The sequence below is a fragment of the Porphyromonas pogonae genome, assembly GCF_036320655.1.
Classification (GTDB): Bacteria; Bacteroidota; Bacteroidia; order Bacteroidales; family Porphyromonadaceae; genus Porphyromonas; species Porphyromonas pogonae.
This window is the reverse complement of sequence record NZ_CP143258.1, coordinates 173,015-403,700: the sequence shown is the minus strand read 5'-3', so window position 1 is coordinate 403,700 and position 230,686 is coordinate 173,015. Positions and strand designations below refer to the sequence as shown.

Here is a 230,686-nt window from a genome sequence, read left to right as displayed (position 1 = left end):
AACTGAATGAAAAGGATTTGGTGATCACAAACGAGTTCATCTACGAGCCGTTTATGAAAGCGTGCAACTTGCCCTGTACTTTTGTGATGCAGGAGAAGTATGGACTCGGTGAGCCCTCAGATGAGATGATGAACAAGATCCTACATGATGTCAAAGGCAAGACCTTCAATCGTGTTATTGCCGTAGGTGGCGGTACAGTCATAGACATCTCCAAGCTGTTTGTCTTGAAAGATTTGGATGATGTATTGGATGCTTTCGATCACAAAAAACCTCTCGTCAAGGACAAAAAACTCATTATCATCCCCACTACATGTGGTACCGGTAGCGAGGTTACCAACCTATCTATTGCAGAGATCAAGAGCCGTCACACCAAAATGGGCCTTGCCGATGATACCATCCTTGCCGATGATGCCGTGATAATAGCCGGACTGCTAAAGGGGCTTCCGTTCAAGTTCTATGCATGCAGCGCCATAGATGCTTTGATCCACGCTATAGAGTCGTACGTTTCGCCCAAAGCTAACCCATATACCAGAATATTCAGTGAAGCCGCATGGCAGATTATTATAGATGTATTCCAAAATATTGCCGAGAAGGGTCCGGAATATCGTTTCGAGAAAATGGGTGAGATGATTATGGCCAGTAACTTTGCGGGTATAGCCTTCGGCAACGCCGGCGTAGGTGCCGTGCATGCTCTCTCATATCCCCTCGGAGGCAACTACCATGTACCGCACGGTGAAGCCAATACTCGCTTCTTCACCTCTGTTTTCAAAGCTTATTTCAGCAAAGACCCCAAGGGTTCTATTGTTGAGCTGAATAAAAAATTGGCTGCTTTACTACATTGTGCTCCAGAGGAGGTGTATGATGCTTTGGACAAGTTGCTCAATACACTGCTTCCTCCACAAAAGCTCAGAGAGTATGGAATGAAGGAAGAAGAAATAGAACTCTTTGCCCAGGCAGTAATGCAAACACAACAACGCCTGCTCGCCAATAACTATGTAGCACTATCGCAGCAGGAAATTGCCGAAATCTACAGAAAATTGTATTGATCCTAATATTAAATAATAAATAAAAGACCGCAAACTATGGAGATTAAGGAAATGGTGCAACGCGCACGCGCTGCACAAAAGGAGTATCAATCTCATTTTAATCAAGACGCTGTAGACTTAATGGTAAAACTTGCAGCAAAAACGATTTATGACAATGCTGAAATCCTGGCTCGTGAAGCTGTAGACGAAACAGAAATGGGTGTCTATGAGCACAAGGTGGCTAAGAACCGCAACAAGTCAAAAGGAGTATGGTACAACCTCAAAGGAAAAATCTCAATGGGAGTACTCAACATCGATGACAAAACGGGGCTTATCGAAATAGCCAAGCCTATAGGCGTAGTGGCCGGTATTACTCCGATGACTAACCCCATCGTGACCCCGATGTCAAAGATTATCTTTGCTCTCAAAACCAAAAACGCCATCATCATCGCTCCACACCCCAAAGCTAAAAATTGCTCGGCTCATGCTGTAAAACTTATCAAAGAAGCAGTAAGCGAATTCAATGTGCCGGCTGATCTGATCCAGGTGATCGAAGAGCCGTCTATCGAAGCAACAAAGGAGTTGATGTCTGAAGTAGACGTAGTGGTAGCTACAGGTGGTATGCCTATGGTACGTTCTGCTTACTCGTCAGGTAAACCTTCGTTCGGTGTAGGCGCCGGTAATGTACAAGTGATCCTCGATCGTTACATCGACTTTGAAGATGCAGCAGAAAAGGTTATTACCGGACGCTCTTTCGACAACGGTATTATCTGCTCGGGCGAACAAAGTTTCATCTATCACGTCAATGATAAAGATGCAGTATTCGATGCATTCCGTAGCCATGGAGCCTATATTGTTCCTGAAAATGACCGTGACAAAGTGGTAAACGCTATCTTCGAAAACGGCGGTATAGCTCGTGACATCGTGGGCAAGAGTGTTCAGACAATAGCCCGCAAAGCTGGTATTGATGTTCCTGAAGGCACACGTGTCCTCGTAGTGGAAGCACATGGTATAGGCAAAGAAGATATTATCTGTAAAGAAAAGATGTGCCCGGTATTGGCTGCATTCCCATATACTAACTTTGAAGAAGCTATCAATATCGCAAAAACCAACCTGTTTATGGAAGGAAGCGGACACACCGCAGGCATCCACTCGAACAATCAGGCCAATATCATCAAAGCCGGTACTGAAATCTCTGTTTCCCGTCTTATTGTAAATGCTCCTTGCGCTACCACAGCTGGTGGTTCCATCCAAAACGGACTTGCCGTGACCAATACTTTGGGCTGCGGTACCTGGGGCAATAACTCTATTTCGGAAAACTTCACATATAAACATCTTCTCAATATTACCCGTATCGCTCCAATATCTGCACGTATACAAGTGCCGAGCGACGAGCAGATCTGGCAATAAACGTTAAACACACCTACCTATTTATATTATATGGATTTTAACTTGACAAAGCAGCAGGAGCTTTTTCTGCAAATGATACGCGCCTTTGCCGAGCGAGAAGTAAAACCTTTGGCGGCGGAAATCGACCGCGATGAGCGTTTCCCTATCGAAACGGTACGTAAGATGTCGGCTTTAGGCATGATGGGAATACCCTTTCCTAAAGAATACGGAGGTGCCGGCGGCACCAATGAGATCTATTCTATGGCTGTAGAAGAGTTGTCACGTCACTGCGCTACCACCGGGGTTGTGCTTTCGGCTCATACATCTTTGTGCTGTGCTCCTATTTTCGAGCACGGCACCGAGGAGCAGAAACGCAAATACCTGCCTAAGTTGTGTAGCGGAGAGTGGATCGGCGCTTTTGGCCTCACAGAGCCCAATGCCGGAACAGATGCTTCAGCTCAGCAGACATTTGCCGTGCCCGATGGAGACTCTTATGTCCTCAATGGTACAAAGATCTTCATCACCAATGCCGAATACGCTCATGTATACATTGTTTTTGCCATGACGGACAAGAGCAAGGGCGTCAAAGGAATCTCAGCTTTCATTGTAGAAAAAGATATGCCGGGGTTCAAGATTGGTAAGAAAGAATTGAAAATGGGTATCAGAGGCTCTGCAACATGTGAGCTAATTTTTGAGAATTGCATCGTACCTAAGGAGAATCTGTTAGGCTCTCTTGGTGGCGGTTTCCGTATTGCTATGCAAACGCTGGACGGTGGTCGTGTGGGGATAGCCTCACAAGCTCTCGGGATAGCCCAGGGAGCCATGGACGAGACCGTAAAGTACGTCAAAGAGCGTAAGCAGTTTGGCATGTCTATCGGCAAATTCCAAAATACCCAATTCCAACTTGCGGATCTTAAGTGCCGTATCGAAGCGTCTCGCTTACTTGTAAGGAAAGCAGCGTGGAAGAAAGATCAGCACATCAACTACTCCGTAGATGCTGCTATGGCCAAGTTATACGCAGCCGAGACCGCCATGGAAGTGACCAACAAAGCTATTCAGTTCCATGGAGGTTATGGCTACACCCGTGAATATCCGGTAGAAAGAATGATGCGTGATGCCAAGATCACCGAGATTTATGAAGGCACATCGGAAGTGCAGCGTATCGTGATCGCCTCTCATTTACTTAAATAACCTTTAACAGATTATTATGATGAAGATAGTTGTTTGTATCAAACAAGTACCTGATACTACAGAAATAAAGATCGATCCCGTGAAGGGAACACTGATCAGAGAAGGCGTTCCCAGTATTATGAATCCCGATGACAAGGGTGGTTTGGAGCAAGCTCTGAGATTCAAAGATGAGTTTGGCGCACATGTAACGGTTATCACGATGGGGCCTCCCCAAGCAGAGGCTATCCTGAGAGAAGCCTATGCCATGGGTGTAGACGAAGCCATCCTACTCAGCGATCGTAAATTTGGTGGAGCCGATACTTTGGCGACTTCCTATACTTTGGCAGCAGCCTTGCGCAATCTGGAATTCGACTTGCTGATCACCGGCCGTCAAGCTATAGACGGTGACACGGCACAAGTAGGTCCCCAGATCGCAGAACATCTCGATCTCCCACAAGTGACTTATGTGGAAGATGCCAAGCTCTTGGGCGATAAGACTCTTGAAGTAAAGAAAGCGACAGAGACCGGCTACGAGATATTAGAGGTGGATATGCCTTGCGTACTCACTATACTTGCTTCGGGCTATGAGCCCCGCTACATGAGCATCAGCGGAATCATGGAGACATTTGAGCGTCCCATCACTCTCTGGAGCAGCGAGAATATCTCTGTGGATCCGGAGCATATCGGCCTCAAGGGCTCTCCTACTCGTGTAATGAAGTCCTTTACCAGAGGAGCAAAAGCTAAGGGAACTTTGTATGATGAAGTGACACCCGAAGAAGCCGCTGACATTATTGTTGAAAAATTAAGAGAAAAATTTATTATTTAATGCCATAGCCCCCATGAATATTACAGATTATAAAGGAATATTTGTTTTTGCCGAGCAACGCGGCGGTGAAATCAGCAACGTGGCATTTGAGCTCATTACTAAAGCCCGCGAACTAGCTGCAAAGCTAAACGTTCGGGTTACGGCTATACTTCTGGGTAGTCAGGTACGTGAGCTGTCACGCTCACTTATAGCAGCAGGCGCTGATCGCGTTGTGCTGGTAGATCGCCCCGAGTTGGAGCATTATCTCACTGAACCCTATACACAAGCAATAACACAGATTATCCGCGAGAAAAAGCCTGAGATCGTTATGATAGGAGCCACAACTATCGGACGTGATCTGGGCCCGCGGTTGTCTGCCCGCCTCATGACGGGACTTACAGCTGACTGTACCTCTCTCGATATTTCTGATGAAGGACATCTCATGATGACCCGCCCTGCTTTTGGCGGTAACCTGTGGGCTACTATTCTGTGCAAGGAGCATCGTCCACAGATCTCCACTGTACGCCCCGGCGTAATGCGCAAAAACAAGCTCGACTTTGAGCGCCAAGGCGAGGTAGAAGAGTTTGATGTGAAATTTAACCTCGACAATCCCAGAGTACGCCTGAAGCAAGTAGTACAAGAAGAAAAGAGCCTTGTAGACATAAGCGAAGCCAACGTACTGGTATCAGGAGGTAGAGGTGTGGGCAATCAGCATGGTTTTGACAAACTCAGAGGTCTTGCCGACAAGATACATGCCGAGGTATCATCATCAAGAGCGATGGTAGATGCAGGGCTTATCGGTCACGAAAGACAAGTTGGTCAGACAGGTAAAACCGTGCGTCCTGACGTTTATATCGCTTGCGGTATATCCGGAGCTATACAACACCTTGCTGGTATGGAAGAGTCGGAGTACATCATTGCTATCAATAAGGATAAGTACGCACCGATTTTCAATATTGCCGATCTCGGTGTGGTAGGAGATTTGCACAAGATCGTGCCCATACTTACCAAGAAACTTGAAAGAGGAAGCGAGTCTTAAAACAAGGTTCAATTTCTTGAAGTCACGGCAGCCTGAAGCAATATTTCTTCAGGCTGCACACTTAAAACTCCCTGTTAGGCATGCCTCGAGCATTGACCAAAACAAAACAAGAGGCCACCATAGCAGTGTTGGAGTTTGGATATAAAATAATGAATTTATAAATGAGTTAGATTGGTTTTTCTATTCAGCATGAGTCCGACCGCCGTTGATGGCAGGCGGGCTCCTGTTTGTAATAGGAGTGCTGCCTTAGATATCCGCATTCCTCAGCATGCAAAATATTCGCATTCTTTAGCATGCAGAGAAAAGGCCATCCCCCTAGTAGAGCCACAAATTGCCCCCATCGAGATATTACCTCCACTATGCTTTCAAAAAATAAGGATCACATCACCTCGCCATTCTGAGCCCAAGCTAAACCGCGATTAGCATAAATAGTCGCCCCTTAAAATCGTGTTTATTTTCTGATATACAGCAAATTGCACTCTTCTATTCTTTGATAAATCTGCAAGTTTTTGTATCTTTGGATATAGAAACTTGCAGATTTTTTTATGATACGCCCTACTCAAACAGTTCAATCTCTGTTCTCTTCGCTGGACGATTTGCTCAACCAGCAACATCCTCTGTATAAACTTTCCCATAAAATCGATTGGAAAAGGTTCGAAGAGGCTTTTTCTTCCTTGTATTGCCCTGACAATGGTCGTCCCGGTAAGCCTATTCGTTTAATGTGTGGTCTTTTAATTCTCAAGCATTTGCGCAATATTTCAGATGAATCTGTTGTAGAACAATGGAGTGAGAACGCTTATTTTCAATATTTTTGTGGCATGCAGGAGTTTACTCCTTCCTTTCCCTGCAATGCCTCGGAACTGGTTCACTTCCGCAAACGTATCGGCGAAAGAGGGATAGAGCTTATTCTTGCAGAAAGTATTCGTGTGAATGATGACAAAAATGATAAGGATCACCACGATACCGCTTTTATAGACTCCACCGTGCAGGAAAAGAATGTGACCTATCCTACAGATGCCAAGTTGCATAAGAAGATAGTAGGCAAGGTTCTCAAAATCGCAAGGGCTCTCAATCTACCCATTCGTCAAAGCTATACTTTCGTATTGAAAAGAATTTATCGGGATCAACGTTTTCGCAACCATCCCAAGAACCGTAAGAAAGCTCTTAAAGCGGATAAACGGTTACGAACAATAGCGGGACGTTTGGTTCGGGAACTTAAACGAAACCTAGGTAGTAACAGGGAGTACGACAAACTCATTTCCCTCTTTGAAAGGATTCTTTCGCAACGGCGTAATTCCACTCAAAAGATTTATTCTCTTCATGAACCGGATGTTCAATGCATCAGTAAAGGTAAGGAGCACAAAAAATATGAGTTTGGAAACAAAGTCTCGATTATACGCTCCATGACGGGAGTGATTTTGGGAGCCTCTTCTTTCCGTAATGAGTACGACGGACATACCATAGAGCAAAGCCTCGATCAGGTGAAGAGACTCACGGGAGAAAGGATTAAGAAACTGGCCGGAGATAGAGGTTACCGTGGAAAAAAAGAAATAAACGGTACGCAGATATTGATTCCTGACACTCCAAAAGCTAAAGACAGTTATTATCAACGTAAAAAGAAGCATCGACTTTTCTGCAAGCGTGCAGGAATAGAACCAACTATCGGACATTTAAAATCAGATTATCGCTTGGGACGTAACTTTTACAAAGGGCTCTTCGGGGATGCTATCAATGTAATGTTAGCTGCAGCGGCATATAACTTCAAAAGAGCCATGAAGCTTCTTTTGTACCTAATAAACAAAATCAGCGAAACACTCCCAATGGAGAGGATTGCGCTGAAATGTGCTTTTTAAGGGACGACTAAATAATCATACAAAAATTGATGTCAAAACATGTAGGATAATGCTCCTTTGCTTTCTCAGCAGTATCAGCTCTGCGGTGCATAGGGTATACTAAAGCAACACATGTTTGACATTATGATAGGCCTATCCGGAGATACCATTGAGTAAGTTACCTTCCTGAGCTTATGAAAAATTTAGATCAGGCAAAGAAGAATCACAACACCACTGCCGGAAAGTTATGGGACATCAAACTTAGGTGTTACCGGCATAAGACATGCCATAAAGGTCATGCGGGCAGAGAACTGATTCTCTGCCCGCATGACGGCATGTGACTACAAATTACTCTTCGAAAAATGACCGAGAGATACGGAGCACCCCTCAGGAGTCAGCCTCATATTACTGAGAAACACCGGGATAGTCCTCAGCGAGAAGCATGCGGGGTGTCGAAGAGAGTAAGCTTGGCATAAAATTTCTTGGTCGAAGGCTTAGAAGCTCCTACATCCTCCGATTGGTATTCACATTGGAGTATGGCTTCATTTTCATTGAGCCACTGCACTCCGGTACATCCCCACTGACCTGCATCATAGGTGAGCACAGGCAGTAACTTGCCCTGGTCATCCTTCTCCCATAGCTGTATGCCCGAGGGTATATAACCCGCTACGACATCTGAGCTAATGGAAAGGGCAAACTTACCTTGGGGACTGAAACAAGGCGGACCAAACATCTCATACGCTTCCCCTCCGTTTTTGTCGATGAGCATATACACCTCTCCCTCATCCCACAAAGAATGGATGAGATAATAACCCTGAGCTGTGTAGTAATGCTCGAAGACATCTCTGCGACCATCCGTATCATGCCCACGTGACATGGAAGTGACCCATTCGCCTGAAGCTAACTTGACTTCCAGCCCTTTGTCGGTACGTCTTACATCAGCATTCATACGGGGTTGGCTCAAGATAATTTTTTCAGCTCTTTCTGAAAGCTCAAAAACATTGTGATAGATCTTGCCCAGAGAGTCTATAAGCTTCTTATCCATGCCGCACCTCTCGGTAGATACACTGTCTTTGGAAGTGATGAGGTCGGCTTTGACATGGCCGGAAGTGAACTTGAGATGCAGTGACGGCAACTCATTTTGCAGGGTATCGATGGTAAGCTGAGACTGTATATCCCTGACTTCCATGCTGTCTATACTATCCCTGATAATTTGCGTTTTTGATTGTTTTATTCTATTGCAACCTATAAGGCTAAGAACAACAATAAAATAAAAAAAGCCATGCTTGAAAATATTATTCATACTATATGCGTTGTTTCTATATAATAAAAGCCAAAGCCCCACGATAGTTCATTTAAGGATAATATTTATAAATACGCCTTATAAAAGAACTTGCAAATGTTAAATGTTACATTGTGTAAATATATTTTATGGAAATATTCTTATATTTACACGATAATTTGGATAACTATTAATTCTACCAGGATAAATAGTAAAAAAAGTTATCCAAAACTGTAGTTTGATTACCCTATTAAAAAAATCTTATAGTTATGGCAAATTACAAATTAGTAGACTTGGAAGGGATAGGTCCTCAGATAGCCGCCAAGTTCGAGAAGATCGACATCCGCAGAACAGACCAGCTACTCAAAGCTTGCGCCAAGAAATCAGGACGCAAACATGTGGCAGAACAAACAGGTCTTACGCCGGAAAAGGTGTTGAAATACGCCAATATGGCTGACTTATACCGCATCAAAGGTGTAGGTAGTGAATATTCTGAACTTCTTGAAGCAACAGGCGTAGATACTGTGGCCGAACTTGCAACCCGTAACCCCGAGAATCTTACCACGGCCTTAGTAGAAACTAATGAAAAAAAGAAACTCGTGCGTCGCATTCCTGTTATAAAAATGGTAAGGAAATGGGTAGCCCAAGCTAAAGAACTTCCAAGAATATTGGAATACTAAAGACTCTATTTTTTAGAGAAACTCTATAATACCGAAAGAGGTGCAGCAGTCCTGACGATTGCTGCACCTCTTTCCTTTTTTATGCAGGTAAGGTGATCAACATTCACTTCTAGAGACCGTTGCATAGCAGGCCAATTGCTTCGTTGCTTGCGAGATTCGCGCTTGGTCATTTACCTGAAGTAAACTCCCTGTGCACTCACTCTTATCGCCTTGCACTTTACCTTCTCTGCCCGGTCAAAGTGTCTTTTGTCGGCTTTCCCTCCAAAATCCAGGAGACTGTTGACTTTTGCAACAGTCTCTTCTATCCTCATCCCCCCCCTTTCGCTCATTCAGCTCAATAGCCAATCTTTTTTCACGCCCAATATTGAGCTCTCTATGAGGTTCTTTTATTATCTTCGTTTTTCATTAGACTGCGAAGATTGTTAACAGCTTTTTAAATCTAAATTATTAATCTATATGAAGCGTTTTTTCACTTTTTTCTTATCTGTTTGTGTGGGCGTGATACAGCCTTTGCTTGCCCAAAATGATGATACGGACAGACCTTGGCGATCTCCTGAAAGCTGCACCAGTGTAATGGTGGGCAAAAAAGCCTCTGTGGATGGTTCCGTGATGACTAGCCATACCTGCGATAGCTGGTACCGTACGTGGCTCACCATGAGACCTGCCAAAACCTACACCAAAGATACGGTGGAGGCAGTGTACGAAGGGCGTATGCACACGGAATACCCCGATGACCAAACCAAAATGACAGAGAAAGGGCGCATAAAACAAATACGCAGCACCTACAAATACCTCGACACCTCCTATCCTTGTCTCAATGAAAAACAACTCGGTATAGGCGAAACCACTATTGAGGGCAAAACGGAACTGATAAACCCCAAAGCTATGTTTATGATAGAAGAGCTACAGCGGATAGCGCTGGAAAGATGTTCTACCGCAAGACAAGCTATCAAACTCATAGGTGAGCTGATTGAGAAACACGGCTATGCTGACTATGGCGAGTGCCTCACCATAGCAGATCCCAAAGAGGTGTGGCAGATGGAGATATTCGGTGTGGGAAAGGACAAGATAGGTGGCGTATGGGCAGCCCGGAGAATACCTGATGATCACATCGGTGTATCGGCCAATATACCTCGTATAGGTAAGATACTCAAAGACCCTGAGTACTTCATGGCTTCGGCCAATGTGTCTGCAGCTGCCAAAGAACTAGGATTCTGGGATGGAAAAGAGCCGTTTGTTTTTTGGAAGGCTTATAGCAAAGACAAGAAGGCTTATATGATACGGGAATATTTTATCCTCAACTATTTTGCTCCGTCACTGGGACTCAAATTTGACGACAGGGAAGAGATGCCTTTCAGTGTAAAGCCCGACAAGCCTGTAGATGTCACTGATGTGATGGCTGTGCTGCGCCAAACTTATGAAGGTACTGAATATGACATGCTCAAGAACCTCAAAGTTGAGGTAAAAGACAAAAAGACCGAGAAAACAGATACCATAACCAGCCCGGCGGCAAACCCATGGATGACCACAGATATGGTGACTATGCTCAACGGCATCAAGAAAGATGTAGTGAAACGCCAGCGCACCATAGCAGTACCTCAATGTGCATATTCGACGGTGATACAGCTTCGCAGCTGGCTCCCCGATGCTATAGGCGGTGTGGTATGGTTTGCTTTTGACAATCCGGCACAGAGCCCGCGCATCCCCATCTTTGCAGGCAATACACAACTACCCAAAAGTTTCGAGGTGTGTGGCCAACATCGCTTCCGCACGGATGCAGCAGTGTGGAGTTTTCGCCGGGCCAATAAGCTGGCCTCAGTACGCTGGGGACGCAACAGAGCTAATATAGAAGAAGCGGTGAAGAGATTTACCGACAAAGGCGTGCGTGAGCTACCCTGGGTGGAAGCTGAGTATAAGAAGATACTCACGGCACACGGAGCAGAAGAGGCAACCAAGTTCCTCAACGAATACACAGCCGACTTTGCGGGAGCGGCCATGCTTCGCTGGCAAGAGATGGGAGATGAATACTGGTCAAAATACCAAATGGGTTTTTAGGCAAAGGAAATGAACTCAGACTTCGTTACAACAGGAGTGTGAAGCGCTATGCTCCGCACTCCTGTGACGGAGTAATTTCCCACAAAAAAGAACAAAAGCTTAGTTGAGACTGTTGCAAAAGTCAACTGTCTCATGGATCTTGGAGGCAAAGCCGACAAAAGACACTTTGACCGGGCAGAGAGGGTAAAGTGCAAGGCGCTAAGAGTGAGTGCACAGGGAGTTTACTTCAGGTAAATGACCAAGCACGAATGTCGCAAGCAACGAAGCAATTGGCCTGCTATGCAACGGTCTCTAGTTGTATACCACCCTTGTGAAAGAGAGGATACAACTTACCAAGATGCATAAGGCATCAATATCCCTTGAGAACTTTCTTGATATCGCTAAGTTTATTGAGCGCCTCAAGCGGTGTAAGATTATTGACATCGACTTGTAAGAGCATATCCCTGATCTGTGACAATACGGGATCATCAAGCTGAAAGAGACTCAACTGATAACCATCTACGGTTTTTTCCGTCTTCTTGGTCTTGATATGTTTTTGCTCTTTGAGGTTTTCAGGAGCTCCGATATGTTCTTGTTCGAGTTGTTTGAGTATTTCCGTAGCACGCTCCACAATGGACGGGGGCATACCGCCCAACTTGGCTACCTGAATACCGAAGCTGTGCGCACTGCCTCCCGGCTCCAGCTTACGAAGGAAAAGCATTTTACCCTCCACCTCACGCGCAGACACATTATAATTATGTACACGTGGGAGCTGACCCTCCATCTCGTTGAGCTCGTGATAATGGGTAGCAAAGAGTGTTTTGGCTTTGCCTCGCGGATTGTTGTGCAGATACTCCACAATAGCCCAGGCAATGGATATACCGTCATAGGTACTGGTGCCTCTGCCCAGCTCATCGAAAAGGACAAGACTTCGCGGTGTAAGGTTATTGAGAATATTGGAGGCTTCCTGCATCTCCACCATAAAGGTTGATTCGCCCCGTGAGATATTGTCCGAAGCTCCCACACGGGTAAAGATGCTATCGACTACACCGATGCGTGCGGATTCGGCAGGAACAAAACTGCCTATCTGCGCCAGCAGAGTGATAAGAGCTGTCTGGCGCAGGAGTGCTGACTTACCGCTCATGTTGGGACCGGTAATCATCATGATCTGCTGTTTGGTATCGTCGAGGTAAACATCATTGGGGATGTAAGGCTTGTCATGGGGTAACTGTTGCTCTATCACGGCATGACGTCCTTTCTTGATGTCTATGATCTTGGAATTGTCCACTACAGGACATACATATTTATTATGGCGTGCCACCTCGGCCAGAGCATAAATACAATCGAGTTCTGCCACAATGCGGGCATCAAGCTGTATATTTTGTATCTCACAAGCCAGTGCTCCGATGAGATCAAAGAATATCCGGCTTTCGATAGCAGCTATGCGCTCCTCAGCTCCCAGTATCTTCTCTTCATAATGCTTGAGCTCTTCGGTGATGTACCTCTCGGCATTGACCAGTGTTTGCTTACGTATCCACTCGGGCGGGACTTTGTCTTTGTGAGTATTGCGTACTTCGATATAGTAACCGAATACATTATTGAACGCTATCTTGAGACTGGTAATACCCGTGCGCTCGCTCTCACGCTGCTGCATCGCAAGCAGGTAATCTTTGCCGTGAGCAGAAAGATTGCGTAGCTCGTCCAGCTCTGTATCTACCTCGGACATCACTACAGGGCCGCGCCCCAAAGCAATAGGGGCGTCGGGTTGTATTTCTCGCATGATGCGGTCACGTATATCTGTACACAGCTTGATCTGCTTTCCCAGACGATGCACTTCCGGCTCATCGGCCTCCATACACAAACGATGCACGGGCTCGAGTGCCTGCAAAGCAAATCTCAACTGCACCACTTCCCGCGGACTGATCCTACCTACGGCAGCCTTGGAAACCAATCGCTCCATATCACCGATCTCACAGAGATGCTCATGAAGCTGCTCCCTCACCTCAGGGTGTTTGAAAAGGTACTCCACCATGAGTTGTCTGTGGCGTATTGCTTTGTCATCGGTGAGTGGGAATACAATCCACTTGCGCAATAAGCGCCCTCCCATTGGGGTCACCGTGTGATCCAATATATCCAATAGGCTTTTACCGTTATCGTCGCTCATGGTGTGGATAAGCTCCAGGCTTCTCAGCGTGAACTTATCGAGACGCACATAACCTGTATTATCAATGCGACTTAGAGTAGAGATGTGTTTTATCTCAAGATGATTGGTAAGTTTGAGGTAGTTGAGTATGGCTCCTGCCGCTGTGTATGCTGGTACCATATCTTCGATACCAAACCCTTTGAGACTCTGCACACCGAAATGAGCCAACAACATATCCCTATTATTATCGGCGGAGAAATACCAGTCCTCCAACTCGAAAATAAAAGCTTTGGTATGAAAGAATGTATCAAAAAGGGCACGTTGATTCCGCTCTATTAAAATTTCTTTGGGCTGGTAATTGGTAAGTAGTTTATCGATGTAATCGCGAGAACCTTCGGTGCACAAAAACTCACCGGTGGATATGTCCAGAAGTGCCAAACCGCAACAATTATTTTTGAGCTGCTTGAGGGCTGCAAGGTAATTGTTTTCTTTATTTTCGAGCACATTATCTCCCATAACCACTCCGGGCGTTACCAACTCGGTAATACCTCGCTTGACTAACTTCTTGGTTTGCTTCGGGTCTTCGAGTTGATCACAGATAGCTACACGCTTGCCTGCTCTCACAAGCTTGGGTAGGTAGGTGTCCAGCGCATGATGCGGAAAACCTGCCAGCTCAACAAACTGCGCAGCCCCGTTGGCACGCTTAGTGAGGGTAATTCCCAAGATCTCTGAAGCTATAATAGCATCGTCGGAAAAAGTCTCATAGAAGTCACCCACTCTAAACAACAACACCGCATCTGGATGTTTCTCCTTGATCTGGAGATATTGTTTCATCAGAGGAGTTTCAGCTACTTTCTTAGCCATATATATTATATTGAATAAGTATACCCCGGTGGGCGTTCTTTTTCTATTCTTTTACAGTTTTGGATACGTATCGTGAAGCCATAAGCCTCAACGCTCCCATATAATCAACACTAAAGGTAAGCAAATCTCCCACATTATAGTGCCCCTTATTTTCACCCAAATCCACAACAAGCATGTCACTACTCACTCCCAATATTTTCACGGTATCGTCGTTGGGTTTGATGTGTGCTATATCCACATCTAACAGCCCCACATCCACTAATGCGCGGTTGGAGGAGACGCCTCTGAGTGATTCATCAATCTCTTTGCGATGTCCCTGCATATTATTTCCCATATCACCATAGGGAAGCATCGGCTTCATACTCACTTCGAGTATCTGGGCTTCCAAGGTAAAAATATCGTACTTCATGCCTTGAAGTAAGGTGGAATTATACACATCGGTACCAAAGAAAAGCGTTTCGCCTATTCTGAAATGATTAATACCAAGAGGTAGTTCGCCTTCTATAAGCAGAGGTATTGTCACAGATGCGCCACCGGAAAGATAGGGAAGTTTGATATCGAATTTCTCTTCCAACATCTCCTTGTGTCTTACAAGTTGTCCCAACTTTCGTGAATCGGGCAATACGCCATTGAGACAGGTAAGGTTTGCTCCCAAACCTATGATATCAATATTGGGTAAAAGGAGAGCTTTCTCAAAGAATGTGCCGATGCGATGTCCCATCACTCCTTCGCGCAACTCGCCCAACTCAACCATGATCAGGACTTCGTGTCTTTTGCCCTGTCTTACGGCTTCGTCAGAAAGCATGCTCAGTGTTTTGATAGAACTATTGAGGCTTACATCCGCATAGCGTATCACGGATTTGATGTTGTTCTTGGCAGGAGGTTTGATCAGATAAGTGCGGGCATCCGGCACCATCTCTTTTATGGTTTTGAGATTGAGAATACGTGCATCACAAAACTGTTTAATGCCCAGTCTTATTACTTCCTGCAAATAGATTTTATTCCCACAGAGCATTTTGGAAACAACGCTCCATTGTACGCCTGCATCATCGAAGAGGCGGTTGAGTTTCTTATAATTATACTCAAGTTTCTTGCGGTCTAATATGATTGATGCCATACGTACGATTACTTGGTATAGCGCATAGACAAATACTTCGAAGTAAAGCCAAACTTTTCGTACAATCTGCGAGCCGGATTGTGGGGTTCACAGTGAAGGGCAATGCCATCTTCACAGCGCTCTATCACTTCTTTCATCAAAGCTGACCCTATGCCTTTGCCTCTCAGGGTAGCATCTGTGGCTATATATACCAGTAGGTTGGCAGGAACATAGCTTTTCATTCCCGTTACATTGATCACCACGGCTCCTATAATGTCTCCAGGATCAGTATCACTGCCTTTGCGCGCCACCAGTACAAATCCTCCACGGCACGACAAAGCGTGATCTATTGCCATAGCAATATCTTCAGCAGGGTCTCCAAACTCTCCCAACTCGCGGAATAAGAAGTCTGTAATCTGTTTATGGATGAAAGGTTCCGGTAATGAATCTTGATGATAAGCTATAGTATGATAGTGCATAAATAAATAGATTAGGCTTGCCTTAGATCCCGGCGATCCGTTAGTATCGAAAATACGTCATAAGCCGTTCATTCTTAGAATCAAGACAAGTATTAGCATTAGTGGCTTATGCAAACGCTCTATCACAAATATACTGAAAAATTATGAAATTGATACATTTTTATTTGATACAATGCACAGAAAATCAACGTTCAACAAGAAATATCTTATCTCCATGACGTCATTCCTTTATTTATAATACGAGGCTGCACCTCAATTCAGGCACAGCCTCGGTATGTCAAACATTGCTGTCAGAAACTCCTATGGTCAGATTTCTTCAGGTGTTTCATCTAAAGTATCCGTTTGCCCTTTTTTACTCAGACTATATTTGAGCTTTTTCACTTCTTTCACCACTTGGGGCGAGAGGAATATAAGAGCGATAACGTTGGGCGTTACTATGAATAAGTTAAAGGTATCTGATATTTCCCACAGAAGAGTCACATGCGTCATGGAAGCCAACAGGATTAGTCCTAAAACGAGTATATTATACGGCCACACCCCTTTCTCCCCGAAAAGGTAGCGTACATTCTGCACTCCGAAAAAATAACAACCTATAATAGTACTGAAGGCAAAGAGAAAGAGCGCTACTGCAATAAAGATATTACCCATATTACCGAAATAGGAATTGAAGGCATGTTGCGACACAGCCACACCTGCAGCCTCGGGATGACTCTCCAGCACTCCTGACAGTAGTATCACAAGAGCAGTGAAAGTACAGATAAGCAAATCCACAGCGATACCGATAAGAGCAACAAGACCTTGATCATAAGGGTTCTTTACTTTGGCTATAGCATGAGCATGGGGAGTAGAGCCTAAGCCCGCTTCATTACTGGTAAGACCACGGTTTACGCCGTACCGTATTGTAGTAATAAGGGTGATACCGATAACTCCCCCTGTCGAAGCTCGAGGTGTGAATGCATAATAAAAGATATCGCTTATCACTCCGGGCAACAGCTTAATGTGCGCTCCGATAAAAATAAGACAACCGATAATAAAGATAGAGGCCATAAAAGGCACTATACGCTCTGCAATGGAAGCAATACGGCTAATACCTCCGGTAAGCACCGATCCCACTATGATAGCAAGAAAGATACCTACATAAATTTTGAGATTGGGCAAAGGCATCACATTATACACTGCGTCCGTAATAGAATTGGACTGTAACATGATGGCGATCATACCCAAAGCAATAATGAAGAATACTGAGAATATCCCCGCCAATAGTTTTGACTTCATACCATTGCGCATATAATATGCGGGGCCTCCCAAAATATGTCCCTCTTTCTGCGTCTTGTAAAGCTGTCCCAGTACCGCCTCGGCAAAGTTGGTAGACATGCCTATGATAGCGCTCACCCACATCCAGAAGAGAGCACCCGGCCCTCCCGCCACAAGAGCGGTGGAAACACCTACAATATTACCTGTTCCCACCTGAGATGCTATAGCAGTGGTAAGAGCCTGGAACGGAGTCATACCATCACTGTCCGATGCTTTCTCATTCTTTTTATTACGTCGTATCAGAGAGACAATAGCGTGTTTGAGATACCGCTGAATAAATCCTAAACGGATAGTGTAATAAATCCCTGTACAAAGGAGAAGGGTCGATAATACAGGCCCGATAAAGTTTTGATTGATTGAGCTCACAAAGCTCAAAAGTTCATGCTGAGTCATAATGATAAATGTGTGAGTAAAATAAAAAATCCCCAAAATGAGGTATTTTAGCAATATATGAAAAAATACACTTTGAAGAATATCTTATAAATAAATAATTGTTATAAACCGAATACGACGCATTACACAAAATGTTACGACCATGCTCTGGCCAAGATGCGCCGACATGAGAGTTGTTCCCAGCGATATAAATAGGTATAAGCAATGGAAAATCTTTAGATCAAAGGTCTTCACTTGTTTCTCTCAATCATGGAGGTCGAGAACAGACCTTAACACAAATACACATAAACATTACTCTTACAAAAAGGAGTAAAAAAGCGCAGCGTGAACTACGCTTTTTTACTTTTTTAAAGTTTTTAATTAAAGTTTAAGTAAATGATAGAGCTTTTTCACATCGTCATTGAGCGGTATTTGAGAAAGAAGTTGGGAGAGTGTATCAGAAATCTCTCTCGGAGATAGGTTCGAATTGACTGGTTATTCTTTTTTACCTTCATTCTTGGAAGCCTTGATCTCTTCCTTGAGCATACGGCATTGCTTCATCACCTGAGGTGACAAATATATCAATGCAATAACGTTGGGGATTACCAAGAAGAAATTAAAAGTATCCGCCAACTCCCATATAAGATTTACATGCACCATGGAAGCCAATAAGATGAGCATCATAATGAGTATCCTGTAAGGCCACACCCCTTTCTCGCCAAAAAGATAACGTACATTTTGAGCTGCAAAAAAATACCACCCCACAATGGTGCTGAGAGCAAAGAAAAACAAAGCAACGGCGATGAATATATTACCCGCATTGCCAAACGTAGAGTCAAAAGCCAACTGCGGCACCCTCACTCCCTGAGCTTCAGGATTTGTTTCCAATACACCCGACATCAGGATCACCAAAGCAGTAAGCGTACATACCAGCAAGTCTACCCCTATACCGATAAGAGCTATGAGCCCCTGATCATAAGGGTTCTTCACCTTCGCTATAGCATGAGCATGAGGGGTAGAGCCCAGTCCGGCCTCATTACTAAAAAGCCCTCGGCTCACTCCGTAGCGTATAGTAGTCATCACCGTTATACCCATAGCTCCGCCCACCGATGCTTTAGGCGAAAAAGCGTAATGAAAGATATCCGCCAAGATTCCCGGCAATACCGATATACGGGTACAGATGAATATAATACTTCCAAAAATAAAGATGGAGGCCATCAGAGGCACTACTTTTTCCGCAAAGGAAGCAATACGCGTAATGCCTCCTGCAAGCACCAATCCCACAATCACCGTAAGCCCGATGCCGATGTAAAGCTTGTCCACCGCCGGGGGAATTATGTTGGACACAGCATCCACAATAGAATTGGCCTGCACCATGATACCCGTCATCCCCAACGCAAGGATGAAAAACACTGAAAATATGCCGGCCAGTATCTTGGAGTTCATGCCATGACGGATATAGTAGGCAGGGCCTCCCACGATGTGTCCCTCCTTTTGTGTTTTGTAAAGTTGCCCCAGCACAGCTTCGGCAAAGTTGGTAGACATCCCCACTATGGCACTCATCCATAGCCAGAACAAAGCTCCCGGCCCACCGGCTATGAGTGCTGTGGACACTCCCACAATGTTACCGGTTCCTACCTGTGAGGCTATAGCAGTAGAAAGCGCCTGAAAAGGGCTCATACCTTCTTCCTTGGAGGCTTTGCCGTTTTTACCGCTACGCCGGAATAAAATCCTGATGGCGTCATTGAAATACCGCTGGATGAAACCCAACCGAACTGTGAAATAAAGGCCCGTTCCAAGAAGTAGCACGGATAGTACAGGGCCAATAAAATTCTGATTGACCGAGCTTACTAAGCTCAAAAGATCATTTTGATTCATGTGATATAGATTTTGAGTAAAAATAAAAATCAGGTCTTGGATTGCCAAGGTAGAAATTTTCCGGAAAAAAATAAGCATTTTGACAATGATACATCCACAATTGAGTATTATTTTCACGAAAAAACCCTACTTCTTATCACATCGGTTCATATTTACAGCATACACGATACATTTAGTAAATAATCTCATAAACTATATTTTAGTCACCAAAGTGCGCTTATTGCGTGTTTATCGTGTAAAATCACACAATAAAAACAAACCCATCAGAGCTATTATATCAAGGAATTAAGTACCTTTGTAGCCGAACAATAGAGTGTTAAGAAAAAAGAATAAAGATTTTATGCTGAATCCAGTAAGTAAGACGATCACACTGGCAGATGGTAGAACGATCACCATCGAAACAGGCAAATTGGCAAAACAAGCCGATGGAGCCGTTACCATTACAATGGGCAAAACAGTATTATTGGCCACTGTATGTGCAGCCAAAGACGCCAATCCCGGTGTCGATTTTATGCCCCTCCAAGTTGAATACAAAGAAAAATTTTCGGCGATAGGCCGTTTCCCCGGAGGCTTCACTCGTCGCGAAGGTAAAGCGTCGGATTATGAAATCCTCACTTGCCGTTTAGTCGACAGAGCCTTACGTCCTCTCTTTCCGGACGACTATCATGCCGAAGTTTTTGTAAACGTTATATTATTCTCTTCTGATGGCATAGACATGCCGGATGCCTTGGCAGGACTCGCAGCATCAGCTGCTCTTGCCGTTTCCGATATTCCTTTCAACGGACCTATCAGTGAGGTGCGTGTAGCCCGTGTGGGTGGTGAGTTTATCATCAACCCTACCTTCGAGCAGCTTGCTCAAGCCGACATCGACATGATGGTAGGCGCTACCATGGACAATATCATGATGGTAGAGGGCGAGATGGAAGAAGTACAAGAGAGCGAAATGCTCGAAGCCATCAAGGTAGCTCACGAAGCTATCAAAGTACAGTGCCAAGCTCAGCTCGAACTCTCAGAAGCTGTAGGTAAGCTTACAAAGCGTACATACTGCCACGAAGAAAACGATGAAGACCTGCGCAAAGATGTACACGACAAGTGCTACGCCAAAGCCTATGCAGTGGCTACTTCAGGAACAGACAAGCACGCACGTGCCGAAGCTTTCGAAGCCATTGTAGAGGAATATAAAACACAATACACCGAAGAAGAACTTGCCGAGAAAGAAGCACTCATAGCACGCTACTACCACGATGTGGAAAAAGAAGCTATGCGACGTGCCATCCTTGACGAAGGTAAGCGTCTCGACGGACGTAAGACTACCGAGATCCGCCCTATCTGGATCGAAACAGACTGCCTGCCCGGACCTCACGGCTCAGCCATCTTTACTCGTGGCGAAACGCAGTCTATCACCACCGTGACACTGGGAACCAAGAGCGATGAAAAACTGGTAGACGACGTGCTCAATTATGGCAAAGAGCGTTTCCTTCTTCACTATAACTTCCCTCCATTCTCTACCGGCGAAGCTCGCCCGCAACGCGGTGTGGGTCGTCGTGAGATCGGTCATGGCAATCTTGCCCACCGTGCCCTCAAAAGAATGATACCTGCCAACTACCCATACGTACTGCGTGTGATGTCAGATATCTTAGAGTCCAACGGATCTTCCTCTATGGCCACTGTGTGCGCAGGTACACTGGCGCTCATGGATGCAGGTGTACAGATGAAGAAGCCCGTATCGGGTATCGCCATGGGACTTATCTCAGAGAACCAAGGTAAGAACTACGCCATCCTCTCAGACATCCTAGGCGATGAGGATCACTTAGGCGATATGGACTTCAAGGTTACAGGTACCAAAGACGGTATCACCGCCACACAGATGGATATCAAGGTAGATGGCCTCAGCTATGAAATACTCGAGAATGCCCTCGCACAAGCTCGTGACGGTCGTATGCACATCCTGGGAAAGATCACCGATGCTATGCCGGCACCTCGCCCCGACTTCAAAGACCACGCTCCTCGTATCGAAACGCTCCGTATCGGTAAGGAATTCATCGGAGCTGTTATAGGCCCGGGAGGAAAGATTATCCAAGGTATACAAGAGAAGAGTGGCGCTACAGTCAATATCGAAGAGGTAGACGGCTTTGGCGTTATCGAGATCAGTGGTACCAACAAGGAAGCTATAGACACAGCTATGGGTATGATCAAAGGTATCGTAGTGATGCCCGAAGTAGGCGAAACATACCGCGGTAAGATTTCGTCCGTGATGCCTTACGGTTGCTTTGTAGAGTTCCTTCCCGGCAAAGACGGTTTGCTCCACATCTCTGAAGTAGACTGGAAGCGCTTTGAGAAGATCGAAGACACCGGCCTTACCGAAGGTCAGGAAATAGATGTGAAGCTTGTGGATGTAGACCCCAAAACTGGTAAGTTCAAGCTCTCTCGCAAAGCCCTTCTTCCCAAACCGGAAGGATACGTAGAGCCTGAGCGTCGCCCACGTCCCGATAGAGGAGACAGAGGTGAGCGCCGTGAACGTCCTGAGCGCCGCGAACGCCGTGACTACAATAATGATCAGCACAGAGACTAATCAGTAGCTGATTATCGCATCATAAAAACCGATAGGGGAAGTAACGGCTGCTGCCGTATACTTCCCCTATTGGTATTGTAGTAGATGGTATTTTTAACTTGTTCAACATATAACTCTTTAATATATATGAAAATATTTAATTAATATAATTGTATTTAAATACATGCAGGTAGAATATATTTATTAAATTTCATTATTATAATGAATTTGATAAAAAACAATCGTATTATAATTCTCTATTGTGAAAATCAAAAAACACATTACCTTTGCATTCGAATCTTAATAAATCTAAATTTAAATTATGAAAAAAATCTATTGTTCACATGTGTAGTAGTGTTATTTTTGACATCATGTTCCAAGAATGAATTATCAACCAAAGTGCAACAAGATGTTGAAAGAACTCAAATAACTAATAGTTTTTCTTTGAAAAAATATGATTTTTATAAAAAGAGTTTGTTAAATGCAATACCGAAAATTGAAAATGCATTAAATAAAGAGTCAAAAACCAAATCAGTAAATATTCAATCTGAAGCTAATGAGGATATTGAGATTATTTATAAAGAGGCATTATCAGATCTTATGGAAAATTCTAAAATCTATTTAATTAATTAAGGTTTAACTGAGAAAGATCTTAATCAGATTTTTGAAGGCAATGATGCTCATATGGTTTTTGGGAGCAATGTATATTTTCAATTATCATCATAATAATAACGTTACTAAACTTCGAGCTAATGTATTAGATTGTTTAGGTAGAGCTGTAGTAGGTTTAGAAGTTGCCGAAATTTTATCGATAAAAGCTTTATCAACAGTTGCAGCTAAGAGAATGGCATTACAAATTTTAAAATCAGCTACTATAAAAGCAGGGCTATGTTGGAACTGCTATAATGGCTGTAACATTTATGGACCGTATGATTGATTAATAGTATGGATAAACTTATCGGTGGTGTTGCTTTAATCCTATTTAGTATTTTTTATTATAAAATATTCCATAAAATTGAATTTAATGGTAGAAACTTGAAATATAAAAGAGAAAGACAATGGATGCGTAGGAGAGGTTATGGTTTTTTTGTTATCGGTTTGATTTGTCTTTTTTTCTATTTCAAATCAGTTTTCTTTAATTAGACAGAGGCGAGCGCCGTGAACGTCCTGAGCGCCGCGAACGCCGTGACTACAACAATGATCAGCACAGAGACTAATCAGTAGCTGATTATCGCATCATAAAACCGATAGGGGAAGTAACGGCTGCTGCCGTATACTTCCCCTATTTCTTTACCTCTATAATTGGATATCAACCTATTGAAGAAACTATAAGTTATTGAGCAAAAGAAGGACTATAACAATACTACAAGAAAAAACATCTAAGTGGCTAATATAATCTTATTACCAATAAGATACCTACAGATACACCTGAGTGCTACGATGATTTATAGTCTTACGTGGCGGTAGACTGACATCCTTTCTACATGCTCATAAAGCTCTATTTACCTTTTTATTCTTTTTGTTTTTTGGCAAACCTCTTACTCATGATGAACGTATCCAGCAAGAGATAACCCAGAAGTACGAGTAAAGGTGATATCAACATGATATTGCCTGAAAATTCGGGTTTCTTCAATGATGTGAATATTGTTTTGAAATCAATCATTGCAGGATAAAAAATAAAGGTGATACATACTCCCGCTATACCCAGTATCAATGATGTGATAAGCAGCCAAGGCAGTCTGCGCTCTTCCTTCTGCTTGCGTTTGTTTACATCTGCTTGCACGGCACGCATGATATCGAAGTTCGTCTTCATCGATACTTGCTCGCGGGGCAGTTGCTTGAACATCTGTTTTATATCTTGCTCTTTCATTATATGCTTGCTGTCATTAGTTCTTTCAATTTCTTTCTTAATCTAAACAACCGAACCTTGACATTTGATTCGGATAGGTTAGAGATATGAGCGATCTCCTTGACGTCCTTGTCTTCCTGATAAAACATCATGAGCATGTTGCGATCCAGTGGAGGTAGCTTATCCAGCGCCCGCTTCAAGTCCTCAAGTCGGTATTGCATCTCGGAGTCATCTTCATCTGCAAGGTCATCGCTTTCCAGAATAGTCTCGTTGAGCGGCAGTGCCATGAGTACACGTTTGTTTTTGCGTAGGCGGGTTACCGTTTCATTATAGGCTACCCGGTATATCCATGTGCCGAAAGAGCTGTCACCGTGAAACGACGATAGCTTGTTGTATACTTTGATGAATACCTCCTGTAAGAGATCCTCGGCATCCTCGGAGCAGTCAACCATACGGACAATCATATTGTAGAGAATGCCGCTGTAACGCTCTACAATAAACCGGAAGGCCTCTGTATTGCCCTCCAGTACCTGATATACGATGGTATTGTCTGCTAACTTTTCCATTTTGTTATTTAGACGCTATGGAATAAAATTGGTTACATCGTTGTAACCTTATTCTTAGAGTTGCGTCTAAATGGCAGATTATTAATTAAAAGTATAAAAAATATGGGTAGTTTGTTTGCTTCGGTAATAGTAGGAATCATTTTCTACTTTATCTATAAGATTTTTGAATTGTATGTTCGTCGTAACGAACGCATGCGTATGTTGGATCTGAGTAAGGACAATCCCAACTTACAAATATCCGCGGAGAACTTGTGGAAAAGTTACAAAACTTCGGATTTTAGTGCTACAAGTTCCAACAACAGGTGGATCCGCATCTCTGCTTTGCTTATGGGGGTTGGCTTAGGTGCTGTGGTAGGCTTTTGGCTGGTTATCTCCATACGTTCTTATTGGGTGGAATATGTAGGAGATAGATACCTTGACTCTGATATCATTGTATTGGCTTCTATGATACTTTTTGGAGGTCTTTCGCTCCTGATAAGCTGTCTGCTTATCAAAAATAAGGAGAAGTAGCAGTACTTACAGGTAATAATTGTATCGTACAGGATTTATAAATAGACACTTACAAAATCAATATGATTTTGTCACATAAACTGTTACGAAAGTTAGAGCAATTTTAGATCATACTATTTCCATTGATGAGATTTAATTTGTGATCACAAATAAATATTCTAAAAAATACAGGTAAAAACAGAATTATAAATTTAAAATAACATGAAAGGCTTTGGATTACTATTCAGACTTGCTCTGACATTTTACCTTGCAAGTACATTGAACCCTCTCTATGCACAACCTGTAACAGACAAAACAAAAGATACCAAACAATTACCGGTACTCAGAACAAATGAAAAGACACTTCGAGTGATTGTTGATGGGAAAGAACAAAAGAATGTTTGGGTTATTAACCCCACCATCCGTCCCGATATATTAAAGACTTCCGGAAAAAAAGTTATGTTCAGAAGTACAATAGACTCCATTACATTTGACATAGCCAAGGGAGAGCATTATGATTTTGTTGTGGTTACGAATAAAGGAGATTCTGCCATGACACAAATACAGTGGGTATCTGAAAACCCTTTGGAAGAACCTTCACAGGATATATTAAAACGCTCAGCCAACGGATTGATTTCCAAAAAGCAGGCATTGTTTGATATAGATGCATTGATTTATACCCTCAGTGAAGTTCATCCCAATATGTTTTCCATATGCACGCAGAGTGATTTCTTTCAGTCATTAGCCATGATGAAAGAGCAAATTCCTGATTCTATTACAACAGTGCAGCTATTCAAACTTGTAGCACCCTTGGTTACAAAGCTTGGCGATGGACATACCATGCTCCGCTTTCCTCACAATGATTATTTTACCCCTACTACACCTCGTTTACCATTATATGTCAGAGTTAAACCGGACTATACATTGCAGGTAGAAAGATGCGTCGACAACTTGATCCCTATCGACACAGAAATTCTCTCGATCAATGGCAAGAGCAGTAGAGAGATGATACAATCCATGATGGACTATGCCAGTGGAGAGCGTGATTTCTTTAAAATAGAGTGTATCAATGCTGATTTTTCGGCTTTGTTTGAAATGCTATACGCCTCCGAAAAATACGATATTGTTTACCGATTGAAAAACAGTAAAAAGAAAGCTGAAATAACCTTGCCGTCAGTCAAGATTGCTGAACTCAAAGCCTGCATACCCAGAAAGGCGGAAGCATATACTGAACAAGATTATTCTTTCAGATTGATGGAAAATAAAAATGCCGCCATCATGGACTTTAGAAGCTTTGATAACCCGGGAAAAATGAAAGTGTTTGCAGACTCTATGTTTGCAACTCTGCATGAAAAGGGTATCAAAAATCTCATCATTGATTTGCGCTATAATGATGGAGGTAATTCTGTCGTAGGGGATATTTTTCTTCGTTATATATCACCTAAACCGTTTAGACAAATGGGTAAGTCTTTGGTTCGTATTACACCCACCACCGGGCATTTGATAGGGAGTAATTCAACCACTCCCGGGTGGTATTTCTATAATTCCGAAACAAGTAATAAACTTATCCAACCTCTTACTAACAAGGACGGTCATTATGAAGGTCATATTTATCTACTGATAAGTCATCAGACCTTTTCTTCCGCCAGTTCTTTTGCTTGGGCTTTCAAGCATTTTGGTATGGGTACTGTGATAGGGGAGGAATCAGGAGGAATGAATGTAAGTTTTGGAGACTTGCTTTCTTACCATTTACCAGTGTCAAACTTGCATTGCACGATTTCTTTTAAGCGATTTTGGCTGTATGGAGCAAACGAGAAAAACATACATGGAACATTACCTGATCATGAAGTAGATCAAGCAAAAGCCTTGGAAGTAGCGCTTAAACTAATTAAATCAAAGAAATAGCTATGTACATCACTTTGTGAGATTACGATATAAATAATAAGAGACTGTTGCAAAAGTCAACAGTCTCTAAAAAACAATAGGGGCACTAAAAGCGTATTTCCTTTTTTATAATGAGGCACTAAAACAATTAATAATCAAATAATTGAAGCAGATTCATCATAATGTAAATTACAAAGAATGAAAAATTACAACCCTAAAGCCAACAAATATCAAAAAGGTAACCAAACGGGGTAAAACACAAACAGAATGTCAAAACAGAAAATACATGGAGAGGACTTGACAAAGGGGGGTGCCGTGTTGTATATTTGCAGGAATGATACACATCCGTTATAACTGCATTAAACTGAACACACATCCGATGAATAATACAAAATCCCTCCTCATATACTTCACTCACAGAGCACTCAATGCCGGGCTTTATTCACACTATAACGAAAGCTCTTATTACTGTAAACCAAACAGAAATAACTTGAAACCATCTATGCAGATTATAAGACGCTATCTACATGCAGGATGCACATACACGCATCATGCCAAGGATTAAGATCCATATTCGGAATGGTGCTATTTCTTACTTTCGCCTGTATCCATCTCATATCTATAACACACTGTAAAAACAGTGCTCCTCTACCGATTTTTCATTCGGCATTCACAAAATCTCCCATCATATTACAGTTAAAACACGGCAATATTTTAGTTAAAACGTCTCCGTGTTTTAGTTAAAATGTTTTGATACTTTAGTTAAAACACAGAAACATTACAGTTAAGACACGATCATGTCTCAACTATAATGTTTCTTGCATTTTATCACCTTTGTAAACTGAAATTAATAACATCATTTCAATCATTATTCGTATAAAAATACCCGCTATCAACACACTCAAAAAAATATTTTACACAAAAAATGAATCCGAAAATAATTTAGTAGCCACAGCCTTATCACGTTACAAAACCCATATTTCACCCATAAACAACTATCAAAATATCATTTTGCCGGTTATAAATCAATTAATAGAACATTTTGATAAAAAAACCTACAGATCAAGGTCGATTCTCAACGACATGTATAGGATATAACAATATATAGATGATGCAACTAACTTATATCAAGAATGCTTTGATTATCTTTGAGATATAATTGGGAAAGAAATACACATTATCACTCCATGAGACAAGGCAAAATTATAGTAGTGGACGACAATCAATCGGTGAGAACAGCCGTGAAGTTATTGCTCAACAACCGCTTTGAACAGATAGAGCTACTCTCTTCTCCGGTATCCTTGCTATCATCTATCAGAGAGATCAAACCCGATATTGTACTCCTGGATATGAACTTCCGTCAAGGTATCAACGATGGGAACGAAGGTTTGTATTGGCTGAGCGAAATAAAATCACATTATCCACAACTGCCTGTGGTGCTCTTTACTGCGTATGCCGATATAGAGCTGGCTGTAGAAGCTCTCAAGAGAGGAGCTACGGACTTTGTGGTGAAACCGTGGGACAATACTCGCCTGCTAAACACCCTGAAGTCGGCTATAGAGATGGCGTGGGAGGACAGAAAGAAAAATAAGGTTGCCCCAAAGAATAATGCCCCCGCCGAAATATTCATGGGCGAAAGCCCGGCGATGAAGAAACTCTTCAATATGGCAATGCGTGTAGCAGTGTCCGATGCCAACATACTCATTACGGGAGAAAACGGCACGGGCAAGGAAGTAGTGGCACGCTATATACATGAGCAAAGCCGACGCAAAGACTCTCAACTCGTCACCGTGGACATGGGAGCCATCACCGAAACCCTCTTTGAGAGCGAACTCTTCGGGCATGTCAAAGGAGCGTTCACCGATGCCAAAAGCGACAGGAAAGGAAAGTTTGAAGAAGCTCACGGCGGTACACTTTTTTTGGACGAAATAGGCAACTTGCCCCTTACCCTGCAAGCTAAGCTACTGGTAGCGCTACAAAGCAGACAGGTGCTGCGGGTAGGGAGCAATACAACTATCGCCATAGATATACGCCTCATCACGGCTACGAACAATAACCTGTACGAACTGACAACGCATGGAGCATTCCGTGAAGATCTCCTATATCGCATCAATACAATAGCACTGGAGGTACCGCCTCTGCGCAAGCGTGTGGAGGATATTGTGCCCATGGCACAATTCTTCTTGGACAAGTATGCGACTAAATACGAGCGGGAAGATCTGAAACTCTCCTCAGCTGCCAAAGAAGAACTCACAAGCTACCACTGGCCCGGCAATGTGAGGGAGTTGCAACATACGATAGAAAAAGCCGTAATACTCTGTACCGGCAATGAGATCGTGGCGGAAGATTTGATGCTACAGACAGATCCCGCCTACTACACCAAAGAAGACTCCGTGCCGGAGTGCTCTCTGGAAGAGATGGAATGCAGGATGATCAAGGCTTCTATAGAAAGAAACGAGGGTAACCTTTCGAAAGTATCGGCGGAACTGGGTATCACTCGCCCCACCCTATACAGCAAAATAAAAAAATACAATTTGTAATACCGAAATCTACCGTGCGATGAAGAAGTCAGAATCACCCAAAGACCTGCTGGTAATATTGGCAATATTGATCACGGCTGTAGCCACGGGTGTGTTCATGGCTACCCGGGAGTATCTTGCCGGTATGGCGACGTTGATAGTAACGCTCGCTTTGTGCCGACGGATCTATAAGTCGATCAAGAGAAGTAGCGAATCGATCATACTCCTGCTCAATGCCATAGAAAATGCCGACTACAGCCTGCGCTTTTCCGAAGTGAAAGGTGATCACTTTTCCAAAAACATCAACAAAACCCTAAACCGTATCAAAGAAATCCTCTCCAATGCCCGCCAAGAGGTGATGAACAACGAACGCTTCCTCTCCATAGCCATAGAAACGGTGTCTACAGGGATCATCATCATGAATGAAAGCGGCTACATCAGCCTTGCCAACCAAGCAGCACACAGGCTGCTGAGCCTACCCATACTCACGCATACCTCTCAACTGAAATCCATAGCCACTACCCTACCTGACCAACTCAACAGCCTTACCGAAAAAGATAACCTGAATGTGCAGATAGACAATGAGAGAGAATCGGGACATGTGAGTATACGTGTCACACCTACCGACATACAAGGCAAACGATACCGAATATTTACACTGAGTAATATAAGCTCAGAGCTTGAAGCCCGTGAGACTGAATCATGGATAAGGCTGATACGTGTGATGACGCATGAGATCATGAACTCTATAGCACCCATCAGTTCCATCAGTGAAACGCTGATGCAGTCGCTGGAAGACCAAGATGAAAAGCCCGACGTGGATACCATAGCTATGGGACTGGATACCATACACACCACAAGCCGTGGGTTACTCTCGTTTGTGGAAGACTACAGGAAATTCTCATCGGTACCACTGCCGGAGAAAACAGAGTTTGAGCTCATGATGCTACTCAAAGATGTGCTCTCGCTACAACGCCGCACCATGGCAGAATATCATATCGAAAATATCATGGTAGATGTACCGGAGGACTTCACGGTGTGTGCCGATAAGAATCTTTTGCTCCAAGTACTGGTCAATCTGGTCAAAAACGCCACAGAGGCTGTTTACGCCCCTGAAATGATAGCGGTGATAAGAATATCAGCCGGCATACATACGGACGGAAATAAGTATATAGAAGTAGCCAATAACGGCATGGCTATACCGGAGGAAGTATTGCCAAACATCTTTATCCCTTTTTTCACAACCAAAGAGAAAGGCAGTGGCATCGGTCTCAGCCTGAGCCGATATATCATGCGACGTCATAACGGGAATCTCTCACATCGAAGAAACGGAGATTTCACGGTATTCAGTATAGATTTTTAGGATACGTGTGAGAGGCTGCAATAGATGTACCCATTGATTGTGTTTATGGAGCGATAGGTTGTTATTGGTGCTGTTTGGTGTATATTTGTAAAAAGCCGAGAGGCTATTATTTTATAACCATATAAACTTTTGACTCAATGAAGAAATTAGCATTGTATCTTGTATTGAGCCTCGCATCTCTTACAGCATGGGCTCAGCAAGGAGGAAAATATCAGCTTTCATCACACATATTGGATATCACCCAAGGCGTACCGGCCTCCGGAGTAACGGTGCAACTGGAAAAGCAGGATGTAACGACTTTGGAATGGAAAATTATAGATGAGAAGACTACGGATGAGAACGGACGTATCAAAGACTTCTTACCCGTGACTTCCGGGAATAACAACGGCAACTACCGATTGAGATTCATGGTGGACGAATACTTCAAGCAGGAGCAAACCGAAAGCTTCTACCCTTACATTGAAGTCGTATTCAGGATTCAAGATGACAAACATTATCATGTACCCATCACTCTATCGCCCTACGGCCACTCTACTTACAGAGGTAGCTGATGCGGTACAAAGCATATATGATCCGGTGAAATGAGTGCCGCTAAGTCAGATGTAACAGTTATTTGATACACAAATAAAAGCCCGATTGTCGCAATGACAATCGGGCTTTTTATGGGTCATTATAATGATGCTTATCAATACTTGAACAATCTGTAGGATATACCTAAGAAACCGTAAGCATTGTGCAAATCAAACGGCATAACGTCGAATTTGTTCTTGATCGCCGAAGACATACCTATATTGGCCTGCCCGGTGACTGCGATGCGTGAGGTAAAGTAATAGTCTATACCAAAGCGATAGCCGAAATCATATGAAGCGATTTGATCACTGAAATCAAAATCGACCAATCCGCCTTCCTGCATAGGTTTGCCATCGATAAGGCCGTCACCATCCAGAGTAACCTTGAAAGTATTTTGCATAGTGTACGAAGCATAGAAACCTAAATGCAAACGTAACCTGTCATTGGCTGTGATGATGGAGAAGAGAAACGGCACGGTGATATAAGAGTTATTGACCTCGGTGTAGTTGTCTCCTGAGAACTTCTCGCCGGGAAAACCGTACTTCGCCATCTTGATATCAATATCCTTGACGCGGGTGGTAGCATCCATGCCTTTTCGCTCGAGCTCTATTCCTGTGGTAAGTCCGAGATAAGGTGCGTCATTGAACCTATAAGTACCCCATCCTTTGACAGCATAGTTCATGTGCGGATGCCATGTATAGACATGTTCTACACTCTTGGGCTTGGGTATGGGAGTGGTAGCTCCCACGTTGAGACCTACAGTGATACCAAAGTCCCATGACTTGGCAAAACTCTTGGGGCTACTATCGTTTTGAGAGAAAGAAAGCTGTGCGGATGCAAACAAGAAAGTAAATGCCAGAACGTATTTGATATATATATTATTCATTATAGAATGCTTATTTTTGAGTTAATACTTCGAGTTGATCTACTTTGAATTGACTACCCACTGCACCTTGGAATTTGTCACCGTTGGCACTTGACGATATCACGATGGCCAAGCGATACTTCTTTTTAGTAAAATCTATTGCATCAAACGCAGCTTGATTCACAGTGTTGAATTCAATATCAAACTTTTTCCATTTATCCCCCGAGGTATCATCGGCAAATAATCTCACCATAGAGATGATCCTTTTGTCTTCATAGAGGGTATTGCCATTGAGGTAAGTTTTGTCGTTGGTAACTTCATAGAATACTCCTGAAATAATACCTTGATCCTTTCCGGGAATAATCGCGTCTGCACCTTTACTGCCATCAATGTATTTATCACCTGCTTTGTACTTATAGAACCCCTTTATTTTATAAGGCTTCTTTTGGAACTCTGTACCGAAAAGAGTGGATTCCAATGGCTTTGAAGACATCTTAGTGGCATCCAGCAATCCATTGTATAATGAACCGGGTACTATCTCAGAACCCATCTTCAACGAACCAATGGAAAGTAAAAAGCCCGCATTGGTCTGTAGTAATAAACCTGTACCTTTGTTTGCTTCTACAAGCTTCTGTACCGGAAAATCAGAAGGTTTCTCCACGGGAAGTTTGCCTCCGCTGAATGTACCTGCCAAGAGATATCCCCTGTTGCTGGCAGTTTTCCAGAAACGTCCGTCTTCTGTATCATCTTTATCTTCTTTTTCTACAGGAAGCTCATACGGATTATTTTTCATCTCACCCGTCCAGCTGTCTTTAGATTTAACTGTAGACCACTGATCGAAAGAGAACATATTGATATCAAAAACTTTTTTGGACTCTTCCTGAAGCTTAGAATTGATTTTATTGCGCTTCTGCTTTATCGGGTCTTCTTCATTACAACTAGTAAAAGACATGAAAATCACTCCGAATACCGCAATAATGCCTATACGGTTTAATAACTTACTCATAGTTTATTGTTTTTAAATATACTTTTCGGATACAAAAGTACTCATGAACGATAGATTAAGCAAATAAACAAAAATAGTTTATTAAATGCTATCTTTTACAAATACAATAGAGGCGAAATCTGACGAAATCAAGACTTCGTTTCAAGATCATGCTTTACCTCCGGGCTCACTTTGCATAGTATTTCGAGGGCATGTTGCGATGCTTTCTGGTGGGCTTCCTTTTTGGTCTGCCCTTTGCCTGTACCGATCTTCTGATCATCGACCAATACGGCACACATAAATACACCTCCGGTTCTTTTGGGTTCCTGAAGCATCCTAAACTCTACATTGAGATGATGTTTTTGTACCCATTCGAGCAATACGGACTTGTAGTTGGTCGTTTGCTCCGTGAGAGAGGTTTCCATTTCTTTGAAAGCCGGTAACACTTTCTTGAAAACAAAAGACTGCGCCACATCATATCCCTTATCCAAAAATATAGCTCCGATGAGAGCTTCCAGCGTATTGCCGTAGATATCAGGGCTCATACGTGTGACATCTTGCCTTACGACAAGCATTTTATCCAAATGGAGTTCGCGCGCCACAGCATTGTTTACCGTGCGCTTTACAAGAGCACCGCGTCTCTGACTCAAGCGCCCCTCGTCCCACTCAGGATATTTGTCATAGAGATAATAGCTGACAGAGGTAGCCAATACCGAATCGCCGAGAAACTCCAGCCTCTCGTTGTTTATCTTACTACCGTTTTCGTCAGTAAGGCTACACGAACTATGTCTGAAAGCAAGGTCGTAAAAGCCCTTGTTTTCAGGTTCGAAGCCTAATATCTCGGAAAGTTGAATTAAAGGCTCCTTGGACCTCAATCCAAAGAGCCTTATTTTTGCAAATAGTTTTTTCAGCATGGCGTATTCTTAAACGCATGTGAATAAAATCAATCTTCATATTTCTTGAAAATCACAGTAGCGTTATGACCACCAAAACCAAATGTATTGGAAAGCGCAGTGCGCACAGTACGTTTTTGGGCTTCGTTGAATGTGAAATTCAAGTTATAATCGATTTCAGGATCTTTATCTTCAGGATCATGGTTGATTGTAGGAGGAACGATATCCTCTTGCACTGCTTTCAGAGCAATCATAGCTTCCAAAGCACCGGCAGCACCAAGCAAGTGACCTGTCATAGACTTTGTAGAGCTAATATTGAGCTTGTAAGCATCTTCACCAAATACCTCTTTGATAGCCTTTACTTCAGAGATATCACCTACGGGAGTAGATGTTCCGTGTACATTGATATAATCGATGTCCTTTGTAGTCATACCTGCATCTTCCAAAGCATTATTCATCACCAGTTTGGCACCCAAACCTTCGGGATGAGTGGCTGTGAGGTGATATGCATCAGCAGAAAGACCGGTACCCACAAGTTCCGCCAATATGGTAGCACCACGCTTTTTGGCGTGCTCCAGCTCTTCGATAACCAAGCAACACGAGCCCTCACCCATCACAAACCCGTCACGACTGGCGCTAAATGGACGTGAAGCTGTCTGGGGGCTATCGTTCCTTGTAGAAAGAGCATTCATCGTATTGAAACCTCCTACACCTGCAGCACAAATAGCAGCTTCTGCTCCTCCGGATATAATGACATCTGCCTTACCCAATCGGATAAGATAGCAAGCGTCTATCAAAGCATTGGTAGATGAAGCACAAGCCGAAGCTGTAGAATAGTTTGGGCCATGGAAACCATATTTCATGGAGACATGACCCGCAGCTATATCGGATATCATTTTGGGAATAAAGAAAGGATTGAAACGCGGACCTCGCTCTGTATTATAGCCCATCACTTCCTCTTCGAAAGTTTTGAGACCACCTATACCGGCAGCGATCACAACGCCTACCCTGTTTTTATCCACTTGTTCAAGATCCAATTTAGAATTTTCGATACACTCATCAGCTGCCACCATGGCAAACTGCGTAAAGCGGTCGTACTTGCGCACTTCTTTTCTGTCGAAATACTGCAAAGGATCGAAACCCTTTACTTCGCACGCAAATTGGGTCTTAAACTTGGAGGCATCAAAGAGTGTGATAGGGCCGGCACCACTCTTTCCGGCTTTTACTGCTTCCCAAGTTTCTGGAGCAGTATTTCCGAGAGGTGTGATAGCACCTATGCCTGTTACAACAACTCTTTTGAGTTCCATAAATATAATTTCTTTGAATAATTATTTTTGGTTCTTCTCAATGTAAGCGATAGCGTCACCTACAGTTTTGATTTGTTGAGCGTCTTCATCAGGAATAGTCATGTCGAATTCCTTTTCGAAATCCATGATCAATTCTACTGTGTCCAGAGAGTCTGCTCCCAAATCATTCGAAAAGCTTGCTTCCGGAGTTACTTCAGATGGCTCAAGGTTCAATTTTTCTACAATAATGTCTCTTACTTTTGATTCGATGTCTGACATAATCTTTTAATCTTAAATTGTTTATACCTGTTAATTACTTACTATATTTGTACACAAAGTAACAAACTTTTATCCAATTAACCTTAAGAAAAAGGTTAAAACTGAATTAATTATGCACAAAGAACTACCCTTTGTGCAACAAATGTAATGAAATTAATGAATAAAATTGCAATTTTTGCATCAGGAAGTGGCACGAACGCTGAAAATATTGTAAAATATTTCCAAAACACACCTATAGAAATCGTTTTGATCCTCACAAACAAAGAGCATGCAGGTGTCATAGAAAGATCTAAAAAACTCAATATTCCCTGTCATTATTTTAGCAACGAAGAGATGAAACAGGGCATCAAGCCCCTGAAGCTTCTTTCGGAGAAGGAAGTGGATGTGATTGTGCTGGCTGGTTATCTGTGTCTCATTACTCCACCTTACCTCGATGCCTTCCCAAAAAGAATTATCAATATACACCCGGCACTGCTCCCTTCATACGGTGGAAAAGGTATGTATGGCGATCACGTGCACGAAGCTGTGATAAATGCGGGAGAAAAACTATCAGGTATCACCATACATCTTGTGGATGAGATGTACGATCATGGTCGCACACTGTGTCAGGCTACTTGTCCGGTGTTGCCCTCTGATGATGCTCACTCTTTATCACAAAGAATACATAGCCTGGAGTACAGATATTTTCCAGTAACCATAGAGCAATATTTGGACGAATTGAGAAATAGATAAAAAGTAAAATGACCACGAAACTATCTGTCCGTGGTCATTAATATCTGGTCTCCAAGTAATATCTGTACTCTCTTATTTTCCGGTCAAAGGCATATTACTCGCCGCAAGTGTGGCATGTAGTTCGTTGTAGATTTTTTCAGACATGCTCTGATCACGGGGATTATTCTTCAGGTGACTTTCTGCTCTTTTTATAATCTCCAATAGTCTCACACGAGTAGCATTCTCCGGCACAAATAGATCTTCTTTACTATGATAATAAGCATCTTTCATCTTAGCTATGGCTACTTCACAGCGTAGAGCTATAGTACCAACACGACCTCTTTGCGGTTTGTCATTGTCTTCTTTTAGCTTCACCAGATCTTCAAGCAGATCGTAATAGGTTACTGATCTTGTCTTTTTGAAATCCGATCCGTCATATTTTATAGAGCAGATATAATCTTTACTATTTACTTTATCAATAAAGTAAATACGCTCAGCACCAAACGCTGCTCGTTTCCATAAAATACCATCTGACGATGATCTGGTAAGCCTCCTCAATACACTCTTGTCTGTACCATCAAATTTACTCTTATACACACATACATCCTTATCTTTCCATGAAAGATAATACCAATAACCATCTCTATAAACTGCTTCTGATTGCTTAGCAGCATTGCGGAAGAAATAGTTTTCAGATTCAAATTTCTTACTCACGGCTGGGGCAACAACATCATCCGTACTAATACGGGGGTGATGTAACTTCTCATAAAAGGTATTGTCAGAAGTTAAGAAGAAATCTCCAAGACAATCAGAGTTTATTTTATTCTTAGACTTATTATCATCCCAAGTAACATCACAGTTGTACCACTCGTTATCTATCTTAATGCGATTCCACATATGCTTTACGCCATAATGGAGGCCTTTGGCACACTCTACATCCATTCCTATACACTTCATCAGCATGCGGTAAGCCATAGCATATCCTTGACATACAGCTTGTCCCAAAACCAATCCTCCCAACGCATCGAAGGGGTGATCTGTCTCTTTGTAAATAACTTTTTTGGTAATCTGTTCATACAAGGTATACGCTATCTCTTCTTCGGACATCCCTTCCTGCAATGATTCATAGTACTCTCGCATTCCTTCGATGACACGTGGTGCCCACTCACCTATATCATTGGGGTGGATCATATAATCAAACTTATATGATCTGACTTCCGACGGCTTGTCTAATTTGTAAAAGATAGAAACACTCCCGTCAGACAATACATGAAACAAAAATGGGTAAGTACTCACAAACTCATCGTAGAGGCTCTTATACTCACCATCCGCTCCATCAGGCTTAGTTCTGACTATATTGAAATTACTAACATCGCATTCTGGTTCTCTCCTGAGGCAGCCATTGACAAGTTTTCGGAAAATAGAGTCTTTACGTGTCAAAACTATACCGGGTGTGGTATCCGGTACTTTACTCTCCTCTTTGTTTACCTCTGTATTGGTAGTCTCATTATTTTTATTGACAGATGGCTCCTCACTACTCTTCAATTCCTCTTTCTGACAACTTACTACAGAAAGTAGTCCCAAAATAAATAGGTATTTCTTCACTATAATCAAATTAATACAAGTTTATAATCACAAAGGAAACTCAAATTTATTATATAGGAAACAAGGTTTTACTCTTTTATACAAAGAAATTCAGATCTCGGTAATATCCTCTTGATATCCTCTACCCATTTGATCTCCCGGGGTTATCAACTCTATTTATCTATATTCCTTATTTATCATTTAAAACTTAAATAAAAGAAGTAATATTATTAGGTATGTTGATAGCGTTGATATCTTTTTTGTTGTTCCATACTTATAATAGTTATCCATGGCCTTTGCGATAGTTATCCATAGGTTATTGAGTATTTATGAACAATGTTAGATACTCTGTTTCTTGGCCGTTGACTCTGCAATGTGGAAAATATACTTCTTTGCATCACCTTTTCTCCGTTTTCGAGATATGATAAGTCAATAACTACATTGAAAACTAATTGATAAGTTTACCTCATTTATTTTTGATTGTTTCGGGTATATTTTTATGTGGGCATTACTTTTTCTACAAAATACATTTTGCATGATATTTTAGTCTTTTTTGTGATTTTATTATCCACACTTATTCCCTCGTTATCCACAGCTGTGTACAAGTCCCGGATTCTGGTTTATAGAGATCATATTAAGTTTTAATAGAAGCTATTTTGCTTATTATAGCCATCCTTTAAAAAGCCACTTTAAGGGATGACTATCTAGTTAAGCCTCGGTATTATATTTATCAAAAAATAATACTTTATTTATGTATTCGTATTTTTTTTGATAAAGTATATTTATATATTTGTAAAACTAACCAAGTTAATAAAAGTCATGAAAAAAAATTACAGTCTTTTTTAAATTAATTATTCTGTTGTATACTATTTTGATTGCATTTATTCGTGTAATAGTGATGTAGCGCCTTTACTTTCTGAAAGAGTTAATCAAGCAAATCTTCATCAATCGACTGTCCGTAATTCTGAAAGTAGAGGAAATTCTACTAATAAGTTAAAGGAAAAACTCTTTCAATAATATAATTCAGAGACTACCATTCTTTCCAATCTTAATTATTCTACATTTGGAAAATTAGGATGTGGATATGATATTATAAAAAATGCAGATAAAAAGGCTCCAAATATTGAAGCTCAAGATAATATAACTATTCCTATTATGGATATGCCTAGTATTATTAAATCTGAAGATAGTTATATTTCTATTGATTCTAATCCTCTAAATTCTTTAGATTATTCTATAAATATTTATCAGTGATTATGGAACATCCTTTGCTCAAGCAGAATTATTACTTAAAAATAAAAGAGTTTCTCTTAATTTAAGTCCTGATAATCTATTTACTGCTGATAAATATCTTACTTATAATTTCATGAATCATATTCATAATTCTACAGCAAGCGATGTTATTAAGCTTTATGGACAGTTTTTATTAACTAATTATAATTTAGGAGGTAAAGCTTATGCAAATATGGGATTTGAGTCAAAATATAATATGAATTCTGACTCTATTCGTGAATAAGCTTCTTTTATGGCTGGTGTTTCTTTTACAGGTTTATTTGGTGCTGTAGCATCAAATTCTAATTATCAATCCAATAAATAAAATAGAATTCAATCAATTATAATTCTAATACAGATATGAGCAGATTAGGTTATATTTTCTTGTCAAATTTGTGTCTTTTGAGTTTATTTTTCTCTTCATGTAAGAATGAAGTAAATCCAACGCTGAATGTAAGTCCTCAGGAATTATTTTTTCAAGCTTCAGGCGGAGAGTCTACTGTGGATATACTTACAGATAGTCATAGCTGGAAATGGGATGTGACAGATAACTGGGTAGAAGTGTCCAAGATAGGAGATCGTACCTTGAAAGTAAAGGCATCTCGTCATGATGGTAATTCAGATAGAAAAACGGATATTTTAATTATGACACCCGATCTTTCTGTAAAGATAAACATCAAGCAAGCAGCTAAAATAGATGTGAATACTGATCCCGCCTTGGTCGAATTCGCATTTGAAGGTGGTGTAAAAGATGTTACCGTGAATACTAATGCCAAGACATGGAAAATTATTGATAACCCTGACTGGATCAAAGTATCACAAGTCGAAAATAGACTGAAAATAATAGCATCTAAAAATAATGGTGATGAAGCCAGAAAAGGTAAGATTGAGCTTATTGCCGATGGCGAATCTTTTAGTATTCCTGTAGAGCAGGACTATGAAACGGTATTGTCTATCACCCCATCACAACTTACCTTTGGTTATAAAGGGGGAGTGCAAAAAGCCATTCTTAAGGTTAATAAGAAGTTGATGAGAACTTATAAATTGGAAGGTGTGGGAGGTATTGAGGCCAAGATTATGGATGATGGCACTATAGAGGTCACAGCGGATTATAATACGGATGAGAAGTCACGGAATTTGCGACTGATTTTAGAAACTAAAGATAAAAAGGTGGAACTTATTGCAAATCAGGATGCAAATACGATAGAACAGGAACAGCGTCAGCTACTCAAGGCTTTTTATCGTGCTACCAATGGCAGCTCATGGAAGCGCAGCGATAACTGGTTGTCAGATAAGCCTATTGGCGAATGGTATGGCATTGGTACTACACCGGGCTATGGTGTGGTAAGTATTACAATGAAAGATAATAACCTATCGGGTACTTTACCTTCGGAATTGGGACTTTTTGAATATATTACTTATATGAGCATTACTAATAATGAGAATCTCAGAGGTAATATTCCTCCGGAATTAGGTAAGCTTACAAAACTCGTCAATCTGTTCTTGTCCAATAATAATCTCACCGGAAGTATTCCTGAAGAACTTGGCAATGCCCCTTCCTTGGGATATCTGTACGTGCAAAACAACAGACTTAGCGGTAAGGTACCAGAGAGACTACTCAAATTAGTACGCAAAGCACTTTGTCCTCAAAGAGATGGTGGTACTTTTGACAACTACGATTGTGGTAAGTCAGGGACTGAATAAATCAATTTAAGTCGCAATATTTAGGGCTGAGATTCTATTAAAGATCTCAGCCCTTTTTCAAGGGCCTCATATGAGACCGTTGCATAGCAGGCCAATTGCTTCGTTGCTTGCGAGATTCGCACTTGGTCATTTACCTGAAGTAAACTCCCTGTGCACTCACTCTTAGCGCCTTGCACTTTACCCTCTCTGCCCGGTCAAAGAGTCTTTTGTCGGCTTTGCCTCCAAAATCCACAAGACTGTTGACTTTTGCAACAGTCTCCATATGGTTGATAATCTTATCGTATAGGGACAACAGACCTATTATGAAGAGTCCACAGACTTATCATAATAGAATTGCACATGCTGTGGATAACTCGATGAAACTATCCCCTACAATAAAAAATACGAAGTATAATGAGTGGGTATTATTCAGATATTCATTATTACCTCATAATACGAAGAAGTGATTTATTTAGCCCTGAAATTCGGGGGATTTTAACCATAAAATAGCTGTTTCTTATTTAGACTCTGTACAAATAAGCCTGATATCTTAACTAAGAAGTGAGAATTTTTGACTTCTAAATAGCTTTTATTAATTTAGTTATTATGCTCGTTAGTAGTCTATTACCTACATTCCGTAATTTCTATGTCCATGATGGTTTTTTGACAAAATGTCAAAACTATTATCGTCTTATATTTCTCTTTTGTGTATAGGTATTGTGATTCTTATGTAGGTTACTGATCAATGTTTTTTGTTATCCAGATGTTTTATGTATTAATAAAAATGTATTAGCTAATCATATGTGTCTTTATTGGTTACTTAATTTGTGCATATAAATTTCATGAAAAATGAGCCTGACTACACCTTATCGGCGTAGGTAGATGATGATCTTTTGGGGGTTGATAAAACGGAATTGTACAGGAGATATCTTTTCAAGTTGAGCCAACAGATCTTCCAGTTTTTCGTTTTGTGAGTAAAGATTGAAGCTGTACTTGATGGCTTCAGTGTCTTGTATGACGAATGTGACGTTATACCAGCGTTCGAGTAGGGGGATCAGTTTGATCAAAGGGGTGTCATGCAATATAAGTATGTTTTCCTTCCATTTGGAGCGATTGGCACTGTTGTCAAGATTGTGCAAAGTGCACGACTTTTGAGCTTTGTTGTAAATCAGTTCCTGTCCCGGTACTATTTTGTACTCCTTATCTGCGGTTTGGAACGATACTTTGCCTTCATCCAGCACTACTTCTACATCGGTATTGTCGTTATAGGCATTCACGTTAAACTTGGTACCATATACTTTTACGGCAGTATTACCCGTATTCACAACAAACGGGCGGTGCTTATTGGCACTCACTTCAAAATAAGCTTCTCCGGTGAGGAATACTTCCCGCTTGTTGATACCGAACTTAGCAGGATAGCTGATCTTGGAGTCTGAGTTGAGATAAGCAGTACTTCCGTCCTGAAATATCAATCTCGCCTTCTCGCCCTTGGGTACATATGTCTCGTTGTAAACGGGATGACCGAATAGATCTACTTGTTTGTTGACTCTGTATCCTACAACGCCCAAAGCTATCAGTGGGATCAGGACAACGGCGTAGCGTAGCGTAGTGAATATGATACTTCGGCGGCGGATGCGTTGTTGTATGTGAGCGAATACCTTATCGGAAGTTTCATTGTCGAGAGTATCCCAAGAAGCAAACTCTTCCTCTTGGTCGAAATTGCGTATGTCATCGTCTATCAGGTCTGATAGCTTACGATAACCATCGATGGAGTGTGTCATCCAGTGTGCAATGTCTGAGGCTTTTTGGGGATCAGCTTCGTTTCTGAGTACTTTGTCGATGTCTTCTTCGTTTATATCTTGTTTCATTTAGTTTCTGTTTACGTTAGTTAGACACGTGAAATAGATGTTTAGATGAGTCAGAGTCAATAAAAAATGTCATAAATCTTTGTTTAGATAATTTCTAAGCAGCTTAATAGCGGTAGTATAGTGGCTTTTTACGGTGTTTACAGAGAGTCCCATGCGCTCTGCTATCTCATTATTGGTAATATTCTCTTTTACTTTGAGCAGGCATATATCACGCTTTTGCGGGGGTAGGTGATCTATTGCTTGTTTGAGGTGTAGAGTGAGTTCTGCTTGCTCTATGATATCCTGTATGTTGTATTCTTCCGCTTGGCTTATCTGAGCTTCGGCGTAGCTGAGCATTACGGCTTCTTTATTATCTCGGAAGTAATTGAGGATATAGTTCTTGGTCATGGTGTAGAGATAGTTCTTCAGGTTGATCTCTATCCTCAGGTTATCACGATGCTCCCATATTTTGAGGAATACTTGTTGCACAGCATCCTGTGCGGTGTCGGTATCTTTGAGGTATTTGTATGCCAGGGCGTACAAATATCTGCAATATTTGCGATAGAGTAGGGTAAAAGCCTTCTTGTCGCCTTGGCGTATCAGAAGTATTAGGCTTGCATCTTCGTCATGGTTGTTGTAACTGAACATAATATCCTCTCTCTCTGTATATACAGTTGCCGGTATGCGTTGAACTGCTTGAGTATCTATATCTATTCTTTTTAATAGTAGGGTATGGCACCCATGTTTTTCAGTCCACTAAATTACTTATAAATAGATGATAAGCAACTATTACCGATAAATAATGCGGAGCATATTATCTGACTTTATTAGTAATATTGCAGCAATGCCCGTACTATTTCATTACATTTGCGCTAATAACTTAATCACTATGAAAATAAAAGCATTTCAGGAATACTATAGTGCACACAACAGCCATTGTTTCGGTTGCGGATATTCTAATGAGCATGGCTTACACCTCCTCACTTATTGGTTGGACGAAGCAGCAGGTACCACTATATCCCGTTATACACCGCCATCTTTTGCTACGGGGGGAGTACCGGGCTTTGCTTACGGCGGGCTCATCGCTGCTTTGATGGATTGCCACGGCAATGCTACAGCTTTTGCTACGGGACATAAACACTATGGTGTAGAGCCCTCAGAGGATAGTGGTATACGCTATGTGACTGCATCTATTACTGTGGATTATCTGCGGCCTACGCCTATAGATCGGGAGCTTGTCATTACCGGGAAAGCAGTGGAAATAACAGATCGCAAGGTAAAGATGGAAATGAAAATAGGCTTTGGCGATGATGAAGTCACTGCCAAAGCCACTATGGTTGCCGTACGGCTCAAGAAATAAATCTTAGGGATACTCTCTGCTATACGTGCGATAATATCAATATACGGTAGATATTAGAACTCAATCTCAAGTCCGATGGAGACTTCCTCCGGAGCGATGCGAAAGCCAAATCCATTTCTGTTTAAGCCGTTCTCGCCATCATGTTCGTGACCTATGCCATCTTTATGAGCAGAGAAGTAATCCTTGCGATAGCCTATAAATCCCAGATGCATGCATAGGCATAAACCCTCTGTGAGGTCGATACACGCTCCCGGTCTCAAGCCGATCTCAAAGCCACGATTCTTTACTTTACCCTCTTCTTTGGCAAAGTTGAATCCGAAGCCACCGTCTATATAAAGGTTGAACGGCTCTCTGTGGAAGTAATAATAACGTGCAAAGGGAGAGATCTTAAACTCATGCGAGATGTGATTGTGAGCTGCGGCACCTGTACCATGCTTTTCTTTATTGTATTCGTACCCCAACATCATACCTACACCCCATGTGTTGTTGAACAAGTAGCCAAATTCCGGCTCGAACTCGAATAATACCGATTTATTCTTCGTATTGTTCCAGTAGGTCAGTGCTCCACCCACAAAAACAGTTCCTTTGTGCTCGTGCTCATGCTCATGTTTCGGGAAGCCGTATTCTTTGTTTTGGGCACATACTCTTACTTGGCTCAAGGCACACGCCATGGCCACCATCACCATGATGTAAACTCTTTTCATAATTAGTAATTTTGAATGTAGTTGCTTTTATACTCGTTGCAAAATTACGGTTTATCGATAAGAAAATAAGGTTGCTGTCTACCACCTTACGGTGAAATAGACAACAACCTCTTATAATTACCAACAAATGGGTATAGAGTGTGATTGGTTATTTCTGACGCATCAGATTCTCAACAGTGTTGATCTCCAAAGACGTTGTAGAACCTTCCTTACCCAGTAGTCCGCTCATATGAGCTACCTTGTCTTGTGGAGCTATTAGACCACGAGCCACAAGGCTTTTGAGAGCTTCCGAGAAGTCCACACGTTGTACACCTTTGTCATCCATGATAGGCTGATACTCTGATACCACGCCGTAGCTCAATGCCAGTTGGCGGATAAGTTCCTCAGAATAGCACACTGCAAATACAGGCACTTTACCGCGGAAGGCTGCAAGATTGCGAGCCGAGCGTCCGGTGTAGCTGTCGGTAATGATAGCCTGTACACCCAGCTTGTTGATGCTTTTTACCGCTTGCTTGGCGAGGAATGAAGTGGTATTGATATCATCCGATTCATAGCTTACACGGATGTCATTAGCTTCTATCTTGCTTTTCTCTGCTTCCACAATGATCTTCGTCATCGTCTGTACAGCCTCCACCGGGTACTTACCATAAGCCGTCTCTCCACTGAGCATCACAGCGTCAGTGCGGTAGTATATAGCGTTGGCTACGTCAGTTACTTCAGCACGGGTGGGGCGGGGGTTCTTGATCATCGTGTGCAACATCTGTGTAGCTACAATCACAGGGCGCTTGCGCTCTACACACTTACGGATCAGAGATCTTTGGATGCCTGGTATCTTCTCCTGAGGAACCTCGATACCGAGGTCGCCACGAGCTACCATGATACCATATGCCACGTCCAGGATTTCGTCTATATTGTCCACACCCTCCTGGTTTTCTATCTTAGCGATAATCTTGATATTACTGTTATGCACGTCCAGAATCTCCTGGATGTCCATCACATCCCTCTTGTTTCTCACAAAAGAGTGGGCTATGAAGTCAATGCCGTTTTCAATAGCATAGAGGATGTTGTTGCGGTCTTTTTCGGTGAGAGAGGGCAGGTTGATACGCACTCCCGGTACGTTTACACTCTTACGGCTACCCAATGTACCATCGTTGAGAGCTTCACAAAGGAGGCGGCGTGTGCCTTCCTCTTTGGTGATTATCTTCATGTCGAGGTCTCCATCATCAATAAGCACATCGCTACCTACTGCCACATCGTCAAAAAAGTTGGGATATGACACGTTGATAACGTCATGAGTAGTCTTGGCAGTAGGGTCGCATTGGATATAGAATCGGTCTCCCGACTTAAATTCTATAGGATCATCACACACGGTAGTTCTTACTTCTGGGCCTTTGGTATCCATCAGGATACCCACTTTGGTAGATACTTCACGGGTATTGCTCAGGACGCGGTCAAAACCTTCCTTGCTCATGTGAGCCGTGTTTAGGCGTACAACGTTTACACCGGCGTCCACTAATGAACGGATAAAATCTACCTCGCAACGCATGTCGGAAATAGTAGCTACAATCTTTGTTTTCTTCATTGTCTGTAAAAACTGATACTTATTAAAATGATTTCAAATCTTACTGTAATTCTGTCTCAAACCGATAGTTTGAGCAGAAGAGCCTCGATGCCTAAGCGATAACTGTCCAAGCCGAATCCGGCAATGACTCCTGCGCATGCGGGAGCTATCATAGAAGTATGACGAAAAGTCTCCCGACCGTACACACCGCTGATATGAACTTCCACCACCGGTATGGCAATGGCTTTGATGGCATCAAGTAGAGCGATAGAAGTGTGGGTATAAGCTCCGGCATTCAACACAATGCCTTGTACACCGTCTTCTTGGGCGTTGTAAAGAGCATCTATGAGGTCGCCCTCATGGTTGCTTTGATAGTAGCGAATGTCGTGACCGGGCATGTATGACTTTAACTCAAGCAGATAGTCATCAAAAGACTTATTCCCATATATCTCCGGCTCTCGCCTACCTATCTTTGCCAGATTGGGTCCATTAACTATTTGTAATAGCATAAAAATGTAATTCGCTTTCTTTACCTTTGCAAAGGTAATCAAAATATCTCTTATCCATTGTTACCAAAGAATATACTTGACAGATATCTTAGCTATCTACAGTTAGAACTTAATCTGACTGCCAATAGTTGCGACGCCTATCTCAAGGATGCGACCAAACTCATCAAGTTTGTTGATAATGAGGGTATAACACTCGATGCTGTCACCTATAATAATCTGCAAACTTTTGTGGCTGCACTCTATGATATAGGCATCCAATCCCGCTCTATTGCCCGTATTATTTCAGGTGTAAAAAGTTTTTTGAAGTTCCTTGTTTTGGAGGAATTCATCTCTACGGACCCCTCGGAGCTGCTCGAAACGCCCAAGATTGGCCGATATCTTCCCACTGTACTCACCGTGCAGGAGATCGATGAGATGATGGCGGTAATAGACCTCTCCAAAGCCGAGGGGCAGCGCAATAAGGCTATCCTGGAGGTGTTGTATAGCTGCGGGCTTCGGGTGAGTGAGTTGTGTAACCTGAGATTTAGCGATGTGTTTCTCGATGAGCAATACCTGCGTGTTGTGGGTAAGGGGCGTAAGCACAGGTTGGTACCCATGAGTCCGTCTGCCGTAGCAGAGCTTACCAAGTATCTTGCTGGGGATCGCCCTATGGCACACAAGGGACAGGAAGATTTTATCTTCCTGAGCCGTCGCGGCAAAGCCATCTCACGTATCATGGTGTTTCACTTCATCAAGGAGCTTGCCGCCCTGGCAGGCATCAGTAAGAACATCAGCCCTCATACCTTCAGACATAGCTTTGCCACTCATTTGCTAGAGGGGGGCGCCAACCTGCAAGCTATACAGATGATGTTGGGACATGAGGATATAGGTACTACAGAGATTTATACACATGTCGATAGGGAGCAGCTGCGGCATCAGATCGAGGAGTTCCACCCTCGCAACATTTCCTATAGCAATACGCATCAGTCATAGCATATCGTAAGCACTGCTCTTTTCCCTCGCATTAAGGAGTGGCTGGAGTATTTTTGACAAAATGTCAAAATTGATTATCTGAATTTAATCTCCCTGATTCTTATTATATTTCTGTACAGCAATATATTAATTAAATTTATCAATAGGGTTTGGAGACCAAAAATTCTCACTTCTTAGTTAAGATATCAGGCTTATTTGTACAAAGTTTAAATAAGAAACAGCTATTTTAGGGTTAAAATCCCCCGAATTTCAGGGCTAAATAAATCACTTCTTCGTATTATGAGGTGATAATGAATATCTGAATAATACACACTCATTATACTTTATTTTTTTATTGTAGGGGATAGTTTCATCAAGTTATCCACAGCATGTGCAATTCTATTATGATAAGTTTGTGGACTCTTCATAATAGGTCTGTTGTCCGTGTACGATAAGATTATCGACCGTATAAGATAAGTCTATTGTCCGTGTACGATAGGTCGGCAGACTCTGTATAATGAGTTTGCATGCTTCGTAAATGGGATCGTCAATTCTGTACGGCAAATAAGGGTAGTGATAGGGAAGGTGCAATAAGTTAGATGGTGTGAATAACCCGATGTGGCCCAAGTATAGATATTTATATCAACTACTGATTGTGGGAGATTCCGTGTGACAATGGAATGAATGAGCCTTGCTGATTCGTATTTATCTGTAAGGTGATATGCGTTTGGTGTGCCATTGTCTGTATATTGCTTATGGGGCTGTGTAGGGTAAGGGTGGTATAGAAATTCTTGTCAATACAAAGATACAATATTTGCCCCCCCTTGTCAAGCCCCCTGCTATGGCTGAGATCCCTGTAACAGGTGTTTATGAAACAAGGCTTTGATTGTTGACAAAATGATAGTTCCCCTTACGTTCTGATATGATAGATCGGTAGGGGGTGATAGCCTCTTACTTTTATATCTGTGGCGTGCTCCCTTTTATAGACCTGGGGGTGGGGGGCTGTGATATGAAAATGGTGCAGAAGGAGATAGCTCCTGCACCATTTTTTTTATATTTAATGCTCTATATCTTAGAATTCGAAGCCTGCCTTGAAAGACAATCCTCCGAGATTGATACTACCGGTAGTCTTGATATTGTTCATAAATGTAATATTGATATCTTGTCGCTGTAGGGCGTATGCCATGCTGATGTTGAATGCAAAAGACCTGCCCAGTCGCAGCTTGGCTCCGATACCAGGGCTTATATAGAGGCCGTGTACATCTCCTGAGGAGTAACCCATTTTGAACACTGCAAACGGCATGACCACGCTGTAGGGCATCTGAGCTCTTACCTCTCCGTACACCGGTATGCTGAATATTTCTTTGTCGAAGTCATAGTTCAGTGTAATACCCATACCGGTAAAAATATAAGAATTGATCTGATAGCCATGTGAAGTTGCTACCTCGTATCTATCCCAAATAGTCTTGCCTACTCCGATCACATAACCGGCCTCGAATGTTCCGTGATAGCCGGGGCGTATCATTTTGTCAAAAATTCCGTTGGATTTGTCGCTGTTATACTCCCTTTTGAAGGTTGTGGCTTCTTTGTTTATGCGAATTATTTCATCTGCTTTGAACACCATTATGCTGCCGTCTCTCGTCTTTAATTTGAGAAACTCACCGGGTACATACTCTACCACTGTGCCTTTGATGATGCTACCGTTTTTGAGGTAAACAGATTGTGTATAGCCGTTTTGGCTATATCCCATAGTTATGCATGCAATGCATAATACAAGCAGTGTCACTAATTTTTTCATGAAAATGATATTTGTTGAAGTTTGTATGCAGGGCTAGTGGTTGTATGATGATCTTATTTTTTACGCTGCAAATGTAAATAGTCGTCCCTTAAAAAGCACATTTCAGCGCAATCCTCTCCATTGGGAGTGTTTCGCTGATTTTGTTTATTAGGTACAAAAGAAGCTTCATGGCTCTTTTGAAGTTATATGCCGCTGCAGCTAACATTACATTGATAGCATCCCCGAAGAGCCCTTTGTAAAAGTTACGTCCTAAGCGATAATCTGACTTCAAATGTCCGATAGTTGGTTCTATTCCTGCACGCTTGCAGAAAAGTCGATGCTTCTTTTTACGTTGATAATAACTGTCTTTAGCTTTTGGAGTGTCAGGAATCAATATTTGCGTACCGTTTATTTCTTTTTTCCCACGGTAACCTCTATCTCCGGCCAATTTCTTAATCCTTTCTCCCGTGAGTCTCTTCACCTGATCGAGGCTTTGCTCTATGGTATGTCCGTCATACTCATTACGGAAAGAAGAGGCTCCCAAAATCACTCCCGTCATGGAGCGTATAATCGAGACTTTGTTTCCAAACTCATATTTTTTGTGCTCCTTACCTTTACTGATGCATTGAACATCCGGTTCATGAATAGAATAAATCTTTTGAGTGGAATTACGCCGTTGCGAAAGAATCCTTTCAAAGAGGGAAATGAGTTTGTCGTACTCCCTGTTATTACCCAGGTTTCGTTTAAGTTCCCGAACCAAACGTCCCGCTATTGTTCGTAACCGTTTATCCGCTTTAAGAGCTTTCTTACGGTTCTTGGGATGGTTGCGAAAACGTTGATCCCGATAAATTCTTTTCAATACGAAAGTATAGCTTTGACGAATGGGTAGATTGAGAGCCCTTACGATTTTGAGAACCTTGCCTACTATCTTCTTATGCAACTTGGCATCTGTAGGATAAGTCACATTCTTTTCCTGCACGGTGGAGTCTATAAAAGCGGTATCGTGGTGATCCTTCTCATTTTTGTCATCATTCACACGAATACTTTCTGCAAGAATAAGCTCTATCCCTCTTTCGCCGATACGTTTGCGGAAGTGAACCAGTTCCGAGGCATTGCAGGGAAAGGAAGGAGTAAACTCCTGCATGCCACAAAAATATTGAAAATAAGCGTTCTCACTCCATTGTTCTACAACAGATTCATCTGAAATATTGCGCAAATGCTTCAGAATTAAAAGACCACACATTAAACGAATAGGCTTACCGGGACGACCATTGTCAGGGCAATACAAGGAAGAAAAATCCTCTTCGAACCTTTTCCAATCGATTTTATGGGAAAGTTTATACAGAGGATGTTGCTGGTTAAGCAAATCGTCCAGCGAAGAGAATAGAGATTGAACTGTTTGAGTAGGGCGTATCATAAAAAATCTGCAAGTTTCTACATCCAAAGATACAAAAACTTGCAGATTTATCAAAGAGTATAAGAATGTAATTCACTGTATATCAGAAAATAAACGCGATTTTAAGGGGCGACTAAATAAAAAAAGAACTATTTGTGTATTAAAATAGCCTTATACTTAGGGAGCAAAGTATAAGGCTATCGGATATATACGCAATTGGAGCGTTTTAGTGGGCTTCGAGCCAGTTGGCTCCTACACCCATTTCTGCTATGAGCGGGACTTTGAGGTGGGGCAATACGCCCTGCATGCCGTCCAGCACTATTTGCTTCATCTCATCGAGTTCGTCACGGTATACATTGAAGTTGAGTTCGTCATGTACCTGAAGTATCATTCGGCTTTTGAGTCCTCGTTCCTTGATCGTATTGTATATACGTATCATAGCAAGCTTGATGATATCCGCCGCTGTGCCTTGTATGGGAGCATTGATAGCATTGCGCTCGGCATAGCCCCTCACCACGGCATTGGCACTATTGATGTCTTTGAGGTACCGCTTCCTGCCCAGTAGGGTAGTGACATAGCCGGTTTCCTTGGCATCTTCGATGGACTTGTCCATGTATTCCTTGACGCCGGGATAAGAGGCAAAATAACCCTCTATGAGCATTTTGGATTCGCTTCTGGGTATATTGAGCCTTTCGCTGAGGCCGAAGGCGCTGATGCCGTAGATGATACCGAAATTGGCTGTCTTGGCATTGCGTCTCATATCGTCCGTCACGAGTAGTGAGTCTACTCCGTATATCTTGGCGGCTGTGGCACGGTGTATATCCTCACCTGCGTTGAAGGCCTGTATCAGCGACTTGTCACCGCTGAGGTGTGCCATGAGACGGAGCTCGATCTGCGAATAGTCGGCACTGAGGAATACGCATTCGTCACTATCCGGTACAAAGGCTTCGCGGATCATGCGCCCTTCTTCCGTACGAATAGGGATATTCTGGAGATTAGGGTTGCTACTCGACAGCCTGCCGGTAGAAGCTACCGTTTGGTTGAAGGAGCTGTGCAGCTTGCCGTCCGGGTAGATGAGCTCGGGCAGTGACTCGATGTAGGTGCTCAGTAGTTTTTTGAGGCCACGGTACTCCAGTATGCGATCTATAATAGGGTGCTTATCCCGCAACTTCTCCAGGACTTCTTCCGATGTGCTGTAACCTCCCGTTTTTGTTTTCTTGGGTTTGTCTGCTATCTTGAGTTTATCAAAAAGCACTGCACCTACTTGCTGGCTGCTATTGATGTTGAATGATTGCCCTGCCAGACGGTGTATTTCATTCTCCAGACGCAGTAGCTTGGCATTCATGTCCTGAGCTTTGTGTCCCAGTACTTCGGTGTCGAGCTTGACCCCCTCACGTTCCATGGATGCAAGCACGGGTACCAGAGGCATCTCTATATTCTGCATGAGCTCTTCGAGCCCTTGCTCTCTCAGTAGAGGCACGAAGGTCTCGTACAGCCTGTACGTAATATCGGCATCTTCCGCAGCATAGTCGCATAGCTTGCGTATGGGTAAGGCTCTGAGATCATAATTTTTTTTGGCTGTGCTACCTACAAGCTCGGAGAAGTGTATGGTGCGATAGTCGAGATATACCTCCGCCATCTCATCCATGTTGTGGCGAGCGTCAGGATTGAGGAGGTAGTGAGCCACCATGGTATCGAAGAGTGGCCCTTCGACGGCAAAGTCATAGTTGGCAAGTACCTGTATATCGTATTTGAGGTTTTGACCTATTTTCAAAATCTTATCACTCTTGAATACCTTGCTCATGGGGAGGAGTAGGGCGAGGGCATTTTCTCTTTCGGGTGGAATAGGGAGGAAGTAAGCTTCGCCTGACTTCCAAGAGAAGGTCATAGCTACCAATTCGGCTTTGAGTGGATCGAGATTGGTGGTTTCCGTGTCGAAAGCAATTTTCTGCTGTTTATTCAGAAGTGCGTAGAATTCATCTATTTTGCTCTGACTATCAAGGAGATGATAGTTACTATCAGCACTTGATAACTCTGTGAGATTATCGTTTTTGAAAACATCCGTAGGGTTGTCCGCAAATAAGTCTGTGATAAAAGGTTTATCATTGGAAGAAGACACCGCAAATTCTTTGAGTACACGAGGCAATAGAGATTTGAACTCAAGATCGCGGAATATTTCGAGAATGGCATCTTTGTCGGGGCTTTCTTTGAGGAAGGGTTGTTCGTCAAATTCGATGGGTACCGTAGTGCATATCTCCGCTAAGTAGCGTGAGGTATATGTCTCGTCTTTGTTTTCGAGCAACTTCTTTCGGGTGGCACCTTTGATGTCATCGATATGTTCGTAAATGCCATCGATACTTTTATACTCGGCCAGGAGTTTCTCGGCTGTTTTGGGGCCTATACCTTTACACCCCGGTATATTGTCAGAGGCATCGCCTACAAGACCAAGGTAGTCTATGATTTGATTAGTGGATGAGAGGCCGAACTTCCCGCACACTTCACTCGGGCCCCATATCTCGTATCCACCGCCGGAACTTTTGGGGCGGTACATCAGGCTCTTGTCCGTCACGAGTTGTCCGTAATCTTTGTCGGGCGTCACCATCATCACAGTATATCCCTGCGCCTCCGCCTGCTTTGCCAGAGTACCTATCACATCGTCTGCTTCGTAGTTTTCCACTTCCACAATGGGTATCTTGTAAGCTTCTATGATGCGCTTGATGTATGGTACGGATAGTCTGATGGCCTCGGGCGTTTCTTCGCGCTGTGCTTTATAAGCCTCATATTCCTTATGGCGGAAGGTACCGCCCGGAGGGTCAAATACAACGCCTATCAGATCAGGGCGTTCCTTTTCAAGGATATCTTCGAGCATAAGCACGAAGCCGAATATGGCACTGGTATTTCGCCCCTTGGAATCTATACGGGGGCTTCTGATGAATGCATAATAAGCCCGAAATATGAGGGCATAAGCATCGAGCAGGAATATCTTCTTCTCCATAGGATGTCTTTACGTTAATGCGTAAAGATAGCCATCTTTACTGAGATCTACTGCATGGGACGGAGGATAGAGATCCCTTTAGTTGCGTAGAGTAGCGTTGTTGATGTCATCCGCTGCCCGATGTGCATGACGCATGCGTACAAACTTGACTCCGCCTTGCTTTTGTATACGAAGATATTTGCGCTCGACTTCTGCGGATTGTACATCAGCAAGTTTTACCCGGCTATTGGCGGGGAGAAATAATGTTTGTGAGTAAAACAACCCTCTGTCCGTATCCAACACAAAGTTGTAGGGGAAAAGAAAACCAATGTATGCTACCACGTAAATAGATATAACCACTAAGCTGACAAACATATTCTGCGTACGTCCGAAACTCGTCTCGAAGGCGAACATGATCAGTAGACATAGGACGAGGCTGATTGCAAGGAATAGCCACATCTTGGGGCGTGTGTCGAACCACGGTATTTGATTGTATTCTTTTTTCATGCAATAGGTAGTTTGACTTAAAAGTAATAAATATTTATTTACAAGCTTTCTACTAAATTCATTACTTTTGGAGCTCATATCACTTTTTATTAAATTTTAAAAATGAAAGAAAGAACTAAGAAGTTTATGCTTTCAGAGGAAGATATACCGAAGTACTGGTATAATATTCAGGCGGAAATGGCCAACAAGCCTCTACCACCTCTGAACCCTCAGACCAAGAATCCGCTGAAAGCGGAGGACATGTATCCTATTTTTGCAGAAGAGCTATGCCGACAGGAACTTAATCAAACGGACACATGGATCGAAATTCCGCATGAAGTGCGTGAGCGCTACAAGAACTATCGCTGTACTCCGCTGGTGCGCGCTTATGGATTGGAAGAGGCATTGGGTACACCGGCTCACATCTATTTCAAGAATGAAAGTGTAAGTCCCATAGGCTCCCATAAGCTTAACTCCGCACTTGCTCAAGCGTACTATTGCAAACAAGAGGGCGTGACCAATATTACTACCGAGACCGGTGCCGGGCAGTGGGGGGCAGCGTTGTCATATGCTGCGAGTGTGTTCGGTTTAGATGCTGCCGTGTACCAAGTGAAGATCAGTTATGAGCAGAAGCCCTACAGAAGAAGTATCATGCAGACATTCGGTGCACAAGTGACACCTTCTCCTTCTATGTCTACACGTGCCGGTAAGGATGTGCTCACCGCTCAGCCCAATCACCAAGGCTCTTTGGGTACGGCTATCTCCGAGGCTATAGAGCTGGCAAGATCCACTCCCAACTGCAAGTATACTCTGGGGTCTGTGTTGAGTCACGTGACACTGCATCAGACAGTGATAGGTCTTGAAGCCGAAAAGCAGATGGAACTCGCAGGTGAAGATCCTGATATTATCATCGGATGTTTCGGCGGAGGATCCAATTTCGGAGGTTTGTGTTTTCCTTTTATGCGCCATGGATTCAATGGCGGTAAGCAAAGGCGCTATGTTGCTGCCGAGCCTGCATCCTGCCCCAAGCTTACAAGAGGACAATTCAAATATGACTTCGGTGACGAAGCCGGCTATACACCGCTCCTCCCCATGTACACACTGGGTCACAACTTTGCACCTGCCAATATACATGCCGGTGGATTGCGCTATCACGGCGCCGGTGTCATCGTATCACAACTGCTCAAGGATGGTCTGATGGAAGCTGCCGATATCCCTCAGTTGGAATCTTTTGAATCCGGAGTCCTTTTTGCCAAGAGCGAAGGTATTATACCTGCACCTGAGTCGTGCCATGCCATAGCTGCAGCAGTGAGAGAAGCCAATAAATGTAAAGAAAGTGGAGAGGCTAAGGTAATCCTTTTCAACCTTTCCGGTCATGGTTTGATAGATATGGCGTCTTATGACAAGTTCTTGTCCGGCGATTTGGTTAATTATACCTTGTCCGATGAAACGATTGCCAAAAATCTTGAAGGGATGTGAAGAGCATTTGATCAGGGGATAAAGAAGAGGTCATAAGTAAGATTAGCTCAACTTATGACCTCATTTTATTATGCCTTTTAGGGCAAATTTATTCAAACGGATGTTCTCCGGGGGAAATATTGCGTATATGTTTGAGGGAAGTGTCGGATATGCTCTCGAAAATCTGTAAATCGAAGTAGGGTACTACAGCAATGATATGATCAAATATGTCTGTAATGATACTTTCATATTCGCTCCACTCCGTAGTCTTTGCAAAGCAATATATTTCTACCGGCACCCCTTTCTCATTAGGTTCCAACTGTCTTACCATGCATAGCATTTCTTTGCTGATTCGTGGGTGATTCTTGATGTAACTCTCTATATACTTCTCAAAAAGCCCCAGATTAGTAAACCTACGCCCATTGACAAGCATATCATCGGCCGATATTTCTTCATTATGCTTCTTGATCTCCGCTCCTTTTTCGTCAATGTAATGTGTAATAAGCTTTATTCTTTTGAGCTCTCTGAGGTCTTCAGGAGTTACGAATCTCACCGATGATTGTTTGATATGTAGAGGACGTTTGATACGCCTACATCCTGTTTCTTTCATGCCTCGCCAATTTTGCATGCTGCTCGAAATCAATGAATAGGTGGGCACCGTAACGATAGTATTGTCGAAGGCTCTTATTTTTACTGTTGTTAGTGATATTTTCACCACATCCCCATCCGCTCCTTGCGAAGGGATGGTTACCCAGTCTCCTATCCTTACCATGTCATTGGCGGATACTTGTATACTTGCTACAAACCCCACGATGCTATCCTTAAATATCAATAGCAAAACGGCAGAGAAAGCACCAAGCCCCGTCAGCAACTTTTCCAGATCTTTGTTGAGTAGCGTGGAGACCACAAAGATGGCAGTAAGGAAGATAACGAAGATCTTGAATACCTGGGCAAAGCTATCCAGCGGTTTGTCGCTGAACTCTTTTTTACGTCTCAGATAGTCGCGTATAGAATTTACAAAGGCTATTGCCAGCCTGGCCATAAAAATAATCCAATAGATCTCGAGTATCATCAGCGCTATCTTAAAAAATTCGCGCTGTCCCTCCAATACTGTATTGATAGAGATACGTACAAAGCTAAAAGGTATGATGATAGCGAGGAGATAGGGTATTTTGTTGTTTAGTAAGTCTGTAAAATACACCATGCGCTCGTGCCTACCGAGTTTGCGGGTAATGGCATCGAACAGTTTGGTAAAAAGAAACTGCAGCATTCCGCCTATGAGCAATACTACAGCTATCATAAAACCGATATTGATGGCTCGCACAGTATCTTTGGGTATACCCATGCTGTGCAGAAACTTCATCGATGCTTCTATGATAGGGTTGGCAGCGTCGAACATCTTGTCTATACCGTGCTCCAATGGATCTGTTTTTGTCTGAAAAATAAACATGCTGATAATATATTATTCCTGTTCAATAGACAAATATCAAAATTTTCATACAAATAATCAAGATCGCTGTCCTATAAGATGCTTTTTCAGCACTTTTAGTACTTTTGTCCTTTCCATATGCACTGCACCCAAGGGGTCAATGGCATATTGTTGCAAAAACGAAGTGAGTATCACTGGCTTTTGTTATATTTGTGAAAATAAATCAAGTGGGAAAAGCAGAAATGGAATTAACCCCTATCAAGGCTTACGTTGCCGATTATATTGACGATTTCCATCAACAGTTCGACGGTGTATTAAAAAGTAAATCGGAGTGGTTGACTGAAGCAGTACAACATCTTGCCACAGCTACAGGTAAACAGGTCCGTCCTTTATTGACTTCACTTATCGGTAAATTATTTGTTGAGGATCTTCCTCAGAAAACAATAGATGCCGCTGTGTTACTGGAACTCATACACACGGCTACACTTATTCATGACGATGTTATAGATGAGGCCAATACCCGTCGTGGTGTATCTACCCTCAACGCTATATATGACAATCGCATAGCTGTGCTTATGGGTGATTTTATCCTGTCATCAGCACTGCTCAAAGCCATATCCCTACAGGATCTGCGGGTGATGAATATCATATCGTCATTGGGTCGGGATCTTACTGAGGGTGAGATCAAGCAATATGAGACCGCAGATAAAGTATTGCTCAGTGAAGAGACCTATTTTGAGGTAATACACCAGAAGACAGCCATCCTGTTTATGGCTTGTGCCGAAATAGGTGCGATGAGTGTGGATGTATCACAGGACGATATAGACCGTGTGCGTCTCTTCGGAGAGAAGCTCGGCTATGCCTTCCAGATTCGTGATGATATCTTTGACTATTATAAAAGCAATGACGTAGGCAAGCCTACCGGCAATGACATAAGAGAAGGTAAAATTACCTTGCCGCTACTCTATGCTTTACAAAATACTGTGAGTATGGAGCAAGAAGCATGCATGGCTATCTTGAAGCAAAAGCACTTATCTCAAGAAGACGTTGCCAGATTGATCAGTTTTGCCGTGGACAATGGTGGTATCGAATATGCCACCAAGCGTATGCAGGGTTTTGTGGATGAGGCGAAAGCTTTGCTCGAAATATATCCGTGCAATGAGGCTCATAAGTACCTCGACACACTTGCCGATTTCATTGTGGAGCGCAAGCGATAGAGACTTGTCGTACATACACCGTAATAAAAAACCGGAGATTGAGTGGTTCTTTCCTCTCATCTCCGGTTTGTTGTTTCACACTGCTAAGCAGTGGTTTATAGCGCTATATACAGTATTATTTACTCTCGGTATTTTCTACTTCAGGGAGTATATCTTTCTTTGCAGGCACCTTTTGTACGTAGCGCTCCCATAGGCTTGTAAACTCATTGAAAGTTGTTTTCTGAGCCTTTTTCTTTTGCTCATCTTTTTTTGCACTGATCATAGCTCTCTTAATCTTTTGAGTATAGATTACAATATCTCTTTTTGCAAATTAGCTACCAAGCTGCTTGCTCCTATGCGGAAGTACTCCGGAGTAAGCCATTCTTCGCCCAATATGGATTTTACCAGACAGTAATACTTCACAGCCTCTTCTGCAGTGCGTATGCCGCCTGACACTTTGAGCCCGCGTACATGGCCATGCTTGTCGTGATACTCTTTGAGCACCTGACACATCACATAGGCTGCCTCCAGGCTGGCACCAGGGTATTCCTTGCCGGTTGATGTTTTGAGGAAGTCTGCACCGCTGTAAAGAGCGAGTATGGATGCTTTGCGGATGAGTTCGGGTGTTTTCAGTGCTCCTGTCTCCAGTATCACTTTGAGGTGAGCTTCACGACATGTAGCTTTTTGTTCTTCAATTTCGGTAGAGGTTTCCTCATAATCCTCTGCAAAGAACTTACCCATATTGAGCACAATGTCGATCTCATCAGCTCCATCCTTCACAGCCAATGCAGTCTCCGCTAATTTGACTTCTATAAAGCTCTGTGAGGCAGGGAAGCAGCCGCTTACGCAGGCTATCCGTACATCTTCCGTCGTCAGGGTGTCCTTTACCGTTTTTACGAAATTAGGATACACACATATAGCAGCCACCGAGGGGACTGTGGGGTCTGTACCGTCGAAGTCGTTCACTTGGCTTACGAATTTGGCTATGCTCTCTTCCGTATCCGCTCCGTTGAGGCTGGTGAGGTCTATGGTGCCGTGAAGAAACTTCTTCACCTCTATGGTATTGTTCTTCTCGAACTCCTCAGATAGGATCTTTTCTATCTCAGATTGTATCTGCTCTGTTGACAATGCAGCTTTGAAGCTGTCAAATACTTGTTGATACTTGTTGGTCATTGCTTTGTTATCTTAGTTTTTGATTATTTATATGTCTTTCTTTGTCTCGCTCAGTCTTCTTGTCCAGGTTTCTCCTGAAAGTTTCTGTGAGATCCACGCCCGTCTGATTGGCTATGCATAGCAATACCCATAACACATCCGTGAGTTCGTCTCCCAGATCCTTATGGTCTGTGGCCTTGAAGCTTTGATCGCCATAGGTACGAGCCATGATGCGGGCTACTTCGCCCACCTCTTCCGTAAGTATGGCCATATTGGTCAGCTCGGAAAAGTAGCGCACTCCGTAGGTCTTTACCCACTCGTCTACCATGCGTTGTGCACTTGCAAGGGTGATTTCCTTTTCTCGGGAAGTATTCATCTTACTTGTATTATTAATCAAATATACAACAATTCGCTTATTTCTTAATCACTTAGCCCTTACAGATGCTTCTCTGCTCCGGGGTGGGGTAGTGTATATGTTGTCCTTAGATCTTGCATTATCTTACTGTGTTTGTGTTTCATAGCTTTTGTCCTTAGGGGCTTTCTTTATATTGATGACTTGAGGGGATCTTAGCTCTGTATATCGATTACTTACTGATGGAGACTGTTGCAAAAGTCAACAGTCTCATGGATTTTGGAGGCAAAGCCGACAAAAGACACTTTGACCGGGCAGAGAAGGTAAAGTGCAAGGCGCTAAGAGTGAGTGCACAGGGAGTTTACTTCTGGTAAATGACCAAGCGCGAATCTCGCAAGCAACGAAGCAATTTGCCTGCTATGTAACGGTCTCTGATGATGAGGCATTGTATTGATAACATCTTTCTCGACTTACCTATTCTGACATTTTGCTACTTTGGGACAGGTTTTATAAAAATACTCTTTGAGTATTAATTATCTATAATACAGTAATCTAAATTGTTTTATTAACCCTCGTTTCTTGCATAATTTTTTCACTTCGTAGTTAAGCCACAAGGCTTATTTATACTGAGTCTAAATAAGAAAAGCCATTTTGTGCACTTCAAAAGTCCGCTAAATAAAACAAATCATGGTTTGCACTATATATCCTTAAATCATTTTGTATGCTCCTGGTGTATAATTCGGCATTTTTATAAGTAAACGATATTACATGATTTGTTTACTTTTCGCATAAAGTTATGTTCGTTCTTTTATCTCATTGTAAATCAGATTATTATTTCTATATAATATGATTGTTGTCTCTGTACAACGGACGCAAGACTTATCATACAAAGACATCTGATCTTATACATAGATCAAGAGTCCTTATACGATGAAATGCAGGTAATAGGGGGTAATCGGAACTAATAAGAATATTGGATAATAAAAAAGCATAGCCACAAAGTGCTATGCTTGCTGTTGCTACAGACAATGTCCTCTATAAGGATATATCGCCTTGGTGTACCCGACTCTGTACATTACGTGCAATACGTGTACAAAATAGGAGGAGATGGGGTAAAGATATTATAGTGATTTGCTCGTTTCATGGGGATTGCTTTTGTAATACAACGGGTGGATGCAGATGTTTGCCGGATACAATATTTTTATTGCAAAGATACAACATCTGATACCCCTTGTCAAGCCCCAGTCTGTGACGTTACAGGCTTTGCTCTCAGCCGTAAAGTATTCCGCTGTTTTCCTATCATAATGATATGGATAATGCCGTCTCAGTATGCTGAAACGGATTGATGTGTAAGTCCGTGTACAATTTCAATCCAGCAGAAACATCTCTCTCTATTCTTTGTGGGATAGAGTAGGGAGTGGCGTGATTTGTAGTTTGATCCATACTCCTGATTTGGGAGCATTAGTATTCTTTATTTTGGGAGTCTATGATAATGGTGACGGGGCCATCGTTTGTAAGTGATACTTGCATGTCTGCTCCGAATATACCTGTGCGTACTTTTTTCCCCAGTGCTTGTTCCAAAGCTGTGCAGAATTGCTCATAAAGCGGTATCGCTATATCGGGAGCTGATGCTCTGATGTAGCTGGGTCTGTTGCCTTTTTTTGTCGATGCCATGAGCGTGAATTGGCTTACCAGAAGTATATCTCCACTTACTTCTTTTACGCACAGGTTCATCACGCCTGCTTCGTCGTCAAATACCCTGAGACTCACTATTTTCTTGACTAAATAGTCTATATCGGCCTGTGTGTCTCTATCTTCGATTCCGAGTAGTACAAGTAATCCTTGGCTGATTACGGCTTTTGTGAGGTTGTCTATGGTTACGGAGGCTTGATTTACCCGTTGTATTACTGCTCTCATGCTTTGTCTTCTGTTTCTTGATGTAATGCTTTGTATATAATTTGCCCCTTCGCTTTGCCCGCTACTGCTATTATCTCCTCTTCCGTAGCCTTTGTGAGGCGTTGTACACTCTTGAAAGTCGAAAGAAGTTGGTCTTTAGTTTTGGGTCCTATGCCTTTGATATAATCCAGTTTGGAGCTCACTTGTCCTTTGCTTCGAATATCTCTGTGAAAACTGATAGCAAAGCGGTGTACTTCGCTTTGGATATACTCGAGGAATAGGAATAGCTCGGACTTATGATCTATGAATACCTCTTGGATGGGATTGCCGTAGAGTAGACCATCGGTTTTGTGTCGCTCGTCCTTTACAAGTCCTGCTACAGGTATATTTAGATCCAGCGTATCCAGTGTATTTCTTATGGCATTCATCTGTCCTTTACCTCCATCTGCTAGGATGAGATCCGGCATGCTGCTGTTGTCTTCCTTGAGCCTTTTGTATCTGCGCTGTACGATCTCTCGCATGGAGTCATAGTCATTGGCTCCTTCTACTGTTTTCACGTGGAACTTTCTGTAGTCTTTTTTGCTTGGTTTGGCTTTCTTAAATACAACGCAGGCTGCTACCGGGGTGGACCCTTGTATGTTTGAGTTATCGAAACACTCTATGTGTACAGGCATTTTGATAAGGCCTATAGTGGTCTGAAGCTCTTTGAGTATTTTGGTGCTTCGCTGTTCGGGGTTGAGTCTCTCGGTTTGTTTGTATTTGTCTGCTTTGTATTGCTTCACGTTGAGAGATGACAGGTCGAGTAATTTCTTTTTGTCGCCACGCAGGGGGATTGTCATGGTTACTCCTGGCTCTGTGTCCCAATTGACAGCAAAGGGCACGATGATCTCTTTGGCATCACTTTCGAACCGGCTACGTAGCTCTGTGATGGCTGTAGCCAAAACCTCCGAGGGCTCCTCTTCGATGCTCAGCTTATACTCTACGGTAAAAGCTTTGTTTATGAGACCTTGATACACGTGCATGTAATTGATGTATACATTACTGTCGTCCGACTCATAGCTAAAGACATCTACATTGTATATATTGCCGGGTGCTACAGTATGCTTCGATTGGTATTTCTCCAGATAGTCCAGTCGCTCTTTGTATATTTGAGCCATTTCATATTCCATCTCCTCGCTGAGGCGATACATCTCCTTTTTGTACAGTTCTATAACGTCCCTGAGTTTGCCACGTAGGAGCTGCTTGATTTCAAGGATGTTTTTGTTGTAATCAGCTTGAGATTGCAGCCCTTCGCACGGACCCAAACATTTTTTGATGTGATACTGCAGACATACCTTATAGTTCGATGTGCGTATTTTGTCGGGGCTAAGGTTGAGCTTACACGTACGCAGGGGATATAGTTCCCTGATCATGTCGAGTGTGGAGTATGCCATCTGGGCAGAAGGGTAGGGCCCAAAATATTCTGAGCCGTCATCTCTGATGTCTCGGGTTACAAATATTCTTGGAAAAGGCTCCTTTTTGATTACGATGCTGGGGTAAGTCTTACCGTCTTTGAGTAGGATATTATAGCGTGGCTGGTATTGTTTGATGAGAGAGTTCTCCAATATGAGGGCATCAAACTCTGTGTTGACGACAGTGTATTTGAGGTCACATATCTTGCGTACAAGTATCCTGGTCTTGACGTCGATATGATCTTTCTGGAAGTATGTGCTGACCCTTTTTCTTAGATTTTTTGCCTTTCCTACATAGATAATAGCTCCGTTGCTGTCAAAATACTGATAGCAACCGGGGCTTTCGGGGATAGTCGGCAATATCTTTTTTATTTCTTCGAGAGTCATAATTTACATCATGTTCCATGTGGAACATTTGTTTTATCTACCGCATATCACAAGCAGCACACTGATGTCGTGGGGGCTGATACCCGGGATACGTGATGCTTGACCTATGGTGGATGGTCTTACTTTTGCAAGCTTTTGTCTGGCTTCTGTGGAAAGAGAATTGATCTCTTCATACACGATGTGTTTGGGGATATACACGTGCTCAAGGCGTGATAGTTTGTCTGCCATTTGTCGCTCACGCTCTATATACCCCTGATATTTGATGAGTATCTCAGTAGCTTCGATGATCTCATCTTGACGGTTGGGTATGCTTTGTATCATATCACGGAGGGCTGCCACCATATCTGCCGCCATGCGTATAGTGAGCTGAGGGCGTAGTATGAGCTCTACAAGCTTTACACCTTGGCGTAGTGGTACAAGATCTCTCTCCTCTAACATAGGATTGATAATAGCGGGTCTAAGGGAATAGTCGCGAATAAAGTTTGCCAGCTTATCTCTCCAAAATAGCTTCTCTTGAAGCCAGTCATATCTCTCCTGTGTAGCCAATCCTATTTCATAGGCACGAGGGGTAAGGCGTACATCTGCATCGTCTTGTCTCAGAAGTATTCGGTATTCGGCTCGAGAGGTAAACATCCTGTAAGGTTCGTCAACGCCTTTGGTTACTAGGTCGTCGATGAGGACACCTATGTAAGCTTCGTCTCTGGATAGTGTGAAGGGGGCTTTGTCGTTGAGCTTACAATGTGCATTGATACCGGCAATGAGACCTTGTCCTGCAGCCTCCTCATACCCTGTAGTGCCATTGACCTGACCGGCGAGAAATAACCCGTCGATTACCTTGGACTCCAGCGTGTGATGGAGTTGTGTAGGATCGAAGAAGTCGTATTCTATGGCATATCCCGGTCGGTATATCTTGACATCTCTCAGCTCCGGTATCATCCTTAGCGCTTCCAATTGCACGTCGAGCGGTAAGGAAGAAGAGAAGCCATTGATATAATATTCATTGGTGTTCTCGCCTTCAGGCTCCAGGAATAGCTGGTGCTTATCCTTGTCTGCAAAGGTCACTATCTTGGTCTCTATACTGGGGCAATAACGAGGCCCTATGCTTTGGATTTGGCCGTTGTACAGTGGTGAACGATCCAGAGCCTTGCGCAATACCTCGTGGCATGCCTGATTGGTATAGAGGGTGTAGCAACTCAGTTGTTTGAGTTGGTGGGAAGGGGTATTGAGATATGAGAACTTATGGAAGTCATACTCACCTGGCTGTTCTGTCATTTCATTGAAATGAAGTGATCTGCCGTCGACACGTGGTGGTGTGCCTGTTTTCATCCTATCGGTGCGGATGCCGGCTTCTTTGAGTTGCTCTGTGATGCCGTACGTGGCAGGCTCGGATATACGACCTCCCCGGACCTGTAAGTCTCCGAAGTGCATGAGCCCTCCCATGAAAGTACCTGCTGTGAGAATAACAGCGGGAGCCCTGAACTCGACACCCAATGAGGTTACCACACCTTGTATCTTGTTGTGTGTGATAATAAGGCGGGTCACTGTGTCCTGCCAAATGTCAAGGTTGTCTTGTTTGTCAAGCTCTTGGCGCCATGCTTCCATGAAGCGCATGCGATCACTCTGTGCCCGAGGGCTCCACATAGCCGGTCCTTTACTCCTATTGAGCATCCTGAACTGGATAGCTGTGGCATCGGTGATGATGCCCATGCGCCCGCCCAGAGCATCGATCTCACGAACGATCTGTCCTTTGGCAATGCCACCCACGGCGGGATTGCAACTCATCTGTGCAATCTTATTCATGTCCGGAGTAATCAGCAGCGTTTTTGTGCCCAATCGTGCTGCGGCTGCCGCAGCTTCGCATCCCGCGTGGCCGGCTCCTATTACTATAACCTCATATTTGTCCATCATATCCGAAAGGGTAAGTACCCACTGTTAATCAGGTACTTATTATGTCTCTTGTGATAAAATATTGACTTTTTAAACGTTGAAACGGAAGTGCATGATATCACCGTCTTGAGCGATATATTCTTTGCCTTCCACATTCATCTTACCCGCTTCTTTCACTGCTGCTTCAGAACCGTAATGGATGAAGTCATCGAACTTAATGACTTCAGCTCTGATAAATCCTTTCTCAAAGTCCGTGTGGATAACTCCGGCGCATTGAGGGGCCTTGCTACCTCGCAGATACGTCCATGCACGCACTTCCTGCACACCTGCGGTGAAGTAAGTCTCAAGATTGAGCAAGCTGTACGCTGCACGTATAAGGCGGGATACACCGGACTCAGTGAGGCCGATCTCGTCCAAAAACATCTGTCGCTCATCATAAGTTTCCAGCTCTGCGATCTCGCTTTCTATCTTGGCTGCTACAACCAATATCTCAGCGTCTTCGTCTTTGACGGCTTCTCTTACTTGGTCTACGTATTGATTGCCGGTCACTGCCGATTTCTCATCCACATTACATATGTACATCACAGGTTTGGCGGTGAGCAGATAAAGCTCCTTGGCAATCTTTTGTTCGTCTTTAGTCTCGAACGTTACCGTGCGGGCGTTCAAGCCTTGATCGAGAGCTTCTTTGAATTTTACCAGTACTTCATATATTTGTTTTGCCTGCTTGTCCCCGCCGGTCTGTGCTTGTTTCTGTACCTTCTGTATACGGCTCTCTACCGTTTCGAGGTCTTTGAGCTGAAGCTCCGTGTCAATGATGTTCTTATCCCTTACCGGGTCTACTGTGCCGTCGACATGGGTGATGTTATCATCGTCAAAGCAACGCAATACATGTAATATGGCGTCCGTCTCTCTGATGTTGGCCAGGAATTTATTGCCGAGTCCCTCTCCTTTGCTGGCACCTTTGACAAGCCCGGCTATATCTACGATTTCTACCGTGGTGGGTACTATGCGTTGGGGATGTATCAGTTCTGCCAGTTTGTTGAGGCGCTCATCGGGTACGGTGATAACGCCTACATTGGGCTCTATTGTACAAAAAGGAAAGTTAGCCGACTGTGCCTTTGCATTGGAAAGACAGTTGAAGAGTGTGGATTTACCGACATTGGGTAAACCTACAATACCACATTGTAATGCCATTATTTAAACTATATAATTATTCTAATTTATGCAAAGATACGGACAAATGCTTGATTATAGGACATAAACAAAAAAATCTGCACTTTGGTGCAGATTAGTATTGGAATCCGATGTTGTCTACCCAAAGGATAGTACCGGGTGATCCGATGTAAGCTCCACCGTATGATGACGAGAACTGGAGTATAAGATGTGTGGGTTGGGTACCCTCGGGAGCCCAACCTTCTTCGTTGATCGGTACGCTTTTACCTTTGCTGTTGATGGCATACCGAGCGTCTTTACCGGCCTGAAGTGCGAGATACGGCTTGGAAGGTACTTCTTTGCTGAGATCGCCGTAGTTTATCGTAAAGCTTTGATTGTTGCGCCAGTCGCCGGTTGATTGATCGAATCTCACCACCATAGAGCCTACACGCAAGGCATGTATGTTGCCTTCGCTATCTTCCCAGCGTTTTTGGAGGAAAAGACTTGCTTCGGGCATATCTTTGCCCGCTATCTTCTTTACCGCGGAGAATCCCGTCTCTCTTATTCTGCCCAGTTGTCCAGAAAGTTTTACTTTATAGTCGAAGCAAAGAGCTTTAGGAGTCTTGGTGAAGGGTATGCCTGAGTTGAGCTTGCTCTGCGGATTGGAGGTGCTTTTGATAGGCTCTTCCATGCTCCCGAGATAAATACAACCTGCAGCCAGGACCTTGATATTGATAATGCCGAGTACTTTGCAGGTTTGTACATCGGTGCTCAGCTTGGCACAGTAGCCGTTGCCACGTTCTTCAGGGAAAACTGTAGTACTTGTCTTGGTTATTCCGGACACATGAGCCAGCACATTAGACGTAGCCCACGGTGATCCTCCTTTGTTTTTATAAGCAATATCTCCTTCGATGGTTGTTGTAGGGGCTATTTCATAGACTTTTTGCTTCTTTCCGCCTATAATACCGGATTCTTTTATGATCCTTGTTTCCCAGCGATTCATGTCGCCGTACGGAAGCAGTGTACTTTGTGCATACCCTTTTGTAGCGGAACAGACTACTGCTCCGCATACCAATATGGAAAATAAAGCTCTGTTCATGGGTTCAATACATTTTTAGATGAAATTTCTTGAACATGCGTTCGTCTTCTTTCTTCAAACCTATCTCGCCCATAGGAATACTCTCATTATGGTCGTTGAGATAGCATCTGTTGATATCCTTAAAAGAGTCGCTTGTGAGAGACAGTGAATCCATCTTGTACTTTGTATCTATCCCTCCCAAGTCCAGTAGCGTGTGGAAGACTGTATTGGAGCTCGATGCCCTTGCTGCGTTTCGGCGCGCTGCGTTCACTTTGTCCGGAAACGCTTGTCTGTAGCCTTCCGATGTCCATAATATATACGGCACGTGGATCTGATAGTATGATGTCGTGGGTGACGAGTGTAGAAAACGCTCCCGCTCATCATCATATATATCTTCCCCATGGTCTGCGATAAACAACATCCCTGCTACATTATTCTTAGTTTTGAGCATGTTGATCACTGAGTACAAGAACTTATCTGTAGTTCTTATACTATTGTCATAACCGTTTCTAAGTTGATTTAGTTGTCGTATAGAAGTTGAGGTGATTTTATCAGGAGTAAACACTGCATCCTCTCTCTTATAACGGTCTGAGTAGTTGAAGTGTGAGCCGTAAGTATGTAATATGATTAAGTTCTTCTTATGTTTACCCAGCGTTTCTTGAAGCAATGGCAGGAGATCCGCATCCATCGTCCGTTTGCCTTTAAGGTTACCTTGCTCGCGAATAAAGAAGCAGTTGTCTGCTTCCTTAGCGAAGAAGTCGATGTAAGCTCTGTTATACGCCTGATTGGATAAGAATGAGGTGTAAAATCCTGCTTCTTTATAAGCCGTGATCACGCTTTTCACCTTGTGAAGCTCGGAGGTGTGGTCGGCATCGGCCGGAGAGAGTATGATGGGTACGCTCTTGTGAGTCGTATTGGACTGTGATAGATTGTCACGAAATACAACGAGCTCCGGTGCGATTTGCATAAGTAGTGGGTTTGTCTCTCTCTTGTAGCCATACAATCCCCAGCTGCAAGCTCTCGATGTCTCACCGATCACCAGCACATAAGTCTCGTCCAGCTCAGGGCTGTGAGTAGATTTGGCATGGTAGGTAAAACCCTTGCTTGTCTCATAGTAATGCGCAGTTTTGTTTACACGGTCTACCGATAGATATAAGTTGTACAGCACATTTACGGGAAACACCTCATTACGTCCTTTATATCTTTTATTGGAGTATTTACAAAGAGGGATAAGAAGGAGCGATAAGGCAAAGCCTCCGACCGCAATACGCTTCATCTTGGAGCGAAAAGCTTTGTCCAAATCTTCCTTGTATTTCGTCGAATATACGGCAAATGTCATGCAGGGTACATAAATCAGCAATACACTGGAAATAGCGAGTAGCATATTGTCCAGTAGTTCCGATGCTTCTCCTACACTGGTGGAGAGTACATTGAGAAACATATCTACAGCAATGATGGAATTACCGAATAAGTTGAGTAATACCAGCTGGAAAGCTCCGAAGAATACAAATATAAATAACCACCACATCATAGCTCCGGGTTTACGCTTGAGCGTGAGAAGGAACATGTATACAAATAGAGGAAGAAGCAGATTGGCTATTTTTGAAACTACGGTATACGGCTCGGTAAATGTGAGTAATATATTCGGTAAAATAAGTATCAAACAAAAGACAAAGTACAGTATTTTCTGTCTCTTCTTTTTTATTCCGGTGTAAAGTTCAGACTTAATCATAATTTAATATTATCGTAATCCGATCGTGATCGGAACTTGCAAAAGTAACTAAATTAATTAAGTATTAACGGTTTTGGGTGTGCTAACATTATCATTGGGGATCTATTTTTATTCTTTCAGTCTCTTATCATAAGCCTATTTGTTGTGGGAAAAAGTGAGCGATAGACGGCATTACACCTGTATAGACGTGTCCGTAGATTTATTATTAACGTTGATTAATAAGAAAGTCCTCCGAAGAGATTACTTCGGAGGACGCTGGTGGTTTAATCTTTATTTTACGTTGAAAATAGTGTTTCATAGATTATAGGAAATAAACTAACAAAAATGGTTAGTTACTTGTGTGTGCATTAGTCATGAACTCTTTGTCCGTTACAAACACAGCCAGGAGAGCGGCATTAGAATATCCTTATTTATTCGTCAAGCAAAGTCTCGTCTTCGCCTATATCTTTACGAAGTAGCTTCAGCGCTTCATCTTCAGCATGGCGCATACGCTCTTCTTCTTCATCAGAAGTGTCGTCAAGACCGCACAAGTGTAGTACACCGTGTATTATCACCCGGTGTAGCTCCTCTTGGTAGTCATGATTGTATTGTCGTGCATTGCTCTTCACTGTATCTAAGCTGATGAGCATATCACCTGATATCACATTGCCCTTTGATTCATCAAAGGTAATAATATCCGTATAGTAATCGTGATTTAGAAAATCTTGATTTGTCTGTAGTATTCTGTCATCATTACAAAATTGGTAGCAGAGGTCACCCACTTCTTTGCCGTATTGCGACGCTACCTCTTCAATCCATCTTCTAATAGTTCGTTTTCGTAGACTCGGTAATTCCACCTCGTCTGCATAGAAAGCAATCATATTTTATTTAATTCTTTTATTCAAACAATTTACCCGAAAAACATGTATGTTACCAGCACGGCAGCTACTGCTCCGGCCAAGTCGGCAAGTAGGGAGTAACCCACCGTATAGCGAGTATTCTTGATCTTTACCGATCCGTAGTACAACGCCACCACATAGAAAGTCGTATCGCTTGCTCCCTGTACTGTGCAGCACAATCGCCCTATGAAACTATCGGCGCCGTATTGCTGCATAGCATCTACCATGAGTCCTCTGGCTCCGCTGCCGCTCAGCGGTTTCATGAGCATGGTAGGCACAGCTTCCACGAAATCCGTGTTGAGCCCTAGAGCTCCCACGGTAAATCTCATTCCTTGTGTCAGCATATCCATGGCTCCGCATGCTCGGAACACCCCTATGCCTACAAGAATGGCTACAAGATAAGGAATTATTGTGATAGCTGTACCAAATCCTTCCTTGGCTCCTTCAATAAAAGCATCATAAACATTGATCTTGGCTCTCATACCGCTGATAATAAACCAGCACATGATACCAAACAAAATCATCGACGATAGTGCCTGACTTGCCGTCTTGAACACTTCCGGAGGCAGTGTTTGAGAAGCCCATATGATCATGCCTATAAGTGCAAACATAGAAAGAAAAAATAAAACCAACGGCTTTTTCAGCAAATTTATCTTCTGTCTGAGCCCAATGGACAGGATGGCAGTGAGAGTGGAGGCTGTAGTGGCAATGAGGATAGGAATAAAAATATCGGATGGATTCATTGCTCCTCCTTTCATCCTGAATGAGATTATGGTAGTGGGTATCAGCGTAAGCCCGCTCGCGTTCAGAGCCAGAAACATGATCATGGCATCACTCGCTTTTTCTTTCTTTACATTGAGCTCTTGTAACTGTTGCATGGCTTTAAGCCCCAGGGGAGTTGCCGCATTGTCCAGCCCCAGCATGTTGGCCGATGCATTCATGAAGATGCTACCAAGCACAGGATGGTCCGGCGGAAGCGAAGGGAACAGCCCCCGTAACACGGGCGATGCTGCATGTGCCAGTTTGGCGATGAGTCCGCTCTTCTCCGCAATACGCATAAAACCTATCCACAAGCACAACATACCCGTGAGATATAGCGATATTTCGAAGCCGTTTTTGGCCTGATCGAAGGTCGATCGTACTATTTCGTCAAATATCATATAGTCGCCCCAGAAGGCGAATCTGAATGCTGCTATGATAAAAGCGATGAGAAAGAAGCCTATAAAAATATAGTTGAGTAACATCTTTTATTTCGATCCAATACTTATCCTGTCTGTTATTATCACATTACGTCAGTTATACCAGAGTGTCCGTACAGATAGCCCGGCCTTATTTTATATGCACCAGTGGCTCATCCGTGTCGAGACGACCACTACCCAGACGGAGTACCTCAAAGGGTACGACCGTGCAGTCTATCACCGTAGAGGGGCCGTAAGTGGCTATTCCACCGTCTACAATAATGTTTACCTGATGTCCGTATCGCTCCATGATCAACTCGGGATCTGTAGCGTACTCCGGGTTTTCTTCATCTTGGGGTAAAGAGCTCGTCAGCATAGGGCTTCCCAGTTCCTGCAATATGATTCTTGCTACCGGGTGTTGCACCAGCCGCACACCTACCTCTTTTCTGTTTTTGAAGAGCTTGGGCAAGGTGCTTGCAGCGGGCAATACATACGTGTAGTTGCCATCATGCTCTTTGATAAACTTAAAAGCTTCATTGGACATGCGGCAGTATTCTGAAATATCCCTCATACTTTCACACATGATGGAAAGTGACTTTTTCTTAGGGTCAATACCCTTGATCATACAGATGCGTTCTACCGATCTGTTCTGAAGCGCGTCACATCCGTAAGCGTAGCCGGTGCCCGTGGGGTATATAATCACCTCTCCGTCACGGAGAGCACTGATCACGTCATCCACTTCCTTCATGTTGGGAGCATCGGCATAAATTTTCTTTAGCATTTGTATATCTCCTTGTAATAGTTTCTTGTATTCGTCAGCATGCTCTGTTGTCTCTTAGAGCCCCTTTGGTGTGCCGCTATATATCCTCTCGGAGGACAACCTTTGCGTTATCACTCGTTCTTACGCTCGGGGAAATAGTGGGAAAGCCGCACGCTGTCATCTTTGGAAAATTCATCCAGCATCATCAGTCTTTTCCATGAGTTTACTTTACCTTCTCGGCGCAATATCTTGTTTATGGCACCCCTTTGGCTCCAGCTCAAGTAAGGATGCCGGGGGAGTTCATCGGTCTGTAATTCGTCCAGATAAGTTTTCTTCTGTTCTTTTTTGATGCAAAACCAAGGTTTGATAAGCAGAAAACGGTCGTAGTCCATGCCATAAACCTCTTGGAGCTGCATCACGGTGTAAAAACCGCCAAGCCTCTCCCTCAGTCTTATTATTCTTCCTGCGAATGCCGGACCTATACCGGGCACTCTTACCAGTAAAGTGGAGTCTGCCGTATTGATATCCAGGACTGTTCCTTTTTCCAGTTTACTTTTCACATTTGTCATCATGTAATCCGGCGGACCCGCATAGTCCTTCGTCTTCACTATCGTATCCTTGTGTGTGCTTCGGGGGAGTACTTTAGACGTTAAATTACTAATTTTATTTAAATTAGAACTTACAGAGTCTGTTTTTGTGATAGCATTCCTGTGTTTTGATCCCTTTTCGGGCATAAAAGCAAACAACGCTATCCCGAAGGCTACCAAAGAGAGTAATATGATACTCACAATGCGCTCTGCTCTGCCGAAGTGAAAGAAAATGTGTTTCATCTGGTGATGTGATTGAAAGGTGAGATTATCGGGATTGTCTTTCGTGTCACTCTTGGGCTATGAGTCCATCCTTGAGCCTGATCACTCGGTCTGTTGATTGTGCCAGGGTGTCATCATGAGTCACGATTACCAAAGTTTGCCCCAGCTCGTCTCTCAGCCTGAAGAATAGGTCATGAAGCTCCCGTTTGTGCTCTGAGTCGAGACTCCCCGAGGGCTCGTCCGCCAATATCACTGACGGGTGATTGATCAGTGCTCTGGCCACCGCCACACGCTGGCATTCACCTCCCGACATTTGCCCGGGCTTGTGCTGCATCCTCTCAGCCAGATTGAGCTGTTGTAGCAAAGATTTCGCTTCCTTCTCGCACCCTCCCTTGTTTCTCCCTGCTATGAAAGCCGGTATCATCACATTTTCCAGTGCGGTAAACTCCGGGAGTAACTGGTGCGACTGAAATATGAAACCCAGTTTCCTATTGCGTACTTCGGACTGCCTTTTCATACTCATCGCTGTCACATCTTCTCCATCTATTATCAGTTTGGCTCCCTTGTCAGGCTGCTCCAGTGTGCCCAATATTTGCAGCAGAGTAGTCTTACCGGCTCCGCTGGCTCCCACTATAGAGGCTATCTCCCCTTTGTATATATCCAGGTCTATACCTCGCAGTACCTCAAGAGTATCGAATGTTTTGCGGATATTTCCGGCCTGTATTATCGTTTCCATAAATATCTATATGCTTCTTATTACGTGAGCGGCAAGGTGTAGCCCGAAGAGTGCCGGCATGTAAGACACTGTGCCGGCTGTAGACCGCTTACATGTTTCGCCTTCAATCTCCACAATAGCCTCCTCGTCCGGCAATTCGCTTGAGAATACCACCGGTACCCCTTTGGACACCTTGAGTTTGCGCAGGCGCTTTCTCACCATGCGGGCCAGCGTGCAGTTGTAGCTTTTGCTCAGATCCGCCACTTGTATACGTGTAGGGTCGCTTTTGGCTCCTGCTCCCATAGAGCTTATGATGGGTAGCCCGTACTCTTTGGATAGAGCTATGAGGTATACTTTGGGGCTCAGTGAGTCTATGGCATCTACCACATAGGTATATGGGTGAGCCTTGAGTAGCTCTATCATATTGTCGTCTTTGAGAAAAGCCTTGATGGGATGAAGCTTGAGTTGCGGATTGATGTCCATAAGTCTTGTGGCCAGTACCGTAACCTTGTCTTGCCCTATGGTGCTGTGGGTGGCTACAAGCTGGCGATTGATATTCGATGCATTCACTGTATCGGCATCCACTATGGTAAGCTCTCCCACACCGGCTCGTACCAGATTCTCGGCGGCATAGCCCCCTACACCCCCTATGCCTACTACCAGCACGTGTGCTTGTTCCAGTCTGTTCAGTTTATCTTCACCAAATAACAAACGCGTTCTTTCCTTCCAGTCTTCCGTCATTCCTGTTTTTACTTTATTCCTCTTTTGTTTAATTCCTCTTGATACAGTTTGGCGTTTTTCTGGTGTTCCATAAAGTTTGCCGCGAAGTTGTGTGATCCGGAGAAGTCCTCTTTGGCACACATGTATATGTACGGATGCCTCTCATAGTGCAACACGGTATCTATAGTGGACTTGCGCGGCAGGCGTATAGGAGCGGGAGGGAGTCCTTTGTATATATAGGTGTTGTACGGTGAGGCTGTTTTGAGATGATCATACATGATACGTTTGAGGCTGAAGTTGCCCAAAGCATATTTGATGGTAGGATCAGCTTGGAGTGGTATGTTCTTGTGCAGACGATTGATGTACAGACCTGCTATGCGTGCATATTCTTCTTTGTGCGCTGATTCCTCCTCTACTATGGAAGCTATGGTCATCACCTGCACCGGAGTAAATCCAATGGAGTCGGCAAGTGTTGTGCGCTCATTGTTCCAAAACTCTTTGTAGTGCGAGTGCATCATTTTCATCAGGCTATCTGCCGGGGTAGTCCACAACACTTTATAAGTATCCGGCATGAATATGCAACGTATCGTCTCTTTGTTGAATCCCATGCGTGAGCAGTAGGTGCTATCATCCATCAGTTTGGCTAGAGCTTGTGCGCCGAATTCCATCTCTTTACCGATCTTCTCGGAAAGTTCTTGGGGTGTACGTATGTTACGAATGGTAAATGACAGAGGAGTCTGCTTGCCTGAGGCAAACATATCCACAATCTGAGAGATATTCATGGTGTTGGTAATGGCGTAGCGTCCCGGCTTCATATCTTGAGCCAAATGCTTTTTGTCTGCATACCAATCGAACAAAGAAGGATGCCGCAGCAATACTTTCTTTTGTATCTGTTTTTTCACCTCATCGAAGGGGGTACCTTGCCTGACGTATATGTATTGAGTGTCGCTGACGTGGCCGGCAGGACGGTCAAATTCGAACCACGCAAGTCCTACCATAATACCTGCCAGGATGATGATCATCGGTATCCATACCCATCCATGTCCCACTCTGCGCTTTCTTTTAGTCACGGGCCCCATAGTAAAGGTATAGTTATCTCTTTTTTTCCTTCTTCTGTACATAATCTTATGATGTCTTTAAACTCCAACTCTCAAAGATAATATATTCCCTTTACTCCATATCTATCAACGCTTCACAAATGGTTGAAATACGATTCGATATGATTATTTATATTGTCTTGCATTGCTTTGCAATCCTTGCTTCCAAGGGGTATCTGTCTTTTTAGCGGGCATGTTATTTTTTTGACATTTTGTCACAAAAAAGATGCCACTTTTATCATAATCTTTCATTTATAAACATCTGAAATATATTTTTCTAAATAAATTGATAATCTTGATGCAGAGACAAGAAATAAGCCTGTTTTAGTTGAAATATCGAGCTTATTTAGACAAAGTACAAATAAGGAACGTGCTTTGTGTGCTATAGATGGGGGTAAAAAATGGGGCTAAATAAAATGGAACCTTTGCTACTTGCCAACAAAGTAAATAATTGTGGGAATATGACTTGCTTATACTTCACATATTTATCATTAGACTTGCTTCAACCCTCTTGTCTATAGAGCACCCAATTCTAATAGGATAAGTTTGTGATTTCTTCGTAATAGGTCTATCGTCCGTATAGGATAAGTTCGTTGTCCGTGTACGATAAGTCTATCGTCCGTATACGATAGGTCTATTGACTGTATAGGATGGGATGGCTGACTGTGTACAAGAAATTGCAGATCAGGTAGAGAAAAAAAGAGATATGTGTATACAAGGGGTGTGGCAGAGGATATGGCTCCGTTGTAGCTATAGTAAAATGTGTAAAGCTATTTTACGTAAGAAGATGTCGGTGGGGCTGAGGCATGGTGCGGGGGCGAATGGGCTTTGCCGATCCGTATTCGCTGATAATATGCCATGTATATATCTTCTCATCCACTCTGAATGCCTTTATGAATTTTTGTATGATGGGTATCGGTCTGTAAATGGGTATCGGTACAAAGATACAATATGCCCCCCCTGCTTGTCAAGTCCTCTCATCATCCTGTATAAGGGAGGTAGAGTAGGGTATAGCCGTTGTTTTTCTTTTGTGACACTTTGATAGTGTGCATTCCGTTCTGATATGCAGAGATCGTAAGTGTTGTAAGCAAAATACGCGTATTGAGACTGTTGCAAAAGTCAACAGTCTCATGGATTTTGGAGGCAAAGCCGACAAAAGACACTTTGACCGGGCAGAGAAGGTAAAGTGCAAGGCGCTAAGAGTGAGTGCACAGGGAGTTTACTTCCGGTAAATGACCAAGCGCGAATCTCGCAAGCAACGAAGCAATTGGCCTGCTATGCAACGGTCTCGTATTAGTATCGCGGGATGTATCGTACTCGGAGAGACGAAGACGAGCTAATATCGTCAAACAAAAAGCACATGCCGTAGCCCCATGTGAGGGGCATTCGGCATGTGCAATATTGTTTGGCTCAGGTTCTCGAGCCGTAGAGAAAAGCAAGGCTATTTCAGCTTCGGATTAGCTTCGATAGCTTCTTTAGGTATTTGGATGGTATATCTGGGGTCATCAGCCTTGAGGATATACTTTTGGGTACCGAATGTCTTTACGATCTCAGGGCGGGTAGTTCTTCTGAGGTCAAACCACCTGTGACCTTCGAAGGTCAGTTCTCGCACACGCTCTGTAAGTATCTCTTTGAGTAGTTGCTCAGCATTCATACCTTTTACTTCAGTTTCTTTTGTTGGATATGCATCGGGAGTAAATCTGTTCTTTTGGAGCGTGAGCAGATAAGTGCGTGCTTGCTCTGTCTGTCCCAGATGTGCCGCTGCTTCGGCTGCATTGAGGTAGATCTCACCTGTGCGGAATGTACAGCGGTACTCATCCTTACCTCCCTTGATCGCTTTCACGATACCATCTGTAGGGGCGGAGAAGTACTTGCTGCGTCTTTGGTCTCCCTTTTGGTACATATCCAGCAGAGACTGCGACACTGTTGCTGCGCGTAAGATATTGCTACTGGGGTTGATCTCCCATGCTGTGATGATCTCGGGAGAGGTAAACAAGTTGGGCAACTTGGCGTCTTTGTCATTCATATTCACCAGAGCAGCGTTTACGGCGAGAACTTTCTTTGAGGCATCCAGAGATTCCTGCCACTTGCCTTGGTACAGCTTGTAGCGAGACTTGAAGGCCTGCACAGCTGTGGCGCTAAAGCGGTAGTTGTATGACGCTTCCCACTTAGCTTTGTTGATAAGTCTCTCCGCTTCTTTCATATCACTGTCTATACTTTTGTATACTTCTTCCACCGTGTTGCGAGGCAGTGTTTCATCAAGTATGATGTTTTGCTTCACAGGTATAGCGCGCGATTGGGGTGCTCCGGGCTTGGTGTAGGGTTGTCCGTACAGATTTACGAGCGTGAAGTGGATGTAAGCCCGCAACATGTATGCTTCGCCTACAATCTGATTGGTACCTTCGGGAGTACCCTTCTCGAACTTATCCTTCTTGTCGAGTACATTATTGGCAATCATCAAAGCAGAGTAATATCTTGCCCACTCGAAGCTGGCTACCGTTTTGTTGAGAGTACTCTCATTCCATATTTCTATATCGTGGTAGCTGTTTTGGTCATGCTCGTTCTTTGAGACGTACATGTCTCCTGAGCGCAGGTCGGCCATGCCTCTGTCCGAAGGCATCTCCTTGTACGCCCCGACCATCAGACTGCGAAAATCTTCTTCGGTAGAAGGTATCACACTGCCGATAGGCGTGATATCCAAAAATTTATCACAGGAAGTTATGCCGAAAAGGACCAGCATAAGGAGTAATGCGGATGCTATATTGTATTTTTTCATTTTGTTATGACTTCTCCTTAGAATGTTATGTTCATATTAAATGTCAATGACTTGGGTATAGGAGCCGCATATATGTTGCCCATCGTCTCCGGTGAGAGGTAATTGCGGAAGTCTGTACTCAAGACAAAGAGATTGCGTCCTTGTAAGCCGATATTGAGCTTCTGGACATGAAGGAACTTTGTAGCGGTCTCCGGTAGGGCATATGACAATGCGATATCATTGACACGCAGATAGCTTTGCTTTTTCACCCAGATGTCGAGGTTGCGGTAGATCTGGTTGTTGGTGAAATACCAGTAATACTCGTCGGTACGCTTGTCCTGAGCGATGAGTGCCGGCAGATTAGAAGCTGTATTGGCAGGTGTCCAGCGACTGAGGATATCTCTATTGGTATTTTTACCTCTGTCATAGTCTACAATCTCATAGGGGGGCTTGGTCTTTACATAGCCGTTGATGTTGAAAATGCAGTTGACAGAGAGAGACCAGTTTTTATAGTTGAACGTATTGGTAAATCCGCCTGTAACAGGAGGCTCTGAGGAGCCGATGTACTGGTAGAAGCTACGCTCTTCCTCGGGGGTTACGTCGCTGGTAGCCATGGGGAAGCCCCATTCCGGATCCACAAGGCGGTAGAGTTGCTTGAGGGTAACGGTTTCGCCTTTAGGGTTTTTGAAGAGGATGTAGCCGTCTTTGTCAAGTCCTGCCGTTTTGTAAGCAAATATTGCTCCCACAGGGTAGCCCTCACGACTGGGTGTCGTCTGGTTACCGGGGATAGCTTCTTTGAGTACTTTATTGTAGTTGTAGGCGATATTGAAATTGGTGTACCAGGAGAAGTTACGTGTGGTGACGTTTCTTGTAGACAAGCTAAACTCCACACCTTTGTTGATCATACTGGCCCAGTTGATGGTGCTGGAAGTGAATCCGCTCTCAAGTGGCAGCATCTGTATACCTATCAGATCTACACCTTTGCGGTAGTAGTAGTCGATGCTCATATTCACCGCTTGGTTGAGCATGGAGAAGTCGAGCCCTACGTTGGTGGAATACGTTTTCTCCCAACGAAGTTTCTTGTTCGGTGCATTGCTCACCTCTATCATGTGCTCACTACCACCGGGCAGGATGCTTACGTTTTTGTAACGACCGATGAGGAACGGCGAGGTGTTCTTGTCGATATTACCCTGCACACCGTACGATGCTCTGAGGGCAAGGTTGTCTATCCATCCCGCAGACTCCATAAATGGTTCGTTGATAATACGCCACACACCGCTCACCGAATAGAGCGGCACATACTGGAAGCGCTTGTCCACACCGAAGAGGTTGGAGCCGTCGAAACGTACGCTGCCACCAAGTGTATAGCGATTGAAAAGTGAATAGGATAGGGTGGAGAATAGTGAAGTATAAGCATTCTCTACATAGGTTTTCTTATGGAGAAGATACTTTTCGCCTTTCTCATTGTCGGGGAAGAGGAGAGGTTTCGTGGTAAGCGTCTTGGGATCGAAGCCATATCCTATAGAGTATAGTGTTTGGTACCATGTTTTACGAAACTCACTACCTACCATTGCCTCGAGTTCGTGGTTGTCACCCAACTTCTGCTTGTACTCGAGCATGCTCTTCCAAGTGACCTGTCTGTTTTTATTCTCGTTCTCTTTGTGAAATCCGCCTTCGGGTATGATGAATTTGTACGTCTTAGTAGAAGGGTCGTAGTAGCGACTGTTGAGACGAATATTTCTCATGGTGAAAGTTTCGCCGTAAGCTTCTTGTTCAATGCTTTCGTTGTCGAGCTGTAAGCCCAGTTGTGATGATGCTCTGAACCGATCATTGAACCGTAGCTTTAGATCAAATATGTTGGTCAGAGAGTTGGTGATACGTTCGTCCTTGGTGTTTGATCTTTCTTCAAAGATATTAAACTTGAGGTCTTTCCGTTCTTCCGCTTGTATGTCATAGTCGTAGTTGTAATTACCTTTATCATCATAAGGCTTGAAGTACGGATTGGCGTTGCGTGTATAGATCAGGGGGTTGGTATAGCCGTAGGTATCGCTTACGAAGCTACTGCTCTTGCGACGGTTTATAAACACCGAGTTGGCTATAGAAACGACATCGTTGAGTTTATAATTGATCTTGCTCACGAGGTTGAGACGCTCAGCACTCACGCCGTGCACATTACCGTCTTCCTTGAAGTAACCGACCGAGTTGTAATAAGTAGCTTTGTCGGTACCGCCGGAGATATTGATGTTGTACTCCTGATTGAATACATCACGGAATACGATATCATTCCAATTGGTATTGATACCGCGTAGAGCATTGATACGCTCTTGCACCTCCGGTGTAAGAGCGTTCCACCCGTTGGCTTTGTATTTGTCCAGTAGATTGGCACCTTGGATGATGCGTGATACCTCGCCTTTGTTCTCGTTGAAGACGTAGTTTGTTTTCAGGAGGTCAAGCTCGAGCCCTACCTTCTCATCCGAGTTCATCAGGTTGAGCTTGTCGATGGAGGGGCGGGGAGAATAGGTGAGTTTGCTTGAGAAATTGATAACAGCTTTACCTTGCTTACCCTTTTTTGTAGTAATCACGATAACGCCGTTGGCAGCACGTGCACCGTAGATAGCAGTAGCCGCAGCGTCTTTGAGTACGTTGATGTTGTCAATGTCGGCAGGGTTGATGCCTGCGATGGAAGACTGACGTATACTGTTGATATCGTTCATGTTTTCCAGCTTAGGAATATCAGTGCCTTCCAAAGGGATACCGTCAAGTACCCACAATGGATCCTGAGTACCGTTGAGCGAAGCCGTACCACGGATACGTATCTTCATGGGTGCACCGGGTGTGCCCGATGTGTTGAGCGCCTGCAAACCTGCTATCTTGCCGCTGAGCACATGGTCTACACTCATAGTCGGCCCCAGTTTTTCGTCCGAGAGCTTGAGCTGTGATACGGCTGCCGTGAGTTTTCTCTTCTCAATGTTTTGGTAACCCGTTACCACTACAGCATCAAGCATGCCTGAGTTTGACTTGAGTTCTATAACAATATTGTTTTTACTGCCCAAGGTCACTTCTATGGTCTCATAGCCGATGTAGCTGCAATAGATGTGTTTCACACCGTCGGGTACAGTGATAGCGAATTTGCCGTCTATGTCCGTGGTGGTTCCTTTCAGACTGGAATTTACACCCGCTTTTTTCAAGTCATTTGCGGAGATATATACCGATGCTCCAATAAGAGGCTCTTTGGCATCGGCCGATACAACGGTACCTTTGAGCACTCGTTGCTGGGCAAACATCTGCACAAACCCCATGGTGATCATAAAGATGATCAGACAAGTCCTTTTCATTTGTGATATGTATTGAATTATTGAATACCTAATGCTGTATCTATTCTCAAAAGAAGGTCTCTGTAGTGATAGTACGTAGCGAGATCTCCTGATTTGATGCGGTTGTTGATCAGATTCTTGATTCGCAGCAACTCACCCCGCTTCACGGATATCGCATCCGATATGCGGTTGATTTGTGAGCCATAGAAGCTCAAGGTGCGTTTCTCCGCCATGCGATCTCCATTGTTGTGGTGAGACGCATGAAATTCGCAACATGCCGGCTTACGGAAGAGTATTGCTTCCACATCTTTGTCGTAAACGAGCTTCTTATTGATCTTCACGCCTTCGCTGTATGCGGCAGCGGTGATGAGTGCATCTACAAACCCCTTCTGAGTATAGCGGTCAGCTACGTTGAGCGAGCGCCCGCGTATTGTCTTTGCAAAGATATGTTTGTGCAACATATCCATCATATCTTCCAGCGTAAAAGCCTTGTGCTTGCCGTTCTCTGCCTCGTTTTCGAGCATACGCATCATGCGGTTGTCCGACAGTAGGTCCCAGAAGATAAAGCCTTGTGCATTCTTGTATATTTTGGATGGAGAGTTCTCTACCATGCCGTTGGGAGTATTCTTTTGGAAATAGGTATACTTTGCTATCTCAGGGCTGAAAAGCCACTCGGGATAAGTGAATATCTCATCCAACAGGAAGCGGAGCGACTCCTTTTGCTTGTGCTTTTCCACAAACGTGTAAGTCGGTACCTTGTCTCCTACCACAGTGTTTTCTATATATATACCACCGATGTTGGCCATGGCATGATAGAGGTAGTTGTTCCATTGGTTCACCACTCCGTAATATAGGCGTGATGCCTCTTCGTAGGTCTGTCCCTGTTCTCCGGTGGTAGTCCATTTGATTACATTGTTTATTACGATCTTGAGGTTGGCAATACCATAGCGTGATGATTTCACAGGATTATCTCCCAGATCCTCCATCTGTGCGCGCGGATCTACAGCGTCGCGCGGGTCTTGCGCCTCACTGTATTTATAGACACGCTTGTTATGAGCCGTAAGGTAGTTGTGCAGGATGGTCTTCTCCTCATCAGGGTTCTTCTTGCCATACCAGCGATAGCCGTATTCTATGGCAAACATATCGTATTCTCCCAGTTGGGGGCAAAGCTTGGTCACACCATCGCCGGGCTGAGCCACATAGTTGAATCGCGCATAGTCCATGATAGAAGCGGAGGTAGAGTTCACACGATCTGTAAACGTCTTGGAGCGGAGCGAATCTGTAGGGTAAGCCCATGAAGCTATCATATTATGACGTAAGCCCAATGAGTGTCCTACCTCATGACACAGTACAAACTGTATGGCCTCGCCCATGATAGAGTCGGGGATAACGGCTTTTCTTGCAGCAGGGTTGATAGGGCCTGTCTGTACCGTGATCCACTCTTGTAGCATAGCCAGTACATTGTGCCACCACATGATGTCTGCCTCTATGATCTCTCCCGATCTTGGATCCAAGATCGATGGCCCCATGGCATTGCTCTTCTCTGATGCAGCATATATGATTTGTGAAATATCCGCATCATTGTCCTTATCCGTGAGGCTATCCAATGCGAACCGAGCCTGAACGGCATGTTTGAAGCCTGCTTTTTCGAACGCCATATTCCAGCTCTCTATACCTTTCTTGATGTAAGGCTTCCATTTGTTGGGGGTGGCCTTGTCGATATAGAATACAATAGGCTTGGCTGGCTCTACGAGCTCTCCTGCCAAGTATTTCTGTTCCTCTCCCGCCTTGGGCTCCAATCTCCAGCGAGTGATGAGTTTCTTACGGCTCACTCGTTGCTGGCTGTCGCTGAAACTCAGCCTGTCGCTTGTGAAATAGCCCACCTTCTGATTGTCATAACGTCCGATCATGGGCTTCTCCGGCAGTAACACAATGGATGATACCACCTCCACCGTTACGTTTACCTTGGTCATACCCTCATGTACCGTGGTAGTGAGCTCTGAGCGTGCGGCAATGTTGTTTTTGAAACTTCTTATAGATAAGATGCGTGACAGGTTGCTATCCGCCGAAGTGCCCAGGTTGATATTATCAAACACATTGTTGATACTCGTCTTGTTGCCATTGTATATCTCGTTGACCTTGACAAATACGCTGGTGGAGTCCGGGCTGTAAGCTTCTATTTTGAACCCTGCGATCAGCGGTGATATAAAATTGTCTTGTACCGATCCCGTAATAGCGTCCTTCTCCGGTGATACGGGCAGGGGGCGTTCCTGTCGGATGAGTAGCTTGCCGGCTTTCTTGTCCAGCTCGAAGCGAATCAGCTGGTTCTGATAATTTACCCCGCGGTTTACCCCAGCTTCGTTGAGCTCCATGGGCACACGCTCCAGCTTATTTACCACAAGCATGTCACGGTGCAGGAGTCGGGTGGGGATTTCAAAGTAATAATCCTCCTTGTTCTGATAGACGTTGAATAAGCCTTTTTCCACAGCGCTGTCTTTGCCTGTGATTTTTTTATAGGCATCTTCGTCTTTACTTACAGAGTCCTTTTTGGATGTTGTAGTGTCTTTTTTGGCGGTCTTTTTGATTTTCGACTTGGATACTTGCGCCATGTTACTCTCGGCATTTGCCGTAGAGACCATGGTACTCCATAGTAATGACCCGCCTAGTACAGAGATTATCACTAACCTCTTCCCGGTAGATAATTTCATTAAAAAGCTTTTATTTTTTAAGGATGATATTTAACTCGTTTCTTCGTATCTTACCATATTATTGTTGCCCTCGGCGTATCATCAAGAATCATAGCGCTGTCTTGCGGCTTATTCGTGTGTAGTGTACGTATCTCTCTTTGTTTTGCTCCTCTCTCAGGGCTATTTTGCTCGGTGCAATCAACTTTTTGGGGCAATCACACCCGGTAACTACCGTGCCTATTGCTGATTTTATTATCGAAAGTCGATAGAAATATTCTCCTCATCAGCCATATCTACATCACGCTATGGTGCTATGGATGAATATTTTTATTACTTCCGTTTTATGGGGTGCTAAGAAAACAAAAAATAATCACATAGCCACGATTATTTATCATAAAATTATATAAAACACGATTTTAATACGGATCTTCTTGCAATTTGTAGGCTATAGTGATTAAATAACATCAATATTCCAGAGCAATAATGTCTCTTTTTATTTATATCTATTCAAGCTCAAATAGGCGTGTGTGACAAGGGGATCAAAAGCTGTATGAGGAAATTATAACAGGCTGTTTTGCTCTCTTATAATCTTCCGCTATAACGAATGGAGGAGCTGAATTTTGACATAATGTCAAAAAAAGAAGCTTTGTGAGGAAGTGTATGTTTTTGACAATATATTATATATTAGTAAATTAAATAAGTTTATAATGTCTATGAAGTCTCCACTTTTTATCGTTTCCTAGTTACAACACAGAGCTTATTTATACAAAGTCTAAATAAGAAATCGCATTTTGAGGCGGAAATCTATCCCAAAATGAAGCCTAAATAAATTGAAATGTCTCATTCCGAGGGTTTGATAAATATCTGGAGAATGTAGTGGTAATATATTCTGCTTATTAATTATGTAGGGTGATTTGGTGCATTTATCCATGCTACGCACAATTCTATTATGACAAGTCTACCGTCTCTGTACATAAGTCTACAGACCTATTATGATAGGTCGTCCCACTTTATAGGATAGGTCAATTGACCTTATAGTATAAGTCTGAGGTCACTATATGATATCTCGTTGGCACATTGATGAAACTCGCCCTTCTCTTGGGTATATGGATATAGAGAAGTACCGTATAGGATATACACGGTGTGTGGTAGGGGCTATAGATTTAGGGGCAATAGGCCGGCGAAGAGGTACAACACAGTTCCATACAAGGCGTAACGAATAATCCCTGATTCGCACTCATCGGTAAATTGTAATCCACCGTAGCCATCATATCTGTGTAATTTGTTTAGATTGTTATTGATTAGGAGATATAAACGTATAATTGGTATAAAGTACAGCCCATACACAAAGATACAACATCCGATACCCCGTTGTCAAGAGCTACTACTAATCGGTGCAAGGAGTAAATCCATGTAGCCATATCTGTCTGCAAAAATTGACAAAATGATAGTTTCTACTCTCATTTTACCTGATTGCAAATCCTGAAGCTAAGAAGAGGATATAATTTTTGATCTGCATGTATATATATAAATAGGTATAGTGCCAATATTGTCCTCATTACCTTACGGAATAGCGGTGAGCGAATTCCAGAGTATGCCGAGCGGCGGAGTGTGATTTGTCTATATTTTATGGAATGCAGGGCCGGGATGACTCCCTGTTTTTGCCTGCTGTCACTGTAAGTAGTGTGGCTTTCACCCTGTGTTCCGTAACCTAACGCATTCTTTTTGAGATAAATTTGCACTATTCTATTTGTCGGAATAAAAATTATCACTACCTTTGCACGACCGAATGAAATGTCCACTCGGTAAAATGAATACTGTAAGAACAAAATTTATAGTAATAAACAGATAAGAAATGCCTACAATTCAACAGTTAGTTAGAAAAGGACGCGAAACATTGGTTGAGAAGGGTAAGAGTCCGGCTTTGGATTCATGTCCTCAACGTCGTGGAGTATGTGTACGTGTTTACACCACAACTCCTAAGAAGCCTAACTCTGCAATGCGTAAGGTAGCCCGTGTGCGCCTCACAAATTCAAAAGAAGTTAATGCTTACATCCCCGGAGAAGGCCACAACCTGCAAGAGCATAGCATCGTGTTGGTACGTGGCGGTCGTGTAAAAGACCTCCCCGGTGTACGTTATCACATTGTTCGCGGAACGCTTGATACTGCCGGTGTAAACGGTCGTACTCAAAGACGTTCGAAATACGGCGCTAAACGTCCTAAGCCCGGTCAGGCTGCTGCTACAGGTAAGAAGAAATAAGCTTACCCCGGATGAGCGGCGGCGGTACTCTTTAGGAATAAAGAGGTTTACTGCGGCAAAGGCTATTAGTCCTTTCAAAAGGCCACAAAGATGTGGCGCTAACTATTATTTTACAAAAGTTTTTTTAGAACCGGTTTTGAGTTCAATTGGATAGGCTAAAAACAGGGTTGAGTAAATATCCCGGCGGGGATGTTGAAGACAAAGACTAAATGGCAACCAATCGACAAAAACGAAATTTTTTGAGACAATGAGAAAAGCAAAACCCAAGAAAAGACAGGTATTACCTGATCCGGTGTTTGGTGATGTTAAGGTGACTAAGTTTGTTAATCACCTGATGTACGACGGAAAGAAGAGTACTGCTTTCGATATTTTTTATACCGCTTTGGAGGTGGTAAAGGCAAAGATTTCGGACGATGAGAAGAGTCCGCTTGAAATCTGGAAAGCAGCATTGGACAATATTACTCCGCAAGTAGAAGTTAAGTCTCGCCGAATCGGTGGTGCAACCTTCCAGGTTCCTACTGAAATTCGTCCTGAAAGAAAAGAGTCAATCTCTATGAAGAACCTGATTCTTTTTGCCCGCAAGCGTGGCGGCAAGTCAATGTCAGATAAATTGGCTGCTGAAATTGTGGACGCATTTAATAGTCAAGGTGCTGCGTTCAAGCGCAAAGAAGATATGCACCGTATGGCTGAAGCTAACCGTGCATTCGCACACTTTAGATTCTAAACACAATGGCTGAAGACAAAAACTTAAAACTCACCAGAAATATCGGTATCATGGCTCACATCGATGCCGGTAAGACTACAACGTCTGAGCGTATCCTGTTTTACACCGGTCTTACACACAAGATCGGCGAAGTGCATGATGGTGGTGCTACAATGGACTGGATGGAGCAAGAGCAAGAGCGTGGTATCACTATTACCTCTGCTGCTACAACTACCTTCTGGAACTATAACGATACCAGATATAAAATCAACTTGATTGATACTCCGGGACACGTTGACTTTACTGTAGAAGTAGAGCGTTCATTGCGTATCCTCGATGGTGCCGTAGCTACCTTCTGTGCTGTTGGTGGTGTAGAACCCCAAAGTGAAACGGTATGGCGCCAGGCTGATAAATATCATGTGCCACGTATCGGTTACGTAAACAAAATGGACCGCTCCGGTGCCAACTTCTTTGAAGTGGTGCGTCAGCTGAAAGACGTGTTGGGTGCTAATCCTTGTCCTATTCAGATACCTGTAGGTTCAGAAGAGTCATTCAAAGGTGTAGTAGATCTTGTTAAGATGAAAGCTATCCTATGGCACGACGAAACTATGGGTGCAGAATACGAAGAAGATACCATCCCCGCAGATCTTCAAGCTGAAGCCGAAGAGTGGAGAGATAAAATGCTCGAAACTTTGGCTGAAGTAGACGAGGTGTTGATGGAGAAATACTTCGAAGACCCTTCTACTATTACCGAAGACGAAATCCGCTCAGCTCTGCGTAAAGGAACTCTTTCTATGCAGATCAATCCTATGCTTTGCGGCTCTTCATTCAAAAATAAGGGCGTACAAACACTGCTCGACGCAGTTTGTGCATACCTCCCAAGCCCTGCCGATACCCCTGAAATCGTGGGTACAGATCCCCGTGACCCTGAAGTTGAGATCGTGCGTCCTACTACGCCCGATGCTCCTTTGTGCGCACTTGCGTTCAAGATTGCTACAGACCCCTATGTAGGTCGTTTGTGCTTCTTCCGTGTATACTCAGGTGAGCTGCCTGCAGGATCATACGTTTACAACTCAAGATCAGAGAAGAAAGAGCGTATCTCACGTCTCTTCCAGATGCACTCAAACAAGCAAAATCCTAAGGATGTAATTGGTTGCGGTGACATCGGTGCCGGTGTAGGTTTCAAAGATATTCGTACCGGTGATACCCTCTGTGATGAGAATCATCCTATTACACTTGAGTCTATGGACTTCCCCGATCCCGTTATCGGTGTAGCTATCGAGCCTAAGACTCAGAAAGACCTTGACCGTCTCGGTACAGGGTTGGCTAAGTTGGCCGAAGAAGATCCTACCTTCCGAGTACAGACCAATGACGAAACAGGTCAGACGGTAATCAGCGGTATGGGTGAGCTTCACCTTGAGATCATCATAGACCGTCTGCGTCGTGAGTTCAAGGTAGAGTGTAATCAGGGTCGTCCTCAGGTATCATACAAAGAAGCTATCACTAAGCCGGTAGAACTTCGTGAAGTGTACAAGAAACAGACCGGTGGTCGTGGTAAATTTGCCGATATCATCGTACGTGTGGAGCCTGCTGACGAAAGCTTCGAAGGCGAACTCCAGTTTGTAGACGAAGTAAAAGGCGGTAACGTGCCCAAGGAATTTATACCTTCTGTACAGAAAGGATTCCAGCGTGCCATGAAGAATGGTGTACTTGCAGGTTATCCTCTGGACAAACTGAAAGTAACGCTGATCGATGGTTCGTTCCACCCGGTTGACTCTGACCAGCTTTCGTTCGAAATCTGTGCATTGCAAGCATTCAAAAACGCATCGGCTCAGGCAGGTCCTATCCTTATGGAGCCTATCATGAAGCTTGAAGTGGTTACTCCGGAAGAAAGTATGGGTGACGTGATCGGTGACTTGAACAAGCGTCGCGGTCAGGTAGAAGGAATGGAAAGCAGCCGTACCGGTGCTCGCATCGTGAAGGCTAAAGTGCCCCTCTCAGAGATGTTTGGTTATGTAACTTCATTGCGTACCATTACTTCAGGTCGCGCTACTTCTACAATGAGCTTCTCTCATTATGCAGAAGTATCGTCTTCTATCGCTAAGCAAGTGCTTACAGAGGTAGATGGCCGCGTTGATTTGATTAAATAATACATTCTTATAGTATATATGAGCCAAAAAATTAGAATTAAATTAAAGTCTTACGATCATATGTTGGTTGACAAGTCAGCAGAAAAGATCGTTAAGACTGTAAAGACTACAGGTGCAGTAGTGAGCGGTCCCATACCGCTCCCTACTCACAAAAGAATCTTTACGGTGAACCGCTCAACGTTCGTAAACAAAAAGTCTCGCGAACAATTTGAGCTCTGCTCTTACAAGAGACTTATAGACATCCACAACTCTACTGCCGATACAGTGGACGCTCTGATGAAGTTGGAGTTGCCCAGCGGAGTAGAAGTGGAAATCAAAGTGTGAGATAATTAATAAAAAACTGAAATGCCAGGTTTATTAGGAAAGAAAATCGGAATGACATCCGTTTTCAGTGCCGAGGGAAAAAATCTTCCATGCACTGTTATCGAAGTTGGTCCTTGTGTGGTAACACAGATCAAGACTCTGGAAAATGACGGCTACGAAGCTGTACAGCTTGGATTTAGCGAAGCTAAAGAAAAGAACACTTCTAAGCCCATGAAAGGTCACTTTCAGAAAGCGTCTGTAGCTCCCATGAGACACTTGGCCGAGTTCAAAGGTTTTGAAAACAACCAGTACAAACTGGGTGATGTAGTCAATGTAGATCTCTTTGCCGATGCATTGTTTGTCGATGTTATCGGTACATCTAAGGGTAAGGGATTCCAAGGTGTTGTTAAGCGTCATGGCTTTGGTGGTGTAGGTCAAGCTACACACGGTCAGCACAACCGCCTTCGTGCTCCCGGTTCCGTTGGTGCTTGTTCATATCCTGCGAAAGTATTCAAAGGTACCCGCATGGCTGGTCAGATGGGTAATGAGCGTGTTACGGTACAGAACCTCGAAGTGATTAAAGTAATGCCCGAGCATAACCTTCTTCTTGTAAAAGGTAGCGTGCCCGGAGCTAAAGGTTCAATCTTGAAAATCGAAAAGTAAATGGAACTGAGTGTATATAACATCAAAGGCGAAGACACCGGACGTAAGGTAAGCCTCGATGATGCTATCTTCGCCATCGAACCTAACGATCACGCTATCTATTTGGACGTAAAGCAGTATCTTGCGAACCAACGCCAAGGTACTCACAAATCTAAAGAACGTAGCGAGCTGTCAGGAAGTACCCGCAAGCTGATCCGTCAAAAAGGTGGCGGTGGTGCCCGTCGTGGTGATATCAATTCTCCCGTATTGGTGGGTGGTGCCCGTGTATTCGGCCCTCGCCCTCGCAACTATAGCTTCAAGCTCAACAAGAAGCTCAAATCTTTAGCGCGTCGTTCTGCTTTGGCTCATAAAGCTAAAGATGGTGGCATCATGGTAATTGAAAACTTTAGCTTTGAAGCTCCTAAGACAAAAGATTTCTTATCTATGTCTTCAGCTCTTCAAGTTGCTGATAAGAAGGCATTGTTTGTATTCTCTGATGTAAACAAGAATGTAGCTCTTTCTGCTCGCAACTTGCAAAACGCAAAGTTAATCAACGCATCACAACTTCATACTTATGCAGTACTCGACTGCAAAAAGCTTGTAGTTACCGAAGATGCTCTTGCAGTTATCAACGAACAATTTAAGGCATAAGGAGAATAGAATATGAGAATTATCATCAAACCGATTATCACGGAAAAAATGACGGCTATCACGGAGAAGATGCCTGAGCGTTATGCTTTCCGCGTTTCTCCTGATGCGAACAAGATCGAGATTAAAAATGCCGTTGAGGCGATGTATAATGTAAAAGTCGAAAGCGTAAATACGATGAATTATGACGGCAAGCGCAAGAGCCGTTATACTAAGAGCGGATTACTGAGAGGCAAACAATCTTCATTCAAGAAGGCTGTTATTACGCTTAAGAAGGGTGATACCATCGACTTTTTCGGAAATATCTAATAAAAGAAAATGGCTATACGTAAACTAAAGCCCACAACGCCGGGGCAGAGACATAAGGTTATTGGTGCATTTGATACTATCACTGCCAGTGCACCAGAGAAGTCTCTTGTAGTTGGTATGAAAAAGACCGGTGGTCGTAACAATACCGGTAAGATGACTATGCGCTATATTGGCGGTGGTCATAAAAGAAAACTTCGTCTTATCGATTTCAAGAGAACTAAAGACGGCATCCCTGCAACAGTAAAGAGCATCGAGTACGATCCAAATCGTACTTCACGCATCGCATTGTTGTACTACGTTGACGGTGCAAAGGCTTATATCCTTGCCCCCGACGGATTGGAAGTCGGTCAGACAGTGATGTCAGGCGCAGAAGCTGCTCCTGAGGTAGGTAACGCTTTGCCATTGGCAAACATACCTGTAGGTACTATTATTCACAATATCGAGCTTCGTCCCGGTCAAGGCGCCAAGTTGGTTCGCTCTGCCGGTGTATTCGCACAGCTCACCTCTCGTGAAGGTACTTACGTAGTGATCAAGATGCCTTCAGGTGAAACTCGCCGTATTTTGTCGGCTTGTAAAGCTACTATTGGTAGTGTAGGCAACTCAGACCATGCTCTTGAGAAGTCAGGTAAAGCTGGTCGTTCTCGCTGGTTAGGTCGCAGACCACGCAACCGTGGTGTGGTTATGAACCCTGTAGATCACCCCATGGGTGGTGGTGAAGGACGTGCATCAGGAGGACATCCTCGCTCACGCACCGGCCTTTATGCTAAGGGTCTTAAGACTAGAGCTCCTAAGAAGCACTCTTCTAAGTATATCATCGAGAGACGTACTAAGTAACTGATTAATTAAGAAAAATTATGAGTCGTTCACTAAAGAAAGGTCCATATATTAATCTCAAGCTGGAAAAAAAGGTCTTGGCGATGAACGAGAGCGGTAAGAAGGCTGTAGTTAAGACATGGGCAAGAGCTTCAATGATTTCACCCGATTTCGTGGGTCACACCATTGCAGTTCATAATGGTAATAAATTTATTCCTGTTTTTGTAACCGAAAACATGGTTGGACACAAGTTGGGCGAATTTGCTCCTACGCGTACATTCCGTGGCCATGGCGGTAATAAGAAGAAGTAATTCGGTTGAGTACAAACACTTCAGGAATCTGAATAATAAAAGTATTAAGAATAATGGGTGCTAGAAAACAAAATTCAGCCGAAGCAAGAAAAGAAGCCCTAAAGACCACCTATTTTGCCTCATTGCGCAATGTTCCTACTTCACCTCGCAAAATGCGTTTGGTGGTAGATATGGTTCGCGGTATGGAGGTTAATCGTGCTCTTGGCGTTTTGAAATATTCTAACAAAGAGGCTTCTGCACGCGTAGAAAAGTTATTACGCTCGGCTATAGCTAACTGGGAACAGAAAAATGATCGTAAAGCTGAGGAAGGCGAGCTCTTCATCACTAAGATATTTGTAGATGGCGCTTCTACATTGAAGCGTATGCGTCCTGCTCCCCAAGGTAGAGGTTACAGAATTCGTAAGCGTTCGAACCATGTAACGCTATTTGTGGATACACTAACTAAAAACGAAAGCATTTAATCAGGATGGGACAGAAAATTAATCCAATTAGTAATCGTTTGGGATACATCCGTGGATGGGATTCCAATTGGTATGGTGGTTCAAAGTACGGAGACAAGCTGTTGGAAGACAGCAAGCTTCGTCAATACCTGAATGCTCGTTTGGCTAAGGCTAGTGTATCACGTATTGTTATCGAACGTGCGTTGAAGGTGGTTACAATTACCATCTGCACAGCTCGTCCGGGTATGATTATCGGTAAAGGTGGTCAAGAAGTTGATAAACTGAAAGAGGAGTTGAAGAAGATCACCGACAAAGATGTTCAGATCAATATCTTTGAAATCCGTAAGCCCGAGATAGACGCAGCTATCGTTGCTGATAACATCGCTCGTCAGCTCGAAGGTAAGATTGCTTACCGTCGTGCCGTTAAGATGGCCATCGCATCAGCTATGCGCATGGGTGCTGAAGGTATCAAGGTTCAAGTTTCAGGTCGTCTGAACGGAGCTGAAATGGCTCGTTCCGAGATGTTCAAAGAAGGACGTACTCCTCTTCACACATTGCGTGCGGATATAGACTACGCGCAAGCTGAAGCTTTGACTAAAGTAGGGTTGATCGGTGTTAAGGTTTGGATTTGCAAAGGTGAAGTGTATGAAAAGCGTGACCTCGCGCCTTCGTTTGCTGCTCCTAAGGCTACCGGCGGTCGTCGTGAAAACAACGGCCGTGGCGAACGTAACCACCGTAAAAGAAGAGGTAATCGCTAACATTTAAGACAGAAACAAGAAATGTTACAACCAAAGAAAACTAAATTTAGAAGGCAACAAAAAGGTCGCATGAAGGGCAATGCCCAACGCGGCAATCAGTTGGCTTTCGGTTCTTTCGGAATCAAGTCTCTGCAGAGCAAATGGATTACCGGTCGTCAGATCGAAGCTGCTCGTATTGCAGTAACACGTTATATGCAGCGTCAAGGTCAAGTGTGGGTACGCATCTTCCCGGACAAGCCTATCACTAAGAAGCCTGCTGAAGTACGTATGGGTAAGGGTAAAGGTTCGCCTGAAGGATTCGTGGCTCCAGTTACTCCCGGTCGTATGATTTTTGAGATCGAAGGTGTTCCTTATGAGATTGCCAAAGAAGCACTTCGCTTGGCTGCTCAGAAACTGCCTGTGACTACTAAGTTCGTGGTTCGCCGCGATTATGACATGACAAATCCTAACGCATAATTGAGATGAAATTAGCAGAAATAAAAGAGCTTACGACTCCGGAACTTCAGGAGCGTATCGTAGCTGAAGAGGCTGCATACAACCAGAAGTGTATAAATCATGCTGTTACACCTCTGGATAATCCTTCAGAAATCAAGCATATGCGCCGGATGATTGCACAGATGAAGACTGTGCTTCGTCAACGTGAACTCAATAATAATTAATGAGTGACCCGATGGAAACAAGAAGATTAAGAAAAGAACGTGTAGGAGTAGTTTCCAGCAACAAGATGGACAAGACCATCACCGTTGCAGTTAAATGGAAAGAGAAACATCCTATCTATGGTAAGTTCGTTAATAAGACGAAGAAGTACCACGCTCATGACGAAAAGAACGAATGCAACATCGGTGATACCGTGCGTATTATGGAAACTCGTCCCTTGAGCCGTACTAAGAGATGGAGATTAACTGACATAATCGAAAGAGCAAAATAATATGATACAACAGGAATCAAGACTAGTAGTTGCTGATAATAGCGGAGCAAAAGAAGCTCTTTGTATCCGTGTATTGGGTGGTACACGCCGCCGTTATGCCTCTGTCGGTGATGTGATCGTAGTGGCTATCAAAAGCGTGATCCCATCAAGTGATATGAAAAAGGGTGCCGTTTCTAAGGCTGTAATTGTTCGCACCAAAAAAGAAGTAAGACGCCAAGACGGATCATATATCCGTTTCGATGATAATGCATGTGTTCTTTTGAATGCCGGCGGTGAGATGCGTGGTAGTCGTATTTTTGGTCCTGTGGCACGTGAGTTGCGTGCTTCGAACATGAAGATCATCTCTTTGGCTCCCGAAGTTCTATAATTTATAAGACGAATCAGAAATGAGTAAGTTACATATAAAAAAGGGCGACACTGTTATCGTAAACAGCGGTGAAGACAAAGGCAAGACAGGCCGTGTGCTTGAAGTCATTGTGAAGAAAGAGCGCGCTGTTGTCGAAGGTGTAGGTATCATTACCAAGCATGCAAAGCCCAGTGCAAAGAACCCGCAGGGGGGAATTGAGAAGAAAGAATCCTCAATTCATATCTCTAACCTGAATGTGGTGGATCCTCAGAGTGGTAAAGCTACTCGTATCGGTCGCAAGGCTGATAAGAATGGCAAACTTGTACGTTATTCAAAAAAATCAGGAGAGGAGATTAAGTAATGAGCAATACTGCAAAGCTTAAGAATGAATATAAAGAGCGCATAGTACCTGCCTTGATCGAGCAATTCGGTTACAAGTCTAAGATGCAGGTACCTGTGTTGAAGAAAATAGTTATCAACCAAGGTCTCGGTATCGCTACAGGTGATAAGAAGATTATCGATGTTGCTATCGATGAGCTTACCACCATCACCGGTCAGAAGGCTGTTGCTACTGTATCCCGCAAGGATATCTCTAACTTCAAACTTCGTAAGAAGATGCCTATCGGCGTTATGGTAACATTGCGTCGTGAGCAGATGTATGAGTTCCTTGAGAGACTTGTACGTGTAGCATTGCCACGTATCAGAGACTTCAAAGGTATCGAGAGCAAATTCGATGGTAGAGGCAACTATACCCTCGGTATCAGCGAGCAGATCATCTTCCCGGAAATCAACTTGGACTCAATCACCAAGATCCTCGGTATGAACATTACTTTCGTAACTTCTGCCCAGACTGACGAAGAAGGTTATGCCCTGCTCAAAGAGTTTGGCTTGCCGTTTAAGAACGCTAAAAAAGGAAATTAAGATATGGCAAAAGAATCAATGAAAGCCCGCGAAGTGAAGCGTGCCAAATTAGTTGCCAAGTATGCTGAAAAGCGTGCTCAGCTCAAAGCTGAAGGCAACTACGAAGCTCTTCAGTCACTTCCTAAGAATGCTTCTCCCGTACGTTTGCACAATCGTTGCTCTATGACGGGTCGTCCCAAAGGATATATGCGTCAGTTTGGTATTTCACGTATTCAATTCCGTGAAATGGCATCTGCTGGTCTTATCCCGGGCATCAAGAAGTCAAGCTGGTAACAAGCAATCCTAACTTCACATTCCTCGTCTTTCTTTCTATTCAGTGAGTAGAGAGGTATAGAGTAGGGGAGCTGAGGTTCAGATATACTAACCGAAAAGGGACAATGTACTCCGAGTACATTGTCCCTCTTTTATTTTTCAACCCGACATGAATTGTACACAGCTTACCCCTTGTTATTACAGCAATTGAGACCGTTGCATAGCAGGCCAATTGCTTCGTTGCTTGCGAGATTCGCGCTTGGTCATTTGCCTGAAGTAAACTCCCTGTGCACTCACTCTTAGCGCCTTGCACTTTACCCTCTCTGCCCGGTCAAAGTGTCTTTTGTCGGCTTTGCCTCCAAAATCCACAAGACTGTTGACTTTTGCAACAGTCTCCAATTAGTTGATGCATTACGTCTTGTAAGATATAATCCGTAAGACTCATGCTCTCATGAGCAAAATAAAGGAGATGAAATCGGGCTTTTATTACACGGAAAATGTAACTTAGCAGTCTCTAACCATTAGATATAACATTTTGAAAACAAAAATCTTTATGAGCTTATTGCTCATACCTCTGTTGTTGATAGGAGTAATAGGGTGTGGCAAAAACGAGCCGGGCATGGACATCACTCTGCTTTATGGTAGTTGGAGGCTCAAACATGACAACTCAGACCTCTCTGTACGTGGATATAAAGAGTATGTGTTCAAGAAAAACATGACATACATATACACAGAGCTCAATGTCAATAGGGGCGTTTACAATAGCTTTGAAGGTAAATATGAGTTCGATTCCCATAATAACGCACTCACTTTGTATGATTCCGTGCTTCATGTGATCTCACGCTACGAGATCAAACAGATCACATCCCGTATTTTGGTATTGGAGACTATTACGCTGGAGCCCACGAAGCGCTAGTCTTATTTACCCCTCTTTATTTCATTACCATGCATTTCGAAAACTTTAATATCTCCACCGATAATTTGCCCGATGCTGAGCTTCTTGACTTCGAGCCTTTGCAACCACGCTACCGCTTGGGCATGTATGTCGCTATAAGTCTCCGGTGGTTTCTGCTTTTGATTTTGGTATGGGTTCCTCAGTTTGTCATTGCAGAGTATCCGCTCTATGTAGCTTGGATTCTCACAGCCGTCATTGCTTTAGGGTACGTCATCAATATGCTTATGATCCGTGAGGCCTATCGTTACAGGGGCTATGCCGTGAGGTCGCACGATATCACCTACCGCCGTGGCATCATACGACACATCGTCTCTACTATCCCTTTCAGGCGCATACAGCAGGTGACCGTGCGGCAGAGCATCCTGGCTCGTATCATGGGCTACTACCATGTGGTGATATTCAATGCTTCGGGTGTGAGCGAAAACATGATCGTACACGGCCTCAGCTATGACGATGCACTACGTCTCAAATCTTTTATTATGGAAAGAATAAAGACTGATGAAGCATCCTGATTTTTCGCAGAAGCAGCGCATGGGCTCCGAGGCTTTTGTAGTGATTCTGGCACAGCAGATCAAGCAGTGGTCCAAGATCTTTTATGCCGGGATTATCTGGTCGCTGCCCAATTTGCATAACCCCAACAAATTTTTCGTCATTATCGGCATCACCATCGTTGTCTTTGTCTTACTCGCCATACTCTCCGCATGCTATCGCTACCGATATACCTTATTTTATATAGCAGATCACTCTCTGTATATACAGCGAGGCCTGATCGCCAAGCGCATCACCGTGATGCCACTCGATCGCATCCATAATATTCGATCCAAAAACGGTATATTTTATCGTCTCTTCGATATGGAAGGACTGGAGTTTGATACCGCGGGGAGTGCAGGAGCTGAAGCCGAGATCATATTGCCACATGCCCAAGCCGATGCTTTTCGTCATGCCATTGCTATGCAAGAGCTGTCTGTCACCTCACTTCCCGTATGCGAGGAGTGCGATGCAGACGTTGCCCTGCAAGACTTCCCCGAGCCCACTGAGCTGTCACAAGAAGAGCCTTGCCTGCATACTACCCACTTTAGCATAGGGCAGCTACTTATGGGAGCCTATACGCAGAATCATATCAAGGGATTTCTGCTTTTTCTTGTGTTTATATTTACTATTTACAACCAGGTTGAGGATTTGGTAAAGGATATGCTCCTGCATATACTCAAGGACTCCGACAGCATGGTGCAAAATGTTGTGAACATGTCTTTGGGAGCCCAACTCATGCTGATACTCCAAGTCTCCATCGTGGTTTATATCATGAGTATTGTCATCTGGGGCACAGCTATTGTTTTCAGGCAAGCCGGGCTTACCCTACGACTTTATCCCTCGCGCATGGAATACACTGCGGGTCTCATCACCGAGATAAGGCAGCGTATCCGCCGCTCCAAGGTGATCATCCTGAGCTGGAAGCAAAATATACTCGAGCGCAAGAGTGGGCTATACACCGTGATATTCGATCAAGCACATAATATAGCAGGCAATGAGAAGCAACGCAAAGCCTCCATCACTATTTTTGGCTTGAAGGATCCTGGACTGATCATTGACTGGTGGGCACACGATCCTGACATCCTCACCGCCCCTGTGATTCGCTCGGGGGGGGGGCTCATGTATTATAATTGGTTTGTCAAATGCCTGTTGCCCAGCCTGCCCATCACTTTAGTATTTGCCCTCTTCCTGCCCCTTATGCTCTCCCTTACGGCCGTGTGGCTCGTTATAGGAACTGTGGGGGCATACCTCACTTACCGTCATGCAGGAGTAGCTGTGAGCTCTCGGCATCTGCTCGTATATACAGGCCGGTATGCCTCTATCAAAAGACTCATCCCTATCAGTCGCATAGAGCGTGTAGAGGTACGCCAGGCTCTGTGGCAGCTACCTACTGGCCGGTGTAGTCTATGGATAAGCACCATGGGTGATGATTTTGTGTTGCGCTCATTGCCCTATGCCGAGGTCAATCGCCTGCGCAACTACTTGCTTTTTGTCGCGGAGTCATAGTTTAGCGTTCTCCTCAGGTATGGTGGTGGGGTCACTATGCCATCGGCTTTGATGATACTGCCAAGGGGCTATGTGTGGAGGGTGTGATGTGGGATAGGGGGATATCAAAATGTCAATATAGGTAGAGCATATGACGCTATACTAACCCCCTGAATCCCTGTTTACTGAATTAATTGATTATCTGTAGTAAAGCAGTGAATTTTTATATTTTGTAGTTAAGACACTTAGCTTATTTGTACAAAGTCTAAATAAGAAACCGTCTCTCAGTCACCCCAAATCAATAAAATTAGCGGGCTAAATAAATTGAACCCCCATATCGTATCGTCAAACTTAATATCTGAAGAAAATACGGCCCTATTATTGCATTTCTTGATAGAAGTACATGTATAGGCGGTTTGGGGGATGAGTTAAGAAATCTATTAGGGTAAGTCTATTGTCCGTGTACGATAGATCTGCCCACTTTATAGGATGGTTTCCCTTTTTAGAAGACTAGATACCAATCCGTGAGTCGGTGCGATGTCAGGAAATGTAATTAAATATGGATTTTTAGAGAATAAAAGATACAGATCTCGGTAGCTCAAGCTTGGCTAAAGGCATGAGTTGCGAATCAGTGATAATGCCAAACGTGCGAAGTAAGGTTTTGCTGAGTGATACACAGGGCATGAGGCTCCATGGCTGAGGCGTATGGGAGCATGCACAGATGCTGTGCTGTAAGGGGCAGCTTATTCTGTAAGGATTATCTATCAGGAGGCTCATACTTTGGTGAATTGGATTAGGATGGTGTAATGATAATTTATACTGCAAATATACCACATCCTACCCCCCTTTGTCAATACCTCTCGGAGTTTCGGGGAGGCGTGCAACCATACTCAACGCTCCACAAAAATCCATTTTACAAAACGAAACCAGCGGCATCTATTGCATATGTAAACGCGATGCATGAATGAGCAATATGATAGCTACGGTATCATTCTATGCCCTACAACCCAATATGTGGAATAGCTGTCAAAGAGGAATTGGGCGATGATATTCTTTAGAATCTCGACATGGCTGTGTGATCTTGGTTGAGACATGGAAGACAACATGAGACCGTTGCATAGCAGGCCAATTGCTTCGTTGCTTGCGAGATTCGTGCTTGGTCATTTACCTGAAGTAAACTCCCTGTGCACTCACTCTTAGCGCCTTGCACTTTACCCTCTCTGCCCGGTCAAAGTGTCTTTTGTCGGCTTTGCCTCCAAGATCCATGAGACAGTTGACTTTTGCAACAGTCTCAACATGATTATTTGTTTCAAAAATTACTGCCATGGAGCCATGTAAATATCCGAAATTCATTTTTTGAAGATAAGTATGATATTCGATGATTGTATAAATATAAATGAGTATTTATAATTTAAATATACCTGAGAATTGCATTGCAAATTGTTGAATAGTAATATTTTTCTTTTGTCATACAAAAAATATTTGTAACTTTGCGTGCTTTTCTTTGGGTAATTGTATGCATTTGTGTGCTCAAAAGCCTGATGAAAAGTAACAAGCTTATTGTTAAATATTGTCCGGATGGTCCGGATCAATTTAATTTTTTAAATCAATGACAGATCCTATTGCAGATTATCTGACGCGTGTGCGTAATGCCGTGAAGGCGGGTCACCGTGTGGTAGAAGTGCCGGCGTCTAATCTAAAAAAAGAGATCACTAAGATCCTTTTTGACAAGGGGTACATCTTAAACTACAAATTTGTAGAAGAAGGCCCTCAAGGTACTATTAAAGTGGCTTTGAAGTATGACCTCAATGGTAAGGTAAATGCCATCAAAGCGCTGAAGCGTGTGTCACGCCCGGGTTTGCGTAAGTACGTAGGCTATCGTGAGATGCCGAGAGTTTTAAATGGTTTGGGTATCGCTATCCTTTCTACCTCGAAAGGTGTGATGACAGACAAGGAAGCTTCTAACCTCAAGGTTGGCGGCGAAGTTTTATGTTACATTTATTAATCATAGGAGATACATCAAATGTCAAGAATTGGTAAGTTGCCTATCAGCATCCCTAATGGAGTGACAGTATCTCTCAAGGATAATGTCGTAACAGTAAAGGGTCCCAAGGGAGAACTAACACAAGAAGTGGATCCGAGAATCTCTGTGAAAATCGAAAACGGAGTAGTAGCATTGGAGCGTGCAAGTGACGATCGTATCGAGCGCTCGCTACATGGCCTTTACCGCTCACTGATCAACAACATGGTAAGTGGTGCGCACGAAGGATTTAAGAAGACATTGGAGCTTGTAGGTGTAGGTTATCGTGCCTCAAACCAAGGTCAGCTTCTTGAACTGTCTTTGGGATTTACACACAACATCTTCCTGCAATTGCCTCCCGAGGTAAAAGTAGAGACCAAGAGTGAGAGAAATAAGAATCCACTGATTATCTTAGAGAGTGCCGACAAGCAACTCTTAGGACAGGTTTGCACCAAAATCCGCTCATTCCGTATGCCTGAGCCTTACAAGGGTAAGGGTATCAAGTTTGAGGGCGAGGTGATCCGTAGAAAATCCGGTAAATCAGCCGGCAAATAATCGAAATAAACTGTAAGTAATCATGGAAAGAAAGCAAAATAGAAGACTTAAGATCAAAACCCGCGTGCGTGGTAAGATCAGCGGAACAGCCGAGCGTCCTCGTCTCTCTGTATTCCGTAGCAATAAGCAGATCTATGCACAGGTTATAGATGATATTACCGGAACTACTTTGGCCAGCGCATCATCACTGAAGCTTGATGCAGCAGGATCAAATAAGAAGGAAATAGCTGCAAAGGTAGGCGCTGAAGTTGCCAAGGCTGCACAAGCTGCCGGCGTGACAACAGTAGTGTTTGACCGTAACGGATACCTGTATCATGGTCGTATTAAAGAACTTGCCGACGCTGCTCGTGGTGAAGGTCTTAAATTTTAATCATAATGGCAGATATGAATAATAGAGTTAAGTCGACTAACGACTTGGAACTAAAAGATAGATTGGTTGCTATCAACCGTGTTACTAAGGTAACGAAGGGTGGCCGTACATTTAGCTTTGCTGCCATTGTGGTTGTTGGTAATGAAGACGGAGTAGTAGGCTGGGGTCTTGGTAAGGCCGGTGAAGTATCAGCTGCTATAGCCAAAGGCGTAGAAGCCGCTAAGAAAAACCTTATCCGTGTACCTGTACACAAAGGTACTATCCCTCACGAACAATTAGCTTCATTCGGTGGTGCAAAGGTATTCCTCAAGCCAGCCAGCGCCGGTACCGGTGTAAAGGCCGGTGGTGCTATGCGTGCCGTTTTGGAAAGTGTAGGTGTGACTGACGTGTTGGCAAAGAGCAAAGGCTCATCTAACCCACACAACCTTGTAAAGGCTACTATAGAGGCACTCGCAGAAATGAGAAGCCCACTTATGGTAGCACGCAACAGAGGCGTGTCAGTAGAAAAAGTGTTTAAAGGTTAATATTTTAGAGTAAGGAGATTTTACAATGGCAAGAATTAAAATTCAACAGGTTCGCAGTAGAATCAAGTGCCCTAAAGTTCAAAAACTGACACTTGATGCACTGGGTCTTAAGAAAATGAATCAGGTGGTAGAGCACGAAGCTACTCCTCAGATCCTGGGGATGGTAAACAGAGTACACCACTTAGTACGCATCATTGAAGAATAATAAACGCATAAACAGAAAAGAGATATGAATCTATCAAGCTTGAAGCCTGCTGAAGGCTCTGTTCAGACGCGTAAACGAATTGGTCGTGGTCCCGGATCAGGTTTGGGTGGTACTTCTACCCGTGGTCACAAGGGAGCCAAGAGCCGCTCTGGTTACTCCAAGAAAATCGGTTTCGAAGGAGGTCAGATGCCTATTCAGCGTCGTTTGCCGAAGTTCGGTTTCAAAAATATCAATCGTGTTGAGTATCGTGCGGTAAATCTTTCCTCATTGCAGGAAATCGCAGAGAAGAACAACTTGACACGCATCTCCAAAGCCGAGTTTGTAGAAGCCGGTTTGGTATCAAAGAATGATCTGGTTAAGATCCTCGGAAACGGCACTCTGTCAGCTAAGATCGAAGTGGAAGCCAACGCTTTCTCAAAGAAAGCTGAAGAAGCTATCACTGCCGCAGGTGGATCAATCGTAAAACTATAAAGCTCATGCGATTAGTCGAAACTATAAAAAACATATGGAAGATTGATGATCTTAGAAAAAAGATCATCACTACCATTGTTTTTATAATTATCTATCGCGCGGGTACATTTGTGGTGATTCCCGGTATAGACCCCAATAGTCTGAGAGAATTGAAAAATCAGACAGCCTCGGGGCTAATGGCGCTTCTGGATATGTTCTCCGGGGGAGCGTTTTCTAATGCATCTATTTTTGCATTGGGTATCATGCCATATATCTCTGCATCCATCGTTATGCAGTTGGGTGCTATTGCTATCCCATCTTTACAGAAAATGCAAAGAGAAGGAGAGAGCGGGCGTCGCAAGATCAATCAGATCACACGTTACCTTACGGTGATCATCTTGTTATTCCAAGCTCCTACTTATCTTATCAACCTTGATGTACAGTTGCATTCTGTGGGTACAGCATTGCCTGCCGGCATTTGGTTCAAGCTATACGCCTCCGTGATCATGACGGCGGGTAGTATGTTTGTCCTCTGGCTGGGAGAGCGCATTACGGACAAGGGTATCGGTAACGGTATCTCATTCATTATCCTTGTGGGTATCATAGCACGCTTGCCGCATGCCCTGATCGCCGAGTTTGCTTCGCGCGTTCAGTCCAATGCTGTGGGTGGTCTTGTCGCATTCCTCTTTGAGATCATCTTCTTGCTGTTCGTCATAGCAGGTGCGATATTATTGGTACAAGGTACTCGCCGAGTACCTGTGCAATATGCCAAGAGGGTAGTGGGTAACCGCCAGTACGGTGGCGCACGCCAGTATATCCCTCTCAAGGTGAATGCTGCCAACGTAATGCCCATCATCTTTGCTCAGGCTATCATGTTTATCCCCATCTTCTTTATGGGATTTTCTAAATCAGGAGAGAGCAGCGGATTTTTGCATGCGTTTATGAACAATACCAGCTTCTTGTACAACTTCGTATTCGCCGTGCTTATCATTCTCTTCACTTACTTCTACACCGCTATTACAATCAATCCGACCCAGATGGCCGATGATTTGAAGCGTAACAATGGTTTTGTCCCCGGCATCAAGCCCGGCAAAGCTACACGTGACTATATCGATGAGATCATGGATAGAATCACATTACCGGGTGCAATATTCCTGGCTATTGTAGCTATATTGCCTGCTTTTGCCCAGATATTTGGAGTAAGTCAGGAGTTTGCTCAGTTCTTTGGGGGTACATCTCTGCTCATCCTTGTAGGTGTAGTGTTGGATACGCTACAGCAGATCGAAAGTCACCTCTTGATGCGCCACTACGATGGTCTGCTCAAGAATGGACGTATAAAAGGGAGAGTAGGTTCTGCAGCGGCATATTAATATAAGAAATGATATACTTAAAAACAGACGACGAGATCGAGCTCATGAGGGCTGCCAACCAACTGGTGGGTAAAACCCTTGCGGAAGTAGCCAAGCATATTAAGCCGGGCGTAAGTACGCTTGAGCTGGATCGAGTTGCCGAAGAGTTCATAAGAGATCACGGAGCTACTCCTGCTTTTTTGGGCTACGGAGGCTTCCCCAATAGTTTGTGTACATCGGTCAATGACCATGTAGTGCATGGAATACCTTCGAGCAAGGTAATCCTTCAGGACGGCGATATTGTTTCTGTCGATTGCGGAACGAAATTGAACGGTTTTACCGGAGACTCGGCTTACACCTTTGCGGTAGGAGATATTACTCCTGAAGTAAAGGATCTGTTGGTTACGACCAAACAGTCGCTATACAAAGGTATAGAGCAAGCCGTAGCCGGACACCGTGTAGGAGATATCGGTGATGCAGTACAGACCTACTGTGAGAAACGAGGCTATCACATCGTGAGAGAGCTCGTGGGACATGGTATCGGAAAAAGCATGCACGAGGCTCCCGAGGTTCCCAACTATGGACGCAAAGGAACGGGACCCGTTTTGAAAGAAGGGATGTGTATCTGCATAGAACCGATGGTCAATATCGGATCTAAGAATGTAGTTTTCGAAAAAGATGGTTGGACGGTGAGGACCAAGAGTCGTAAGCCCTCGGCACATTTCGAGCACTGCATAGCTATCAAAGATGGCAGAGCGGATATTCTGTCGTCGTTTGATTTTTTAAGTGAAGTTTTAGGAGAAAGAGAATTCTAATTATTTTTTATGTCGAAGCAAGCTGCTATAGAACAAGATGGCGTAATTTTGGAAGCTTTGTCCAATGCGATGTTTAAGGTGGAACTGGAAAACGGTCACATCATCACAGCGCATATTTCCGGTAAGATGCGTATGCACTACATCAAGATACTTCCGGGAGATAAGGTTAAAGTGGAAATGTCGCCATATGATTTGTCCAAAGGACGCATTTCATTCAGATACAAATAACATTTAACCAGATATGAAAGTAAGAGCATCAATCAAAAAGCGTACTCCGGATTGCAAGATCGTGAGAAGAAAAGGACGCTTGTATGTGATTAACAAAAAGAATCCCAAATTCAAACAACGTCAGGGATGATTTTATTTAAGTATTGCAATAATATTAAGTAAAGAGTATGGCTATAAGAATTGTTGGCGTTGATTTGCCACAAAACAAACGAGGAGAAATCGCCTTGACTTACATCTATGGCATCGGCCGTAGCAGTGCGTCAAAGATTTTGGATCAAGCTGGTATCAATAAAGATATCAAGGTAAAAGATTGGACAGACGATCAGGCAGCCGCTATCCGTGAGATCATCGGAGCCGGCTTTAAGGTAGAAGGTGACCTGCGTTCTGAAGTTCAATTGAATATCAAACGTCTTATGGATATCGGTTGCTACCGTGGTATCCGTCATCGTAATGGTTTGCCATTACGTGGTCAGAGCACAAAGAACAACGCTCGTACTCGTAAGGGTAAGAAGAAGACCGTTGCAAATAAGAAAAAAGCTACTAAATAATAAAGGTTGATATGGCAAAAAAAACAGTCGCAAAGAAGAAAGTCGTTAAAGTCGACGCTGTGGGACAAGCTCACATCCACTCTTCTTTTAATAACATTATCATATCCCTTGCAAATAGCGAAGGTCAAGTTATCAGCTGGTCATCAGCAGGTAAAATGGGTTTCCGCAGTTCTAAAAAGAACACTCCTTATGCAGCACAGATGGCTGCTCAGGACTGCGCAAAAGTTGCCTATGATCTTGGTTTGCGTAAGGTGAAAGTTTATGTAAAGGGTCCGGGTAACGGACGTGAATCAGCTATTCGTACCATCCACGGTGCAGGTATAGAGGTGACAGAAATTGTAGACGTTACTCCGATGCCTCACAATGGTTGCCGTCCTCCCAAAAAGAGACGTGTTTAATCATTATCCTGAGGATTTTACATTAATAAATTCACTAAAAACAGAAAGACTACCACTCGGAAGAGTTTTCCTCCGAACAGTATAATTAAGATTGTAACAAGCTCGAAATATAAAAGTAAGACTACATACTGACTAAAGAGGGTGAATAGATTGGCTATATTACTTTCATAGGTTTCATAATCCTCTCCTCATAACCGGTCGCGGCTGCACCACTTTAGTAGATGATAGTGTTTTGTAAGTTTACCGAGACACACAATCAATGTACGCGGATGATCTTTCACAAATTAAGATTATAATAATGGCAAGATATACTGGACCTAAATCAAAAATTGCCCGTAAGTTCGGCGATCCTATCTTTGGTGCCGACAAAGTATTGTCCAAAAAGAATTACCCTCCCGGACAGCATGGCAATTCTCGCCGTCGTAAGACGAGCGAATATGGTACTCAGCTTCGCGAAAAACAAAAAGCTAAGTACACCTACGGAGTGCTCGAAAAGCAGTTCCGTAACCTTTTTGACAAAGCTCAACGTGCAAGTGGTGTAACGGGTGAGATCCTGTTGCAACTTCTTGAGTCACGTCTTGACAACGTTGTCTATCGTTTGGGTATCGCTCCCACACGTGCCGCTGCTCGTCAGTTGGTATCGCACCGTCACATCACTGTAGACGGAAAAGTGGTAAACATCCCTTCTTACACTCTAAAGCCCGGTCAGATCATTGGCGTACGTGAGCGCTCAAAGAGCCTCGAGGTTATCTCTGATGCATTAGCCGGATTCAATCACAGCAAATATCCTTGGATGGAGTGGGAACAAGCTACTCTCAGCGGAAGATTTCTTCATATACCTGAGCGTGCAGACATCCCTGAGAACATCAAGGAACAGCTGATTGTGGAATTGTATTCTAAATAATCCAGATAATCCCATGGCAATATTAGCATTTCAGAGACCCGATAATGTAATTATGATGGATGCAACCGATTCTTATGCAAGATTCGAGTTCCGTCCTTTAGAGCCGGGTTACGGTATTACGATAGGTAATGCCCTTCGTCGTATACTTCTATCCTCACTCGAAGGTTATGCCATCACCTCTATCAGAATTGATGGTGTTGATCATGAATTTGCTACTATTCCGGGTGTATTGGAAGATGTTACTAACATAATACTCAACCTTAAGCAGGTTCGTTTCAAAAGAGTAGTCGACGGTACATTGGAAGAAACGGTTTCTGTGAGCATTTCTCACAAAGACGTTTTCACAGCCGGCGACCTTGACGATCAGCTTAGCGGTTTCAAGGTACTTAATCCCGAACTGGTGATTTGTCATCTCGACAGCTCTGCCTCTATCAATATTGAACTTAAGATCAATAAAGGAAGAGGTTATGTGCCTGCTGATGAAAATCGTAAAGTTGATGAGGAATTGCAGACTATTGCTATAGACTCTATCTTTACTCCAGTACGTAACGTTAAGTATCAGGTTGAAAACTTCCGTGTAGAGCAGAAGACCGACTATGAGAAGTTGGTTATAGAAGTTACTACCGATGGCAGTATTCATCCGCAAGATGCTTTGCGCGAATCCGCAAACATTTTGATTCAACACTTCAGACTATTTACCGAAGACAACATCGCTATTGAGGATGCAGACCTTGAGCCTGCTGACGAATTCGATGAAGAAGCATTGCACATGCGTCAGCTTTTGAAGACTGCACTTAGTGATCTTGATCTCTCTGTGCGTGCCCTCAACTGTCTACGCTCTGCCGAAGTATCTACTCTCGGTGAGCTTGTACGCTACAACAAGAGCGATCTGCTCAAGTTCCGCAATTTCGGTAAGAAGTCATTGACAGAGTTGGATGAGTTGTTAGAAACACTCAATTTGTCATTTGGGATGGATATCAGCAAGTATAAATTAGATAAAGAGTAAGAATTAAACGATGAGACATAATAAAAAATTCAATCACCTTGGCCGTAAGAAAGCTCACCGTGATGCTATGCTCTCCAATATGGCATCTTCGCTGATCCTTCACAAGCGTATTTTTACTACGGTTGCTAAGGCTAAAGCTCTGCGTATATATGTGGAGCCTATGATCACTAAATCAAAAGAAGATACTACACACTCACGTCGTGAAGTATTCTCTAAACTTCAGAATAAGTATGCCGTTAAGGAGCTTTTCTCTGAAGTAGCTTCAAAGGTAGCTGACCGCCCGGGTGGTTACACTCGTGTTATCAAGACAGGTTTCCGTTTGGGTGACAATGCTGCAATGTGCTTCATTGAGCTTGTTGACTTCAACGAGAACATGCTCAAAGAAGGCAAGACTGCCAAAGCTGCAAGTAAGACTCGCCGTTCACGTCGTAGCAAATCAGCTTCGGAAGCTCCTAAGGCTGAAGTGGCAACTGAGACGGCAGCTCCAAAAGCTGAAGTAGAAGTAGAAGAAAAGTCAGCAGAGTAATCCTCAGTTCACTTTGATTCAATATATAAAAAGGTCATATCCATACGGATATGACCTTTTTCATTGTCTTTGTTTGATCTGCATCTAGCTTCTAAGCCATTATCCTTACAAATAGGATAGACACTCTTTGAGACTGTTGCAAAAGTCAACAGTCTCATGGATTTTGGAGGCAAATCCGACAAAAGACACTTTGACCGGGCAGAGAAGGTAAAGTGCAAGGCGCTAAGAGTGAGTGCACAGGGAGTTTACTTCCGGTAAATGACCAAGCGCGAATCTCGCAAGCAAAGAAGCAATTGGCCTGCTATGCAACGGTCTCTCTTTTATAAATCTCTGTGAGGGGAGGTTTGTACTGAGAAGCTTCTTCATGTGTTGTCGAGCAGAGGTGCTTTACCAGAGTTTATGAAAATGCTGTTTTGTACAATACAAGTATTATAGCTCTTATTTCACCGTATAGTTATTGATGTTGCTGTTGCTTGCAGGCATCTTGCCGTCGATCCCGTAATCAGGTGAATATTTCCCCGCCGGCATATCACTAAGGATAAAATGATTGGCTTTTCTCGCAGCCACTATTTTGTCGGTTGCAGCAGTCATAAGTGTGTTTGCCAGTATTCCTATGATCCCTCCGTTCTGTATTACGGAACAGTCCACTTTCACATCGGCATTTCTTTGAAATAGCGTTTCGTTCGTAGTCGCAGACTTCAGGATATACTCTATCTCCACATTGATTTCATTTGCTAGAGCTGCTTTGCTCCACTTCTTGATTACAGTAAAGAGCACCGCATCGGCATTGAATACATTTCTGAAGGGCTTCATTGAGCCTTCTATAAACTGCTCTGCATCGTTAGCGCTTTCCTGTTGCATGAGGTCGAGCGAGAGATATGGTGAGAATACATAGTATCCGCGTTCTGCCAACGGTTGTGCCATAGAAGAGTAGAAAAACTCCTTCGCATCCACATGATTTGTTTGGTTTATCGGAGGCATGATCAGTATAGATACAGGCTTCTCGCTATACATCTTAGGATATAAAGCTTCTCGGGTATATGATTGACCTACGCCACAGCTTGCCAGTACTGCGATGACAAGGATACAGATTGATCCTTTTACCGCTTTGCTCATAAAATTCAAATGCATCATCGCTTAAACTGTTTAATGATTCTGTCTATAAACACCCGGCTCTCCGGATAGGTGTCAATCTCTTTCTGCATCAAGTCTACCCCTTCGGTTACCTTGCCGCTTTTGGCCAATAGGTAACCGTACTCGGCATAAACTCCCGGAGGTACAGTCTGGCGCATGCCGCTTTGATTATCTATAATTTTTTCATAAGCTTTTATCAGTTCCGCTTCATCCTTTTCAGTGTGCTTCTTCGAGAAGGCATATGATGCGTTTTCATAGTTGTACCAGCTGTAAAGCTCTCTGCCTGTACCACAGCCCCACAACCCCAAGCATAGTGCCAATAAGGTCGCAGCCCAATAAATATTCTTCATATATTGCTTTTTTGACATCTATTTACGGTAGCACCACAGTGCGTGAGCTTCTGCTTGAGATAAAGAGGTTCTTACTATACATCTCCTGTGTGTGATCATTCAGAACAACCACTTTGTGCGTACCCGGCAGTATCACGATGCGTTCACCTTTGCGTACGGCATCCTTTTCTTTCACAGCCTTTACTTTGATTGCAGGTTTGTCATCTATTACAATATAGACATCCTTGTTTACATACTGCTTGTTTGATACCACTACGATATAAGCTTCATCGCTCAGGCCTCCGTTGAGTGATGCTGTAGAGCCACACGATGGCAATGTTATCAATGTGCATGCAACAATCAATATGATAACTAAGGAGGTGAAATTACTTTTTAAGATTTTCATGAATAGGTAATATTAATGGGGTTGTTGGATATAGTAGTTAGCCAATTTGTCTTTGTCCATAGAGCCATCAAGAAGTGTCACCATTGAGAACTCGGTTTCGGGAGTATCACCTCCTACCATAGTTATTTTCACGGAGCCTACCTTTTTGCCCGGGAGCTCAAATTCCACACCGGTTTGCGGGTTTTTTACTTTCTTACCTCTACTGTAGACATCGAATACATCATTCACTTTGAGCCCTTGTGAAGCACCGCCTGCAATCACCATACCATCTTCATCTGCACTGAGGAAATAAGTTTTCCATGGTTTGTCGGTGCATTTGTTGATAATGTTTTCCACCAACTGATCTATTGCTCCGGAGATTGCTTTGTCGCTCAGCGTAGCGTCGTAACCAGCTTTTCCTCCCATGCCCAGTGTGCTCTTAGCCGTAGTCTGTGCATAGCCTTTGCCTTCTTCGGAGTAGATGATAAGCCCGGTAGATACATCCACGATACGGATGCTTACACCGGCTTCTACCGTTTGGCTTTTCTCCGTTGAGAAGAATCCGTCTTTACCGGTCGTCTTACGTCCGAATTCGGTAATCGAACCCAGTATCAGATAGTCTGCTCCTATCTTTTGTGCGGATCCGCCGTTTTTGAGTTCGCTCTCTATTTTATCCAGATCACTTCTCTCGAGCAGGATAAATTTATTAGTACTGCTGAGTTTGGTCGATAAGATGTCCAGTGCTTGTTTGGCCATAGGATCATTTTGTCGATCATAAAAGATCCCTTTGCCATATTGCGTTTCATTCGAGAATCGTCCTATAGCTACTTTCCATTTCAGGGATTTGTTTGTAGCATGATGCGCATGGCTATTGACTTCCTGTTGCGCCACTTTTCTTTCCGGCGTCTGTGATATTGCCGGGTACAATGTTACTCCCCATACAGAGAGAATAAGCATGGGTATCTTTAAGTACGTTTTCATATTGAGTTTGTTATGTTCCTTTACAAATATAGTTTTTTTATTGTTTTATCATATTAACCTCGTTTCTTTTCTTCATCATTGTTTATTTACAAGTCGTTTATTATAGTACCGGCCTGAACCCCTAGCTTCATTCGAGTATTTGTTTTATCTTAGAGATGTAATATTTGAGCTATCAATGTAGTCTGTATACTCTATAGGCGATCTATGGCTCACAATCAGTTCCAAAATGAAATTGCACCCTCGTACATCCCTCCTCGTTTTCTTGTTTGTGCTTTTTATGCCTATGCTAAAGTCACAGAGCACCTCTGATGAGGTTGTCTTTACAGCTCCACTCTCGTATTCGTCACGTTTTGTGGGGGCCACACGAAGTCTTGGTATATCGGCCCAAAGCATTCCGGTTATTTCCACTGACATTGATAGCGCTTCATCCGAAACAAAAGCTTTAGTGTCCGCTCCCGATAGGTATGACTACGTGATATTCTGTAGCCGTAAGGCGGTGGATGCGTATGTTTACTATCAGACATCTGCTCATGCACATGGTACTACCTCCACTCAATATCTTGCTATCGGTAAAGATGTGGACTATCTCAGAGAACGCACAGGGCTGGATGTCGCTTTTCTTTCTCACGAAGCCAGCCCTATGGGCTTGGTGGCAGCTTTGAAGTCACGGCATATTACGAATAAAAAGGTGGCTGTACTAGCCCCCGGTATGAGAGGGATTGAAGAGCCGTTCGTTGTGCCCCAATTCATCGCAGCCCTACAGGAGATCGGATTAGAAGTTACACGTATCGATGCTTACTATACCCGCCCCGTTACCTCTAATGTCAATACCCTTATCCGCCTATTGGAAGAGGGTAAGGTATCACTATTAGCCTTTACGAGTGGGGGCGAGATCGAGGCGTTGATGACAGGGATAGTTCACTCCGGCAAGGACAGAGCCAAGTTATTGCAGTCTGTTCCCGTTGCTTGTTTCGGTCCGTATACCCGCCGTTGTGCGTTTAAGTACCGTTTGGACGTCAAAGTGGTAGCCACGGATTTTAGCCGAGCCGAAGGTTTAGCCGAGGCCATCAGTCATTATATCCGTAGCAAGTGAAGATTCACCTCTTATAAGTTACAGGTCATTCTTGTCGTCGATCTTGTCTATAGGCAATACATCATCACCCTTTTGTTTTCTGTGTTCCCTGATCGACTCCATATAGGTGGCAGTGATGATACCCGACGGCAGAGCTATGATGGCTATGCCGAAGAGTGAGGAGATCATACTGATAATACGGGCAATGGTACTTACAGGATAAACATCGCCATAACCTACAGTAGTAAGCGTCATAGTAGCCCAATATACAGCGTCGAAGAACGACGGGAATAGTTTGATATCTTCCTCCGTACCCAAGTTGAATATAACCAGAGCAGTGATAAGGATATAAAAAATAGCCATGAATAGCACAGCCATGAGCACTTTGCGCTCTTTGTCCAATACCAAAAACAGCAGTTGTATTTGTGTTGAGTATCGAAACAACCTGAATATCCTCATGATCTTCAACATCCTTATTATCCTCAGCATCTTGAAAGAAGAGCTCAGTATATTCAGCCCCGGCAGTATCGATAGTAAGTCTATGATGGCAAGCCCTGTAAACGGGTACACCACAAACGCTTTCAGCCCCGGCATATTCAGCTTCAAATCACAAGTCATCCACCTCAGTAAGTAGTCTATAATGAAGACGGTGGTTGTGACACGCTCGATAACTCCAAATACGGGCTTAGGTTCTCTGAAAAGCAGAGGCACCAGACTCATTAGTATAAATAAGATCATGACAGTATCATAGAGCAGCCCTATTTTGTTCTTACCATTACTGTGATCTATAACTTCAAATATATCTCGGCGTAGTTTTCCGTATGACATAATCATAAATTAATGTATAAATATTCCTAAAGGTATTATATCTTTATAGACGTAGTACTACGTTATATCATTAAAGAAGATGTTGCTCATGTCCGATCTATCGCATTTCGCATTATCTTCACATTGATAACAAATATAAAAGCCCTTTTGTAACTATGGAAGAGATAATAAAGTTGCCTTCATTCAAATTGATCGGAATATCTGTAAAGACTTCCAATGACGGGGGTAAAGCGGGAGAGGACATCGCTATGCTCTGGAAGCGTTTCTATGAAAAAGGAATCATGTCGCTTGTACCCAATAAAATCTCTTCTGAGATCTATTGCCTTTACACCCGCTATCAGTCAGATCACCGAGGTGAGTATACATGTCTGCTTGGGTGCAAGGTAAGCTCTTTCGATGACGTGCCTTCAGGATGCTCATCCTGCGAAGTTCCTGCTACATCTTATCTGCATTACCAGACTATAGGCGCCTCACCGCAAAACATAGTCGATACATGGGAGCGCATCTGTGCTTCCGATATAAACCGTGCTTATATTGCAGACTTTGATATCTACGGCTCGGAGTTGTCCGATCCTCTCAGTACCGTTGTGGATACATACGTATCAGTCAGGTAATATTCCCTATTGCATCAGGCATAGCACTCCTGAGCAGAGATTGTCGCTGTGTGTGCCCTTGTCACTTGCCCTTCGGCATGTGGCAAAAAAAATGTAGTTTTGTATTACGAACAGAACTATGGGCTGTATAACTTAGTTTTATTTGACTTTAGTCACGAATAATCTGTAATTAAACCAATAAGTTATGATTTCAAAAAAAACCTCAATAGCGTTGATTTCCGCAACGTTTTTATTGAGTTTGAGCGGATGCTCCAGCAAACTTCGTCCGCTTTCCGGCAACATGGTATCGGCAGAGCCTCAGCCTCTTGAAGTAGTAGGTAATAAGGTGCCGGTAAAAGTGCATGTTACTTTTCCTGCTAAATATTTTAGCAAAGACGCACGTCTCAAAATTGTACCCCAGATGCGTTATGCAAGCGGAGAGAAGTGGGGCCCCAGTTTCACATTCCAGGGTGAAAAAGTCATGGGCAATGAGATTGTAGTTCCTTATGAACAGGGAGCCAATAGAAATCTCGATTTTGCCATCGATTATGACCCCGCTATGCTTCGAAGCGAACTCTTCCTTACTTTCGAAGCTTATAATGGATCATCCAAAGTAGTGTTACCCTCTCTCAAGGTAGCCGATGGTGTCATAGCTACAGCAGACTTGGCTTCTGTCAAAGATGCCGCTCCCGCCATTGCCCCTGATCGTTTCCAGCGTATCATCAAGCAAGCATTCGATGCCAATATCATGTTCCTTATCCAGCAAGCACAGGTACGTGCCAAGGAAGTAAACAAGGAAGACGTAGAGGAATGGCGCTACATCGTACAAAACGCCAAAGAAACACCCAACCAACGTGTTTCCGTAGAGGTGCAAGCTTATGCATCACCTGATGGCGGTAAGGATCTCAACGAGAAGCTCAGTGAAGCTCGTGAGCGCAATACTACCAAGGTGATCAAGAATCAGTTCAAGAAACAAGACCTCGCAGATGTCGAGATCAACGCTCACTACACAGCCCAGGACTGGGAAGGTTTTAAGAAACTTGTCGAGAGCAGTAATCTGCAAGACAAAGATCTGGTACTTCGTGTGCTGGAGATGTATCCTGACCCTGAGCAACGTGAAAAAGAGATTAAGAATATCTCTGCTGTATTCAGCCAGCTTGCCGATATCATCCTGCCCCAACTGCGTCGGTCTCGTCTTGTAGCCAATGTGGAAATCATAGGTAAGAGTGATGACGAGATCAAGGAGTGGGCTGAAAAGTACCCGGGACGTTTGAGCCTTGACGAACTCCTCTATGCTGCTACCCTACAGCAGACCAACAAAGAAAAAGAGCGTCTCTACAAGATTGCCCGTCAGCTTTATCCGCTTGAATATCGCTCATACAATAACTTAGGAGTACTCTCTTACCTGGAAGGCAACATGGTACAAGCCGAATACTGGTTTACCGAAGCCAACAAGCGAAAGATGAATCCTGAGACAAACCTCAACCTCGGACTTATAGCCTTGCAGAAGGGTGATGTCAAAAGAGCCAATGAGCTTATAAGCACCTCTTCCAATGTACCAGAGGTAGGCCAGGCCATGGGTATCATCTACCTCAACGAAGGGCAGTATGACAAAGCAGAGGTAGCCTTAGGTGATTTCAAAAACAACAACGCTGCCGTGGCACAGATCATGAATAAAGACTATGCCAAAGCTGCTGCCACCCTCAACGCTATAGCACAGCCCAATGCCAAGACAAGCTATCTCAAAGCCGTTGTAGCTGCTCGTACCAACGATGCAGCAGGTGTGTACGCCAATCTGAAGGATGCTGCTACCAAGGATGCTTCTTTGGTAAAGCGTATGGCCAACGATTTGGAGTTTGCCGCGTATAAAAACACTCCCGAGTTTGGTAGCTTACTTCGCTAAGCTCTCCCTGTAATCGAGAAGGGTATAATCAATAAATCCGCATAGCTCATAGCTATGCGGATTATTTTTTGTAATCACACCTCTTGTTATTCTCTGAAAAGGGAAGTGTTGCATCCACAAGAAAAGTGCGGTAACGCAGTAAACTTATCAATGCCTGTAATAATGAGCAAGACGTCTGCCAGGAATCGGTAAAAATGCACTAGGGTGTGATAGGAGTGCTTGTGCTATACACTCAGTGATTTGTTTCGGAAAATATTTATTGCCGTAATGATGGACGATATTGCCCCGATAATAAGAAATAATAGCTTATACTTGATCGTATTTCTCAATCAGGTTGGTTTTGTTCTTTATTCTGCTCTATTTCACTATATCTTGTCTCTTTTTACGTTTACGGAGAGGGTATGGCTTCGGCGGCTTATTCCATACCCTTGCAGTCAGGCACCACACTTGTCGGTATTACTACCTGAGATAGGGCTTTGAGGGATGATTTCACGGGCGAGACACAGAGTGACCTGATTGCTTTTCCCAAAGGTGTAAGAATGGCTCATAGAGTTATCCTTGTTGCATGCCGGGGATAAATATACTTCATGATTGCTCTTGACAAAGGGGGGTGTGATGTTGTATCTTTGCAGATATAGATTTGAGTTTACTTATTGCATCTTTTATTTGCGTTATATGACATGTTTTATGACAATACTGATAAGTCTCCTTACCACCATATTAGTCTCTCATCCGCTATGGCTACACCTCGGGATCAGTTTGTGTGTGCTACCCTTTTTGCGTATGGATGTATCGGCAGGTATGTTGCATACTCGCCCCGGTGCGTTGTGCAGTAGCTCCCTGTTTCATCAAGCAAGCACTATCGGTCCCTGTGCACACCTCCATGCTCCATCTCTGCAAGGTGAATACACTACTGTGCCAAGCGCCCCCCCATCACACTACGCCACCGAGTGCAGAGCGCTGTCCTGCTCATCCGCCACTCGCTTATATGTAGCCACGCATTCACATGGCTTGCATGTATTTACAGCCCGAGCGTACTTCCGCTATACTTTGATCGGAGGTAGCAGACAAATTAAACACCTCACTTTTTCTGCATAAGCAACAATCCCCCATTTATACAATCATCCTTTAGCAACATCGGGCACATATAGCTCACGGTGTTGCTTTTTTATGTGCAGTGAGTGGCGGTAGGTAAGTGTGTTAGTTAAAACACTGCTGTATTTTAGTTAAGACACTCTTGCGTTTTAGTTAAAGTGCTTCCGTGTTTTAACTAAACTGTTTGCGTGTTTTAGTTAAAACGTTTTTGTGTTTTAGTTAAGACACGAAAGTGTTGTCACTATAATGTTTTTGGATCACAACTGTGACGCTGTTGCCTCTTTGTTTCATCACAATTTATCATGCAAACCCATATTTTTACAATGCAAAACACCTGTAGCCATCCTTTTTTATCCACACTCCGCTTTCATAATGATAGATGGTAGGGTTTTTGCGCGTTTTTTAGCCTTGTTTATAGGGCGAATAAAATGATTTGACATTCGTTTGCCTATCAATTAGATAGTAAAAAATAATAGTATGGTGCGGTTTTCCTCTCCTGTTCCTTCTTCTTTTATGTCGGAATAGAGAGCATGCAAGCATCAGGTTTATGCTTTCATAACCCCGTTTAGTCGCATGTTTTTGCGTATATTTGTATGAGGAGATCTCCTGATATCAAAAATTTATCGAAATACGATCAAGTAGGAGCGGTTTTTGAAAAATCGAGCCCCAAGTCCTGTATGGCTAAATGAATTATTTTTCTTGTTAATGTTTCAAATTTATTATTAAAAGTATGGTAAGGCATTTGAGTTTAAGTGTAAAACTGACTATACTTCTCTTCTGTTGTTCTTGGGCTGTGGCAGCACAGCAAAAAAGGTGAGAGTAGCTTGTGTGGTCAATAGCATCACTTATGGTTACGGCATGGATGATCGGAAAAAAACTCCTATCCGGCTCAGTTACAAAAAATGATGTTTGAAGCGGGGTAATCACTCTATACGCTCTTGGTGGCAGTCGCATGACGCCCCCGTTGTAGCCAACATCATTTGAGGCTATAATTGGCACGAACACTATACTACTCTTTGTCCTTTTGAAGGAGTTATCTCTTTTTGTATATATTTGCATATAAACCCCGGGAACACCCCGTTATTTCTTATTAATTCTATCCAAGCATGTCAAAGGAATTATTTAGTGAAGATATCCGTAAAGCTGTAGAGGTGATGCAGCGCGGAGGCATTATTTTATACCCCACAGATACTATATGGGGTATCGGTTGCGACGCTACGAATGAGAGTGCCGTGCAGAAGATCTATGCCCTCAAAAAGCGATCGGACAGCAAATCCATGCTGGTACTTGTGGATAGCGATGTGAAGTTGCAGGGGCTGGTGAGCGAGGTGCCGGAGATCGCTTATGATCTCATCGATCTTGCCATAAGACCCATTACAATCATCTACAGCGGAGCCCGCAATGTGGCTCCATCTCTCATCACCGATGAGGGTACACTGGGGATACGGGTGACCAAAGAGGAGTTTTCGCAAGAGCTGTGCAAGCGCATGCGAGTGCCTGTGGTGTCTACCTCCGCCAACATCAGCGGGGAGCCCTCGGCTGCGTTTTTCTCCCAGATCTCTCCTGAGATACTGGCGGGCGTGGACTACGTGGTGGAGTACCGACAAGACGATAATAACCCCTCGGAACCATCACAAATCATCAGTCTCGGATCCGGTGGTGAGGTCAAGGTAATCAGAGAGTGATGCTGTATTGTAAAAAGAATTTCATAAAACCTAATAATTTTATCATATTTGTCTGATATTTATACTTCTCTTTATGAGTGTAAAAGGCAAAACAACCAACAAATGAACTTGAGTGACATAGGAAATACGACAAACAAGCGTTTCGAACGCATGCTTCTTTGGCGTGAAAAGCATATCAATGAAAGATATTTTATTCTACTGTTGAGTCTTATCATAGGCATAGTGGCGGCATTGGTGGCCATCCTGCTCAAAAAGATGATTCACGGGATACAGCATATTCTTTTCCTCAACGCCAACGAATATAATTTCCTGTTTCTCATCCTTCCTATTATAGGTATATTCCTTACGGGGCTCTTTGTGCGTTATGTGGTGAGAGACAATATAAGCCATGGTGTGACACGTGTATTGAGCTCACTGTCACAGCGCAAGAGCCGTATCAAACCGCATAATATGTGGTCATCCATCATAGCCAGTTCCATTACTATCGGGTTTGGAGGGTCCGTAGGTGCAGAGTCGCCTATAGTGCTTACCGGTGCGGCCATAGGCTCCAACCTGGGGCGTGTATTTCGCATGGAGCAGCGCACACTGATGCTCCTTGTGGGGTGTGGTGCGGCAGGAGCCATAGCCGGCATTTTCAAAGCTCCTATCACAGGACTTGTATTTGTGGTGGAGGTATTGCTGCTCGATCTTACGCTGAGTTCCATCCTGCCACTGCTGGTTACTTCGGTGGCCTCGGCCTCTACGGCATATATTTTCACCGGTACCGAGGCTATGTTTAGCTTTACGCAGACGGATCCTTTCGCCATAGAGCGATTGCCCTATATATTCTTGCTTGGAGTAGTGTGCGGGCTGGTATCCCTGTATTTTTCCAAGACTATGTTCTCATTCGAGGGTAAGATGAAGAAATTACCGACCTATAGGCGTAAGTTTGCTGTCTCCTCGGTAATCCTCAGCTTACTCATCTTCCTATTCCCTCCGCTTTACGGTGAGGGTTACAACACTATCAATACCTTGCTGAGCGGGCAGTACGGAACCTTGCTCGAGGGAAGCATCTTCGAGCCCTTTGCTGATTCGTACTGGATGGTCTTCGGCTTTCTTTTTCTCATCCTTCTTACCAAGGTATTCGCCTCTGTAGCCACTAACTCAGGTGGCGGGTGTGGCGGGCTTTTTGCTCCTACGCTTTTTATCGGTTCTATTACCGGCTTTTGCTATGCGTATGTCGTGAACTATTTCCCGTTTCTCAATGCTTATCTGCCCAATAAGAATTATGCTTTGCTGGGTATGGCCGGACTCATGGCAGGGGTGATGCATGCTCCGCTCACCGGTGTATTCCTCATAGCCGAGCTTACGGGGGGCTACAATCTATTCCTCCCTCTTATGCTGGTATGCCTCACCTCATACGGTACCATACGTATCTTTATGCCTCACAGTATATACTCGCTACGCTTGGCAGAAGAGGGCAAGCTACTTACACACCAGAAGGACAAAGCCGTGCTTACTTTGATGTCATTGGAGAATGTGATAGAGACGGATTTTGAACCTGTAACGCCTTCCATGAGCCTGGGCGACGTGGTGAAGGTTATAGCAGTGAGCCACCGTAACATGTTTCCCGTGCTGAACGAGGAGGGACAGTTCCTAGGCATCGTACAGCTCGATAATATCCGTAATATTATGTTCCGCCCGGAACTTTATGACAGGTTCAAGGTGAATAAGATTATGATTATCCCGCCTGCCAAGATCAAGACTTCTATGTCTATGGAGGCAATAATGCGGGTATTTGACGATACCAAGGCATGGAACTTGCCTGTTGTGGACGATGACGGTAAATACATGGGATTTGTATCCAAGTCCAAGATATTCAATTCGTACCGAGAGGTACTGGTAGAAACATTTGTGGGCGACTGATGCCTGCTATATATTTTTCAAATGGATAAGAAAGCGTTGAAGTTAATTTATATGGGCACGGCGGACTTTGCCGTAGCGCCACTCCAGGCCTTGGTGGAAAACGGGTATAATGTGCTTGCTGTGGTGACGATGCCCGACAAACCTGCGGGACGCGGGCACAAGCTCAAGGCTAGCGGAGTCAAAGTATATGCCGAGTCTCAAAATATTGAAGTGTTACAGCCAGACAACCTCAAAGAGGATGCCTTTGTGGCACGGTTGAGAGAGTTGGATCCCGATCTGGGTATTGTGGTAGCTTTCAGGATGCTCCCTCAAATTGTATGGAATTTGCCACGGTTTGGCACTGTTAATCTTCATGGTTCGCTACTCCCTCTTTATCGAGGTGCTGCTCCTATCAACTGGGCTATCATCAACGGGGATAAAGAAACAGGTGTGACTACTTTCCGCCTCAAGCATGAGATTGATACGGGTGGAATACTCCTACAGGAGAAAATGCCCATAGGTGAAGATGAAACCTTTGGAGAAGTGCATGACAGGATGATGGTGTTGGGTGCTCAGGTGATGTTACGCACAGTGGACTTGTTTCTGGATGACAAGGAGCCCCTGGCTATGCCTCAGGAGGATTGTCACGAACACCCCACGCAAGCTCCCAAGCTATTCAAAGATAATTGTAAAGTGGACTGGACTCAGTCGGCAGGTTTTATCCATAATTTTATTAGAGGGCTCAACCCCGTACCTACCGCATGGACAGAGCTCGCCATCGAGGGTCATGAGCCAAAGCCCTTTAAATTATACCGTTCTGCAGTCATCGACCCTGCCGACCGTCACGAGGGTCTTACTCCCGGCTCGTGCGTGATAGGCCCCAAGCGCTCACTGGAAGTAGTGACGGGTGACGGTGTGCTGAAGATACTCATGTTACAACCGCAAGGGAAGAAAGCAATGGCAGCTGATGCTTACCTCAATGGTATAGCCCGCTGATCAATATTATATAACCGTTTGCAACCTTCGACACTATATGGGTGATGTTACGTGTGTGCAGGAGGTTTTCCTATTATGAACGAGGTAAATATATTACTTGTGAAAAAAGGATAGTGAACCCCAAAGCATGAACAATATGTCACATATTACACCGTTAAATACCCAAATAAGGCTTAATAAAGCATAAATAGGGCGGAATAATCGATGTATAGAGGGTTTTAAACGAAAAAATATTATTTTTGTTCTATGCGATACTATACACTCTTAGAACAAGATGAATAATTTCGAGGACAATATTAAAAACTCTGATACGGAAAAAATCACATATTACCGTAGAATATCCATATGGTGGAAGAAACATCCATGGATCAAATACGCTGCAGCTTTCGTGATTGTTTTTATGATCCCCTACCTTTTTGGAGAGTCGAGTGTGTTTCGCCAGATCAAATATAGCAACCGCATCTCACATCTGAGAAAAGAAATACGTCAGACAGAGAATCACTTCAAAGAAGACAGTGTCAGGCTCGAAGAGATTCGAGCCGATAAGGATGGTGTGGAGCATACCGCTCGTGAGCAATATTTGATGAAGTCCCCTGATGAAGTGATATTTTTGATCAAAGATAAAGAACCCCAACCCGAAGAAGACGAGAAAAAATGAAGTGGAGAACAGTGACATACTACGCCAGCACCATATTGCTTATCATAGGTGCGGCTCTGGGCATTAAGCACCGGCTTGGGGTAGATATTATTTATATGATAGGGGGAGTAGGCTATACGCTTACTTACATGTTTGCCCCCGTAACCAACTTGTCAGTGCGTGAAAGACGCCTGATCAGGATGAATATATTTGCGGGTCTCCTGTTTATGACATCAGGAGTTTTTCGCTTCTTGGGCAGAGGGCAAGCCGAGTGGGTGCTCTTTTTCGCCTTGGCCATGGTGTTTATGATCTATGGTAGTGTTGCGCTCATGATAACAGAGTCCCACAAAAAGAAATAAGTATAATAAAATATGCCAAATTTAAAAAATCAACCTCCTCGTCCCAAGAGGAAGACCAAGATAGAATTTACAGTGAAGGAAGCGGATACATTGCTGCACTACCTGCAAATTACGGCTTTGCCCGAAAGGAGCAAAACCACCGTGAAACAGCTGATGCGTGACCGGTTCTTCTCTGTAAACGGCAAGCCAGAGGTACAGCATAATCTCCCTTTGGCTACCGGTGATGTGGTGGTACTCCATCAGGCTCCATTGCCAGACACCTTGCACCACCCGCAAGTGGAGATACTCTACCAGGACGATTATCTGGTGGTGGCCAATAAGCAGCCGGGTATATCTACCATAGCCAGCGGTGTCAACACACGCTTTACGGCTATGAAGATTATATCGGAACATCTCAAGATGTTTGATCCTACTGCTAAGCTATTTATGCTCAATAGGCTCGACAGAGAGAGTCAGGGATTGGTAATGTTTGCTAAAAACAGAACCGTACAACAAGAGATCATCAACAACTGGCACAAATACGTGTTGGAACAGAGATTTCTTGTCGTGATAGAGGGTAAGATGGAGGACCCTGAAGGTGATTTGCTACCGCCTGAGCACCCTAATGCGTCCAAGAAAAAGACCACACCTAAGCATAAGAATGCACCTGAAGGCGCTCTCACTGCAGAAGAAATAGCAGAACTGGGCACTGCTTCGTACAAAGTACTCAAAGAAGGCCCCCTATGCAGTATGCTGGATATACGTCTGGACAAAGGGAGGAACAACCAGTTGCGTAAGCAATTCCGTGAGATGGAATCACCTGTTGCGGGAGATCACCACAACGGCAGTATGTTCAAAGATCTCGGTATGATAGCCCTCAAGGGAAGCATCATCAAGATGAAACATCCGATTACAGGGGAGGACCTCAGTTTTCAGCTGGAAGTTCCATCGGCTTTCAAATCTTTGGTAAAAACAGCGATACCTCCTACAAGTAATAAATCTCTAAAAGATAAAAAACAAAGATAAATAGTATTCAACTGTAATGAAGGGTATTACTCCTGATTGTCTTACTATATTCAAGGGAAGGAGTAAGTACTCTGCTAATTATTTAAAACATCATGATAAAACCATTTTCACGAAGAGCGTATGTGATTCTGCTCTTTCTTTTGGCTTGCTCCTTGTTCGGAGCTCCTAAGCTTTCTGCACAGATTGTGGGCGATATTGCCACGTGGAGTAAAAAACTCAACGATGAAGGCAAGCCTGAAAAAACGTTATTGTTTAGTGCTCAGATAAAAAGTGGCTGGCACGTTTATCATACGGATATTCCTGCGGGAGGTCCCAGTGCCACCGAATTTACGTTTGACAAAATAGAGGGAGCCAAGCTGATCGGCAAGCCTCAGGCTGATAAGAAACCGGATGAAGTGTTTGATAAGAATTTCAACATGAAGCTTCGTTGGTTCCATGGCTCTGTAACCTTTTCACAGAAGATACAGGTTACAGACCCTGCTAAATTCAAGATTGAAGGTAACATCAGATATATGGGATGTAATGATGAGAACTGTGTGCCTCCTACGAGGTGGGAGTTTTCGTTCGGACCATCGGATCTGACATCTAAGGCGGCTGCTCCTGCATCAGCTACAGAAGAGAACGCTGCTACGGAAGCACCTCTCACCGATAGTGCCACCGTTGGCTCTGCAGATAGTGCTAATAAAAGCGCTACTGTAGCATCTTTGGCTTCGACCGATGATTTATGGCAACCTGTAATAACAGAGTTGAGGGGTTATGGCGATACTACGCTGGCTCAGACAAGCTCATCTCTTTGGAAGATATTTATCTACGGATTCCTCGGTGGTTTGGTAGCGCTTCTTACGCCATGTGTATGGCCTATGATACCGATGACGGTGAGCTTCTTCCTCAAAAGAACTTCTAACCGCCGTAAAGCCATACGTGATGCAGTCAACTATGGCTTATCTATCATCGTTATCTATCTTATATTGGGGCTCCTCATCACAGCTATTTTTGGCGCAAATGCATTGAATAGCCTTGCGACGAATGCGGTGTTTAACATCATATTCTTCCTCTTGCTGGTATTCTTTGCTATCTCATTCTTTGGTGCATTCGAGTTGGTATTGCCGGCTTCATGGACAGCCAAGATGGATGAGAGGGCTGATAAGACTACCGGTCTGCTCAGTATATTCTTCATGGCATTCACCCTGGTGTTGGTATCATTCTCTTGCACGGGTCCTATTATAGGTACGCTGCTTGTAGAGGCTGCTACCATGGGCTCATATCTGGGCCCGGCTATAGGTATGTTTGGTTTTGCCGCTGCTTTGGCATTACCTTTCTCTCTATTCGCCATATTCCCCAACTGGTTGCAGAGTATGCCCAAGAGCGGTGGATGGCTCAATACCGTGAAGGTAGTGCTTGCATTCCTCGAGCTTGCTCTTGCATTTAAGTTCCTTTCCGTTGCCGACTTGGCTTACAGATGGCATATTCTCGACAGAGAGACATTCATCGCTATCTGGATTGTAATCTTTGCTCTGTTGGGTATCTATCTCTTGGGTAAGATACGTTTCAGTCACGATAGCCCGGTAGAACATGTTTCTGTAAAGAGGTTGTTTATGGCTATCATATCTCTTTCATTTGCCATGTATATGGTGCCGGGGTTGTGGGGTGCTCCGCTCAAAGCGATCAGTGCCTTTGCACCTCCTCTCCATACACAGGACTTCAATCTTTATGAAGGGGCTGTACATCCCGCTTTCGATGATTATGAAGAAGGTATGGCTTATGCCCGCAAGCAGAATAAACCTGTACTTATCGACTTCTCAGGTGCCGGCTGTGTCAATTGCCGTAAAATGGAAAATTCCGTATGGATCAACGAAGAAGTGAAGAAGATGCTTGATAATGACTTTGTGATTATCACACTCTTGGTCGATGACAGAAAGCCTCTCCCGCAGGTGATGGAGGTACAGGAAAATGGCAAGACTCTCAAACTGCGTGAAGTGGGCGAGAAGTGGAGCTACTTCCAGAGAAGTAAATTCGGTGCCAGCACACAGCCCTTCTATGTAATGCTCGATCATCAAGGTAAACCTCTGGGGCCTTCACGTTCTTACAATGAAGATATACCTGCGTATATCAAATTCCTCAAAGGTGGACTTGACGAATTTAAGACAAGATCAAAATAACTTACCGCGATAAAAGAGATATAGAATAAGATGCACACACGTGAGGAGAAACTCGAAGCTTTCGGCCGTTTGCTGGATGTGATGGATAGGCTTAGAGCCGAATGCCCATGGGACAAGAAGCAAACCAATGAATCGCTACGGGCCAATACGATAGAGGAGGTATATGAACTATCTGATGCCCTCTTGGCTGATGAGCCAGAGGAGATCAAGAAAGAGCTCGGCGACGTATTACTTCACGTGGTGTTCTACTCCAAGATTGGAGAGGAGAAAGGTCTGTTCGACATCGCATCTGTGGCCAATGCTCTTTGTGATAAACTGATCTTTAGGCACCCTCATATCTACGGAGAAGTGTCTGTCGATGGCTCGGATGAGGTGGAGCGTAACTGGGAACAGCTCAAGCTGAGAGAGAAGAATGGTAATAAGACTGTACTTGGCGGTGTCCCCGCTGCACTCCCATCCATAGTCAAAGCCCACCGCATACAGGATAAAGCCCGTGGCGTAGGATTCGACTGGAGTGATAGAGCGGAAGTCTGGAATAAAGTGGACGAAGAGCTCGGTGAACTCAAGGAAGCGATACAGTCGCAAGATGAGGATGGTATCGAATCTGAATTCGGTGACTTCCTATTCAGTATTATCAATGCTTCTCGGCTTTACAAAGTCAATCCTGACAATGCATTGGAGAAGACCAATCGCAAATTTATCCGTCGCTTCGGCTATGTAGAGCAGCAGGCCAAAGCTCATGGCAAAGCTCTCAAAGAGATGACCCTTGAAGAAATGGATCATTACTGGAACGAAGCTAAACAGCAGGAGACGGATAGATAAAGAAAATTCTCATCATCCTTTTATCCCAGAGCTAACAAAGAGCGCCTCAATACATCATGTATTGAGGCGCTTTTTGTTAGGTTGCGGCCATCGGGGCACAGTTTGTGACGTCTTATTCACATGTATGTTCAATGATCTATCCTACAGCCATGCAGGAGTTGGATGTTATACAATAAGCTTTACGATAAAATAGCCCCCGATGGTGAGCCAAGCAAAAAGTATAAGCGCAAGTAGGAATGGCTTGATACCTGCTTCTTTAAATTTTGCAAAAGAAGCATCTGCTCCTATGGCGGTCATGGCCATCGTAAGCCCGAAGGTATCGATGTTGTTTATCAGCTTTGTAATCGCCCCGTACTCCTGAGCCATATTCACAGAGGTTGCTCCCATGCTCAGGAGGGTATTGATCACAATAACTATCAGGAACCATATTGCAAACCAAGGGATAGTTACTTTATTGCCCTGGCCTCTATCTTCTCCTTGATGCTTATTACGTCCCAGAAAGAAGCTCAGAATTAGTAGAAAGGGAGCCAGCAATATTACACGTATCATTTTGGTAATTGTGGCTATATCTGCAATCTCCGGTGTCATGGCGTTTCCAGCCCCTACCACATGTGCTACCTCATGCACAGTGGCACCGGTGTATACACCCAGCTCCTTGGGAGTCATGCCGTATACCCCCGCGCGGTACAGCATAGGGTACATAAACATAGCTATAGTGCCGAATATAACCACGGTAGATACTGCTACCACCGTTTTGTATGGCTTACCACCCACTACCGGCTCCGTACCCAATACAGCGGCTGCACCACAGATAGCGCTACCTGAGGATGTCAGCAGGGTGATTTCTTTGTCAATCCCCAATAGTTTACCGGCAATCAGCCCGATACCAATCACACTTACTACCATGATTACATCCACCCATATAGCATCCATCCCCACAGCTGCCACTTGGCTCATCGTAAGCCTGAAGCCATAGAATATAATAGATAATCTCAGGATGGTTTTCCCGCAAAACTTTATTCCGGGTACCCACTCTTCAGGCAGGTGCATCCTCAAAGTATTGGCATAGATCATACCCATGATAATACCTATGATAAGTGGGCTCAAGCTCAGAGCCTTGAAAAACTCAAATTCTGCCAGATAAAATGCTGCAAATGCAAATAATGCCATGAACAATATGCCATGGAGTTTGTGCACTTTGGTTATATTCATAATAAAAAGTTAATCGTATTAAATAATTTCTTGATCAATTGCGGAAACGCATATTCATCAATCCGTGTTATGGGAATCGCTTCATAGCCGTCGAGAGAGGGGAGTTGAGTCCCTGTAAATTCCAGAAGATACAGATCGGCATAGATACGCCGGTGGGTAAGTATATGTTTCAACTTAGCCAGCGGTCCCGATAGGCTTGGAGGGTGTTCCGCCATCCTTATGATAGCTTGATATTCCTCCAATGCTATGATACTCTCCACGCCCATATCTGATGGAGTCTCTATCAGTGGCACTTCATACAATCCTTGCCACACATCCCCGGCAGGTCTTTTCTTAATAAAAGTATAAGTCTGTACCTTTTGTCCTGATAGCAAAGCGTATTTTATAAAGAAATAATGGAAATATCGATCTTTTACCTGTACTTTACCTTGCTTTACCGGTAGCTTAGCTGTGAGCCCCAGTTTATAAGCCGCACAGCAATCGGGTAGCGGACAGTCTGTATCACACTGCGGATTCTTGGGAGTGCAGCATAATGCCCCCAGCTCCATGATAGCTTGGTTATGTGCTCCGGGATGTTTCGGATCCAGTAATAAATCTGCTTGTTTTTGGAATATCTTTTTCCCTTGAGTGCTATCTATAGGAGTGTCTATGGCGCACAGTCTGCTCAGTACACGATAGATATTACCGTCTACCGTAGCGTGTGGTATATTGTACGCAAAAGACATGATAGCTGCGGCAGTGTAATCCCCTATCCCCGGTAATGCCCTTACTGATTTGTAATCTAACGGCATTACCCCCTTATATTCGTCAGAGATAATGCGTGCAGCTTTGAGCAGGTTACGACCGCGCGAGTAGTATCCGAGTCCTTGCCACAGATGTAGCACTTCGTCCTCCGAAGCCGATGCGAGATCTTGTACTGTAGGATATGCCTGCAAAAACCGGTGATAGTAGCTCATCCCTTGATCCACACGGGTCTGTTGCAGTATCACTTCAGATAGCCATATGGCATACGGATCTCTTGTCTCTCTCCAGGGGAGGGCTCTGCCTGCGGTGTTGTACCACTCGATCAGTTTGTGCCTGATCTCAGATCGAGAGCATATGAAGGTCATCAACGAGTTTGGCGTCTATCGGTTTATGTTCTTTGATCGCTTTAGAAAATGGTACATACACTATTTTGTCATTATCTATGCCTATCATCACATTGCGCTGGTCTTCCATCAACGCATCTATGGCGGCCACACCCATGCGACTTGCCAAGATGCGATCATTGGCTGTAGGGGTACCACCTCTCTGTACATGTCCCAGTATGGTTACACGTACGTCAAATTGGGGATATTCCTTTTTTACCCTCTCCGCTACACCCATAGCTCCACCCGTGAGTTCGCTTTCGGCTACCAGTACTATGCTGCTGTTCTTTGTTTTTCTGAACCCGTTCTCGATAGTCTCAGCCAACTGGTCTTTCTCAAACATATATTCGGGTATTATCGCCGCTTCCGCACCGCCTGCTATAGCTCCGTTGAGGGCAAGGAACCCGGCTTCACGCCCCATGACTTCGATAAAGAAAAGTCTGTCATGTGACGATGCCGTGTCTCTGATCTTATCCACAGCACTCACTATCGTATTCAGAGCTGTGTCATATCCTATGGTCGAGTCTGTGCCGTACAAGTCATTGTCAATAGTGCCCGGAAGGCCTATAATAGGAATATCATATTCTTGTGCAAATATGCGTGCACCTGTGAGTGAGCCGTCACCTCCTATCACCACAAGGGCATCTATACCGTGGGCTTTCATGTTTTCATAAGCTTTCGCTCGTCCTTCTATGGTGCGAAACTCTTCGCTACGGGCTGTTTTGAGTATAGTACCCCCCCGTTGTATAATGTTGCTTACATCTTGGGTCTTAAAGTCCAAAATCTCATTGGTGATAAGCCCTTTGTAGCCTCTGTATATACCTTTTACATTCATGCCGTGATATATGGCCGCTCTGGTCACGGCACGTATGGCTGCGTTCATCCCCGGAGCATCGCCTCCGGACGTCAAAATACCGATACATTTAATATTTGACATAGTTCTTGTTCGATTTGTATAGTTACTTTTATATCCTACAAAGATAAAATTTTAAACAAACTTTAGTTTATGGACGAAACTGTTTATTTTGGTGAACATAATGTTTTTGCCGATAAGCTTGACCTCAAGCGTGTATTGCCTTATTTCCCGTGGAATGCTCTTTTTAGTGACTTGGGATTCAAAGTTTCTTACCCGTCTGTCTTGTACACTGATCCCGACGCTGACGCTTTGTTTCGTGATGTAACGGAGGTATTGGTTACTGTAGCCTTGGAGGGAATCTTGGAGGTAAGTATAGAGCTCTGTTTCGAGGGAGAGTCTGGCACACGTGACGTGCGAGGTTTGCTGCAGATACGGCATCAGTGGAATGCTTCACTCCCTAAACTTCGGACACACTTCTCTCTATCGCCAGAGGATTTTGTACGATATATCTATCAAGCCGTTGTGGCGTGGGTGGTAAAGGAGGAGAGTTATGGAGCCGACATTGAGGCTTTGCCCGATGGTGAAGGCCGTTGGGTAGTAGCTATCCGAGGGGCTCGTTAGTCTTCTGCAGGAAGTACTATCCTGAAGGTGGTGCCTGCTCCCACCTCAGACTGCTTTACAAAGATCTTGCCCTGGTGATACTCTTCTATAATACGTCGGGCCAATGACAATCCTAGTCCCCAGCCTCTTTTGCGAGTGGTAAACCCAGGCTTGAATATGTCTTTCGTTTTGCTTTTGGGTATGCCTTTACCCGTGTCTTTGACATCTATAAGCACGTTGCGCCCTTTGCGTTTGTAAGAGATGGTGATGCTTCCTGCTCCGTTCATGGCATCTACGGCATTTTTGATCAGGTTTTCGAATACCCAGCTTATCAGTGACTCCGATATATTTACATGTACCGGGGTGGGCTGAGGCATCAGGGTAAGATTGACCTGCCTAGATATGCGCAGTCTCATGTAGTCGGTGCTGCGTCGCAATACATCACCTAGTTCGTGGGGTACCATAGTAGGCTCCGACCCTACTTTCTGGAATCTGTCTGCTATTATTTCCAGCCTGTCTATATCCTTGTCTATCTCGTCTACGATGGTAGGGTCTGTTTCTGAAGCTTTGAGGATCTCATTCCATGCCATGAGCGATGATATGGGAGTACCCAGCTGATGTGCTGTTTCACGAGCCAGTCCTTCCCAAATTCGGTTTTGTTCGGCCCGCTTGGTATTGGTGATAGCCACAATGGCTGTAATGATGAAAATAAAGAATGCCCCCAATTGGATGTAAGGGAAGAGCAATAACTGGTGCAGTGTGTAGCTGTCGGAGTAATATAAGTATTGAGTACCATTGCTCAATTCTATCTTGATGGGAGGATAGCCGTTGCGAAATTTCTTCAGTTCCTTATAGAGGAACTTATCGGGATTTTTGCGCGGCAACTTTATATTTTTGGAGTTGATGATCTGCCCGTCTTCCCATGTTACGATAATAGGTATAGTGGTATTCCAGCGGATAATGGTCAGGATGAGGGCATCGGCCGATTCGGGTTGATTGTTGGCAAGAATGCGTGAGGCCTCTGCCCACAGCTCTATTTTTTGTCGCTCTTCTTGAGCCATCTTGTCGATAAGCTTGTCCGATACTACCAGTGATGCTATCGCTATTGTTACGGCCAATGCATAAAATATAAACTTGCCCCGTACACGCACAAAACCACGATCTATTTTTATTTTCTTGATAAAGTTCATCCGATTGTTATGTCATTACCTTATTAACTGTAAATATATTCATTTCTTGCGTTATGTTATTATTTCTGTTATGGTTTGTAAAAACAGCGCTAAAGGCTTTGTGCCCGATGCGGGTGTTGTGTTTTTTTAACGGAGTGATGCTTGACAAAGGTATGTCCGGCATATTATCTTTATATGTCGTGATTTTGGGGGTGTTACTCTTATTGACTCAATTTACTTTATTATGATTTCTTCATTAATGTCATCTTATAATAATATAGTGCTCCTGCCATCAGGGATACTATCATACTTCCGCTATGTGCCGCCGTGTTTATGTACAAAACCATAGCTCCTCTGTAGTGATTACAGGATATTGGCCGGTTATACCACACTTCTTCCAATATTTTTTATTGCTCTTTCGCTCTCGATTTTGTAACGCAAGGTCGGCGGTCTTGTTGTACTAAGTCGTTCGACTTATCATACACGGTTGTCTGACTTATCATATAAAGTCGATGGACTTATCATACACAGTCGTTTGACCTATGTACAAGGACAACTGTTTTATCATATAAACTCCGTACACTTATCATATAGGAACTTTCTTGCTCCGTATCAGGAGTGTTGTCGACTTACCCAAAATCACCCATCGCATGTGATATTCCCCATATTTATTTTATGACCGTGCCATATTCGGATATTGACGTGAGCTATGTCGATAAAGAAAAAATTATTGTGAATGGGCAAGACTTCCTTGCTTCATTTATTAAATAAAACAGTTCATAACGTTTTTGTCCCGTAAAAAAGGTTAAATTTTGTAGGCCATGCGATTAATCTTTATATTGGGACATTAAACTTATGCAAGTGTATATAATCTATTGATTTATAATTACACTTAAACATCACTTAAACAAATCTTTTATTTATGAATTCATCATCTTTAAGATGGGCTCTGCTATGGGTGTTGGGCATATTGGCCTATACATCCTTGGGTGCCCAGCATAAAATAGTTGTAGGTAAGATTGTGGACGAAGATCATAAGCCCATGGCTTTTGCCAATGTAAAATTGCTCAATAATAAAGGCAATATGATTACGGGAGTATCTACCAATCAACAGGGACAATATAAAATCAAGGCTGTTGCTCCCGGGAGCTATAGGCTGCAGGTCACGTTTGTATCTTACAATATGCATGAGCAACTTATCACCGTGCCCGGCGATGGGGATGAGACTGTTCGCATCAAGGATGTAGTCATGGGTATGTCTGAGGGGAAGGAGCTCAAAGCAGTGACAGTGACGGCAAAAGCTACAGAGATCATCGTGAGAAATGACACGCTGGAGTACAATGCGGATAGCTATACGATGCAAAAGGGGGCTGTGCTCAATGATTTGATCAAAAAACTCCCCGGAGCTACAGTAAATGACGATGGTACTATCAGTGTCAACGGCAAGACTATCAAAAAAATCATGGTGGATGGTAAAGAGTTTTTTTCATCGGACCCCAAAGTGGCAAGCAAGAACTTGCCTGCCGAGCTGGTCGATAAGTTGCAGGTGCTGGATAGAGCTTCGGACAATAGTCGCATGACGGGTTTTGACGATGGAGACGAGGAGACAATCATCAACCTTACTATCAAGCCCGATAGAAAGAAAGGTCTTTTCGGTACGGCATATGCCGGCTATGGCAATAAAGACCGCTATGAGACCAATGTGGTAGTCAATCGCTTCAACGGCAACAACCAGTGGACTATTTTGGGAGGGATGAACAATACAAATAATATGGGATTCTCCGATATCAGCCAAGATCTGAGTCAGGCAAGCTTTATGTCCGGCGTAACGGGAGGCAGGCGCGGACTGCGTGATGGTATTACGGCATCGAAAGTGCTGGGTTTCAACGGGAACTTTACACTTACTCCGACCTTGATATTGGGGGGCAATAGCTTTGCCGGTCATTCCAATAAAGATCAGTACTCTGACATCCTGCGTCAGAACTTCTTGAAGGATGGCAGTACTACCACTCAGGAGTATGTCACCAACGTGACCAAGAGTGATTCGTGGGGCTCGGAGCTCCGTATGGTGTGGAAGCCTGATACCCTCACCGAGATTATTGTGGTGCCGGAGGTGTCATGGTCACGCTCGCACAACCTGTATGCCGACAACTATACTACTATAAATGATGCTGATGGCGCACTTGTCAATAAAGGTGATGTGATGCAGGACACCCAAGGTGAGAGTAAAAAACTCAACTTGGCTATTGATGCCAGCCGCAAACTCAATGATAAGGGACGTACTCTGGCGCTCAACCTCAGGATGCACTATGGTGATGACGACAATAACGGCATCTACAATGCATTACTCGAAAGCGGATCGGGTAATATACTCAATAAACTGAATCAGAAACTGGTCGATGACAAGAAATCCGGCGGGTTCAGGATTCGATGGTCTTGGGTAGAACCACTGGGCAAAAACTATTTTATACAGGGCTTGTACCAGTTGAAGACTGATTATAACCACTCCGTAAGGAATGCCTTTAGTCCTGATGCTTCGGGGGAATATATAGTACCTGCCGAGATATATAGCAATGAATTTAAGAATGAGTCGTTTACTCACCGATTTGGGCTGAGTGTCAAGAAAAAGGGTGACAAATATGATCTTACTGCGGGGTTCAACGTCGACCCCACCGCTACCCGTAATCGCACAGTAGTGGCAGGGAAAGAGAATGAACCCATCAAGCTGAACAGAACTAACTTCTCTCCTATGGTGAGATTTTCGTATAAGCCCGACAAGACCAGCAACCTGCGTATCGACTACCGAGGGCGTACTGTGCAACCGCAGATCAGCCAGTTGGCTCCTGTGCAAGACGTTACCAACCCACTGATATCGTTTATCGGTAATCCTTCTTTGAATCCTTCTTATCAAAACAACTTGTTTATACATTATAATACATTCTTTCCCAAAAAGAAAAGCAGCCTTGCCCTGGTGCTGATGGGGAATTACGTAATGGATGATATTGTGTCGGCTTCTACGTATGACATCAAGACTGGTAAGCGCACTGTGGAGTACCGTAATGTGGATGGCAACTGGATGGCTATGTTCGGCGGATTTTTCTCAACTCCTATTATCAATAAGGATTTCTCACTCCGATTGTCATCTCGCAATAGCTTTAATAATAATAAGGGATTCATCAATGGAGAGTCCAACAGCTCCAAGAGTATCAGACTGGACGAAAGCTTGGGACTTACTTTCAGAAAATCATTTACAGACATGACCTTGAGAACAGGGTTGAGGTACTTCAATGTCAACAATACCGTATCATCAGGGGTGAAGCCTCGTGAAACATTCGATTATAATATAGGATGGGAGGCAAATTGGTTTTTACCCAAAGATATCAGTGTGGAGTATGATATCAACTATAATACATATAAAGGATACGAAGCGGGATTCAACGAGCCGCAGTGGCTACTCAATGCGGGTCTCTCGTGGAGCTTCCTGGCAAATAAGAATGCTACCGTGCGTGTGAAGGCTTATGATATTTTCAATCAACAGCGCAATCTGTATCGCAACTCCAATGCTTTGTCCGCATCTACAGAGCGCACGTTTGCTTTGGGAAGATACATGATGGTACACTTTATATATAGATTCAATATCTTTGGTGGCGGAGGCTCCAAGTCGGATATGAAATCGGACTCTAACCATGGATTCTCAGGAAGGGGAGGATTCCGTCATTGATTGTTTCTATAGGGGATAAGAAAAGTACTATCAACATTTGGGATAATCGGAGTGTTCCATAATGTACAAAGGGTGCCTGTCATCATTATTATATATAAGAAGAGATAAATTATGAGCGTAACTATTATTAGTAAAAAAGAATTTATTGAGAAACTTTCTGATGTTGATACCAATCCTACAGGATGGGATGGCAAACATAAGAGACCTGTTTTAGTTGATTTCTTTGCCACATGGTGTGGTCCATGCAAAGCTTTGAGCCCTATATTGCAGGAAGTGTCTGAAGAATATCAGGGCAAGATAGACATATATAAAGTAGACGTGGATGAGGATCAGGAACTCACCGCTTTGTTCAATGTGCGTACAGTGCCCACTTTGCTTTTTGCCAAACCTACTGACACCAAACCTACCTTGATGTTGGGGGTAATGGGTAAAGCAGAGCTAAAAAGTCATATCGAATCACTCCTTCTGTAATTTTCTTTTTTGTGGTTTTGAAGGATGAGCCTCTTCGTCTCTATGGCGAAGAGGCTCGTTATTTTAGTACAACGGAGTGATTGAGGTCCTATTTTCGTCTGCTTTTTCTTATCACTGACTAATCTTTTTATAGATTCTTTTTGTTGTTTTTATACGCAAGGTGTATTTTCTTCTCAAAAATGGAGAAATTTTTGCTCTGCAAAATGCATTTTATAATGAGTTTTTGAGGTAATTATAGAAGTCTTTGGTGAAGCTTATAAAAGAATTGCCACAAAGTCGCGAGATTTATTGGAAAAACTTTAAAAACCAACTGTCTCATAATCAGACTGCAGAGAAAAAGTTTCAAATAAACACTCAAGAAAGTTTGGATTGTAATAAAAAAGGGTCTACATTTGCACTCACAATTCGAGCGGGATTGTATGAATCGACTTCTGATGGATGTATGCTTCCGAATAATTCTTTAGGGCTTTGAGCACTATCGGATAGAGAGGGGGGTGTCACTGAAGTAGGCAGGTTTTTAAGGACCTGTTTTTTTGTCCTTGGCTGTACGGGATTTCGTGCGGGAGGTTAGGGTTGCTCTTATATATGTATGAGGCGATCCTGAGGAAAAGGGGAAAGAAGAGAGAGGCGTTTCATGAGTACAATTAAGAAAAGGGATGAGGATGATTTTGATTCCGTAAGGGTGGTTGTTTTAGACTGCTCTACACCGCATCAAAAAAAACTTTCGAAAAAATTTGGAAGTAATAAAACATTTTCTTTACCTTTGCATCCGCAAACAAACGGAAGCGGTTTTCGCCAAGAGACACCGCGGGAAAGAAAAAGAAGTTTGTTTTGAATAAAAAGAGAAAAAAGAGCGATCTTTGAGATATTTCATATTGAAACGAAAAGTGTAGTACAAGTAAAAAAGAAACGTTGGTTTATCAACAAAATATCCAACCGTCAAAAACAATAACTTTATACAGGCTACAACTTAATAAATCGAGAACTGATAAAGCAAGATTCTTTAGAGCGAAAAACAGAAACAAACAAAAACAAATATAACATTGAAGAGTTTGATCCTGGCTCAGGATGAACGCTAGCGACAGGCTTAACACATGCAAGTCGAGGGGCATCGGGGAGTAGCAATACTCTGCCGGCGACCGGCGCACGGGTGCGTAACGCGTATGCAACTTACCTTACAGAGGGGGATAACCCGTTGAAAGACGGACTAACACCGCATATTCTTATATTATCGCATGATAGAGTAAGGAAATATTTATAGCTGTAAGATAGGCATGCGTCCCATTAGCTAGTTGGTAGGGGTAACGGCTCACCAAGGCAACGATGGGTAGGGGAACTGAGAGGTTTATCCCCCACACTGGTACTGAGACACGGACCAGACTCCTACGGGAGGCAGCAGTGAGGAATATTGGTCAATGGGCGAGAGCCTGAACCAGCCAAGTCGCGTGAAGGATGAAGGTCTTATGGATTGTAAACTTCTTTTGCGGGAGAATAACGGGCGCTACGAGTAGTGTTATGAATGTATCCCAGCGAATAAGCATCGGCTAACTCCGTGCCAGCAGCCGCGGTAATACGGAGGATGCGAGCGTTATCCGGATTTATTGGGTTTAAAGGGTGCGTAGGCGGCTTTTTAAGTCAGCGGTGAAAGGTTCGGGCTCAACCCGGACATTGCCGTTGAAACTGGGGAGCTTGAGTATGGATGAGGTAGGCGGAATGCGTGGTGTAGCGGTGAAATGCATAGATATCACGCAGAACTCCGATTGCGAAGGCAGCTTACTAAGGCATTACTGACGCTGAAGCACGAAAGCGTGGGTATCAAACAGGATTAGATACCCTGGTAGTCCACGCAGTAAACGATGATTACTGGGCGTATGCGATACAATGTATGCTCCTGAGCGAAAGCGTTAAGTAATCCACCTGGGGAGTACGCCGGCAACGGTGAAACTCAAAGGAATTGACGGGGGCCCGCACAAGCGGAGGAACATGTGGTTTAATTCGATGATACGCGAGGAACCTTACCCGGGATTGAAATGTAGACGATAGGGGATGAAAGTCCTTTTCCCTTCGGGGCGTCTATGTAGGTGCTGCATGGTTGTCGTCAGCTCGTGCCGTGAGGTGTCGGCTTAAGTGCCATAACGAGCGCAACCCACATTGGTAGTTACTAACAGGTAAAGCTGAGGACTCTACCGAGACTGCCGGCGTAAGCCGTGAGGAAGGTGTGGATGACGTCAAATCAGCACGGCCCTTACATCCGGGGCGACACACGTGTTACAATGGTGGGGACAAAGGGCAGCTACCTGGCGACAGGATGCGAATCTCCAAACCCCATCCCAGTTCGGATCGGAGTCTGCAACTCGACTCCGTGAAGCTGGATTCGCTAGTAATCGCGCATCAGCCATGGCGCGGTGAATACGTTCCCGGGCCTTGTACACACCGCCCGTCAAGCCATGGGAGTCTGGAGTACCTAAAGTCCGTAACCGCAAGGGTCGGCCTAGGGTAATACAGGTGACTGGGGCTAAGTCGTAACAAGGTAGCCGTACCGGAAGGTGCGGCTGGAACACCTCCTTTCTGGAGACTCTTAAAGAAAATAATGCTTAAGGTCACGCTGCTTTGAATAATATTAAAGTAGTAAAGTGCTTGATAAGCTAAAATAGATTGTATGCTGGTAAGCTATAAAGGTATTGCAAAAGAGAGACAAGTGTTGGGTATTACAACTAAAAGGGGATAGGCCGGATGTAACTGATTTACGGTCTACATTTTTCGGGACGATATGATATCATGCGAGAAACCATCTCGAATGAGAAACCGGGGATAATAAATAATAAGGAAGCCGAGCAGAAAGAGAGAAAAGGATCATTGCTTTTAAGTGACAAATAAGCAGTGTTTTCTAATTAATCCAAGCATTCCGTATATATTTAAGGATACACGCCCCAGCAAAGAGATTGAACAGCATAACGCAGTCCTATAGCTCAGTTGGTTAGAGCGCTACACTGATAATGTAGAGGTCGGCAGTTCAACTCTGCCTGGGACTACACCTTAGGGAGCTTTATAGGAATAAAGCATATATACGGGGGATTAGCTCAGCTGGCTAGAGCACCTGCCTTGCACGCAGGGGGTCATCGGTTCGAATCCGATATTCTCCACGTATGTTATCTGATGTTCTCACTGAGATAAGGGGGAAATTAAGATAAAAGCGATCATTGACATAGTTAAAAAGAAGACATTAAAAAAACAACAAAACATAGAGCAAATAAAAAAGCTAAAGTATACTAAATCCGTTTAATTTCGTAAGAGATTATACGGACGGCGCAAAATTAGTTAAGGGCAGACGGTGGATGCCTAGGCTCTCGGAGGCGACGAAGGACGTGATAAGCTGCGAAAAGCTGCGGGGATCGGCACATACGATTTGATCCGCAGATATCCGAATGGGGCAACCCGGCATGTAGAAGACATGTCACACTACCTAGTAGTGAGCGAACGTGGGGAACTGAAACATCTAAGTACCCATAGGAGAAGAAAACAAAAGTGATTCCCTTAGTAGTGGCGAGCGAACGGGGAACAGCCCAAACCGTTATTGTTTCGGCAATAGCGGGGTAATAGGACTTCGATTTACTTATAATTGATTGATAGGAGAACGGATTGGAAAATCCGGCCGAAGAGCATGAAAGCTGCGTATCCGGCATCAAGAAATTAGGTTAGAAGTATCCTGAGTAGCGCGGGACACGAGAAATCCTGTGTGAATTAGCGGGGCCCATCCCGTAAGGCTAAATACTCCCGAGAGACCGATAGTGAACCAGTACCGTGAGGGAAAGGTGAAAAGAACCTCTAACAGAGGAGTGAAATAGACCCTGAACCCGTCTGCCTACAAGCGGTCGGAGCATCGATAAAGATGTGACGGCGTGCCTTTTGCATAATGAACCTACGAGTTACTTGGGCCGGCAAGGTTAATCGTCGCGAGAGACGAGGAGCCGTAGCGAAAGCGAGTCTGAATAGGGCGTAATATAGTCGGTTTGAGTAGACGCGAAACCAAGTGATCTACCCTTGGTCAGGATGAAGGTCAGGTAACACTGAGTGGAGGTCCGAATCGGTAAGCGTTGAAAAGCTTTCGAATGAACTGAGGGTAGGGGTGAAAGGCTAATCAAACTTGGAGATAGCTCGTACTCCCCGAAATGCATTTAGGTGCAGCCTTTGATGTTTCTTGTATGAGGTAGAGCGACTGATTGGATGCGAGGCTTTCACCGGCTATCAAGTCCAGATAAACTCCGAATGCGTACAAGTCATAGTCAAGGAGTGAGGGCATGGGTGCTAAGGTCCATGTCCGAGAGGAGAAGAATCCAGACCACCGGCTAAGGTCCCGAAATAACCGCTAAGTTGAACAAACGAAGTCAGAATGCAAAGACAGCTAGGATGTTGGCTTGGAAGCAGCCATTCATTTAAAGAGTGCGTAACAGCTCACTAGTCGAGGATTCCGGCGTGGATAATAATCGGGCATAAGCGGTTTACCGAAGCCGTGGGATGTAATAAAACATCGGTAGGGGAGCATTCCGTCGACGTCGAAGGTAATGGGACAACCATTGCTGGAGTTTACGGAAAAGCAAATGTAGGTATAAGTAACGATAAAGGGGGTGAGAAACCCCCTCGCCGAAAGACCAAGGTTTCCTGATCAACGCTAATCGGATCAGGGTCAGTCGGGGCCTAAGGATAAGTCGAAAGGCGATTCCGATGGACGAACCGGTTAATATTCCGGTACTGATAATAAGAGCGATGTGGTGACGGAGAAGTGATAGTCCTGCCATCTGACGGAATAGGTGGTTAAAGGGTGTAGGAGTTGATCGAGGTAGGCAAATCCGCCTTGAGATCCGAACCTGACAGTACACGGAGTGCATGCACGAAGTGAAATGGATGTAAACAGGCTCCCAAGAAAACCCGCTAAGCATATTTTATTAACACCCGTACCGTAAACCGACACAGGTGGTTGGGTTGAGTATACTAAGGCGCTCGAGTGAATCGCGGTTAAGGAACTAGGCAAAATAGTCCTGTAACTTCGGGAAAAAGGACGCCTCTCTCCGGAGAGGCCGCAGAGAATAGGCCCAGGCGACTGTTTAACAAAAACACATGGCTATGCAAAATGGAAACATGCAGTATATAGCCTGACACCTGCCCGGTGCTGGAAGGTTAAGAGGAGATGTCATCCTTAAGGAGAAGCATTGAATTGAAGCCCCAGTAAACGGCGGCCGTAACTATAACGGTCCTAAGGTAGCGAAATTCCTTGTCGGGTAAGTTCCGACCTGCACGAATGGTGTAACGATCTGGGCACTGTCTCAACCGCGAGCTCGGTGAAATTGTAGTATCGGTGAAGATGCCGATTACCCGCAACGGGACGAAAAGACCCCGTGAACCTTTACTATAGCTTTACATTGTATTTGGGTAACAAATGTGTAGGATAGGCCGGAGACTATGAGTCGGGTACGCCAGTATTCGAGGAGTCACTGTTGAAATACGGCCCTTTTGTTATTTGGGTTCTAACTCTGTTTTCAGAGGACATTGTATGGTGGGTAGTTTGACTGGGGTGGTCGCCTCCAAAAGCGTAACGGAGGCTTCTAAAGGTACCCTCAGGCCGATTGGTAACCGGTCGCAGAGTGTAATGGCACAAGGGTGCTTGACTGGGAGACAAACAAGTCGCACAGGTAGGAAACTAGAGCATAGTGATCCGGTGGTTCCGTATGGAAGGGCCATCGCTCAAAGGATAAAAGGTACTCCGGGGATAACAGGCTGATCGCTCCCAAGAGCTCATATCGACGGAGCGGTTTGGCACCTCGATGTCGGCTCGTCACATCCTGGGGCTGGAGAAGGTCCCAAGGGTTGGGCTGTTCGCCCATTAAAGTGGCACGCGAGCTGGGTTCAGAACGTCGTGAGACAGTTCGGTCTCTATCTGTTGTGGGCGCAGGAGATTTGCGAGGCTCTGACACTAGTACGAGAGGACCGTGTTGGACGGACCACTGGTTTATCGGTTGTACCGCCAGGTGCATAGCCGAGTATCTAAGTCCGGAAGAGATAAGTGCTGAAAGCATCTAAGTACGAAGCTCGCCTCAAGATTAGATCTCCATATAAGGGTGGTTATAGACTATGACCTTGATAGGCTGCAGGTGTAAAGGCGGTAACGTCATAGCCGAGCAGTACTAATAGCCCAAAATATTTACGCAGTGCTAAGTAAAAAGTAGTATATCTGAAAAGTTCAAAACTAATCAGAGAGAGATACATCTTTATAGAAAGCATTTAGTGTATTTTGGCTTTACGATTATTAGCTCGATAAAAATGTATTGGTTGAGTTTTTAATTCTTCTTTTTTAACGATGTTATTTAGAGATATTCAGGCGGTTATAACGTCGGGGTTCCACCTCTTCCCATTCCGAACAGAGAAGTTAAGCCCGATCGTGCCGATGGTACTGCGTCACAGTGGGAGAGTAGGTAGCTGCCGTTTTTACAAAGACGAAGGGGAGTGTAAGTATACAAGCTTACACTCCCCTTGCTTTTTTACCCCTATGCTAACCACACACTTCTCATTTGAGACCGTTGCATAGCAGGCAAATTACTTCGTTGCTTGCGAGGTTCGCTCTTGGTCATTTACTTGAAGTAAACTCCGTGTGCACTCACTCTTAGCGCCTTGCACTTTACCCTCTCTTCCCGGTCAAAGTGTCTTTTGTCGGCTTTGCCTCCAAAATCCACAAGACGGTTGACTTTTGCAACAGTCTCCATTTATCTTTTTATTGGAAACAAGATCATATCTATGACTCCTATTGGAATATTATTTACATGTTCTTTTCGTTTATCCAAACATGCTCTCAACATTGACCTTTAATAAGCGGATAGATAGGATGTGTATGACTAGCTGTTTTATCTCATTCCCTTTTTCGTCTTACTTACACATATGTTCTCTCCTTGGGCTGTTAGTAGGCGGAAGTAACAGCATGTCTATCGCTGTGTGTTATTTCATCGGTATTTCCTTTTATAGAGTAGGTGACATAGAAGGGATGTAGGACTGCTATTTTTATTTACACAATCTATTATGCCTGCCTTATTAAAAAGCGTGAGAAAGAGCAGATGTGAATAGTAGAGTATAGTAGAAGGTAAAGTAGAGAGTAAAGTAGTAGGAAGGTGTAGTATCACAATAAAATTCATCACAACACTCGTTACCCTTATTTTATACGGAATGGGGAATGGCAATGGGAAGTCGCTGATGAAATGTTTAACGAAATAGAGAGATCTATAGCACACAAAAAAACTTCCCAAGACACTTTGGAGAAGTATCCCGGGAAGCTGAGTTAAAAAAAGAGATTATAATTGAACTATTAAAACAATCCTTAGTTTTACCTGACTCAACTAATCAATCAACTTATCAGAAAAGCTGTGATAGGAAGGTCTGGATGTAATCGTAAATAACCGGTCCCAAAATCAGAATTATTGTAGATTCTGTAATTAAGCGTATTTTTTCAAAGTTCATGTGTATTCTTTTTGCGGTTAGTGTTGTTGGTGAAAATATCTCAAGAGAGAGCCCGGATATGCTCTATCACGCTACCCCGGGCAGTAACATCCTTATGGCTTCGTCATACCCACTGCTGTATTCGTGAGAATGCACCTGTATGTTGTGAAAAGGCATGAACATATTGATTCCTTCTCCTGTGGCATAAAAGATCGCTACGAAGATGAGGAAGATTATACTGATAAACCACAAAGTCATCCCTGTAATCTTGATCCAGCGTGGTATAGGTTTGGAATCAACATTGTTTTTGGTCGTAAGAGAATGGATGAGGGTCGTTATAGGTACCACCAATATAATAGCTGAAGCTACAATACTCAGGTAAAACATGAGGGTGGGGGAGGTGTTGTAGTTGAAAGTCCAGTCAGCCGGAATATCAGAAATATTGTCAATAAACCCCCCTACGATGGCAAGGATAAATATCATCACGAAAAATAGAATGATAATGCCGAAGCAACCGAGGCAGCCACGGAGCATACAGCCCCCTACTTTATTCACAGAGTCGTCCGGTCGTGAGTAGGTCTGTGCATCGTTGTTGATGGTTTGTCCTATATTCTCCACCGTGATAGGTTTGCCATACATCTCCAGTCTCTGCGTTGCTGTAGTAGCAGCCGGCACCAGCATCCAACAAGCAAGATAGCCCAGGAGGAATATCCAGAAGAAGCCTCCGGATACTAACATCAGTATCACTATGATAACCCTGATAGCAGTAAGATCCCAACCTGTATAAGCAGCTATGCCACTCATCACACCACAGAGCAGACTTCTGTCCACATCTCGGTAAAACTTCTTCTTGCCCAAGTCGTTCGGCTGATTGTAAAATGATTGGTTGTCTTCCCTACCGGTGGGCCCGCCGTTAATATAGCTAAATGATTGTTGCTGTTGCGATGCATTCTCATTAGTCTCCTCAAAGATGTCTTCCGGCTTACCGATGCGGTTTATGACACGCTTCACAAGATCGATATCCACAATACGGTTGTCCAGCTCATTCATCTCTACCAGTAGCTCCGCTATCCTGTTTTCAAAGTCGCTCATCAGCTCTTTCTCTTCGCCGTTTTTTACGAAGTGAGCTTGGAGGCTTTTAAGGTAATTTTCCAGTAGGATATATGCGTCTTCATCAATCTGAAATATCTGCCCTGAGATATTCATGTTCAAACTTTTTTTCATAAGGCGTCTTCGTATTTAATAGGGAAGTTTTCTTCTTTAGAGGAGAGTTTACTTATAGTATTTTCAAGAGCTGTCCAGTTGTTCTGGAGTTGAGCCAGTGCTTGTTCGCCCAGTATAGTGAGTGAATAGTACTTTCTGGGAGGACCTTGTGCCGATACTATGGTGTCATAGTTGAGCAGTCCTCCTTTCTTGAGCCGTGAGAGCAGTGGGTAAAGTGTACCTTCCACTACGATGAGGTCGGCATCTTTGAGGCTCTGGATAATGTCATTAGCGTAGAGCTTGCCGTCCCGTTTGAGCAATAGTAGAATGCAGTACTCCAAAATCCCCTTACGCATCTGAGCTTTCATATTATCGACACTCAGGAATGATTCGTTTACTTGCATGTCAAAGACGTTGTTTAGTTATTACTGTGTTGCATGTCAACGATACAAATGTATATAATTATTTTATATTCTTGCAATACATAGTACCACTTTCTTGTAATGCAAAGTACCTTTTACTTACTAAAATCTCTTAGATTGCTTGTATAGCAAGGAACTGAGGGGTGTAATTTTTTTTTTAGAAAAATGATTTTTTTTAGAAAAATAATAGATTCCCGAGGTAATTTATCGGCAATTTTATGCTTCGACATCCAAAATCGGTGAGAGAATTTCTATTGAAAGCGTATAAATATTGGTATAGAAAACAGACGTAGCTCGGTAATAAGTCTTGTTAAGCTTCTCCCTTGTAGTAAGATGCCAATGCATTGTTTAATCTTCGCAATTTACAATGTTATTACTACTCACTCTTTTTAGATAAAAATATGGAATGAGTAAGTAGTTTATTTGTTGAAGCACAATGGGGTGTTTATTGTATAAGGAGCCATCCATACCATAAATACACCTTGATCTGTTTCGAGCTGTTAAGATCTAACAGTATAGATATTTAAGTTAATAAATGCTCCTTCTGTGTCCATGCCTTTGTCGCGCTTCAGATGTTTATAAATCTAACAAAATCAAAATGAAGTTAGATGCCAAAAATCTTTGTTCTGTCTGATATTTTAATCAAAATGCATGTTTTTTGTATGTAATGCAAGTCATTTTGATAAATGTGATTGCGTATTGAGGTCAGTAAAGTTGCACTCAATATTTTCTTAAATAAGTTATGGATGTGTTTTAGTTAAGGCACGCCGGTGTTTTAACTAACAAAGTCATATACTTTAGTTAAGATAAAACTATATCACCGTTAAAACAATATCGTGTTTTAACTAAGATATAGGTAGTTTTTCCGCACACAAACTAATAAAGCCGTAAAGAGATGCATATGTCCTCTTTACGGCTTTACTATGATAGTCAAGTTATAATTTTCTACATTTTGACAATTTGATAGTTCACCTTTTTTATTCCATTTTGACAAAATGTAAATTCAAAGTGCTGCATACACATGTAAGATATCCCGGTAAATAAGTCTTTACCGATCCTGAGTCAAAGTATAGTGTATGTCCGAACATTTGTTTACGTGGTATAAAAAGTTGTTGTTATCAAGACAAAGATACAACATCGTAGCCCCCTTTGTCAAGAGGTATCTACAGATTTCTTTTATCTGATTTTGTAAAAAATATACTTTCCTCGCGCCCTTGTTTTTGAGAGTACACAGCAGTGACCGGGTCGTATAGAAGTCGTATTACACATGCTCTTACATCTTTCCCCTATGAGCTGGTAATAGTGCTCGGGGGGGGCTTTTTTTCTTTCTGTTTTTTAGTTTTACCGGATGGCGATAATATTTGTGGATATGTAGTTGTTATCCTACATCCCATTGATGGGATTTCGTGAATAGTTTGCATCTTACTCTCAGACTAAAAACGTAAATTTACACTATGGAAACGTTTATCATCATCACTCTCATCATTGTACTTATAGTGGCCGCCGTTGTTATCATAGGATTACAACGCAAGGCTGCCCTCATGTCTCAGATTACTTTGGAGGCACAGCGCACTGCTACCGATTTGGAGCACCTTGCCGGAGAAAACAGAGCCCTAAAACAGCAGCTCGAGACACTGCATATCGACAAAGCACATCTCAGCACAGAAATCGCCTCCAAGGCGGAGCGACTCGAGGAGTATCGTGCCGAAAATATGGAACTGCGTAATAAAAATATTACACAGACATCCATTGTCTCTGCCATGGAAGCCGAGATGAAGACACTGCGTGAGAGGTTGCAGGAAACTAAGGAGCAGGCTAAGCAGATCAATGAGGAGTTGCAACTTAGGTTCAAAGATCTTGCCGTAAAAATACTGGATGAAAAAAGCGAAGCACTCAATGCTCGCAGTGAAGAAACGCTGAAACCCCTGCGTGAGGATCTCAAGCGTTTTGGAGAGCAGGTAGACAAAGCCTACAGCAACGAATCGCGCGAGCGCTTTTCTCTCCACAAGCAAATCATGGAGCTTATGGCTCAAAGCACACGCATCAGTGAGGATGCCAACAACCTTACCCGTGCCCTCAAGGGCGATAGTAAGGTGCAGGGCGACTGGGGCGAGATGATCCTTGAAAACATCTTGCGCAATAGCGGACTCACCGAGGGGCAGGAATACTTTGTGCAGGAGACTCTGCGAGATAGCGAGGGTAACGTAGTGTTGCATGACGAGACCGGACATAAGATGCGCCCGGATGTGATCATACGTTATCCCAATGGTCAGCTTGTTATCATCGACAGTAAAGTAAGCCTCACCGCTTACTCGGACTATGTAGCATGTACTACGGATGACGATAGGACAAGGCTTGCCACAGCTCATCTGGCCAGCGTAAGACGTCATATCGACGAACTATCGCGCAAGGATTACCAGCGCTACTGTGATGAGGCACCTGAGTTTGTGATGCTATTTATCCCCAATGAGCCTGCTTATGCCTTGGCTCTACAGCAAAGTCCCGGTCTGTGGGACGAAGCTTATAAGAAACGTGTGGTGCTCATCAACCCTACCAATCTTATCGCTGCGCTACGTATGGCTCAGGACTTGTGGGTGCGTGATAAACAGGTCAAAAACGTGGAAGAGATAGTGAAGCAAGCTGCCGATCTGTACGACAAGTTTTGTAACTATGCCGAAAGCTTATTGGATGCCGAGCGTAAGATGCAGGGAGCCATGGACAGCATAGGTAAAGCTAAGGGACAACTGATGGAGGGTAATGGGAATTTGGTGAGGCGATTGGAGAAGCTCCGATCCATGGGGCTATCCACCAAAAAGAATATTCCTACAGCCATACTGGACAAAAGCGATACGGACGAGTAGCAACTGTCTCTCCCTCCCTCTCTCTCTGAAGGTGCTCAGAGCTATGGAGCAAACATTTACACCGGGTATTGTACATGAATAATTCTTCGTATCTTTGGCGAAAGTACTTTGGAATATAAAGTTTAAGCATGACAACTTTTAGTGAATTAGCCTCGAAGGTCTTTGCACAGGCCATAGACCAATACAATGTTTATGATGATATAGATGCTACAATGCCTCATATCTATGAACCACATACCATAGAACATGACCTTTTCAGAAAAAATTGGATCGATAATGTACAATGGCATCTGGAAGATATCATCCGTGACCCGGAGATTGATCCTGCCCAAGCCTTGCTCATCAAGCGCAGGATAGACCGTAGTAATCAAGACCGTACCGACCTCGTGGAGCTTATCGACAGCTACTTCCTCGACAAATATAAAGATGTACACGTACTGCCGGGCGCAGGCATCAATACCGAAAGTCCGGCGTGGGGTATAGACAGGCTCTCTATCCTTAAGCTCAAGATATACAACATGGACTTGGCTGTACAAAGAGCAGACACTCCTGAGCAAAAAGCAAAATGTGAGCAAAAGCTGGCCGTGCTGCATGAGCAAAACAATGATCTCTGTACCGCTATTGATGAGCTGTTGGAAGATATAGCGACAGGCAAGAAATACATGAAGGTCTATAAACAGATGAAAATGTATAACGACCCCTCTCTCAACCCGCTACTTAGAGGTCAAGAGTTATAAACCCTGCTCTGCGGCTTTTATCAGCTTATATACACTCCATCTTATAAGAATCATTTCGTTAGTTTCCATTATTATCGTTTGTCCGTCGTGAAACGTTATTTGGTCATTAGGCTTTCGGCAATAGGAGATGTCGCCATGACGCTCCCGATGCTTTATGCCATTGCCGAGGCGCACCCCGAAGACTCTTTTACGCTTCTCACCCAACCTTTCCTTACAAGTATGCTATTCAATTCGCCCCAGAACCTGGAAGCCATGGCCATTGATATCAAGCATGAGGAGAAACGGTTGTGGGGGCTTATGAGGTATGCCACCAGGTTGGGCAATGAACCGTTTGACATGGTCATTGATCTGCATGATGTATTGCGCAGTAAATACATCCGATGGATGCTGGGCTTAAGGGGAATCAAAAACATCCACATCCGCAAGCCTCGCAAGGAACGCAAGCAACTTATTGCCCGCCCCCCGCACAAGATATGTGCACCTATTCCTACCATGCTATCGGTGTACAAAGATGCCTTCGAGCGTGCCGGGATATCTGTGCCTGACAAGCTGTGTACCATGAAAGTGAGTAGCGATATCAACATAGTGATACAACATCTCTACCCTGAGTACAAAGCCTGGTCACAGCGTCCCTGGGTAGGTATTGCTCCTTTTGCAGCACATGAGAGTAAGATGTATTACCTCAGCAAGATGGAAAACGTTGTAGCAGCACTGGGAGAGGGAGATGAGTGTCAGGTATTCCTTTTTGGAGCCAAAGGCAAGGAGAAAGAGGTGTTGGACCAATGGGCTCGTAAGTACAACAATGTGTTTAGCCTTGCGGGCAAATTGTCACTCTCAGAAGAGCTGGCTATTATAGAGCGTCTCGAGTGTATGGTATCCATGGATAGTGCCAATATGCATTTGGCTTCGCTGGTAGGTACGCGGTGCATATCTGTGTGGTGTGCTACTCATCCGTATGCAGGCTTCTTGGGCTATGGTCAGAGATTGGAGGATTGCATACAGATCGATGATCTGGAGTGCAGACCCTGTTCCATTTTTGGCAACAAGAAATGTTACCGTCATGACTATGCATGTAAGAAAGGCATACAGCCATCGGATATCCTCAATAAGGTGCAAGATATACTAAAAGAAGAAAAATCTACCAAAATAAAAGAATGAAACTAAGAATAAACAAACTTATCAGTGATGCCGGGCTGGGCTCGCGTCGCGAGGTCGAAACCCTCATCAAGGAAGGGCGTGTAACCCTCAATGGGAAAAAAGCTTTACTGACCGATATGGTAGGCGAAAATGATACCGTTCTTTTTGACGGGGTAGATTTGCCGGTAAAAGACCTGCTGGTGCAAGACCATGCAGACAAAAAGCAAAGTGATCATCAGGAACAAAGCGCATCAAGAGTTAAATCAAAAAATAAAGGTCAGGAGAGGGCGGAAAGTCAGCGGATGCAGGCTGCACCCAAAAGCGCTGCCCTCAGAAAGACAAGTCGTAATAACCCTGTAAATAAAATGGCACGCAAAAGAGATCAAGATCTTTGGCAAGACGAAGACGACATCAAGGTTTATCCCATGAAACAAAAGGATAAGCGCAAGCCGGTATACAGCAAGCCGGTCAAGGGTCGTAATCGTTTTAGAGATGATGATTGACCGCGGTAGGGTCAATCCTTTTGTTAATATTTTTTGGTGTATTCGGTAGCTCCGGCACAGGGTGAGTAATCAGGTAGGCGTATGCTTGTACTTTATTTTGTGCTTTTGAAAGGCTCGAATATCGGTTTTGCCCTTACTTCTAAGGGCGGGAATCCCTCAAGATAAGCTGTTTATAAAAGCTTGAAATAGAATATTTCTTCCCCGAAATCGCTCCAGAATGCTTGTGAGCATAGACGGGATGTGATTCCTCTACTTTCGCTCTCTTTGATATCTCCCGTAAACAACTCGATGAGTAGCGTGTATGATATGATAGTGGAATACCGGATTGTGCAGTATATGATAGGGTCTATGCCTGCAACTTATGGCGTGATACCCACTGAAATATTGTAACTTTGCACAAATCCCATTCCCTTTTATCAAACAGCGATTACAGGTTGTTTACGGGAGATATCGTGTTTATATATAAAGAGTAGGCCACTGATATATACAAATCATTCCGGATGAACAATGGGGTTGTAATCAAGGTTCTATTAAATGAAATTATTGACATATTGATATGAAAGTCTATTTTGTAAGACATACCTCGGTTGCCGTGGATGGCAATCACACTTGTTACGGAAACACCGACGTAGAACTCAGAGATACCTTCGAAGCAGAAGCTGCCAAAACAAAAGATGCTCTGAGCCTTATACCCGTACAGGCAGCTTTTACCAGTCCGCTTTCCAGGGCAAAAAGATTAGCTCATTTTTGTGGATTTGATTATGCTACGGAAGACAATCGCCTTCGAGAAATGAATTTCGGAGAGTGGGAGATGCTTTCTTGGGCAGATATTATTACGGAGAATACAACAGAAGAGTTTTTCAAGCTTTACATAGATAATAAAACACCCGGAGGGGAGTCACTCAATGATCAGTTGCATCGTGTAAGTGATTTTATCAACGAGAAGAAAGCTATGGGATATCAGGCTATTGTAGTCTTTTGCCACGGCGGTGTCATCAATTGTGCCCGCACTTTTGCCGGACAATGTTCTATTGAAACGGCGTTTAGTCTCATTCCTGATTTCGGATCTATTACGATGATCGAATATAATTGATTGTTTTTTCATCATTATCAAACATATTTTGTTGTTTTTGGGTTACATATATAGTAATAAGAAGCAATAACACTTAAACATTTACGCTCTCTCACTACAATTGGATATATATAGTCTAATTAAAATTATATCAAGAAAATGGAATTAAAACCAAGAGTTACAGAAGCAATCAATAAGCAGATCAATGCCGAAATGTGGTCATCAAATTTATATCTCTCGATGTCCATGCATTTTGCCCATGTGGGGCTCAACGGATTTGCTCATTGGATGAAGTTACAGTCACAGGAAGAAATGCACCATGCATACGAAATGATGGAGTATCTCAATAAACGTGGAGGTCAGGTCAAGATTTTGGCGGTAAATGAAGTCCCTTGCGAGTTTGGTACACCTCTCGAGATTATGGAGCAAGTATATGCTCATGAGTGCAAAGTATCCGAGCTTATCGAGCAACTTGTAAGCTTAGCTCACGAAGAGCGAGACATGCCTACACAAGACTTTTTCTGGGGATTTATACGTGAGCAGGTAGAAGAAGAAGCTACTTGTACTACTATCATCGATCAGTTACGTCTTGTACAAGGCCATAATATTATATTCATTGACAAGAATATGGGCAAGCGCGAGGCATAAGCCCTATTATATATAATGAATAACCTCATAGATGGATCAGCGACCAATCCCTAAAATGTCGCATCCATTTATATTTTGTTGTATGGTTTCTTTATAATAAGCCGTGGAGTCTTTTGGCTCTGCGGCTTATTTTTTTTGCGTATACTTTGGGCGGAAGTGCTTGTTTCTAGTATTTTTCATTTGTTGTATTATTCCCTTTTTGAGATTTTAGGGATCAATCCTCATTGATCTAAAATGTATAGGCTCCGTACAGCGCCAATATGATTATCGTAATTATATATGATTCTCTTCTTGGTTGGTAAAATGAAGACATTCTCTATCGCCTAAAATGAGCCCTCATTATCAACCGGGTCTATCTTTAGTGTTAGGATATTATAACGAATTCAGAGTTTTGTCCCATCAATGTATATAAGTCTTCTTCATTTTAATCATATAAGTTTATTATTGCTCATATTTTAAAAATATGAGCATTAATAACCCTTTTAATTATAAAGTGTAGGGCTATCTTATAATAACATTATTAAACAAATTGCGACTTTACCCCATCTAACCTATCTACATGCCTCAAACATGAAACACAACAAGACTTTTAAATATAATAAGAGAATTATTGAAAATGTAACAAATGTTAATAATGCACAAAAAAGGTGAGAGCTTGCCCCTCTTAATTTGATTCTTATATCTTTGAAAATGTTTGCTGAAAATATTTTGTTTTTTAGACGTTATGTTTGGAAGGCAATAATGCTCTTAGGCAAACGTTATTGAATAGTGTTATTGGAATTAAAATTTAATTATTGCTAAAATCTATGAGAAGAGCTATCCTTCTACTATGCTCCTCTCTTTGTATTCTCACTACATCAAGCTGGGCAAAAAAACCGGTCAAGAGAGATGCAAAAAGAGCAGAGAGTAGCACAGTGGAACAGAGAACAACATCTAATCAAGACTCGGTAAGAACAACCCTCGCAGATTTATTTGCAGATCGAGTAGATTACAAGAAAAAACTGACCATTGAAAACAAAATCCATGAGAAAGAGCTAAAGAAAGAGCTCAGCATGGAAGATTTAGAATTCCCTGCCGTAGAGTTATACGGCGAAAACTCGTGGAATTCCAGCGTTAACCCTTTCACCGGTAGTGCCGCTGCCAAAATACCTGATACGTATGATATCAATTGCAGCGGATTCCAAATGCCTATCAATGATACCTACATTACATCCAATTTTGGCTATCGCAGACGTTTTCGCAGAATGCACTATGGTGTAGACCTCAAGCTTAATATTGGAGATACCGTACGCAGTGCATATGACGGCAAGGTTCGTATCAAAGATTATGAAGGAGGCGGGTACGGCAATTATGTAGTAGTACGCCACCCCAACGGGTTGGAAACAGTTTACGGGCATTTGAGCCGTAGTTTGGTATCAGAAGGCCAGATTGTCAAGGCCGGTCAGCCTATAGCTTTAGGTGGTAATACAGGCCGTTCTACAGGTCCTCACCTCCACTTCGAAACACGTTTTATGGGTATCCCCCTCAACCCATGTACCATATTTGATTTTAGCGAAGGCGCTCCTCTCAATGACGTCTATGCCTTCCGCAAAGGTCGCACATCCAGAGCTTCCTATACCACTACCTATGCTGACAAATCTGATCGCAAAGGTCGCCGTGGCAAATCACGCATGGCATCACGCCGTTCCAAAGGCTCTCCACAAGTCTATAAGGTAAAGAAAGGGGACAACCTCTCTACAATAGCTTCGAGGTATGGTGTTTCCGTGAGCAAGATATGTGCTACCAACGGAATATCCAAAACAAAGAAACTCATAGCCGGTAAGACAACGCTTAGAATACCATAAAGAGTTGCACACACCGGAGTCAGATATATCGAGTGATATGGGATAAAAGCTTTTTTGAGAGCTCAATCCATATCACTCGAATTGTTTTTACGTATCTTTGCAATGACATTCATTAACGCTTTGCCCATCAATTCCTATCATGATGATATCTTTCTATCAAAATTCCACCGGCTCGGTATATGCAGTGCAATCCGAAGCTTTACTTAGTGATGAATCAATCAAGCGTTTGATTTGGCTCTTCTCCGGAGCCAAACAGCTTCCGGAAGATGCTGTAAAAGGCTATTTTGTGGGGCCGCGTCGGGAAATGATTACTCCATGGAGTACCAATGCTGTGGAGATCACACAAAATATGAATATCCCCGGCATTCAGCGGATAGAGGAGTTCTTTCCGGTGAAAAATGAGAAGGCCACTTATGACCCCATGCTTCAAGCTCTTTATCACGGATTGGACGGATCTATTTACACTATTGACAAGAAGCCTGATCCCATCAGATTTATCAAAGATATCAAAGCTTACAATGATGCCGAGGGCTTGGCTCTGAGCGATGATGAAATAGAATATCTTCAAGGTGTAAGTAAGAAGCTCAAGCGAGAACTTACCGATAGTGAATTATTCGGATTTTCACAAGTCAACTCAGAGCATTGTCGCCATAAAATATTTGGGGGCACATTCATCATTGATGGAGAGCAAAAAGAAAGTTCTCTTTTTGAGCTCATCAAGCTTACTTCTGCAGTCAACCCCAATACTTTGGTATCCGCCTACAAGGACAACGTAGCCTTTACAGAAGGCCCCACAGTGGAGCAGTTTGCTCCCCGTTCCGCAGACAAGCCTGATTTCTTCCACACCAAAGAGTTCGACTCCGTATTGAGCCTAAAGGCCGAGACACATAACTTCCCCACCACTGTAGAGCCATTCAATGGTGCTGCTACCGGTACCGGCGGGGAGATCCGCGACCGCATGGCGGGAGGCAAAGCCAGTATACCCATGGCAGGTACAGCCGTGTATATGACTTCTTACCCGCGTACCGATGGAGCACGCGCATGGGAAAAAAGCCTTGCTCAACGTAAGTGGTTGTACCAAACTCCGCGACAGATACTCACCAAAGCTTCTAACGGTGCCAGTGATTTCGGAAATAAATTCGGTCAACCCCTCATCTGTGGCTCTGTTCTCACTTTTGAGCATCATGAGAGCCGCAGTGCCGAGAAGTATGGTTTCGACAAGGTAATCATGCTGGCAGGTGGTGTAGGCTATGCCAAAAAGAAAGATGCACTCAAGGGAAATCCCGAGCCGGGCGAGAAAGTTGTACTCATGGGAGGGGACAACTACCGCATCGGGATGGGTGGTGGAGCCGTAAGCTCCGTCAATACCGGTCAGTACGCTGGAGCTATTGAGCTCAATGCCGTGCAGAGAGCTAATCCCGAGATGCAAAAACGTGTTCAAAATGTTATCCGCTCGCTGGCCGAAGCAGATCACAACCCCATAGTATCTATCCACGATCATGGCGCAGGCGGGCATCTCAACTGCCTCTCCGAATTGGTCGAAGCCACCGGTGGTCAGATCGATATGGATCGTTTGCCCGTGGGCGACCCCACGCTCAGTGCCAAAGAAATTATAGGCAACGAGAGTCAGGAGCGTATGGGTATGCTCATGAAAGAAGAAGACGTAGAGCATGTGCGTAAGATTGCGCTCCGTGAGCGTGCTCCTATGTATGTTGTGGGCGAGACTACGGATGACATGAAGTTCGTATTCCGTAAAGATGACGGTGAGTGCCCCATCAATATGGGATTGGAAGACATGTTTGGCAAACCACCGCGCACAGTGATGATAGACAAGACTGTGCAGCACAAATATAAGAACCCTGAATATAAGTTGAGCTTGCTCGATGAGTATCTTGAGAACGTGCTTCGTATGGAAGCTGTGGCCTGTAAGGACTGGCTCACCAATAAGGTAGACCGCTCCGTTACAGGACGTGTAGCACGTCAGCAGTGCCAGGGTGAGATACAGTTACCCCTGAGTGACCTTGGAGCTATTGCTTTGGATTTTAGAGGCAAGCACGGTATGGCTACTTCTATAGGTCATGCCCCTCAAGTAGCCCTTGCCGATCCTGCCGCCGGCTCAGTGATGGCCATAGCAGAGGCGCTTACCAACATCGTATTTGCACCGCTACGCCACGGTATCGAAGGAGTTTCGTTGAGTGCCAACTGGATGTGGCCCTGTCGCAACGAGGGTGAGGATGCTCGTTTGTACAAAGCTGTACAGGCAGCGTCAGACTTTGCCATATCTCTCGGCTTGAATATCCCTACGGGCAAGGACTCCTTGTCTATGACCCAGAAGTATGGTGAGGACAAAGTGCTTAGCCCCGGTACCGTTATCATCAGCGCCGGAGCCGAAGTAAAGAATATCCGCAACATTGTTTCTCCGGTACTCATTGACAAAGATTCAGCCCTTTATTATATCGATTTCAGTTTCTCACCTTTCAAATTAGGAGGATCTGCTTTTGCACAAAGTCTGGGTTGTGTAGGCGAAGACGTCCCTACGGTAGAAGAGCCAGAGTACTTCAAAGATGCTTTCAATGCAGTGCAAAGCCTGATCGAAGAGGGGCTGGTACTTGCAGGGCATGATATCTCAGCCGGGGGTATGATCACCACCATGCTGGAAATGTGCTTTGCCAATCAGGAGGGAGGACTCGACGTCAATCTTGATAAATTGCCTGAGGAGGATATCATCAAGATACTTTTCTCAGAGAACCCCGGCGTTATATTACAAATAGCAGACAAGAAAGAGGCTGAGAAGATACTTACCGAGGCAGGTATCGGCTTTGTCAAGATCGCCAAGCCTACAGCAGAGCGTCACATGATCATCCACAAGGACGGCAAAGACTATCTCTACGGCATTGATCACAAGCGTGATGTGTGGTACGAGTCGTCATACCTCATGGATCAGTTCCAGTCCGGCAATGTGCTTGCAGGTAACCGCTTTGAGAACTATAAACAACAGCCTATTACCTATCACTTCCCCAAGGATTTCAGTGGCAAGATGAAAAAGATGGGGCTTGATCCCGATCGCAAAGAAACAAGCGGTATACGAGCTGCTATACTCCGGGACAAGGGTACCAATGGGGAGCGTGAGATGGCTTATGCCTTATACCTCGCCGGGTTCGATGTCAAGGATGTGCACCTGAGCGACCTCATCGAAGGCCGTGAGACACTTGAGGACGTACAGATGATTGTATTCTGCGGGGGATTCTCCAACTCCGACGTCTTAGGTTCTGCCAAAGGCTGGGCGGGAGGCATCTTATTCAACGAAAGAGCCAAGAAGGCTATTGAGGATTTCTATAAGCGTCCTGATACATTGAGTTTGGGTATATGCAACGGTTGCCAGCTCATGGCAGAGTTGGGACTACTCTATCCGGAGCATGAGCAAAAACACCATATGCTCCACAATGATTCTCACAAATTCGAGAGTGGGTTTGTCACTTTGGAGATTCCTAAGAACAAGTCTGTGATGCTATCTGACCTTGCCGGTACCAAGCTGGGTGTGTGGGTGGCACATGGTGAAGGCAAATTTGAGCTCCCATACGACGAAAAAGAATACCACGTTATAGCCAAATATCTTTATGATGGTTATCCTGCCAATCCCAACGGTTCGCCTTACGGTATCGCTGGACTATGCAGCAAGGATGGTAGACACTTGGCTATGATGCCTCACCCTGAGCGTGCCATATTCCCATGGCAGTGCGGATATTACCCTGATAAAGAGCGTAAGGAGCATCAGGTAACACCTTGGGTCCGGGCCTTCCGCAATGCCTTTGAGTGGATCAAAGAGCGTAATAAATAAGCTTTAGTTAGAGCTTCAGCCAAGGAGCCTGTAAGTATATTTTCCGGTGGCAATCCTCTATTTGTGAGGTTGTCGCCGGATTTATTTTTTATCTTTGGAGACTGTTGCAAAAGTCAACAGTCTCGTGGATTTTGGAGGCAAAGCCGACAAAAGACACTTTGACCGGGCAGAGAAGGTAAAGTGCAAGGCGCTAAGAGTGAGTGCACAGGGAGTTTACTTCAGGTAAATGACCAAGCGCGAATCTCGCAAGCAACGAAGCAATTGGCCTGCTATGCAACGGTCTCCTTTGGTCATTGTTACCCTGAGGTGTTTGGTCTCAGGTTCGTTATCTTACTTTTATCATGATGTTTTTAAGGATTGTTCTGAATTTTACGGATTATACTTTTTATGACTTTAAATCATTGATTCCATGTTCCCACCGGAAGTTTATCGTATAGCTCTCACCGCAGCCAAGGGGGTAGGCCCTGTGATTTGTCGTCAACTGCTCGATATAGCAGGTGATGCAAAAGACGTATTTGAGTCTCCGACTGCACTTTTGTCCAAAGCTCCCCATCTCAATCATAAATTGGTGGATAATCTGTTTGACCCTGCATTGCTGCCTCGTGCAGCTGCCCAATATGAGCAGATGAAAGCTCACCATGTAGATATGCTTTTTATTACAGACGAAAACTATCCTACACGTCTCAGGGAATGTGTGGATGCACCTCTCATACTCTATCGCAGAGGGGGATTCAGCAGATGGGAACTTCCTTTTGTGCTTAGTGTTGTAGGCACTCGCAATATGACCTCTTACGGAAAAAGCATGATCAGGTCATTGCTCACAGATCTTGCTTCTGTGCTCCCCGAGCTTGTTATAGTCAGCGGACTGGCATATGGGGTGGATATCGAAGTGCACAGGATGGCTCTAAAGGCAGGGTTGCGCAATATAGCCGTGCTGGCACACGGATTGGATATCGTTTATCCCTACCTGCACAAAGGAGATGCCGAGAGCATCTGTAGCGAGGGCGGAGCCCTCATTTCGGAGTTTGGTATAGGCACACCTCCCGAGCGTTTCAATTTTGTGAGTCGCAACCGCATCATAGCCGGCATATCTGACGCTACTCTTATCATAGAATCGGCCGATAAGGGAGGTGCCCTTATCACCGGAGAGCTGGCTTCTTCCTATGGCCGTGAGGTACTGGCAGTACCGGGTAGAGTGGGGGATGCATACTCTCAAGGTTGTAACAAACTCATCCGTACTATGAAAGCCGCCTTGGTCACATCTGCCGAGGATATAGTGTATAGCCTGGGCTGGGAGCGCAAAGGAGATGCTCTACAACCCACTTTGCAATTTAGCTATCCCGACCTGCCCGATGAGCCCTTGCTCAATCTCATTGCAGAGCATCACCCTGTTCATATCAATGATTTGGTAAGGATGTCCGGGCTCAATGTACGCGAGGTTTCATCTCGTTTGTTCGATCATGAGCTCGACGGATATATCTCTGCATTGCCGGGAGGGTTGTATACTCTGGCGGGTCGCTGATGCTGAGCTCGTTCATAACTAGAGACCGTTGCATAGCAGGCCAATTGCTTCGTTGCTTGCGAGATTCGCGCTAGGTCATTTACCTGAAGTAAACTCCCTGTGCACTCACTCTTAGCGCCTTGCACTTTACCTTCTCTGCCCGGTCAAAGTGTCTTTTGTCGGCTTTGCCTCCAAAATCCACAAGACTGTTGACTTTTGCAACAGTCTCAACTAAGGAAGATGAGTGGGGGGACATGTGTTTTTGTCCACAACCGGTTTGTTCACATTGTCACTAAGAAGGGAATTGTTTCGTTGAAATATTTTGTTTTGCTATCATTATGGTAGTTTTCTGCGGGTTATTACCCCTATCACCATCATGAGCAGTTCTTGATATATCAGAGCTCTTGACAAGCGGCTGCCTATATCGTATCTTTGTATAAAATCTAATTGTACCCTGTAGGGCAAATTTATATAACTATAGCCAAGGTATGCAAATGAAAGGTAACTTATCTAAAATCAATGAGGAGCGGCAGTTGCCCCTCTATCCTTCGTTGTGCTGCAGCCAATACGGTTATACTATCTCAAGCCTCGTCTCATAGGCCTATCTCCACGGTATATCTTTACACTTTGCCTCTACTCCACGGCATAGGCTCATTTTTATGATCAAAGGTCGTGTGGACTTATTATGATAGGTTGACGGACTTATCGTACACGGACACTCAACCGTTGTATAAGGACGCACGACTCATGTATACGGACAACCGATTCTTCATAATGAGATGTCCTATTCACGAGGATAAAGCACTCAATGCTTCTATGAACATAAAAAAATGAAGGATATTCTGCGGGATCTTTCAGATTCTGATTATATAAAACGTGTAGAGCAGCATGTTTTATTTAGCCCTTGATTTGCGAGATTTTTCGTTATACCAATGCCGTTTCTTATTTATACTTTGTACAAATAAGCTATGTAACGTAACTACGAAATAGATATTTTGGATGTTTGGAGCCTATTTGTATGATTGTTTAATATATATAGTGTCAGGGATTTATACTTCATCTTTAGACACGAATGTAAGATGTGTTTTTTGACATTATGTCAAATTTGGGTTTTTATTGAATAGATCGTTGGAGCAATGTGCTCAATAAATTTATCGTTCATTTTTGTTTCTTTTCTTCAATATCTTCTTTGGATTTATATTTTTAAGATTTTCCAGGTGGTTATATCGCCTTTCTACTCTATTTCTACATATGATTGTATGCAAAAAGTCAAAATATTTTAATCAAATTATTTATCGACTCCATTTTTTCGGCAAAAAAGAATATTTTCTCGTTTTTGGCATAGTGTTGTTATACAGTGTTTTGTGATTTCTGAAATGTTAAAAAATCATTTTTCTGAAAAAAACTTGCCAAATATTTGTGTTGTATAACATATTTATATTACATTTGTAATGTGTTTTTCATGGTATTAGATTTAAGGTTAACGAAAAAGATTGGTTGTCGGGAGACAACCAATTTTTGTTTTTTATAGAGTTCACATTTTTTCGGGTTATGCCGGAGACACATCAGCCTCCTTTTTCGTTAATACAATATGGCATTTTATACCTTTTGTTTCTTCATGTTTTATATTGATCCGTATGCTTATACCTATTTGTATATGGCTCCTATTTCTATATCTCTTTGATCTATAGAGTGCATACGTATTTGATTATTTGTTCAAGTGTCTAATTTATACATTCAAAATACCCACTTATAGGGATTGGCTTCTTTAAACTTACCGCCTAAATTTGCTAAAACGTAATTATAATTACTTAAACCTTATTATTAAATGAAAAAGATCGGATTATTTTATGGTTCTTCTACCGGAGCCACCTCAGAGATTGCTCAGAAGATAGCAAAGAAGTTGAACTGCGAAGGGAATGTTTTTGATGTAGCAAGTGCAAATCCCGAGGATGTTCAAGGATTTGATGTTCTCATTCTTGGTTCTTCTACTTGGGGATTGGGCGATTTGCAGGATGACTGGGAAGGTTTCTTGCCCAAGCTTGCCTCACAAAACCTGAGCGGTAAAAAAATCGCTTTGTTTGGCTGTGGTGACTCTGCTTGCTATTCTGATACTTTCTGCAGTGCTTTGGGTACTATCAAAAAAGAACTGGAAGGTAAAGGATGTGAGTTTATCGGTGCATATGACCCTTCAGGTTACTCTTATGAAGCGTCTGATGCCGAAGAAGGCGGAAAGCTTATCGGGCTATGTATAGATGAGGCTAACGAGTCTGACATGACGGATGAGCGCATCGACACTTGGGTGGCAGAAGTGCAGAAGCACCTCGACTAATTTATCCCCAATGATCAAGGCTTTGATTGATTGCCTATAAATAAAAGTTTTTTTAACAGATTGCAGGGATCGGTCTCGTAAGAGGCCGATCCCTGTATTTTGGTTCAATATGGTGAGGGGTAAATAGAGGGGAGACTTTGGCATATTTGCCGCGTGATGTCTATTTCCTTAGTATTGATCTTGAGAGTAGAACTGTATTAGTGCTACGATGATTTATAGTCTTACGTGGCCGTATACTGACTTCTTTTTATTCTTTTTGTTTTTTGCTAAATCTCTTGCTCATGATAAACGTATCCAGCAAGAGATAACCCAGAAGTACGAGTAAAGGTGATATCAACATGATATTGCCTGAAAATTCGGGTTTCTTCAATGATGTGAATATTGTTTTGAAATCAATCATCGCAGGATAAAAAACAAAGGTGATACATACTCCCGCTATACCCAGTATTAATGATATGATAAGCAGCCAAGGCAGTCTGCGCTCTTCCTTCTGCTTGCGTTTGTTTACATCTGCTTGCACGGCACGCATGATATCGAAGTTCGTCTTCATCGATACTTGCTCGCGGGGCAGTTGCTTGAACATCTGTTTTATATCTTGCTCTTTCATTATATGCTTGCTGTCATTAGTTCTTTCAATTTCTTTCTTAATCTAAACAACCTAACCTTGACATTTGATTCGGATAGGTTAGAGATATGAGCGATCTCCTTGACGTCCTTGTCTTCCTGATAAAACATCATGAGCATGTTGCGATCCAATGGCGGTAGCTTATCCAGCGCCCGCTTCAAATCCTCAAGCCGGTATTGCATCTCGGAGTCATCTTCATCTGCGAGGTCATCGCTTTCCAGGATAGTCTCGTTGAGTGGCAGTGCCATGAGTACACGTTTGTTTTTGCGTAGGCGGGTTACCGTTTCATTATAGGCTACCCGGTATATCCATGTGCCGAAAGAGCTGTCACCGTGAAATGACGATAGCTTGTTGTATACCTTGATGAATACCTCCTGTAAAAGATCCTCGGCATCCTCGGAGCAGTCAACCATGCGGACAATCATATTGTAGAGAATGCCGCTGTAACGCTCTACAATAAACCGGAAGACCTCAGTATTGCCCTCCAGTACCTGATATACGATGGTATTGTCTGCTAACTTTTCCATTTTGTTATTTAGACGCTATGGAATAAAATTGGTTACATCGTTGTAACCTTATTCTTAGAGTTGCGTCTAAATGGCAGATTATTAATTAAAAGTATAAAAAATATGGGTAGTTTGTTTGCTTCGATAATAGTAGGAATCATTTTCTACTTTATCTATAAGATTTTTGAATTGTATGTTCGTCGTAACGAACGCATGCGTATGTTGGACCTGAGTAAGGACAATCCCAACTTACAGATATCTGCGGAGAACTTGTGGAAAAGTTACAAAACTTCGGATTTTAGTGCTACAAGCTCCAACAACAGGTGGATCCGCATCTCTGCTTTGCTTATGGGTGTTGGCTTGGGTGCTGTGGTAGGCTTTTGGCTGATTATCTCTATCCGTTCTTATTGGGTGGAATATTTCGGAGATAGATACCTCGACACAGATATTATTCTATTGGCTTCTATGATGCTTTTTGGAGGTCTTTCGCTCCTGATAAGCTGTCTGCTTATCAAGAATAAGGAGAAGTAGCAGTGCTTGCGGTAGGCTGCCTGACTACGATATTCCTACAAAAAAGACGGAGCAACCTCTGCATAGTGTATATGCATGGAGGTTGCTCCGCTTTTTGCTAAAGTCTTTTGAGACCGTTGCATAGCAGGCAAATTGCTTCCTTGCTTTCGAGATTCGCGCTTGGTCATTTACCTCAAGTAAACTCCCTGTGCACTCACTCTTAGCGCCTTGCACTTTACCTTCTCTGCCCGGTCAAAGTGTCTTTTGTCGGCTTTGCCTCCAAAATCAACGAGACTGTTGACTTTTGCAACAGTCTCCTTTTACTTTACAGTTTAGTTAATCTCTATTTGGGGTATATCTTCGTTGTCTTTGAGAAGTTCTTTTGCATTAAGGAGTATGTCACGATATGAATTTAGATTATCAAGATCTTTTTGTTCGAGTTGAGGAAATTTTAGCTCCAGTTCGCTTAGCCTGTTTACAATAATATTGCTTACCGCAAGCCTCATAAACCACTTATGATCGGCAGGGATGATGTACCAGGGCGCATATTCTGTGTTGGTAGCAGTGATCATATCCGAATAGGCTTTCATGTAATCAGACCAAAAATCACGTTCTTTGATATCGGCAGCCGAGAATTTCCAGTTTTTTGCCGGATCGTCTATACGCGAGAGAAAGCGTTTCTTCTGAGTTTCCGATGAAACGTTGAGAAAGAACTTCAGTATTATCGTCCCATTACGTGTGAGGTGCTTCTCCATATCATTAATACTCTCATACCGATGCTCAAAGAACTTGTCATCTATATCTTCCGCCGTGTCGATGCCGGGGAGTTTCTGCTTGAGTATCAGCTCTGGGTGCACACGTGTAATCAATACCTCCTCATAGTAACTCCGATTGAAGATACCTATACGTCCCCTCTCGGGTAGAGCTTTGTAGCATCGCCACATAAAGTCATGATCCAACTCCTCTGCCGATGGTTGCTTGAAACTGAACACTTGGCAACCTTGTGGGTTTACACCAGTCATCACATGTGCTATGGTACCGTCTTTGCCAGCTGCATCCATGGCTTGGAATATGAGCAACAAGGAGTATTTGTCTGAGGCATATAGCTCGTCTTGCAGCTCTTGCAACTCTTCAATGTTTTCTTTGAGCAGTCTTTTGCCGTCTTCTTTGGTCTTTATTTTCCCGGTATATCCGGTGTTTAGCTTGGCAACGTTTACTTTGCTTCCCGCTTTAGGGTGTATTAGTCTGCTTATTGATAAATCTTGCTTGCCCATACAGTGTAAGTTGATTGGTATTTATTACAATAATAATCGGGTAAAGCCAATTGTTTATAAAAAGACCGAAATTCGTCAGAATTCCGGTCTGTATTTCGATTCGTCTTTATCCTCCATAATGCTCAGGTAGCTGGTGTACCTGCTCTCAGCTATCTCATGCCGCTCCAGTGCGGCTCTCACAGCGCATCCCGGTTCGTGGGTGTGGGTGCAATTGCTGAAACGACACTGATGGGATATTTCGAATATTTCCGGAAAGTAATGGGATACCTCTGCCGTGTCCATATCCAATGTGCCGAATCCTTTGATGCCTGGTGTATCGATAAGATAACCATGCTCGTGCTCATCGCCTAAGCGAATCATCTGCGAGAATGTAGTGGTGTGCATGCCTGTCTCGTGAACTTCCGATATCTCGGATGTTTTGAGATGTGCTTCGGGCACCAGTGCATTGATAAGAGTGCTTTTGCCCACTCCCGAGTGACCGCTCAGGAGGGTGATCTTACCCAGGAGTTGCTCTTTGATCTCTTCTATGCCTTCTCCCGTGACAGCCGATATGCGGTGGCAGGGATAGCCGACGTAGCTGTACAGATCAATAAGCATTTCCATATATCTCAGTTCGTCTTGGTCGTAAGCATCTATCTTGTTGAATATGATCTCAGTGGGTACTCTATACGCCTCGGCGGTAGCTAAGAACCGATCAATAAAAGTGGTGCTTGTCTCCGGGCGCGATATTGTGCACACCAGAAACGAATTGTCAAGGTTGGCTGCAAGGATATGCGATTGTTTGGAGAGGTTGGAGGCTCGTCTGATGATGTAGTTGTGGCGGGGAAGTATCTCTTTGATATAGAATACGCCCATATTATTGCCACTCTCTTTATCCACAAGGACATGATCCCCCACCGTAATGGGATTTGTGGAGCGTATACCTTTGAGGCGCAGATTACCTTTGGCCATGCAAGCTCGCTCTACCTCGTCATGACATCTGACCAGATAGTGGCTTCCTGTATTTTTGATGACCAGTCCTTCTATTAAATCCATGCCTTGCTCTTTACTTTTTCATTAAAAAAGAGATTAAAGAAGAGGGAGCACATCAGCCGTCCTCACTTTAATCTCCTTATGATGTATTTATTTGTCTTTGTACCGATGATTTGTGTATTACACGGTCATGATTTCTTTTTCTTTCTCAGCAAAAAGATCGTCAATACGCTTGATATATTTATCATGTATCTTTTGTATTTCGTTTTCCGTATCTTTTGCTACATCCTCCGGTGTGCCGTCAGCTTTTATACTCTTTTTCACACTGTCTATAGCATCACGTCGGGCATTGCGTACTCTGATCTTAGCCTCTTCTGATTCTGCTTTAGTTTGCTTCACCAGCTCTTTACGTCGATCTTCTGTCAGAGGTGGGATACCCAAACGGATCAGCTCGCCGTTGTTTTCGGGCGTGATTCCTAAGGGTGAGTTGATGATAGCCTTCTCTATCTCCTTGATCAACTGCTTTTCCCAAGGAGTGATAATGATAGTTTTGGCATCGGGTATGGTCACAGACGCTACTTGCGACAAGGGTGTGCTGTTGCCGTAATATTCCACTACGATACCATCCAGAATTTTGGGATTAGCTTTGCCTGCACGCACTCTTGAGAGCTGCTCGTCCAGGTACTCCACGGCCTTCTCCATGTTCTCTGCCGCTTTTGATGTATAGTTGCTCATCTCGCTCATAATGATCACTTCTTTTTATTATCGATTTGTTTCTATTTACTAACTATATTATTCATTGCATACATAGGTGCCGATATTATCGCCTTTTAGCACTTTGAGCAGATTACCGGGCGTATCCATATCAAACACCACAATAGGAAGGTTGTTTTCCTTGCACATCGTTGTGGCGGTAAGATCCATTACCTTGAGTCCTCTACGATAAATCTCGTCATAAGTGATGCGATCAAATTTCGTGGCTGTAGCATCCTTTTCCGGATCTGCCGTATAAATACCATCAACCCGTGTGCCTTTGAGCATGACATCCGCTTCTACTTCAATACCTCTCAGGGATGAACCTGTATCTGTGGTAAAGAAAGGATTACCTGTACCTCCGGACAAGATCACCACCTCACCGGCTTCCATCAGTTCAATAGCTCGCCATTTATTGTAATATTCACCTATGGGCTCCATACGGATAGCCGTGAGTACTCTGTTTTTTACACCTATTGAGGTAAGGGCAGAGCTCAGTGCCAAACTGTTTATCACCGTAGCCAACATACCCATTTGGTCACCTTTTACTCTGTCGAATCCTTTGGTAGCACCACTAAGCCCGCGGAAGATGTTTCCACCCCCTATTACTATAGCCACTTGAGTATTCATATCCTCATGGGCGATCTTAATATCCCGGGCATAATCGTCCAATCTATCGGCGTCAATACCATATTGCTGACGTCCCATAAGAGATTCTCCGCTCAGTTTGAGCAGTACACGTTTGTATTTTCCCATATTACGTACGAATGTAAGTCTTTCTGCAAAGTAACAAATTTTTTACGATTGTTCAAGTGCAAAGAGGGCATATAAAACATGTCTCACCAAGATATACCTTATATATCGACAGTGAGTTCTACATCGTTTTTACTCTTTAGGTTTTTAAATAATGCTTGTAGGATTTTACATCTTTATTTGCAAGCTATGTCAAATGACACCCAAGTTGATGTTAGGACTAACTTTTTCTTAGGATCTACTCCGTAATAAAGAGATACTATGTAAAGGGGGGAATAGGATATCTCCCCGCCTCGTTAGATGATATGCTTTATTTTGAGCTTCTTCATCAGACGAATCACGAGCAGTGATATCAGATAAACAAATGTTATGCGAACTATGGTGCTCAGCAATGCTGAATTCATTACTTGAGGTACTGTCATTACTATGGCTTTGGTTACAATATTGAGGATTATCAAATGAATGAGATACACTCCCAATACATCAGCGTGCATGCGGGATAGTATATTTGCCTTCATATTTTGTCCCCAACTTGTGTAAAATAGACCGTAAAGAACAAGACTGCCTGTCACGATCAACGGATGCAGATTGTCATACACATAAAAGACCTTAGGTATATGATTATTGCAAGCGACTATGAAGTAGAGCCCACATACCGAGGCCGTGTAGATTACAATCAGCGGTATGCCCCACCTGAGAGGTGGGTATTTACGGATGGTATAGCCGGCAAGAAAGTAGCCGATGTAATCCATAAAAAGAAAAGGAAAGAAGGGGGTTGTCGAGTAATAGTAGTTATAATAATGTGAAGCAATCCCTATAAGAAGGAATGCTGCGGTGGCAATCCAAAGCCTGATTGCTGTTGTAAGACGACGCAGCATTTCATTCAGTAGGGGAGTGATAAGATATAGTCCTATCAACATTACCAAGAACCATAGATGCATAAATGATTGGCCTTTGAAAAAAACATTGACCAAAGGCTCTATGGAGCCATTTTTGATCCATACCCATATCCAGTTTGCCGGTAGCCAAAAGAGTAGAGGATAAAGAATATGAGTCAGTCTTTTGTGATAAAATGTCCCCCACGGTTCGTCACGACCCAAAACAAAAGCCCCGCTGATCATGATAAAAAGAGGTACACCCATCTGTACTATACTTTCGAAGGCCGCAGCTATGTGGTAGTTAGCATCCACAACATCACTTTCTACTACATACTGTCCACAGGTATGTATCGTGATCACCATGATGATGGCTATGGTGCGTAGAGTGTCTATGGCTATATTTCTTTTGGCATTCATATCTGCTTCTAATTCATTTGCAGGGGCAAAGTTAATGCTTCATTTGATAGAATTTTATAACTTAACCTTTGCTTACGTAAGTTTGCTGTAAAAAAGATTTGCTCAAGGAGACTGTTGCAAAAATCAACAGTCTCGTGGATTTTGGAGGCAAAACCGACAAAAGACACTTTGACCGTGCAGAGAGGATAAGGTACAAGGCGCTAAGAGTGAGCGCACAGGGAGTTTACTTCCAGTAAATGATCAAGTGCGAATCTCGCAAGCAACGCAGCAATTGGCCTGCTATGCAACAGTCTCTCAAGAGACATAATCACATCCAGTTTGCTTTTTTTCTGAAATGTCTCCTCCCCAAAAAGTGATCGTATCAATCTTTGAGAATGACCTCATCAATTTTTGAGAATGACCTCATCAATCTTTGAAGTTGATGGAGGCAAAGTTTGAACCTTGTATCATCCGGCTTTTTCCAATAAAACTAAGAGCCCGATTTGAGCTATAAGATGATTTGTATAACTCGGTGTAGGGCAACCCGGTGATTGGGTTATATTTCGTAACTTTATGGGTAGGCGTAAATAAACTCGAAGTCAACGTGACTGATAAATAATGGTGCATTCATTATAACTTAAAGGGATCAGACCCTCAAGCAAATAAACGAGAATATGTTACGGGAGACAACAAATGCTTGGCTCTATATAGGAGAAAGGGCTGTGCGGGGAGGCAGATGCTCTCTCAATAACCTTTGCCCAAATCGTGCATAAGAAGAATCATCAAATAATTTCAAAACGGTGACTTAGCTAAATATCAAGATGAAAAAGAAATTAGTTGTACTAAGTGGTGCAGGCATGAGTGCCGAAAGCGGTATATCTACCTTCAGAGACAGTGACGGATTGTGGGAAAAACATCGGGTGGAAGATGTGGCTTCCATTGAAGGTTTTGAGAGAGATCCCGCTTTGGTGTTGGAGTTTTATAACCAGCGTCGCAGGGATTATGTTGGGTGTGAACCTAATGCGGGACATTATGACATAGCGGAATTGGAAAAAGACTTTCAGGTCACAGTGGTTACACAGAATGTGGACAACCTGCATGAGCGAGCAGGGAGCTCGCACGTCATTCACCTTCATGGAGAGCTGATGAAAAATCGTTCCGTCAAAAACGAATACGTCACTTATGATGTCGATCCTCTTCACCCCTATCTCAAAATAGGCGATTTGGCTCCTGATGGTAGTCAGCTCCGTCCTTTCATCGTGTGGTTTGGAGAGCCCGTGCCTATGATGGCGCCCGCCGCTGAAGCCGTCTCTGACGCTGATATTCTTGTAGTCGTGGGCACTTCGCTCAATGTCTACCCTGCTGCCGGTCTTTTGGCCTATGCACAGCCTCATACTCCTATTTTTCTTATAGACCCTAAGCCTGTACAAAGTTCTTATCGCGACGATATCATACAGATCACTGCAGGAGCAGGACGAGGCGTAAAGCTGCTCATAGGACAATTGGAGAAGTTCAAATAATATACCATAATTATTACTGCTATTCTCTTTTCGGGTTTGGCGTATCTCTCTCATCGCTTGCTTGGGGGGCTTACGGGGATTTTTTTCTAACGCAGAGTTTGAGCGTTTTTTTGATTTTCACAATTTTTTGTGGAGGAGATAATCTCCCTTCGAAAATGCAGTCCAAGTTGCTGCATCTCCCTTCAACAAGATTGCAGGTTTTCTCGCCTCAGCATAGCTCAATTGAGAATTCGGATATACTCTCGGCTTGTAGAAAACCTTGACGATGGAGGTAGAGGGGGCTGACCTTTCCTACTATAGTGTTTTTTGTGATGTGTTTTGATTGATTTTACTATCATCAATCCTCCTGCCCCTCCTTCTCCACGAAGGAGGCAGAGACGTTGCTCATAGCAGAGTTGAAATTATCAAGTTGACTTTGTACTCTGATTTGCCCATAATGAGACTGTTGACTTTTGCAACAGTCTCATTATGGCGTGCTTTTTTATGAAATGAAGCTTCAAAGGGTAGAAAAAACAACATGTAGCAGGTTGAAACAAAATTCCATCAAACGCTTTACCCTTGTGGGGAAGTAATCAAATCCGAAACAATTTCGCTTAAATTGCACTTGTGTAAGTCTCATTATTGTTATTCTTTTTCCCTTTAAAAATCTAAGATAACATCCTTGATGCTTACACACTTTTGGGTGAAAGTATCAACATAAAAATATATTTCGTAAAACTCAAAACGAGACTGTTGCAAAAGTCAACAGTCACGTGGATTTTGGAGGCAAAACCGACAAAAGACACTTTGACCGTGCAGAGAGGATAAAGTGCAAGGCGCTAAGAGTGAGCGCACAGGGAGTTTACTTCCAGTAAATGACCAAGTGCGAATCTCGCAAGCAACGCAGCAATTTGCCTGCTATGCAACAGTCTCAAAACAGATTTATACTCCCACAAAGGATATATATTTCTGAAAAAACCGCTTATTGATTTGCGATCAATAAGCGGTTTGCGCCATAATAAGAGAAAAAAATAATTGATTATAAATTGTCTTTCATAGGCTCAAAATAAGCCTGTTCGTGACGACATGAAGGACAAATCTTAGGAGCGTTTTTACCTGTGTGTACATAACCACACTTACGGCATTGCCATTTGATAGCTTCGTCACGTGAGAATACTTCGTTCTCCTCCACCCGGCTTAGCAACTTCAAATAACGTTCTTCGTGCATTTTTTCCACTTCAGAAATGAATTTCCACAAGCGGGCAATCTCAGGGAATCCCTCCTGCTCAGCCACTTCTGCAAAATGAGGATACAGATCACTCCATTCTTCATTTTCGCCTTCAGCAGCAGCTTTCAGGTTCTCAGCAGTAGTTGAGACTACACCTGCAGGAAACGCAGCAGTGATCTCCACCATGCCCCCCTCAAGATAAGAGAAGAAACGTTCGGCATGTTCTTTTTCTTGATCGGCAGTCTCTTCAAAGATAGCGGCAATTTGCTCGAATCCTTCTTTTCTTGCCACAACGGCAAAGAAGGTATATCTCATACGAGCTTGCGACTCTCCGGCAAAAGACTTCAACAGGTTTTGCTCTGTTGCTGTGCCTTTGATACTTTTTTCCATAACCTGTATGTAAGTGATATATAAATAAAAAAACCGTTTATCTACAAATATAGGCAATTAAAAAAGAATGCTGAGCAATCTGGTAATTTAATTAAAAAGCAATTAGCTTTATATTACCATATTTTATAGTATGTATGAAGCTAATGATAATTCTTTCCAAACAGAAAATTATTCTAATTGATTTGACTTCAAATCCCTCACACATCTAACTTTGAGGCTCTCTGTCTTTTCTAAAGCCGTTAACATTTTATTTGAACCTCGAAGAGCTCTATCTCTATTTCCTCCGGTATATCCTGGCATGGGAGGATCAAGAGACAAACTATACGTATAACCTGTTGCTGACCAGATAAATGTAGATTCATCAGCAGCACTTGAACCAATAACTTTAGTTCTGGACATCAACTGTAATTCTCTTTGATTTGGTACTCGCCATTTACCTTTATCAGATTGATCGGATTTTTCGTAATAATCTTTATTACAACTTTGAACCGGTGTTGTGGTTGCTCGCAATGCATTCCATGACAAAACCCATGGAGCACCACCATTCTGCTCTCCCAAATATTTATTTGCAACTTTAAACCTTTTCGCAGGGATATTTTGAGGAGATCGCTCGGTATGGGAAGGTAGCTCTGTTGTCATAAAATCTACATCTGTATTTCGATATGCGCCCGAATATAATTTATCTACTGTTTCAATAAGACTTATAATCCGATTTGTTACATCCCATTTTACTGTAGAGGCAGGTTGCACAGACGGATCAGAGTTACCAAGATTCCTCATACATCGAGTATAAAATTTATCATAACCTAAATTATATCCACCAGGAAACCAGTTTCCTACAGCAGGGCCCGCTATTGCACTCGTAGATGTACCCTCCTTGGACCAAAGAATTGTGGGATTACTACGTGAAGTATTATCCCATGAAGTACTGCTAAAATACAAGACATATAGAGGGCGATTCAATTGGCTGTAATATTGAGAAGTACGATAAAGCTGATCATCAACACCAATGGCACTAGAGCCGATCCAAACATTCACCAACTGCTCAACTGCAGGAAGGTACCAACGTAGTTCATCCTTATCAATATAACCATTACCATTCAAATCTCTATTACGAGCTAAACAGGCATATCGAGCAGTATTAGACGTAGATGTTTTGGGATTAGTTACTCCATTAGTTATTAATTGATAAGTACCCCAACCATAATTATTCTGAGAAACAATGGCATTTAAATTTACAAAATTACTCCAGCGATGATTATTATCCTGCGTCCAAGTTGCCGTTCGGGGATCACCTATTGCCAATTCCCAATCAAGAGCTGAATTTTTCCACCCATCTAAGGGATCTGTATTCGCCTTGTTACTACCGGACTCAATCGTATAACTTCGTCCCCAGTTTTCGTCCATAACTTCAAACCCAACAGCTTTAGAAGATGAAAGATCATAGGTTGTTTTAATTGACTCTTGTCGTATCAAAAGGGCATTATCAGCAAAAGAAGACTTCCCGTCCTTGCTCAAATAATAATCTTGAGCCATAACAAATTCTCGTGCAGGTTGGTTTACAAATTTTTTCCATAACGAAGGATCACTAACAGCTGATGGATTTAAAGGATCCTTATCGTAATAAAATTCATTTAAAAATACAGTAAAATAGGTATAGTCAAGTCCATCGGATTCTCGAACAAAAAAATTCGCTTCATTAGATGTATGGGCTTGCTTAAGTCGCTCTATCATTTGTTGAGGATTCATTAATGAAGAACTTGATTCTCCCGGATAAGTTGTAATAGATTGATTGTTTCCAACAGGATTTTTAACAAATTTGATCCAATTGATATCTTTGACTCCATGTCTCTCAAACGGTGTGTTTACATAATAAGGGTTGGCTAACGTAGCAACAGATCTAGCAATACGCACCCATGTAGTCGCATAATGCGCGTCGAAACTCAGATTATTAGTACTTCTCACAACACTACTCCCCTCTGCTCCTGGATTGGGTTCAATATCGGCTGAAGTTGCCATAGCTTCAACTTTTATATTCTCAATTCCATTAATCGTTACAGTGTAATTATAATAAGTATTCCTCTTACAATCAAAATCATTGGCATTTGCATCAACATATCCTAAATGAATAGTATATGTTACTTGAGCATTAATTCGTGTTGATCCATTCTGTATTTCAAGACTTCCTTCGATTTGAACATACGTGGCGTTAAGGTCAGCATAAGTAAAGGCTCCATTAGTAACATTCCCATTTATTCCTGTTGATGTTTTATCTTGCTTCTCTCTTTTGTAAAAAGCATCAGCAGTCGGATTACTTCCTGATCCAATGATGATACTTTTACTCTGCTTTTTGTTCTCATATTGATAAAATGTAAACGAATTCTCGACACCCCCATCAGGCTTAATAATGCTTTCAAACTCTTTTTTTTCCGAATCAAAAAAATCAGAAGAAGAAGTAAGTCCCACTTTGTCAGTACTTGAAGCAAACAACCGTACCTTATTAGGGATTCGGAGTACTCTCCATGTTCTTGGTGTAAACTTGACATTTGAGGCTGTATTCACTGTAAATTTAACTTTCGAGCAAACTCTTGTGAGTGGAATATTTAAAGTATTTGTAGTTATTCCAGGTATTATTGTGTGATCTTCTATTTTACCTGCCATCAGCAATTTACCATCTGTACGTGACAATGTAGCAAAACCCGTTCTATATGATATAATAAGATCTTGTAGAGCCTGTTTAGAAGTAATGGCATCCAATTGCTCTTTGGTAATATCAGCTAAAGGAGATTTTTCTCCAATATTAGCCACCGCATAAATACTCTTCTTCCCTGATATTGTTTTTAATTTAACTTTCCCGGAAGCATCTTCTCCTGCTAATTTATCTGTTGAGGGATTATAAGGGAAAAATTGACGATTTTGAATCGTTCCATCTGTATTAAAAATAAATAGATATAAATTCCACACCTTATTCTCTTGTTCTGGTGAAATTGAAGATCGCATAACTGATTCTTTAGGAAAATCTCCCATAGCTACAGATAACTCTATAATAGAATGATGTCCCTCTAATTCGGGATTATCACGATTGTCATCAGTGCATGAAAAAAAACATGACAAAAAAGACAAGATTACGCTGATCTGAAGTGTACTATGTAATAAGTTACGATTAATTTTTACTTTCATAAAACAAGGGGTTGTAATGAGATTAGTCAAAAGGAGGTAAGGATATAGCCTTATTATCCCAAGGTTGAGTCAAATAAGAAATACTAAGATCAAGATATTCCCATCCATTAACAGTAATATTTATTTTATAATACCTATTACGCCCCACACGCCAAGCGCCGGTGCTTAATCTTTCACATACGGATAATAGGTATGTTTTCTTCTCTGCTGGGGCATTTGCTTTGCTCATAGTTATCTTGATTTTAGTCTCCGTATCTTGATTTGCTGCTTTATTTTGAGGTAAATAGATTCTATCAAAAGTATATTCCCAATTATCCCCAGCATTTGGATAAGAAATAGTCTCAAGAGAGCGAATAAAATTCTTTTTTATACTTTCAGATGCTGAAGATATCTCTGAATCTGTAAGATAATCTGTTGTTCCTACAGAACCTGCTGTCAGTTCTATATATTTAGGAATATTTAGTACCTCTATTTTGTCAACTCTTATTTGCTGAGCAGCGGATGTTAAAGGACTGGGAGATGAAATTTTGAGATCAAGCCGAGATATAACTCTTTCTAAAACAATTCCATCAAGAGTAGTGGGAGAAATATTTGGGATCTGATCCTCAAGATGAAATCCTGCACCAGCATTCTTTACTAATGCTAAAAAGGAATGACGTTGAGTCATTACAAAAGGAGGTCGAATATTCTCCAATGTAGGAACTTTATCTACATTTAAAGAGCTCAAACTATAAGTTGTATTTTGAGGTAAATTAGCTATAAATACTACAGAACGTGTCCCAACATAAGGATTTATTGATATCTTGGCAGACGAAGACTGAACTTCAGTAGTATAATATGACTTATCTGTGAATGGATTATCCGTAACCACCTGCAAGGATTTAACCTCATCCTCTTTATCAACATCAGTATTAATGCTTGGAGTATTACCTTGCGTACGAAATACTCTTACCGGAATGGGAATGTCTCCCGAATTAACGTCCTCAACTTTATTAAAAGGTATCTGTTTAATGCATGAAGCGATAATAAAAATACAAACAACAGATAAAACAATAAGGCCGGTAAATATAATATTATCCTGAAATCTTTTCATTATTTTAAATCTCCTTCATTGATAGTTATATTAATCGGATCTGCCATACTCCAAGCAGATACTAAAACAGAAGTTTCAAATTTTATTTCTGAACCAATGAGTGTTCCATTGATACGATATATCGAGTTTCTATAAATATTATAATCTTTAATTCCGTTTGACATTTGATATAAAGGCAGTATAAATACTCTTTCCGTTCCATCATTATCAACAACAATTTTCAGAATAGTAGCTGCTGATTCTATTACATTCTTACGCTCAACAATAAAAGCGGATAAAACTTGTGTCGCATTGAAAATCGAACCCTGCGTATGTGAGATATCTTGATTATATGAATTTGGATATGCTCCACCAGTAGTCAAATATTCTTCATGTGTTACAGGCGTTTGATTTTCTTCAATTAAATTATAAACTTCATTTCCTTTAATTAATTCAGCACGCTTAAAAGTCATGTATTGCGTGTTAGGATAAATTGTACCGTTTGCCTGAGTATTTTTAAGTGTTAACTCCACTTTAGAAACTGTACGTTTAAGCCAAATAACAGGATTAAGAATTGTAGGGGACGATGGCGTTCCTCCCGGAGCTACCCTAAAATATTGTCGCCCAATCATCATTAAACCGAGTTTTTTATTCGTAACTCTTTCGTTGAGTATTAGCTCTCTTAAAATATCATTTTGAATACTAGCAGTATTAATACCATTTCCCGTATCACCATCGATCAGCTGTCTTTTGGTCGTTACCCGATCAAGGTTTAATGGAGCAAAGCCGGTAGGGTCTTCATTGGCAATAAGAATAAATTCATAATCTCCAGAAGGAAGCTCCATATCCATTTGAATAATGGAAACGTCATTGTTTTTATAAGCAAAAAATTTCTCATTTCCCTCCAATCCTGCTCCAGGAATTCTGTATACTATATTTTTTACAATATTCTCTCCATTAAAAACCAAAACACGAACACGCCCGATATAGCGCTCATTACCTGAGCCATCCTCTTCTGTGGGAGCCTGTGGATTATCACCATTTACAGCACCTGTTTGGGAGGCTCTTAATTCAGGCAGGGACAAGCTTGTTTGGATGCGAACTAAAGCTTTATCATGAAAATCAATCTCACGATCTTTTTTACAACTTGATAGAAAAAGAAAGATGAACAAAGTTGTAAATACAACATTGAAAAATAAAGATGAATTAGATTTTTGATACAACATTATTTTTACGTTTAACCAAGTATTACATCTCGCACTACGACATTCCATCCATTGACTTTAATTCCAATAAGCATATATGTCCCATCAGACTTTTTTTCAAGATCCAACGATAAGTCAAAAACATGCTCACACTCAAAATTAATTGGCTCTGCATTTCCATATAGAGCCACAGCATCAATAATTGTCATCACACTTTGCTTGTACAATATTTTTCCTGATTTATCTTCAGTAATAACAAGTTGAGGATGGCGAGACTCCCGATCTAGCTTCAACAGTGAAAACATAGCAGATCTATACTCTTCCCTATCTGTTTTATTTAAATATTGTTTATAAACAATATTTCGCTTTATAGATCCTCCTAAGAAGTTATAAGCAGCATTATCATCTGTGATGGTGGCGGTATAATGATTTAAGTCATCAAGCCCCTTTACCTTCAGATTTAGCTCATTGGTAAATTGCCTCATATTGATATGAAGAGTGTCAATAATAGAGCCTAGATCGGTATGATCTTTTATCTCTAAATTATCAATTCTACCATAGTAAAGTTCTGATAAACGAACTGTAGATGGATTGTATTCGGGGTTCAAAGTCCAATACATTTGATCGATCAACGAACCATCTATGATATTTTCTATTGAATAAAAAGAAGCATTAGAAACTCCCCAACACACTAAAGTGTATTTACCTTGAGGAGGTGTTGAGATCTGGGCATAAGGATTATCTCCATGAACTACATTAAAAGCATCATAACGCAAAACAAGTCGCCCTTTTTGATCAAAAAGGCTCAATGCGATTTTATTCATTTGACCAAGACGTTCCGGATGGCGTATTTTACCATCACATGGAGTTTCGTTATAGAAGTATAACTGTAAAGTCTGTGGACAAGAAGATAAATCATCTTTAATCCAAGAACATCCAGTTGCTATAATTAATAGCAAAAAGAACGAACCCAGAACTGAAAAAAAACGCTTCATGATTTATTGAGATTTACAAAATGATTCTTTGCAATCGAAATAACCAAAGATTTGAGTAGGATAATCCTACTCAAATCTAAATGGTCAAAATTTAATATAATAGAGAGTCTGCTTTTACCAAAATATTACTCAAGAGTTACGTCACGTTTAATTACATTCCATTTGAGCACTTTAGCCTCAACACGCATATAAGTGTCTTGCTTTTCGATATTAGGATTGTCTGGGATTACCGTTGAATCATCGTTAGTGTTATCTTTAGGTAAATTGGGATCCTCAGGGTCTGAAGAATCCCAAGGCATGCCAAGACCCAAGATTTCTTTAATAGTCAATAAGTAAACGTTATTACGACGAACATCTGCATTTATGACAGTTTTGCCGGCATCTGTTGATATACGATTCCACAAAACTCGGTAACCGCACATTCCTTTTGTATATACATAGACTTTTTGATCTTTTGCAATTACACTCTGCTTAGCAGCCTCTTTACTTCCATAAATAAGTCCATCAGTTTGTCCTTTGTAGAATGTACCATCAACTAACCCTGCTGAAGATGCATCCTTTTCAACGAGTTTATCACCTTCTAATACAAGCACTTTCTTGGGTGTGTACTTTACATACACTTTGGCATAAGCCAAGCGATAAAAGCCTTGAACTTTTACAGAAGATAAGTCTGAAACTGAATTTTCAAAGAAATAAAATCCATCTGATTTTGATGTAGCTGCGTTCTCATCAACTTTTCGTGCTGTATATAGTCCTGTTTTTGCTGCATCTCCAATATTCCCTAAGCGGATTAAACCTTGGGTTTTGGCGTCATTGGCTGTCGATGCAACTGTTGAGCTATGAATAGCTGATTTAAAATCACCATATTTTTGAGTTGTCATCTGACGGTCTCCCGCATTATTAGTAAAAAGATAAGTCTTTGTAGCACTATTTACTGGAGCGTATTTCAATGTAGTCAAGTCCAATGTACCTTTTCCATCTTTTGTATCCTGAATGAGACTTGCATCTTTTTTTACAATTCCCTTTACAACAACACGTTCTGCATCAAAAGGAAATACATTATCTGATTTGCCAGATCCGTTTTTAACTACATCTTTAGCCTTTCCTGAAATTATATTTTCAGAAGCAACTTTTGAAGTCATAACAAATGATTGAGCCTCATTATTAGCCAAAGTTTTAAGCTCCTGCTCAGCTTGACCATCAGAACCTCCATAAATGTAATTTGCCGCCGTATTAGCTGACAATCCAGCAAAAGATCCAACAACCCCATTTAGCATCAATCCCATTGTCTGCACACCAGATTGAGTGAGCCATGGAGCTACTTTATAAACATCTGTAGACAACCAAAATTTACCATCTTCATCAGCATTGCCCAGAGTCCATGACTGATCCTTTACACTTGAAAGAAGATTGATCGTTGTAATTTTTTTTTCAGCCTCTGTGCCTTCATCCTCTTCTTGGCCCGTATCTGCAGCTTTCAAAGCTGACTTATTAAAAGAGATAGTCATGCCGGCAAAAGTATTCCCTTTGCCTTCTCCTTTTTCAAGATTATTAAGATCGGAAGTTTCTTTATTACACGAAACAACAATCATTGCACTAAGTAAGTACAATGCAATTTTGATTTTTGTCATTTTTTATGATTTTATTATTGAATTCGGTTTGTTGTAAGGGAAATACATAAGGGTATAACTGCTTACCCAGATGTGTTTTTAGATGAAAAAATGAAAGCCTACAGTATTAATTAATCAAATATTTAAAACTCATTACTTGCAATAAAGAATCTTAAAAAAAATAACTGAAATAACTCACTATGTTTATGGGGGTAAAATTAGATACGCATACAAGCAAAAAACTTATACTTTACAAACTATTTTTTTTACAAATTAAACAATGGGGTTTCGTTTGTTTTTCCTAATAGACGATGGTGACTCTCCAAAATATTTAGTGCAAAACTTAGACAAATGAGCTATAGAACAAAAATGTAACTCTTCAGCGATCTCAAGCATAGACATATCGGTTGATTCAAGAAGACTTCTAAGTCTCTTTTTTCTTTCCTGAAGCATCCACTTATAGGGCGAAGATCTAAACTCTAGCAGAAATAGTCTGCAAAATGTATGATAGGGCATATTGCACATTACAGCAAGATCTTTAGCACTTTTGGCTTTGAATTGATTTGCTAGAACTTGATTTTTAAAGAAATGCTTAGTTGTTATAAGAGGTGAAAAGAATAGTGCGTTTTCTTTGCGTGAATGCTCAGTCTCATAGATAAACATAAGGCCTGTGAACAATAGTGAATGGATATACTGATCTGCTTTCCACTTGGACTCGCTTATATATTTTAGAAAATCGAACAACTCTTCGAATTCCCTTTTCATATCCATCACGAATGGTGGATGATTTCCTATCATAAGGTCTGTGGAAATATATTTTTTCAGAGAACTAACAAACTCAGCTGTACGTATATCCGGCATCTCTGAAAATGAAAACAGTATCATATCCGCGTCTTCTAATATGTATAAAGACAACTCCGTGTTGATCGGAATAAGTACTGTTTGATTTTGCTCCATGACGTAATCATCAAGCAGAGGACTCTTACAAAGGATCTTGCCTTTGTTGACAAATAAAATCACATGATTATAGTCTTTTAAGATGCGTAAAGACTCACCCTTCAATTTTTTATAAAATTCAAGTAACATCCTGCTAAATTTTAGAGCAAGTCGAACCGATAATGGGATGAATCAAAAAAGCAATAATCTAATCTCGGGATATAATACAAGTATATTCATGGTAAATAGAAAAAGGAGAGAGATAACTATAAAGATATCAAGAGTGGCCTATGCTAATATGATCCAATTTATTACCAATCTTTTATCTCAGCTAATCACCGTTTGATTCTTTACTGCAAGTGCTGTAAATATAATAAATATTCTCTTTGAGGATGATTTTTGATAAATTTTTTGTCAAAAAATGTCATACTCCCGATTTTTCTATGATAGATAAGGGGATACAAATATTTCAATTTTTTCCGGGTTGCTTCGCCTTCGGCTCGCAATGACGGGTGGGGTCGTGGTTACTTTGGCAGTAGTACGTTTATCGCTCACCGTCATTGCGAGGGCTTTTGCCCGAAGATTAGGGTTTGATTATCAATAAAATGCCTTAACGGCCTAAATTTGATGCGATTGCCCTAAAGAGGAAGACTTATTTCATATTGAGACTGTTGAATAGCAGGCAAATTGCTTCGTTGCTTGCGAGATTCGCGCTTGGTCATTTACCGGAAGTAAACTCCCTGTACACTCACTCCTAGCGCCTTGCACTTTACCCTCTCTGCCCGGTCAAAGTGTATTTTGTCGGCTTTGCCTCCAAAATCCACAAGACTGTTGACTTTTGCAACAGTCTAATAGAGACCTTTGAAAAATGTAAAGGGTAAAAAAGGATGGGTAGACTGGGGTGAAAACTGATCGAAATCCCGGAAATATTTATCGGAACATGCCCCCCTTCCCCCTTCGGAGCTCCAAAGAGGGGCTCCGAAGAGGGCTTTCTCACACTATCCGACACAATGGGACACAATTATCCCCGGAGTCCGATAAAGGTTAAAGGCGATGCTTTCGATAACGTTCTGAGTGTGTGCTTTTGCTAACCCTCGGTAACGACATCGCCCTCCATGGAACCACCTACAGATGCTTCCAAAGGTACGCTCGATAGTGCTTCGTATAGGGCTTATAGATTTATTAAAGGCTTTCTGCATATCCGTTAACGGTCTATTTCGATGAGACTTGTGCATTATCCCATCTCGTAATCCATGACTTTGTAAGTATGCTCTATTCTCCCGCGAGGCGTAGCCTTTGTCCGCAAGAACAGGTGTCTCTTTGGGAATTTCCTCTCCTTCCAATAGTGGGATGAACTCCTTCGTATCACTACGATTGGCAGGAGTGGTAATCACCTTTTGAACTATCCCTTGAACATTCGTCATCACATGTTTCTTGTATCCATACCGGTATCCATGCTTGTACACCCATCTGCCTTCTTCATCGGTTCCTTTGCGCTGACGAACCACGGTTTTCTGATAATCCGCCTCCGCCTTCTTAGCTTCCTCGCTACGTGTATCTTCACGATCCTCGGCCACCTCAATCGTGATACAGCCATTAGGCTTGTGGGGGGTATCTACAATACTTGCATCCACTAATACGCCTTCTCTTACTGAAATATGATGCTTGGATAATTGCTTGTTAAACATCTTTAAGAGTGGATCCATTAGATTAAGCTCTGTCAAGGAGGTACGAAACCGACTCACCGTGCTGTGATCCGGTGAAACCTCTTCCAGCTTCAATCCTAAAAAGCGAGAAAAAGAAATGGAATCATTTACACGCTCCTCCAAGGCAACGTCGCTGAGATTGTACCACGTTTCCAAAAGCAACATCTTAAAAAGAAGTATCACGTCATAGGCAGGTGCCCCAACTGCATTCTGTCTCTTCGTATATTTCTTATTGATCAACGTACGGATGGGGCGCCAATCAATCAATTGGTCAATTTGATTCAAAAATTCATTTTGAACCTTACGATATCGTCTCTGATAAAGAATGTCTCCAAAGGTTACATCCTCTTCTTGTGTGTTTTTTTGCTTGTTTGCCATAATAAACTACTGAATTTTATACTACAATATACTAAATATATGGCTAACATACAAGCTTTTACGATACTATTTTTCGCCAAATTACCATGCAAAGGTCTCTAATATTGATAGTTTCCATCATCTTAATCAAATAAAACAACCGCTATCATTGAGTTTTTAGCTCTTTGATAGCGGTTGCTCTTTACAAATGATAGTTGATTTTAGGGGCAATAGAGTTTTGACACCTCCTCCCCCGATTCTAAAGTTACAGACTCAACTTATAAGTGCAATATTTGTGACAAATTTAATAAGAAGGGTTCAAATTCTAACTTTTCTGTACGTTAAATACAACTAACGGACTATCGCCAAGATCTATTTTACCTTTTATTATTATATTATTTTTATTCTTCTCATTAGCAGGTCTCGTACTATTGTTATAAAGCTCTTGTTCTGTGATCTGCTTAAAGTCAACAAGCACATTGTTTGTGCGGAACTGATTCCAAGGAGCATAAGTTCCAAAACTTACTATTTGCTCCCCTAGCTTATAGGATAATTGATTGAATGTACCTAAAGCAACTCCCTGTTTGTGTATAGCTAAAGCATATCCGGATTTTCCGGATGCAATTATCGTAGGTACACTACTGTAGAATGTACTTCCACACCAAACAGTTTCGCTTGCTAAGCTTATATTTTGATCTGTTTTATTATTAATAATAATCTTTGCACAGTTGCCTGTACCATACTCCGCTTTTAATTTATTGACTTCTCTTTTTGCATCGGACTCGCTATTGGCTGTATAGGGAATATTCCTACATTCCGTATGCTTAAATTTCTCTTCATACTTTACGGTAACAGGTTTGTTGTTTTTGATGTTTGCCGCAGTATACTCAATAGGGTAACCCGGATTAGATTTTGAAACTTCAGCTCCTTTGATTACAAACTCTCTTACTTTTTCAAAATCCCCGGTTTGGCTTGAGAAAGAAGATAATAAACCGTCAGTGGCGTTACCTCCTAATTGTTTTACATAAACTTTGGAATTCCTTAAAGTATTGCTATACTTTAGTTTCTGATCCACAGTAACTGATGTTGTCGGATTTTTATAAGCAAAGTTAAGGGCTTGTTCCAAATCCAAAGAGTTTTCGTCAGACTCATATACCAATGCATATAACCTACCATAAGTTACAGTAGAGACGTAAACAGGAGGATTGTGTTCAGAGATATATGCGCTGATATCTTTGTCCGGATAATTAGATTTTATCCAACCATTATCACCTTTTAAACCCGCCTTGGGAGAAACAGATACTGTAAAAAACTTCTGCTTCAGCGTTACTGCATAATAAGTCTTGCTTTGCTTGAAGTCAATGCCCAAGCTCGCCCCCACATTCAGTTTCCCAAAACCAGAGAACCCTACATTTAATGCCAGCTGTAGTTGTTTGCTGTTAAATGCCCGTTGAATATCTATAGTGTAATTAGCAGGAAACCTAGTCTCAGAGCTGTAATAACTATCCAAGGCTTTTCCCAATGCATCTTGCACTTTTCCCGGAGTTGGGTCCGGGATAACGTAGCTTGTCGGTTTTGTTGCATTTAGAGAGAAGGCATCTACTTTGACTTCTATTGAATTTCTTCCTGCTCCGTCTACCGGTATAGAAGCTAATTCTCCTGTTCGAATGGATTCACCTTGGACAAGGTTACCCGGCCACATCAAGTTAGTGCCTCTGTCAAATTTTGAAAAATCCTGATATATTTTACTCTGAACAGTCTCTACGTCTTTGCAGGGTGAGTCTGTATTATCCGAGCCACTCAAAAATGAAGGAAGTGAAGAATATGTACTTTGGGATACTACTTCTGTAGGCTGTCCGTCATACATCTCTTTCTTAGAATTGATTTCGTCATTCTGAACATCGGTTGTCAATGTATCATTTGCATTACAACCTACGATTGATAATAGTATTAGCGTAGATACAGCTAATTTAGATTTGTAGACTTTCATAACTATTAATTTTTTTGTGTTATAAACTCGGTTAATTTGCCTTAAAAACAAGATTGCATACTCTTAATTGGTAAAATGAATCTTGCTTTTTATTACAAAATATAGGTTTGGTTTTGGTATACTTTATAATAATTATCTATGCATGTAATAAAGTTATAGCGTGTTAATAATTTGATGTTTATAATTCTTGCTATGTGCAATTTATATATTGCACAACAGATATAAAGAGGTTATAAAAGCTTTAATTAAGAAGCAGTTTAGAGTTTTATAAGTTTTGTATTTGTCTATATCTTTTATGCTGTTTTCTGTCCTTCTTCACTTCTTTGAAAATTCTTTTCGTTTTGCATGCTATATGATACGAAAAGCATTTCCAGAACCATCGAAAAATGGTTAATAGCACTTTATAAATAAATTCAAAATAATTTCTTGCTTCTTGACAAGTTTGATTTTTCTTCCATTACACCCCATTATGTAATGTCATACTAGGTCAAAGTTTTGAAAGCTTTAGTAGGGGACCTTTCTCTTATCTTTATAAAAATGATAAAGAACTTTTATTGTAGCGGTAGATCTGTTTGAAAATTAAAAAAGGTATTTAGTTAATAATTTTGTAGAATAACTCTTTTATTCAACAATATGTAAGATTCTAAAAGGGTGTGAGTATATTTGGTTAGTTTTGAATCCCACACCAAGGTTTAATATTTAAGCTTTTGGTTTTCTAAATATAAATCATAATTTTTATACTTGCAAGAATTAAAGGCATTTTTTTATTTTTTTCTGTTATGTTTTCCTTGTATTAATAATTTGAAACTCACTAAAGAGCATTTGATATTGGGGGGGTGATCTTCAAATTTGTTCAATATCAATGTTTTAATCTGATGATTTTTGATTTCCTTATATGATATCTATTCGCTGAAATATATATGATAATTATTTCTCATCTTCATGCTATTATTCTCATGAAATATAAAAATATGGAGTTGCAATACGAAAAAACAGGGTGAAACAAAAGTTCCACCCTGTATACACATAAATTAGGCTAAAGCCCCGAGCCTCCATTGCCGGGAACGGATCCTCCGCCTCCTGGTTTGTCTTTCTTTAATTTCTCTACGGCCGGTGTGAAGCGCAATTCCGAAGAGATAAGGCTGTTTTCTTCTACACCTAAATGTCTATTGATAGATTTTTCCGGGAAAAATATCACTTTTACGGAGCTGAACTGATTGGCAGTTACTTTCTCCTTACTCTCTACACCTTTGCCACGTGCATTGGCAGAAATCCGAAATGAGCCTACACCGTTTAGAATAACTCTGCGCCCATCACTCAGATGATTGCGCATGATAGGGCCCAAGTCCATAAGTATACCTATAACGTCTCCTACCGAAGCTCCGCTTCGGGCTGCAATGTCATTGGCAATACGTTTTGTTGTGATAATCTCGCCACTGGAAATGGCATTAGGGTACCATAGACGTTTCCCGTCCTTGGTGGCAATCTTAGATTGCCTCGGTTTAAATTGAATCATAAAAATAAGTATAAAAAATTAATAAAAACGGACAATATATATCCGAAACAAAGATAGCTACACAACGGAGCGATTCCAAGATAGTGCTGTTAAATAATGTTAAAGCAGATGTGAATTTGATATAATTTATAAGGCTATCATTTTTGTCCCTCTCCTTGTTTTTAATGGCGTATTTGACACTCATATTAGTAGTGTTTCATCAAAGAGGTTAGAGTTTTGTTGGCTCCTTTTACGGTGTCCTTGCATTCAAACTTTAGTTTTATCAACTTCAAAGATTGGTGAGGTCAACTTCAAAGATTGACGAGGTCATTCTCAAAGATTGATTTGGCCATCTTTTGCATTATAGAAAAATCCGCAAACGGGAATAATCATATTCCGTTTGCGGATCTTTTATATCTGACGTAAAATAATGCCATGTTAGCAGAGGAGTTGTAAACAACTCCGGGGAAGAGCAGGTAGCATAAAGTGGGGGGATACCGGTAATTTGTTTATCACTTGTGTACCACATTACACTGAGGCACGATAAGTGTCAATCTAACCCCCTGTCAAGTCTTTCTTTTTAGAATACCAACTCCTGCAAATAGAAGAAAAGCATACCACTGAGGTAACCTACTATAGCAAGCGGTGTTATGCGCTTGAAGTACCACCCGAAGCTTATATGCTCGAGTCCCATAAGCACCACGCCGGCAGCAGATCCTATAATAAGCATGCTACCACCAACCCCGGCGCAATATGCAAGGAGTGTCCAGAAGCTTCCGTCTATGGAATATATAGAAGTTGCAGTGGTGGTGTCTACGGGATACATCCCGATAGAAGCGGCCACCAGGGGTACATTGTCTACAACAGAGGAAACTGCTCCGATAAGGCCATCGAGCATATAAATATTAGGTGAGTGCATGTCGAGCCATTCGCTCATTGTAGTGAGTATACCGGCATATCTGAGCGCATCTACGGCCAACAGGATGCCGAAGAAAAACATCAGGGTGCTTACATCCACTTTTTGGAGTACTTTACTTACCGGTTGCTTGATATTGTCATCGAGTTTGCGCCGTTTCTTGTAAAAAATATCGGTGTACATCCATAGCAGTCCCAAACCCAAAATAATACCTGCGAAAGGAGGCATCCCCGTCACAGCCTTGAATACGGGCACTAATAACAGGAACATCACTCCCAAAAGGAGTATGCTGAGCTTGTCCCGGTGTGTAAGTCGTGCCTGTAACTTGGCTTCAGGAGTTAACTTTTGATTCGGAGTTTCTTCCAGTGGCTCTACTTCTCCATGAAGGTACAGAGTGCAAATGATCAGCGGTACCAGTAGTGACATGATACTGGGTAGTATGAGCTGCGGTATTACGCCTTGGGCCGTGATATTGCCTTTGATCCATAGCATGATAGTGGTAACGTCCCCAATAGGACTCCATGCTCCACCGGCATTGGCGGCAAGCACAATGAAAGAACCGTAAAGCCATCGGAGTTTTTTTTCGCCCACCAGCCCTCTCATGAGTATCACCATGACGATAGTGGTAGTGAGATTGTCCAGTAACGCTGAGAGGAAGAATGTGATCCATGCTGTGATCCAAAGGAGCTTGCGTTTGTTACGCGTGTGTATTACCTCGGCTATATAACTAAATCCTCCGTGAACATCGATGATGTGCACAATGGTCATGGCGCCTATGAGGAAGAGTAGAGTCTCGCTGATATCGCCCAGACTCTCTATAATCTGGAAGTCTATTACATAATTTTTAGCTTCTTGGGCACTCTGTCCTGTATGGACAAGATCGGGAGCAGCATACAAATACAAAATCCATAAAAAACAGCCCATGAGCAGAGATGTGGCTGCTTTGTTGATGCCGAGGGGATGTTCGAAAGCGATCATCAAATATCCTAGAACAAATAGGATAACCATCAAGAGAGTCAAAGAAATCATGCTTAATGAAAAATAAATGAATTTAAGGGGTAAAAGTACTAAATAGTTTTTTGATAAGGAACAGTGATATTTACAAAAACAAGAGATGTTCCGGAGTATTTTTTCTTGGTATTTTTATCTTAGACATGTAAGTTTTCACAAATAAAAAAACAAGACCTCAATACAGCTCTTTATACTCATAAATTCAATCTTATGCTGTTGCATTTCACAGTTCATTTGTTCTTTGTCGGAGGCTGAGTTTTTTGTAAGTTTGTTATATGAATCAATTATACTGTATATAATATGAAAGCGCTTAATTTCTACGGAGCTATAGCTATGTTGTGTATATTGGTGACCTCTTGTACGGGGGCATCGCACAAAGATGCTATGTTGCTGGTAAGTCAAGCTGATAGCCTTACTTCGCAAGGGGACTATACATTGGCCTTGAAGTTGTTGGATAGTGTTGACAATGCATATACTGCTGATCTGGAAGCTCGTAAAGAGGTGTTGGAGGTAAGACGTAAAGCTCAGTTGGTAGAGTCTCAGCAGGTGCTGGCACAGCTCGATAGCATGGCTCCCTTGCTCGAGGATTCTATAAGACAAGCAGCAGAGCCCTTTATCGCAGAGCAAAATAAAGTTTATGACACACCTCTTCTCATGACTCTGCCGGTGTTGAGCAAGGATCGTAATCCTATGGTTTCTTATCTCAGAGCGCAAACAGATACTATGGGCAATCTTATTTTTACATCTGTGTATTATGGTCCCAAAGCATTGAATCACGATGCCATAGAATTGGAGGCGAAAGGAGAGACCGCAGTAGCGTATAAAACAGCTGCTGTGAAATATGACGGAGGGTTGAATTATAGATTTAAAGATGGCGGACTATTTGCGGAGCTTGTCACTTATCCCCGTAAAGATGCGGTAGAGCTTTCCGATGTAATAGAAAAAGCAGATACCCTGAACAAACCCATACAAATGACTTATTATGGTTCCGGTGCCCAAACAAAAGTGCAATCTTTTACATTATCCGGGCCAAGAGTGAAAGCACTGGCACAAACCGTGAGGCTTGCACAGCTCTATGATCACCGCTTCACGCTACGACGCATGCAGCGTACTCACGCTATTCGCATCGAACGTATCGAAGCCAAGATAGACTCTGTGGCTCATAGTCGCAAGTGACTTGTGTAGGGGTGCGAAGTCTCTGGAGATAAAAATATAGTCAGGGTACGTCTTGTGCATAATTTGCTTCACGGATTGTTTTTAATTGTGTATTTTTGCTTGATACATCAGCTCGTCCGTCTGTACACGGATTTTTGCTTGATGATGGCATACTATTAAATCTTATCTGCAAAATATTTCTTTGTAATATGAATGTTTCTCAATCGAAAATAACCTATTTCTTATTTGCGACCTTGTTTATTACGGGAGTCATATCGGGTTGTAGGCATAATAAATGGAATCGATTGTCCAAAGAGCAATTGCAGGATGTAATGGTAGATGTAACCGTAACCCAAGGTCTCATGTACACAAAAGATATGCCAGATAGTACACGTCAGGTGATATACAACCATATCTTCAGCAAACATGGTGTGACGCAGCAAGACTATGACAGTACTATTGCATACTATACCGCTCGTAAGATCGATGTGCAGTTATTGGTAACCCAGCGAGTGCTGGACTCTCTGAAGAAATTGCAAGAGAGAGTGGCGGAAAATAAGCAAAAGCATGACGAACTCAATAGAGATCCCTCATCATTCTATTATCGTGACTCTGTAAACATCCTCCGAGATAGTGTGACTATCTATCATATAGAGAAGACTTTTGTGAATCGATATTTTAGGATTGATCTTAATTCCCCTTACTACTCTCCCGTTCGTGTCCGATTCACATCCCGTATTCATGGTATCAATAAAATGAATAATCAAGCTTTCAGGATGTATTTGTATCTTGATCTCACCGATTCTACGAGACTTGTAGATACGTGTGCTATTGATAGGAATGGGACATATAATCTGGAACTCTCGATCCCTGACGGCAAGTCCGCCTCAGCACTTGGCGGTTTTGTGAGGACCTTGGCCCCAAGTCCGGGCAATAAGCCTATCAAAAAGGGGAACAACACTGTGGTTATTGATAGTTTCAGTGTGGCTCGCTATACAACTGTAGCGTCGGATAGTCTAAGTAGGTAAGCTTGAATTCCCACGGTATTCTCCTCTATTCTCTCTATGAGTTCTTTTGGAGCATTGAGTTTCATCCTCTTTTCCCCCTTTCAAATAGTTCTCTCATCGTATGACAAACGAAAGCAGAGATCTGTAAAAACAAAATGATTTTTTAAGTAATTATAAAATATCTCTTACACTGATGACGATAAAACCTCTCGACAAAGCTTGCCGATATGCCTCGCATTTCTTGGAAGTGGAGGGAGGACATATAGGTAAATGTATATTGGTAGAGTATACACCCGAAGAGGGTATCAAGCTCATGCCTTTTCGATGTGAAACATCTCATACAGTATTTCTCAATGGGACTTTATATCTCACAAAACAATCATCAAGTATTGACGGGATTCCTCTTGTGTATGATGCCCCGTCATTGAGTAAGATTCACTATTCTTCTCCCGACGAATTGCAACTGCTGGTAGATCAGTCTAAAGATTGGGAACTGTGGCACAATGATGAATAACCAACGGAAGATATATTTTTAAGTATTGCTTTGAGGTAAAAGTTCTGTGATTTGTAGGTCAACATTTTTTGGATCAATCTTGCCTGATAAGAATAGCCCTAAAAAATGTAGTAGTGAGATCAATCGCTTTGCGCCTTTGTCCCAAGGGGAGACTGAAGCGTTGCTTTGGGCTTACCGCAAATTCTATATAAGGCGAGTTTGCTGGAGTTCTTATTTATAGATGTAAAGATGCTTTAAGACCGTTGCATAGCAGGCCAATTGCTTCGTTGCTTGCGAGACTCGCGCTTGGTCATTTACCTGAAGTAAACTCCCTGTGCACTCACTCTTAGCGCCTTGCACTTTACCCTCTCTGCCCGGTCAAAGTGTCTTTTGTCGGCTTTGCCTCCAAAATCCACAAGACTGTTGACTTTTGCAACAGTCTCGCTTTGTTAAGAGCGCAATTCTATGAGCATGTAGTAGGGGGTGCTAACTCCCGCTTCAACTAAGTTGCAGTTTCTCTCGTCCGGGCATAGTTCAAATAGTTTTTTGGTTATGCGCTTGGCTTATCGAAAACCATGGAGAAGGTGGAACGCAACCAAAGTCCAATATAATAATCCTAATTTGATTATTTTCCTGAGCGATTGTTTTCTACAACCAAAATCCCGGTCTCTCCGAACTTACTTCATTTTATTGAGTTTCTGACTGCGAATATTTTCTTTCCTAAATACCCATTCCTTTTGTAAAGTATAGTTGAAGAGTACTGATACTACAAGATCTACAACAAGCTTGCTTATTTTATAGTCCAGTCCCAGACGGCTTGTGAGTATATAAGTCCCCATAGACTTGAGCATAATGCTATTGAGCACTGTGATGGTAAATTTGAAGAGTTGATTCTTCAGCGAATTGGTATACTTGAGGTCTTTTTCTTTGAATGCCCATAGTTTATTGAGCGTAAAGTTGACAAGTGCTCCTATTACACCGCCTATCACAATACCAATGAGATAGTGTATATGGAACACTTCCGTGGTAAATACCATGAGCCCGTAATCTACCATCCCCCCTATAAATGCAGATGCCTGGCTCTTGGTAAAGGTGAGTATGCCTTTGTACATTGGAGCCTTTGTCAAAAGTATATTCCTTTGGCTGCATTCTCCTTTTTGTCTCTATCATCAGCCATGCGGAGGAGCTTTCGAAAATCGATGCAAAATGCAATGAGAAGTATGACGGAAATGCTGAGCCCGATGTAGTGAATGGCGCCATCGACAAAGGTCTCAAGGCATATAAGTAATGTGAGTATGATACGTACTTCTGTGGGGCCGAAGATACCCGAGTCTATAGAGTATTTGTCCGTTACTTTGTAGCGGAGCTGTGATATAATCATCTCTCCGGCATAGAGCGATACAAAAATAAAGCCCAGAATCTTCCATGTTTCGTCTGCATAAAAGATGTATCCGAGCCCGATGAGCATAATGCCTATCCAATCGACCAAAATATCAAGTGAAAAACCATACCATTTGCGAGGACGCTTGCGGTAATATGCTAAGCGACCGTCGAGAGAATCACCAAACCAACTGATGAAAAATCCTATTCCTGAAAGCAAAAGCCAGTAACGGCTGAAATAAGTGGCAAGAACAAAACACCCAGCTACCATCATGTTGCCAATGAGCCCTATAGCAGTGAGAGTATTAGAAGTCATCCATAAAGGTATCCGTTGTACCAGCCATGCGATGGCGTGCTGTTCTCCCCTTCGGAGTATATTTGTTCTTTGGCGGTCTTGCCCTATAGACTTTAAGGCTTCTGCCATGCTTTTCTTGTTGTGATCCATGTTTGAATATAAATTATCTCTTCTTATCAAATCTATTAACCTTACTATCAGAGCTCATAATAGTAGTACTTTGTGTGAGTATGATTGAGCAAGAGATTTTTTATAAGATGTTGGTTCTATAGCAATAGTTTCATTTTGTCATAAAAAGGCAACAATCATCAACTTGTTTCCCAATCTCATACATCAAAGTTAATTATTATTCATTGTAAATATAACAAGAATTGGTTGATAGTTTCTTTATTAGCCTTATTATTTCCTTGTTTTTATCGGATTCCTAAGCCTTTTTGTGGTTGTATAAAATCTTCTTGCACGAGATAAGGTGTTGTTACGTAAAACTGTATGATGTTTCATTTTGTCAAAGATATTGATAAATATGAGGTTGTTTGACTCGAAAAATAAAAGTCCGCAATGGGACAAATACCCATTGCGGACTGACTGAATTCTGATAAATCTATTAGTTTATTTTCACACTTGTTGTTCTCTACAATAACAATTGAGGATTACAAATGTTCGATACTAATTTGCGGATCGGGAGATAGGGAATATCCCACACGCGGGGTGAGAGATAGCTCATATACACGTCCAGGTACCAGATCAAAGAAATTGTCGGAGAAATGCCCACCTACCCCATCAGCCTCGAGATAAATCTGTCGTACCAGAACATCGCACGATACACGCACTTTATATTCCCTGTCGCTTATCTTCTGTTTCTCGATAATAATATTGGGATTTGGGGGCAAGTTGAGCTCCTTAGGAGGATGAGCATATACCAGCTTTTCCGCTATGACGTTGCCATCCGGAGTTTTGAGTTCGTAAAGCAACGCCCAATCATGGCTTACGGACTTGGGCAACAGCCTTTCTATAGGCATATTGATGAGGCTGCCTGCTTTATTCGCTGCAATATTGAACGGGCGTGTCATAATGGCTTCGTACTGCTTGCCCTTGAAATCAATAGGTTTGGCGCTGAGGCGTACTGATTCTATAGTATGATCGAGATCTGAGACAACCCTTACTTTACCCCCTGTAGAATCTACGGTAATCACTACCGGAGCAAAAGCTTTTGCAGCATGATATTGTAGTGCTTTCCATTTGCCATAGAAGTCTATACTCGACCAAGATACAGCAGGCCATGCGTCATTGAGTTGCCAGTAAAGACTACCCATACAACGGGGATTGGCTGCTCGTTGAGCTTCTATGCCCAATGAGATGCCTTCGCCTTGCATGACTTGGGAGAGGTAAACAAACCTGCGGAAATCCTCGGGCTTTTTATAGTCGCGGCTGATGTACTCCATTATTACCTCATTGCCGATACTGCTTTTTTGATGATTTTTCATCACAGCGCTCTCCAGATCATAATCTTGTGGCAACGCAAACTTGCTGATGCTGGATATCATGGGGAACGACTGAACGCCAAACTCACTCATAAAACGTGGCATTCTTGTACGTAATATATTGAACGGTTCACGTCCATACCACACTCCCCAATAGTGACTTTCGCCCAAGGACAAGGTGTTAGGTCGTCCCCAGTTGGCTGTATCGGGTGAGCTCTCTATGTATTGTCTTGAAGGATCCAACAGGTTGATTCTATCCGGTATCAACCGGCCGAAGAGCTTATCATAACCATCCAAGAAATGCTTATATTCTGCTTCGCTGTATTTCTTTTGCCATCCCCAGTATTTGAGAGCTTCGTTGATTTCGTTGTTGCCACACCATACTGCAACGGACGGATGTCCTTTGAGTCTATTGATGTTGTAGTCCACTTCTGTGCGTACATTATCAAGGAAGTCATCATCGGATGGATATGGAGTACAGGCAAACATAAAATCTTGCCAGATAAGTATACCTCTTTCGTCCGCAAGGTCATAAAACCTGTCACTTTCATATACACCTCCTCCCCAAACGCGAAGCATGTTCATATGTGATTTTTGTACGTCATCGAAAAGCTGGCTCAGTTCCTCATCGGTACGTGCAGGAAGCATCAATGTGCCCGGGATATAATTGGCCCCTTTGGCAAACAAGGGCTTCCCATTGACTTTGAAGTAGAAGCTTTTGCCGTGAGAGTCATCTTCACGAATGAGCTCCACCGTGCGAAATCCTATTTTTATCGCAGCTTGATCCAGCACCGTTTTTTTATCAGCATCCATTAGTTTCACATCCATGGTATAGAGGTTCGGTTTCCCCCATCCGTTGGGCATCCAGCGTTTGACTTGCGGTAACGCATGCTTTATGCTTACGTTCATAGTATCTTGGGAAAGTTCAAATGGTTGTTCCCCTTGAAAAACCTGATTGCCGTCAGGATCGATAAGCCGATAAGTCAGTAGGGTTGCGTTATTGCCCTTTTGTCCGTTGTTTCTCAACGGAGCATGAACTTCTATATAGTCATCCGTTCCTCCTTTGAGGCTGTAAGTAACCGAAGGTTTGGATTCGAAAGCAGCTTTCCCCATGAATAGCAGTTTTACAGGACGCCATATCCCTATAGTGATCATACGTTGCCCCCAGTCCCATCCGTAATGATAGGGAGCCTTACGAGTAAAAACACTAAGCTTTACGGGGGCGTGATCATTGTCGGCCGGGTAGTTGATTCCTTCACGCTCATAAGCAGGTATAGCAGCTTTGAGAGGCGATGTAAATCTTATCTCCAACGTGTTTTCTGCTTGTAGCAAATGCTTGACATCAACCTTATACCCCACAAACATATTGGCTGTAGTCAATACCTTCTGTCCGTTGAGAAATACTTCGGCATAAGTATCCAAACCTTCCGGTGACAGATATGCGGCTGCCCATAATAACTGATTGCGATTGAGCGAGAAGTTACATTTATAAGTCCAGTCTCGTTCTCCTACCCATTGGATGGAATCTTCTGCCAAGCGATAATTAGGATCGGGAAGTAATTTGTGACGTATTAGATCTTGTTGCACTACGCCCGGTACTGTAGCATCATACCAGCGGTCTTTTCCGGTTTCGGAAAAAGTCCAGTCCTTATTTAGATTGAGAGTGTCGGTTTCTGTATTACGCGAGAATGCAGAGCATTGTAGAATCATCAAAAAAAACAGTAAAAATCTATTCTTCATATTTAGAGCAAATCTATTTATTAGGAGGATACTGGTGTACCATAGACATAATTTCTTCAAGGAAAATACGATTATTGGACAAGCGAGGTATCTTATGTTGTCCGCCTAACTTCCCTTTCGTTTCGAGCCAATGATGAAAGAGCCCGTGGGGAGCCTGAATAATATTGAGATTACGCAAAGTCATATCTTGATAGCGCTTGGCTTCATAGTCCGAGTTGATCGCTTGCAGAGCGCCATCGAGCTCTGATGCAAAAAGAGACAAGTCATGCGGGGGATTTTCAAATTCGATGAGCCAGTCATGACAGCCTTTACCTTCATCGCGAAAGAAGTGTGGAGCTACGGTGTAGTCTCTCACCCTTACATTCATATCATTGCATACTTGTGCCAAGGCTTTCTCTGCATTATCCACAATAAGCTCTTCACCGAAGGCATTGATAAAATGTTTGGTACGTCCGGTGATAACCAGTCTGTATGGGCGGTTGGATTCGAACTTTACAGTATCTCCTATAATATATCGGTACAGCCCACCCAAAGAGGTGATAACCATGGCGTAATTACGACCCAATTCGATATCCCATAGTGGTACCAGTTTCGATGTATCGATGTATTTACTATTGTCATGCATGTATTCGAGTGGAAGGAATTCATAGAAAACTCCGTAGTCCAGCATGAGCAGCATCTCCCTTTTTGATGGGTCGTCTTGTATGGCAAAGAATCCTTCCGAAGCATTATAGGTCTCCATGTATTGCATGCGTGGGCTGGATATCAACTCACGATATGCTTCCCGATAGGGTTCAAAACAGATGCCTCCGTGAAAAAAGACTTCAAGGTTGGGCCAAACATCGGATAGATCTTTCGCTCCTGTTTCCTTGAGGACGTCTTTGATCATTACAAGCATCCAGGACGGCACTCCTGATAAGCTACCTACATCTTTATGGATTGTTTCCCGGACGATAGCTTTCATTTTCTCTCCCCACTCATTCTTTAGTAGGGTTTGGCGAGAAGGCACTCGGAGCATATCGCCCAAGGCTGGCATGTGCTGCACAAGGATAGAACTCAGATCCCCCATGTGAGACTCACTGTTGATAGGTGATGTTGAGTGACTGCCTCCCAGAATAAGTCCTTTGGTCGAGAAGAAATTACTGTCTACCCTATTGCGCAGGTACAGCCACAACGTATCTTTCCCTCCTTGGTAGTGACATCGGTGCAGATGTACGAAGGGGACAGGTATGAATTTGCTCTTATCATTGGTAGTCCCACTCGACTTGGCATACCAGCGGCATACTCCCGGTACCAGGAGATTTTTTTCTCCGGCAACCATAGTCTCAATATCTTCTTTGGCCTCCTCATACGTTTGTACGGGTACGCGATTTACAAATTCCTTGTAAGGAGTCTGAGCTGTCAGACGGTATCGTTTGCCAAACTCCGTGCGCTCTGCTCTGGATAGTATATGCTTGAGCTGACGCAATTGTATGCTCTGCGCCTCATCGGCAAACCTGTCTATCGTCCTAAGACGTCCTTTTACTGTATTAAAAACAATCTTTGTTTTGAAATCCATTGCAATAGTTTTTTTATCTATTGAACGTATGTGAAGCTTCAATTGGTATCGACGTTCTATCTATTAACGTCTTAACCATAAAAAGAGTTTACCCGATATTCAGCATGCGCTCAATAGGGATATATGCTCGTGCTCTCAAAGACTCAGGCACTTTTACTTCATACTGCTCCTTTTCCAATGCTTCCTTAACTTCCCATAATCCGCCTTGCTTCATATAATGGCATATACTTTCCGGTTGTAAAGCTATGAATGTTTTGTCAGGACACTCCCTGCGGAGGATGTGTAACGTATCCGGCTCTGTAGCTATGACAAATTGCTTTTTTGAGGATTTGCGAGCATGATCCAGTATGCCGGCTGTAGAGTACATAAAACAACGCCCCGAACTTAATACTTCCTCACTGTGAGCTCCCAGACTTTCCGGGTGGATGAGGATATCCGCCTCGGGATAGTCCTTGACAGCTTGCAGTATGGATTGTTCATCTATGCGGTCATGCACAAAACATGCTCCTTGCCATATATCCATATCCCTGCCTGTAACACGGCTGATGTATGCTCCCAAGTTGCGGTCAGGTCCGAATAAGATGGGTTTGTCTTTGGGCAAGCTTTGTACTACCTTGAGGGCATTGGATGAGGTACAGCAATAATCTGTCTCACTCTTTACTTCTGCGGTGGTGTTTACATAGCTTACAACAATACCTTGGGGGTGATCTTTTTTCCATACCCTTATGTCATCTGCCGTCATACCCTCGGCAAGCGAACAGCCGGCATATGCGGTAGGGGAAAGAATCTTTTTGTTGGGGGAAATTATAGAAGCAGTCTCGGCCATAAAATGCACTCCGCAGAATAGGATGATATCCGCATCCGTATGAGCAGCCTGACGAGAGAGTCCCAGCGAGTCTCCTATATAATCAGCTATGTCTTGAACCTCAGGACGTGCATAGTAGTGTGCAAGAATCAGTACATTTTTCTCTTGCTTCAATCTCTTTATCTCCGCTTTCAGTTGATCTGTGTTCATTGATAAAGAATTATATATTAGGGATAAAATTCATACTGATATCAAGAGCCTTTACCGAGTGAGTCAATGCTCCCACGCTGATGTAATCTACACCTGTCTCAGCTACGCCACGCAGTCTCTCCAAGGACATATTACCCGAGGCTTCTGTTTTGGCGCGTCCGTTTATGAGCTTTACAGCTTCGTGCATAGTATCATTGTCCATATTGTCCAGCATAATGATATCTGCACCACATGCCAAAGCCTCCTTTACTTCTTGGAGAGTGGTAGTCTCCACTTCAAGTTTGATGGAGAGTGGTAGGTTGCGCTTTACAGATTTAACTGCGGCGGTGATACCTCCGGCCGCTTTGATATGATTGTCCTTGAGCATGATCATATCATACAAGCCCATTCTATGGTTGTATCCTCCACCGTGACGCACAGCCATCTTATCAGTGATGCGCATGCCGGGAGCCGTTTTACGGGTGTCCAATAATCGAGTATGAGTTCCTTCTAGAGCATGTACGTAGCGAGCTGTCTCTGTAGCTATTCCCGACATGCGCTGGAGTAGATTGAGCGATAAGCGTTCCGCTTGTAGGAGGGTAGTGTATGCTCCAGTAATACGCAGGATGATATCACCTCGCTTTACGTGATCGCCATCTTTGACCATGGCATCCCATTGTACATCCTCAAAACGCTGAAATACTTTTTGTGCCACATCGAGCCCTGATATCACACCGTCAGCTTTCATTTTCAATTCCGCTACTGCCTGTTCAGTACGAGAAATAATATTGAGTGTGGAAATATCTCCATCGGCAATATCTTCTTCAAATGCCAGATCAAGTAATTTGTTCAGTAGTATGTCTTCTTTATTCATATCCGTCTAAAATTGTCGTGATAATATCTCTGGTAATTATGTTGAATGATTGTCAAGCTTTAGTTTCCGCTTTGTTGTAACCTGAAAACCGTGTGTACGGCCCATTTAGGATCCGTATGCGGAAAATCCTCACGGTAATGACCTCCCCGGCTCTCTGTGCGCTCAAGAGCTCCCCGAGTGATAAGTTCTGCTACAATGAGAAGTTGCTCTGCGAATACTTTATAAAGATCTGTGTGTACATCACCCAGCTCTTGGCGTATAGCTTTGATTCTCTCTAATGTTTCCAATAGTCCCGGTTCATTTCTGATAATACCTACATGTGCCATCATTAGCTTTGCCAAGCTATTCTTTACCGATGTATATATTGTTTTGTCATGAGGAAAGGGCATAGGCTCGGTGATAATACCGTAGGGAGCATGATTACCTTGATTGGAAACCGTGTCTTCCACCACTCTGTGCCCGAATACCAGACATTCGATCAGTGAGTTCGAGGCAAGTCTGTTTGCCCCCATAATCCCTGTAGAGGCCAGTTCGCCTACTACATATAAGTGCTTTACAGACGTCTTTCCGTGAAGATCAGTTTCTACACCACCCACTGTATAGTGAGCCGCCGGAGCTACAGGTATTCTATTCGAGAAGTCAAGTCCTAGTTCTGAACACTTTGCGCTGATGGTAGGGAACCTTTTGCGGATGTCATCGGGATTGAGATGTGCCAGACTCAAATAGACAAATTGATCTCCAAGACTACGCATTTCGAGAAATATGCGCCGTGCTACTACATCGCGTGGAGCCAGTTCGGCCAGTTCATGCTCACCCAACATGAAGCGCTCACCTGTGATATTATAAAGGTGTGCTCCTTCACCTCTTACGGCCTCACTGATGAGAAAAGCGTCAGCCTCTTGGGTATAAAGCGCAGTGGGGTGAAACTGCACAAACTCCATATCTCTTACTTTGCATCCGGCCTGAAAGCACATGGCTATACCATCGCCCATTGTGGTGCGAGGATTGGTAGTGCGACTGTATAGCGCCGCAGAGCCTCCTGTAGCCATTATGATATGTCGCCCAACAAAAACATCTTCGCTATTTAGACTTCTGTTCCATGTACGCACACCATAGCATCCTCCTTCGTTGATGAGGAGTGATACCGCCTGATGATCTGTAAAAATATCTATCTTGGGGCTCTCCATCACCCTGTCTATCATGAAATTTGTAACCATGCGCCCGGTGGAGTCTCCCCCGGCGTGGAGAATACGTTTGTGGTGGTGCCCGCCTTCGAGACCGAGAGCCAAGGCTCCCTCTTCATCAAGGTCAAATTCCATCCCCAGGTCTATAAGCTCGCGTATTCTTATAGGAGCTTCTTCGGTGAGTATTTTTACGGCATCATGTTCGCACAGTCCTCTGCCGGCAATGATAGTGTCTTCATAGTGTTCGTCAGGATTGTCAGACTCGTCGGTTACGGCAGCAATACCCCCTTGAGCATAATAGGAGTTGCTCTCGTGGATATCCTCTTTGGTTACCAATGCTACTTTGCCGTAGAGCGATGCTCGGTGTGCCGTATATAGCCCGGCCAATCCTCCGCCCACGACTATATATTCGTATTCGGTCATATCGTATTGTGCATCATAGTTAATCAACTGACAAAGTTAGTTAAATAGCCCTTATTATAATCAACACTATTCTATTATTAACTATAAAAAAGCTTGTCTTTAACTAATTGGCGAATAATATAGATACAGAAAGAATGCTATAAAAGGACTGCAGCACCCATTTTGATTTTATGACAAGCTCTCATTGTCCTTATTTTTCAAGCTTCTCATATGCCGTATGCTTCTTTATCGTGATATAATGGAGAGTCAGAAATCGGGGTATATACGAAAGCGGGATATAAGGGGCATATGGAATAGATATTCCTATTACCTCGTATCCCGCTTCTTATACTTTATCCTTTAATACAATAAAAGGAATGTAATTGATTGAAGAAAAGAAGAGATATGCTTAGTCTTTATTGTCTTGTTCTGTATCGGCAGACTTCTTTCTGCGACTCAAGGAGTCGAGGGCATGCCCCAAAGTATGCGGATAAAAGAGGATAAGAGTAATGACTCCTACGCTGATGCAGGCATCGGCAAAATTGAAGATAGGGCTGAAGAATATAAAATTCTCTCCCCCCTTGAATGGAATCCACTCAGGGAAAGTGCCGTGGATCAGAGGAAAATAAAACATATCCACCACCTTGCCGTAGAACGCCGGTGCATAACCTTGTCCCCAAGGTACCCAATGGGCAACCTGCCCGACACTACTGGTGAAGATAGGTCCGTAAAAAACAGAATCAATAATATTGCCTATACCTCCTGCGACTATCATAGCCATGGAAACAATAAAGCCATTTTTGTAAATCCCCTTTTTAACGATAACATTTACAAAATAAACAGCCAAAGACATGGCTATGATGCGAAAGAACGTAAGGAACAACTTACTCCCCAACGTAATGCCATAAGCCATACCTTCATTTTCTATAAAGTAGATCTTGAACCAAGACGTAATGTCGTATTTTTGTTGTTCGAACATATGGGTCTTGACCCAGATCTTGATGGCCTGATCCGTGACGAGGAGAAGAATTATTAAGCCGGCAACAATCCAGAGTTGAGCTTGACGGCGATTTAATGTCATTTCTTTTCGTTCATTTTCGCTTCGATGCTCAGTGTAGCATGAGGTACGGCACGAAGACGTTCTTTTGGAATCAGTTTCCCTGTTTCGCGGCATACTCCGTATGTCTTGTTTTCGATACGGATAAGAGCTGCTTGCAGGTTTTGAATAAACTTGAGCAAACGGGCTGCCATTTTACCGGCTTCCTCTTTGGACAAAGTCGCTGCACCTTCTTCCAGCAATTTAAATGTGGGTGAAGTATCTGCTACATCATTACCCCCGGAATTACTGGCTCCGGCTCTAAGCTGTTCATAGTCCTTTTTGGCTTGATCCAGCTTTTTCAGTATTATTTCTTTGAATTCCTCTAACTCTTCGTCAGAATATCTTACAACTTTTTCTTCAGTCATTGTTCAATTCAGTATTATAATAGTTTGCGGTTATTTTTTCGTCACACTGACTTTGAGGTTGAATTCGTCAAAATCCAATTCTTGTCCGTCTGACATATTCTCTACTATTTCCAGCGTATCCGCCTGAACTTCGGATGAAATATAGTTTCTAAAGACATTTATAACTCCATTTATCAGGGGGGTGTTTTCTACATAAACATTGACCCGATCGCTAAGTTCAAAGCCACTTTGTTTACGTATGTTTTGTATGCGATTTACAAGCTCTCGTGCCAAGCCTTCTTTTTTCAGGTCATCTGTAAGCGTGATATCCAGAGCTACCGTAATGGCTCCTTCATTGGCAACAAGCCAACCGGGAATATCTTCCGAGAAGATCTCCACATCATCGCGTTCTATCAGAGCTTCAGTATCTGCAACCCGAATAGATAAACTACCGTTTTTCTCCAGCATCTTGATCTCTTCTTGCGAGAGAGCGTTCACCTGAGCTGCGAGGTCTTTCATGATCTTACCGTAGCGTGGCCCCAGGCGTTTGAAATCGGGTTTGATTTTTTTGATCAAAACACCTTCGTCATCACCTACGAATTTCAATTCTTTTACATTGACTTCGCTGAGGATGAGATCGGTTACCGGCTGTATAGCCTTGCGTTGCTCCTCGTTGAGTACCGGAATCATCAATGTTTGTAAAGGCTGGCGTACTTTGAGATTTACTTTGCGACGCAAAGCCAATACCATAGAGCATATACTTTGAGCCATACTCATATTTTCTTCCAGAGTCTTATTGATCTTGCTTTGATCTGCTACAGGATAAAGAGCCAAATGGACAGAAGCATCACAGCCTTTGCAGCTACCGATAAGATCACGATAAAGTTGATCGGCATAGAATGGAGCTATAGGAGCCATGAGTTTAGCGACAGTGAGTAGGCAGTTATAAAGAGTTTGATAAGCAGAGAGCTTGTCTTGAGTCATCTCTCCAGCCCAGAAACGACGGCGGCACAAACGTACATACCAGTTGCTCAGCTGCTCAATAAAGTCGCTAATAGCCCTACCGGCTTTAGTGGGTTCGTACTCGTCCAGATCTTTATCCACCTCTATGATGAGGCTGTTGAGTGTAGAAAGAATCCAACGATCTATCTCAGGTCTTTCGGCAAAAAGGACTTCATCTTCAATAGCGCTGAATCCGTCCAGATTAGCGTAAAGAGCAAAGAATTGGTAAGTATTGTAAAGTGTTCCGAAGAACTTACGCTGTACCTCTTCCACGCCATCGACATCAAACTTAAGATTGTCCCAAGGTGATGAATTGGTGATCATATACCAGCGCAGCGGGTCTGAACCATATTTTTTGATTGTCTCAAATGGATCTACGGCATTGCCAAGACGTTTACTCATCTTGTTACCGTTTTTATCCAAAACAAGTCCATTGGAGACCACCGTCTTGAACGAAACATTGTCTGAAATCATGGTGGCGATAGCATGGAGTGTAAAGAACCAACCACGCGTCTGATCCACACCCTCGGCAATAAAGTCGGCAGGGAAGTACTCACCACTATCAATGAGCTCTTTGTTTTCGAATGGATAATGGAGCTGAGCGTATGGCATGGCTCCCGAATCAAACCAAACATCAATCAAGTCCAGCTCGCGATGCATGGGTTTGCCTTTAGGTGACAACAGCGTAATCTCATCTACAAACGGACGGTGCAGGTCTATCTTGTCGTAGTTCTCTTTCGTGTACACACCGGGCGTGAAGCCTTCGAACGGATTTTTCTCCATCATCTGTGCTTTTACCGCTTTTTCTACTTCGTGGTAGAGTTGCTCTACAGAGCCTATACAGATCTCTTCTGAGCCATCCTCCGTGCGCCATATCGGTAGTGGTGTCCCCCAGTATCGACTACGCGAGAGGTTCCAGTCTTGCAGATTTTCGAGCCATTTGCCAAAGCGCCCTGTACCGGTGCTCTCGGGTTTCCAGTTGATCGTCTTGTTAAGTTCGATCATGCGGTCGCGACAAGAAGTGGTACGGATAAACCAACTATCGAGCGGGTAATAAAGTACGGGCTTGTCCGTACGCCAGCAATGAGGGTAGTTGTGCGTATGTTTTTCGATGCGGAATACTCTATTTTGCATTTTGAGCATAACACAGAGCTCTACATCAAGTGTCTCGTCTTTTTCTGTTTTGGTAGGGTCGTATGCATTTTTGACATACTTACCTGCATAAATATCATAAAGCGGCAGATCTACACATTCTTTAAGGAACTTGTCATCAAGATCTTCTATGCGATAGTAACGCCCTGTCATATCTACCATAGGACGCTCGTTGCCGTCCTTGTCTATCATCATGAGGGCTGCAATATTGTTTTGCTTAGCCACCTTGTTGTCGTCTGCACCGAAAGTCGGAGCGATGTGTACAATACCGGTACCATCCTCTGTCGTTACAAAATCACCGGGGATTACTTTGAAAGCATTGGCACCCGGATTTACCCATGGTATCAGTTGCTCGTATTCCATACCGATGAGCTCACTGCCTTTCCATCCCCCTGTAATGACATAGGGTACCTGCTTATCACCTTCTTTATAGGCTGCGAGTTTATCTTCGCCCTCCAATTCTTTATTGAATAAGGTGTGAAGCAGAGGTTTGGCCATGACAGCCGTCATAGGAACGCCATTATAGGGGTTGAATGTCCTTACGGCTACATAATCTATGTTGGGCCCTACACACAAAGCCGTATTAGAAGGCAATGTCCATGGCGTAGTAGTCCATGCCAGGAAGAAAGCATCGCCATGTCCTGTCATTTCAGGCTTGGGCGTCTTGATGAGGAATTGTGCAGTACAAGTAGTGTCTTTTACATCACGATAGCAACCCGGTTGGTTGAGCTCATGAGTGCTGAGGCCTGTACCTGCTGCTGGAGAATAAGGCTGGATAGTATAGCCTTTGTAAAGTAGTCCTTTCTCGTATATTTGGCTCAAAAGGTACCACAGCGTTTCGATATAACGATTGTCGTAGGTAATATAAGGATTGTCCATATCTACCCAGTATCCCATTTTGCGCGTAAGTTCTACCCACTCTTTGGTGTATTTCATTACATCCTTACGGCAGGCAGCATTGTACTCAGCCACAGAAATGTTTTTACCGATATCTTCCTTAGTGATTCCCAGAGATTTCTCAACTCCTAACTCAACAGGTAATCCATGAGTATCCCAACCGGCCTTGCGATTGACACGAAAGCCTTTCATCGTTTTATAGCGGCAAAATATGTCTTTAATGGAACGTGCTATTACATGGTGGATACCCGGCATACCATTGGCAGAGGGAGGGCCTTCATAGAAAACAAAAGAGGGCGCACCATTGCGCAACTCCAAGCTTTGAGCAAAAAGATCTTCTGCTGTCCATTTTTGCAGCATGTCTTCATTTACCTCTGAAAGATTCAGACGGTTGTATTCGGGAAACTTACGGCTCATAATATATTCGGATATAATTCTGCATTATAATGTGCCGCAAAGATAGTTATTTCTAACAAAACTTGGCAATCATACTTTCTCTGATTGAATATTATACTCAGAATGGCGATCAATGGCTTGTTGACAAATACCTTCTCTCCGCATATATACCTCTTAGTGCCTTACCATATTTGATGATTGTTTTGAGTGTGAGCATTATATGCTTAGAGGATCAAATTGCCGATCTTTCCCATTTTCAACCCCAGATAATAGTTCAAATTAAAAAAGGTTTACATCCGGAACCTTCCGGATGTAAACCTCTGGTGAGAAACGGATAGCATGAGTTGGAAAAGCTCTGATTCCGCAGTACGGTCTCTTCAAAATTATTTGAGTCCTCTTGCTTTGAGCAGAGAGTTGATGTCAGGATCTTTCAGTCCGGTGAATTCGGAGAATATCTGATTGAAATCCTTGGTATTACCTTGGCTCAGTATGAGGTCTCTCATGCGTTGGCCATTCTCTGCTGTAAGTCCGCCATGTGCTTTGAACCAGTCGTAAGCGTTATTGTCCAATACCTCTGACCACAAATATGCATAGTACCCTGCGGAATATCCATTAGACCAAATATGGCGGAAATAAGTAGACCGGTATCGTGGCGGTATTTGACTATTATTAAGACCTATCTTAGACAATGCATCTTGCTCAAAGCGGTCTACATCTTTAATATCAGAGCCGGCAGCTATGGTATGCCAAGCCATATCAAGAGCTACAGATGCAAGATTTTCACCTAAGCTATAGGCTTGGTTGAAGCGAGCAGCCTTATTCATTTTATCGATAAGCTCCTGAGGAATTACTTTGCCTGTCTTGTAATGTTTGGCATAGTTCTTCAATACAGCCGGATCAGTAGCCCAATGTTCATTGAATTGTGAAGGCATCTCCACAAAATCCCGTGCCACACTGGTTCCCGAAAGAGAGGGATACTGTTGATTGGCGAACATTCCATGCAAAGCATGTCCGAATTCATGGAACAGAGTCTCTACTTCATCCATTGAAAGCAGAGCCGGCTCACCTTCGGCAGGTTTTGTATAATTACAAACATTGTAAATTACAGGTTTTGTATTGAACAATTTGCTTTGATCCACCCAATTGCTCATCCATGCACCACCGCTTTTGAGCGGTCTGTGGAAATAGTCGGTGTAGAAGATAGCCAATTGTGAACCATCCTTATCCAATACGTCATACACCTTCACATCACTGTTATAGACAGGGAGGTCTGTTCTGGGCTTGAATGTAAGTCCGTAGAGCTTATTGGCAGCATAGAATATGCCGTTTTGTACCACACTATCCAGCACGAAGTATTCTTTTACTTCATTCTGGTTCAAGTCGTACTTTTCTTTGCGTAGTTTGTCAGCATAGTAAGCCCAGTCCCAAGCTTCGAGTTTGAAGTCAGCTCCTTCTGTCTTTTTTGCAAATGCTTCCAGTTCTGCAGCGTCGGCTTTTGCTTTCTGTAGATATGCGGGGATAATTTTATTGAGAAATGCATATACGTTTTCGCTATTCTTAGCCATCTGATCTTGCAGTTTCCAATCTGCAAATGTTTTGAAGCCCAGCAATGCTGCTTTGTCTGCACGCAGTTTTGCAATCTTCAGTATTGTTTCGCGGGTATCATTTTTCCCTCCTTGATCTGCTCTGTGCAACGAAGCGTTGAGCACTTTCTCTCTCAAAGCGCGATTGTCGAGATTGGCCAGGTAAGGTTGCTGTGTTGTGTTGGTGATGTTGAGTTGGTATTTCCCTTTGTGATTATTAGCTTCTGCATCCGATGCCGCTTTGCTGATCTCACTGTCGGACAATCCTGCCAAATCTTCTTTTTTATCCACTATTACTGCGGCGGCAGATGTAGCATCCGTAAGCATGTTGCCAAATTTTGTACTTAGCTCAGCCAGCTCTTGGTTGATGCTTTTGAGCTTATCTTTATCCTCTTTGCTCAGGGCTGCGCCAGCCTTTAAGAAGTTTTCATAATACTCCTTCAGCAACTTGGCATCTTCGCCTTGCAAGGTCTTGGACTCGTTGTCATATACTGTTTTTACTCGCTGATACAGTTTGTCATTGAGGTATATGGCATCATTGTGGGCTGATAGTTTGGGAGAGATCTCCTCTTCCACTTTGCGCATCTCATCGGTACTCTCAATACCGGAAAGCCCAAAGAATATAGTAGACGTACGAGCCAGTAATCTTCCTGACTTTTCCATCGCCACAATGGTGTTCTCGAAATTGGGAGCCTCGGGGTTGTTCACTATAGAGTCGATCTGAGCATCATGCTCTTTCATGCCTTGTTCGAAGGCCGGCATGAAATGCTCTGTTTTTATTTTACTGAAATCGGGCGCTTGCAAAGCAAGTTCGCTCGGGTGGAGCAGTGGGTTATCACCCGTGCTCTTCTCATTTTTCTTTCCGCTGTTACACGCTGTAAGCATAGCAAGCATCGTTAGACTTAGTACTAATTTCTTCATGAATGTTTGTCGTGATATTTTAAATTAATAATAACCGAATAATGTTCAAATACTATTTGAGTAAGCTAAGAGATATAATAGAGCTGTTCCATTTATTTTTAGAAATGCTGATGATCTTGTTATGTGTTTATCATCAAGCCCCTGAGAGTGTGTAGCATCTTTTATATGGGTATCAGGCAAAGATAATAATCATTCCTGAATTTGCATAAATCTGCACATTCGAAGAGAAATGTGCGTGTTTGGTTTATATTTTTTACATAGATTTAACATTTATTTTTGTCTTTTTGCTTATATTTATGCAGTAAATTATACTATTTAACTTTTACATAGTATAAGTAGTTGGGGGCAGACCCAACAACAAATACTCTTATGAGGTTATAATTACAGGGCGATGCTTGGCTGAGGATAAAGCTATCGTCGGGAGTTGGAAATCATTAAATTTAACTATGAGCTATGCGGATAAAAACAGTTATTAGCGTTTTGATCAAGCTTGCCTTTATCTCATCCGCCATATTGCTTCTGGGCAGTTGCAGCTACAACAACAATGATGTAGCCGGCAAGTATTGCGGTGTGATACCGGATGCATCCGGAGTCAAAAAAGACATAAGTCTTACTTTATATAAGGATGGATCATACACGGAGCAGACCGTGACTGTGGAAGAGTATCCCGTCACAGATGTGATTACGGGTGAGTTTGAGCTATCGGATGACATCATTCATCTTGCACCCAATAACCCGCTCAACAATAACAAAGAGTTTAGGATAGAAGGCAAAAAGCTGGTACAGCTCAAAGAAAGCGGAGCGAAACTGGCTCAGGCACTCAACGAGGGTTATATGCTCAACAAGATATCGGACTAAACCCTTGCATCTTTTACATCATGCCGGCTTAATGCCTTCATGGCAAGCTGTTGTGCCCACAAACCAGACCTTCACATCTACCTGCTATCTTATATTTTTCCCTTGATATATCCATTTTCTGGCATCAATCTCACTATAGATAGGTAAATGGCAGGAGCCATTTATTTAATTATCTTTGTATCTTGTTGGTAGAGACTATCCACAGAAACAATTATGAGATTATGAATTCTTTTTCAGATATACTTATCAGACGCCGCAGTATCAGGCAATTTACCGATCAGGCACTCACGCCCGAGGAAGTTCAAGCATTATTATCGGCAGCTCTCAGAGCTCCCTCCTCGATGAATAGACATTCCACCCGTTTTATATTGGTAGAAGATAAAGAAACCCTCAAAGCCCTTAGTTATATGCGGGAGAGAGGTTGTACATTCCTGTCGTCGTGTGCGGTGGGCATAGTAGTCTTGGGGTGTCCCATGGAGTGTGAGCCGTGGGTAGAAGATGCCTCACTTGCTGCGGGATATATGCAACTTCAAGCCGAAGCATTGGGCTTGGGCTCATGTTGGGCTCATGTATACAACAAGCTTACTCCCAATGGTCAAGACGCTGCAGAGTATGTGCGACAGTTGCTTCACATACCTTACCAGCTCGAAGTTTTGTGCGTTATCGGGGTAGGGCATAAAGGTGAAGATAAAGCTCCCCGTGAGGAAGAAACCCTCAAATGGGAGCACGTATTTCTGGGCGAGTACCCCACCGAAGATACAACCGCCGATACCACTGCCGAATAAATAAAGATCAAGGATTAGCGCTATGAACATTGTCATGATCGGAGCCGGTAATGTAGCTGTACATATGGCTCAGGCATTTGAGAGTGCAGCACACCGTGTTACAGCCGTCTACAGCCGTAATATTGACAATGCCACGGCTCTTGCCTCCCGATTAGAGGGCAAACCTGCCGTTATTGATGATTTGTCTGCCATAGTCCGAGATGCCGATATTTACATCTTCTCGGTCAAAGACAGTGCCTTACCTTCGGTATTTGCCTCCATGCCCGCTACCCAAGGCCTCTGGGCACACACAGCAGGCTCTGTTGCACTGGATGCGATATGCCGTCACCACTCTGAGTCCGGAGTTTTCTATCCTTTACAAACGTTCTCGAAGGATCGCACACTCGATTTCTCTTCTGTTCCCCTTTACATAGAGGCAGCCACTCCGGCTGTGCGTGATGTGTTGGAGAGGTTGGCACGTACAGTAAGCACCAATGTATTGTTTTGCACTGGAGATCAACGGCTCCAACTCCATTTGGCTGCAGTCTTTGCATGCAACTTTACCAATCATCTTTATGCCATAGCACAGCAACTACTTTCGGATCATCACCTCCCTGCCGATTCTCTTGTTCCCCTCATCAGAGAAACGGCCGCAAAGGTGGAGTATGTTCCTGCTCATATGGCGCAGACCGGGCCGGCTGTTCGTGAAGACTTCGCTACGATGACCAAGCATCTTGACCTGCTCAAATCAAATCCTGAATATCAAAATATCTATAAAACACTCTCAAAAAGTATTATTGAATTAAAAAACAAAGATTGAACTTACTATGAGTAGTATTCCTTTTGATTTGACAAAAATCAAAGCTTTTATTCTCGATATGGATGGTGTAATCAGCTGTACTATCAGCCCGCTGGACCAGAACGGCATGCCCATGCGTACAGTCAATGTTAAGGACGGCTATGCGATGCAGTATGCAGTGAAGCAAGGCTATCTCGTCTCTATCATCTCCGGTGGCTATAGCCAGTCTATGCACGAGCGCGCACGACAACTGGGTATCCAGTATATCACGATGCGTGCCAGAGACAAGGTCGCCAAGTTGAATGAGCTGATGATGGAGACCGGTATCACCCTCGAGCAGATCGCTTATATCGGTGATGATATCCCCGATATCCCTGTATTGGAGAGAGTGGCTCTGCCTGTGGCTCCTGCCGATGCGGTGCCCGAGGTCAAGGCTATAGTCAAGTACATATCGCCATACAACGGTGGCGAGGGGGTAGTGCGTGACGTGATAGAGCAGACTATGCGAGCCAACGGCTGCTGGCACATCGGTGAGGGGTTTGGTTGGTAATAAGGTAGTACGTTATGGTAGAAATACGGAATATTTGAAATCATGTGGGAGCAACTTAAAGATTGTAGAGTGATATTGGGTTCACAATCGCCCCGCAGGGTAGAGCTTTTGCGAGGATTGGACATTGACTTCGAGCAGCGAGCCATGCCCGATGTAGACGAGAGTTACCCTGCCGGTATGGATGCTTTGCGAGTACCGGAGCATATAGCCGTATGCAAAGCCAAAGCATATGAGCCGCTCATGGATCCCGACGTATTACTGATTACAGCGGATACAATAGTGCTTTTGGGCAACAATGACATCATCGGTAAGCCACACTCCAAGGACGAAGCTACAGCTACCCTGCACAAGCTCAGTGGACGCACCCACCGTGTCGTTACGGGGGTGTGCCTTACCACTCCAGGTCGCCAAAAAAGTTTCAGTAATATCAGTGATGTTACGTTTGACAAGCTTACGGACGAACAGATACATTATTATATCCATAAGTACAATCCGCTGGACAAGGCGGGGGCGTATGGCATACAAGAGTGGATAGGATATATTGGCATTCAGTCCATATCAGGTTCATTTTACAATGTCATGGGATTACCCGTGCATCAATTGTCAAAGGAGTTGCTACGGTTTTTTGATTAATTGTAAATAATTCGTATATTTGCACCCCAAAGCACAGACAAATAGATAATAACTAAAATATAGATAAGCAATGAAAAGAACTTTCCAGCCCTCTAACAGAAAGAGAAAGAACAAGCATGGCTTCCGCTCTCGCATGGCTACAGCAAACGGTCGTCGTGTACTGGCTGCTCGTCGTGCCAAAGGTCGTGCTAAGTTAAGTGTTTCTGACGAATACGTAGGTTAATACGATTGACGCCTATACGGGCATTGGGAGGAGCTGTCATTAAAGATAGCTACACTTTTTGCCTTATTCCAAAGACAAACTGACAACGTACAATATACAAAAGCGGTGATTACATCTCCAAAGGATGCTAATCACCGCTTTTGTATGCGTACCACTCAGTTATGAAGAGCTTCTGTTACGCTCATTTTGCTCACTACGTAGTCGCCCCTTAAAATTGTGTTTATTTTCTGATATACAGCGAATTATATTCTTATACTCTTTGATAAATCTGCAAGTTTTTGTATCTTTGGATGTAGAAACTTGCAGATTTTTTTTTATGATACGCCCTACTCAAACAGTTCAATCACTGTTCTCTTCGCTGGACGATTTGCTCAACCAGCAACATCCTCTGTATAAACTTTCCCATAAAATCGATTGGAAAAGGTTCGAAGAGGCTTTTTCTTCCTTGTATTGCCCTGACAATGGTCGTCCAGGTAAGCCTATTCGTTTAATGTGTGGTCTTTTAATTCTCAAGCATTTGCGCAATATTTCAGATGAATCTGTTGTAGAACAATGGAGTGAGAACGCTTATTTTCAATATTTTTGTGGCATGCAGGAGTTTACACCTTCCTTTCCCTGCAATGCCTCGGAACTGGTTCACTTCCGCAAACGTATCGGCGAAAGAGGGATAGAGCTTATTCTTGCAGAAAGTATTCGTGTGAATGATGACAAAAATGATAAGGATCACCACGATACCGCTTTTATAGACTCCACCGTGCAGGAAAAGAATGTGACCTATCCTACAGATGCCAAGTTGCATAAGAAGATAGTAGGCAAGGTTCTCAAAATCGCAAGGGCTCTCAATCTACCCATTCGTCAAAGCTATACTTTCGTATTGAAAAGAATTTATCGGGATCAACGTTTTCGCAACCATCCCAAGAACCGTAAGAAAGCTCTTAAAGCGGATAAACGGTTACGAACAATAGCGGGACGTTTGGTTCGGGAACTTAAACGAAACCTAGGTAGTAACAGGGAGTACGACAAACTCATTTCCCTCTTTGAAAGGATTCTTTCGCAACGGCGTAATTCCACTCAAAAGATTTATTCTCTTCATGAACCGGATGTTCAATGCATCAGTAAAGGTAAGGAGCACAAAAAATATGAGTTTGGAAACAAAGTCTCGATTATACGCTCCATGACGGGAGTGATTTTGGGAGCCTCTTCTTTCCGTAATGAGTACGACGGACATACCATAGAGCAAAGCCTCGATCAGGTGAAGAGACTCACGGGAGAAAGGATTAAGAAACTGGCCGGAGATAGAGGTTACCGTGGAAAAAAAGAAATAAACGGTACGCAGATATTGATTCCTGACACTCCAAAAGCTAAAGACAGTTATTATCAACGTAAAAAGAAGCATCGACTTTTCTGCAAGCGTGCAGGAATAGAACCAACTATCGGACATTTAAAATCAGATTATCGCTTGGGACGTAACTTTTACAAAGGGCTCTTCGGGGATGCTATCAATGTAATGTTAGCTGCAGCGGCATATAACTTCAAAAGAGCCATGAAGCTTCTTTTGTACCTAATAAACAAAATCAGCGAAACACTCCCAATGGAGAGGATTGCGCTGAAATGTGCTTTTTAAGGGACGACTACGTATCCACATTTATTCTTTGAGGCTGTTGCAAAAGTCAACAGTCTCTATTGAGCAGGAGCTGAGCATAATAATGATGATGCCTGTAAGAATACATGATATAAAATTTGACTGTCTCATGAAGTATGTGTTTTTGTAGCGAGTTGCTTACGTGGTTGTTGCGATTTTGGTGCTACTTTATTTATTATGATTTATGCTTGATTTTATTGGCTTTCATGTATCAATGATGTAAAGATATAGAAATACTGAATTGAAAATATGCCAGATAGAAATAATAAAATTAGGCAGATATAGAGGGGGACTTATATGCTTAGAAATTTGTGTACTAAATATATTTAGTATTATGTTTTTTTCTTTTTTACTCCCGGTGTTTTAACTAAGACATGAGCCTTATTTGAACAAAGTCTAAATAAGAAATTGGTTTTTGAGGGAATAAAATCGGGAAAAAAAGCTTTAAATAAATCTGAGACTTCAGCCTTGTTATGTTGATCAATTATTGAGGTATATAGCTCCTCTTTATTTCATATCGTTATTATATCGGGTGCTATTTCTATTTCCTGATCTATCCGTGTGTAATTCTATTAGGATAGGATTGTTGACTTTATACATAGGTCGGCCGGCCGTGTATGATAAGATTGCAGACTTTATAGGATAGCTCGATTGACCGTGTATGATAGAATTGTAGACTTTATAGGATAAATCAGCCGACTGTATGGGTGATAGCTTTCTGAATGATCCTATCTACCTTGTAAATGATATCGAAAAAATTGAAGTTTTTCAGGTGATTTTGCTCAAATGTTGCTAAGCGTGAAGACGCTTGCTTTGGGCATAATGGAGAGATGTTACTCTGGGTTGTTGTGTAGCCGATACAGGGTGTGGCGGGTATATAGTGCCTTTGGGAGTGAGGGTGTGATGAGGTTTCGGTTCTTTGTTTTTACATTGAAATTCATAATATGTTGCGAGAGTGAGTTGTTATATTTCACAGACATAGATGTCTACCAAGGACGAAATCAATATTTACAGAACAGGTATATCTTTGAAGTCCAATTATCAAATAAGAGGGAGTAAATCCTGAATCTTTCATTTACAGGGAGGGATGATTTTACTATGGGTACCACTGCGTGTGTAGCATTTTTGCGTGAAGTATTCGTAATCTGGTTCCGCTTGTTATAGGACTGACGTGAGTTATTGCCGTTTATTTCCATGTCTGTTTAGTATATTTTTTAAGTATATCGTATTGAAGATGTAATTTGTAAAAGTACAAAGATACAATCTCAAGGAGCCGATGTCAAGATGTATCGCTTGATTTGATGAAAAAAGATTGTATCGGTACGGAGGCAATCTATCGTGGCTCTATTTTCACTTCTTGAGACTGTTGCAAAAGTCAACAGTCTTGTGGATTTTGGAGGCAAAGCCGACAAAAGACACTTTGACCGGGCAGAGAGGGTAAAGTGCAAGGCGCTAAGAGTGAGTGCACAGGGAGTTTACTTGAGGTAAATGACCAAGCGCGAATCTCGCAAGCAACGAAGCAATTTGCCTGCTATGCAACGGTCTCTTCTTAGTAATAAAAAATCAGCACGAGAAGAAAGCCTTTTTTTGCCAACACCCCTATTTCAATTTTCTGCATAAGATCTAAAATTTTTAGTTTATTTTTTGAAAGTGCGATAGTCGCACCATATTGCTTACGGACAATCCTTTACTCAATCGTAGTCATTCTACATGAGCATATACACCTTGTGCTTAATTTAAATAGCTCCCTCTTGTTTTTAAATAAATATAATAACTTTGTCTTAGCATAGAATTTTAATTATAAAAAATTAATCCGGTGAAAAGTCTTATCAAGATTTTCAATGTATTCCTATTCTGCTGGTTGGGAGAACTCGCAAGTAAGCTTACAGGAGGCTTTATTCCGGGATGTGTATTGGGTATGATACTCCTTTTTATAGCTCTATCATTCAAAATAATTCCCGAAAATAAAGTCGATGCCCCTGCAAGATTACTGGCAGATAATATGGGGCTATTCTTCTTGCCTGCAGGAGTAGGGCTGATGACGCAGATGGATCTTATCAGGCAATACTGGGGCATAATACTCATTTGCGTCATAGTGAGTTCTGTATTGGTTATCGGATCCGTAGCTTATATACAGGATAGGCTGGAAAGGAGGCGAAAGCCGTGAAGGAGATTATGACAAGCGAGGTCTTTATGTTGGGAGCAGTGATCGGCATTTATTTGCTGAGCATCAGGCTATCCAAGGCTGTGGGCACAGCCATTGCCAATCCTTTACTTATTTCTATTGTGGTGATCATCGTCCTCCTCAAACTTTGGGGCATTCCCTATGAGCAGTTTCTGCGATCGAGCCATATGCTCAATTTCTTTTTGGGCCCATCGGTGGTATCCTTGGGATATATCCTTTACAAGCAGGTGCATCATCTCAAAGGCAATGTGCTTTCGATATTTGCATCTGTACTCACAGGAGCCTTTATAGGCATTGTGTCCATTGCAGTAACAGGCTCCTTGATGGGAGCCAACCACAGTCTCATAGCCTCCTTGGAGCCTAAATCGGTGACTACCCCCATAGCCATGGAACTGGCTGCCAAAAACGGAGGTATCCCACCGCTCACAGCCGTAGTCGTAGTTGCTGCAGGCATTATGGGTAGCATTATAGCACCACCCCTCATGAGGTTGCTCAGGATCAAGAGCCCTATTGCCAAAGGGCTGGCTCTGGGAGCATCTTCTCATGGTGTAGGTACTGCTACAGCTATACAGATGGGTGCCATAGAAGGAGCTTTGAGTGGGTTGGCTATCGGCATTATGGGTATTATAACAGCATTGTTGCTCCCGCTCATTGAAAAATGCGGAGCTTTTCTTTAGAGTTTTAGATGGAAGTCTCTCTCAGGGGTCCGGAAAAGCTGAAGTCAGCTTCTCCGGACTTTTTATTTGCAGTAAGTCATTGGGCGAAAAACGCTGACTGATTCGCAGATAGATGCCCTTTGGGCTAAAATGGCTACTTTTGCAAATAATCAACTTCGAAAAAATAAATCAAATTGATATGATAGCATATTTACGTGGTGATATTGCCGAGCTTACTCCTACCATGATGATTGTGGAATGTGGGGGAGTAGGCTATTCGGTCAATATATCTCTTACTACCTATACAGCATACCAAGGCAAACGGGAGGGTAAGGTGCTTATTACCCAAATTATACGAGAGGATGCTCATCTGCTGTATGGCTTTGCCACGAGTGCGGAGCAAGAACTCTTCAGACAGCTCAATACTGTGTCCGGAGTAGGCCCCAATACGGCTCGGGTGATCCTGAGTACCTATGCCCCCGCGGAGCTTAACCAGATCATCACGCTGGGACAAACAGAAGCTCTCAAAGCTGTAAAAGGTATCGGGCTCAAGACCGCACAGCGCATCATCGTGGATCTGAAAGGCAAACTTGTTCCTCTCGAAGATGGAGTAGAGGTAACCTCTCCTCTTGCGGATGCCTATGCACATGCTGGTGCTGCCGAGGAGGCTTCCAAGGCATTGAAGATGCTGGGATACGGAGATGCCGACATTCGCAAAGCTGTGAGATCTATAGTTACTTCCAGCCCTTCCATGTCTGTAGAGGAGATCATCAAAAAGGCACTGCGACTACTCTGACAAGTAATCCGAGATATTGACCAAAACTTATGGATGTGTATTAGCAAAGACACCGTATGTGGAGAATCACCAAACATCATTGCACATACTTCTTCACGATCATACTCATAGTATGTTTGGTGTCGCTTTGCTCTTTCTCTGCAATGCATGCACAGGTACGTCATGCTTCGTCCGTCACGGGGCAACATAAGTTAGGTTCCGTGGGATCACGCTATACAAACATCGGTATATCTCCCGCAATTACCGCCAAAAACGCTTATCCCATACCTCTGCGACTCCCTGCAGACTCGCTCCGCGCCCTACCGATAGTAGCCCCTGTGGTGATACCCCCCCTGCGCTTACCTCTATCGTTGTCCGAGTCTATGCGGGTGTTTCCTGTGCAGACTATGACACATCCCACAATGAAACAGGACGGCGGTATTTTGGAAGAGATCTTCGGAGAAGGGGGATTCAAGATCAAGCTCAATGGTACTGCCGACTTCTCACTGGGTATGCGCCGAACACATATAGATAACCCGGCTATCAGCACAGCACGGCGTACGCGCAAATACTTTAATTTTCAGGAACTCATCAGGCTCAATGCTCAAGCATCGCTAGGCACACGCCTCAAGATGGATATCAACTATGATACAGAAGCGACTTTTGATCGCGAGGGCAGACGTATAAAACTGTCTTACACCGGAGAGGAGGACGATATCATCAAGTTTATTGATGTGGGAGATATCTTCTTTCGCCCTCGTAACTCGTTGATCAATGGTGGCGGACGGCTGTTCGGGATTCACTCCAAACTTCAGTTTGGCAAACTCGACATTGACATTGCAGCCAGCCAGCAGCATACGCAGCGTAGACAGCTGGCTACTCGTGGCGGTAAACAGACACAGGCTTTCGAGTTACAGTCCGATGGCTATGACGAGAACAGACACTTTTTTCTCGGGCATTACTTCTACGATCACTTCGACCGATGGATGGCTCATGTGCCTGTGATTACTTCCGGTATCAGGATAAACCGTATAGAAGTATGGGTTACCAATAAAACCGGTAAATATGACAATGCACGCAATGTAGCTGCCTTTTCTGACCTTGGCGAGCCTTCGGTAATATTCAACTCCCATGTGACTAAAAAGGGGGAACCGATCATGAATAACTTTGCCAATACCCTTTATGAAGAGATTAATTCCAATCCGTCTCTCAGGCGAGTGGATGGATTGAATGCGGGACTATCGCCTACTTATACCGTGGGGACAGACTATGAGAAAGTGGAAAATGCTAGGCTTTTGACGCCCAACGAATACATCCTGAACCCTACACTGGGATATCTATCGCTCAATTTCAGGCTCAATGCTGACGAATGTCTTGCAGTGGCTTATGAATACACCTATCAAGGAAGAAGATTTCAGGTGGGTGAGTTCACATCGGATAGACCTGATAAGTCTACCGACAATATCTTTGTGAAACTTCTCAAGGGTTCCCTGCAGGAACCTCGGTCGCCTTACTGGCATCTCATGATGAAGAATATATATAACTTGGGTAGTGGTATCAGTAATGTACAGCACGATGGATTTAAGCTTGATATTCTGTATAGGAGTGATGATGTGGGGAACTTCCAGCCCAGTATTAATGCGGGTAAAATCACAGGCGTGCCGCTACTCAGAGTGTTGGGGCTGGATAGACTCGACAGCAAAAAATCAACATTGCCTGATGGCGCATTCGATTTTCTGGAGGGAATCACCATCATTCCCGAGATAGGAGCTGTGGTATTCCCGTCGGTTGCACCCTTTGGCTCTACGCTTGCGGATGCTATAGGGCAGGGAGGAACAGCTAATCAGTTTGCCTACACCGAACTCTACGACAAAACCCTTGTGGAAGCGAGACAAGCAGCCGAAAAGAATAAGTTTATCATCAAGGGGGAATACCGATCTTCTACCTCGGGACAGATAAACCTCGGAGCTGTGAATCTGGCTCCGGGTAGCGTGAGGATAAGTGCGGGAGCCAAAGAACTAATCGAAAATGTAGACTACTCGATCGATTACCAAGCGGGGATAGCGACGATACTCAACACGTCACTCCTCAATGCCGGTACTCCACTGGATATATCGGTGGACAATGAAAGCTTCAACAGGGGGATGAGGAAAACAGTATTGGGGGTGGATCTGAATTATCACCTCAATGACTATACAAATATAGGTGCTACAGTGATGCATCTCTCAGAAATGCCCCTCTCCGGCAAAACAATGTTTGGAGAAGAAGCTATGAAAAATACGCTGTGGGGATTGAACATCAATATACGCAAAGAGTCGCGCAAGCTTACATCATGGCTGGACAAACTACCGTTTTATGAAACATCCGAGCCTTCTCTTATCAATTTCAACGCAGAGTTTGCACAGCTTCTCCCCGGGCACTATAGCAAGGGTAATAAGCAGGGGTACAGCTACCTCGATGACTTCGAGTCATCGCAAAGCTATATAGACCTGATCAATCCTTACGGATGGATGTTGAGTTCCGTACCTTTTGAAGAAGGTGCTGCTGCTCTTTTTCCCGAAGCCTCATTGACCAATGATCTGCGTTATGGCATGCACCGCTCTCACATCGCATGGTTTATGATAGATCCTATCTACACAGGAGAGCTCATACATCGTATGCCTCCTTACATGAGGAACGATCCGGACTTGCAAAGCAACCATTACTCCCGTATGATCAGAACGGGAGAGCTCTTTCCATACAAAGAGATCAATTATAATAGGATTAGCTCTATACCCACGCTCAATATCTCGTATTATCCCCGTATGAGAGGAGCCTACAACCTTGATGCTGATGCTATAGATGCCCAAGGGAATGTCCGTGAGCCTGAAAAGAACTTCGGAGGCATTATGAGACGCATTGAGCAGTCTGATTTTGAAGCGGCGAATATAGAATATGTAGAATTCTGGCTACTGGATCCCTTTATCTATAATCCTTCGTCGGCAGGAGGTAGCCTTATAATCAATCTGGGTGACGTATCGGAAGATGTACTGAAAGACGGGAAAAAGTTTTTTGAAAACGGCCTTCCCGTCAATAAAGATGAATCAGCAGTGGAGAAAACGGTATGGGGCAAAGTGCCCAAAAGACAAAGTTCCGGTTATGCCTTTGACAACACTGCGGGAGCCAGAGCCGTGCAAGATGTGGGGCTCAACGGGATAAGCACGGAAGAAGAAAAAGAAAATATCTCATATGCAGCATATGTGCAGAAGTTACGTGCCAAAGTGCGACCATCGGTACTCAGCAAATGGGAGGAAGACAAGATGAGCCCGCTCAATGATCCTGCCGGTGATAACTTCAAACACTACCGCAACAATGACTTCGACAAGAGCCGGAGTCCTATTTTGGATAGATACCTCTACTACAATGGTACTGAGGGTAACTCCGCCGAAGCCAAGGACGGCAATCATGAAAACATAAGTGCAGCTAAGACGGTACCGGATATAGAAGATATCAATCAGGATAATATACTCAATGAAACGGAGCGATATTATAAATATAAGATACGGCTTGTTCCGGCAGATATGAGGATTGGAAGTAACTACATTACCGATATCAAGAGCGCGGATGTGAAACTACCAAATGGAGCAACGGAAACAGTGAATTGGTATCAGTTCAAAGTCCCCATCAATCACTATGATGGCAAGGTAGGATCAGTCTCAGACTTCAAGTCGATACGTTTCATGCGTTTGTTTCTTACGGGATTTCGTGATGAGGTATTTCTACGATTTGCTTCGCTCAGACTGGTGCGTAACGAATGGCGCATCTATAATCGCCCTATTGATATGGAAGGCGTGGGCAACACCTCTGCGTCAAGCCTGGAACTTACTACAGTGAATCTCGAAGAAAATGCAGATCGCAGGCCGGTGAATTACGTGTTGCCACCGGATATTGACCGACAGGTAAACGAATCAGGTACGGGTCAAAACCGCATACGCAACGAGCAGTCGCTGAGTCTGAAAATATCTAATCTGACACGTAAAGAGAGTAGGGCGGTGTACAAGAATGTGAATTTGGATTTGAGGAAATTCAAGAAGTTGGAACTCTTTGTGCATGCGGAGCAACAGGCACAAGATCACAAACCGATACGCCGTGGAGATCTGAGATTCTTTATTCGTATGGGATCAGATTACCGACACAATTACTATGAGTACAGCATCCCCATGGAAATCACCGAACCCGGTACTTACAGCAGTTACAGCCTCACGGATAGAGAGAAGGTGTGGCCTGTGGCCAATAAGATATATATCGATCTGAATAATTGGGCGAGACTCAAATCACGCCGTAACGGTATGAGTGCCGTAGGTACTCCGGGTGCGGATTTCTTTCACCGTTTTACAGAGAATGATCCTGCTCATCCGGAAAATAGAATGACGGTGAAGGGAAACCCCGGGCTGGGTAATGTACGTACCATCATGATGGGAGTAACCAATAGCTCGGATGAGATACAGAGTGTAGAGGTGTGGACCAATGAATTGCGACTTTCTGATTTTGCCGATGGCAAAGGCTGGGCTGTACAAGCTGATATGAACGTCAAGCTGGCGGATCTCGGAGATGTGAGTCTTGCCGGTCAATATATGACTGCCGGGTTCGGGGGGATAGACCGCTCGTTGCTGGAGCGTAGCATGGATGACAGAAGACGTGTAGACTTCAACACAAACCTTGACCTAGGCAAGCTGTTCCCGCAAAAAGCTCATCTCGTGATCCCGTTCTTCTACTCGAGCAATGCCGAGCATCTTACCCCTGAGTATAACCCGTGGGACGATGATATCAAGCTCAAAGATGCTCTGGCAGGGCTGAAGACGAATAATCAACGCGACTCTCTACGCAATATAAGTGTTACGGACAAGCAGTCGTCAGGCTTTGCCATCACCAATGCCCGTGTGGATATCAGAAGTAAAACGCCCATGCCTTACGACCCTGCAAATCTCTCTTTTACATACTCGCAGGCCTCGGACAGGATGCACTCGCCTGATATTGAGTATGAGAACCAACAGTCATGGCGAGCCGGCGTAGTATATGACTATGTGTTGCCATTCAAAGCTCTTCGGATATTTGACAAGGAAAATAAAGGAAATAAAACAGCGAGAGAGTTCGATCTTAAGCTCTGGCCTGAGCATATCAATATCCAAAGTTTTATCACGAGAAACTATCAGGAACAGCAGATACGTAATATTACACCTACAGACAAGGTTCATGCCCATCAGCCCGTAGCTGCTACTTTTATGCAACAGTTCTCATGGAACAGACGTTTGTCTATGCAATGGCGTCTGATCCGTAATCTTACAGCAGACTTCAATAGTGGTACAGATGCTTTGATCGAAGAGCCATACATGCAGGTGAACCGTAAGACTAATCCTGATGGATATAAGGTATGGAAAGACTCCGTACTTCGGAGTATTATGGACCTGGGCAAACCGATGCATTATGACCAGACGCTTACCGTAAACTACACACTGCCCACGGAGTCGATCAGGAAACTGAATTGGATTACTTCCCAAACCACATATACGGCCAACTACTCCTGGGAGCGTGGCCCGGAGCATATTGCGGGCTTCTCACCGATAGGAAATACAGTGAGGAATCAACTCAATCTCGAAACGAATACAACGTTCGATTTGCAACGACTATACCGCAAATATGATGCATATAACGAACTCGAACGGAGCTTGCGTCGAAGACCTCGCACACGAGGGGAAGATGTGGGAGATAAGGAAGTGCCTATGGGGAGCTTATGGCTGAAGAAATTGTATAGATCACTCTTCATGATCAAAGATGTAAAATTCAGCTACGCTTATTCACAAGGTCTGAATCTACCAGGGTTTCGTCCAGATGTAAGGGATGTGGGCGGACAGGGCGGAAGTTCCGCAGGCATAGCACCTGGCATTGGGTATGCATTGGGTTTCGTGAAGGAAGGGTACGTGAGAGATGCATTGCAAAAGGGGTGGCTTATTACTGACAATCCCGATATCTACCCTGCCAATTACTCCCGCACACAGACGCTTGATTGGATGATCAGATTAGAGCCATTCCCTGATCTCAAAATTACTTTACGTACTATACACTCGTTATCCCGTCAGACACAGATACGCTTTGCGGAGAAAGATATGTCATCCATATACGGAGGTAATTTTATGATGACTACAATAGGGTTGAAAAGCTTTTTCGGGAACTCTCGATCTGACGGCGAAAGCAATTCCAGGGCTTTTGAGAATTTCTTAAATACTCGTGGGAAGATCATGTCGGACGTAATGGAGCATTATCGGGGACGTATCTATCCTAATAGTGGTTTTATACAAAATACACCATATGCCGGTCAAGAAATAAAGGTGCAAGAAACAGGTATTTCCGAGAACTCACCGGAAGTCCTTATCCCCTCTTTCCTCTCGGCTTATACCTCATCGGGGGACAAAAGAATTTCTATATTCAACCCTCTGCCGGGATTACTCTCGGCCTTGCCCAACTGGAATATCCGCTACTCCGGCCTTGGTAAGATAGACAAGATTAAGAATATCTTCTCCGACATTACCCTATCTCATTACTACACTGCCAAGTATATTATAGGAAATTATACATCCTATTCCGGATGGGTACGTACCGAAGGACATTTGGGACTAAGACCCATGCAAGGTGATAACGGAGCCGTAAGGCCTATTGCATCAGGTATCTATAGTATACCTTCAGTAACCTTGCAAGAGAGTTTCTTCCCTCTTTTTGGTGTGGATATGACTACTTTGGGTGGGTTTAGCTTTAAATTGAATTGGAATAAAAATAGAGGAGTCACCCTCAATCTCAATGCTTATCAGATCTTGGAAGAGTATATCAACGAGCTATCATGCACATTGGGCTACAAGGTCAATAACTTTGATCGATTGCTGGGACTTCGTCGAGGGAAGAAAGAGGAGGAAGCAAGTGGAGAATACAATGGTGGAGCCTTGGTGATCAGAGCTAATTACTCCCTTAACGAGACATCTATTATGCTGCGAAAAATACAGGAGCGGTATAGTGTATCCACCAATGGCAGCTTAGGCAAAAGAGTGGGGATTAGTGCAGATTATGACCTGAATAAATATATTATGTTGCGGGCATTCTACGAATGTGAAATCAATCGCCCTCGAGTGAGCACTATAGCGTTTCCCGTAAAAAACACAAATTACGGTGTGAGCCTTCGTCTCAATTTTAGTTATTGAACGATATACAATCTCAAATTGAGCTCTATCATGAAAACAAAAAAAGCATGTGCTTTGGTTCAAGAAGCACATGCTTAAATAAGATTTAGGGATTTAATCGGTGTTGATAAAGCTCTTTATCTCGCTAGTCAACCGATCTCCCCTGTTACGTCATAATTACTCTACATTCCCTTTGACTCTCAGTACAAAGGCTCCGTCACGACCATTGCTGTAAACGGCGATGGTCTTTACGAACGGACCGGGACGTCCTGCCGGATCATAAGTGATTTTTACGCGACCTTCTTTGCCCGGGGCAATAGGCTCTTTGTCAAATTCCGGAGTGGTACAGCCGCATGAGGCTACTACACGTGTCAATACGAGAGGTGAAGAACCTGTGTTCTTGACCATGAATGTATGTGATACTTTACCATTGGCTTCTTTGATTGTTCCGAAGTCATGATCTGTTTCAGAGGCTGTAATTACTGCCCCCTTGTTGCTCTGAGCATAGACCACTCCTACGCAAAGCATAAGAGCCAATAATGAATAAATTAACTTTTTCATAAAATTATATCTATTTTATCTTATTGTACTAATAAATCGTCAATACACAAAGGTATTATTTATTTGGGAGAATTAAAACAATTTTGCTTGTAATTTGAAAAAATATGTTATTTTATGCTGTGATGCCAATCGATTTTAACATATTTTATGCGGGAGCCTTCCGTAATTACCTCTTTTACAAGTCTCCCAATACTTTGTTCTTACCCACAACGGCTACAAACTCTTTGAGGTAGTGTGGCTCCCAATAAGCTACATCGGCATACGCTTCCGCTTTTACAGCCTTGTGAGCCAGCTCGGTCATTTGGGAGGCTATGGGTAGATAGGCTCTTTGTGGGAATATGGCATGCCTATGAGTGATGACCTGTGAGCATTTGTTACTTCCATTGCCTACAAACACAATATTTCTTTCTTGAAGCTCGGAAGCATAAATATCTGCATCTATAATCAACGGCTGATCGTCTGTGATACGGTTGCCTTTGTGGTCGAAGATAGCTGTATAGACCTCCATCCTGCGGGCATCAATCATGGGGCATATCCATGCTCCCTCAGGTACATCACCGTGTATGATAGCTTCATGAGCTAAAAGTTCCAGGGTGGAAACAGGGATCAGAGGGATGCTGTATCCGAAGCAAATACCTTTGGCAAAAGAAGTGCCTATGCGGAGTCCTGTGTACGATCCCGGGCCGGCACTGAGCGCTACGGCTTGCGGGTGATAACCCTGCTGAGCGCTGAGCTCCAGTACTTCCTTCCCGAATACTCCTATAAGAGATGCATGTTGGGCTTTATCTTCCAAGAAGTTTCGTTCGGCTATGATTTCTTTACCATGACACATAGCCACTGAGCATGCTGTAGTGGTAGTATCAATGAGTAATATTGTATTGAGTTTATTATCAGTCATTTTAAAGGAATTAGTGGTGCAAATTTAGCATTCTTTTGAGTGAAACCGATACTGCCGACGTTAATTTGTGCGTTGAAAAGAAAATAATTTTAAGATTATAATAGTAAATAGCATAGTAAATGTACCTTTGTTCGTTATACCAAAAGTACATTAACTATATAAAGTATTAAGGTTATGATTAGTTTTTATTCAATGCCTGTTATCTTCATTGCCGGTATTATGGGAATAGCCTTTGAAGATAAAATCAAGATCAACAAGAGTGCTATAGCTCTGATCATGTGTGTATGCCTGTGGGTATTTCTTTTGGCAGACGGGAGTATTGCCATAGGAACGGCGGGGTTTACCGAGTTTACATCTCATTATCCGGCTTCAAGCCAACCGGCGGGTGGCAGCGTGATAAGCAATTATATCTCCACATCCCTTACCGAGCATTTGGGCGATGTGTCCGGCACTTTGTTTTTTGTTCTATGTTCTATGGTGTTGGTAAATACCATAGACAACTACGGAGGATTCAAAGCAATCACTGCCTATCTCTCTACTACAGATAAGCGTAGTTTATTATGGAGAGTCGCTTTTGCCTCTTTCTTTTTCTCTGCTTTTCTCGACAATCTGGCTGCGGCCATCGTCATTATAGCTATCCTGCGCAAACTGGTGCCGGATAGGACAGATCGGCTCAAATATGCTTGTATGTGTATCATCTCCTGCAACGCCGGCGGCTCGTGGTCTCCTATCGGTGATGTCACTACTTTGCTGTTGTGGACCAATGGACGCATCACACCTCTCCATCAGATCACGCATGTGTTTGTGCCTGCGCTCATCAATATGTTAGTTCCTTTGATCATAGCTCACTTCTGGCTTTTCAAGAAAAAGGCCAAGCTCCGTTTGGAAGCTGAGAGTTCTTATGATGAGTGGGGAGATATCCTGCCCAACCGTGCCCGTCGTACAGTGTTTTGGGTCGGTATTGGTTCATTGATGCTCATTCCTTTTTATCAAACATTCTTCAATATCCCTGCATTTATGGGAGCTATCATCGGACTTGTGATTATTTGGGTTTATACCGAGATCATGTTTCACAAACACAAGAAACGGCTCTCCGGTGCTTCCGAATTACGTATTACCAATTTATTGCACCAAACTGATCTTTCCACGATATTCTACTTCCTCGGCATTCTTATGTCTGTGGCAGCTTTGGAGACGGGTGGGCAGCTTGCCAAGGCCTCCACGGGAATATCTCAGATCATGCCCAATACAGATTTGCTTGCAGGCTCTATAGGTTTGCTTTCCTCAGTGCTGGACAACGTAGCTCTTGTCGCAGCAGTATTGGGTATGTACCCTGTAGATGCTGTAACGGGGGTAGTGAGCCCATTTGTTCTCGATGGATCTTTCTGGACGTTTCTTGCCTATTGTGCGGTTACAGGGGGTAGTTTACTCATCATCGGTTCCGCCACAGGTGTTACCGTAATGGGATTGGAAGATATCAGTTTCGGATATTATTTCAAAAGATTTAGCGCACTCGCTCTTTTAGGTTATATTTGCGGAGGAGTAACCTTCATGTTATTTGCATAAGACACTATTTAGTTTACCCATTAATATTAGAGTATTCATACATATTTATCATGGAAGATATTGTAAAACAGTTTTTACCGAATGAAGAGATAGGAGAAATCAAAGCATTCGGCAACGGGCATATCAATGACACTTTTGGAGTAAAAGATGCGCAAGGCAACCTCAGATGGGTGTTGCAGAAAGTCAATCATCATGTTTTCCCGAGGATAGAAGTGTTGCAGCATAACATCGATGTTGTGAGCAAAAAAATGGAAGAGAAGTTACGTGAGGAAGGTTTGGCCGACTATGAAAGGCGATTCCTTTACTTTTATCCTTTGGCAAGTGATCCGTCCAAGAATTATACATTCGACGGTGAGCATTACTGGCGTCTTTGTCGTTATATCCCTCAAAGCAAAAGTCTCTCTGATCTTACTCCGCAAACAGCTCGCAGTGCAGGCGAAGCTTTCGGACGTTTCGAAGAGATATTATCCGATATTCCCGAAGGCGTATTAGGCGATACTATAGTCAACTTTCATAACATGTCTTTCCGTCTCGGGGAGCTACGTGACGCTGTGAACCGTGATGCGGTAGGCAGATATGCTAAGGTCAAAGACTTGGTAGATAAGCTGGAAAGCCGAGCTGATAAGATGGTGCTGCAAGAGCAGTTGTATGCCCAGGATAAGCTACCCAAGCGTACCATACATTGTGATACCAAGGTGGACAATGTGTTGTTTGACGAAGATGATCATGTACTTTGTGTTGTGGACTGGGACACTGTGATGCCGGGATTTATACTTAGTGACGTAGGTGATTTCATCAGAACGGGAGTGAATACCGGTGCTGAAGACGAAGCCGACCTTGACAAAATAGGAGTGAATATGCCGGTGTACAAATCTTTTGTCGAGGGATACCTCTCCACTGCGGGCAAGTTCCTTACCCCTATGGAGCGCAAACTCATCGCTTACGGCGGACGTATGATGACTTACATGCAGGCGGTGCGTTTTCTTACGGACTATATCAACGGCGATACCTATTATAAGGTGCATGACCCGGAGCATAACCTTCGCAGAGCCATAGCACAGTTTACGTATCTGGAGCGTCTGGAAGAGAAAGCTCCGGAAATGGAAGCTGTTTTGGGAGTCTAAGTCCGTATCGATGTAAGTATTTCCCACCGTTATGATAATTAATATGGCAAGCAATGCCTTCAATCTCTATGGGTGAGAGGGTATTGCTTGCCTTTTTTATATCCTCGTCACTTTAGTTTCACCCTTTTTCAGTTGATCAGGATCTATGATTGGTTTCCTGTAAATATCTCTCAGCAATCCCAGCAAGCATATATCTAAAGAATACCTCTACCAGCTTCGCGGGTAAAAGCCAATTGTTTTTTCCTCGAAGCAGTTCATCGTTCTTGCATACAAAGTTGTATCTTTGAGCATAATCAATAAATTGCGCTGAGATGAAAAAGACTTTCAAAACTTACGTAAGTCTATTAATGACTTGCATTGGTGTAGCATCTATAAGCCTGCTGGTGTCAAGTTGCAAGAATACTTCTTCCACCTTTGTCCAGGCTACCGGTAAGCCCGGTGAAATTATGCTGGTTATGGAAAATGAGTATATGAATGCTCCTATCGGAGCCAAGGTTTACGGCGTGCTCACACAGCCCGCTCTGTCCCTTACCCAAGACGAGCCCAACTTCAGCATATCTCGAGTAGCTACTCCTTCTTTCGGCGATTTTCTTCGCTATGTACGCAATGTCGTTATAGTCGATGTCGATAATACACGCTTTACCTCCACCGCACTCAAATATAATTACGATGAATGGGCCAAGGGGCAGATTGTGATACGTCTCAATACTCCTTCTGCTGATTCGCTCAGCAACTATCTCGATCGCAACAAAGCTGCACTCATCAATTTGCTGGTACGTCATGAGCTATACCGTTTCGGGACAGTGCTGGAAGATAGCTACAGCACCCGTGCCGACGAATTGACCGACAGTCTCTTCAAACATCATGTCAATATGCCTTCTGACATCAAAAGCTACAAAGTAGGCAAAGACTTTTTATGGATGTCCAACGGATTGGCACGCAAGCGACATGACATCCTGGTGTATTCCTTCCCGTTCAAAAACAAGAAAGATATAGCCATAGACCGCATGGTAGAGGTGCGCGACTCTGTACTCAAAGCCAACATAGAAGGCGGTGTAGAGGGTAGCTATCCCACCACAGAGAGCAAATACAATCTCTATCATCGCTATGTCCAAACAGCAAATGGACAGATAAGAGGTGAGTTGAGAGGCATTTGGAAGATGGAGGGCGGCGCCATGATGTCGGGGCCTTTTGTCTGCCAGGCATACATCGACCAAAAAGCCGGCAAGGTGTACGTAATAGAGGGCTTTGTATATAACCCCAATGAGAAAAAACTCACCTTGTTACGTATGATGGAAGCCGGGCTGTATAGCTTCCGCCCGGATAATATCAAAAAGTTCAACGCTGCCGAGATATTGGAAAGTAAAACATCTGTGATGCAATAGACAGAGCATTGCTCCATGTATACACAACTTACAATTTAAATGGATAGAAAAATAAGAGTAGCCATTACACATGGCGATATAAACGGGATCAGCTACGAGGTTATACTCAAAGCTTTGGCAGACGAATCCATGCTCGATCTCTGTACTCCCGTCATCTACGGATCTACGAGAGTGGCATCTTACTGGAAGAAAAAATTGGAGATCGAGGGCAATCTCACTTGGAACCAAATACGCTCTACCAAAGAGGTAAGAGATGGTGTTATCAACCTGCTCAACATATCGGATGATGACTTCAAGGTCACACCCGGCATGATCTCCGAAGACGGAGGACGTGCCGCACTTATTGCTCTCGAAAAAGCTACTTCTGATGTAATGATGGGCTATTGTGATGTGTTGGTAACCGCACCTATCAATAAAGCTGCCATGCCACGCGATGCTTTTCCCTACAACGGACACACACAGTACCTCGAGGACAAGTGCGCCATGGTCACAGGGCGCTCACTCATGATTCTCTGTGCTTACGATGTGCGGGTCGCACTTGTCACCACACACATTCCTGTGAGTGATGTCCCGGGAGCCATTACCGAAGAACTAATCTTGGAGAAGTTAGGCGTTCTCGATAAAACGCTCAGGCGAGATTTCGGTATCGGTAAGCCACGGATAGCTGTGCTTTCGCTCAATCCCCATGCTGGCGACAGCGGACTCATAGGATCGGAAGAGATATCCGTTATCAAACCGGCCATAGACAAAGCTTTTGATTCCGGTATTATGACTTTCGGCCCTTATGCCGCAGATGGCTTTTGGGGTTCGGATGTTTCCATCGCTTTTGATGGTGTGTTGGCTATGTATCATGACCAAGGATTGGCTCCTTTCAAAGCTCTATATATGAATTCAGGAGTCAATATCACTGCCGGCCTTAGTATTGTGCGCACCTCGCCCGACCACGGTACCGGCTATGATATAGTAGGCAAAAATGAAGCTTCTGAAGAATCTATG

The 230,686-nt window shown here is 43.2% G+C and carries 196 protein-coding genes, 2 tRNA genes and 3 rRNA genes (2 of these 201 cut by a window edge); 111 read left to right on the top strand and 90 right to left on the bottom strand.

The window, feature by feature from the left end; genetic code table 11:
* From VYJ22_RS01675 to VYJ22_RS01650, 6 genes are all read left to right on the top strand, one after another.
* Positions 1 to 1,046 carry the 3' portion of a 4-hydroxybutyrate dehydrogenase gene (locus VYJ22_RS01675; RefSeq protein WP_329904660.1) on the top strand. 70 nt of this gene lie to the left of the window's left edge, so 1,046 of the gene's 1,116 nt are visible here — the last part of the coding sequence; the start codon falls outside the window, past its left edge; it ends in the stop codon at positions 1,044 to 1,046.
* 36 nt (positions 1,047 to 1,082) lie between these two features.
* On the top strand, positions 1,083 to 2,435 hold the full coding sequence (locus tag VYJ22_RS01670) for an aldehyde dehydrogenase family protein (protein ID WP_329904658.1): 1,353 nt from the start codon (positions 1,083 to 1,085) through the stop codon (positions 2,433 to 2,435).
* Between the two features lie 30 nt (positions 2,436 to 2,465).
* Entirely contained in the window at positions 2,466 to 3,605 is a 1,140-nt protein-coding gene (locus VYJ22_RS01665) for an acyl-CoA dehydrogenase (RefSeq protein WP_329904656.1), read from the top strand.
* 19 nt (positions 3,606 to 3,624) lie between these two features.
* Entirely contained in the window at positions 3,625 to 4,410 is a 786-nt protein-coding gene (locus tag VYJ22_RS01660) for an electron transfer flavoprotein subunit beta/FixA family protein (protein ID WP_329905541.1), read from the top strand.
* A gap of 13 nt (positions 4,411 to 4,423) precedes the next feature.
* A complete protein-coding gene (locus tag VYJ22_RS01655; RefSeq protein ID WP_329904655.1) occupies positions 4,424 to 5,428 on the top strand; it encodes an electron transfer flavoprotein subunit alpha/FixB family protein in 1,005 nt (334 codons plus the stop codon).
* Between the two features lie 545 nt (positions 5,429 to 5,973).
* The gene (locus VYJ22_RS01650) at positions 5,974 to 7,281 is read left to right on the top strand and encodes an IS5 family transposase (protein WP_329903374.1); all 1,308 of its coding nucleotides are present in this window, start codon (positions 5,974 to 5,976) and stop codon (positions 7,279 to 7,281) included.
* A 409-nt stretch (positions 7,282 to 7,690) separates the two neighbouring features.
* On the opposite strand, the gene VYJ22_RS01645 is transcribed toward VYJ22_RS01650, so the two are convergent.
* Positions 7,691 to 8,563 carry a hypothetical protein gene (locus tag VYJ22_RS01645; RefSeq protein ID WP_329904653.1) on the bottom strand — a complete coding sequence of 291 codons (873 nt, stop codon included), beginning with the start codon at positions 8,561 to 8,563 and terminating at the stop codon, positions 7,691 to 7,693.
* A gap of 248 nt (positions 8,564 to 8,811) precedes the next feature.
* Here VYJ22_RS01645 and VYJ22_RS01640 point away from each other — a divergent pair, with 248 nt between their 5' ends.
* On the top strand, positions 8,812 to 9,222 hold the full coding sequence (locus VYJ22_RS01640; RefSeq protein ID WP_329904651.1) for a DUF4332 domain-containing protein: 411 nt from the start codon (positions 8,812 to 8,814) through the stop codon (positions 9,220 to 9,222).
* 23 nt (positions 9,223 to 9,245) lie between these two features.
* Here VYJ22_RS01640 and VYJ22_RS01635 read toward each other — a convergent pair whose 3' ends face one another.
* Positions 9,246 to 9,392 (bottom strand): hypothetical protein, encoded by a 147-nt coding sequence (locus VYJ22_RS01635; protein ID WP_329904649.1) that lies wholly within the window; start codon positions 9,390 to 9,392, stop codon positions 9,246 to 9,248.
* Entirely contained in the window at positions 9,393 to 9,551 is a 159-nt protein-coding gene (locus VYJ22_RS01630; RefSeq protein WP_329904648.1) for a hypothetical protein, read from the bottom strand.
* Positions 9,552 to 9,678: 127 nt separating this feature from the next.
* On the opposite strand from VYJ22_RS01630, the gene VYJ22_RS01625 reads away from it, so the two are divergent.
* A complete protein-coding gene (locus VYJ22_RS01625; RefSeq protein WP_329904647.1) occupies positions 9,679 to 11,277 on the top strand; it encodes a dipeptidase in 1,599 nt (532 codons plus the stop codon).
* A 349-nt stretch (positions 11,278 to 11,626) separates the two neighbouring features.
* Here VYJ22_RS01625 and mutS read toward each other — a convergent pair whose 3' ends face one another.
* From mutS to VYJ22_RS01600, 5 genes are all read right to left on the bottom strand, one after another.
* A complete protein-coding gene (mutS, locus tag VYJ22_RS01620; RefSeq protein WP_329904646.1) occupies positions 11,627 to 14,263 on the bottom strand; it encodes a DNA mismatch repair protein MutS in 2,637 nt (878 codons plus the stop codon).
* A 43-nt stretch (positions 14,264 to 14,306) separates the two neighbouring features.
* A complete protein-coding gene (locus VYJ22_RS01615) occupies positions 14,307 to 15,380 on the bottom strand; it encodes an alanine racemase (protein ID WP_329904645.1) in 1,074 nt (357 codons plus the stop codon).
* Between the two features lie 8 nt (positions 15,381 to 15,388).
* Complete coding sequence (locus tag VYJ22_RS01610; RefSeq protein ID WP_329904643.1) at positions 15,389 to 15,838, bottom strand: GNAT family N-acetyltransferase; 450 nt, start codon at positions 15,836 to 15,838, stop codon at positions 15,389 to 15,391.
* 306 nt (positions 15,839 to 16,144) lie between these two features.
* Complete coding sequence (locus tag VYJ22_RS01605) at positions 16,145 to 17,545, bottom strand: alanine/glycine:cation symporter family protein (RefSeq protein WP_329904641.1); 1,401 nt, start codon at positions 17,543 to 17,545, stop codon at positions 16,145 to 16,147.
* 474 nt (positions 17,546 to 18,019) lie between these two features.
* Complete coding sequence (locus tag VYJ22_RS01600; protein WP_329904640.1) at positions 18,020 to 19,402, bottom strand: alanine/glycine:cation symporter family protein; 1,383 nt, start codon at positions 19,400 to 19,402, stop codon at positions 18,020 to 18,022.
* Between the two features lie 340 nt (positions 19,403 to 19,742).
* Here VYJ22_RS01600 and pnp point away from each other — a divergent pair, with 340 nt between their 5' ends.
* From pnp to VYJ22_RS01585, 3 genes are all read left to right on the top strand, one after another.
* Positions 19,743 to 21,974 (top strand): polyribonucleotide nucleotidyltransferase, encoded by a 2,232-nt coding sequence (gene pnp / locus VYJ22_RS01595; RefSeq protein ID WP_329904638.1) that lies wholly within the window; start codon positions 19,743 to 19,745, stop codon positions 21,972 to 21,974.
* 378 nt (positions 21,975 to 22,352) lie between these two features.
* Positions 22,353 to 22,586 (top strand): hypothetical protein, encoded by a 234-nt coding sequence (locus VYJ22_RS01590; RefSeq protein ID WP_329904637.1) that lies wholly within the window; start codon positions 22,353 to 22,355, stop codon positions 22,584 to 22,586.
* 40 nt (positions 22,587 to 22,626) lie between these two features.
* Positions 22,627 to 22,890 (top strand): hypothetical protein, encoded by a 264-nt coding sequence (locus tag VYJ22_RS01585; RefSeq protein ID WP_329904635.1) that lies wholly within the window; start codon positions 22,627 to 22,629, stop codon positions 22,888 to 22,890.
* A gap of 573 nt (positions 22,891 to 23,463) precedes the next feature.
* Here the strand turns inward: VYJ22_RS01585 and VYJ22_RS01580 are convergent.
* Both VYJ22_RS01580 and VYJ22_RS01575 read right to left on the bottom strand, forming a co-directional pair.
* Entirely contained in the window at positions 23,464 to 23,823 is a 360-nt protein-coding gene (locus tag VYJ22_RS01580; protein WP_329904633.1) for a hypothetical protein, read from the bottom strand.
* Complete coding sequence (locus VYJ22_RS01575) at positions 23,823 to 24,368, bottom strand: RNA polymerase sigma factor (RefSeq protein ID WP_329904631.1); 546 nt, start codon at positions 24,366 to 24,368, stop codon at positions 23,823 to 23,825. The genes VYJ22_RS01580 and VYJ22_RS01575 overlap by 1 nt, the downstream gene beginning before the upstream one ends.
* Before the next feature lie 102 nt (positions 24,369 to 24,470).
* Between VYJ22_RS01575 and VYJ22_RS01570 the strand changes: the two genes are divergently transcribed.
* From VYJ22_RS01570 to uraH, 5 genes are all read left to right on the top strand, one after another.
* Entirely contained in the window at positions 24,471 to 24,878 is a 408-nt protein-coding gene (locus VYJ22_RS01570) for a hypothetical protein (protein WP_329904630.1), read from the top strand.
* A 201-nt stretch (positions 24,879 to 25,079) separates the two neighbouring features.
* Complete coding sequence (locus tag VYJ22_RS01565) at positions 25,080 to 26,762, top strand: S41 family peptidase (RefSeq protein ID WP_329904629.1); 1,683 nt, start codon at positions 25,080 to 25,082, stop codon at positions 26,760 to 26,762.
* Positions 26,763 to 27,928: 1,166 nt separating this feature from the next.
* Positions 27,929 to 29,281, top strand: a complete 1,353-nt coding sequence (locus VYJ22_RS01560) for a sigma-54-dependent transcriptional regulator (RefSeq protein ID WP_329904628.1) — start codon at positions 27,929 to 27,931, stop codon at positions 29,279 to 29,281.
* 19 nt (positions 29,282 to 29,300) lie between these two features.
* Positions 29,301 to 30,623 carry a sensor histidine kinase gene (locus tag VYJ22_RS01555; protein ID WP_329904627.1) on the top strand — a complete coding sequence of 441 codons (1,323 nt, stop codon included), beginning with the start codon at positions 29,301 to 29,303 and terminating at the stop codon, positions 30,621 to 30,623.
* Between the two features lie 137 nt (positions 30,624 to 30,760).
* Positions 30,761 to 31,174, top strand: coding sequence for a hydroxyisourate hydrolase (gene uraH / locus VYJ22_RS01550; protein ID WP_329904626.1), 414 nt, complete (start codon positions 30,761 to 30,763; stop codon positions 31,172 to 31,174).
* 134 nt (positions 31,175 to 31,308) lie between these two features.
* Here the strand turns inward: uraH and VYJ22_RS01545 are convergent, their stop codons facing one another.
* The 5 genes from VYJ22_RS01545 to VYJ22_RS01525 all read right to left on the bottom strand — a co-directional run bounded on the left by VYJ22_RS01545 (position 31,309) and on the right by VYJ22_RS01525 (position 35,501).
* Positions 31,309 to 32,079, bottom strand: a complete 771-nt coding sequence (locus VYJ22_RS01545; protein ID WP_329904625.1) for an outer membrane beta-barrel protein — start codon at positions 32,077 to 32,079, stop codon at positions 31,309 to 31,311.
* A 10-nt stretch (positions 32,080 to 32,089) separates the two neighbouring features.
* Positions 32,090 to 33,064, bottom strand: a complete 975-nt coding sequence (locus VYJ22_RS01540; RefSeq protein ID WP_329904624.1) for a PCMD domain-containing protein — start codon at positions 33,062 to 33,064, stop codon at positions 32,090 to 32,092.
* Positions 33,065 to 33,192: 128 nt separating this feature from the next.
* Positions 33,193 to 33,957 (bottom strand): ribonuclease III, encoded by a 765-nt coding sequence (gene rnc / locus VYJ22_RS01535; RefSeq protein WP_329904623.1) that lies wholly within the window; start codon positions 33,955 to 33,957, stop codon positions 33,193 to 33,195.
* A 29-nt stretch (positions 33,958 to 33,986) separates the two neighbouring features.
* Positions 33,987 to 35,243 carry a beta-ketoacyl-ACP synthase II gene (gene fabF / locus VYJ22_RS01530; protein WP_329904622.1) on the bottom strand — a complete coding sequence of 419 codons (1,257 nt, stop codon included), beginning with the start codon at positions 35,241 to 35,243 and terminating at the stop codon, positions 33,987 to 33,989.
* A 21-nt stretch (positions 35,244 to 35,264) separates the two neighbouring features.
* Entirely contained in the window at positions 35,265 to 35,501 is a 237-nt protein-coding gene (locus VYJ22_RS01525) for an acyl carrier protein (RefSeq protein ID WP_329904621.1), read from the bottom strand.
* Between the two features lie 156 nt (positions 35,502 to 35,657).
* Between VYJ22_RS01525 and purN the strand changes: the two genes are divergently transcribed.
* Entirely contained in the window at positions 35,658 to 36,233 is a 576-nt protein-coding gene (purN, locus tag VYJ22_RS01520) for a phosphoribosylglycinamide formyltransferase (RefSeq protein WP_329904620.1), read from the top strand.
* Between the two features lie 72 nt (positions 36,234 to 36,305).
* Here purN and VYJ22_RS01515 read toward each other — a convergent pair whose 3' ends face one another.
* A complete protein-coding gene (locus tag VYJ22_RS01515) occupies positions 36,306 to 37,817 on the bottom strand; it encodes a transglutaminase domain-containing protein (RefSeq protein WP_329904619.1) in 1,512 nt (503 codons plus the stop codon).
* Positions 37,818 to 39,428: 1,611 nt separating this feature from the next.
* Between VYJ22_RS01515 and VYJ22_RS01510 the strand changes: the two genes are divergently transcribed.
* Complete coding sequence (locus VYJ22_RS01510; protein ID WP_329904618.1) at positions 39,429 to 40,772, top strand: BACON domain-containing protein; 1,344 nt, start codon at positions 39,429 to 39,431, stop codon at positions 40,770 to 40,772.
* Between the two features lie 845 nt (positions 40,773 to 41,617).
* Here VYJ22_RS01510 and VYJ22_RS01505 read toward each other — a convergent pair.
* Positions 41,618 to 42,619: a FecR family protein gene (locus VYJ22_RS01505; RefSeq protein WP_329904617.1), complete on the bottom strand. Its 1,002-nt coding sequence runs from the start codon at positions 42,617 to 42,619 to the stop codon at positions 41,618 to 41,620.
* Between the two features lie 69 nt (positions 42,620 to 42,688).
* Entirely contained in the window at positions 42,689 to 43,246 is a 558-nt protein-coding gene (locus VYJ22_RS01500) for an RNA polymerase sigma factor (protein ID WP_329904616.1), read from the bottom strand.
* 241 nt (positions 43,247 to 43,487) lie between these two features.
* Here VYJ22_RS01500 and VYJ22_RS01495 point away from each other — a divergent pair, with 241 nt between their 5' ends.
* Positions 43,488 to 43,958, top strand: a complete 471-nt coding sequence (locus VYJ22_RS01495) for a PaaI family thioesterase (RefSeq protein ID WP_329904615.1) — start codon at positions 43,488 to 43,490, stop codon at positions 43,956 to 43,958.
* A gap of 53 nt (positions 43,959 to 44,011) precedes the next feature.
* Here VYJ22_RS01495 and VYJ22_RS01490 read toward each other — a convergent pair whose 3' ends face one another.
* The 3 genes from VYJ22_RS01490 to VYJ22_RS01480 form a co-directional block, all read right to left on the bottom strand.
* Positions 44,012 to 44,662: a transporter family protein gene (locus VYJ22_RS01490; protein ID WP_329904614.1), complete on the bottom strand. Its 651-nt coding sequence runs from the start codon at positions 44,660 to 44,662 to the stop codon at positions 44,012 to 44,014.
* 148 nt (positions 44,663 to 44,810) lie between these two features.
* On the bottom strand, positions 44,811 to 46,244 hold the full coding sequence (pyk, locus tag VYJ22_RS01485; protein WP_329904613.1) for a pyruvate kinase: 1,434 nt from the start codon (positions 46,242 to 46,244) through the stop codon (positions 44,811 to 44,813).
* A 56-nt stretch (positions 46,245 to 46,300) separates the two neighbouring features.
* Positions 46,301 to 46,732 (bottom strand): type II 3-dehydroquinate dehydratase, encoded by a 432-nt coding sequence (locus tag VYJ22_RS01480; RefSeq protein WP_329904611.1) that lies wholly within the window; start codon positions 46,730 to 46,732, stop codon positions 46,301 to 46,303.
* A gap of 57 nt (positions 46,733 to 46,789) precedes the next feature.
* Between VYJ22_RS01480 and xerD the strand changes: the two genes are divergently transcribed.
* A complete protein-coding gene (xerD, locus tag VYJ22_RS01475) occupies positions 46,790 to 47,704 on the top strand; it encodes a site-specific tyrosine recombinase XerD (protein WP_329904610.1) in 915 nt (304 codons plus the stop codon).
* A 1,051-nt stretch (positions 47,705 to 48,755) separates the two neighbouring features.
* On the opposite strand, the gene VYJ22_RS01470 is transcribed toward xerD, so the two are convergent.
* The 4 genes from VYJ22_RS01470 to VYJ22_RS01455 form a co-directional block, all read right to left on the bottom strand.
* Positions 48,756 to 49,481, bottom strand: coding sequence for a hypothetical protein (locus VYJ22_RS01470; protein ID WP_329904609.1), 726 nt, complete (start codon positions 49,479 to 49,481; stop codon positions 48,756 to 48,758).
* 88 nt (positions 49,482 to 49,569) lie between these two features.
* Positions 49,570 to 50,877 carry an IS5 family transposase gene (locus VYJ22_RS01465; RefSeq protein ID WP_329903152.1) on the bottom strand — a complete coding sequence of 436 codons (1,308 nt, stop codon included), beginning with the start codon at positions 50,875 to 50,877 and terminating at the stop codon, positions 49,570 to 49,572.
* A gap of 205 nt (positions 50,878 to 51,082) precedes the next feature.
* Entirely contained in the window at positions 51,083 to 53,851 is a 2,769-nt protein-coding gene (gene polA, locus VYJ22_RS01460) for a DNA polymerase I (protein WP_329904608.1), read from the bottom strand.
* Between the two features lie 78 nt (positions 53,852 to 53,929).
* A complete protein-coding gene (locus VYJ22_RS01455; RefSeq protein ID WP_329904607.1) occupies positions 53,930 to 54,337 on the bottom strand; it encodes a hypothetical protein in 408 nt (135 codons plus the stop codon).
* Between the two features lie 102 nt (positions 54,338 to 54,439).
* Here VYJ22_RS01455 and VYJ22_RS01450 point away from each other — a divergent pair, with 102 nt between their 5' ends.
* Positions 54,440 to 55,795: a TrpB-like pyridoxal phosphate-dependent enzyme gene (locus tag VYJ22_RS01450; protein ID WP_329904606.1), complete on the top strand. Its 1,356-nt coding sequence runs from the start codon at positions 54,440 to 54,442 to the stop codon at positions 55,793 to 55,795.
* A gap of 88 nt (positions 55,796 to 55,883) precedes the next feature.
* Here the strand turns inward: VYJ22_RS01450 and VYJ22_RS01445 are convergent, their stop codons facing one another.
* Complete coding sequence (locus VYJ22_RS01445) at positions 55,884 to 57,224, bottom strand: mechanosensitive ion channel family protein (protein WP_329904604.1); 1,341 nt, start codon at positions 57,222 to 57,224, stop codon at positions 55,884 to 55,886.
* A 221-nt stretch (positions 57,225 to 57,445) separates the two neighbouring features.
* Between VYJ22_RS01445 and VYJ22_RS01440 the strand changes: the two genes are divergently transcribed.
* Entirely contained in the window at positions 57,446 to 58,420 is a 975-nt protein-coding gene (locus tag VYJ22_RS01440; protein WP_329904603.1) for a polyprenyl synthetase family protein, read from the top strand.
* 115 nt (positions 58,421 to 58,535) lie between these two features.
* Here VYJ22_RS01440 and VYJ22_RS01435 read toward each other — a convergent pair whose 3' ends face one another.
* The 19 genes from VYJ22_RS01435 to VYJ22_RS01345 all read right to left on the bottom strand — a co-directional run bounded on the left by VYJ22_RS01435 (position 58,536) and on the right by VYJ22_RS01345 (position 84,321).
* A complete protein-coding gene (locus VYJ22_RS01435) occupies positions 58,536 to 58,682 on the bottom strand; it encodes a hypothetical protein (protein WP_329904602.1) in 147 nt (48 codons plus the stop codon).
* 26 nt (positions 58,683 to 58,708) lie between these two features.
* Positions 58,709 to 59,572: a deoxyribose-phosphate aldolase gene (deoC, locus tag VYJ22_RS01430; protein ID WP_329904600.1), complete on the bottom strand. Its 864-nt coding sequence runs from the start codon at positions 59,570 to 59,572 to the stop codon at positions 58,709 to 58,711.
* 7 nt (positions 59,573 to 59,579) lie between these two features.
* On the bottom strand, positions 59,580 to 59,903 hold the full coding sequence (locus tag VYJ22_RS01425) for a nucleotide pyrophosphohydrolase (RefSeq protein WP_329905539.1): 324 nt from the start codon (positions 59,901 to 59,903) through the stop codon (positions 59,580 to 59,582).
* Between the two features lie 1,461 nt (positions 59,904 to 61,364).
* Entirely contained in the window at positions 61,365 to 61,820 is a 456-nt protein-coding gene (dtd, locus tag VYJ22_RS01420) for a D-aminoacyl-tRNA deacylase (RefSeq protein ID WP_329904599.1), read from the bottom strand.
* Positions 61,817 to 63,637 carry an excinuclease ABC subunit UvrC gene (gene uvrC / locus VYJ22_RS01415; RefSeq protein WP_329904598.1) on the bottom strand — a complete coding sequence of 607 codons (1,821 nt, stop codon included), beginning with the start codon at positions 63,635 to 63,637 and terminating at the stop codon, positions 61,817 to 61,819. The genes dtd and uvrC overlap by 4 nt, the downstream gene beginning before the upstream one ends.
* 33 nt (positions 63,638 to 63,670) lie before the next feature.
* Positions 63,671 to 65,545, bottom strand: coding sequence for a tRNA uridine-5-carboxymethylaminomethyl(34) synthesis enzyme MnmG (mnmG, locus tag VYJ22_RS01410; RefSeq protein WP_329904596.1), 1,875 nt, complete (start codon positions 65,543 to 65,545; stop codon positions 63,671 to 63,673).
* A gap of 69 nt (positions 65,546 to 65,614) precedes the next feature.
* Complete coding sequence (ychF, locus tag VYJ22_RS01405) at positions 65,615 to 66,718, bottom strand: redox-regulated ATPase YchF (RefSeq protein WP_329904595.1); 1,104 nt, start codon at positions 66,716 to 66,718, stop codon at positions 65,615 to 65,617.
* A gap of 94 nt (positions 66,719 to 66,812) precedes the next feature.
* A complete protein-coding gene (locus tag VYJ22_RS01400; RefSeq protein WP_329904594.1) occupies positions 66,813 to 67,775 on the bottom strand; it encodes a PCMD domain-containing protein in 963 nt (320 codons plus the stop codon).
* Between the two features lie 4 nt (positions 67,776 to 67,779).
* The gene (locus VYJ22_RS01395) at positions 67,780 to 69,486 is read right to left on the bottom strand and encodes a phosphoethanolamine transferase (protein ID WP_329904593.1); all 1,707 of its coding nucleotides are present in this window, start codon (positions 69,484 to 69,486) and stop codon (positions 67,780 to 67,782) included.
* Between the two features lie 410 nt (positions 69,487 to 69,896).
* Positions 69,897 to 70,346 carry an rRNA maturation RNase YbeY gene (ybeY, locus tag VYJ22_RS01390; RefSeq protein WP_329904592.1) on the bottom strand — a complete coding sequence of 150 codons (450 nt, stop codon included), beginning with the start codon at positions 70,344 to 70,346 and terminating at the stop codon, positions 69,897 to 69,899.
* Between the two features lie 29 nt (positions 70,347 to 70,375).
* Positions 70,376 to 71,608, bottom strand: a complete 1,233-nt coding sequence (locus VYJ22_RS01385; RefSeq protein WP_329904591.1) for a nucleoside recognition domain-containing protein — start codon at positions 71,606 to 71,608, stop codon at positions 70,376 to 70,378.
* Between the two features lie 85 nt (positions 71,609 to 71,693).
* Complete coding sequence (locus tag VYJ22_RS01380) at positions 71,694 to 72,323, bottom strand: L-threonylcarbamoyladenylate synthase (protein ID WP_329904590.1); 630 nt, start codon at positions 72,321 to 72,323, stop codon at positions 71,694 to 71,696.
* 110 nt (positions 72,324 to 72,433) lie between these two features.
* Positions 72,434 to 73,132 (bottom strand): ComEA family DNA-binding protein, encoded by a 699-nt coding sequence (locus VYJ22_RS01375; protein WP_329904588.1) that lies wholly within the window; start codon positions 73,130 to 73,132, stop codon positions 72,434 to 72,436.
* A gap of 46 nt (positions 73,133 to 73,178) precedes the next feature.
* Positions 73,179 to 73,847, bottom strand: coding sequence for an ABC transporter ATP-binding protein (locus tag VYJ22_RS01370; protein ID WP_329904587.1), 669 nt, complete (start codon positions 73,845 to 73,847; stop codon positions 73,179 to 73,181).
* Positions 73,848 to 73,853: 6 nt separating this feature from the next.
* On the bottom strand, positions 73,854 to 74,567 hold the full coding sequence (locus tag VYJ22_RS01365; RefSeq protein WP_329904585.1) for a tRNA threonylcarbamoyladenosine dehydratase: 714 nt from the start codon (positions 74,565 to 74,567) through the stop codon (positions 73,854 to 73,856).
* Between the two features lie 8 nt (positions 74,568 to 74,575).
* A complete protein-coding gene (mltG, locus tag VYJ22_RS01360; protein WP_329904583.1) occupies positions 74,576 to 75,667 on the bottom strand; it encodes an endolytic transglycosylase MltG in 1,092 nt (363 codons plus the stop codon).
* A gap of 1,417 nt (positions 75,668 to 77,084) precedes the next feature.
* A complete protein-coding gene (locus tag VYJ22_RS01355) occupies positions 77,085 to 78,419 on the bottom strand; it encodes a RagB/SusD family nutrient uptake outer membrane protein (RefSeq protein ID WP_329904582.1) in 1,335 nt (444 codons plus the stop codon).
* A 17-nt stretch (positions 78,420 to 78,436) separates the two neighbouring features.
* Entirely contained in the window at positions 78,437 to 81,733 is a 3,297-nt protein-coding gene (locus VYJ22_RS01350) for a SusC/RagA family TonB-linked outer membrane protein (RefSeq protein ID WP_329904581.1), read from the bottom strand.
* A 17-nt stretch (positions 81,734 to 81,750) separates the two neighbouring features.
* Positions 81,751 to 84,321, bottom strand: a complete 2,571-nt coding sequence (locus tag VYJ22_RS01345; protein WP_329905538.1) for a zinc-dependent metalloprotease — start codon at positions 84,319 to 84,321, stop codon at positions 81,751 to 81,753.
* Between the two features lie 1,933 nt (positions 84,322 to 86,254).
* Between VYJ22_RS01345 and rpsL the strand changes: the two genes are divergently transcribed.
* The 18 genes from rpsL (at position 86,255) to rpsN (ending at position 96,204) form a co-directional block, all read left to right on the top strand.
* Positions 86,255 to 86,659 (top strand): 30S ribosomal protein S12, encoded by a 405-nt coding sequence (gene rpsL / locus VYJ22_RS01340; RefSeq protein WP_329904580.1) that lies wholly within the window; start codon positions 86,255 to 86,257, stop codon positions 86,657 to 86,659.
* A gap of 247 nt (positions 86,660 to 86,906) precedes the next feature.
* Positions 86,907 to 87,383, top strand: a complete 477-nt coding sequence (gene rpsG, locus VYJ22_RS01335) for a 30S ribosomal protein S7 (protein WP_329904579.1) — start codon at positions 86,907 to 86,909, stop codon at positions 87,381 to 87,383.
* Positions 87,384 to 87,388: 5 nt separating this feature from the next.
* The gene (fusA, locus tag VYJ22_RS01330) at positions 87,389 to 89,512 is read left to right on the top strand and encodes an elongation factor G (protein ID WP_329904578.1); all 2,124 of its coding nucleotides are present in this window, start codon (positions 87,389 to 87,391) and stop codon (positions 89,510 to 89,512) included.
* An 18-nt stretch (positions 89,513 to 89,530) separates the two neighbouring features.
* Positions 89,531 to 89,836 (top strand): 30S ribosomal protein S10, encoded by a 306-nt coding sequence (gene rpsJ / locus VYJ22_RS01325; RefSeq protein WP_329904577.1) that lies wholly within the window; start codon positions 89,531 to 89,533, stop codon positions 89,834 to 89,836.
* A gap of 21 nt (positions 89,837 to 89,857) precedes the next feature.
* Positions 89,858 to 90,478 carry a 50S ribosomal protein L3 gene (gene rplC, locus VYJ22_RS01320; RefSeq protein WP_329904576.1) on the top strand — a complete coding sequence of 207 codons (621 nt, stop codon included), beginning with the start codon at positions 89,858 to 89,860 and terminating at the stop codon, positions 90,476 to 90,478.
* Positions 90,479 to 91,108 (top strand): 50S ribosomal protein L4, encoded by a 630-nt coding sequence (rplD, locus tag VYJ22_RS01315; RefSeq protein WP_329904575.1) that lies wholly within the window; start codon positions 90,479 to 90,481, stop codon positions 91,106 to 91,108. It abuts the gene before it with no gap.
* Between the two features lie 12 nt (positions 91,109 to 91,120).
* Positions 91,121 to 91,414 carry a 50S ribosomal protein L23 gene (rplW, locus tag VYJ22_RS01310; protein WP_329904574.1) on the top strand — a complete coding sequence of 98 codons (294 nt, stop codon included), beginning with the start codon at positions 91,121 to 91,123 and terminating at the stop codon, positions 91,412 to 91,414.
* A gap of 9 nt (positions 91,415 to 91,423) precedes the next feature.
* Entirely contained in the window at positions 91,424 to 92,248 is an 825-nt protein-coding gene (rplB, locus tag VYJ22_RS01305) for a 50S ribosomal protein L2 (protein WP_329904573.1), read from the top strand.
* 20 nt (positions 92,249 to 92,268) lie between these two features.
* A complete protein-coding gene (gene rpsS / locus VYJ22_RS01300) occupies positions 92,269 to 92,538 on the top strand; it encodes a 30S ribosomal protein S19 (RefSeq protein ID WP_329904571.1) in 270 nt (89 codons plus the stop codon).
* A 53-nt stretch (positions 92,539 to 92,591) separates the two neighbouring features.
* A complete protein-coding gene (rplV, locus tag VYJ22_RS01295) occupies positions 92,592 to 92,999 on the top strand; it encodes a 50S ribosomal protein L22 (protein ID WP_329904569.1) in 408 nt (135 codons plus the stop codon).
* 5 nt (positions 93,000 to 93,004) lie between these two features.
* Positions 93,005 to 93,736, top strand: a complete 732-nt coding sequence (rpsC, locus tag VYJ22_RS01290) for a 30S ribosomal protein S3 (RefSeq protein ID WP_329904567.1) — start codon at positions 93,005 to 93,007, stop codon at positions 93,734 to 93,736.
* Positions 93,737 to 93,757: 21 nt separating this feature from the next.
* Positions 93,758 to 94,192 (top strand): 50S ribosomal protein L16, encoded by a 435-nt coding sequence (gene rplP, locus VYJ22_RS01285; RefSeq protein WP_329904566.1) that lies wholly within the window; start codon positions 93,758 to 93,760, stop codon positions 94,190 to 94,192.
* Positions 94,193 to 94,197: 5 nt separating this feature from the next.
* A complete protein-coding gene (gene rpmC / locus VYJ22_RS01280) occupies positions 94,198 to 94,395 on the top strand; it encodes a 50S ribosomal protein L29 (protein ID WP_329904565.1) in 198 nt (65 codons plus the stop codon).
* 11 nt (positions 94,396 to 94,406) lie between these two features.
* Positions 94,407 to 94,664 carry a 30S ribosomal protein S17 gene (gene rpsQ, locus VYJ22_RS01275; protein WP_407989135.1) on the top strand — a complete coding sequence of 86 codons (258 nt, stop codon included), beginning with the start codon at positions 94,407 to 94,409 and terminating at the stop codon, positions 94,662 to 94,664.
* Between the two features lies 1 nt (position 94,665).
* The gene (gene rplN, locus VYJ22_RS01270; RefSeq protein WP_329904563.1) at positions 94,666 to 95,031 is read left to right on the top strand and encodes a 50S ribosomal protein L14; all 366 of its coding nucleotides are present in this window, start codon (positions 94,666 to 94,668) and stop codon (positions 95,029 to 95,031) included.
* A gap of 19 nt (positions 95,032 to 95,050) precedes the next feature.
* On the top strand, positions 95,051 to 95,371 hold the full coding sequence (gene rplX, locus VYJ22_RS01265) for a 50S ribosomal protein L24 (RefSeq protein ID WP_329904562.1): 321 nt from the start codon (positions 95,051 to 95,053) through the stop codon (positions 95,369 to 95,371).
* Entirely contained in the window at positions 95,371 to 95,931 is a 561-nt protein-coding gene (gene rplE, locus VYJ22_RS01260; protein ID WP_329904561.1) for a 50S ribosomal protein L5, read from the top strand. The genes rplX and rplE overlap by 1 nt, the downstream gene beginning before the upstream one ends.
* A gap of 3 nt (positions 95,932 to 95,934) precedes the next feature.
* Complete coding sequence (rpsN, locus tag VYJ22_RS01255) at positions 95,935 to 96,204, top strand: 30S ribosomal protein S14 (protein WP_329904560.1); 270 nt, start codon at positions 95,935 to 95,937, stop codon at positions 96,202 to 96,204.
* A 177-nt stretch (positions 96,205 to 96,381) separates the two neighbouring features.
* Here the strand turns inward: rpsN and VYJ22_RS01250 are convergent, their stop codons facing one another.
* Complete coding sequence (locus tag VYJ22_RS01250; RefSeq protein WP_329904559.1) at positions 96,382 to 96,552, bottom strand: hypothetical protein; 171 nt, start codon at positions 96,550 to 96,552, stop codon at positions 96,382 to 96,384.
* A gap of 184 nt (positions 96,553 to 96,736) precedes the next feature.
* Between VYJ22_RS01250 and VYJ22_RS01245 the strand changes: the two genes are divergently transcribed.
* From VYJ22_RS01245 to VYJ22_RS01235, 3 genes are read left to right on the top strand one after another with little or no spacing between them, the layout of a single operon-like run.
* A complete protein-coding gene (locus VYJ22_RS01245; RefSeq protein WP_329904557.1) occupies positions 96,737 to 97,099 on the top strand; it encodes a hypothetical protein in 363 nt (120 codons plus the stop codon).
* Between the two features lie 29 nt (positions 97,100 to 97,128).
* Positions 97,129 to 97,650: a PH domain-containing protein gene (locus VYJ22_RS01240; RefSeq protein ID WP_329904555.1), complete on the top strand. Its 522-nt coding sequence runs from the start codon at positions 97,129 to 97,131 to the stop codon at positions 97,648 to 97,650.
* Complete coding sequence (locus tag VYJ22_RS01235; RefSeq protein WP_329904554.1) at positions 97,637 to 99,175, top strand: PH domain-containing protein; 1,539 nt, start codon at positions 97,637 to 97,639, stop codon at positions 99,173 to 99,175. The genes VYJ22_RS01240 and VYJ22_RS01235 overlap by 14 nt, the downstream gene beginning before the upstream one ends.
* Positions 99,176 to 100,180: 1,005 nt before the next feature.
* Here the strand turns inward: VYJ22_RS01235 and VYJ22_RS01230 are convergent.
* On the bottom strand, positions 100,181 to 100,318 hold the full coding sequence (locus VYJ22_RS01230; protein ID WP_329904553.1) for a hypothetical protein: 138 nt from the start codon (positions 100,316 to 100,318) through the stop codon (positions 100,181 to 100,183).
* Positions 100,319 to 100,763: 445 nt separating this feature from the next.
* On the opposite strand from VYJ22_RS01230, the gene rpsH reads away from it, so the two are divergent.
* From rpsH to rplQ, 15 genes are all read left to right on the top strand, one after another.
* A complete protein-coding gene (rpsH, locus tag VYJ22_RS01225; protein WP_329904552.1) occupies positions 100,764 to 101,159 on the top strand; it encodes a 30S ribosomal protein S8 in 396 nt (131 codons plus the stop codon).
* A gap of 18 nt (positions 101,160 to 101,177) precedes the next feature.
* Entirely contained in the window at positions 101,178 to 101,729 is a 552-nt protein-coding gene (gene rplF, locus VYJ22_RS01220) for a 50S ribosomal protein L6 (RefSeq protein WP_329904551.1), read from the top strand.
* A gap of 22 nt (positions 101,730 to 101,751) precedes the next feature.
* Positions 101,752 to 102,099, top strand: coding sequence for a 50S ribosomal protein L18 (rplR, locus tag VYJ22_RS01215; RefSeq protein WP_329904549.1), 348 nt, complete (start codon positions 101,752 to 101,754; stop codon positions 102,097 to 102,099).
* A 5-nt stretch (positions 102,100 to 102,104) separates the two neighbouring features.
* Complete coding sequence (rpsE, locus tag VYJ22_RS01210; RefSeq protein WP_329904548.1) at positions 102,105 to 102,623, top strand: 30S ribosomal protein S5; 519 nt, start codon at positions 102,105 to 102,107, stop codon at positions 102,621 to 102,623.
* Positions 102,624 to 102,648: 25 nt separating this feature from the next.
* Positions 102,649 to 102,828 (top strand): 50S ribosomal protein L30, encoded by a 180-nt coding sequence (gene rpmD / locus VYJ22_RS01205; protein WP_329904547.1) that lies wholly within the window; start codon positions 102,649 to 102,651, stop codon positions 102,826 to 102,828.
* 24 nt (positions 102,829 to 102,852) lie between these two features.
* Positions 102,853 to 103,299 (top strand): 50S ribosomal protein L15, encoded by a 447-nt coding sequence (rplO, locus tag VYJ22_RS01200; protein WP_329904546.1) that lies wholly within the window; start codon positions 102,853 to 102,855, stop codon positions 103,297 to 103,299.
* A 5-nt stretch (positions 103,300 to 103,304) separates the two neighbouring features.
* Positions 103,305 to 104,648 (top strand): preprotein translocase subunit SecY, encoded by a 1,344-nt coding sequence (gene secY / locus VYJ22_RS01195; protein ID WP_329904544.1) that lies wholly within the window; start codon positions 103,305 to 103,307, stop codon positions 104,646 to 104,648.
* Positions 104,649 to 104,656: 8 nt separating this feature from the next.
* A complete protein-coding gene (map, locus tag VYJ22_RS01190; protein WP_329904543.1) occupies positions 104,657 to 105,442 on the top strand; it encodes a type I methionyl aminopeptidase in 786 nt (261 codons plus the stop codon).
* A 9-nt stretch (positions 105,443 to 105,451) separates the two neighbouring features.
* A complete protein-coding gene (gene infA / locus VYJ22_RS01185) occupies positions 105,452 to 105,670 on the top strand; it encodes a translation initiation factor IF-1 (protein WP_044186268.1) in 219 nt (72 codons plus the stop codon).
* 13 nt (positions 105,671 to 105,683) lie between these two features.
* Positions 105,684 to 105,800 (top strand): type B 50S ribosomal protein L36, encoded by a 117-nt coding sequence (gene ykgO, locus VYJ22_RS01180; RefSeq protein WP_329904542.1) that lies wholly within the window; start codon positions 105,684 to 105,686, stop codon positions 105,798 to 105,800.
* A gap of 37 nt (positions 105,801 to 105,837) precedes the next feature.
* Entirely contained in the window at positions 105,838 to 106,218 is a 381-nt protein-coding gene (gene rpsM, locus VYJ22_RS01175) for a 30S ribosomal protein S13 (protein ID WP_329904541.1), read from the top strand.
* 11 nt (positions 106,219 to 106,229) lie between these two features.
* Positions 106,230 to 106,616: a 30S ribosomal protein S11 gene (gene rpsK, locus VYJ22_RS01170; protein WP_329904540.1), complete on the top strand. Its 387-nt coding sequence runs from the start codon at positions 106,230 to 106,232 to the stop codon at positions 106,614 to 106,616.
* A gap of 298 nt (positions 106,617 to 106,914) precedes the next feature.
* Positions 106,915 to 107,520, top strand: a complete 606-nt coding sequence (gene rpsD, locus VYJ22_RS01165) for a 30S ribosomal protein S4 (protein ID WP_329904539.1) — start codon at positions 106,915 to 106,917, stop codon at positions 107,518 to 107,520.
* Between the two features lie 13 nt (positions 107,521 to 107,533).
* Positions 107,534 to 108,526 carry a DNA-directed RNA polymerase subunit alpha gene (locus tag VYJ22_RS01160; protein WP_329904538.1) on the top strand — a complete coding sequence of 331 codons (993 nt, stop codon included), beginning with the start codon at positions 107,534 to 107,536 and terminating at the stop codon, positions 108,524 to 108,526.
* A 10-nt stretch (positions 108,527 to 108,536) separates the two neighbouring features.
* Positions 108,537 to 109,052, top strand: a complete 516-nt coding sequence (gene rplQ / locus VYJ22_RS01155) for a 50S ribosomal protein L17 (RefSeq protein ID WP_329904537.1) — start codon at positions 108,537 to 108,539, stop codon at positions 109,050 to 109,052.
* A gap of 438 nt (positions 109,053 to 109,490) precedes the next feature.
* Here rplQ and VYJ22_RS01150 read toward each other — a convergent pair whose 3' ends face one another.
* Genes VYJ22_RS01150 through VYJ22_RS01135 form a run of 4 tightly spaced genes read right to left on the bottom strand, consistent with a single transcriptional unit; the run spans position 109,491 to position 111,881 of the window.
* Positions 109,491 to 110,186, bottom strand: coding sequence for a GNA1162 family protein (locus tag VYJ22_RS01150; RefSeq protein ID WP_329904536.1), 696 nt, complete (start codon positions 110,184 to 110,186; stop codon positions 109,491 to 109,493).
* Positions 110,183 to 110,536 carry a DUF4810 domain-containing protein gene (locus VYJ22_RS01145; RefSeq protein ID WP_329904535.1) on the bottom strand — a complete coding sequence of 118 codons (354 nt, stop codon included), beginning with the start codon at positions 110,534 to 110,536 and terminating at the stop codon, positions 110,183 to 110,185. Before VYJ22_RS01145 ends, VYJ22_RS01150 begins: the two co-directional genes overlap by 4 nt.
* Positions 110,537 to 110,558: 22 nt before the next feature.
* Positions 110,559 to 110,921, bottom strand: a complete 363-nt coding sequence (locus tag VYJ22_RS01140; RefSeq protein ID WP_329904534.1) for a hypothetical protein — start codon at positions 110,919 to 110,921, stop codon at positions 110,559 to 110,561.
* A gap of 12 nt (positions 110,922 to 110,933) precedes the next feature.
* Positions 110,934 to 111,881, bottom strand: coding sequence for a CsgG/HfaB family protein (locus VYJ22_RS01135; protein WP_329904533.1), 948 nt, complete (start codon positions 111,879 to 111,881; stop codon positions 110,934 to 110,936).
* A 226-nt stretch (positions 111,882 to 112,107) separates the two neighbouring features.
* Between VYJ22_RS01135 and VYJ22_RS01130 the strand changes: the two genes are divergently transcribed.
* Positions 112,108 to 112,974 carry a uroporphyrinogen-III synthase gene (locus VYJ22_RS01130; RefSeq protein WP_329904532.1) on the top strand — a complete coding sequence of 289 codons (867 nt, stop codon included), beginning with the start codon at positions 112,108 to 112,110 and terminating at the stop codon, positions 112,972 to 112,974.
* An 18-nt stretch (positions 112,975 to 112,992) separates the two neighbouring features.
* On the opposite strand, the gene VYJ22_RS01125 is transcribed toward VYJ22_RS01130, so the two are convergent.
* Positions 112,993 to 113,781, bottom strand: a complete 789-nt coding sequence (locus VYJ22_RS01125) for an ion transporter (protein WP_329904530.1) — start codon at positions 113,779 to 113,781, stop codon at positions 112,993 to 112,995.
* Between the two features lie 155 nt (positions 113,782 to 113,936).
* Between VYJ22_RS01125 and VYJ22_RS01120 the strand changes: the two genes are divergently transcribed.
* The 11 genes from VYJ22_RS01120 to mazG all read left to right on the top strand — a co-directional run bounded on the left by VYJ22_RS01120 (position 113,937) and on the right by mazG (position 126,919).
* Positions 113,937 to 114,395, top strand: coding sequence for a GyrI-like domain-containing protein (locus VYJ22_RS01120; RefSeq protein WP_329904529.1), 459 nt, complete (start codon positions 113,937 to 113,939; stop codon positions 114,393 to 114,395).
* 184 nt (positions 114,396 to 114,579) lie between these two features.
* Positions 114,580 to 116,277: a tetratricopeptide repeat protein gene (locus tag VYJ22_RS01115; protein ID WP_329904527.1), complete on the top strand. Its 1,698-nt coding sequence runs from the start codon at positions 114,580 to 114,582 to the stop codon at positions 116,275 to 116,277.
* Between the two features lie 687 nt (positions 116,278 to 116,964).
* Complete coding sequence (locus tag VYJ22_RS01110; RefSeq protein WP_329904526.1) at positions 116,965 to 117,375, top strand: hypothetical protein; 411 nt, start codon at positions 116,965 to 116,967, stop codon at positions 117,373 to 117,375.
* 1,103 nt (positions 117,376 to 118,478) lie between these two features.
* A complete protein-coding gene (locus VYJ22_RS01105) occupies positions 118,479 to 119,057 on the top strand; it encodes an L-threonylcarbamoyladenylate synthase (RefSeq protein ID WP_329904525.1) in 579 nt (192 codons plus the stop codon).
* Between the two features lie 102 nt (positions 119,058 to 119,159).
* Positions 119,160 to 120,962: a chloride channel protein gene (locus VYJ22_RS01100; protein ID WP_329904524.1), complete on the top strand. Its 1,803-nt coding sequence runs from the start codon at positions 119,160 to 119,162 to the stop codon at positions 120,960 to 120,962.
* Positions 120,963 to 120,983: 21 nt separating this feature from the next.
* Entirely contained in the window at positions 120,984 to 121,937 is a 954-nt protein-coding gene (gene fmt / locus VYJ22_RS01095; RefSeq protein ID WP_329904523.1) for a methionyl-tRNA formyltransferase, read from the top strand.
* Positions 121,938 to 122,211: 274 nt separating this feature from the next.
* Positions 122,212 to 122,595 carry an FtsB family cell division protein gene (locus tag VYJ22_RS01090; protein ID WP_329904521.1) on the top strand — a complete coding sequence of 128 codons (384 nt, stop codon included), beginning with the start codon at positions 122,212 to 122,214 and terminating at the stop codon, positions 122,593 to 122,595.
* Positions 122,592 to 122,933 (top strand): hypothetical protein, encoded by a 342-nt coding sequence (locus tag VYJ22_RS01085; RefSeq protein WP_329904519.1) that lies wholly within the window; start codon positions 122,592 to 122,594, stop codon positions 122,931 to 122,933. Before VYJ22_RS01090 ends, VYJ22_RS01085 begins: the two co-directional genes overlap by 4 nt.
* Positions 122,934 to 122,945: 12 nt before the next feature.
* Positions 122,946 to 123,938, top strand: coding sequence for a pseudouridine synthase (locus VYJ22_RS01080; protein WP_329904517.1), 993 nt, complete (start codon positions 122,946 to 122,948; stop codon positions 123,936 to 123,938).
* A 92-nt stretch (positions 123,939 to 124,030) separates the two neighbouring features.
* Complete coding sequence (locus VYJ22_RS01075; RefSeq protein WP_329904516.1) at positions 124,031 to 126,097, top strand: protein-disulfide reductase DsbD family protein; 2,067 nt, start codon at positions 124,031 to 124,033, stop codon at positions 126,095 to 126,097.
* A 30-nt stretch (positions 126,098 to 126,127) separates the two neighbouring features.
* Positions 126,128 to 126,919 (top strand): nucleoside triphosphate pyrophosphohydrolase, encoded by a 792-nt coding sequence (mazG, locus tag VYJ22_RS01070; RefSeq protein WP_329904515.1) that lies wholly within the window; start codon positions 126,128 to 126,130, stop codon positions 126,917 to 126,919.
* A gap of 165 nt (positions 126,920 to 127,084) precedes the next feature.
* Here the strand turns inward: mazG and VYJ22_RS01065 are convergent, their stop codons facing one another.
* From VYJ22_RS01065 to pfkA, 3 genes are read right to left on the bottom strand one after another with little or no spacing between them, the layout of a single operon-like run.
* Positions 127,085 to 128,134: a YeiH family protein gene (locus VYJ22_RS01065; protein WP_407989435.1), complete on the bottom strand. Its 1,050-nt coding sequence runs from the start codon at positions 128,132 to 128,134 to the stop codon at positions 127,085 to 127,087.
* A complete protein-coding gene (gene mutY, locus VYJ22_RS01060) occupies positions 128,128 to 129,240 on the bottom strand; it encodes an A/G-specific adenine glycosylase (RefSeq protein WP_329904513.1) in 1,113 nt (370 codons plus the stop codon). Before mutY ends, VYJ22_RS01065 begins: the two co-directional genes overlap by 7 nt.
* Positions 129,215 to 130,195: a 6-phosphofructokinase gene (gene pfkA / locus VYJ22_RS01055; protein ID WP_329904512.1), complete on the bottom strand. Its 981-nt coding sequence runs from the start codon at positions 130,193 to 130,195 to the stop codon at positions 129,215 to 129,217. The genes mutY and pfkA overlap by 26 nt, the downstream gene beginning before the upstream one ends.
* 69 nt (positions 130,196 to 130,264) lie before the next feature.
* Between pfkA and VYJ22_RS01050 the strand changes: the two genes are divergently transcribed.
* Positions 130,265 to 130,735 carry a hypothetical protein gene (locus tag VYJ22_RS01050; protein WP_329904511.1) on the top strand — a complete coding sequence of 157 codons (471 nt, stop codon included), beginning with the start codon at positions 130,265 to 130,267 and terminating at the stop codon, positions 130,733 to 130,735.
* Here VYJ22_RS01050 and VYJ22_RS01045 read toward each other — a convergent pair.
* Positions 130,732 to 131,904: a sensor histidine kinase gene (locus VYJ22_RS01045; RefSeq protein WP_329904509.1), complete on the bottom strand. Its 1,173-nt coding sequence runs from the start codon at positions 131,902 to 131,904 to the stop codon at positions 130,732 to 130,734. The genes VYJ22_RS01050 and VYJ22_RS01045 overlap by 4 nt on opposite strands.
* Positions 131,905 to 132,805: 901 nt before the next feature.
* On the opposite strand from VYJ22_RS01045, the gene VYJ22_RS01040 reads away from it, so the two are divergent.
* The 8 genes from VYJ22_RS01040 to rrf all read left to right on the top strand — a co-directional run bounded on the left by VYJ22_RS01040 (position 132,806) and on the right by rrf (position 142,555).
* Positions 132,806 to 135,604 (top strand): TonB-dependent receptor, encoded by a 2,799-nt coding sequence (locus VYJ22_RS01040; protein WP_329904508.1) that lies wholly within the window; start codon positions 132,806 to 132,808, stop codon positions 135,602 to 135,604.
* A 111-nt stretch (positions 135,605 to 135,715) separates the two neighbouring features.
* Entirely contained in the window at positions 135,716 to 136,075 is a 360-nt protein-coding gene (trxA, locus tag VYJ22_RS01035) for a thioredoxin (RefSeq protein WP_329904507.1), read from the top strand.
* Positions 136,076 to 136,709: 634 nt separating this feature from the next.
* Entirely contained in the window at positions 136,710 to 136,910 is a 201-nt protein-coding gene (locus VYJ22_RS01030) for a hypothetical protein (protein ID WP_329903671.1), read from the top strand.
* A 205-nt stretch (positions 136,911 to 137,115) separates the two neighbouring features.
* A 16S ribosomal RNA gene (locus VYJ22_RS01025) occupies positions 137,116 to 138,643 on the top strand.
* Positions 138,644 to 139,033: 390 nt separating this feature from the next.
* Positions 139,034 to 139,107: transfer RNA gene (locus tag VYJ22_RS01020), tRNA-Ile, on the top strand.
* Positions 139,108 to 139,144: 37 nt separating this feature from the next.
* Positions 139,145 to 139,218: transfer RNA gene (locus VYJ22_RS01015), tRNA-Ala, on the top strand.
* Between the two features lie 163 nt (positions 139,219 to 139,381).
* Positions 139,382 to 142,279: ribosomal RNA gene (locus VYJ22_RS01010) — 23S ribosomal RNA — on the top strand.
* A gap of 165 nt (positions 142,280 to 142,444) precedes the next feature.
* Positions 142,445 to 142,555 (top strand): 5S ribosomal RNA (gene rrf, locus VYJ22_RS01005).
* The 16S, 23S and 5S rRNA genes sit together here with 2 tRNA genes alongside, the layout of an rRNA operon.
* Positions 142,556 to 143,641: 1,086 nt before the next feature.
* Here rrf and VYJ22_RS01000 read toward each other — a convergent pair.
* Positions 143,642 to 144,778, bottom strand: coding sequence for a PspC domain-containing protein (locus VYJ22_RS01000; RefSeq protein WP_329904506.1), 1,137 nt, complete (start codon positions 144,776 to 144,778; stop codon positions 143,642 to 143,644).
* Entirely contained in the window at positions 144,775 to 145,140 is a 366-nt protein-coding gene (locus tag VYJ22_RS00995; RefSeq protein ID WP_329905633.1) for a PadR family transcriptional regulator, read from the bottom strand. Before VYJ22_RS00995 ends, VYJ22_RS01000 begins: the two co-directional genes overlap by 4 nt.
* 1,493 nt (positions 145,141 to 146,633) lie before the next feature.
* Between VYJ22_RS00995 and rmuC the strand changes: the two genes are divergently transcribed.
* The 11 genes from rmuC (at position 146,634) to VYJ22_RS00940 (ending at position 161,652) form a co-directional block, all read left to right on the top strand.
* A complete protein-coding gene (gene rmuC / locus VYJ22_RS00990) occupies positions 146,634 to 148,040 on the top strand; it encodes a DNA recombination protein RmuC (RefSeq protein WP_329904505.1) in 1,407 nt (468 codons plus the stop codon).
* Positions 148,041 to 148,168: 128 nt separating this feature from the next.
* Complete coding sequence (locus VYJ22_RS00985; protein WP_329904503.1) at positions 148,169 to 148,777, top strand: DUF4254 domain-containing protein; 609 nt, start codon at positions 148,169 to 148,171, stop codon at positions 148,775 to 148,777.
* Positions 148,778 to 148,864: 87 nt separating this feature from the next.
* Positions 148,865 to 149,935: a glycosyltransferase family 9 protein gene (locus tag VYJ22_RS00980; RefSeq protein WP_329904501.1), complete on the top strand. Its 1,071-nt coding sequence runs from the start codon at positions 148,865 to 148,867 to the stop codon at positions 149,933 to 149,935.
* Complete coding sequence (locus VYJ22_RS00975) at positions 149,932 to 150,417, top strand: S4 domain-containing protein (protein WP_329904500.1); 486 nt, start codon at positions 149,932 to 149,934, stop codon at positions 150,415 to 150,417. The genes VYJ22_RS00980 and VYJ22_RS00975 overlap by 4 nt, the downstream gene beginning before the upstream one ends.
* A gap of 556 nt (positions 150,418 to 150,973) precedes the next feature.
* Positions 150,974 to 151,510 (top strand): alpha-ribazole phosphatase family protein, encoded by a 537-nt coding sequence (gene cobC / locus VYJ22_RS00970; RefSeq protein ID WP_329904498.1) that lies wholly within the window; start codon positions 150,974 to 150,976, stop codon positions 151,508 to 151,510.
* Between the two features lie 138 nt (positions 151,511 to 151,648).
* Positions 151,649 to 152,137 carry a ferritin gene (locus tag VYJ22_RS00965; protein WP_329904497.1) on the top strand — a complete coding sequence of 163 codons (489 nt, stop codon included), beginning with the start codon at positions 151,649 to 151,651 and terminating at the stop codon, positions 152,135 to 152,137.
* A gap of 806 nt (positions 152,138 to 152,943) precedes the next feature.
* Positions 152,944 to 153,981: a M23 family metallopeptidase gene (locus tag VYJ22_RS00960; RefSeq protein WP_329904496.1), complete on the top strand. Its 1,038-nt coding sequence runs from the start codon at positions 152,944 to 152,946 to the stop codon at positions 153,979 to 153,981.
* A 142-nt stretch (positions 153,982 to 154,123) separates the two neighbouring features.
* On the top strand, positions 154,124 to 157,819 hold the full coding sequence (gene purL, locus VYJ22_RS00955; protein ID WP_329905632.1) for a phosphoribosylformylglycinamidine synthase: 3,696 nt from the start codon (positions 154,124 to 154,126) through the stop codon (positions 157,817 to 157,819).
* Positions 157,820 to 158,045: 226 nt separating this feature from the next.
* Positions 158,046 to 158,210 carry a hypothetical protein gene (locus VYJ22_RS00950; protein WP_329904495.1) on the top strand — a complete coding sequence of 55 codons (165 nt, stop codon included), beginning with the start codon at positions 158,046 to 158,048 and terminating at the stop codon, positions 158,208 to 158,210.
* A gap of 18 nt (positions 158,211 to 158,228) precedes the next feature.
* On the top strand, positions 158,229 to 159,341 hold the full coding sequence (gene dprA, locus VYJ22_RS00945) for a DNA-processing protein DprA (RefSeq protein ID WP_329904494.1): 1,113 nt from the start codon (positions 158,229 to 158,231) through the stop codon (positions 159,339 to 159,341).
* Positions 159,342 to 161,148: 1,807 nt separating this feature from the next.
* Positions 161,149 to 161,652, top strand: a complete 504-nt coding sequence (locus VYJ22_RS00940; RefSeq protein ID WP_329904493.1) for a flavodoxin — start codon at positions 161,149 to 161,151, stop codon at positions 161,650 to 161,652.
* 247 nt (positions 161,653 to 161,899) lie between these two features.
* Here the strand turns inward: VYJ22_RS00940 and VYJ22_RS00935 are convergent, their stop codons facing one another.
* Entirely contained in the window at positions 161,900 to 162,259 is a 360-nt protein-coding gene (locus VYJ22_RS00935) for a hypothetical protein (RefSeq protein ID WP_329904491.1), read from the bottom strand.
* The gene (locus VYJ22_RS00930) at positions 162,259 to 162,804 is read right to left on the bottom strand and encodes an RNA polymerase sigma factor (RefSeq protein WP_329904489.1); all 546 of its coding nucleotides are present in this window, start codon (positions 162,802 to 162,804) and stop codon (positions 162,259 to 162,261) included. Before VYJ22_RS00930 ends, VYJ22_RS00935 begins: the two co-directional genes overlap by 1 nt.
* A gap of 102 nt (positions 162,805 to 162,906) precedes the next feature.
* On the opposite strand from VYJ22_RS00930, the gene VYJ22_RS00925 reads away from it, so the two are divergent.
* Entirely contained in the window at positions 162,907 to 163,314 is a 408-nt protein-coding gene (locus VYJ22_RS00925) for a hypothetical protein (protein WP_329904488.1), read from the top strand.
* 35 nt (positions 163,315 to 163,349) lie between these two features.
* Here the strand turns inward: VYJ22_RS00925 and VYJ22_RS00920 are convergent, their stop codons facing one another.
* The 6 genes from VYJ22_RS00920 to VYJ22_RS00895 all read right to left on the bottom strand — a co-directional run bounded on the left by VYJ22_RS00920 (position 163,350) and on the right by VYJ22_RS00895 (position 168,340).
* On the bottom strand, positions 163,350 to 163,481 hold the full coding sequence (locus tag VYJ22_RS00920; RefSeq protein WP_329904486.1) for a hypothetical protein: 132 nt from the start codon (positions 163,479 to 163,481) through the stop codon (positions 163,350 to 163,352).
* 144 nt (positions 163,482 to 163,625) lie between these two features.
* Positions 163,626 to 164,567 carry a polyphosphate kinase 2 family protein gene (locus tag VYJ22_RS00915; protein WP_329904484.1) on the bottom strand — a complete coding sequence of 314 codons (942 nt, stop codon included), beginning with the start codon at positions 164,565 to 164,567 and terminating at the stop codon, positions 163,626 to 163,628.
* A gap of 75 nt (positions 164,568 to 164,642) precedes the next feature.
* A complete protein-coding gene (rsgA, locus tag VYJ22_RS00910; protein WP_329905631.1) occupies positions 164,643 to 165,593 on the bottom strand; it encodes a ribosome small subunit-dependent GTPase A in 951 nt (316 codons plus the stop codon).
* Between the two features lie 126 nt (positions 165,594 to 165,719).
* Positions 165,720 to 166,283 (bottom strand): ribosome recycling factor, encoded by a 564-nt coding sequence (gene frr, locus VYJ22_RS00905; protein WP_329904483.1) that lies wholly within the window; start codon positions 166,281 to 166,283, stop codon positions 165,720 to 165,722.
* 48 nt (positions 166,284 to 166,331) lie between these two features.
* On the bottom strand, positions 166,332 to 167,048 hold the full coding sequence (gene pyrH, locus VYJ22_RS00900; protein WP_329904482.1) for a UMP kinase: 717 nt from the start codon (positions 167,046 to 167,048) through the stop codon (positions 166,332 to 166,334).
* 293 nt (positions 167,049 to 167,341) lie between these two features.
* Complete coding sequence (locus VYJ22_RS00895) at positions 167,342 to 168,340, bottom strand: acyltransferase (RefSeq protein WP_329904481.1); 999 nt, start codon at positions 168,338 to 168,340, stop codon at positions 167,342 to 167,344.
* Positions 168,341 to 169,140: 800 nt separating this feature from the next.
* Between VYJ22_RS00895 and VYJ22_RS00890 the strand changes: the two genes are divergently transcribed.
* The gene (locus VYJ22_RS00890; protein ID WP_329904480.1) at positions 169,141 to 169,839 is read left to right on the top strand and encodes an SIR2 family NAD-dependent protein deacylase; all 699 of its coding nucleotides are present in this window, start codon (positions 169,141 to 169,143) and stop codon (positions 169,837 to 169,839) included.
* Between the two features lie 1,018 nt (positions 169,840 to 170,857).
* Here VYJ22_RS00890 and rbr read toward each other — a convergent pair.
* The 11 genes from rbr to nhaD (VYJ22_RS00835) form a co-directional block, all read right to left on the bottom strand.
* Positions 170,858 to 171,436: a rubrerythrin gene (gene rbr / locus VYJ22_RS00885; RefSeq protein ID WP_329904479.1), complete on the bottom strand. Its 579-nt coding sequence runs from the start codon at positions 171,434 to 171,436 to the stop codon at positions 170,858 to 170,860.
* Positions 171,437 to 171,604: 168 nt separating this feature from the next.
* A complete protein-coding gene (locus VYJ22_RS00880) occupies positions 171,605 to 174,616 on the bottom strand; it encodes a fimbrial protein (RefSeq protein WP_329904477.1) in 3,012 nt (1,003 codons plus the stop codon).
* 22 nt (positions 174,617 to 174,638) lie between these two features.
* The gene (locus VYJ22_RS00875; RefSeq protein ID WP_329904476.1) at positions 174,639 to 175,709 is read right to left on the bottom strand and encodes a hypothetical protein; all 1,071 of its coding nucleotides are present in this window, start codon (positions 175,707 to 175,709) and stop codon (positions 174,639 to 174,641) included.
* Positions 175,709 to 176,914: a hypothetical protein gene (locus tag VYJ22_RS00870; RefSeq protein WP_329904474.1), complete on the bottom strand. Its 1,206-nt coding sequence runs from the start codon at positions 176,912 to 176,914 to the stop codon at positions 175,709 to 175,711. Before VYJ22_RS00870 ends, VYJ22_RS00875 begins: the two co-directional genes overlap by 1 nt.
* 11 nt (positions 176,915 to 176,925) lie before the next feature.
* Positions 176,926 to 177,888, bottom strand: coding sequence for a FimB/Mfa2 family fimbrial subunit (locus VYJ22_RS00865; protein ID WP_329904473.1), 963 nt, complete (start codon positions 177,886 to 177,888; stop codon positions 176,926 to 176,928).
* A gap of 125 nt (positions 177,889 to 178,013) precedes the next feature.
* Positions 178,014 to 179,519, bottom strand: a complete 1,506-nt coding sequence (locus VYJ22_RS00860; protein WP_329904472.1) for an Mfa1 family fimbria major subunit — start codon at positions 179,517 to 179,519, stop codon at positions 178,014 to 178,016.
* 252 nt (positions 179,520 to 179,771) lie between these two features.
* On the bottom strand, positions 179,772 to 180,584 hold the full coding sequence (locus tag VYJ22_RS00855; RefSeq protein WP_329904470.1) for a helix-turn-helix domain-containing protein: 813 nt from the start codon (positions 180,582 to 180,584) through the stop codon (positions 179,772 to 179,774).
* Positions 180,585 to 181,432: 848 nt separating this feature from the next.
* Complete coding sequence (locus VYJ22_RS00850) at positions 181,433 to 182,518, bottom strand: IS5 family transposase (RefSeq protein ID WP_329903044.1); 1,086 nt, start codon at positions 182,516 to 182,518, stop codon at positions 181,433 to 181,435.
* 304 nt (positions 182,519 to 182,822) lie between these two features.
* A complete protein-coding gene (locus VYJ22_RS00845; RefSeq protein WP_329904469.1) occupies positions 182,823 to 184,487 on the bottom strand; it encodes a thiol-activated cytolysin family protein in 1,665 nt (554 codons plus the stop codon).
* A gap of 1,036 nt (positions 184,488 to 185,523) precedes the next feature.
* The gene (locus tag VYJ22_RS00840) at positions 185,524 to 186,003 is read right to left on the bottom strand and encodes an HU family DNA-binding protein (protein WP_329904468.1); all 480 of its coding nucleotides are present in this window, start codon (positions 186,001 to 186,003) and stop codon (positions 185,524 to 185,526) included.
* A 559-nt stretch (positions 186,004 to 186,562) separates the two neighbouring features.
* On the bottom strand, positions 186,563 to 187,876 hold the full coding sequence (nhaD, locus tag VYJ22_RS00835; protein WP_407989106.1) for a sodium:proton antiporter NhaD: 1,314 nt from the start codon (positions 187,874 to 187,876) through the stop codon (positions 186,563 to 186,565).
* 333 nt (positions 187,877 to 188,209) lie between these two features.
* Between nhaD (VYJ22_RS00835) and VYJ22_RS00830 the strand changes: the two genes are divergently transcribed.
* The 3 genes from VYJ22_RS00830 to VYJ22_RS00820 all read left to right on the top strand — a co-directional run bounded on the left by VYJ22_RS00830 (position 188,210) and on the right by VYJ22_RS00820 (position 190,585).
* A complete protein-coding gene (locus VYJ22_RS00830; protein ID WP_329904467.1) occupies positions 188,210 to 189,085 on the top strand; it encodes a hypothetical protein in 876 nt (291 codons plus the stop codon).
* 188 nt (positions 189,086 to 189,273) lie between these two features.
* Complete coding sequence (locus tag VYJ22_RS00825) at positions 189,274 to 190,092, top strand: DUF4296 domain-containing protein (protein ID WP_329904466.1); 819 nt, start codon at positions 189,274 to 189,276, stop codon at positions 190,090 to 190,092.
* Positions 190,093 to 190,264: 172 nt separating this feature from the next.
* Positions 190,265 to 190,585, top strand: a complete 321-nt coding sequence (locus VYJ22_RS00820) for a hypothetical protein (RefSeq protein ID WP_329904464.1) — start codon at positions 190,265 to 190,267, stop codon at positions 190,583 to 190,585.
* 656 nt (positions 190,586 to 191,241) lie between these two features.
* Here the strand turns inward: VYJ22_RS00820 and VYJ22_RS00815 are convergent.
* The 11 genes from VYJ22_RS00815 to VYJ22_RS00765 form a co-directional block, all read right to left on the bottom strand.
* Positions 191,242 to 191,676 (bottom strand): GtrA family protein, encoded by a 435-nt coding sequence (locus VYJ22_RS00815; protein ID WP_329904463.1) that lies wholly within the window; start codon positions 191,674 to 191,676, stop codon positions 191,242 to 191,244.
* A gap of 11 nt (positions 191,677 to 191,687) precedes the next feature.
* On the bottom strand, positions 191,688 to 192,368 hold the full coding sequence (locus tag VYJ22_RS00810; protein WP_329904461.1) for a CDP-alcohol phosphatidyltransferase family protein: 681 nt from the start codon (positions 192,366 to 192,368) through the stop codon (positions 191,688 to 191,690).
* 521 nt (positions 192,369 to 192,889) lie between these two features.
* Positions 192,890 to 195,430 (bottom strand): beta-mannosidase, encoded by a 2,541-nt coding sequence (locus VYJ22_RS00805; protein ID WP_329904460.1) that lies wholly within the window; start codon positions 195,428 to 195,430, stop codon positions 192,890 to 192,892.
* A gap of 43 nt (positions 195,431 to 195,473) precedes the next feature.
* Positions 195,474 to 197,018, bottom strand: coding sequence for a GH3 auxin-responsive promoter family protein (locus tag VYJ22_RS00800; protein ID WP_329904459.1), 1,545 nt, complete (start codon positions 197,016 to 197,018; stop codon positions 195,474 to 195,476).
* An 88-nt stretch (positions 197,019 to 197,106) separates the two neighbouring features.
* Positions 197,107 to 198,033 carry a quinolinate synthase NadA gene (gene nadA / locus VYJ22_RS00795; RefSeq protein ID WP_329904458.1) on the bottom strand — a complete coding sequence of 309 codons (927 nt, stop codon included), beginning with the start codon at positions 198,031 to 198,033 and terminating at the stop codon, positions 197,107 to 197,109.
* Between the two features lie 10 nt (positions 198,034 to 198,043).
* The gene (gene nadC / locus VYJ22_RS00790; RefSeq protein ID WP_329904457.1) at positions 198,044 to 198,886 is read right to left on the bottom strand and encodes a carboxylating nicotinate-nucleotide diphosphorylase; all 843 of its coding nucleotides are present in this window, start codon (positions 198,884 to 198,886) and stop codon (positions 198,044 to 198,046) included.
* A 59-nt stretch (positions 198,887 to 198,945) separates the two neighbouring features.
* Complete coding sequence (nadB, locus tag VYJ22_RS00785) at positions 198,946 to 200,493, bottom strand: L-aspartate oxidase (protein ID WP_329904456.1); 1,548 nt, start codon at positions 200,491 to 200,493, stop codon at positions 198,946 to 198,948.
* A gap of 388 nt (positions 200,494 to 200,881) precedes the next feature.
* Complete coding sequence (locus VYJ22_RS00780; protein ID WP_329904454.1) at positions 200,882 to 201,553, bottom strand: lipoprotein signal peptidase; 672 nt, start codon at positions 201,551 to 201,553, stop codon at positions 200,882 to 200,884.
* The gene (locus VYJ22_RS00775) at positions 201,550 to 201,936 is read right to left on the bottom strand and encodes a TraR/DksA family transcriptional regulator (protein WP_329904453.1); all 387 of its coding nucleotides are present in this window, start codon (positions 201,934 to 201,936) and stop codon (positions 201,550 to 201,552) included. The genes VYJ22_RS00780 and VYJ22_RS00775 overlap by 4 nt, the downstream gene beginning before the upstream one ends.
* Positions 201,937 to 201,966: 30 nt before the next feature.
* Positions 201,967 to 205,383, bottom strand: a complete 3,417-nt coding sequence (gene ileS, locus VYJ22_RS00770) for an isoleucine--tRNA ligase (protein WP_329904452.1) — start codon at positions 205,381 to 205,383, stop codon at positions 201,967 to 201,969.
* 362 nt (positions 205,384 to 205,745) lie between these two features.
* Positions 205,746 to 207,866, bottom strand: coding sequence for a M3 family metallopeptidase (locus tag VYJ22_RS00765; RefSeq protein WP_329904450.1), 2,121 nt, complete (start codon positions 207,864 to 207,866; stop codon positions 205,746 to 205,748).
* A 453-nt stretch (positions 207,867 to 208,319) separates the two neighbouring features.
* Between VYJ22_RS00765 and VYJ22_RS00760 the strand changes: the two genes are divergently transcribed.
* The 12 genes from VYJ22_RS00760 to sov all read left to right on the top strand — a co-directional run bounded on the left by VYJ22_RS00760 (position 208,320) and on the right by sov (position 224,177).
* On the top strand, positions 208,320 to 208,724 hold the full coding sequence (locus tag VYJ22_RS00760; RefSeq protein WP_329904449.1) for a copper resistance protein NlpE N-terminal domain-containing protein: 405 nt from the start codon (positions 208,320 to 208,322) through the stop codon (positions 208,722 to 208,724).
* A 221-nt stretch (positions 208,725 to 208,945) separates the two neighbouring features.
* Positions 208,946 to 209,509 carry a nitroreductase family protein gene (locus VYJ22_RS00755; RefSeq protein WP_329904448.1) on the top strand — a complete coding sequence of 188 codons (564 nt, stop codon included), beginning with the start codon at positions 208,946 to 208,948 and terminating at the stop codon, positions 209,507 to 209,509.
* A gap of 22 nt (positions 209,510 to 209,531) precedes the next feature.
* A complete protein-coding gene (locus VYJ22_RS00750) occupies positions 209,532 to 210,308 on the top strand; it encodes a Rossmann-like and DUF2520 domain-containing protein (RefSeq protein ID WP_329904446.1) in 777 nt (258 codons plus the stop codon).
* Positions 210,309 to 210,315: 7 nt separating this feature from the next.
* Complete coding sequence (locus tag VYJ22_RS00745; protein ID WP_329904444.1) at positions 210,316 to 210,837, top strand: KdsC family phosphatase; 522 nt, start codon at positions 210,316 to 210,318, stop codon at positions 210,835 to 210,837.
* A gap of 42 nt (positions 210,838 to 210,879) precedes the next feature.
* Positions 210,880 to 211,470 carry a Maf family nucleotide pyrophosphatase gene (locus VYJ22_RS00740; RefSeq protein WP_329904442.1) on the top strand — a complete coding sequence of 197 codons (591 nt, stop codon included), beginning with the start codon at positions 210,880 to 210,882 and terminating at the stop codon, positions 211,468 to 211,470.
* Between the two features lie 70 nt (positions 211,471 to 211,540).
* On the top strand, positions 211,541 to 211,693 hold the full coding sequence (gene rpmH, locus VYJ22_RS00735; protein WP_329904440.1) for a 50S ribosomal protein L34: 153 nt from the start codon (positions 211,541 to 211,543) through the stop codon (positions 211,691 to 211,693).
* A gap of 316 nt (positions 211,694 to 212,009) precedes the next feature.
* Positions 212,010 to 213,317 carry an IS5 family transposase gene (locus VYJ22_RS00730; protein ID WP_329903374.1) on the top strand — a complete coding sequence of 436 codons (1,308 nt, stop codon included), beginning with the start codon at positions 212,010 to 212,012 and terminating at the stop codon, positions 213,315 to 213,317.
* 1,506 nt (positions 213,318 to 214,823) lie between these two features.
* Complete coding sequence (locus tag VYJ22_RS00725; protein WP_329904439.1) at positions 214,824 to 214,955, top strand: hypothetical protein; 132 nt, start codon at positions 214,824 to 214,826, stop codon at positions 214,953 to 214,955.
* Positions 214,956 to 215,151: 196 nt separating this feature from the next.
* On the top strand, positions 215,152 to 215,502 hold the full coding sequence (locus VYJ22_RS00720; protein WP_329904438.1) for a CidA/LrgA family protein: 351 nt from the start codon (positions 215,152 to 215,154) through the stop codon (positions 215,500 to 215,502).
* Complete coding sequence (locus tag VYJ22_RS00715; protein ID WP_407989096.1) at positions 215,499 to 216,197, top strand: LrgB family protein; 699 nt, start codon at positions 215,499 to 215,501, stop codon at positions 216,195 to 216,197. Before VYJ22_RS00720 ends, VYJ22_RS00715 begins: the two co-directional genes overlap by 4 nt.
* A 178-nt stretch (positions 216,198 to 216,375) precedes the next feature.
* Entirely contained in the window at positions 216,376 to 216,972 is a 597-nt protein-coding gene (gene ruvA / locus VYJ22_RS00710) for a Holliday junction branch migration protein RuvA (RefSeq protein WP_329904437.1), read from the top strand.
* 56 nt (positions 216,973 to 217,028) lie between these two features.
* Positions 217,029 to 224,177 (top strand): T9SS outer membrane translocon Sov/SprA, encoded by a 7,149-nt coding sequence (gene sov, locus VYJ22_RS00705; protein WP_329904436.1) that lies wholly within the window; start codon positions 217,029 to 217,031, stop codon positions 224,175 to 224,177.
* Between the two features lie 156 nt (positions 224,178 to 224,333).
* Here the strand turns inward: sov and VYJ22_RS00700 are convergent, their stop codons facing one another.
* Both VYJ22_RS00700 and tsaB read right to left on the bottom strand, forming a co-directional pair.
* A complete protein-coding gene (locus VYJ22_RS00700; protein WP_329904435.1) occupies positions 224,334 to 224,717 on the bottom strand; it encodes a DUF1573 domain-containing protein in 384 nt (127 codons plus the stop codon).
* A gap of 175 nt (positions 224,718 to 224,892) precedes the next feature.
* A complete protein-coding gene (gene tsaB / locus VYJ22_RS00695) occupies positions 224,893 to 225,615 on the bottom strand; it encodes a tRNA (adenosine(37)-N6)-threonylcarbamoyltransferase complex dimerization subunit type 1 TsaB (protein WP_329904433.1) in 723 nt (240 codons plus the stop codon).
* A 174-nt stretch (positions 225,616 to 225,789) separates the two neighbouring features.
* Between tsaB and nhaD (VYJ22_RS00690) the strand changes: the two genes are divergently transcribed.
* From nhaD (VYJ22_RS00690) to pdxA, 4 genes are all read left to right on the top strand, one after another.
* Complete coding sequence (gene nhaD / locus VYJ22_RS00690) at positions 225,790 to 227,181, top strand: sodium:proton antiporter NhaD (protein ID WP_329904432.1); 1,392 nt, start codon at positions 225,790 to 225,792, stop codon at positions 227,179 to 227,181.
* A gap of 50 nt (positions 227,182 to 227,231) precedes the next feature.
* Positions 227,232 to 228,305, top strand: coding sequence for a phosphotransferase enzyme family protein (locus VYJ22_RS00685; protein WP_329904430.1), 1,074 nt, complete (start codon positions 227,232 to 227,234; stop codon positions 228,303 to 228,305).
* A 311-nt stretch (positions 228,306 to 228,616) separates the two neighbouring features.
* Positions 228,617 to 229,690, top strand: a complete 1,074-nt coding sequence (locus VYJ22_RS00680) for a DUF4837 family protein (protein ID WP_329904429.1) — start codon at positions 228,617 to 228,619, stop codon at positions 229,688 to 229,690.
* 39 nt (positions 229,691 to 229,729) lie between these two features.
* A protein-coding gene (gene pdxA / locus VYJ22_RS00675) for a 4-hydroxythreonine-4-phosphate dehydrogenase PdxA (RefSeq protein WP_329904428.1) crosses the window boundary here: on the top strand, positions 229,730 to 230,686 show its 5' portion. 144 nt of this gene lie beyond the right edge of the window; only the first 957 of its 1,101 coding nucleotides appear in the window; the start codon lies at positions 229,730 to 229,732; the stop codon falls past the right edge of the window.

Bases quoted from the DNA above. Each gene is read 5' to 3' on its own strand.
- VYJ22_RS01670 (WP_329904658.1), top strand. From the start codon at position 1,083: ATGGAGATTAAGGAAATGGTGCAACGCGCACGCGCTGCACAAAAGGAG.
- VYJ22_RS01665 (WP_329904656.1), top strand. From the start codon at position 2,466: ATGGATTTTAACTTGACAAAGCAGCAGGAGCTTTTTCTGCAAATGATA.
- VYJ22_RS01660 (WP_329905541.1), top strand. From the start codon at position 3,625: ATGAAGATAGTTGTTTGTATCAAACAAGTACCTGATACTACAGAAATA.
- VYJ22_RS01655 (WP_329904655.1), top strand. From the start codon at position 4,424: ATGAATATTACAGATTATAAAGGAATATTTGTTTTTGCCGAGCAACGC.
- VYJ22_RS01650 (WP_329903374.1), top strand. From the start codon at position 5,974: ATGATACGCCCTACTCAAACAGTTCAATCTCTGTTCTCTTCGCTGGAC.
- VYJ22_RS01645 (WP_329904653.1), bottom strand. From the start codon at position 8,563: ATGAATAATATTTTCAAGCATGGCTTTTTTTATTTTATTGTTGTTCTT.
- VYJ22_RS01640 (WP_329904651.1), top strand. From the start codon at position 8,812: ATGGCAAATTACAAATTAGTAGACTTGGAAGGGATAGGTCCTCAGATA.
- VYJ22_RS01635 (WP_329904649.1), bottom strand. From the start codon at position 9,392: ATGACCAAGCGCGAATCTCGCAAGCAACGAAGCAATTGGCCTGCTATG.
- VYJ22_RS01630 (WP_329904648.1), bottom strand. From the start codon at position 9,551: ATGAGCGAAAGGGGGGGGATGAGGATAGAAGAGACTGTTGCAAAAGTC.
- VYJ22_RS01625 (WP_329904647.1), top strand. From the start codon at position 9,679: ATGAAGCGTTTTTTCACTTTTTTCTTATCTGTTTGTGTGGGCGTGATA.
- mutS (WP_329904646.1), bottom strand. From the start codon at position 14,263: ATGGCTAAGAAAGTAGCTGAAACTCCTCTGATGAAACAATATCTCCAG.
- VYJ22_RS01615 (WP_329904645.1), bottom strand. From the start codon at position 15,380: ATGGCATCAATCATATTAGACCGCAAGAAACTTGAGTATAATTATAAG.
- VYJ22_RS01610 (WP_329904643.1), bottom strand. From the start codon at position 15,838: ATGCACTATCATACTATAGCTTATCATCAAGATTCATTACCGGAACCT.
- VYJ22_RS01605 (WP_329904641.1), bottom strand. From the start codon at position 17,545: ATGACTCAGCATGAACTTTTGAGCTTTGTGAGCTCAATCAATCAAAAC.
- VYJ22_RS01600 (WP_329904640.1), bottom strand. From the start codon at position 19,402: ATGAATCAAAATGATCTTTTGAGCTTAGTAAGCTCGGTCAATCAGAAT.
- pnp (WP_329904638.1), top strand. From the start codon at position 19,743: ATGCTGAATCCAGTAAGTAAGACGATCACACTGGCAGATGGTAGAACG.
- VYJ22_RS01585 (WP_329904635.1), top strand. From the start codon at position 22,627: ATGATGCTCATATGGTTTTTGGGAGCAATGTATATTTTCAATTATCAT.
- VYJ22_RS01580 (WP_329904633.1), bottom strand. From the start codon at position 23,823: ATGAAAGAGCAAGATATAAAACAGATGTTCAAGCAACTGCCCCGCGAG.
- VYJ22_RS01575 (WP_329904631.1), bottom strand. From the start codon at position 24,368: ATGGAAAAGTTAGCAGACAATACCATCGTATATCAGGTACTGGAGGGC.
- VYJ22_RS01570 (WP_329904630.1), top strand. From the start codon at position 24,471: ATGGGTAGTTTGTTTGCTTCGGTAATAGTAGGAATCATTTTCTACTTT.
- VYJ22_RS01565 (WP_329904629.1), top strand. From the start codon at position 25,080: ATGAAAGGCTTTGGATTACTATTCAGACTTGCTCTGACATTTTACCTT.
- VYJ22_RS01560 (WP_329904628.1), top strand. From the start codon at position 27,929: ATGAGACAAGGCAAAATTATAGTAGTGGACGACAATCAATCGGTGAGA.
- VYJ22_RS01555 (WP_329904627.1), top strand. From the start codon at position 29,301: ATGAAGAAGTCAGAATCACCCAAAGACCTGCTGGTAATATTGGCAATA.
- uraH (WP_329904626.1), top strand. From the start codon at position 30,761: ATGAAGAAATTAGCATTGTATCTTGTATTGAGCCTCGCATCTCTTACA.
- VYJ22_RS01545 (WP_329904625.1), bottom strand. From the start codon at position 32,079: ATGAATAATATATATATCAAATACGTTCTGGCATTTACTTTCTTGTTT.
- VYJ22_RS01540 (WP_329904624.1), bottom strand. From the start codon at position 33,064: ATGAGTAAGTTATTAAACCGTATAGGCATTATTGCGGTATTCGGAGTG.
- rnc (WP_329904623.1), bottom strand. From the start codon at position 33,957: ATGCTGAAAAAACTATTTGCAAAAATAAGGCTCTTTGGATTGAGGTCC.
- fabF (WP_329904622.1), bottom strand. From the start codon at position 35,243: ATGGAACTCAAAAGAGTTGTTGTAACAGGCATAGGTGCTATCACACCT.
- VYJ22_RS01525 (WP_329904621.1), bottom strand. From the start codon at position 35,501: ATGTCAGACATCGAATCAAAAGTAAGAGACATTATTGTAGAAAAATTG.
- purN (WP_329904620.1), top strand. From the start codon at position 35,658: ATGAATAAAATTGCAATTTTTGCATCAGGAAGTGGCACGAACGCTGAA.
- VYJ22_RS01510 (WP_329904618.1), top strand. From the start codon at position 39,429: ATGAGCAGATTAGGTTATATTTTCTTGTCAAATTTGTGTCTTTTGAGT.
- VYJ22_RS01505 (WP_329904617.1), bottom strand. From the start codon at position 42,619: ATGAAACAAGATATAAACGAAGAAGACATCGACAAAGTACTCAGAAAC.
- VYJ22_RS01500 (WP_329904616.1), bottom strand. From the start codon at position 43,246: ATGTTCAGTTACAACAACCATGACGAAGATGCAAGCCTAATACTTCTG.
- VYJ22_RS01495 (WP_329904615.1), top strand. From the start codon at position 43,488: ATGAAAATAAAAGCATTTCAGGAATACTATAGTGCACACAACAGCCAT.
- VYJ22_RS01490 (WP_329904614.1), bottom strand. From the start codon at position 44,662: ATGAAAAGAGTTTACATCATGGTGATGGTGGCCATGGCGTGTGCCTTG.
- pyk (WP_329904613.1), bottom strand. From the start codon at position 46,244: ATGAAGAAAACAAAGATTGTAGCTACTATTTCCGACATGCGTTGCGAG.
- VYJ22_RS01480 (WP_329904611.1), bottom strand. From the start codon at position 46,732: ATGCTATTACAAATAGTTAATGGACCCAATCTGGCAAAGATAGGTAGG.
- VYJ22_RS01470 (WP_329904609.1), bottom strand. From the start codon at position 49,481: ATGAAAAAATTAGTGACACTGCTTGTATTATGCATTGCATGCATAACT.
- VYJ22_RS01465 (WP_329903152.1), bottom strand. From the start codon at position 50,877: ATGATACGCCCTACTCAAACAGTTCAATCTCTATTCTCTTCGCTGGAC.
- polA (WP_329904608.1), bottom strand. From the start codon at position 53,851: ATGGAGAAGAAGATATTCCTGCTCGATGCTTATGCCCTCATATTTCGG.
- VYJ22_RS01455 (WP_329904607.1), bottom strand. From the start codon at position 54,337: ATGAAAAAAGAATACAATCAAATACCGTGGTTCGACACACGCCCCAAG.
- VYJ22_RS01450 (WP_329904606.1), top strand. From the start codon at position 54,440: ATGAAAGAAAGAACTAAGAAGTTTATGCTTTCAGAGGAAGATATACCG.
- VYJ22_RS01445 (WP_329904604.1), bottom strand. From the start codon at position 57,224: ATGTTTATTTTTCAGACAAAAACAGATCCATTGGAGCACGGTATAGAC.
- VYJ22_RS01440 (WP_329904603.1), top strand. From the start codon at position 57,446: ATGGAATTAACCCCTATCAAGGCTTACGTTGCCGATTATATTGACGAT.
- VYJ22_RS01435 (WP_329904602.1), bottom strand. From the start codon at position 58,682: ATGATCAGTGCAAAAAAAGATGAGCAAAAGAAAAAGGCTCAGAAAACA.
- deoC (WP_329904600.1), bottom strand. From the start codon at position 59,572: ATGACCAACAAGTATCAACAAGTATTTGACAGCTTCAAAGCTGCATTG.
- dtd (WP_329904599.1), bottom strand. From the start codon at position 61,820: ATGAGAGCAGTAATACAACGGGTAAATCAAGCCTCCGTAACCATAGAC.
- uvrC (WP_329904598.1), bottom strand. From the start codon at position 63,637: ATGACTCTCGAAGAAATAAAAAAGATATTGCCGACTATCCCCGAAAGC.
- mnmG (WP_329904596.1), bottom strand. From the start codon at position 65,545: ATGATGGACAAATATGAGGTTATAGTAATAGGAGCCGGCCACGCGGGA.
- ychF (WP_329904595.1), bottom strand. From the start codon at position 66,718: ATGGCATTACAATGTGGTATTGTAGGTTTACCCAATGTCGGTAAATCC.
- VYJ22_RS01400 (WP_329904594.1), bottom strand. From the start codon at position 67,775: ATGAACAGAGCTTTATTTTCCATATTGGTATGCGGAGCAGTAGTCTGT.
- VYJ22_RS01395 (WP_329904593.1), bottom strand. From the start codon at position 69,486: ATGATTAAGTCTGAACTTTACACCGGAATAAAAAAGAAGAGACAGAAA.
- ybeY (WP_329904592.1), bottom strand. From the start codon at position 70,346: ATGATTGCTTTCTATGCAGACGAGGTGGAATTACCGAGTCTACGAAAA.
- VYJ22_RS01385 (WP_329904591.1), bottom strand. From the start codon at position 71,608: ATGTTACTCAACTATATTTTTATAGGCTTCTTTCTCATCGCTTTTATC.
- VYJ22_RS01380 (WP_329904590.1), bottom strand. From the start codon at position 72,323: ATGCTAAAGAAAATTTATGCCGATGCTCCCAACATGAAGGAAGTGGAT.
- VYJ22_RS01375 (WP_329904588.1), bottom strand. From the start codon at position 73,132: ATGAAACACATTTTCTTTCACTTCGGCAGAGCAGAGCGCATTGTGAGT.
- VYJ22_RS01370 (WP_329904587.1), bottom strand. From the start codon at position 73,847: ATGGAAACGATAATACAGGCCGGAAATATCCGCAAAACATTCGATACT.
- VYJ22_RS01365 (WP_329904585.1), bottom strand. From the start codon at position 74,567: ATGACGGAAGACTGGAAGGAAAGAACGCGTTTGTTATTTGGTGAAGAT.
- mltG (WP_329904583.1), bottom strand. From the start codon at position 75,667: ATGTACAGAAGAAGGAAAAAAAGAGATAACTATACCTTTACTATGGGG.
- VYJ22_RS01355 (WP_329904582.1), bottom strand. From the start codon at position 78,419: ATGAAAAAATACAATATAGCATCCGCATTACTCCTTATGCTGGTCCTT.
- VYJ22_RS01350 (WP_329904581.1), bottom strand. From the start codon at position 81,733: ATGAAAAGGACTTGTCTGATCATCTTTATGATCACCATGGGGTTTGTG.
- VYJ22_RS01345 (WP_329905538.1), bottom strand. From the start codon at position 84,321: ATGGCGCAAGTATCCAAGTCGAAAATCAAAAAGACCGCCAAAAAAGAC.
- rpsL (WP_329904580.1), top strand. From the start codon at position 86,255: ATGCCTACAATTCAACAGTTAGTTAGAAAAGGACGCGAAACATTGGTT.
- rpsG (WP_329904579.1), top strand. From the start codon at position 86,907: ATGAGAAAAGCAAAACCCAAGAAAAGACAGGTATTACCTGATCCGGTG.
- fusA (WP_329904578.1), top strand. From the start codon at position 87,389: ATGGCTGAAGACAAAAACTTAAAACTCACCAGAAATATCGGTATCATG.
- rpsJ (WP_329904577.1), top strand. From the start codon at position 89,531: ATGAGCCAAAAAATTAGAATTAAATTAAAGTCTTACGATCATATGTTG.
- rplC (WP_329904576.1), top strand. From the start codon at position 89,858: ATGCCAGGTTTATTAGGAAAGAAAATCGGAATGACATCCGTTTTCAGT.
- rplD (WP_329904575.1), top strand. From the start codon at position 90,479: ATGGAACTGAGTGTATATAACATCAAAGGCGAAGACACCGGACGTAAG.
- rplW (WP_329904574.1), top strand. From the start codon at position 91,121: ATGAGAATTATCATCAAACCGATTATCACGGAAAAAATGACGGCTATC.
- rplB (WP_329904573.1), top strand. From the start codon at position 91,424: ATGGCTATACGTAAACTAAAGCCCACAACGCCGGGGCAGAGACATAAG.
- rpsS (WP_329904571.1), top strand. From the start codon at position 92,269: ATGAGTCGTTCACTAAAGAAAGGTCCATATATTAATCTCAAGCTGGAA.
- rplV (WP_329904569.1), top strand. From the start codon at position 92,592: ATGGGTGCTAGAAAACAAAATTCAGCCGAAGCAAGAAAAGAAGCCCTA.
- rpsC (WP_329904567.1), top strand. From the start codon at position 93,005: ATGGGACAGAAAATTAATCCAATTAGTAATCGTTTGGGATACATCCGT.
- rplP (WP_329904566.1), top strand. From the start codon at position 93,758: ATGTTACAACCAAAGAAAACTAAATTTAGAAGGCAACAAAAAGGTCGC.
- rpmC (WP_329904565.1), top strand. From the start codon at position 94,198: ATGAAATTAGCAGAAATAAAAGAGCTTACGACTCCGGAACTTCAGGAG.
- rpsQ (WP_407989135.1), top strand. From the start codon at position 94,407: ATGGAAACAAGAAGATTAAGAAAAGAACGTGTAGGAGTAGTTTCCAGC.
- rplN (WP_329904563.1), top strand. From the start codon at position 94,666: ATGATACAACAGGAATCAAGACTAGTAGTTGCTGATAATAGCGGAGCA.
- rplX (WP_329904562.1), top strand. From the start codon at position 95,051: ATGAGTAAGTTACATATAAAAAAGGGCGACACTGTTATCGTAAACAGC.
- rplE (WP_329904561.1), top strand. From the start codon at position 95,371: ATGAGCAATACTGCAAAGCTTAAGAATGAATATAAAGAGCGCATAGTA.
- rpsN (WP_329904560.1), top strand. From the start codon at position 95,935: ATGGCAAAAGAATCAATGAAAGCCCGCGAAGTGAAGCGTGCCAAATTA.
- VYJ22_RS01245 (WP_329904557.1), top strand. From the start codon at position 96,737: ATGAGCTTATTGCTCATACCTCTGTTGTTGATAGGAGTAATAGGGTGT.
- VYJ22_RS01240 (WP_329904555.1), top strand. From the start codon at position 97,129: ATGCATTTCGAAAACTTTAATATCTCCACCGATAATTTGCCCGATGCT.
- VYJ22_RS01235 (WP_329904554.1), top strand. From the start codon at position 97,637: ATGAAGCATCCTGATTTTTCGCAGAAGCAGCGCATGGGCTCCGAGGCT.
- VYJ22_RS01230 (WP_329904553.1), bottom strand. From the start codon at position 100,318: ATGACCAAGCACGAATCTCGCAAGCAACGAAGCAATTGGCCTGCTATG.
- rpsH (WP_329904552.1), top strand. From the start codon at position 100,764: ATGACAGATCCTATTGCAGATTATCTGACGCGTGTGCGTAATGCCGTG.
- rplF (WP_329904551.1), top strand. From the start codon at position 101,178: ATGTCAAGAATTGGTAAGTTGCCTATCAGCATCCCTAATGGAGTGACA.
- rplR (WP_329904549.1), top strand. From the start codon at position 101,752: ATGGAAAGAAAGCAAAATAGAAGACTTAAGATCAAAACCCGCGTGCGT.
- rpsE (WP_329904548.1), top strand. From the start codon at position 102,105: ATGGCAGATATGAATAATAGAGTTAAGTCGACTAACGACTTGGAACTA.
- rpmD (WP_329904547.1), top strand. From the start codon at position 102,649: ATGGCAAGAATTAAAATTCAACAGGTTCGCAGTAGAATCAAGTGCCCT.
- rplO (WP_329904546.1), top strand. From the start codon at position 102,853: ATGAATCTATCAAGCTTGAAGCCTGCTGAAGGCTCTGTTCAGACGCGT.
- secY (WP_329904544.1), top strand. From the start codon at position 103,305: ATGCGATTAGTCGAAACTATAAAAAACATATGGAAGATTGATGATCTT.
- map (WP_329904543.1), top strand. From the start codon at position 104,657: ATGATATACTTAAAAACAGACGACGAGATCGAGCTCATGAGGGCTGCC.
- infA (WP_044186268.1), top strand. From the start codon at position 105,452: ATGTCGAAGCAAGCTGCTATAGAACAAGATGGCGTAATTTTGGAAGCT.
- ykgO (WP_329904542.1), top strand. From the start codon at position 105,684: ATGAAAGTAAGAGCATCAATCAAAAAGCGTACTCCGGATTGCAAGATC.
- rpsM (WP_329904541.1), top strand. From the start codon at position 105,838: ATGGCTATAAGAATTGTTGGCGTTGATTTGCCACAAAACAAACGAGGA.
- rpsK (WP_329904540.1), top strand. From the start codon at position 106,230: ATGGCAAAAAAAACAGTCGCAAAGAAGAAAGTCGTTAAAGTCGACGCT.
- rpsD (WP_329904539.1), top strand. From the start codon at position 106,915: ATGGCAAGATATACTGGACCTAAATCAAAAATTGCCCGTAAGTTCGGC.
- VYJ22_RS01160 (WP_329904538.1), top strand. From the start codon at position 107,534: ATGGCAATATTAGCATTTCAGAGACCCGATAATGTAATTATGATGGAT.
- rplQ (WP_329904537.1), top strand. From the start codon at position 108,537: ATGAGACATAATAAAAAATTCAATCACCTTGGCCGTAAGAAAGCTCAC.
- VYJ22_RS01150 (WP_329904536.1), bottom strand. From the start codon at position 110,186: ATGATGCATTTGAATTTTATGAGCAAAGCGGTAAAAGGATCAATCTGT.
- VYJ22_RS01145 (WP_329904535.1), bottom strand. From the start codon at position 110,536: ATGAAGAATATTTATTGGGCTGCGACCTTATTGGCACTATGCTTGGGG.
- VYJ22_RS01140 (WP_329904534.1), bottom strand. From the start codon at position 110,921: ATGAAAATCTTAAAAAGTAATTTCACCTCCTTAGTTATCATATTGATT.
- VYJ22_RS01135 (WP_329904533.1), bottom strand. From the start codon at position 111,881: ATGAAAACGTACTTAAAGATACCCATGCTTATTCTCTCTGTATGGGGA.
- VYJ22_RS01130 (WP_329904532.1), top strand. From the start codon at position 112,108: ATGAAATTGCACCCTCGTACATCCCTCCTCGTTTTCTTGTTTGTGCTT.
- VYJ22_RS01125 (WP_329904530.1), bottom strand. From the start codon at position 113,781: ATGTCATACGGAAAACTACGCCGAGATATATTTGAAGTTATAGATCAC.
- VYJ22_RS01120 (WP_329904529.1), top strand. From the start codon at position 113,937: ATGGAAGAGATAATAAAGTTGCCTTCATTCAAATTGATCGGAATATCT.
- VYJ22_RS01115 (WP_329904527.1), top strand. From the start codon at position 114,580: ATGATTTCAAAAAAAACCTCAATAGCGTTGATTTCCGCAACGTTTTTA.
- VYJ22_RS01110 (WP_329904526.1), top strand. From the start codon at position 116,965: ATGACAATACTGATAAGTCTCCTTACCACCATATTAGTCTCTCATCCG.
- VYJ22_RS01105 (WP_329904525.1), top strand. From the start codon at position 118,479: ATGTCAAAGGAATTATTTAGTGAAGATATCCGTAAAGCTGTAGAGGTG.
- VYJ22_RS01100 (WP_329904524.1), top strand. From the start codon at position 119,160: ATGAACTTGAGTGACATAGGAAATACGACAAACAAGCGTTTCGAACGC.
- fmt (WP_329904523.1), top strand. From the start codon at position 120,984: ATGGATAAGAAAGCGTTGAAGTTAATTTATATGGGCACGGCGGACTTT.
- VYJ22_RS01090 (WP_329904521.1), top strand. From the start codon at position 122,212: ATGAATAATTTCGAGGACAATATTAAAAACTCTGATACGGAAAAAATC.
- VYJ22_RS01085 (WP_329904519.1), top strand. From the start codon at position 122,592: ATGAAGTGGAGAACAGTGACATACTACGCCAGCACCATATTGCTTATC.
- VYJ22_RS01080 (WP_329904517.1), top strand. From the start codon at position 122,946: ATGCCAAATTTAAAAAATCAACCTCCTCGTCCCAAGAGGAAGACCAAG.
- VYJ22_RS01075 (WP_329904516.1), top strand. From the start codon at position 124,031: ATGATAAAACCATTTTCACGAAGAGCGTATGTGATTCTGCTCTTTCTT.
- mazG (WP_329904515.1), top strand. From the start codon at position 126,128: ATGCACACACGTGAGGAGAAACTCGAAGCTTTCGGCCGTTTGCTGGAT.
- mutY (WP_329904513.1), bottom strand. From the start codon at position 129,240: ATGACCTTCATATGCTCTCGATCTGAGATCAGGCACAAACTGATCGAG.
- pfkA (WP_329904512.1), bottom strand. From the start codon at position 130,195: ATGTCAAATATTAAATGTATCGGTATTTTGACGTCCGGAGGCGATGCT.
- VYJ22_RS01050 (WP_329904511.1), top strand. From the start codon at position 130,265: ATGGACGAAACTGTTTATTTTGGTGAACATAATGTTTTTGCCGATAAG.
- VYJ22_RS01045 (WP_329904509.1), bottom strand. From the start codon at position 131,904: ATGAACTTTATCAAGAAAATAAAAATAGATCGTGGTTTTGTGCGTGTA.
- VYJ22_RS01040 (WP_329904508.1), top strand. From the start codon at position 132,806: ATGAATTCATCATCTTTAAGATGGGCTCTGCTATGGGTGTTGGGCATA.
- trxA (WP_329904507.1), top strand. From the start codon at position 135,716: ATGAGCGTAACTATTATTAGTAAAAAAGAATTTATTGAGAAACTTTCT.
- VYJ22_RS01030 (WP_329903671.1), top strand. From the start codon at position 136,710: ATGAGTACAATTAAGAAAAGGGATGAGGATGATTTTGATTCCGTAAGG.
- VYJ22_RS01000 (WP_329904506.1), bottom strand. From the start codon at position 144,778: ATGAAAAAAAGTTTGAACATGAATATCTCAGGGCAGATATTTCAGATT.
- rmuC (WP_329904505.1), top strand. From the start codon at position 146,634: ATGGAAACGTTTATCATCATCACTCTCATCATTGTACTTATAGTGGCC.
- VYJ22_RS00985 (WP_329904503.1), top strand. From the start codon at position 148,169: ATGACAACTTTTAGTGAATTAGCCTCGAAGGTCTTTGCACAGGCCATA.
- VYJ22_RS00975 (WP_329904500.1), top strand. From the start codon at position 149,932: ATGAAACTAAGAATAAACAAACTTATCAGTGATGCCGGGCTGGGCTCG.
- cobC (WP_329904498.1), top strand. From the start codon at position 150,974: ATGAAAGTCTATTTTGTAAGACATACCTCGGTTGCCGTGGATGGCAAT.
- VYJ22_RS00965 (WP_329904497.1), top strand. From the start codon at position 151,649: ATGGAATTAAAACCAAGAGTTACAGAAGCAATCAATAAGCAGATCAAT.
- VYJ22_RS00960 (WP_329904496.1), top strand. From the start codon at position 152,944: ATGAGAAGAGCTATCCTTCTACTATGCTCCTCTCTTTGTATTCTCACT.
- purL (WP_329905632.1), top strand. From the start codon at position 154,124: ATGATATCTTTCTATCAAAATTCCACCGGCTCGGTATATGCAGTGCAA.
- VYJ22_RS00950 (WP_329904495.1), top strand. From the start codon at position 158,046: ATGACCAAGCGCGAATCTCGCAAGCAACGAAGCAATTGGCCTGCTATG.
- dprA (WP_329904494.1), top strand. From the start codon at position 158,229: ATGTTCCCACCGGAAGTTTATCGTATAGCTCTCACCGCAGCCAAGGGG.
- VYJ22_RS00940 (WP_329904493.1), top strand. From the start codon at position 161,149: ATGAAAAAGATCGGATTATTTTATGGTTCTTCTACCGGAGCCACCTCA.
- VYJ22_RS00935 (WP_329904491.1), bottom strand. From the start codon at position 162,259: ATGAAAGAGCAAGATATAAAACAGATGTTCAAGCAACTGCCCCGCGAG.
- VYJ22_RS00930 (WP_329904489.1), bottom strand. From the start codon at position 162,804: ATGGAAAAGTTAGCAGACAATACCATCGTATATCAGGTACTGGAGGGC.
- VYJ22_RS00925 (WP_329904488.1), top strand. From the start codon at position 162,907: ATGGGTAGTTTGTTTGCTTCGATAATAGTAGGAATCATTTTCTACTTT.
- VYJ22_RS00920 (WP_329904486.1), bottom strand. From the start codon at position 163,481: ATGACCAAGCGCGAATCTCGAAAGCAAGGAAGCAATTTGCCTGCTATG.
- VYJ22_RS00915 (WP_329904484.1), bottom strand. From the start codon at position 164,567: ATGGGCAAGCAAGATTTATCAATAAGCAGACTAATACACCCTAAAGCG.
- frr (WP_329904483.1), bottom strand. From the start codon at position 166,283: ATGAGCGAGATGAGCAACTATACATCAAAAGCGGCAGAGAACATGGAG.
- pyrH (WP_329904482.1), bottom strand. From the start codon at position 167,048: ATGGGAAAATACAAACGTGTACTGCTCAAACTGAGCGGAGAATCTCTT.
- VYJ22_RS00895 (WP_329904481.1), bottom strand. From the start codon at position 168,340: ATGAATGCCAAAAGAAATATAGCCATAGACACTCTACGCACCATAGCC.
- VYJ22_RS00890 (WP_329904480.1), top strand. From the start codon at position 169,141: ATGAAAAAGAAATTAGTTGTACTAAGTGGTGCAGGCATGAGTGCCGAA.
- rbr (WP_329904479.1), bottom strand. From the start codon at position 171,436: ATGGAAAAAAGTATCAAAGGCACAGCAACAGAGCAAAACCTGTTGAAG.
- VYJ22_RS00880 (WP_329904477.1), bottom strand. From the start codon at position 174,616: ATGAAAGTAAAAATTAATCGTAACTTATTACATAGTACACTTCAGATC.
- VYJ22_RS00875 (WP_329904476.1), bottom strand. From the start codon at position 175,709: ATGAAAAGATTTCAGGATAATATTATATTTACCGGCCTTATTGTTTTA.
- VYJ22_RS00870 (WP_329904474.1), bottom strand. From the start codon at position 176,914: ATGTTGTATCAAAAATCTAATTCATCTTTATTTTTCAATGTTGTATTT.
- VYJ22_RS00865 (WP_329904473.1), bottom strand. From the start codon at position 177,888: ATGAAGCGTTTTTTTTCAGTTCTGGGTTCGTTCTTTTTGCTATTAATT.
- VYJ22_RS00860 (WP_329904472.1), bottom strand. From the start codon at position 179,519: ATGACAAAAATCAAAATTGCATTGTACTTACTTAGTGCAATGATTGTT.
- VYJ22_RS00855 (WP_329904470.1), bottom strand. From the start codon at position 180,584: ATGTTACTTGAATTTTATAAAAAATTGAAGGGTGAGTCTTTACGCATC.
- VYJ22_RS00850 (WP_329903044.1), bottom strand. From the start codon at position 182,518: ATGGCAAACAAGCAAAAAAACACACAAGAAGAGGATGTAACCTTTGGA.
- VYJ22_RS00845 (WP_329904469.1), bottom strand. From the start codon at position 184,487: ATGAAAGTCTACAAATCTAAATTAGCTGTATCTACGCTAATACTATTA.
- VYJ22_RS00840 (WP_329904468.1), bottom strand. From the start codon at position 186,003: ATGATTCAATTTAAACCGAGGCAATCTAAGATTGCCACCAAGGACGGG.
- nhaD (WP_407989106.1), bottom strand. From the start codon at position 187,876: ATGATCGCTTTCGAACATCCCCTCGGCATCAACAAAGCAGCCACATCT.
- VYJ22_RS00830 (WP_329904467.1), top strand. From the start codon at position 188,210: ATGAAAGCGCTTAATTTCTACGGAGCTATAGCTATGTTGTGTATATTG.
- VYJ22_RS00825 (WP_329904466.1), top strand. From the start codon at position 189,274: ATGAATGTTTCTCAATCGAAAATAACCTATTTCTTATTTGCGACCTTG.
- VYJ22_RS00820 (WP_329904464.1), top strand. From the start codon at position 190,265: ATGACGATAAAACCTCTCGACAAAGCTTGCCGATATGCCTCGCATTTC.
- VYJ22_RS00815 (WP_329904463.1), bottom strand. From the start codon at position 191,676: ATGTACAAAGGCATACTCACCTTTACCAAGAGCCAGGCATCTGCATTT.
- VYJ22_RS00810 (WP_329904461.1), bottom strand. From the start codon at position 192,368: ATGGCAGAAGCCTTAAAGTCTATAGGGCAAGACCGCCAAAGAACAAAT.
- VYJ22_RS00805 (WP_329904460.1), bottom strand. From the start codon at position 195,430: ATGATTCTACAATGCTCTGCATTCTCGCGTAATACAGAAACCGACACT.
- VYJ22_RS00800 (WP_329904459.1), bottom strand. From the start codon at position 197,018: ATGGATTTCAAAACAAAGATTGTTTTTAATACAGTAAAAGGACGTCTT.
- nadA (WP_329904458.1), bottom strand. From the start codon at position 198,033: ATGAACACAGATCAACTGAAAGCGGAGATAAAGAGATTGAAGCAAGAG.
- nadC (WP_329904457.1), bottom strand. From the start codon at position 198,886: ATGAATAAAGAAGACATACTACTGAACAAATTACTTGATCTGGCATTT.
- nadB (WP_329904456.1), bottom strand. From the start codon at position 200,493: ATGACCGAATACGAATATATAGTCGTGGGCGGAGGATTGGCCGGGCTA.
- VYJ22_RS00780 (WP_329904454.1), bottom strand. From the start codon at position 201,553: ATGACATTAAATCGCCGTCAAGCTCAACTCTGGATTGTTGCCGGCTTA.
- VYJ22_RS00775 (WP_329904453.1), bottom strand. From the start codon at position 201,936: ATGACTGAAGAAAAAGTTGTAAGATATTCTGACGAAGAGTTAGAGGAA.
- ileS (WP_329904452.1), bottom strand. From the start codon at position 205,383: ATGAGCCGTAAGTTTCCCGAATACAACCGTCTGAATCTTTCAGAGGTA.
- VYJ22_RS00765 (WP_329904450.1), bottom strand. From the start codon at position 207,866: ATGAAGAAATTAGTACTAAGTCTAACGATGCTTGCTATGCTTACAGCG.
- VYJ22_RS00760 (WP_329904449.1), top strand. From the start codon at position 208,320: ATGCGGATAAAAACAGTTATTAGCGTTTTGATCAAGCTTGCCTTTATC.
- VYJ22_RS00755 (WP_329904448.1), top strand. From the start codon at position 208,946: ATGAATTCTTTTTCAGATATACTTATCAGACGCCGCAGTATCAGGCAA.
- VYJ22_RS00750 (WP_329904446.1), top strand. From the start codon at position 209,532: ATGAACATTGTCATGATCGGAGCCGGTAATGTAGCTGTACATATGGCT.
- VYJ22_RS00745 (WP_329904444.1), top strand. From the start codon at position 210,316: ATGAGTAGTATTCCTTTTGATTTGACAAAAATCAAAGCTTTTATTCTC.
- VYJ22_RS00740 (WP_329904442.1), top strand. From the start codon at position 210,880: ATGTGGGAGCAACTTAAAGATTGTAGAGTGATATTGGGTTCACAATCG.
- rpmH (WP_329904440.1), top strand. From the start codon at position 211,541: ATGAAAAGAACTTTCCAGCCCTCTAACAGAAAGAGAAAGAACAAGCAT.
- VYJ22_RS00730 (WP_329903374.1), top strand. From the start codon at position 212,010: ATGATACGCCCTACTCAAACAGTTCAATCACTGTTCTCTTCGCTGGAC.
- VYJ22_RS00725 (WP_329904439.1), top strand. From the start codon at position 214,824: ATGACCAAGCGCGAATCTCGCAAGCAACGAAGCAATTTGCCTGCTATG.
- ruvA (WP_329904437.1), top strand. From the start codon at position 216,376: ATGATAGCATATTTACGTGGTGATATTGCCGAGCTTACTCCTACCATG.
- sov (WP_329904436.1), top strand. From the start codon at position 217,029: ATGTGGAGAATCACCAAACATCATTGCACATACTTCTTCACGATCATA.
- VYJ22_RS00700 (WP_329904435.1), bottom strand. From the start codon at position 224,717: ATGAAAAAGTTAATTTATTCATTATTGGCTCTTATGCTTTGCGTAGGA.
- tsaB (WP_329904433.1), bottom strand. From the start codon at position 225,615: ATGACTGATAATAAACTCAATACAATATTACTCATTGATACTACCACT.
- nhaD (WP_329904432.1), top strand. From the start codon at position 225,790: ATGATTAGTTTTTATTCAATGCCTGTTATCTTCATTGCCGGTATTATG.
- VYJ22_RS00685 (WP_329904430.1), top strand. From the start codon at position 227,232: ATGGAAGATATTGTAAAACAGTTTTTACCGAATGAAGAGATAGGAGAA.
- VYJ22_RS00680 (WP_329904429.1), top strand. From the start codon at position 228,617: ATGAAAAAGACTTTCAAAACTTACGTAAGTCTATTAATGACTTGCATT.